The 227138-nt window shown below is 70.7% G+C and carries 218 protein-coding genes and 1 tRNA gene (1 of these 219 running past the window's edge); 127 read left to right on the forward strand and 92 right to left on the reverse strand.

Features of this window, described 5'->3' with window-relative positions; genetic code table 11:
* The 8 genes from ACXKZB_RS04125 to ACXKZB_RS04160 all read left to right on the forward strand — a co-directional run.
* A protein-coding gene (locus ACXKZB_RS04125; RefSeq protein ID WP_175351002.1) for a hypothetical protein crosses the window boundary here: on the forward strand, nt 1–161 show its 3' portion. It extends 166 nt beyond the left edge of the window; only the last 161 of its 327 coding nucleotides appear in the window; its start codon lies beyond the left edge, outside the window; its stop codon occupies nt 159–161.
* Nucleotides 162–682: 521 nt separating this feature from the next.
* Nucleotides 683–952: a metal-sensitive transcriptional regulator gene (locus ACXKZB_RS04130; protein ID WP_111057359.1), complete on the forward strand. Its 270-nt coding sequence runs from the start codon at nt 683–685 to the stop codon at nt 950–952.
* A gap of 119 nt (nt 953–1071) precedes the next feature.
* Nucleotides 1072–1239: a DUF8730 family Cys-rich protein gene (locus ACXKZB_RS04135; protein ID WP_111057358.1), complete on the forward strand. Its 168-nt coding sequence runs from the start codon at nt 1072–1074 to the stop codon at nt 1237–1239.
* Between the two features lie 2 nt (nt 1240–1241).
* Entirely contained in the window at nt 1242–1544 is a 303-nt protein-coding gene (locus ACXKZB_RS04140) for a rhodanese-like domain-containing protein (protein WP_175351003.1), read from the forward strand.
* A 113-nt stretch (nt 1545–1657) separates the two neighbouring features.
* Entirely contained in the window at nt 1658–1894 is a 237-nt protein-coding gene (locus tag ACXKZB_RS04145) for a DsrE family protein (RefSeq protein WP_333781364.1), read from the forward strand.
* Nucleotides 1894–2643: a sulfite exporter TauE/SafE family protein gene (locus ACXKZB_RS04150; protein WP_111057356.1), complete on the forward strand. Its 750-nt coding sequence runs from the start codon at nt 1894–1896 to the stop codon at nt 2641–2643. Before ACXKZB_RS04145 ends, ACXKZB_RS04150 begins: the two co-directional genes overlap by 1 nt.
* A 240-nt stretch (nt 2644–2883) precedes the next feature.
* Nucleotides 2884–3081, forward strand: a complete 198-nt coding sequence (locus ACXKZB_RS04155; RefSeq protein ID WP_111057355.1) for a TlpA family protein disulfide reductase — start codon at nt 2884–2886, stop codon at nt 3079–3081.
* A gap of 91 nt (nt 3082–3172) precedes the next feature.
* Complete coding sequence (locus tag ACXKZB_RS04160) at nt 3173–3325, forward strand: hypothetical protein (protein WP_181440154.1); 153 nt, start codon at nt 3173–3175, stop codon at nt 3323–3325.
* Between the two features lie 85 nt (nt 3326–3410).
* Here ACXKZB_RS04160 and trxA read toward each other — a convergent pair whose 3' ends face one another.
* Nucleotides 3411–3764, reverse strand: a complete 354-nt coding sequence (gene trxA / locus ACXKZB_RS04165; protein WP_111057354.1) for a thioredoxin — start codon at nt 3762–3764, stop codon at nt 3411–3413.
* The gene (locus ACXKZB_RS04170; RefSeq protein ID WP_488824800.1) at nt 3761–3895 is read right to left on the reverse strand and encodes a hypothetical protein; all 135 of its coding nucleotides are present in this window, start codon (nt 3893–3895) and stop codon (nt 3761–3763) included. Before ACXKZB_RS04170 ends, trxA begins: the two co-directional genes overlap by 4 nt.
* Before the next feature lie 154 nt (nt 3896–4049).
* Here ACXKZB_RS04170 and ACXKZB_RS04175 point away from each other — a divergent pair, with 154 nt between their 5' ends.
* Both ACXKZB_RS04175 and lgt read left to right on the forward strand, forming a co-directional pair.
* Entirely contained in the window at nt 4050–5459 is a 1410-nt protein-coding gene (locus tag ACXKZB_RS04175) for an MBL fold metallo-hydrolase (protein ID WP_111057353.1), read from the forward strand.
* A 238-nt stretch (nt 5460–5697) separates the two neighbouring features.
* Nucleotides 5698–6588 (forward strand): prolipoprotein diacylglyceryl transferase, encoded by an 891-nt coding sequence (gene lgt, locus ACXKZB_RS04180; protein WP_258373646.1) that lies wholly within the window; start codon nt 5698–5700, stop codon nt 6586–6588.
* Between the two features lie 333 nt (nt 6589–6921).
* Here lgt and ACXKZB_RS04185 read toward each other — a convergent pair whose 3' ends face one another.
* Nucleotides 6922–7386, reverse strand: a complete 465-nt coding sequence (locus ACXKZB_RS04185) for a DUF2231 domain-containing protein (protein WP_111057352.1) — start codon at nt 7384–7386, stop codon at nt 6922–6924.
* A gap of 165 nt (nt 7387–7551) precedes the next feature.
* Here ACXKZB_RS04185 and ACXKZB_RS04190 point away from each other — a divergent pair, with 165 nt between their 5' ends.
* Nucleotides 7552–8271 (forward strand): VIT1/CCC1 transporter family protein, encoded by a 720-nt coding sequence (locus tag ACXKZB_RS04190; protein ID WP_111057378.1) that lies wholly within the window; start codon nt 7552–7554, stop codon nt 8269–8271.
* Between the two features lie 81 nt (nt 8272–8352).
* On the opposite strand, the gene ACXKZB_RS04195 is transcribed toward ACXKZB_RS04190, so the two are convergent.
* Nucleotides 8353–8688, reverse strand: a complete 336-nt coding sequence (locus ACXKZB_RS04195) for a hypothetical protein (RefSeq protein WP_146247942.1) — start codon at nt 8686–8688, stop codon at nt 8353–8355.
* A 24-nt stretch (nt 8689–8712) separates the two neighbouring features.
* Nucleotides 8713–9789 carry a zinc-binding dehydrogenase gene (locus ACXKZB_RS04200; protein WP_488824801.1) on the reverse strand — a complete coding sequence of 359 codons (1077 nt, stop codon included), beginning with the start codon at nt 9787–9789 and terminating at the stop codon, nt 8713–8715.
* Nucleotides 9790–10843: 1054 nt separating this feature from the next.
* Here ACXKZB_RS04200 and ACXKZB_RS04205 point away from each other — a divergent pair.
* The 10 genes from ACXKZB_RS04205 to ACXKZB_RS04250 all read left to right on the forward strand — a co-directional run bounded on the left by ACXKZB_RS04205 (nt 10844) and on the right by ACXKZB_RS04250 (nt 17506).
* Nucleotides 10844–11350 carry a universal stress protein gene (locus ACXKZB_RS04205; protein ID WP_488824802.1) on the forward strand — a complete coding sequence of 169 codons (507 nt, stop codon included), beginning with the start codon at nt 10844–10846 and terminating at the stop codon, nt 11348–11350.
* A complete protein-coding gene (locus ACXKZB_RS04210) occupies nt 11347–12090 on the forward strand; it encodes a 2,3-bisphosphoglycerate-dependent phosphoglycerate mutase (protein ID WP_488824803.1) in 744 nt (247 codons plus the stop codon). The genes ACXKZB_RS04205 and ACXKZB_RS04210 overlap by 4 nt, the downstream gene beginning before the upstream one ends.
* Complete coding sequence (locus ACXKZB_RS04215) at nt 12087–12590, forward strand: CrcB family protein (protein WP_182516995.1); 504 nt, start codon at nt 12087–12089, stop codon at nt 12588–12590. The genes ACXKZB_RS04210 and ACXKZB_RS04215 overlap by 4 nt, the downstream gene beginning before the upstream one ends.
* Nucleotides 12587–12958, forward strand: coding sequence for a fluoride efflux transporter FluC (locus tag ACXKZB_RS04220; RefSeq protein ID WP_111057348.1), 372 nt, complete (start codon nt 12587–12589; stop codon nt 12956–12958). The genes ACXKZB_RS04215 and ACXKZB_RS04220 overlap by 4 nt, the downstream gene beginning before the upstream one ends.
* 29 nt (nt 12959–12987) lie before the next feature.
* Nucleotides 12988–13470, forward strand: a complete 483-nt coding sequence (locus tag ACXKZB_RS04225) for an inorganic diphosphatase (RefSeq protein WP_111057347.1) — start codon at nt 12988–12990, stop codon at nt 13468–13470.
* 134 nt (nt 13471–13604) lie between these two features.
* Nucleotides 13605–14060, forward strand: coding sequence for a hypothetical protein (locus ACXKZB_RS04230; RefSeq protein ID WP_246328678.1), 456 nt, complete (start codon nt 13605–13607; stop codon nt 14058–14060).
* Between the two features lie 279 nt (nt 14061–14339).
* Nucleotides 14340–14507: a hypothetical protein gene (locus ACXKZB_RS04235; protein ID WP_488824804.1), complete on the forward strand. Its 168-nt coding sequence runs from the start codon at nt 14340–14342 to the stop codon at nt 14505–14507.
* Between the two features lie 189 nt (nt 14508–14696).
* Entirely contained in the window at nt 14697–15299 is a 603-nt protein-coding gene (locus tag ACXKZB_RS04240) for a recombinase family protein (RefSeq protein WP_488824805.1), read from the forward strand.
* A 6-nt stretch (nt 15300–15305) separates the two neighbouring features.
* The gene (locus tag ACXKZB_RS04245) at nt 15306–16697 is read left to right on the forward strand and encodes a transposase (protein WP_488824806.1); all 1392 of its coding nucleotides are present in this window, start codon (nt 15306–15308) and stop codon (nt 16695–16697) included.
* Nucleotides 16694–17506 carry an AAA family ATPase gene (locus ACXKZB_RS04250; protein WP_488824807.1) on the forward strand — a complete coding sequence of 271 codons (813 nt, stop codon included), beginning with the start codon at nt 16694–16696 and terminating at the stop codon, nt 17504–17506. The genes ACXKZB_RS04245 and ACXKZB_RS04250 overlap by 4 nt, the downstream gene beginning before the upstream one ends.
* Before the next feature lie 125 nt (nt 17507–17631).
* Here ACXKZB_RS04250 and ACXKZB_RS04255 read toward each other — a convergent pair whose 3' ends face one another.
* The gene (locus ACXKZB_RS04255; protein ID WP_079238225.1) at nt 17632–18216 is read right to left on the reverse strand and encodes a uracil-DNA glycosylase family protein; all 585 of its coding nucleotides are present in this window, start codon (nt 18214–18216) and stop codon (nt 17632–17634) included.
* The gene (locus tag ACXKZB_RS04260) at nt 18213–19310 is read right to left on the reverse strand and encodes a TDT family transporter (RefSeq protein ID WP_254700853.1); all 1098 of its coding nucleotides are present in this window, start codon (nt 19308–19310) and stop codon (nt 18213–18215) included. The genes ACXKZB_RS04255 and ACXKZB_RS04260 overlap by 4 nt, the downstream gene beginning before the upstream one ends.
* A 142-nt stretch (nt 19311–19452) precedes the next feature.
* On the opposite strand from ACXKZB_RS04260, the gene ACXKZB_RS04265 reads away from it, so the two are divergent.
* Entirely contained in the window at nt 19453–20379 is a 927-nt protein-coding gene (locus tag ACXKZB_RS04265; protein ID WP_134194760.1) for a LysR family transcriptional regulator, read from the forward strand.
* On the opposite strand, the gene eno (ACXKZB_RS04270) is transcribed toward ACXKZB_RS04265, so the two are convergent.
* The 6 genes from eno (ACXKZB_RS04270) to ACXKZB_RS04295 form a co-directional block, all read right to left on the reverse strand.
* Nucleotides 20364–21698, reverse strand: a complete 1335-nt coding sequence (gene eno / locus ACXKZB_RS04270) for a phosphopyruvate hydratase (RefSeq protein WP_079238228.1) — start codon at nt 21696–21698, stop codon at nt 20364–20366. The genes ACXKZB_RS04265 and eno (ACXKZB_RS04270) overlap by 16 nt on opposite strands.
* Nucleotides 21699–21834: 136 nt before the next feature.
* Nucleotides 21835–22320: an inorganic diphosphatase gene (locus tag ACXKZB_RS04275; protein WP_488824808.1), complete on the reverse strand. Its 486-nt coding sequence runs from the start codon at nt 22318–22320 to the stop codon at nt 21835–21837.
* Between the two features lie 32 nt (nt 22321–22352).
* On the reverse strand, nt 22353–22724 hold the full coding sequence (locus tag ACXKZB_RS04280; protein WP_488824809.1) for a fluoride efflux transporter FluC: 372 nt from the start codon (nt 22722–22724) through the stop codon (nt 22353–22355).
* Nucleotides 22721–23224 (reverse strand): CrcB family protein, encoded by a 504-nt coding sequence (locus ACXKZB_RS04285; protein WP_488824810.1) that lies wholly within the window; start codon nt 23222–23224, stop codon nt 22721–22723. Before ACXKZB_RS04285 ends, ACXKZB_RS04280 begins: the two co-directional genes overlap by 4 nt.
* Nucleotides 23221–23964 (reverse strand): 2,3-bisphosphoglycerate-dependent phosphoglycerate mutase, encoded by a 744-nt coding sequence (locus ACXKZB_RS04290; RefSeq protein ID WP_488824811.1) that lies wholly within the window; start codon nt 23962–23964, stop codon nt 23221–23223. The genes ACXKZB_RS04285 and ACXKZB_RS04290 overlap by 4 nt, the downstream gene beginning before the upstream one ends.
* Complete coding sequence (locus tag ACXKZB_RS04295) at nt 23961–24467, reverse strand: universal stress protein (RefSeq protein ID WP_488824812.1); 507 nt, start codon at nt 24465–24467, stop codon at nt 23961–23963. Before ACXKZB_RS04295 ends, ACXKZB_RS04290 begins: the two co-directional genes overlap by 4 nt.
* A gap of 277 nt (nt 24468–24744) precedes the next feature.
* Here ACXKZB_RS04295 and ACXKZB_RS04300 point away from each other — a divergent pair, with 277 nt between their 5' ends.
* Nucleotides 24745–25491, forward strand: coding sequence for an ABC transporter permease (locus ACXKZB_RS04300; RefSeq protein ID WP_079238233.1), 747 nt, complete (start codon nt 24745–24747; stop codon nt 25489–25491).
* 200 nt (nt 25492–25691) lie between these two features.
* Here ACXKZB_RS04300 and ACXKZB_RS04305 read toward each other — a convergent pair whose 3' ends face one another.
* Both ACXKZB_RS04305 and ACXKZB_RS04310 read right to left on the reverse strand, forming a co-directional pair.
* Entirely contained in the window at nt 25692–26351 is a 660-nt protein-coding gene (locus tag ACXKZB_RS04305; protein ID WP_079238234.1) for a response regulator transcription factor, read from the reverse strand.
* Complete coding sequence (locus ACXKZB_RS04310) at nt 26348–27328, reverse strand: sensor histidine kinase (RefSeq protein WP_158521906.1); 981 nt, start codon at nt 27326–27328, stop codon at nt 26348–26350. The genes ACXKZB_RS04305 and ACXKZB_RS04310 overlap by 4 nt, the downstream gene beginning before the upstream one ends.
* A 358-nt stretch (nt 27329–27686) precedes the next feature.
* Between ACXKZB_RS04310 and ACXKZB_RS04315 the strand changes: the two genes are divergently transcribed.
* From ACXKZB_RS04315 to ACXKZB_RS04330, 4 genes are all read left to right on the forward strand, one after another.
* Nucleotides 27687–28487: a COG4705 family protein gene (locus tag ACXKZB_RS04315; RefSeq protein WP_488824813.1), complete on the forward strand. Its 801-nt coding sequence runs from the start codon at nt 27687–27689 to the stop codon at nt 28485–28487.
* Nucleotides 28488–28579: 92 nt separating this feature from the next.
* The gene (locus ACXKZB_RS04320; protein ID WP_488824814.1) at nt 28580–29236 is read left to right on the forward strand and encodes a DedA family protein; all 657 of its coding nucleotides are present in this window, start codon (nt 28580–28582) and stop codon (nt 29234–29236) included.
* Nucleotides 29233–29994: a COG4705 family protein gene (locus ACXKZB_RS04325; RefSeq protein WP_255252556.1), complete on the forward strand. Its 762-nt coding sequence runs from the start codon at nt 29233–29235 to the stop codon at nt 29992–29994. The genes ACXKZB_RS04320 and ACXKZB_RS04325 overlap by 4 nt, the downstream gene beginning before the upstream one ends.
* Nucleotides 29995–30140: 146 nt before the next feature.
* Complete coding sequence (locus tag ACXKZB_RS04330; protein WP_488824815.1) at nt 30141–30419, forward strand: hypothetical protein; 279 nt, start codon at nt 30141–30143, stop codon at nt 30417–30419.
* 14 nt (nt 30420–30433) lie between these two features.
* Here ACXKZB_RS04330 and ACXKZB_RS04335 read toward each other — a convergent pair whose 3' ends face one another.
* From ACXKZB_RS04335 to ACXKZB_RS04370, 8 genes are all read right to left on the reverse strand, one after another.
* A complete protein-coding gene (locus ACXKZB_RS04335) occupies nt 30434–30595 on the reverse strand; it encodes a hypothetical protein (protein ID WP_158521907.1) in 162 nt (53 codons plus the stop codon).
* 869 nt (nt 30596–31464) lie between these two features.
* On the reverse strand, nt 31465–32493 hold the full coding sequence (locus ACXKZB_RS04340) for a hypothetical protein (protein ID WP_488824816.1): 1029 nt from the start codon (nt 32491–32493) through the stop codon (nt 31465–31467).
* Entirely contained in the window at nt 32493–32738 is a 246-nt protein-coding gene (locus ACXKZB_RS04345) for a hypothetical protein (RefSeq protein ID WP_141399070.1), read from the reverse strand. The genes ACXKZB_RS04340 and ACXKZB_RS04345 overlap by 1 nt, the downstream gene beginning before the upstream one ends.
* Nucleotides 32735–33598, reverse strand: coding sequence for an antitoxin VbhA family protein (locus tag ACXKZB_RS04350; protein ID WP_079238240.1), 864 nt, complete (start codon nt 33596–33598; stop codon nt 32735–32737). The genes ACXKZB_RS04345 and ACXKZB_RS04350 overlap by 4 nt, the downstream gene beginning before the upstream one ends.
* A gap of 40 nt (nt 33599–33638) precedes the next feature.
* The gene (locus ACXKZB_RS04355) at nt 33639–33914 is read right to left on the reverse strand and encodes a hypothetical protein (protein ID WP_071295108.1); all 276 of its coding nucleotides are present in this window, start codon (nt 33912–33914) and stop codon (nt 33639–33641) included.
* Nucleotides 33914–34969 carry a hypothetical protein gene (locus tag ACXKZB_RS04360; protein WP_079238241.1) on the reverse strand — a complete coding sequence of 352 codons (1056 nt, stop codon included), beginning with the start codon at nt 34967–34969 and terminating at the stop codon, nt 33914–33916. The genes ACXKZB_RS04355 and ACXKZB_RS04360 overlap by 1 nt, the downstream gene beginning before the upstream one ends.
* The gene (locus ACXKZB_RS04365) at nt 34935–35252 is read right to left on the reverse strand and encodes a hypothetical protein (RefSeq protein WP_058741009.1); all 318 of its coding nucleotides are present in this window, start codon (nt 35250–35252) and stop codon (nt 34935–34937) included. The genes ACXKZB_RS04360 and ACXKZB_RS04365 overlap by 35 nt, the downstream gene beginning before the upstream one ends.
* The gene (locus ACXKZB_RS04370) at nt 35245–35838 is read right to left on the reverse strand and encodes a hypothetical protein (protein ID WP_079238242.1); all 594 of its coding nucleotides are present in this window, start codon (nt 35836–35838) and stop codon (nt 35245–35247) included. Before ACXKZB_RS04370 ends, ACXKZB_RS04365 begins: the two co-directional genes overlap by 8 nt.
* A 408-nt stretch (nt 35839–36246) precedes the next feature.
* Here ACXKZB_RS04370 and ACXKZB_RS04375 point away from each other — a divergent pair, with 408 nt between their 5' ends.
* The 3 genes from ACXKZB_RS04375 to ACXKZB_RS04385 all read left to right on the forward strand — a co-directional run bounded on the left by ACXKZB_RS04375 (nt 36247) and on the right by ACXKZB_RS04385 (nt 41408).
* Nucleotides 36247–37047 carry a hypothetical protein gene (locus ACXKZB_RS04375; RefSeq protein ID WP_182517024.1) on the forward strand — a complete coding sequence of 267 codons (801 nt, stop codon included), beginning with the start codon at nt 36247–36249 and terminating at the stop codon, nt 37045–37047.
* A 35-nt stretch (nt 37048–37082) separates the two neighbouring features.
* Entirely contained in the window at nt 37083–37640 is a 558-nt protein-coding gene (locus ACXKZB_RS04380) for a hypothetical protein (RefSeq protein ID WP_488824817.1), read from the forward strand.
* A gap of 234 nt (nt 37641–37874) precedes the next feature.
* Nucleotides 37875–41408, forward strand: a complete 3534-nt coding sequence (locus tag ACXKZB_RS04385; RefSeq protein ID WP_488824818.1) for a hypothetical protein — start codon at nt 37875–37877, stop codon at nt 41406–41408.
* A 1081-nt stretch (nt 41409–42489) separates the two neighbouring features.
* On the opposite strand, the gene ACXKZB_RS04390 is transcribed toward ACXKZB_RS04385, so the two are convergent.
* The 15 genes from ACXKZB_RS04390 to ACXKZB_RS04460 all read right to left on the reverse strand — a co-directional run bounded on the left by ACXKZB_RS04390 (nt 42490) and on the right by ACXKZB_RS04460 (nt 59599).
* Complete coding sequence (locus ACXKZB_RS04390; protein ID WP_488824819.1) at nt 42490–42720, reverse strand: hypothetical protein; 231 nt, start codon at nt 42718–42720, stop codon at nt 42490–42492.
* 655 nt (nt 42721–43375) lie between these two features.
* The gene (locus ACXKZB_RS04395) at nt 43376–44050 is read right to left on the reverse strand and encodes a GntR family transcriptional regulator (RefSeq protein WP_488824820.1); all 675 of its coding nucleotides are present in this window, start codon (nt 44048–44050) and stop codon (nt 43376–43378) included.
* A gap of 73 nt (nt 44051–44123) precedes the next feature.
* Complete coding sequence (locus tag ACXKZB_RS04400; RefSeq protein ID WP_488824821.1) at nt 44124–45716, reverse strand: ABC transporter substrate-binding protein; 1593 nt, start codon at nt 45714–45716, stop codon at nt 44124–44126.
* 68 nt (nt 45717–45784) lie between these two features.
* Nucleotides 45785–46711 carry an ABC transporter permease gene (locus ACXKZB_RS04405; RefSeq protein ID WP_488824822.1) on the reverse strand — a complete coding sequence of 309 codons (927 nt, stop codon included), beginning with the start codon at nt 46709–46711 and terminating at the stop codon, nt 45785–45787.
* Nucleotides 46712–46716: 5 nt separating this feature from the next.
* The gene (locus tag ACXKZB_RS04410; RefSeq protein WP_488824823.1) at nt 46717–47574 is read right to left on the reverse strand and encodes an ABC transporter permease; all 858 of its coding nucleotides are present in this window, start codon (nt 47572–47574) and stop codon (nt 46717–46719) included.
* On the reverse strand, nt 47571–49337 hold the full coding sequence (locus tag ACXKZB_RS04415) for an oligopeptide/dipeptide ABC transporter ATP-binding protein (protein ID WP_488824824.1): 1767 nt from the start codon (nt 49335–49337) through the stop codon (nt 47571–47573). Before ACXKZB_RS04415 ends, ACXKZB_RS04410 begins: the two co-directional genes overlap by 4 nt.
* Complete coding sequence (locus ACXKZB_RS04420) at nt 49334–50242, reverse strand: polysaccharide deacetylase family protein (RefSeq protein ID WP_488824825.1); 909 nt, start codon at nt 50240–50242, stop codon at nt 49334–49336. The genes ACXKZB_RS04415 and ACXKZB_RS04420 overlap by 4 nt, the downstream gene beginning before the upstream one ends.
* Entirely contained in the window at nt 50239–51762 is a 1524-nt protein-coding gene (locus ACXKZB_RS04425; protein WP_488824826.1) for an amidohydrolase family protein, read from the reverse strand. The genes ACXKZB_RS04420 and ACXKZB_RS04425 overlap by 4 nt, the downstream gene beginning before the upstream one ends.
* Nucleotides 51759–52481: an aspartate/glutamate racemase family protein gene (locus ACXKZB_RS04430; RefSeq protein WP_488824827.1), complete on the reverse strand. Its 723-nt coding sequence runs from the start codon at nt 52479–52481 to the stop codon at nt 51759–51761. Before ACXKZB_RS04430 ends, ACXKZB_RS04425 begins: the two co-directional genes overlap by 4 nt.
* A complete protein-coding gene (locus tag ACXKZB_RS04435; protein ID WP_488824828.1) occupies nt 52478–53416 on the reverse strand; it encodes a carbohydrate kinase family protein in 939 nt (312 codons plus the stop codon). Before ACXKZB_RS04435 ends, ACXKZB_RS04430 begins: the two co-directional genes overlap by 4 nt.
* Nucleotides 53409–54620: an SIS domain-containing protein gene (locus ACXKZB_RS04440; protein WP_488824829.1), complete on the reverse strand. Its 1212-nt coding sequence runs from the start codon at nt 54618–54620 to the stop codon at nt 53409–53411. The genes ACXKZB_RS04435 and ACXKZB_RS04440 overlap by 8 nt, the downstream gene beginning before the upstream one ends.
* Before the next feature lie 52 nt (nt 54621–54672).
* Entirely contained in the window at nt 54673–55452 is a 780-nt protein-coding gene (locus tag ACXKZB_RS04445) for a BtpA/SgcQ family protein (RefSeq protein ID WP_488824830.1), read from the reverse strand.
* 609 nt (nt 55453–56061) lie between these two features.
* Nucleotides 56062–57606: an alpha-L-fucosidase gene (locus ACXKZB_RS04450; protein WP_488824831.1), complete on the reverse strand. Its 1545-nt coding sequence runs from the start codon at nt 57604–57606 to the stop codon at nt 56062–56064.
* A 125-nt stretch (nt 57607–57731) separates the two neighbouring features.
* Nucleotides 57732–58709: an SDR family NAD(P)-dependent oxidoreductase gene (locus ACXKZB_RS04455; protein WP_488824832.1), complete on the reverse strand. Its 978-nt coding sequence runs from the start codon at nt 58707–58709 to the stop codon at nt 57732–57734.
* Complete coding sequence (locus ACXKZB_RS04460; protein ID WP_488824833.1) at nt 58706–59599, reverse strand: alpha/beta hydrolase family protein; 894 nt, start codon at nt 59597–59599, stop codon at nt 58706–58708. Before ACXKZB_RS04460 ends, ACXKZB_RS04455 begins: the two co-directional genes overlap by 4 nt.
* Before the next feature lie 178 nt (nt 59600–59777).
* Here ACXKZB_RS04460 and ACXKZB_RS04465 point away from each other — a divergent pair, with 178 nt between their 5' ends.
* Nucleotides 59778–60422: a TetR/AcrR family transcriptional regulator gene (locus ACXKZB_RS04465; RefSeq protein ID WP_488824834.1), complete on the forward strand. Its 645-nt coding sequence runs from the start codon at nt 59778–59780 to the stop codon at nt 60420–60422.
* A gap of 31 nt (nt 60423–60453) precedes the next feature.
* Here the strand turns inward: ACXKZB_RS04465 and ACXKZB_RS04470 are convergent, their stop codons facing one another.
* Nucleotides 60454–61284: an SDR family NAD(P)-dependent oxidoreductase gene (locus tag ACXKZB_RS04470; RefSeq protein WP_488824835.1), complete on the reverse strand. Its 831-nt coding sequence runs from the start codon at nt 61282–61284 to the stop codon at nt 60454–60456.
* Between the two features lie 213 nt (nt 61285–61497).
* Between ACXKZB_RS04470 and ACXKZB_RS04475 the strand changes: the two genes are divergently transcribed.
* The 4 genes from ACXKZB_RS04475 (at nt 61498) to ACXKZB_RS04490 (ending at nt 68699) form a co-directional block, all read left to right on the forward strand.
* Nucleotides 61498–62385, forward strand: coding sequence for a serine hydrolase domain-containing protein (locus ACXKZB_RS04475; RefSeq protein ID WP_488824836.1), 888 nt, complete (start codon nt 61498–61500; stop codon nt 62383–62385).
* A 9-nt stretch (nt 62386–62394) separates the two neighbouring features.
* Nucleotides 62395–63105: a 5'-methylthioadenosine/S-adenosylhomocysteine nucleosidase gene (gene mtnN / locus ACXKZB_RS04480; protein WP_488824837.1), complete on the forward strand. Its 711-nt coding sequence runs from the start codon at nt 62395–62397 to the stop codon at nt 63103–63105.
* Nucleotides 63106–63426: 321 nt separating this feature from the next.
* Complete coding sequence (locus ACXKZB_RS04485; RefSeq protein ID WP_488824838.1) at nt 63427–65412, forward strand: potassium transporter Kup; 1986 nt, start codon at nt 63427–63429, stop codon at nt 65410–65412.
* Between the two features lie 185 nt (nt 65413–65597).
* Nucleotides 65598–68699, forward strand: a complete 3102-nt coding sequence (locus ACXKZB_RS04490; RefSeq protein WP_488824839.1) for a choice-of-anchor G family protein — start codon at nt 65598–65600, stop codon at nt 68697–68699.
* Nucleotides 68700–69176: 477 nt separating this feature from the next.
* On the opposite strand, the gene ACXKZB_RS04495 is transcribed toward ACXKZB_RS04490, so the two are convergent.
* On the reverse strand, nt 69177–71603 hold the full coding sequence (locus ACXKZB_RS04495) for an excinuclease ABC subunit UvrA (protein WP_488824840.1): 2427 nt from the start codon (nt 71601–71603) through the stop codon (nt 69177–69179).
* Between the two features lie 104 nt (nt 71604–71707).
* Nucleotides 71708–72388 carry a hypothetical protein gene (locus ACXKZB_RS04500; RefSeq protein ID WP_123310723.1) on the reverse strand — a complete coding sequence of 227 codons (681 nt, stop codon included), beginning with the start codon at nt 72386–72388 and terminating at the stop codon, nt 71708–71710.
* A gap of 281 nt (nt 72389–72669) precedes the next feature.
* On the opposite strand from ACXKZB_RS04500, the gene ACXKZB_RS04505 reads away from it, so the two are divergent.
* The gene (locus tag ACXKZB_RS04505) at nt 72670–73065 is read left to right on the forward strand and encodes a hypothetical protein (RefSeq protein ID WP_111086898.1); all 396 of its coding nucleotides are present in this window, start codon (nt 72670–72672) and stop codon (nt 73063–73065) included.
* Nucleotides 73066–73168: 103 nt separating this feature from the next.
* On the opposite strand, the gene ACXKZB_RS04510 is transcribed toward ACXKZB_RS04505, so the two are convergent.
* Nucleotides 73169–74554: an FAD-binding oxidoreductase gene (locus ACXKZB_RS04510; RefSeq protein ID WP_488824841.1), complete on the reverse strand. Its 1386-nt coding sequence runs from the start codon at nt 74552–74554 to the stop codon at nt 73169–73171.
* 140 nt (nt 74555–74694) lie between these two features.
* Between ACXKZB_RS04510 and ACXKZB_RS04515 the strand changes: the two genes are divergently transcribed.
* Nucleotides 74695–75648, forward strand: coding sequence for a manganese catalase family protein (locus ACXKZB_RS04515; RefSeq protein WP_340197305.1), 954 nt, complete (start codon nt 74695–74697; stop codon nt 75646–75648).
* A gap of 22 nt (nt 75649–75670) precedes the next feature.
* Here ACXKZB_RS04515 and ACXKZB_RS04520 read toward each other — a convergent pair whose 3' ends face one another.
* Nucleotides 75671–76105 carry a VOC family protein gene (locus ACXKZB_RS04520; protein ID WP_488824842.1) on the reverse strand — a complete coding sequence of 145 codons (435 nt, stop codon included), beginning with the start codon at nt 76103–76105 and terminating at the stop codon, nt 75671–75673.
* A 119-nt stretch (nt 76106–76224) separates the two neighbouring features.
* On the reverse strand, nt 76225–77097 hold the full coding sequence (locus ACXKZB_RS04525) for a DUF808 domain-containing protein (protein ID WP_488824843.1): 873 nt from the start codon (nt 77095–77097) through the stop codon (nt 76225–76227).
* Nucleotides 77098–77195: 98 nt separating this feature from the next.
* Here ACXKZB_RS04525 and ACXKZB_RS04530 point away from each other — a divergent pair, with 98 nt between their 5' ends.
* On the forward strand, nt 77196–77465 hold the full coding sequence (locus ACXKZB_RS04530; RefSeq protein ID WP_111086890.1) for a hypothetical protein: 270 nt from the start codon (nt 77196–77198) through the stop codon (nt 77463–77465).
* A gap of 4 nt (nt 77466–77469) precedes the next feature.
* Here ACXKZB_RS04530 and ACXKZB_RS04535 read toward each other — a convergent pair whose 3' ends face one another.
* From ACXKZB_RS04535 to ACXKZB_RS04545, 3 genes are read right to left on the reverse strand one after another with little or no spacing between them, the layout of a single operon-like run.
* Nucleotides 77470–77865, reverse strand: coding sequence for an arsenate reductase ArsC (locus tag ACXKZB_RS04535; protein WP_123313169.1), 396 nt, complete (start codon nt 77863–77865; stop codon nt 77470–77472).
* A gap of 28 nt (nt 77866–77893) precedes the next feature.
* A complete protein-coding gene (locus ACXKZB_RS04540) occupies nt 77894–78307 on the reverse strand; it encodes a VOC family protein (protein WP_488824844.1) in 414 nt (137 codons plus the stop codon).
* 40 nt (nt 78308–78347) lie between these two features.
* Nucleotides 78348–78938: a TetR/AcrR family transcriptional regulator gene (locus ACXKZB_RS04545; RefSeq protein ID WP_488824845.1), complete on the reverse strand. Its 591-nt coding sequence runs from the start codon at nt 78936–78938 to the stop codon at nt 78348–78350.
* A 108-nt stretch (nt 78939–79046) separates the two neighbouring features.
* Here ACXKZB_RS04545 and ACXKZB_RS04550 point away from each other — a divergent pair, with 108 nt between their 5' ends.
* Nucleotides 79047–79988 carry an aldo/keto reductase gene (locus ACXKZB_RS04550; RefSeq protein WP_488824846.1) on the forward strand — a complete coding sequence of 314 codons (942 nt, stop codon included), beginning with the start codon at nt 79047–79049 and terminating at the stop codon, nt 79986–79988.
* Between the two features lie 84 nt (nt 79989–80072).
* Here the strand turns inward: ACXKZB_RS04550 and ACXKZB_RS04555 are convergent, their stop codons facing one another.
* Nucleotides 80073–80666 (reverse strand): acyl-CoA-like ligand-binding transcription factor, encoded by a 594-nt coding sequence (locus tag ACXKZB_RS04555; protein WP_488824847.1) that lies wholly within the window; start codon nt 80664–80666, stop codon nt 80073–80075.
* Between the two features lie 68 nt (nt 80667–80734).
* Between ACXKZB_RS04555 and ACXKZB_RS04560 the strand changes: the two genes are divergently transcribed.
* From ACXKZB_RS04560 to ACXKZB_RS04615, 12 genes are all read left to right on the forward strand, one after another.
* Nucleotides 80735–81493: an SDR family NAD(P)-dependent oxidoreductase gene (locus ACXKZB_RS04560; RefSeq protein WP_488824848.1), complete on the forward strand. Its 759-nt coding sequence runs from the start codon at nt 80735–80737 to the stop codon at nt 81491–81493.
* Between the two features lie 73 nt (nt 81494–81566).
* Nucleotides 81567–82172 carry a nucleotidyltransferase domain-containing protein gene (locus ACXKZB_RS04565; protein ID WP_488824849.1) on the forward strand — a complete coding sequence of 202 codons (606 nt, stop codon included), beginning with the start codon at nt 81567–81569 and terminating at the stop codon, nt 82170–82172.
* Nucleotides 82169–82591 carry a hypothetical protein gene (locus ACXKZB_RS04570; RefSeq protein ID WP_123313176.1) on the forward strand — a complete coding sequence of 141 codons (423 nt, stop codon included), beginning with the start codon at nt 82169–82171 and terminating at the stop codon, nt 82589–82591. Before ACXKZB_RS04565 ends, ACXKZB_RS04570 begins: the two co-directional genes overlap by 4 nt.
* 44 nt (nt 82592–82635) lie before the next feature.
* Nucleotides 82636–83049 (forward strand): hypothetical protein, encoded by a 414-nt coding sequence (locus ACXKZB_RS04575; RefSeq protein ID WP_488824850.1) that lies wholly within the window; start codon nt 82636–82638, stop codon nt 83047–83049.
* Between the two features lie 173 nt (nt 83050–83222).
* Nucleotides 83223–84050, forward strand: coding sequence for an ABC transporter ATP-binding protein (locus tag ACXKZB_RS04580; RefSeq protein ID WP_488824851.1), 828 nt, complete (start codon nt 83223–83225; stop codon nt 84048–84050).
* 13 nt (nt 84051–84063) lie between these two features.
* Nucleotides 84064–84906 (forward strand): ABC transporter permease, encoded by an 843-nt coding sequence (locus ACXKZB_RS04585; protein WP_488824852.1) that lies wholly within the window; start codon nt 84064–84066, stop codon nt 84904–84906.
* A 184-nt stretch (nt 84907–85090) separates the two neighbouring features.
* The gene (locus ACXKZB_RS04590) at nt 85091–86236 is read left to right on the forward strand and encodes an ABC transporter substrate-binding protein (RefSeq protein WP_488824853.1); all 1146 of its coding nucleotides are present in this window, start codon (nt 85091–85093) and stop codon (nt 86234–86236) included.
* Between the two features lie 48 nt (nt 86237–86284).
* Entirely contained in the window at nt 86285–87349 is a 1065-nt protein-coding gene (locus ACXKZB_RS04595; RefSeq protein ID WP_488824854.1) for an LLM class flavin-dependent oxidoreductase, read from the forward strand.
* Nucleotides 87346–88068: a cysteine hydrolase family protein gene (locus ACXKZB_RS04600; RefSeq protein ID WP_488824855.1), complete on the forward strand. Its 723-nt coding sequence runs from the start codon at nt 87346–87348 to the stop codon at nt 88066–88068. The genes ACXKZB_RS04595 and ACXKZB_RS04600 overlap by 4 nt, the downstream gene beginning before the upstream one ends.
* Nucleotides 88065–89399: an NtaA/DmoA family FMN-dependent monooxygenase gene (locus ACXKZB_RS04605; protein ID WP_488824856.1), complete on the forward strand. Its 1335-nt coding sequence runs from the start codon at nt 88065–88067 to the stop codon at nt 89397–89399. The genes ACXKZB_RS04600 and ACXKZB_RS04605 overlap by 4 nt, the downstream gene beginning before the upstream one ends.
* A gap of 1 nt (nt 89400) precedes the next feature.
* Nucleotides 89401–91110 carry an MDR family MFS transporter gene (locus tag ACXKZB_RS04610; RefSeq protein ID WP_488824857.1) on the forward strand — a complete coding sequence of 570 codons (1710 nt, stop codon included), beginning with the start codon at nt 89401–89403 and terminating at the stop codon, nt 91108–91110.
* Between the two features lie 14 nt (nt 91111–91124).
* The gene (locus ACXKZB_RS04615) at nt 91125–91619 is read left to right on the forward strand and encodes a flavin reductase family protein (protein WP_488824859.1); all 495 of its coding nucleotides are present in this window, start codon (nt 91125–91127) and stop codon (nt 91617–91619) included.
* Here ACXKZB_RS04615 and ACXKZB_RS04620 read toward each other — a convergent pair.
* Nucleotides 91606–92172, reverse strand: a complete 567-nt coding sequence (locus ACXKZB_RS04620) for a TetR/AcrR family transcriptional regulator (RefSeq protein WP_488825950.1) — start codon at nt 92170–92172, stop codon at nt 91606–91608. The two genes, ACXKZB_RS04615 and ACXKZB_RS04620, sit on opposite strands and share 14 nt — an antisense overlap.
* Nucleotides 92173–92268: 96 nt before the next feature.
* Between ACXKZB_RS04620 and ACXKZB_RS04625 the strand changes: the two genes are divergently transcribed.
* A complete protein-coding gene (locus ACXKZB_RS04625) occupies nt 92269–93129 on the forward strand; it encodes an SDR family NAD(P)-dependent oxidoreductase (protein ID WP_488824861.1) in 861 nt (286 codons plus the stop codon).
* Nucleotides 93130–93265: 136 nt separating this feature from the next.
* Here ACXKZB_RS04625 and ACXKZB_RS04630 read toward each other — a convergent pair whose 3' ends face one another.
* Complete coding sequence (locus tag ACXKZB_RS04630; protein ID WP_488824862.1) at nt 93266–93847, reverse strand: TetR/AcrR family transcriptional regulator; 582 nt, start codon at nt 93845–93847, stop codon at nt 93266–93268.
* 76 nt (nt 93848–93923) lie between these two features.
* Nucleotides 93924–96128, reverse strand: coding sequence for an MDR family MFS transporter (locus ACXKZB_RS04635; protein ID WP_488824863.1), 2205 nt, complete (start codon nt 96126–96128; stop codon nt 93924–93926).
* A 96-nt stretch (nt 96129–96224) separates the two neighbouring features.
* Between ACXKZB_RS04635 and ACXKZB_RS04640 the strand changes: the two genes are divergently transcribed.
* From ACXKZB_RS04640 to ACXKZB_RS04650, 3 genes are all read left to right on the forward strand, one after another.
* Nucleotides 96225–96689 (forward strand): MarR family winged helix-turn-helix transcriptional regulator, encoded by a 465-nt coding sequence (locus ACXKZB_RS04640; protein WP_488824864.1) that lies wholly within the window; start codon nt 96225–96227, stop codon nt 96687–96689.
* 105 nt (nt 96690–96794) lie between these two features.
* Nucleotides 96795–98594, forward strand: a complete 1800-nt coding sequence (locus tag ACXKZB_RS04645; protein WP_488824866.1) for a DEAD/DEAH box helicase — start codon at nt 96795–96797, stop codon at nt 98592–98594.
* Between the two features lie 248 nt (nt 98595–98842).
* On the forward strand, nt 98843–100177 hold the full coding sequence (locus ACXKZB_RS04650) for a fibronectin type III domain-containing protein (RefSeq protein WP_488824868.1): 1335 nt from the start codon (nt 98843–98845) through the stop codon (nt 100175–100177).
* Nucleotides 100178–100434: 257 nt separating this feature from the next.
* On the opposite strand, the gene ACXKZB_RS04655 is transcribed toward ACXKZB_RS04650, so the two are convergent.
* Complete coding sequence (locus tag ACXKZB_RS04655) at nt 100435–101361, reverse strand: NAD-dependent epimerase/dehydratase family protein (protein WP_488824869.1); 927 nt, start codon at nt 101359–101361, stop codon at nt 100435–100437.
* Between the two features lie 124 nt (nt 101362–101485).
* On the opposite strand from ACXKZB_RS04655, the gene ACXKZB_RS04660 reads away from it, so the two are divergent.
* From ACXKZB_RS04660 to opgC, 4 genes are all read left to right on the forward strand, one after another.
* On the forward strand, nt 101486–102226 hold the full coding sequence (locus tag ACXKZB_RS04660; RefSeq protein ID WP_488824870.1) for a TetR/AcrR family transcriptional regulator: 741 nt from the start codon (nt 101486–101488) through the stop codon (nt 102224–102226).
* Nucleotides 102227–102554: 328 nt separating this feature from the next.
* The gene (locus ACXKZB_RS04665) at nt 102555–104504 is read left to right on the forward strand and encodes a glycosyltransferase (protein WP_488825951.1); all 1950 of its coding nucleotides are present in this window, start codon (nt 102555–102557) and stop codon (nt 104502–104504) included.
* Entirely contained in the window at nt 104501–104911 is a 411-nt protein-coding gene (locus ACXKZB_RS04670; RefSeq protein ID WP_488824872.1) for an ATP-binding protein, read from the forward strand. The genes ACXKZB_RS04665 and ACXKZB_RS04670 overlap by 4 nt, the downstream gene beginning before the upstream one ends.
* The gene (gene opgC, locus ACXKZB_RS04675; protein WP_488824873.1) at nt 104908–107412 is read left to right on the forward strand and encodes an OpgC domain-containing protein; all 2505 of its coding nucleotides are present in this window, start codon (nt 104908–104910) and stop codon (nt 107410–107412) included. Before ACXKZB_RS04670 ends, opgC begins: the two co-directional genes overlap by 4 nt.
* 10 nt (nt 107413–107422) lie before the next feature.
* Here the strand turns inward: opgC and ACXKZB_RS04680 are convergent, their stop codons facing one another.
* Both ACXKZB_RS04680 and pucL read right to left on the reverse strand, forming a co-directional pair.
* Nucleotides 107423–107998 (reverse strand): nucleotidyltransferase family protein, encoded by a 576-nt coding sequence (locus tag ACXKZB_RS04680; protein WP_488824874.1) that lies wholly within the window; start codon nt 107996–107998, stop codon nt 107423–107425.
* The gene (pucL, locus tag ACXKZB_RS04685; protein ID WP_111084926.1) at nt 107995–108939 is read right to left on the reverse strand and encodes a factor-independent urate hydroxylase; all 945 of its coding nucleotides are present in this window, start codon (nt 108937–108939) and stop codon (nt 107995–107997) included. Before pucL ends, ACXKZB_RS04680 begins: the two co-directional genes overlap by 4 nt.
* Nucleotides 108940–109223: 284 nt before the next feature.
* Between pucL and ACXKZB_RS04690 the strand changes: the two genes are divergently transcribed.
* Genes ACXKZB_RS04690 through ACXKZB_RS04700 form a run of 3 tightly spaced genes read left to right on the forward strand, consistent with a single transcriptional unit; the run spans nt 109224 to nt 113808 of the window.
* The gene (locus ACXKZB_RS04690) at nt 109224–110042 is read left to right on the forward strand and encodes an FAD binding domain-containing protein (RefSeq protein WP_488824876.1); all 819 of its coding nucleotides are present in this window, start codon (nt 109224–109226) and stop codon (nt 110040–110042) included.
* Nucleotides 110039–112816: a molybdopterin-dependent oxidoreductase gene (locus ACXKZB_RS04695; protein WP_488824877.1), complete on the forward strand. Its 2778-nt coding sequence runs from the start codon at nt 110039–110041 to the stop codon at nt 112814–112816. Before ACXKZB_RS04690 ends, ACXKZB_RS04695 begins: the two co-directional genes overlap by 4 nt.
* Entirely contained in the window at nt 112816–113808 is a 993-nt protein-coding gene (locus tag ACXKZB_RS04700; protein ID WP_488824879.1) for an XdhC family protein, read from the forward strand. Before ACXKZB_RS04695 ends, ACXKZB_RS04700 begins: the two co-directional genes overlap by 1 nt.
* A 20-nt stretch (nt 113809–113828) precedes the next feature.
* Here the strand turns inward: ACXKZB_RS04700 and ACXKZB_RS04705 are convergent, their stop codons facing one another.
* On the reverse strand, nt 113829–115127 hold the full coding sequence (locus tag ACXKZB_RS04705; RefSeq protein WP_488824881.1) for an amidohydrolase family protein: 1299 nt from the start codon (nt 115125–115127) through the stop codon (nt 113829–113831).
* An 83-nt stretch (nt 115128–115210) separates the two neighbouring features.
* On the opposite strand from ACXKZB_RS04705, the gene ACXKZB_RS04710 reads away from it, so the two are divergent.
* Entirely contained in the window at nt 115211–116608 is a 1398-nt protein-coding gene (locus tag ACXKZB_RS04710; protein ID WP_488824883.1) for an amidohydrolase family protein, read from the forward strand.
* Between the two features lie 9 nt (nt 116609–116617).
* Here ACXKZB_RS04710 and ACXKZB_RS04715 read toward each other — a convergent pair whose 3' ends face one another.
* Together ACXKZB_RS04715 and ACXKZB_RS04720 are read right to left on the reverse strand one after the other, a co-directional pair.
* Complete coding sequence (locus tag ACXKZB_RS04715; protein WP_488824884.1) at nt 116618–117571, reverse strand: PDR/VanB family oxidoreductase; 954 nt, start codon at nt 117569–117571, stop codon at nt 116618–116620.
* The gene (locus ACXKZB_RS04720; RefSeq protein ID WP_111084893.1) at nt 117568–118185 is read right to left on the reverse strand and encodes a helix-turn-helix domain-containing protein; all 618 of its coding nucleotides are present in this window, start codon (nt 118183–118185) and stop codon (nt 117568–117570) included. The genes ACXKZB_RS04715 and ACXKZB_RS04720 overlap by 4 nt, the downstream gene beginning before the upstream one ends.
* A gap of 187 nt (nt 118186–118372) precedes the next feature.
* Here ACXKZB_RS04720 and ACXKZB_RS04725 point away from each other — a divergent pair, with 187 nt between their 5' ends.
* From ACXKZB_RS04725 to ACXKZB_RS04755, 7 genes are all read left to right on the forward strand, one after another.
* Nucleotides 118373–119650 carry an amidohydrolase family protein gene (locus ACXKZB_RS04725; protein WP_488824885.1) on the forward strand — a complete coding sequence of 426 codons (1278 nt, stop codon included), beginning with the start codon at nt 118373–118375 and terminating at the stop codon, nt 119648–119650.
* A 37-nt stretch (nt 119651–119687) separates the two neighbouring features.
* The gene (locus ACXKZB_RS04730; protein ID WP_488824886.1) at nt 119688–120455 is read left to right on the forward strand and encodes an ABC transporter ATP-binding protein; all 768 of its coding nucleotides are present in this window, start codon (nt 119688–119690) and stop codon (nt 120453–120455) included.
* Nucleotides 120455–121324, forward strand: a complete 870-nt coding sequence (locus ACXKZB_RS04735) for an ABC transporter permease (protein WP_111084891.1) — start codon at nt 120455–120457, stop codon at nt 121322–121324. Before ACXKZB_RS04730 ends, ACXKZB_RS04735 begins: the two co-directional genes overlap by 1 nt.
* Nucleotides 121325–121393: 69 nt before the next feature.
* Nucleotides 121394–122581 carry an ABC transporter substrate-binding protein gene (locus ACXKZB_RS04740; protein ID WP_488824888.1) on the forward strand — a complete coding sequence of 396 codons (1188 nt, stop codon included), beginning with the start codon at nt 121394–121396 and terminating at the stop codon, nt 122579–122581.
* A gap of 116 nt (nt 122582–122697) precedes the next feature.
* Nucleotides 122698–124062, forward strand: a complete 1365-nt coding sequence (locus ACXKZB_RS04745) for an FAD-binding oxidoreductase (protein WP_123313200.1) — start codon at nt 122698–122700, stop codon at nt 124060–124062.
* Nucleotides 124059–124901, forward strand: a complete 843-nt coding sequence (locus ACXKZB_RS04750; protein ID WP_488824890.1) for a creatininase family protein — start codon at nt 124059–124061, stop codon at nt 124899–124901. Before ACXKZB_RS04745 ends, ACXKZB_RS04750 begins: the two co-directional genes overlap by 4 nt.
* Nucleotides 124898–125545, forward strand: coding sequence for a pyridoxine/pyridoxamine 5'-phosphate oxidase (locus tag ACXKZB_RS04755; RefSeq protein WP_488824892.1), 648 nt, complete (start codon nt 124898–124900; stop codon nt 125543–125545). The genes ACXKZB_RS04750 and ACXKZB_RS04755 overlap by 4 nt, the downstream gene beginning before the upstream one ends.
* A 222-nt stretch (nt 125546–125767) precedes the next feature.
* Here ACXKZB_RS04755 and ACXKZB_RS04760 read toward each other — a convergent pair whose 3' ends face one another.
* Nucleotides 125768–126025, reverse strand: coding sequence for a hypothetical protein (locus ACXKZB_RS04760; protein ID WP_488824893.1), 258 nt, complete (start codon nt 126023–126025; stop codon nt 125768–125770).
* A gap of 231 nt (nt 126026–126256) precedes the next feature.
* Here ACXKZB_RS04760 and ACXKZB_RS04765 point away from each other — a divergent pair, with 231 nt between their 5' ends.
* Genes ACXKZB_RS04765 through ACXKZB_RS04785 form a run of 5 tightly spaced genes read left to right on the forward strand, consistent with a single transcriptional unit; the run spans nt 126257 to nt 130102 of the window.
* Nucleotides 126257–127603 (forward strand): TRAP transporter large permease subunit, encoded by a 1347-nt coding sequence (locus ACXKZB_RS04765; protein WP_488824894.1) that lies wholly within the window; start codon nt 126257–126259, stop codon nt 127601–127603.
* A 31-nt stretch (nt 127604–127634) separates the two neighbouring features.
* On the forward strand, nt 127635–127904 hold the full coding sequence (locus tag ACXKZB_RS04770; RefSeq protein ID WP_488824896.1) for a hypothetical protein: 270 nt from the start codon (nt 127635–127637) through the stop codon (nt 127902–127904).
* On the forward strand, nt 127886–128515 hold the full coding sequence (locus ACXKZB_RS04775; protein ID WP_488824898.1) for an RraA family protein: 630 nt from the start codon (nt 127886–127888) through the stop codon (nt 128513–128515). Before ACXKZB_RS04770 ends, ACXKZB_RS04775 begins: the two co-directional genes overlap by 19 nt.
* A 33-nt stretch (nt 128516–128548) precedes the next feature.
* On the forward strand, nt 128549–129304 hold the full coding sequence (locus ACXKZB_RS04780; protein ID WP_488824900.1) for an IclR family transcriptional regulator: 756 nt from the start codon (nt 128549–128551) through the stop codon (nt 129302–129304).
* 33 nt (nt 129305–129337) lie between these two features.
* Nucleotides 129338–130102, forward strand: coding sequence for a DUF1932 domain-containing protein (locus tag ACXKZB_RS04785; protein ID WP_488824902.1), 765 nt, complete (start codon nt 129338–129340; stop codon nt 130100–130102).
* 351 nt (nt 130103–130453) lie between these two features.
* Here ACXKZB_RS04785 and ACXKZB_RS04790 read toward each other — a convergent pair whose 3' ends face one another.
* The 8 genes from ACXKZB_RS04790 to ACXKZB_RS04825 all read right to left on the reverse strand — a co-directional run bounded on the left by ACXKZB_RS04790 (nt 130454) and on the right by ACXKZB_RS04825 (nt 138684).
* Nucleotides 130454–131335 (reverse strand): hypothetical protein, encoded by an 882-nt coding sequence (locus ACXKZB_RS04790; protein WP_488824903.1) that lies wholly within the window; start codon nt 131333–131335, stop codon nt 130454–130456.
* An 85-nt stretch (nt 131336–131420) separates the two neighbouring features.
* The gene (locus ACXKZB_RS04795) at nt 131421–132038 is read right to left on the reverse strand and encodes a response regulator (RefSeq protein WP_488824905.1); all 618 of its coding nucleotides are present in this window, start codon (nt 132036–132038) and stop codon (nt 131421–131423) included.
* Complete coding sequence (locus tag ACXKZB_RS04800) at nt 132035–133438, reverse strand: sensor histidine kinase (protein ID WP_488824907.1); 1404 nt, start codon at nt 133436–133438, stop codon at nt 132035–132037. The genes ACXKZB_RS04795 and ACXKZB_RS04800 overlap by 4 nt, the downstream gene beginning before the upstream one ends.
* Before the next feature lie 149 nt (nt 133439–133587).
* Nucleotides 133588–134700: a Gfo/Idh/MocA family protein gene (locus ACXKZB_RS04805; RefSeq protein WP_488824909.1), complete on the reverse strand. Its 1113-nt coding sequence runs from the start codon at nt 134698–134700 to the stop codon at nt 133588–133590.
* The gene (locus ACXKZB_RS04810; protein ID WP_488824910.1) at nt 134697–135497 is read right to left on the reverse strand and encodes a ThuA domain-containing protein; all 801 of its coding nucleotides are present in this window, start codon (nt 135495–135497) and stop codon (nt 134697–134699) included. Before ACXKZB_RS04810 ends, ACXKZB_RS04805 begins: the two co-directional genes overlap by 4 nt.
* 47 nt (nt 135498–135544) lie before the next feature.
* Nucleotides 135545–136435, reverse strand: a complete 891-nt coding sequence (locus ACXKZB_RS04815; protein ID WP_340197210.1) for a carbohydrate ABC transporter permease — start codon at nt 136433–136435, stop codon at nt 135545–135547.
* Nucleotides 136432–137292 carry a carbohydrate ABC transporter permease gene (locus tag ACXKZB_RS04820; RefSeq protein ID WP_222659740.1) on the reverse strand — a complete coding sequence of 287 codons (861 nt, stop codon included), beginning with the start codon at nt 137290–137292 and terminating at the stop codon, nt 136432–136434. The genes ACXKZB_RS04815 and ACXKZB_RS04820 overlap by 4 nt, the downstream gene beginning before the upstream one ends.
* 159 nt (nt 137293–137451) lie before the next feature.
* Nucleotides 137452–138684, reverse strand: coding sequence for a sugar ABC transporter substrate-binding protein (locus tag ACXKZB_RS04825; protein WP_488824913.1), 1233 nt, complete (start codon nt 138682–138684; stop codon nt 137452–137454).
* A gap of 153 nt (nt 138685–138837) precedes the next feature.
* Here ACXKZB_RS04825 and ACXKZB_RS04830 point away from each other — a divergent pair, with 153 nt between their 5' ends.
* From ACXKZB_RS04830 to ACXKZB_RS04845, 4 genes are all read left to right on the forward strand, one after another.
* Entirely contained in the window at nt 138838–139854 is a 1017-nt protein-coding gene (locus tag ACXKZB_RS04830; RefSeq protein ID WP_185021403.1) for a LacI family DNA-binding transcriptional regulator, read from the forward strand.
* A gap of 406 nt (nt 139855–140260) precedes the next feature.
* A complete protein-coding gene (locus ACXKZB_RS04835; protein ID WP_488824915.1) occupies nt 140261–141580 on the forward strand; it encodes an ABC transporter substrate-binding protein in 1320 nt (439 codons plus the stop codon).
* A complete protein-coding gene (locus ACXKZB_RS04840; protein ID WP_488824917.1) occupies nt 141577–142548 on the forward strand; it encodes a carbohydrate ABC transporter permease in 972 nt (323 codons plus the stop codon). Before ACXKZB_RS04835 ends, ACXKZB_RS04840 begins: the two co-directional genes overlap by 4 nt.
* Nucleotides 142548–143396, forward strand: a complete 849-nt coding sequence (locus ACXKZB_RS04845) for a carbohydrate ABC transporter permease (RefSeq protein WP_488824919.1) — start codon at nt 142548–142550, stop codon at nt 143394–143396. The genes ACXKZB_RS04840 and ACXKZB_RS04845 overlap by 1 nt, the downstream gene beginning before the upstream one ends.
* Nucleotides 143397–143627: 231 nt before the next feature.
* Here ACXKZB_RS04845 and ACXKZB_RS04850 read toward each other — a convergent pair whose 3' ends face one another.
* Nucleotides 143628–144074: a MarR family winged helix-turn-helix transcriptional regulator gene (locus ACXKZB_RS04850; RefSeq protein ID WP_488824921.1), complete on the reverse strand. Its 447-nt coding sequence runs from the start codon at nt 144072–144074 to the stop codon at nt 143628–143630.
* Nucleotides 144075–144192: 118 nt separating this feature from the next.
* On the opposite strand from ACXKZB_RS04850, the gene ACXKZB_RS04855 reads away from it, so the two are divergent.
* Nucleotides 144193–145176 carry an AraC family transcriptional regulator gene (locus ACXKZB_RS04855; protein ID WP_488824923.1) on the forward strand — a complete coding sequence of 328 codons (984 nt, stop codon included), beginning with the start codon at nt 144193–144195 and terminating at the stop codon, nt 145174–145176.
* Nucleotides 145177–145183: 7 nt separating this feature from the next.
* On the opposite strand, the gene ACXKZB_RS04860 is transcribed toward ACXKZB_RS04855, so the two are convergent.
* The gene (locus ACXKZB_RS04860) at nt 145184–146215 is read right to left on the reverse strand and encodes a LacI family DNA-binding transcriptional regulator (protein ID WP_488824925.1); all 1032 of its coding nucleotides are present in this window, start codon (nt 146213–146215) and stop codon (nt 145184–145186) included.
* Nucleotides 146216–146361: 146 nt separating this feature from the next.
* On the opposite strand from ACXKZB_RS04860, the gene ACXKZB_RS04865 reads away from it, so the two are divergent.
* The 4 genes from ACXKZB_RS04865 to ACXKZB_RS04880 are packed head-to-tail and all read left to right on the forward strand — an operon-like array spanning nt 146362 to nt 152097.
* A complete protein-coding gene (locus tag ACXKZB_RS04865; RefSeq protein WP_488824927.1) occupies nt 146362–147660 on the forward strand; it encodes an ABC transporter substrate-binding protein in 1299 nt (432 codons plus the stop codon).
* Nucleotides 147661–147662: 2 nt separating this feature from the next.
* Complete coding sequence (locus ACXKZB_RS04870; RefSeq protein ID WP_123313216.1) at nt 147663–148685, forward strand: carbohydrate ABC transporter permease; 1023 nt, start codon at nt 147663–147665, stop codon at nt 148683–148685.
* A complete protein-coding gene (locus ACXKZB_RS04875; protein ID WP_123313217.1) occupies nt 148685–149566 on the forward strand; it encodes a carbohydrate ABC transporter permease in 882 nt (293 codons plus the stop codon). Before ACXKZB_RS04870 ends, ACXKZB_RS04875 begins: the two co-directional genes overlap by 1 nt.
* A complete protein-coding gene (locus ACXKZB_RS04880) occupies nt 149563–152097 on the forward strand; it encodes a beta-xylosidase/alpha-l-arabinosidase (RefSeq protein ID WP_488824930.1) in 2535 nt (844 codons plus the stop codon). The genes ACXKZB_RS04875 and ACXKZB_RS04880 overlap by 4 nt, the downstream gene beginning before the upstream one ends.
* A gap of 73 nt (nt 152098–152170) precedes the next feature.
* Here ACXKZB_RS04880 and ACXKZB_RS04885 read toward each other — a convergent pair whose 3' ends face one another.
* Nucleotides 152171–153385, reverse strand: coding sequence for an FAD-dependent monooxygenase (locus tag ACXKZB_RS04885; RefSeq protein WP_488824932.1), 1215 nt, complete (start codon nt 153383–153385; stop codon nt 152171–152173).
* Between the two features lie 38 nt (nt 153386–153423).
* On the opposite strand from ACXKZB_RS04885, the gene ACXKZB_RS04890 reads away from it, so the two are divergent.
* Together ACXKZB_RS04890 and ACXKZB_RS04895 are read left to right on the forward strand one after the other, a co-directional pair.
* Nucleotides 153424–153915: a MarR family winged helix-turn-helix transcriptional regulator gene (locus ACXKZB_RS04890; RefSeq protein WP_488824934.1), complete on the forward strand. Its 492-nt coding sequence runs from the start codon at nt 153424–153426 to the stop codon at nt 153913–153915.
* A gap of 202 nt (nt 153916–154117) precedes the next feature.
* Nucleotides 154118–154588 carry a heme-degrading domain-containing protein gene (locus ACXKZB_RS04895; RefSeq protein ID WP_488824936.1) on the forward strand — a complete coding sequence of 157 codons (471 nt, stop codon included), beginning with the start codon at nt 154118–154120 and terminating at the stop codon, nt 154586–154588.
* 128 nt (nt 154589–154716) lie between these two features.
* Here ACXKZB_RS04895 and ACXKZB_RS04900 read toward each other — a convergent pair whose 3' ends face one another.
* Nucleotides 154717–155652, reverse strand: a complete 936-nt coding sequence (locus ACXKZB_RS04900) for a TolB family protein (protein ID WP_488824938.1) — start codon at nt 155650–155652, stop codon at nt 154717–154719.
* A 141-nt stretch (nt 155653–155793) separates the two neighbouring features.
* On the opposite strand from ACXKZB_RS04900, the gene ACXKZB_RS04905 reads away from it, so the two are divergent.
* Nucleotides 155794–156630 carry an SGNH/GDSL hydrolase family protein gene (locus tag ACXKZB_RS04905; RefSeq protein WP_488824939.1) on the forward strand — a complete coding sequence of 279 codons (837 nt, stop codon included), beginning with the start codon at nt 155794–155796 and terminating at the stop codon, nt 156628–156630.
* 13 nt (nt 156631–156643) lie between these two features.
* Here ACXKZB_RS04905 and ACXKZB_RS04910 read toward each other — a convergent pair whose 3' ends face one another.
* The 8 genes from ACXKZB_RS04910 to ACXKZB_RS04945 all read right to left on the reverse strand — a co-directional run bounded on the left by ACXKZB_RS04910 (nt 156644) and on the right by ACXKZB_RS04945 (nt 163869).
* Nucleotides 156644–156928: a VanZ family protein gene (locus ACXKZB_RS04910; protein ID WP_488824941.1), complete on the reverse strand. Its 285-nt coding sequence runs from the start codon at nt 156926–156928 to the stop codon at nt 156644–156646.
* 63 nt (nt 156929–156991) lie between these two features.
* Nucleotides 156992–158668, reverse strand: a complete 1677-nt coding sequence (locus ACXKZB_RS04915; protein ID WP_488824943.1) for a putative Ig domain-containing protein — start codon at nt 158666–158668, stop codon at nt 156992–156994.
* A gap of 93 nt (nt 158669–158761) precedes the next feature.
* Entirely contained in the window at nt 158762–159367 is a 606-nt protein-coding gene (locus ACXKZB_RS04920) for a TetR/AcrR family transcriptional regulator (RefSeq protein WP_488824944.1), read from the reverse strand.
* A complete protein-coding gene (locus ACXKZB_RS04925; RefSeq protein WP_488824946.1) occupies nt 159360–160223 on the reverse strand; it encodes an alpha/beta fold hydrolase in 864 nt (287 codons plus the stop codon). Before ACXKZB_RS04925 ends, ACXKZB_RS04920 begins: the two co-directional genes overlap by 8 nt.
* A 44-nt stretch (nt 160224–160267) precedes the next feature.
* A complete protein-coding gene (locus ACXKZB_RS04930) occupies nt 160268–161281 on the reverse strand; it encodes a glycosyl hydrolase family 18 protein (RefSeq protein WP_488824947.1) in 1014 nt (337 codons plus the stop codon).
* Nucleotides 161282–161293: 12 nt separating this feature from the next.
* Nucleotides 161294–162916 carry a long-chain-fatty-acid--CoA ligase gene (locus ACXKZB_RS04935; protein WP_488824949.1) on the reverse strand — a complete coding sequence of 541 codons (1623 nt, stop codon included), beginning with the start codon at nt 162914–162916 and terminating at the stop codon, nt 161294–161296.
* A gap of 49 nt (nt 162917–162965) precedes the next feature.
* Entirely contained in the window at nt 162966–163562 is a 597-nt protein-coding gene (locus ACXKZB_RS04940) for a TetR/AcrR family transcriptional regulator (protein ID WP_488824951.1), read from the reverse strand.
* An 85-nt stretch (nt 163563–163647) separates the two neighbouring features.
* Nucleotides 163648–163869: a hypothetical protein gene (locus tag ACXKZB_RS04945; protein ID WP_222659793.1), complete on the reverse strand. Its 222-nt coding sequence runs from the start codon at nt 163867–163869 to the stop codon at nt 163648–163650.
* 254 nt (nt 163870–164123) lie between these two features.
* Here ACXKZB_RS04945 and ACXKZB_RS04950 point away from each other — a divergent pair, with 254 nt between their 5' ends.
* Complete coding sequence (locus tag ACXKZB_RS04950; protein WP_340196558.1) at nt 164124–165074, forward strand: AraC family transcriptional regulator; 951 nt, start codon at nt 164124–164126, stop codon at nt 165072–165074.
* A 28-nt stretch (nt 165075–165102) separates the two neighbouring features.
* Here the strand turns inward: ACXKZB_RS04950 and ACXKZB_RS04955 are convergent, their stop codons facing one another.
* Genes ACXKZB_RS04955 through xylA form a run of 3 tightly spaced genes read right to left on the reverse strand, consistent with a single transcriptional unit; the run spans nt 165103 to nt 168774 of the window.
* Nucleotides 165103–166089: an acetylxylan esterase gene (locus ACXKZB_RS04955; RefSeq protein ID WP_488824953.1), complete on the reverse strand. Its 987-nt coding sequence runs from the start codon at nt 166087–166089 to the stop codon at nt 165103–165105.
* Nucleotides 166090–166101: 12 nt separating this feature from the next.
* Nucleotides 166102–167571 carry a xylulokinase gene (locus ACXKZB_RS04960; protein WP_488824954.1) on the reverse strand — a complete coding sequence of 490 codons (1470 nt, stop codon included), beginning with the start codon at nt 167569–167571 and terminating at the stop codon, nt 166102–166104.
* A 12-nt stretch (nt 167572–167583) separates the two neighbouring features.
* Nucleotides 167584–168774, reverse strand: coding sequence for a xylose isomerase (gene xylA, locus ACXKZB_RS04965; protein ID WP_123313236.1), 1191 nt, complete (start codon nt 168772–168774; stop codon nt 167584–167586).
* A 97-nt stretch (nt 168775–168871) separates the two neighbouring features.
* Between xylA and ACXKZB_RS04970 the strand changes: the two genes are divergently transcribed.
* The 10 genes from ACXKZB_RS04970 (at nt 168872) to ACXKZB_RS05015 (ending at nt 180904) form a co-directional block, all read left to right on the forward strand.
* A complete protein-coding gene (locus ACXKZB_RS04970; protein ID WP_488824956.1) occupies nt 168872–170053 on the forward strand; it encodes a Gfo/Idh/MocA family protein in 1182 nt (393 codons plus the stop codon).
* Nucleotides 170050–170757, forward strand: a complete 708-nt coding sequence (locus ACXKZB_RS04975; RefSeq protein ID WP_488824958.1) for a ThuA domain-containing protein — start codon at nt 170050–170052, stop codon at nt 170755–170757. Before ACXKZB_RS04970 ends, ACXKZB_RS04975 begins: the two co-directional genes overlap by 4 nt.
* Complete coding sequence (locus ACXKZB_RS04980) at nt 170754–171854, forward strand: Gfo/Idh/MocA family protein (RefSeq protein WP_488824960.1); 1101 nt, start codon at nt 170754–170756, stop codon at nt 171852–171854. Before ACXKZB_RS04975 ends, ACXKZB_RS04980 begins: the two co-directional genes overlap by 4 nt.
* 34 nt (nt 171855–171888) lie before the next feature.
* Nucleotides 171889–172941 (forward strand): sugar phosphate isomerase/epimerase family protein, encoded by a 1053-nt coding sequence (locus tag ACXKZB_RS04985; RefSeq protein ID WP_488824962.1) that lies wholly within the window; start codon nt 171889–171891, stop codon nt 172939–172941.
* A 123-nt stretch (nt 172942–173064) separates the two neighbouring features.
* Nucleotides 173065–174378, forward strand: a complete 1314-nt coding sequence (locus ACXKZB_RS04990) for an ROK family transcriptional regulator (RefSeq protein ID WP_488824964.1) — start codon at nt 173065–173067, stop codon at nt 174376–174378.
* On the forward strand, nt 174375–175412 hold the full coding sequence (locus tag ACXKZB_RS04995; RefSeq protein ID WP_222659808.1) for an NAD(P)-dependent alcohol dehydrogenase: 1038 nt from the start codon (nt 174375–174377) through the stop codon (nt 175410–175412). The genes ACXKZB_RS04990 and ACXKZB_RS04995 overlap by 4 nt, the downstream gene beginning before the upstream one ends.
* A 784-nt stretch (nt 175413–176196) precedes the next feature.
* On the forward strand, nt 176197–177570 hold the full coding sequence (locus tag ACXKZB_RS05000; RefSeq protein ID WP_488824966.1) for an MFS transporter: 1374 nt from the start codon (nt 176197–176199) through the stop codon (nt 177568–177570).
* 91 nt (nt 177571–177661) lie between these two features.
* The gene (gene glmU / locus ACXKZB_RS05005) at nt 177662–179089 is read left to right on the forward strand and encodes a bifunctional UDP-N-acetylglucosamine diphosphorylase/glucosamine-1-phosphate N-acetyltransferase GlmU (protein WP_488824968.1); all 1428 of its coding nucleotides are present in this window, start codon (nt 177662–177664) and stop codon (nt 179087–179089) included.
* 61 nt (nt 179090–179150) lie between these two features.
* A complete protein-coding gene (locus ACXKZB_RS05010) occupies nt 179151–180128 on the forward strand; it encodes a ribose-phosphate diphosphokinase (protein WP_123313244.1) in 978 nt (325 codons plus the stop codon).
* Nucleotides 180125–180904 carry a putative protein N(5)-glutamine methyltransferase gene (locus ACXKZB_RS05015; protein ID WP_488824969.1) on the forward strand — a complete coding sequence of 260 codons (780 nt, stop codon included), beginning with the start codon at nt 180125–180127 and terminating at the stop codon, nt 180902–180904. The genes ACXKZB_RS05010 and ACXKZB_RS05015 overlap by 4 nt, the downstream gene beginning before the upstream one ends.
* A 158-nt stretch (nt 180905–181062) precedes the next feature.
* Here the strand turns inward: ACXKZB_RS05015 and ACXKZB_RS05020 are convergent, their stop codons facing one another.
* The gene (locus ACXKZB_RS05020) at nt 181063–182685 is read right to left on the reverse strand and encodes a molybdopterin-dependent oxidoreductase (RefSeq protein ID WP_488824971.1); all 1623 of its coding nucleotides are present in this window, start codon (nt 182683–182685) and stop codon (nt 181063–181065) included.
* Nucleotides 182686–182792: 107 nt separating this feature from the next.
* On the opposite strand from ACXKZB_RS05020, the gene ACXKZB_RS05025 reads away from it, so the two are divergent.
* Entirely contained in the window at nt 182793–183500 is a 708-nt protein-coding gene (locus ACXKZB_RS05025) for a hypothetical protein (RefSeq protein ID WP_488824972.1), read from the forward strand.
* Nucleotides 183501–183578: 78 nt separating this feature from the next.
* Here ACXKZB_RS05025 and gndA read toward each other — a convergent pair whose 3' ends face one another.
* Nucleotides 183579–185036: an NADP-dependent phosphogluconate dehydrogenase gene (gene gndA / locus ACXKZB_RS05030; protein ID WP_488824974.1), complete on the reverse strand. Its 1458-nt coding sequence runs from the start codon at nt 185034–185036 to the stop codon at nt 183579–183581.
* Nucleotides 185037–185145: 109 nt separating this feature from the next.
* On the opposite strand from gndA, the gene ACXKZB_RS05035 reads away from it, so the two are divergent.
* The 3 genes from ACXKZB_RS05035 (at nt 185146) to ACXKZB_RS05045 (ending at nt 186447) form a co-directional block, all read left to right on the forward strand.
* Entirely contained in the window at nt 185146–185685 is a 540-nt protein-coding gene (locus tag ACXKZB_RS05035; protein ID WP_488824976.1) for a gluconokinase, read from the forward strand.
* 184 nt (nt 185686–185869) lie between these two features.
* Nucleotides 185870–186073, forward strand: a complete 204-nt coding sequence (locus ACXKZB_RS05040) for a ribbon-helix-helix protein, CopG family (RefSeq protein ID WP_488824978.1) — start codon at nt 185870–185872, stop codon at nt 186071–186073.
* Nucleotides 186070–186447: a type II toxin-antitoxin system death-on-curing family toxin gene (locus ACXKZB_RS05045; protein ID WP_488824980.1), complete on the forward strand. Its 378-nt coding sequence runs from the start codon at nt 186070–186072 to the stop codon at nt 186445–186447. Before ACXKZB_RS05040 ends, ACXKZB_RS05045 begins: the two co-directional genes overlap by 4 nt.
* Before the next feature lie 98 nt (nt 186448–186545).
* Here ACXKZB_RS05045 and ACXKZB_RS05050 read toward each other — a convergent pair whose 3' ends face one another.
* The 3 genes from ACXKZB_RS05050 to ACXKZB_RS05060 form a co-directional block, all read right to left on the reverse strand.
* Entirely contained in the window at nt 186546–187142 is a 597-nt protein-coding gene (locus ACXKZB_RS05050; protein ID WP_488824981.1) for a class I SAM-dependent methyltransferase, read from the reverse strand.
* A gap of 165 nt (nt 187143–187307) precedes the next feature.
* On the reverse strand, nt 187308–188756 hold the full coding sequence (gene uxaC / locus ACXKZB_RS05055; protein ID WP_488824982.1) for a glucuronate isomerase: 1449 nt from the start codon (nt 188754–188756) through the stop codon (nt 187308–187310).
* An 80-nt stretch (nt 188757–188836) separates the two neighbouring features.
* Complete coding sequence (locus ACXKZB_RS05060; protein WP_488824983.1) at nt 188837–189898, reverse strand: LacI family DNA-binding transcriptional regulator; 1062 nt, start codon at nt 189896–189898, stop codon at nt 188837–188839.
* 122 nt (nt 189899–190020) lie between these two features.
* Between ACXKZB_RS05060 and ACXKZB_RS05065 the strand changes: the two genes are divergently transcribed.
* From ACXKZB_RS05065 to mfd, 13 genes are all read left to right on the forward strand, one after another.
* Complete coding sequence (locus ACXKZB_RS05065) at nt 190021–191379, forward strand: ABC transporter substrate-binding protein (protein WP_488824984.1); 1359 nt, start codon at nt 190021–190023, stop codon at nt 191377–191379.
* Nucleotides 191379–192401 carry a carbohydrate ABC transporter permease gene (locus ACXKZB_RS05070; protein WP_222659830.1) on the forward strand — a complete coding sequence of 341 codons (1023 nt, stop codon included), beginning with the start codon at nt 191379–191381 and terminating at the stop codon, nt 192399–192401. The genes ACXKZB_RS05065 and ACXKZB_RS05070 overlap by 1 nt, the downstream gene beginning before the upstream one ends.
* Complete coding sequence (locus tag ACXKZB_RS05075; RefSeq protein WP_488824985.1) at nt 192398–193357, forward strand: carbohydrate ABC transporter permease; 960 nt, start codon at nt 192398–192400, stop codon at nt 193355–193357. Before ACXKZB_RS05070 ends, ACXKZB_RS05075 begins: the two co-directional genes overlap by 4 nt.
* A gap of 85 nt (nt 193358–193442) precedes the next feature.
* Nucleotides 193443–194282: a sugar phosphate isomerase/epimerase family protein gene (locus ACXKZB_RS05080; protein WP_488824986.1), complete on the forward strand. Its 840-nt coding sequence runs from the start codon at nt 193443–193445 to the stop codon at nt 194280–194282.
* Nucleotides 194279–195484: a Gfo/Idh/MocA family protein gene (locus tag ACXKZB_RS05085; RefSeq protein WP_488824988.1), complete on the forward strand. Its 1206-nt coding sequence runs from the start codon at nt 194279–194281 to the stop codon at nt 195482–195484. The genes ACXKZB_RS05080 and ACXKZB_RS05085 overlap by 4 nt, the downstream gene beginning before the upstream one ends.
* Complete coding sequence (locus tag ACXKZB_RS05090) at nt 195481–196368, forward strand: sugar phosphate isomerase/epimerase family protein (protein ID WP_488824990.1); 888 nt, start codon at nt 195481–195483, stop codon at nt 196366–196368. The genes ACXKZB_RS05085 and ACXKZB_RS05090 overlap by 4 nt, the downstream gene beginning before the upstream one ends.
* The gene (locus ACXKZB_RS05095) at nt 196365–197654 is read left to right on the forward strand and encodes a mannitol dehydrogenase family protein (protein WP_488824992.1); all 1290 of its coding nucleotides are present in this window, start codon (nt 196365–196367) and stop codon (nt 197652–197654) included. The genes ACXKZB_RS05090 and ACXKZB_RS05095 overlap by 4 nt, the downstream gene beginning before the upstream one ends.
* Complete coding sequence (gene manD / locus ACXKZB_RS05100) at nt 197651–199003, forward strand: D-mannonate dehydratase ManD (protein WP_488824994.1); 1353 nt, start codon at nt 197651–197653, stop codon at nt 199001–199003. The genes ACXKZB_RS05095 and manD overlap by 4 nt, the downstream gene beginning before the upstream one ends.
* A gap of 17 nt (nt 199004–199020) precedes the next feature.
* Nucleotides 199021–199932 carry a hypothetical protein gene (locus tag ACXKZB_RS05105; RefSeq protein WP_488824996.1) on the forward strand — a complete coding sequence of 304 codons (912 nt, stop codon included), beginning with the start codon at nt 199021–199023 and terminating at the stop codon, nt 199930–199932.
* A gap of 310 nt (nt 199933–200242) precedes the next feature.
* Nucleotides 200243–201616 carry an RbtT/DalT/CsbX family MFS transporter gene (locus tag ACXKZB_RS05110; RefSeq protein WP_131845276.1) on the forward strand — a complete coding sequence of 458 codons (1374 nt, stop codon included), beginning with the start codon at nt 200243–200245 and terminating at the stop codon, nt 201614–201616.
* A gap of 197 nt (nt 201617–201813) precedes the next feature.
* Nucleotides 201814–202443: a 50S ribosomal protein L25/general stress protein Ctc gene (locus tag ACXKZB_RS05115; RefSeq protein ID WP_488824998.1), complete on the forward strand. Its 630-nt coding sequence runs from the start codon at nt 201814–201816 to the stop codon at nt 202441–202443.
* 29 nt (nt 202444–202472) lie between these two features.
* Entirely contained in the window at nt 202473–203057 is a 585-nt protein-coding gene (gene pth / locus ACXKZB_RS05120) for an aminoacyl-tRNA hydrolase (protein ID WP_222659848.1), read from the forward strand.
* Nucleotides 203058–203137: 80 nt separating this feature from the next.
* Nucleotides 203138–206746 (forward strand): transcription-repair coupling factor, encoded by a 3609-nt coding sequence (gene mfd / locus ACXKZB_RS05125; RefSeq protein WP_488825001.1) that lies wholly within the window; start codon nt 203138–203140, stop codon nt 206744–206746.
* 93 nt (nt 206747–206839) lie between these two features.
* Here the strand turns inward: mfd and nhaA are convergent, their stop codons facing one another.
* Nucleotides 206840–208018, reverse strand: a complete 1179-nt coding sequence (gene nhaA / locus ACXKZB_RS05130) for a Na+/H+ antiporter NhaA (protein ID WP_488825003.1) — start codon at nt 208016–208018, stop codon at nt 206840–206842.
* Between the two features lie 90 nt (nt 208019–208108).
* Here nhaA and ACXKZB_RS05135 point away from each other — a divergent pair, with 90 nt between their 5' ends.
* The 8 genes from ACXKZB_RS05135 (at nt 208109) to ACXKZB_RS05170 (ending at nt 216088) form a co-directional block, all read left to right on the forward strand.
* Nucleotides 208109–208840, forward strand: a complete 732-nt coding sequence (locus tag ACXKZB_RS05135) for a MazG family protein (RefSeq protein WP_488825005.1) — start codon at nt 208109–208111, stop codon at nt 208838–208840.
* Nucleotides 208841–209110: 270 nt separating this feature from the next.
* Nucleotides 209111–210355, forward strand: coding sequence for a histidine--tRNA ligase (gene hisS, locus ACXKZB_RS05140; protein WP_222659856.1), 1245 nt, complete (start codon nt 209111–209113; stop codon nt 210353–210355).
* A gap of 96 nt (nt 210356–210451) precedes the next feature.
* Nucleotides 210452–211735, forward strand: coding sequence for a phosphopyruvate hydratase (eno, locus tag ACXKZB_RS05145; RefSeq protein ID WP_123313266.1), 1284 nt, complete (start codon nt 210452–210454; stop codon nt 211733–211735).
* Nucleotides 211736–211888: 153 nt separating this feature from the next.
* On the forward strand, nt 211889–212422 hold the full coding sequence (locus ACXKZB_RS05150; RefSeq protein WP_488825008.1) for an FtsB family cell division protein: 534 nt from the start codon (nt 211889–211891) through the stop codon (nt 212420–212422).
* Nucleotides 212423–212486: 64 nt separating this feature from the next.
* On the forward strand, nt 212487–213035 hold the full coding sequence (locus tag ACXKZB_RS05155; RefSeq protein WP_111084823.1) for a DUF501 domain-containing protein: 549 nt from the start codon (nt 212487–212489) through the stop codon (nt 213033–213035).
* Between the two features lie 38 nt (nt 213036–213073).
* Nucleotides 213074–214549 carry an NAD(P)/FAD-dependent oxidoreductase gene (locus tag ACXKZB_RS05160; RefSeq protein ID WP_488825010.1) on the forward strand — a complete coding sequence of 492 codons (1476 nt, stop codon included), beginning with the start codon at nt 213074–213076 and terminating at the stop codon, nt 214547–214549.
* 80 nt (nt 214550–214629) lie between these two features.
* A tRNA-Leu gene (locus ACXKZB_RS05165) sits at nt 214630–214706 on the forward strand.
* A gap of 41 nt (nt 214707–214747) precedes the next feature.
* A complete protein-coding gene (locus ACXKZB_RS05170; protein WP_488825012.1) occupies nt 214748–216088 on the forward strand; it encodes a threonine/serine exporter family protein in 1341 nt (446 codons plus the stop codon).
* A gap of 67 nt (nt 216089–216155) precedes the next feature.
* Here the strand turns inward: ACXKZB_RS05170 and ACXKZB_RS05175 are convergent, their stop codons facing one another.
* Nucleotides 216156–217856 (reverse strand): class I adenylate-forming enzyme family protein, encoded by a 1701-nt coding sequence (locus ACXKZB_RS05175; RefSeq protein ID WP_488825013.1) that lies wholly within the window; start codon nt 217854–217856, stop codon nt 216156–216158.
* A 92-nt stretch (nt 217857–217948) separates the two neighbouring features.
* Nucleotides 217949–220327 (reverse strand): Ig-like domain-containing protein, encoded by a 2379-nt coding sequence (locus tag ACXKZB_RS05180; RefSeq protein WP_488825015.1) that lies wholly within the window; start codon nt 220325–220327, stop codon nt 217949–217951.
* 228 nt (nt 220328–220555) lie between these two features.
* Here ACXKZB_RS05180 and ACXKZB_RS05185 point away from each other — a divergent pair, with 228 nt between their 5' ends.
* Together ACXKZB_RS05185 and ACXKZB_RS05190 are read left to right on the forward strand one after the other, a co-directional pair.
* Complete coding sequence (locus tag ACXKZB_RS05185) at nt 220556–221137, forward strand: LemA family protein (protein WP_111084820.1); 582 nt, start codon at nt 220556–220558, stop codon at nt 221135–221137.
* 19 nt (nt 221138–221156) lie between these two features.
* Complete coding sequence (locus ACXKZB_RS05190) at nt 221157–222059, forward strand: M48 family metalloprotease (RefSeq protein WP_488825018.1); 903 nt, start codon at nt 221157–221159, stop codon at nt 222057–222059.
* Nucleotides 222060–222065: 6 nt separating this feature from the next.
* On the opposite strand, the gene ACXKZB_RS05195 is transcribed toward ACXKZB_RS05190, so the two are convergent.
* Nucleotides 222066–223337: a winged helix-turn-helix domain-containing protein gene (locus tag ACXKZB_RS05195; RefSeq protein WP_488825020.1), complete on the reverse strand. Its 1272-nt coding sequence runs from the start codon at nt 223335–223337 to the stop codon at nt 222066–222068.
* 92 nt (nt 223338–223429) lie between these two features.
* On the opposite strand from ACXKZB_RS05195, the gene ACXKZB_RS05200 reads away from it, so the two are divergent.
* On the forward strand, nt 223430–224680 hold the full coding sequence (locus ACXKZB_RS05200) for an AI-2E family transporter (RefSeq protein WP_396290369.1): 1251 nt from the start codon (nt 223430–223432) through the stop codon (nt 224678–224680).
* Nucleotides 224681–224742: 62 nt separating this feature from the next.
* A complete protein-coding gene (ilvA, locus tag ACXKZB_RS05205) occupies nt 224743–226002 on the forward strand; it encodes a threonine ammonia-lyase (protein WP_123313273.1) in 1260 nt (419 codons plus the stop codon).
* Between the two features lie 133 nt (nt 226003–226135).
* Here ilvA and greA read toward each other — a convergent pair whose 3' ends face one another.
* Both greA and ACXKZB_RS05215 read right to left on the reverse strand, forming a co-directional pair.
* Entirely contained in the window at nt 226136–226624 is a 489-nt protein-coding gene (greA, locus tag ACXKZB_RS05210; protein ID WP_111084815.1) for a transcription elongation factor GreA, read from the reverse strand.
* A 71-nt stretch (nt 226625–226695) separates the two neighbouring features.
* On the reverse strand, nt 226696–227106 hold the full coding sequence (locus ACXKZB_RS05215; RefSeq protein WP_315971217.1) for a DUF4307 domain-containing protein: 411 nt from the start codon (nt 227104–227106) through the stop codon (nt 226696–226698).
* Nucleotides 227107–227138 lie beyond the last annotated feature (32 nt).

Below are 227138 nucleotides of genomic sequence, written 5' to 3' on the forward strand. Positions count from 1 at the left end.
GGGATCCCGAGCGCGCTCGCATCGTCGCAGAACTACGTCGAGCACGCCGCGGAACAGAAGTAACCGCCGGTTCAAAAAGCCGTCCCTCATTCGGTCAGGAGAGCTCCGTTGGTGAGGAGCTTCGTTCGGTGTCGTCGTTTTCGCTCCACTCCGCGTCGTGATCTCGTTCTGGCAGGCAATCGACGTCGTTTCGGCAGCGATCAGCAGGTTGGCCCGTGACCGGCACGTTCGTCGCGACGCGTGCGCCGCACGAGGAGCACAGCGATGTATCCGCCGGCAAGGGCAGCGATGACTTGCAGCGCGCTGACCGCCCCGCCGAGGCCCTGCAGGAGTGCGCCGATGGGGTCCTTTTCATTGACGGGTGCTGCGGCGATGAGGACGAGTGCGACTGCCAGGAATGGTCCGCGAAGGCGGCACGCTGCGGGCCTGCCCCATCGCGGTGTGAGACGGATCGCCAACGCGATCAGTGCCAGGGTGCCGCTGACTGCAACAGCCCACAGACCAAGTGGCGTCCCCACTTGCCTGGCCCATATTCCCGCCGCGACAACCGCCAGCGCGATGGCAATCCAACGCCAGGCGCGACGCGGCCGCACTCTCCTGCGCTTGGCTTCCCAGGTTCGACAACTTGTCACAGCGATACCTCCGGGGGTATCCTAAAGGTGTTGAGCGAGAGGAACTTCCGATGAGCGTTGCTGTGGATGCCACCCAGAAGCCGGTCTTGAATCGTCTGCGCCGTGCGCGTGGGCAGTTGAACGCGGTGATCGACGCCATCGAGAACGGCGGCAAGTGCCGTGACGTGGTGATCCAGCTCGCAGCCGTGTCCAGTGCGCTTGATCGTGCCGGATTCCAGATCATCTCGACTGCGATGCAGAAGTGCGTCACTGATGAGCAGGACGAGTCCGACCCGATGACGGTGGCGGAGCTCGAGAAGCTCTTCATGACCCTCGCCTGACCATTCAGGCCGGTCGTTCATCGACCCCGCCTGGATTAGTACCTAATCCGCTCGCGGCCGCCTGCTGGTCGCGAGCCTCATCGGTGTGCCCCGCGGGGCCCGAGCAGAAGGAGTCGACCATGTGTCGTGCAGTGACGTGCAAGAAGTGCGGGAAGGCGTCGTGGGCCGGTTGCGGCCAGCACGTGGACCAGGTGATGCGAGGTGTTCCAAAGTCGCAGCGATGCCAGGGGCACCAGAACGAACCGTCTTCGGGCGGGTTCTTCTCCCGCCTGTTCGGGAAGGCCTGATCATGGCGATCCCGGAGGTGTCGGTCGATGACCTCGACGTCCTCGTGGACCGGACGGTCCTCGATGTGCGGGAGCCGGATGAGTACGCCACAGGGCATGTTCCTGGCGCGCGGAACGTGCCGTTGGCGAGTGTGTGGGAGCGCGCTGACGAGCTGCGCACGGCCGGGCCGGTGCACGTGATCTGTCAGAGCGGTCGGCGCAGCGCGCAAGCCACGGAAGTGCTGTGGGCAGCGGGTGTTGAGGCGGTCAACGTGGTCGGTGGGACGTCGGCGTGGGTTGCGGCGGGGAAGCCGGTCGAGCACTGATGGAGCACCGGCATCAGCTCCTGATTCACGCGTTCGCGGAGGAGCCGGGTGTCCTCACGGCTGCGTTGCGAGTCGCCCGGCGCGCAGTGCAAAGCCTCGGATCAGACACGAGCGTGCAGGTCATCGTGCAGGGCGGCGCGGTTCGCGGGCTGGTGACGGATAGTGCGCATCTGGATGATCTGCTGACCACGATCGCTGGGTCCGGTGTCGACGTGTTGGCGTGTGCGAACAGCATGGAGCGTGTCGGTGTCGCAGCTGAGGCGCTATTGCCTGATGTGGGGACGGTGCCGGCGGCGGTGACGTACTTGACGCAGCAGCAGTGGGCTGGCGCTGCGTACGTGCGGATCTGATGCTGATCGGTGTCGCCGCGTTCGGGCTCTTCGTGGGCGCGGTCCTCGGCCTGGTCGGTGCGGGTGGCGCGATCATCGCCGTCCCGGCGCTGGTGTACGTGATCGGGGTGCCGGTCACGGAAGCGATGTCCACGTCGCTGGTGATGGCGGCGAGCTCCTCCGTCGCAGCTGTCCTCCCGAGGCTGCGGCACGGTATCAAGTGGCGAATTGCTGCGACGGTCGGTGCTGTCGGGATCCCGGCAGCGTTTCTCGGTACCGCGGTGAACGCGGCGCTGCCGCAACACGTGGTGCTCCTCGCGTTCGCGGCGTTGATGATCGCCGCGGGCGTCCAGATGCTCCGGCCCCGCCCGACCGCATCGGGCGAGCTCCTCGCGAGGGGTCGGTGGGTGTGGCGGGGGCTCCTGGTCGGCGTCGGGGTCGGGTTCCTCACGGGACTGCTCGGTGTCGGCGGCGGCTTCATCATCGTGCCGGCGCTGGTGCTGCTGCTGAACCTGCCGATTGGTGCCGCAATCGGCACCTCCCTGGTGATCACGATCGTCAACTCCATCGGCGGCGTCGCCGCGCACGCCGGGTCAGGATTTGTGGACTGGCCCCTGACGATCGCGTTCGCCGTCCCCGCGTTCGCAGCTTCCCTGATCGCGGCACGCTTCGCTGCCCGCATCAGCGGTAAGGCCCTGCAACGGGTGTTCGCAGCTCTCGTCCTCGCGATCGCCGTCCTCACCGTCGTCCGCACCGTGCTGACATGGTGAGCATGGGCCGTCGCATCATCCCCGGAGCGGCCCTGCTCACGGCGGTCGGGTTGCCCGCGGGATGCGCTCCAAGCGATGAGCTTGCCGTGCAGTACGGCGCCGGCGCTGGCGCCGAGGCGTTGGGGCAGCATCAGGTGATGACCCGGATCCCTGTTCCGGAGCGGGGCGCACCGGTCATGTTCTCCGCCCCGGAGGTGGGTGAGGAACCATCGACGCGGCGGCGTTCCCGCCCGGCGGTTCGTGGCCCAGCACGACGTCCCGTACCCGAATGTCCTCGATGCACGGGACGCGCCGGTCCGGACCGCCTTGCAGCGCTCGATCACAGCGAACGCGACCCCCACCACGGTGATCCTGGACCAGGACGGGCGCGTTGCCGCACGCATCCTCGGCGCCGCGACCAGCACCCAGCCCATCACCGCGATCGCCGCCGCATCATGACCGCGTTCTGACACCGCCCGCCAGTAACGCACGCCGGACCATCAACGCCGGACCGCCAGTGCGGCGACCTTCATCAGATCAGGAGCGCACCATGTCCAACTCTTCCCGTCACGACAGCGACGTCGTCGGTGTCACCCGCGGATCCCTGATCACGCTCGCGGTTGGCGCCGCGGTCTTCGCGGCTTCAATTGCCGCTGCCGGCACCATCTGCTTCGCCTGCTTCAATCCGGCTTTCCCCAGCTGAGCGAAGCCGGGGCCGCTGCACAAAAGAGGGGCTGCAATCCGACGCAATCGGATTCCAGCCCCTCTCGTTTGCTCACCTCGTCTGGTCAGGCGGTGGGCTCGGACGCCGGCTGTGCTGGCTCGAGGGCGCGGACTTGCGCGATGAGGTCCTCGAGCGCCGGCGCGGGCAGTGCGCCGGCTTGCCGGAACACCAGTTGCCCATCACGGAACGCCATCAGTGTCGGGATCGCTGTGATCCCCGCCGCTGCAGCGAGATCCTGCTCAGCCTCCGTGTCGACCTTGCAGAAGGTTACGTCCGCGTGCGTCTGGGATGCCTGCTCGAAGATCGGCGCGAACATCTTGCAGGGCCCGCACCACGAGGCCCAGAAGTCGACCAGCACGATGCCGCCGCCCTCGATCACCGGCTGCAACGTCGCCGCGGTCACCGCCTGCACGCTCACGCTGCGACCTCCTCATCGTGGCCCGGGCAGCGCTGCGCCGCCGGGACGTCCCACAGGGCGTCCTCGACGTGCTGGCCGCAGCCACCCCACGTCTCTTTCCCGCACTCGTCGCAGGTCACTCGAAAGCACATCACGGCTCCTTTCCGCTCGCCAAGATACCCCTAGGGGTATCATCAGGCAAGACTCCCGCGTGCAGCCGGTCGTCGAGCGCCTTATCTCGACAGGGTGGACAACATGATACCCCTGGGGGTATCGTCTGATTGGTTCCGATCGAAAGGGGAAGTCATGCTGCTGGAACGCTTCTACGACGAGGACCTCGCGCAGGCGAGCTACCTCATCGGATGTCAGGCCACTGGAGAAGCGGTGGTCGTGGACCCGCGCCGCGAGGTGCAGGTCTACCTCGACACCGCCGCGAAGAACGGCATGCGGATCGTCGCGGTCACCGAGACCCACATCCACGCCGACTACCTCTCCGGCACCCGCGAGCTCGCCCACGTCACCGGCGCCGAGGCGTACGTGTCGGGGGAGGGCGGCGTCGACTGGCAGTACGGGTTCGATGCGACCCGACTGTTCGACGGCGACGTCATCCAGGTCGGTAACATCCGGCTCGCCGCTCGGCACACGCCCGGCCACACTCCCGAGCACCTGGTGTTTCTCGTCACCGACGGTGCACTCACCGATGACCCGGGCTACCTCCTCTCCGGCGACTTCGTCTTCGTCGGCGACCTCGGCCGACCGGACCTTCTCGACGAAGCAGCAGGCGGTAAGGACACCCGCTTCCAGGGGGCGCAGGACCTCTTCGACAGCCTCAAGAACGTGTTGCTGGCGCTACCGGACCACGTGCAGATCCACCCCGCGCACGGCGCTGGGAGCGCCTGCGGGAAGGCGCTCGGGGCGATTGCGTCAACCACTGTCGGCTACGAACGCCTCTACACGTGGTGGGGTCCCTACCTTGCCGCCGACGACCGCGACGGGTTCGTCCGGGAACTCCTCGACGGCCAGCCCGACGCGCACGCCTACTTCGCCCGCATGAAGCGCGAGAACCGCGACGGCCCCGCTGTCCTCGGCCCGCTCCCGAACCTCGAAGCCGTCACCGCGCAGGATGCTGCCGCCCGTGCCGCCGATGGCGACGCGGTCCTGGTTGACACGCGTGCCGCTGCGGATGTTCGGGCCGGCACCGTGCCCGGCGCTCTCGCGATCCCCGCAACCGGCAAGACGGCCGCCTGGGGTGCATGGGCGATCGACCCCGAACGCGAGCAGCGGCCACTCCTGCTGCTCGTGGAGGACCACGAGCAGGCTGAGCACGTGCGGGACCACCTGATCCGCGTCGGCATCGACACCACCGCCGGCTACTTCACCTCCCTCGACGGCATCGAGACAGCACCATCCGAGACGATTGCACCGGACCAGATCGCGGACCTCGACGAACCGTTCCTCCTCGATGTGCGGGAGATGAGCGAGTACCACGCCGGCCACATCCCCGGCGCCACGCGCATCGGCGCGGGCCGTGTGCTTTGGGAAACCAGCCGGCTCCCGAGGGACCGCACGATCGTCAGCTACTGCCAGAGCGGCGCCCGCAACATCGTCGCCGCGCAGGCGCTGCGCCGTGCAGGATTCCCGGTCATCGAGGTCGATGGCAGCTACCTCGGCTACGCCCGCATGCAACAGCACGCCAACGCCGGAGCGGAACGGTAGGCGCACCCGACATTCAGCATCCGGTACCAGGCAGCCCCTCAGCTCTGACCCGCAACGGCGTCAGGGCTGAGGGGTTCTGTCGTGTGCGGAGCGCTTCGTCGCCGGTCTGCCGTCGAGGCGTGGTTGCTGCCGTACGGTGTCGAATCGTGTGCCGGCGCGCAGCACGACAGACTGGACGGTGGTGCGCCGAGGGCTGGTTAGCCCTGCAACTGACTGGGTGCGCCGGAACGGAGGTGCTGTGATCCTGGCTGCTGGCATTCCGAGCCCACCCGTTAACGGGTTCGCGATCGGACCGTTCGAGGTGCACTACTACGCACTGTGCATCCTCGTGGGCGTCGTCATCGCCTCCTGGGTCACCACAGCCCGACTCCGAGCCGTCGGCATCAACGGCGGCACCGTGATCGACATCGCGATCTGGGCCGTCCCGATCGCGCTCGTCGGCGGGCGGCTTTACCACGTGTTCACCCACCCCGGGGACTACTTCTTCCCCGGCGCGAACCTGTGGAACGTGATCGCGATCTGGGAGGGCGGACTTGCGATTTACGGCAGCATCCTCGCCGGCGTCCTCGGCGTCTGGATCGGCTGCCGCCGCACGAACACCCCGTTCGTTGCCCTCGTCGACGCGCTCGCGCCAGGGATGCTCTTCGCGCAAGCGTTCGGCCGTCTCGGCAACTACTTCAACCAGGAACTCTTCGGCGACCGCACCACCCTGCCCTGGGGACTGCAGATCCACACCAGCAGCCCAGCGTTCCCCGCAGGACTACCCGCCGACACCCTGTTCCAGCCACTCTTCCTCTACGAGCTGCTCTGGGACGCAGCCGGCGGTGCGCTGATTCTGCTGCTTGGCAAGCGCCTTCGACTGCCGCGGGGTGTTCCGATCGGGCTGTACTTCCTCTGGTACGGCGCCGGGCGCGCGTACCTCGAGACTCAGCGCCTCGACCCCACCGAGTTGGTCCTTGCGGGCATGAAGTTCAACACCATTGCCGCGATCACGTCCGCACTCGTCGGACTCGTCATCGTTCTCCTCGCCGTTCGGCGATCGCGACGACTGAATGACGGTTCTGGCCTGCTCATCGATGCAGCAGGCAAGAGCGCCAAGCCGCAGCCCGCGGACCACTCTCTGCGATGAGAGGGCCGCGCCCCGAGTAGCCAACTCGCGCGGAAGCATCATCGCCGGACGGTTCGCAGCCGGTTCGGGTCCTAGCCTGACTAGCTCTGGCTGAGGTCAACGGGCCCCGCTGACGGTGAGGATTGGCACTGTGGTGTGATCGGAACCGCACGGACGCCCAGGGGTAGGGAGGGACGCTGGTCCGATGTTCCTGCAGGTCGGTTTCGAATCAGACACGGATGCGCTCGCGTGGCTGCGCGACGGCTTCGAACCAGAGACGCCCATGGCAGCCCCTGGTTCGCACCAGCCGGACGATCACGCGTGACGCTGGCGCGCCGGGATTGAGCTGGAGGATCAGTCCGTCCAGACCGATGTTGCTCCGGCGTGGCCGATGATGATGACCTCGATCATCGAGACGACCCCAACGACGATCAGCAGCACCGGCCCGATGATGTTGATCGCGCGGACGGCGCCACGACCGGCGATGCGGTCGGTGCCGTACCGGTGCCACGCCCACCAGAGCACCAGAAACGCAAACACGGCGACCGACCACGGGAGCATCCCGTCAGCGAGTTCCGTGTGTCGTTCTAGGAGCGCAGTCTCCTTCTCCCGGTGCTCCAACCACTCACCTGACTGCGTCGCCAACGGCACGGACGCCAGCGCGACCAGGCCGATGATGGGCGCTCCGACAGCGAGCCAACGGCGCGCCCGCGGCCACACAGCGACGATGATTGCGGTGAGTGCTGCGACGGGAACCGCGACGGAGGTGAGGTGGACGAAGAGGGGATGCAGCGGGATCCCGCCGAACTGCCAGTCCATGGTGGCCTTTCACGGTCATCGGACGTGCCGAACGTCACGTCGGCAACTGTGCTTACTCAACCGGACGCCTCGCGGAACGGCCATACCCCCGCCGGTGTGACGTGAAATGGCTTCGTACGAGTTCTCACGTGAACGGCCCAGTCCGGGCCTGGTTCGCTGGTGGTCATGAGCCCTTCCGAGCCGCATGTCGGCGAAGCACACGTCGGGGATCTGTCGTCCCGTCTCAACTGGTTGCGCGCCGGTGTCCTCGGCGCGAATGACGGGATCGTATCGACTGCGTCGATCGTGGTCGGCGTTGCTGGCGCGTCGACGTCCGGCGCCGCGATCGCAACGGCTGGTGTTGCTGCCCTGGTTGGTGGTGCGATCTCGATGGCGCTCGGCGAGTACGTGTCGGTCAGTAGCCAGAGCGACAGCCAACGTGCGCTTATCGAGAAGGAACGCACCGAGCTGCGTGACGACCCGGAAACGGAACTCGAGGAACTCACGCAGCTCTGGCAGCAGCGCGGCTTGCAGCGTTCGACCGCCGCGCAGGTGGCTGCCGAACTCACCGAACGCGACCCGTTGGCAGCGCACCTGTCTACGGAACTCGGCATCGACGAGGACGCGGTCGTCAGTCCATGGCATGCCGCGTTCGCATCCGCAGGGGCGTTCGCGGTCGGTGCGATCCTGCCGCTGCTGGCGATCCTGCTACCGCCGGAGAGCATCCGGGTGCCGGTCACGTTCATCGTGGTCCTGATCGCACTCGCCCTCACCGGCGCGACCGGCGCGAAGATCGGCGGCGGCTCCATCCCCCGCGCCACAATCCGTGTCCTCATCGGCGGCGCACTCGCCCTCGCAGCGACCTTCATCATCGGCTCGCTCCTTGGCACCTCAGGAGCCGTCTAACACTGATCGTGCATCGAGGCACCACACTCCCACGCGACAGCCGCCGTGGAGGGCTCACGTCGACCTGATGATGAACCCGAATCATCGTGAGGTCGACGCCAGCTGCTCAGTCGAATAAGCGCAGTCGCCGTCGCCGTCGGATCCGGCACGGTGCCACGGCGGAGCTCCAGGTATGTCGAGGGCAGCGGCCATCACGCCGACGGCGGCGGCATGAGTGAGCGCCGCGATTCGCGCGTCGCGTTCGCGCTGCTGTGCACTCGACCCTGTCGCGCTGGGGAGCACCTGCCAGCCGGGTGGTAGCTGCCTTGAGACAGCGGCGGCAGCGGTGTCGACATCACGATCGACGCAGGTGAGCGGGACGGCGTTCTCCTGCGAGTCGCCGATCCGGGCGACCATGACGACCACCTGCACACTCATCACAGCAGTGTCACACGTTGCCAATCACGGGTGGTGGTGTCGGACGGTGAGCACGATGTTGCCGAACCGGCCCGGACGTTGGAACGCGCGTTGTGCGTCGGCGATCTGGTCGAGCGGGAACGTTTCGGCGACCAGCGGTCGGAGTCCGTCATGCTCGATTGCTGAGATGACCTGGGGAAACACATCGTCGGCCCAGGACGTTGTGCCGACGAGGCGGATGTCTCGAAGGTAGAGGCGGCGCAGGTCCAGCTCGACGATCGGCCCCGCGATCGCTCCGGATGTGACATAGGTGCCGCCGGAGACGAGCGCTTCGAGCACCGAACTGAATCCGGGACCAGCGACGTTGTCGATGACGACGTCGACGCGCAGGTCCCCGAGCGCTTCGATGAGGTCGGCGTCCCGATCGATGACGTCGGTGACGCCGAGATCACGCAGCGGTGCATGCTTCGATGCACTGGCGACAGCCACCACGTCAGCGCCACGACGAAGCGCAAGCTGGACCGCGGCTGACCCCACACCGCCCGCAGCGCCCGTGACGAGGACCCTGCTGCCCCGTCCGATGCCGGTGCGTTCGACCATGTTCTCCGCCGTGCCCGAAGAACACGGGATCGATGCCAGCTCCACGTCTGTCCAATTGGAATCAACGGGGAACGTTTCGGCGGCGGGTACGACCGTGTACTCCGCGAACGCACCGTCGCGGTCCGACCCAAACCACAGCGGTACCCCATTCCGGCGTTGGGTCAGCATGCACGAGCGCACGAGAACGCGGCGCCCCTGCAAGGTCGGCGCCACACCAGCGCCGACGGCTACGACAGTGCCGCAGCCATCGGCGCCTTGGATCAGTGGGAAGACCGTCGCTCCGTTGTACCCACCTGGCTGCTTCGCGCTGATCGGATGCGCATCCGCGGTGCCGCTGCGGACATCACGGCTGTACCAACCGAGCCGCGTATTGATGTCCGTGTTGTTCACTCCCGCTGCGCTGACACGGATCAGCACTTCCTCCGACCCGACAGGAGGAACCGGGACCTGCGTGACCTGCACCATCTCGGGACCACCAATACCGGTCGTCACGACGGCACGCATTGTCTGCAGCTCCGTCATGCTCCACTCCGTACCGGATGTAGTTGCGGATACCCATCGATCAGAGCCTGCGGAGCTGCGGCCGGTGGGGCGCTCTCTGTGGGCGGAGTCGAATCGTCGTAGCGGAGGAACACGACGATCCGATCGTTCGCTTGCCCGACGAAGAGCCCAACGGCACCGTCCTCCCACCCGGACAGATTCGTTGCCCCGGTGCTCTGCAACGCATCCGTCGCCCTCCCGGTGAGCGCTGGAATAGACCCCTTCGGGGCGCTGGGCCGGTCAGCACCCGCGGGCAGGCGAACGAGCGCGGACACGAATCGGCCGTTCCGAGACGCCGATGACCGTAGCCGTTCCGTACCCTGCGGCAGAGTGATACCAGTTCGGGCTTCCACCGTGCTCAGCGGAGTCGCCGTGCACAGCCCGATGCGTAGGCAGTCTCCAAGGGGTCCCGGGTGCGCTGCCCGAGCGACGATCACCCATCCACCGCCGGTGAGCACCGCGACGAGGAGTGCGGACAATGCGGCGAACGCCACCATCAGCTGCACCACTGCGGCGGTCCGGGCCGTAGCCTCACGTCCCACCACGTGTTGAACTGGGGGGAGCTGCTGCACCCGTTCGAGCTCTCGGGCAGCAGCACGAGTGAGGTCAGGCAGAGGCGTGCGTGTTTCTTGGAGTGCGGCGCCTGGCGGGAGCGGTTCGACGGCCAGTGACGAGTCGCGGTGGAACCCACGCATGACAACGGCCCGCGCGGTCGCCTCCATGACGGTCGGCGCCTCGATGGCAACGACGCGTCCTGACTGGCTGACTCGAAACACGGGCATCCCACAACCCTCGCCGTTCCGCCGGAGCTGTGCGGCGACTGATACAGAAACGAAACACAGACACTGAGCTCGCTTTCTCGGCATCGCGACACCTGACGGCGAAGAAGATACGTACGCGCCGCCGCTCGCTGGTGCATACTGGTGGAGTCTTCGGACCCGGCAGTGGGGCTTGCCGAACCCAACCTCGACACTCGTCGACAACAGTCCCTATCTCAGCTGGTCGCGCTTGTGCGCGCCTGAGGTAGGGAGACGACATGGGACAAGCAGCATCGGACGGCCCGGTCGTCCTCGGCGTGCAGGCTGGTCAGGTACGCGACGTCGTCACGGTCGCAGCGCAGATCGCGGAACGCTTCTCTGTTCCTCTCGTATGCGTGACCGTCGACCCGGCGCTCCTGTCAGCCGGGAACCGAGCGGACGGGTCCGAGATCATCGAACCGATCGATCCAGACTCGGCGGACGCCAGGCCGACGGATCTTCCTGACGCGGATCGGGCAGTCATCGACCAGATCGCCGCTGTCCATTCAGCCGAAGTCACGGTGCTGACGAAGGTCGGCGATCCCGGGCGCGCACTGGCCGCGGTCGCCGAAGAGCACGACGCGTTGATGATCGTGGTCGGTACCCAGACCGGTCGGCGGCGGATCACGGAGTTCTTCAACGGGTTGGTCGCGGCGCGGCTTGCGCATCAGCAGCACCGTCCCGTTCTCGTGGTCCCCGTGGACCCGGTGGGGTTCGATGACCCGCTTCCGTGGGATGCGTCGTGAGTGGCGCACTGGTGCTCCTTCGGCACGGTGAGAGCACCACGAACCAGGCCGGGACCTTCACCGGCCTGGTCGACGTACCGCTCACCTCCCGCGGCGAGGAGCAGGCCCGACAAGCCGGCCGGCTTCTCGCCGCGCACCACGTGATCCCGGACCTGATCCTCACGTCGACGTTGCAGCGGGCCGTGCACACAGCGGACCTCGTCAGTGACGTCCTCGGCCGGGATATCCCGACTACCGCGGTGTGGGAGTTGAACGAGCGGAACTTCGGCGCGCTCACCGGGATGACCAAGGCGGCATCCCTCGCTGCGCTTGGGGACGCCGAGTACCTGCGGCTGCGCCGTTCCCGAGACGGCCGACCAGCACCGATGCCACTCCGGCAATGGCTCACCCTTCGGCGGAGCCCAGCCCTGCGGGGCCTTGGCCGGGCGGCGGTCCGGCGAACGCAATCATTCGCCGACGTCATCACCCGCATCCGCCCAGTGCTGCGCGACCGGCTCCTACCCGCGGTGGCGGCGGGGCGGACGGTGTTGGTCGTCGCGCACGGGAACTCGCTGCGGGCGCTCTGCGCCTGCATAGATGACCTGTCGGATGCGGAGCTGGCGGAGCTGAACCTGCCCACCGGGCAGCCCTTGCTGTACCGGCCGAACGGCGCCGGTTCGTTGCAGCCGCGGGGCGGGAAGTACCTCGACCCTGCATCACACCACGCCGCGGCGCTCGTCGCGGCAGAAGGCGGAACATGACCACCCGAACGGACACCCCGATGCCCGATGATCTGCTCCCACCCGACCCCGACGTCGATGTCTCCGACCCGCGACCGGTCACGCGGCCCGTGCACCTGCGCTGGCGCTACCTCGGCCTCGTCGCCGTTGGCGGTGCCGTCGGCACCGCGCTCCGCGACGTCATCAGCAGCCTCCTGCCAGCGGATGGTGGGGTGAGCTGGTCGATCTTCTGGATCAACATCGCCGGCGCGCTGCTGCTCGGTCTGCTCCTGGAAGCGCTCGCGCACCGCGGACCCGACCAGGGCCGCCGCCGCATCCTGCGGCTCCTCCTCGGCACAGGGGCCCTCGGCGGGTTCACCACCTACAGCACCCTCGCCGAGTCCACCTCCGCGCTGTTCTTTAACGGGCATGGCCTTGCGGGCACTGGGTACGCACTTCTGACCATCCTGTCCGGTGCGATCGCGACCGCCTGCGGGCTCGTCGTCGCGTCCTGGATCCGCCCCCGGGAGGTGCGCGCATGAGTCCGCTCTTGGTCCTCGCCGTCGCGTTCGGTGGTGGTGCCGGTGCCGCCGGCCGGTTCCTTCTCGACGGGCTCATCAACACGGGTCGGCAGTTCCGGCTCCCGGTCGGGACGTTGACGATCAACATCACCGGGTCGCTGCTGCTCGGCATCATCGTCGGCGCCGTCACCCACCTCGGTGCGGTGCCGGTTGCGGTCCTTGGCACCGGGGTGATGGGCGGGTACACCACGTTCAGCACCGCCAGCTTCGAAACCGTTCGCCTCGCCCGCAGCGGCCGGATCAACGCCGCCGCCCTCAACGGTCTCGGGATGCTCGTCGTCTCCGTCGCCGCAGCGATCGCCGGAATTCTCCTCGGCGGTGCCCTATGACCACACCAACTCCCGAATCGGAGGCCCTGATGCACTTCGGCGTCACGATCGAGATTCCCCGCGGCAGCGGCAACAAGTACGAAGTCGACCAGACCACCGGTCGCATCCGGTTGGACCGGGCCGTGTTCACCAGCATGGTGTTCCCGCAGGACTACGGCTCGATCGACGACACCCTCGGCGCGGACGGCGATCCACTGGACGCGCTCGTGCTCCTGCCCCGTCCCACGTTCCCCGGCGTCGTCATCGACGTCCGTCCGGTCGGGATGCTGCGCATGGTCGACGAGAACGGCGACGACAAGATCCTCACCGTCCCCAACGGCGACAACCGGTTCGACCACGTGCAGGACGTTGTCGACGTTCCCGAGCACACCCGGGCCGAGATCGAGCACTTCTTCTCCCACTACAAGGAGATCGAGCACGGCAAGCACGTCACCACCAACGGGTGGGCCGACCGTGCCGCCGCGGAAGCAGTCATCCGCACCGCGCAAGAAGCGCACACCCGGCACCCCTGACCGCGGCGCCTCACAGACCGCCGCGGGGAGGCAACTGGCGCCCAGTGATCGCCAGGAGGTCGTCCCTCCGCCTCCCCGCGGCCCAGCCCACACCAGCACTACTCGACGCACGACCCGAACGAAGGAGCGTCACCATGAACGACTACATCAGCGGCACCCACCACCACGGCACACCGCAGGGTGAGTACGTCACCCACCACAACCACCCGGTCGGTATCGAGTCGGTGCATGGCAGCCGCATCCTCGACTCCCGCGGCTACCCAACCGTCCGCGTGTCCCTCGAGCTCGAAGACGGCCGCACCGTCACCGGCGACGCCCCCGCCGGAGCATCCACCGGCGCGCACGAAGCCCGTGAACTCCGCGACGGCGGCACCGCGTTCGGCGGCCGCGACGTCACCCAAGCACTGCACATGATCGACACTGAGATCGCGGGGCTCCTCACCGGCCGATCCTGGATCGCGATCGGGCAGATCGACGCGGCCCTCGCGGAGCTCGACGGCACGAGCGTGTGCGCCCAAAAAGGCCGATCGATAGCGGGTCGGCTTTTCTCATGTCCACTCCAAGCCGTACACTGGAGCTGCCTCGGGTGAAGTGCGTCTCTTCCCCGGATGGCGACCAACCGCGATACGTTCGCCAACACGCAGCAGAACTGAGTAAACAGCCGGACCCCCAGGGCCCGGCTTTTTTCATGCCCAGAAGACGCCACGCACCCTGCGTCGTGCAACCACCACCGCTGAATGACGAAGCTGCGACCCATCCGGCCAGAGGCATAAAGCGCACGACCCTGTCGACACGCACCGACACCACGAACCCCCGCGCAACCCGCGCGGGTCTGGCCGGGCTCGGCCAACCCCTCAAGGAGGACAGCCATGCTCACGACGGACACCGTCATCGAGATGGCGGCGAACTCCGGCGCCAACGCACCCACGCTGATCGCATGCGTCCTGTTCGTCTGGACCGTATCCAGCCACAAGCGCACCAAGCGGGTCGTGAAGATCCTCAACGCAATCGCGCGGGTCTTCAACCGCCGGAAGTAAAAATTGCGCCTGCCGAGTCTGCGGGGAGAGCTCTGTCCTAAAGACGTACCACAAACCTCCGATTCCGCTACAACAGAAAGAAGTCGCCGTGAGGCATCCGTCGCAGCGGCGTGTCTTGTAGCGAAACTCAGTCCCAGAATCTACGCCCCGGTACTACCCACGCCAGTCGAGTTTCGCTACGTTCTTCCCATGGGTCACCTCCTCGGGTACGCGCGCGTGTCCACCACCGACCAGGACGCGTCGCTGCAGATTGACGCGCTCAACGCCGCCGGCTGCTACCGCGTGTTCGTCGACACCATGTCCGGCTCGCTCCAACACCGACCCGAGCTCGACAAACTCCTCGACCAGCTCCGCCCCGGCGACACCCTCGTCGTCTGGCGACTCGACCGGCTTGGTCGATCCATCCGACACCTCATCGACCAGCTGCAGGGCCTCGCCGAGCGCGGGATCGGATTCCGGTCTTTGCAGGAGACCATCGACACCACCTCACCCGGTGGCCGCCTCGTGTTCCACGTCTTCGCCGCGCTGGCGGAGTTCGAACGGGACCTCATCAAGGAACGCACCAACGCCGGCCTCGCCGCCGCCCGTGCCCGCGGCCGCACCGGCGGCCGGCCGTCCCGCCTCTCGGCGGACCAGGTGCGTACGGCGCGCCGGCTCTACGAGCAGCAGGACATGACCGTCGCGCAGATCGGTGATGTCCTCGGCGTCAGCCGCACCACCATCTACCGGACCATCGCCCGCCACCCCGAACCGGTCGCTGCCAGGCGGCCGAAGCCCTCACCGACGATGTAGCCAGTCATGGACGCGAGCGAGCGGTGGCGGATCCTTCGACTGCACGTCGACGACGCCATCCCGCTCGCCGCCCTCGCCCGCACCACGGGCATCGCCGAGCGCACCCTGCAACGCTGGCTCGCCCGCTACCGAACCGGCGGATACCCGGCTCTCGCTGACGGCACCCGTACCGATCACGGCGGCCGACGGACGGCACCGGAACTCGTCCGCCTGGTCGAGGGTCTCGCGCTCACCAGGCCGCGCCCGTCGATCGCCACGATTCACCGTCAGGTCAGCGTCCACTGCGCCGAACGGAGACAGCCGGCACCGTCGTACTCCGTCGTGCGGTCGATCGTGAACGGGCTCGACCCCGGGATGGTGACGCTCGCGCTCGAGGGGCCGGCGTCGTACCGGGACAAGCACGAGCTACTGCTCCGACGTCGCGCTGACCGTCCGAACGCGATCTGGCAGGCGGACCACACGATGCTGGACTTGCTCATCGTTGGGCCGGATGGCAAGCCCGCACGGCCGTGGTTGACGGTGGTCCTCGACGACTACTCCCGCGCGGTCTGCGGGTACATGGTGTTCCTCGGCGCCCCATCAGCGGCGAACACAGCGCTCGCGCTCCGGCAAGCGATCTGGCACAAGCCGGAGCCGGACTGGCCCGTCTGTGGGATCCCAGACGTGCTCTACACGGACCACGGGTCGGACTTCACCAGCCACCGAATCGGCGACACAGCCGCCATGCTGCGCCTTCGCATCATCCACTCCCAGGTCGCTCGCCCTCAGGGCCGCGGGAAGATCGAGCGGTTCTTCGGCACCATCAACACCGAGCTGCTCCCAACGCTCCCCGGCCACCTCGCGCCCAGATCCTCCGCGCCGACGCCAGCGCTGGATCTCGCCGGCGTCGACAGTGCCATCAACACGTTCATCCGCCGCTACAACGCCCGCACCCACCGCGAGCTCCGGAAGAGCCCACTGGAAGCGTGGATCGCACACGGGTGGCTGCCACGACTGCCGGACTCCCTCGAGCAGCTCGACGGGTTCCTGCTCACCGTCCCAACCACGCGCGTCGTGCAACGAGACGGCATCCACTTCGAAGGGCTCCGCTACACCGCAACCACCCTCGCACCCTTCGTGGGCAGCACCGTCAGCGTCCGGTACGACCCCCGCGACGTCACCGAGATCCGCGTCTTCCACCGCGACGCGTTCCTCTGCACCGCCATCAGCACCCAGCACCAGACCGAGACGATCAGCCTCAAACAGATCCAAGCCGCCCGGAACGCGCAACGCAGAGCGCTGCGCGGGCAGATCCGCGAACGCATCGCGATCGTCCGCCCCACACCCGATGATCACACCCCACCAGCACCCGCACCGGATCAACCGCGACTGAAGACCTACGAGGAGGACCGGTCATGACGAACCAGTTCATCATCACGAAGGAACACCGCCGGTTCACGGAGTTCGCCGACGCCGTCCGGAAGCAGAACACCATCGGCGTCTGCTTCGGCCCCGCTGGCGTCGGTAAGACCCTTTCCGCACGCCGCTACGCCCACTGGGACAGCATCGGCCCGTTCATCGCCAGATGGGCCGCACGCAGTGAAGACGACACCAAGATCTACGCCGCCGCACACCGTGCCCGCACCGTCTTCTACACGCCCGAGGTCTCCGCCACGATGCGCGCCCTGCAGGACGACCTCCGGCACGACATGCTCCGCACCGAACACTGCATCGAGGAACACCTCATCCTCCACGGCCGCCACTTCGACCACGCACACGGCCCCAACCCGTCGCTGCTCGAGCTGATCATCATCGACGAGTCCGAACGCCTCACCGGCAACGCCGTCGAGTGGCTCCGTGACCAGTACGACCGCACCGGCATCGCGATGATCCTCATCGGCATGCCCGGCATCGAGAAGCAGTTCAGCCACTACCCGCAGCTCTACAGCCGCCTCGGATTCGCCCACCAGTACCGTCCGCTCGGCCACGACGAGCTGCTCTTCGTTCTCGAACGTCAATGGCGCAAGCTCGGCAAGACGCTCGACCCCGACGACTTCACCGACGCCCAAGCCATCGCCGCCGTCGAACGCATCACCCGCGGCAACTTCCGACTCCTCGAACGCCTACTCCCACAGATCCAACGCGTCCTGAAGATCAACGAGCTCGACGTCATCACCAACGACGTCGTCGAAGCCGCCCGCAGCACCCTCGTCATCGGCACCACCTAACCCGACACCGACCGCAGCGAAAACGACGACACAGAGCGAAGCTGCTCACACTCAGATGACTGGGCTGCTCACACACCCTGGCGTTCCGTCGGAACGGACGGTTGTAGCGGAATCGTTCGTATTCGCTACACCGGTCGCTTCAGTGCGGCAAGCTGGAGTGCTTGCACGGAACGTCGTTGTTGTTCCGCGCGGTGGCGGCCGTTGGCGGGAGAGGGGTGTGGCGCCGCGATGACGGGTATGAGTCTGGGGTGCTCGTCCAGGGTGAGATGCCGCATGACTCCGTCAAGGGCAACGGTCCCGTAAGTGACGATGGCGTCGAGCACGGGGAGCGCCTCGAGCAAAGCTCCGAGGGCGCGTCGCCCCTCGTCGATGTCCGCAGGTCGTACGCGGCCGGGGACTTCCCAGGGGATGAGGTTCCAGCGGAGGTACTCGTTGCGTGCGAGTCCGGACTCGATGCGGGCTGCGCGGAACGCGGCCGCGGTCGGGCCCGGGTTGTCCTCGCTGCAGACCGCCGCGTGCGCGGCGGCAATGGTCTGCGGGCCGGGCGACTGCATGAGGACCAGCACGCGGCTTGATGTGCCGCCGGATCGTGGGTCGAAGCTCGGGACGAACCGTCGCGAGCCGTCCGGTGCGGTGCGCCATGTCTCGGCGAGGGCGTTCAGCGATCGAACGTCCGCGAGCTCGTCCGCGAGCTCCTCGGCGGTGCTCACGCCGGCTGTGGTGGTGCCAGGAGGGTGCCTCGGATGACGGAGCCGTGGAAGGTGCGGACGGCAACGGTGATCCACGCGGCGACGAGGCCGACGTAGTAGACAACTGCGAGGACGGCGACGACGGTGAGTCCGGAGTGCAGGGCCAGGCCGTTCAGGCCGGTGACGCAGGTCCCGACGGGGAACGTGAAGGACCACCAGGTCAGGCTGAACGGCAAGTGCTCTCGGGCAGTGCGGATGGTGATCGCGAGGGCGATGACGGTCCACAGCAGCGCGAAGCCGAGCATCGCGAACCCGTACACCAGCGCCACGACCAGCAGGGCATGCGCGGTACTCGCATCGACAACGGTGGGGGCGTTCGATGCGAGGAGGTTCACGGCGGTGATCGACTGTCCGACCGGCCCGAGGACGATCCACAGAGTCGGGACCATGCCCGCGGCGCCGACCTTGTGCTGCGCGAGACGGTTCCAGATCAGCGTGATCACCACCAGCGACGTGATGAGGCTGAGGCCGAAGAAGCCGTAGCAGGACCACAGCAGCGTCTCCCGCGCCTGCCCGGCGGGAGCGTACGGCAGCAGGAGCGCACCGGTGGAGGCGGACACCATCGGCGGGACGATCGGCATCAGCCAACCGCCGAACGCGGAGTCGGGCGTGTTCTCGTGGCGGGTGAACGCCAGGTACGGCACGAGCACTGCCGTGAGCAGTCCTCCGATGGTGCCGATGCTCCAGAGCACCCAGTCGACGGTGACGGCAGCCGGGAGGCCGATCCAGTCCTTGCCGAGCAGGATCGTTCCGGCACCAACGGTGAGGAACGCCATCGGCGGTGCCCCGTAGAAGTGGGAGATGACCGGGTGCAGGTGGTGCTTCGCTGCGGTGCTCCGGTAGCGGATCCAGTGCAGCACCGTCGCGATCGTGAGGGCGACGAGCAGGACCGCGGCGATCGCCCATACGACCGTCGCCGCAGTGCGCAGACCTGGGAACTGCAGCGGCAACGACGCAGCCGCGACGGCGACGATCCCGGTCCCCATGATCGATGCGAACCAGTTCGGGGTCAGGTTCGACACGATCAGCCCGGGCCGCTCCAACTCCCGGAACAACCGCCGTTCTTGCACACCATGCTCGGAACGTGCGGGTGCGGGTGCGGGTGCATGGGCGAGGTGAGCGGACATGCACCCAGCGTGCGCGTGTTTCCCATGGTTCGGGAACGGCGAACTCGTTGGCGGGGCACAATGTTTGCTTGTGGCACTGCGACGGCTGACCGACCGGACCCTGGACCTCGACACTCTCGAGGTCCTCGTCCGCGTCGCGGAAACCGGTTCGTTGACCCGCGCGGCCGAAGTGTTGGGGGTGACACAGCAGGCGGTGTCTGCGCGACTGCGTGCCGCGGAGCAGGCGATCGGTCAGCCGCTGGCGCACCGGAGAGCATCCGGGACAGCTTTGACCGACGCCGGCCGGGTGGTGCTCGGTCTGGCCGTTCCGGTGTTGGAGGCGTCGCAGCGGCTCGAAGCAGGACTTGTCGCGCTTCGAGAACCGGCAGGATCCCTCGTGGTCGCAGCGTCGCAGACGATCGCCGAACTCTTGCTGCCTGGATGGTTGCTCACCCACCGTGCTGCCGCGCCCGATGCGTCGGTCCGATTGATCGCGGGCAACTCCACCGCTGTGATCGACCTTGTTCGCTCCGGCGCTGCCGACGTCGGATTCACGGAGACCCCTGCTGCGCCACCTGACCTCTCCTCTCTGGTGGTCGACGAGGACGAACTCGTGGTTGTCGTCGCTCCGCACCATCCGTGGGCGCGGGCTTCGAGCATCACCGCGGATGACCTCGCGGAGACGCCGCTACTGCTCCGTGAGGAAGGGTCCGGCACCCGCGCCACGGTCGAGGCGTGGCTCGACGATGCGGGCCGCACCCTCGTTCCGCCAGCGGCGGTACTGGAGACGACGGGCATCATCCGCGCCAACGCTCGAGCGGGCATCGCTCCGGCGGTGATGAGTCTCCGCACCGTCGGCAGGGACCTCGCCGACGGTGCCCTCGTCCGAGTGCCGCTGCTCGGCCCGCCGCTGATCCGGTCGCTGCGTGCGATCTGGTCGGGCCACCCCGGGCCTGCTGTCACGGCGTTTTTGGACACCGCTCGCAGCTCGAGTGCCGGTGGTCAGATCAGTCCGTAGGGCAGATCCGGGTGCTGCTCGGCGATCTCGGTGAGCCGGTTGTACTTCGCGACCCGTTCGCCGCGGGCGGGTGCGCCGGACTTGATCTGCCCAGTGCCGGTCCCGACGACGAGGTCGGCGATGAACGTGTCCGTGGTCTCCCCGGAACGGTGCGACACCATGCTGGCCATCCCGATGCTGGTGGCGGTGGCGATCGCGCCGAGGGTCTGGGAGACGGTGCCGATCTGGTTCGGCTTGATCAGTGCCGCGTTCGTCAGGTGTTGCTCGCCGCCGTCGCGGATGCGTTGGGGGTCGGTGACGTAGAGGTCGTCGCCGACGTTCTGGATCCGGTCACCGAGCGCCGCCTGCATGCGGCGGAACCCGTCATAGTCGTCCTCAGCGCACCCGTCTTCGATGCTGCGGATCGGGTACGTGTCGATGAGCTGCCGGTAGTAGTCGACCAACCCGTCCCGGTCGAGGCTGTCGTCGAGCATCCGATACGAGCCGTCTCCGAGGGAGAACTCGTTCGCGGCTGGATCGAGGGCGATCGCCACCTGGTCGACGCCCGGCTCGTAGCCTGCGGCGCGGATCGCGGTGACCAGCAGGTCGAGCGCTTCCTCGGGTGCAGCGATTGATGGTGCGAAGCCGCCCTCGTCGCCGAGGCCGAGGCTACCGAACCGGTCCCGCACCAGGCCCGCGAGGGCGTGGTACACGTCCGCGCCGATGCGGACAGCGTCGGCCATCGATGAGGCGTTGACGGGGGCGATCATGAACTCCTGGAAGTCGAGCTTGTTCGCTGCGTGCGCGCCGCCGTTGAGAACGTTGAAGTGCGGGACCGGCATCCGCGGCGTCGAGCCGGTGATCTCGGCGATCCACTGCCAGAGCGGGAGGCCCGCGGCGTGTGCGAGCGCCCGGGATGCGGCGATGGAGGTTGCGACGACGCTGTTCGCGCCGAGCCGGCGGTACCCGGTGGTGCCGTCGAGTTCGGCGAGGGCGGCGTCGACCTGTCCGATTGCGGACCACGATCGCCCTGTGAGGAGGCCCGCAATGTCGGTGTTGATCAGGTGGAGCGCCTGGGTGATGTCGCGGCCGCCGAACGCTGTTCCGCCGTCGCGGAGCTCGATGGCTTCGTGGGCACCGGTGGATGCGCCCGCGGGGGCGTCGCCGGTGACGGTGCGGCCGTCGTCGAGTTCGAGCAGGACGCGGACGGTCGGGTAGCCGCGGGAGTCGAGGATGCGGGTGCTGTGGACGGCGTCGATGGTGACGGGGTGGTCGTGGTGGGTGACGTACTCGCCCTGGTGGGCTCCGTGGTGGTGGATGCCGCTGATGTAGTCGTTCATGGTGACGCTCCTTCTGGTCGGGTCATGCGTCGTGGTCGTGCGGATGGAAGGGAAAGCCGCGGGGAGGCGGAGGGGACGACCTGCTGGCGATCACTCAGCGCCAGTGCCTCCCCGCGGCGGTCAAGGGGCCCGTGGATCACGGGTGTCGGGTGTGGGCTTCCTGTGCGGTGCGGATAACGGCTTCGGCAGCAGGACGGTTGGCCCACCCGTTGGTGGTGACGTGCTTGCCGTGTTCGATCTCCTTGTAGTGGGAGAAGAAGTGCTCGATCTCGATGAGGGTGTGCTCCGGGACGTCGCTGATGTCCTGCAGGTCTTCGAACCGGTCGTCGCCGGCGGGGACGGCGAGGATCTTGTCGTCGCCGCCGTTCTCGTCGACCATGCGGAGCATCCCAACCGGGCGGACCGTGATGACGACGCCCGGGAACGTCGGTCGGGGCAGCAGCACGAGCGCGTCGAGGGGGTCGCCGTCCTCGCCGAGGGTGTTGTCGATGGAGCCGTAGTCCTGCGGGAACACCATGCTGGTGAACACGGCCCGGTCGAGCCGGATCCGGCCGGTGGTGTGGTCGACTTCGTACTTGTTGCCGCTGCCGCGGGGGATCTCGATCGTGACGTCGAACTGCATGGGGAGGTCCGTTTCAGGATGTGGGGTGGCGGTCACAGCAGACCGCCGAGGAGGATGCCGGCGGTCGCTGCGGCGACGGAGACGACGAGCATCCCGAGACCGTTGAGGGCGGCGGCGTTGATCCGGCCGCTGCGGGCGAGGCGAACGGTTTCGAAGCTGGCGGTGCTGAACGTGGTGTACCCGCCCATCACCCCGGTGCCAAGGACCGCAACCGGCACCGCACCGAGGTGGGTGACGGCGCCGACGATGATGCCGAGTAGCAGCGACCCGGTGATGTTGATCGTCAACGTCCCGACCGGGAGCCGGAACTGCCGGCCCGTGTTGATCAGGCCGTCGAGAAGGAACCGTCCGGCAGCGCCGACCCCACCACCGGCCGCGACGGCGAGGACCAGGAGCGGGCTCATGCGCGCACCTCCCGCGGACGGAACCAAGACACGACGACGAGCCCGCAGGCGGTCGCGATCGCACCAGACAAGACGGTCAGGAGCGCGTACCCGGTGCCGGCGAGGCCATGCCCGCCCAGGAACAGCGCGGCGGTGGACTCGGCGAGTGTGCTGTAGGTAGTGAACCCACCGAGGACCCCTGTGCCGAGGAGGAGCCGCAGGACGCGACGGCGGCCCTGGTCGGGTCCGCGGTGCGCGAGCGCTTCCAGGAGCACACCGAGCAGCAGTGCGCCGGTGATGTTGATCCAGAAGATCGACCAGCTCACCCCACCATCTGCGGGGAGGAGGCTGCTGATGACGTCGCGGAGCGCGGTGCCGACGGCACCGCCAACGGCGACGAGGCCGAGGTAGCGCCAGCGCAGGTGCACGGGCCGCGTGACCGGTCGCGGGTCGGAGACATCGACGTCGGGGTCGGATGGGAGCTGATCATCGAGTATCGGGGTGTCCGTTCGGGTGGTCATGTTCCGCCTTCTGCCGCGACGAGCGCCGCGGCGTGGTGTGATGCAGGGTCGAGGTACTTCCCGCCCCGCGGCTGCAACGAACCGGCGCCGTTCGGCCGGTACAGCAAGGGCTGCCCGGTGGGCAGGTTCAGCTCCGCCAGCTCCGCATCCGACAGGTCATCTATGCAGGCGCAGAGCGCCCGCAGCGAGTTCCCGTGCGCGACGACCAACACCGTCCGCCCCGCCGCCACCGCGGGTAGGAGCCGGTCGCGCAGCACTGGGCGGATGCGGGTGATGACGTCGGCGAATGATTGCGTTCGCCGGACCGCCGCCCGGCCAAGGCCCCGCAGGGCTGGGCTCCGCCGAAGGGTGAGCCATTGCCGGAGTGGCATCGGTGCTGGTCGGCCGTCTCGGGAACGGCGCAGCCGCAGGTACTCGGCGTCCCCAAGCGCAGCGAGGGATGCCGCCTTGGTCATCCCGGTGAGCGCGCCGAAGTTCCGCTCGTTCAACTCCCACACCGCGGTGGTCGGGATGTCCCGGCCGAGGACGTCGCTGACGAGGTCCGCGGTGTGGACGGCGCGCTGCAACGTCGACGTGAGGATCAGGTCCGGGATCACGTGGTGCGCGGCGAGAAGCCGGCCGGCTTGTCGGGCCTGCTCCTCGCCGCGGGAGGTGAGCGGTACGTCGACCAGGCCGGTGAAGGTCCCGGCCTGGTTCGTGGTGCTCTCACCGTGCCGAAGGAGCACCAGTGCACCCGTCATGACGCATCCCACGGAAGCGGGTCATCGAACCCCACCGGGTCCACGGGGACCACGAGAACGGGACGGTGCTGCTGATGCGCAAGCCGCGCCGCGACCAACCCGTTGAAGAACTCCGTGATCCGCCGCCGACCGGTCTGGGTACCGACCACGATCATCAACGCGTCGTGCTCTTCGGCGACCGCGGCCAGCGCGCGTGCGGGATCGCCGACCTTCGTCAGCACCGTGACTTCGGCTGAATGGACAGCGGCGATCTGCTCGATGACGGCCCGGTCAGTTTCGGGAAGATCCGCCGGCCCGGCGTCTGCCGAGTCCGGATCGATCGGCTCGATGATCTCGGACCCGTCCGCTCGATTCCCGGCTGACAGGAGCGCTGGGTCGACGGTCACGCACACAAGGGGAACCGTGAAGCGTTCAGCGATCTGCGCCGCGACCGTCACAACGTCACGCACCTGCCCGGCCCGCACGCCGACGACGACCGCGCCGGTCGGTACTGCTTGTCCCATGTCTTCTCCCTACCTCAGGCGCGCAGAAGCGCGACCAGCTGAGATAGGGACTGTTGTCGACGAGTGTCGAAGTTGGGTCCGGCAAGCCCCACTGCCGGGTCCGAAGACACCACCAGTATGCACCCGAATCGAATGCACCGCCGCGCCGATTTCCCGCCCCTTCCACCGCGCCGGATCGGCTATCGGACACCGGTGGGAGGGTCGGTCGGGGTCAGTCGTGCCGCAAGGGCCGCGGAGCCAGAGGCCTACAGTTCAGACGTGAGTGTTCGGAGCACGCGTGGCTGATCAGCTGACGCACGCGCTGCTCGGTGTAGTGCTGCTCCTTGGGGTCGCGTCTGCGGTGCTGGTCCTGGCGCGGGCGGAAGTGCCATGGGCGCCGGCCGTCGCGATCGTGCGTGGCGCGGCACAGCTGGCGGCGATCAGCCTGGTGCTGAGTGGAATCATCCGATCGCCGCTGCTGATCGGGGCGGCACTCCTAATGATGTTCTCCGTCGCTGTGGTGACTGCCGCGCGTCGACTCGGCAGCGTGTCCACGATGGCACTTCCGGTGGCGGTGTCCATGGCGTGCGGCGTCCTGGTGACCGGCAGCGTCGTCTTCGGCACGGGTGCGGTCGAGTTCAGCCCTCGGTACGCCCTCGCCATCGGTGGGATCGTGATCGGAAACGCGATGACGATTGCGACCATCAGCGGCCGGCGGTTCCGGGAGCTCGTGGCCGATCAGTGGGACGAGGTCGAGGGGTGGCTCGCGCTTGGAGCGTCACCTCGACGTGCGACGGAACGGCTGGTGCGTCGGGCGGTCAGCGCGGCGCTCGTGCCGACGGTAGATCAGACCAAGACGACCGGGTTGGTGACGTTGCCCGGCGCGTTTGTCGGAGCGGTGTTCGGCGGGTTGTCGCCGCTGGACGCCGGCCGGTTCCAGATCGTGGTGCTCGCCGCGATCATGGCCGCCGGATCGTGCACCGCGGTGTGCCTGACGCAGTGGTTGGCACCAGTCGCGACCAGGCCCACCACGTCAGCGCACTGACATGGGCTGAGGCTGAGACTTGGTCGTTCCTTGGTGTGCAGCGGCGAGGGTGGCCTCGGAGGTGGTTCCCCGTGGGCGTGTGGTTGGTGTGCGCAGTGGTCGTCGTGCTGCTGGTGATCGTCGGTTCGGTTGGAGCTGCTGTACTCGCAGTGGCCTCGGAAGCTGAGCGCGAGGGCCTCTTCGATGACTGAGCGGTGGCCTCAGACTGGTGTGCCGAGCCGGTATCCGACGCCGCGGATGGTGGTGATGAGGTCGCGGTCGGTCTTCCGGCGGATGTAGTGGACGTACGTGTCGACCGTGCCGAGCTGCTCGCCGTTGTCGAACACCGCGGACAGCAGATGCTGCCGGGTGAACGCGCGGGATGGTTCGCCCGCGAGCAGCCGGAGCAACGCGGTTTCCTTCTCGGTGAGCATCACCCGTCCCGCGTAGGGGGAGGTGATGCTGTGGTCCTCGGGGTAGAACGCCCACCCGCCGATCTCGACGCTGGTGCCGGTGCCGGTGTAGTCGCGGGTGAGCGCGCGGAGCCGGGCGGTGAGTTCGTCGAAGTCGAACGGCTTGACGAGGTAGTCGTTGGCGCCGGCGTCCAGCCCGGAGACACGGTCGTGGACCTCGCTAAGGGCGGTGAGCATCAGCACGGGGGTGCTGATGCGTCGCTGTCGGAGGGTCGCGATCACCGTGGTGCTGTCGATGCCCGGGAGTCGACGGTCGATGACCATGACGTCGAAGTACTCCGCGTCTGCGGTCTCGAGCGCGGATTCCCCGTCGGCGCAGAGCGTGACGGTCCACTGCTCGGCCAGCTCGTCCGCGACCAGCGGCCCGAGTCGGGGGTCGTCCTCGACGAGCAGCAGTCGCGGCATCATGCGCGGGCCTCCCGATCGTGTTCCGGTGCGCGGTCGTCTGTGATCGGGAGACGGAGTGCGAAGACCGTCCCGCTGCTATCGGTGTGCTCGACGACGACGACGGCGTCGCCGCCGGCTCTGACGGCGATGTCGCGGACCAACGCCAACCCGATGCCGTACCCCGTGCGGGTGCTGGTTGTCGTGGTCGCTTCGACGGGGGTGCCGTGAGCGAACCGGTCGAAGACCCGTGCTGGCTCGATACCGACCACGCCGGGGCCCTCGTCCGCGACGCGGATCGTCACGCGACCACCGTTAGTCACCGCGGTGATGTGAACGCTGCCACCGGCCCGGGTGTGGCCGATGGCGTTGTCGGACAAGGCAATCAGGCAGCGGTGCAGCTGGGTCTCCGACACCTGCACCACCGCGTCGACCGGGTCGACATCGAGGTGCACCTGCCGTTCAGTTGCGAGGACGTCCATGTCGCGGTGCACGGCTTCCATCGCGGCCCTCAGGTCAGCGGCGCCGTCCGAGCCACCCGACCCTGCAGCTGCTTCGAGGAGGTCGTTGACGATGTTGATCAAGATCTGCGTGTCGCCACGCAGCTCGTCGACGACCGGGCGCCGCCGATCGTGCGCCGGGGTCATGCGTTGCAGACGTTGCACGCGTGCATGGAGCACCGTCAACGGGGTGCGGAGCTCGTGGCTGGCGTCCGCGACGAAGGTGCGCTGCATCCGTGCCGCTTCCGCGATCGGCCGCACTGCTCGACGGGCGATGACCCATGCTGCGATGCCGGCGAGGATGATCGCGAGACCACCGACGCCGATGACCGCGATGCTCAGGTCGATGGTGTCGAGGTAGATGTGGATGTCGGTCGGCCCGGGGCGTTCGTGGAGCTGGTTCGGTGTCAGCTGCCACAACACGTACGTCACGACGAGGACGATGATCGCGATCACCAGCGCCGCTGACACGACCGCGACGCGGAGCGCGATCCCGACCACCGACCGTCGGTAGGTCAACCGGTCCGGGTCGGTCTCAGGACTCGACCGGAACGACCATCGAGCCAGCTTGTCTGCGACCGTTGACCGCCATCCTGCCGACATGAGACCCCTTCCGGACAAGCGACGCCGGAACGCGAGGGGGTGCGTTCCGGCGTCGCCGTGTTGGCTCGATCCTGCCTCACTCATGGCAACACCGGTGCACGGATCCTCACCGCCGCTGGTCAAGGAACGGCCAAGAAACCGATCTCCCCACCAGTCAGGCGTGATTCTTGGTGGAGTCTTGCGCGCCGCTTTCTACCGTCGGAGCATCGCCGGTCCCGCACACCGCGGCACGGCCCGTCCCGACGAGGAGAACGCCATGTCCCACTCGCCCGCAGCGCCGATGCCAACCCGGAGCCGCTCGAACAAGGTGCCTGATCCGACCGCGTCGTTCTGGATCATCAAGGTCCTCGCGACCACCGTCGGCGAGACCGCGGCGGACCTCCTCAGTGACACCGTCGGGCTCGGGCTGCCGTTGACGACGCTGATCATGGCGGTCGCGCTGGCCGTGTTCCTGGTGCTGCAGTTCAGGGCCCGCAGCTACCAGCCGCCGCTGTACTGGATCACGGTGGTGCTGATCAGCATCGTCGGGACCTGCGTCACCGACAACCTCACCGACGGCCTCGGCGTCCCCCTCGCCGTCAGCACCACCGTCTTCGGCGTCGCGCTGCTCGCCGTCTTCGCGATCTGGTACCGCACCGAGGGCACCCTGTCGATCCACAGCATCGACACTGTCCGCCGGGAGGCGTTCTACTGGCTCGCGATCCTGTTCACCTTCGCCCTCGGTACCGCCGCCGGCGACTTGATCGCTGAGCAGACCGGCCTGGGGTATTTACCGTCCCTGCTGCTGTTCGCCGGCGCCATCGCGGTCACCGCTGCGGTCTGGTTCATCGGCCGTCGCGGTCCTGTCCTGTGTTTCTGGATCGCATACATCCTCACCCGGCCCCTCGGCGCGTCCACCGGTGACCTGCTGTCCGCGTCCACGAAGGACGGCGGACTCGGGATCGGGACCATCACCACGAGCGTCGTGTTCTTCGTCGTCATCGCCGCGATCATCAGCTTCCTCGTGATCCGGCTCCGCCGCGAGGAACCCGCGCAGCGGAGCCGACTCACCGTCTGACCCCGTTCGCTGGTGCCGCCGTCGACTCGAACGGCGGCTGCACCAGCCCGTCCCGTGAAAGGCACCTCGTGCTCCACACCGTTCCGCTCGCAGTGAGCGTGTTCGACGCAGCCTCCGTGCTGCACGCGTTCGGCCCGTTCGTCCTCGCCGGGATCGCGCTGCTGATCTTCATCGAGTCCGGGGTCCTGTTCCCCTTCCTGCCCGGAGACTCGCTCCTCGTCACCGCAGCGATCATCAGCAGCACGCTCGGTGTGACACCGTGGCAGGTCGCCATCGTCGCCGCGATCGCCGCGATCGCCGGCGACCAGGTCGGCTACTGGATCGGGAAGCGCTTCGGGCGACGCCTGTTCAAGGACGACGCCCGCATCCTCACCACCGCTCGACTCGACGAAGCGGAGGCGTTCTTCACCAAGTGGGGCGGCCTCAGCCTGGTCCTCGGCCGGTTCGTCCCGATCGTCCGCACCTACGTCCCCCTCGCCGCCGGCACCGCGCAGATGCACTACCGCCGGTTCCTGCTCTTCAACCTCATCGGCGCGATCTCCTGGGCCTGCGGCCTGACCGTTGTCGGTGTGCTCCTCGGCGGCATCCCGCTCATCGCTCACAACATCGACGCGCTGATGATCGTCATCATCCTGGTCTCGATCCTCCCGATCGTCATCGGCGCACTCCGCCGCCACGTCGCTCGGAAGAACCGAGACACGTCCGCATCCGCGCCCGCATCCGCTGAGCGGACGGCTCGCGAGCAGTGAACACCACGCGAGGCGAGCTGAACCGGGTGCCGAAACCCACCGCATCGTTCTGGCTGATCAAGGTCCTCACCACCGGGATGGGTGAAGCACTCTCCGACTTCCTCGTCACACGCTTCGCCCCCGTCCCGACCGTGCTGATCACCGCGGTCCTCTTCGCGGTGATCCTCATCGTCCAGCTGCGGGCGGACCGATACCGGCCCTGGTTGTACTGGGGCACCGTTTCCATGGTGGGAGTCTTTGGCACGATGGTCGCCGACGTCACCCACGTCGCGCTCGGCGTCCCCTACGCGGTGTCGACGCCCGTGTTCCTCGCCGGGCTCGTCGCCGTCTTTGTCTTGTGGCGTCGCGTCGAGGGAACGGTCGACGTGCACACCATCACCAGCATCCCCCGGCAACTGTTCTACTGGGCCGCCGTGATCACCACGTTCGCAATGGGGACCGCCGCCGGAGACCTCGCCGCCAGCACCTTCCACCTCGGCTACCTCAGCGGCGGCCTCGTGTTCGTTGCCGCGATGATCGTCGTCGTCCTCGCACGGGCAACAGCGGTCCTCGGCCCTGTCACAGCGTTCTGGACCGCGTACGTCCTCACCCGACCGATCGGCGCATCCTTCGCCGACTACATCGCCGTCCCACACTCTCGAGGCGGCCTCGACGCGGGCACCGGACTCGTCAGCGCGGTCCTCCTCATTGCCATTGCCTTTACGGTGAGTTGGAAGAACTCGACGCAGCCAGCACCATCCGCCGGAACTGTCCGCTGATTCACCAGCTACCGGGACGCGGTCACGACACAAAGCGAAGGCAGAAGGACGACACAAAGCGAAGCTGCTCACATGACTGGTCCCGGGGATGTTCTCGATGAGGGCCCGGGATGCGAACGTAGGTGCGGCCTCCTACTGTCGCGGTCATGGGTCGTCGTCGTTCGGATCGTTGGTTGCCCGGCTCGCCGTTCTCGCTCAAGGAGGATGCCCGTGGCACGGAGATGCGCGAACTGCCGAAGTCGTTGCCGGTGCATGCGTGGTTCCAGTTGCCCGACCGCCTGATTCGTCGAAGTGACGCCCATGCGTACCGCCTGACTCGGGACGCCGTCTGGGTGGAAGCCGGTCGCGGCGAGACCAAGCTCGCCGCCTGGGTGTGGCGCAGTTCGGGGAAGCACCGACGGCAAGGTGATGTGACTTCCACCTAATCGATTGGTCTTCGTCAGCTGGGCAGGTTGTAGCGGAGGTCGTAGCTGGTGTCGGCGGCGAACAGCAGCCAGTTCCGTACTTCTTCGAGCGAGGCCGCGTCGTCGCCGCTGCGGGAGTCGGCTCGGGGGAGCGTGTGATGGCCAGACCGCAGATGCGCCAGTCGGCGCTGCTGCATCGGAGCGCACTCCTCGGGTAGACGATTGGCCCGCAGAGCGTGAACCTTCAGACGGGCGGCTGACAAGTGGCCCACGGTGACCTACCGCGGTCGGGCGCTGCTGGCGATCTCGCCGATGATGTCCATGTGGATGTCCTTGATGTCGTGTGGTTCGCGGCCACGTCTCTGTAGACACCGAACGGTCTCGACTCTGAGGAGTCGAGACCGTTCGGTACTTGACAGTTACAGCCCGACGCCGTAGCGGATAGCCACGTAGGCTGCAACCGCGAACTTCATCAAGTCGATGATCGCTCGCAGGTCAGGCGACACAGAGATCACGGATCGCGAGGGCTTCAAGATCCGCAACTCGACACGCCCAAGGCGCGCACGGATGTTGGCCAAAGTGGGCAGTTGGGGCCTAAACTGATAGCCATGAGGGGCGGGAGTTGACATGTTCCTGACTTTCGTGGTAAGGGCTGATTTCCGATCCGTGCCGGCAAGCTAGATCCGGAATGCAGTCCCGCTGGCGCCTCCAGTCGGAATCGACTGGAGGTTCTTGCGTTACGAGGCTCGAAACTGTGTTCGGCCTCAACTCGATCCTACGACGGACCACTGCCCTGCCGCACTTGTGTCTGATGGAAGTGTTACAGCCGTGTAGTTCTCCACAACGTCTTCCACAGTCTGAACAGTTCGGGTAATCCGGAACATCAAGCATCCACGGCCGACCACCGACTCTTCCCCACACCCGTGGACGCGCTCGATCCACAAGTGTGGAATCTTCGTCTCGGCGTGTCGGATCCACTCAAAGTCGCGTGTCGGACTTGTCTGCGGGCGCGCAGAAGTGAGACGGTGCTCGGTTGCTGACCGAGGAGCACTCCCCTGCGTCCTCGTCAGTTGGGCAGGTTGTGGCGGAGGTCGTAGTCGATGTCGGCGAGGAACTGCAGCCGGTTCCGCACCTCCTCGAGGGACGCTGTGTCGTCGGCGTTGCGGTAGTCGGCGCGGAGAATCGTGTTCGCGGTGATGATGTCGTCGGTGCGGTCCGTGTAGCCGGCGGCGGCCGCGGTGAGGAAGATCGCGGGGTCCGCTGGCCGGATGAGTTCGGTGCCGGCGAAGCCGATCGTGTCGGGTTCGAACCCGAGCGCGGCCATGTCAACTTCTTCCTCGGTGAACGCGACGAGCCGGTACGGCATCTCCCGTCTACTGATGGCGGGGTAGCCGGGCCGGGCGGAGATGGCGCGCCCGGAGATGCGACAGCCCGCACCTATGAGCCGTTCCGCCTGCTCGGCCAGCGGCAGGTCGGACGTCCATCGTGTCCTGACGCCGCCCGGTCCTGGATAGCAGGCGATAGCGAAGTCCACGAGGCCACCGACCTGCCGTGACTCCCACCCGATGTCCGTGCGGTGCACGCGCTTCCCGAGGCGTGCGAGCGCGTCATCTACCTGTCCGGCAGTGAGTCCGGCCTGCACGAGCTTGTCGAAGGTGGAGCCGTTGACGGCGAGCAGCCGTGCGACGGCGAAGGTGACGTAGATGGGGGCGGCGTCCTTCCATCGTTCCTTCGTCCCGAGGGCTTGTCTGCCGTCGATCCAGACGCGGCGCCGGTCGACGTCGACCAGCAGCACCGTCGCCGTCTGCTCCGCGAGCGCGATCTGCGTCGCAGTCACGGTCCGCGGGGCCAGCAGGAGCAGTTCCGCATCAGTCGGGTCGTCGTTGCGGGGGCGTTGGGTGAGGGTCGGGAAGCGTGCTCGGCGGCCGTCGGGGAGGCGGATTGTGTCGTGCGTCTCCACGACCGCGCGAAGCCCAGCGAGTTTCAGGACGGTGAGGGTGTCGGTGAGGTCGGTGGTGTCACCGAGCCCATACGGCATCGTGATCCGCGGCCGGCCGGCGTATGCGGCGGCGACCCATTCGAGCCTCAGTCCCATCAGCTTTGTTCTCCCGGGGTGTCGGGCCGGGTGATGGCGATCAGCCAGCGGGTTTCTTCGAGGAACGGTTCCCACCCGTCGCGGGTGTCCCCGTGTACTGGTTCGCAGATGTTGCCGGTGTCGGTGCTGCGGATGATGACCTGCCGCAGCTCGCTGCTAGGCGGGTCGCGGAAGAACACGTGCCCGTGCACCCCGGTGACGTCGTAGGAGACGTTGAGGAGGAACAGGTCCGGCCGGTTGGTCAAGGTCGCCACCGTCGTCCGCGGAACAGGGCGATGATCGTCGTCAGCGGTCGGCCTTCCCGCATCCAGTCGAGCGGGGTCAGGATCCGGTCGTCGACGGCGAGGAAGTCCAAGGGTGTGGTGATGAACTCCGTCATTGCTGCCGCGTCGAGGAGCGGCTGCGGGGCTGCCGCGTAGAGGACGTCAAGGCCTGGCAGCAGCGAGGACGGGTCGCCGAACTCGGGGAGGGCGGGCTTCACGAGTTGCCAGTCCGGGATGCGTTCTTCGCCATCGAGGTCGAAGCTCGTCAGCCGGCACGACTCGAACAGCTCCCCGACCTCGTCAATGCTGACCTGCAGGGCCGCAGCGACTTCGGGTTCGGTGAGGGTCGTGTTCAGGAGGTTCCGGCGGATTCGGGCCTGTGTGGTCTGCCACCAGTCCTCGGGAACGTCCGCCGGACCAACAGCACCGTGGTCGGGGGCACGGGGGATCTGTCTGCCTTCGTCGGCGTAGGCGCTGAGCTGCTCGCGGGTGACTTCACCGCGGGCGTACATCCACAGCTGCGACTGCCAGGGCATGTCGTCGGGGGACCCTTCCAAGTAGCCGGAGTGGATCACCGCCCGAACGGCTTTCTCCCGCTTCGCGATCTCGGAGGCGGGGATGAGGAGGGTCTGCACGATACGGTTCGCTTCCCGCACCGCCGGCACCGTCAGGTCCGACAGGACCGTGTTGGTCCTGTCGTAGAGCTCATACCCCGGCTCGACATCCACGGCGCGGACAAGGATCTGCGCCAGGTGTGCGTCCGGGTTCTCGGTGTCCTCGAGGAGGACATGCCCCGAGAGGATCCGGTCGTTCGAGAGATGCAGGGACACCAGATGCATCATCAGCAACTACCTCCAAAGGGACGGGCGTGAGCAGAGCGGATCAGGGCTGGGGGAAGTCGGCGGGAGTGCGGCCGATGCGTTCGGGCGTGTAGCGGAGGAGGAACCGCATGATGCGTTCCGCCTCGACCATCGCCGGGACCGAACGATCCTGCCCGTCCGGGTCCACGTTGGTGAGCCGGAACCAGGGCGGTTCATCCGTGTGGTCCACCAGGACCGCGGCGGGATTGTCGTCCGGGTGGGTGGGGTCGGTGAACATGACGGAGCCGAAGAATCGGGTGTCGTCGTACGCCAACGTCAGTGACAGCAGTTGCAGCATCAGCCCTCCCTGCCCTCACCGCTGCCGGGGTGCCAGCGAAGGTCATGGGCAAGGTCCGACTTGAAGTGCAGCAGCTGCCGCAGCCCGTTCACCGCATCCGTGTTCGCGGCCACCCAGCTGTCTTCGTAGAGAACGTGCGCGGTGATGAAGTCGTCCGCGCAGCACCCCTCAGCGCCGGTCAGGACGGTGGTGTCCTGCGGGATGACGACCGACACTGTCGCCTCATTCATAGTGGCGGGCTCGTAGCCGAGCGCCTGCATGTCGGGATGCTCGGCGAAGAACGCGGTCAATCGGTCTGGCGGGACGAGTACGCCGGACTGCTGCGCCGCCCACCGGTCCGACATCACCCCACCCAACGCAATCAGCTGGTCCGCCTGCTCGTCGATGGTGGTGTCGCGGCGCCAGCAGGTCCGGATTCCACCGACACCGGGGTAGGCCGCCAGCGCCCAATCGCACAGGGCGGCGCGATCGGCTGCTTCCCACCCGATCGGCGTGAAGAACACGTGTGTCCCGAGAGCAGGCATCGCGGCACGCACAACATCAAGTGGAATGCCGATGCGGTCCGCGATTGACTGAGAACCCCCGCCGTGGATGGCGATGGCGCGGGCGATCGCGAACACGGTCCGCCACCCTGGGGTCGCTTCCCGTTGCATCGACGTGCCGGACAGCTGCCGCCCGTCAGCCCACACCCGCCCGCGTTTCCCGTTCACGACCACCAGGTCGGGGTATCGGCGCACCAGTGACAGCACCCCGCCCTCGGACCCGCCGGGCAGGAGGATCACATCATCCACCCGGCCCTCGCCGCCGTCGCCGTCGGTGACGGTGGTGGTCGGGTCCGGGGTGGCGAGAAGCGCCGTGCGGCCGTCGTCGAATCGGAGCCGGTCGAACGTCTCCACGCGTGCGGTCAGCCCGGCAGCAGCGAGGGCGGTGAGGGTCTCGGTGATGTCGATCGTGTAGCCAAGCCCGAACGGCAGCGACAGCATCGACTGCTCATGCCGGATGGTCCGCACCCACTGCCGGTCAGACATCAGCCGCACCAGCCGCTTCAGGACCACGCCCCACCGCACGAAGCTTCGACAGTGCGTCCATCACTTGAGTCGCTGCCTCACGCAGCGGGTCCGCAGGATCCGACAATGGTGTTCCGTTCAGGAGCGTGAACACCCACCCGTCTTCGCTGGTGCGGACGTTGACGGTCCGCTGCAGGATCTTCGGCCCGGTGGAGTTCGTGAACGTCATTCCGGCCAACGTCGGCCAGATCCCGGCGTCGAACTGCGCCGACAACGACAGCAGCCGCAACGGCACCGGCTCGAATCGCAGCGCCGCCCCACGCTCAGGCATCGCCAGCCAACCGTGGGTCGTCTTCGGAGAGCCGCTCGAGCCCGAGCCCTGATGCGTCGAGGATGGCGTTCTCTGACTCTTCGGTGGCTACGAACGACCCGATTTGCGCGTTGATCGCGACAAGAGTCCCGATCCGACTCCGCGCGTCCAACACGACCGCGGCGACCTCCTCAGCCGTGCAGTCAGACGTGAGCTCCGGCTTCGATGGGTGCAGGGCAGGGAACTCGAGTTGCTGCACCGGCGGGTGCCACTTCACACCGATGCGCAGCACACGGCCGTCGGTGTCGTTGCGGTAGAACATCGACCCGAACGGGTGCCCCATGTCGAGCGTGAGGTCCGCACCGTACAGCGTCCAACCCTTGGCCGCGTAAGCGGGATCCCAACGCTGGACGGTGAGAGCACCGAGCCCCATCTTCAGGCCCGGGATCAGCGCCTGGCCGTCCTGCAGTTCGGCGTAGAGGGCCTGGAGGTTCGGGGGACTCTGGTCGCGCAGGTCCGATAACGGGATGCGCGCCATGCCACGAATCGCGGCGAGCTGCTGACGCTGCTTCGCGGTCAGCGCCGTCTCGTCGGGGCTGCCATTCACGAAGCAGACCCGTCACCGGTCTCGGCAGTCCTCTCGGGACGCCCGGTCGGACTGGTGATGGCACTCCTGGTGTGACTCGCGATGCGACGCATGTTGCGCACGCTACGAGGCCCGCGCCACTCATGGGGCCGTTCGAACGGCGCCGAGTCCACCAGCAGGAAAACCCGTCGCCGCCACGCGCTTCAGCGACTCCTGAGTCCCAGTCCGAACTCCCAGCCCGGACTCCCCACTCCGGGGGTCAGAAAACGCCGAACAGGCAACATTCTGGCCCACGAACGAGGGGCAAAACGGCTCTTAGAGTCCCAAATCAGGTCCGCGAACAGTGTCGGCGCCCCGCTCGCAAGCACGAGCTCGCATAGGGGTGGCGCAAGCGAGCAACCGCCTCGCTCCGACCTGAAGGACACCACCATGGACCGCAACCTCACCATCAGCAACACCCCCATCACGACCTGCACGCAGGCGACGCACCACATCCACAGCGTCGAGGAGCTGCAGCAGCTGCGCATCGCCCTCCGCCGAGCCGGCCGCCGAGGCCGGCAGGAGTTCACCTGCCCGATGATCCGTGCCTGGCGCCGCCAGTTCGTCGACACCTACGCGGTGGACGCCACGTTCACCCCGACCGATGCGTCGCAGTCGGACAAGACGGAGCTGCACCGCAGCCGCGTGCTGGAGGCCGACATCCAGGTCAGCAACGTCCTGGTGCGCTGGCACTGCGACGGATGGCCCGTCGCCACGCCCCGCACCGTGGGGGAGACCAACCTGGACGGAGATGCGCTGCAGCCGGCCCCGACGCCCGCGCCGAACGACCCGAACTGCTTCGGGTACGCGCACCGTGTCCCCGCCGCGATGCTCCCGCCCACCCGCAAGTACGACCACCTCGAGGGTGCCCAGCGGCGCTCCACGCGGAACCTCATCGAGCAGCAGAACGCCGACCAGCAGAGCGTTGACCACTGGGCCACGGACGCGTCTACGCCGCGTCAGTGGAGCTACCTGCCGGGTGTCAGCCAGCGCGTCCAGCTCGACGCGACCCCGTCGCACGCTGCGGACAACCCGACCGGCTCCCGCGAGTCGAACTACAAGCCCGGCTGGTACGACCAGCGACCGGCGACGGCGTTCCGACACGCGCCCTGGGTCATCGAGCTGATCATCATGAAGCGCGACGCGTCCGAGTCTGAGCCGAGCCTCCTCGACCCTGACCTCCTCGACTGAGCCTGTCGCCAGCGACGACCGCCTGCGGTAACGGTGTGGCCGCTGTCGGCCAGCCGCGCCGGGCCGTCGAAGCGCCGCTCACCATTGGTGAGCGGCGCTTCGTCATGCCGGCGAAGCGTTACGGCCCGGTCCTGGTTCCTCCAGCTGAGAGTGCAAGATTGAAAGGAGGAGACGTCTGCTCTTGTGGTGATCCTCCAGCTGCTGCACCGACCTCGGTTCCAATGGCGGTGAGATCGACCAGAGATCGCCAGCTTGCGACGTCCCGCGTCGAGCGCACTCAGTTGAAGGATCCACCCGCGGCCGGCAGGTCGCTGCCCATCACCCTGACGCAGCATCTCGCTGACATGCTGTGGCTCACCGGCACCACGAGCCCCCGGATCCTCCGGGAGCAGCGAGACCGCTTCGAGAGCGACCCCGCCCTACCTGACCCAAACGACCCGATCTTCGCCCAGTCGTCTATGCGCTGGTGCCGCACCGCCGCCGACGCGGTCCTCCTCCTCGCCTACGAGCAAGCCGCAGGTCATACCGCGACCATGCTCTGGGATCTCGACCAAGACGAGCGCGTCGTCCTCAGCACCCGCGTCCACGAGTAACCGCCAACGACGGACCGGGAAAGGCTGCGCCTCGAACCGTCCCACGCTCGATGAACCCGATTGCCGGTGTGGGCGCGCTGGACCCTGTGCATGCGGCCACTGTCCGGTTGACCGAATGAGCGTTATCGGCGCTCTAGCTTTGTAGAGTCGGCCGAATCGCGATCCCCTGGATCGCCCTCGCAGAACGTCACATGCCACAGGTATGATGGCTGCGATCGAGCATCAGGGGGACCCATGGATCCGACAGCGGCCGCAAAGCCGGCAGGGTCAGTCATTTCGAGCGTATTCAAGCTCCTGCTGCCGAAGGTTGCGCCACACTTCCGATGTGCGCTATTCGTCGTCTCGCACGCGAAGGCGCAGGGCACGCAACTGAAAGTGCTGCAGCTTCGAAGAGCGCTAGCCGACGGGAAGATTCGTCGCCTGTTGAAGGCGAAGGACTCGAATTCTCGCGCTGAAGCAGGACGCCTTGTTGAACGCGTACAAACGAGGCGGCTTGCAGGAACCGAACAGGCTATCGATCTTCTACGACTCATCGAGGCCGGGTACTTGAGTATCGCGTCTCCCGGGGAAGCCGTCGCTGGCCTAAGCGTCCAAATCGCCGAGGGCATGGACCGGTTGAGCGATGGTCTGCGCAGTGCAGCAAGTGGACCAGAGGCTTTTCTGTACCTCGCACGGCTCTTCATGCCGCCGCTCGAGCAGGATATACGACGTTTGCGGGAGTTGCACGGCGGCGTTGTGGTTCGCATGGTGAACGAACTTGCAGAAGTGCATGACCGTCGCGTAGTTCTTGAAGCGTGGGCGGCTGAGAGACCGGAATGGTACTCTCCGTCTCCTGCTATCGAGGGTTGGCTTGGGGAACTCGCACTCGAATCGGGTACCCGTCGCGCTGCACGTGTTTTTCTGGATTCCGCTCTCAGCCTTGGTGCCAGCCCAACTGCCTACTGGAAGGCGCGCCGAATCTCAGTCGTCGAGCTACCTCCGGAGGAACAAGAGACATACTTGTCGGACGTTATCGACGAACCAGTGATTCAGGGAATGCTGCTTCGAAGCACCCCGTTGGCCCGTCGTGAGCGACTTGCGACGTGGTCGGCCGACACTGCAATGCAGCGAGCGTTTAAGGCAGCGCTGCGAGTGCGCTCTTACCGAGACGAATCCGACTTCGATTCTGCTATCGAGGCGGGCCGGGAAGAATACCGGGAGCACTCCCACTACGGAGCGGCGCTTGTTGCGGTCGAGTGCCTGCTCCGACGTGGCACCAGCGAAGGCGCCCTCCAACGTGGAGCTGACCTGAACGCCGCGGCCCAGATGGCGATCGAACTGCGAGATGCACGACGCAGGTGGCGCGCTTCAAGCAGCGACGCCGTCGCTCATGCAATGCGCGCAAACATTCTCCTTGCGAACGACGATCGAGCCTGGGCGCTGTCCCAAGTGGAGCCTGCAGGTGAGGCGAGCCGTGACGAGGCGGAGGCGCCGGTAGTTCGCAACATGAGCATCGTGCTCGTTGCAGAGCGTGGAGATGTTGCCACAGCTCTGGAGATGTGCAATGAATCGACCGACCGGGCAACGCGGCTACAGGTGGAGGCGCGCACAGCAGAACTTGCCCTCGATGATCAGCGAGCGGCCGAGCTGTGGGCAGAAGCCATCGATGTCACAGAAGACTGGGACGAGAAGGCAAACCTTTGTTTCAGAGAAGCCTTACATGGGCGGGTGAACTCCTTCGTTCAACAGCTTCGAACTAACAACCCCGAAGTCGCGGATGAGATCGAACTCGTCGCGGCTCTCTACAGCGATGATCCGCGCGGTCTCTTCAATGCGGAACGGGAGTCACACCTCAACCCGCGGGTCGCTCATGCGCTTCAGCAGTACTACGCGTCGAGGGATCGGATAGACGAATTCATCGCCGTAGCCGAGCGGTCCGCGCGGCAATGGGGAAGCGCGGACGATATGCTTGTCGCTGCACGCGGCTACCTTCGCCTCGGTCGCCACTCAGAAGCTGCTGTTTCAGCCGCTAACGCTCGACTCGCTGGAGGCGGGTCGTGGGGCGGTATTTACGAGGCAATAACCGTTCAGATCGAAAGCGCGAGCGGCCAGGAGGATTGGGCCAACGCCATTCAATTCGCCAGAGAGGCAGTACGCGCTCGTCCCGGCTCGTCACGCGCCCGATGGGCACTCATCCGACTCCATCTTTACGCGGGTGAGGATGATCTCGCGTTCGCGGCGTGGCAGGACGCGGAAAAGGCATTGGTGCCGTCCAATACCGCGGAAGCGACGGCCTGGCTGTATCTCTTTCGGCTCTATGGTTCCAAGATGAGCAGCTTGCGCGAACTCCAGACCGTCGCACTTCGCTTCGAGGCAGACGAGCAGGTACGGACGCTGGCGATCGGCGCGCTGGTTCTTGCTCCAATCGAGGATGATCACGATTCGGTTGACGTTTCCTCGCTCCTCAAGCATTTTCAGGAGGAGTTCCCGGACGCACCCGGCGCCACTTCTCTCCACGTAGATACTGATGATCCAGCCGCGCTTCTAGATCGGCTTGACGAGTTGGCGGGCGGCCCCCGTGACACCAGTGCCATTGATGCCGGTCTTGCGAACGGAAGTCTGCCGATCGGCATTGCGAGCCAAGTAGCACGACGGTCCTACGCTGCAACCCTTATTCGCCTTAGGCAAAGCCCTCGCTTTGCCGTTGAACTGCATGACGTCGATGAGCGGGCGACCGTCGAAGCCCACATTCACCGCGCTGTTGTAATCGACACCTCCGCGCTGTTGACTCTGGCGACGATACCCCCGACCGCCGCCGAAGAAATCGCGGGGAGTTTCGTCCTGAAATCGGCGACGCAACAACTCGTCGACCTCAACAGTGCGGTACAGGATCTGAACGGCGATAGCGGTGGCACGTTCTTCCCGAGCAGTCACGCCCAGGGTCCGCGATTCGAGCTCGCAGACGCCTCGGTTCTTCTAGACCGGAGACAAATCGCCTCATCGATGCTTGACCGACTGCGGCTCACTGGCCGCCAGTCTTCGGGTGGCAGCGCGCAAGTGCTGCCTGAGGAAGCACGCGAACTAGCCGGGCCATGGACCGCGTCTATCGCGCTGGCAGCTAACGCGCACCTGCCGCTTTGGTGCGACGACGTGAGTGCTCGCCGCGTTGCGACCGCCGCGGGGGTACCCGCCTTCGGTACTCCTGCCGTGTTGGCGCACCTCCGGCGAAGTCGTTCGCTTAGTCCCGCAGAGGCGGACACCACAGAAGCGGCCCTTATTCATGGTTGGATGATCGGTATCGCGTTCGCGGACGCGCCCTACAAGCTGGCTCTGCAGCTCGATGAATTTGAGGCGAAGGGTGCCGCGTTTGCTATCCACCACAGTGACGGTAATGCAGTCGCGGAGAAAATCGCACTTGCCCTAGATGCGCTTGAACATCGGTGCGAGGATGCAGAAGCTGTGCAGCAGTGGACCCACCTCATGTCCGCCTACCTCGCTCGGATCTCCGAGTCCGGGGGGCACGCCCGCCGGAATGTCGCGCTATTCTTGACAGCAATACTCGGCTCTGAATGGATGTCCCCCTCCTCACTCCCGTTTGTACTCGCGGGAGCGCGAAGTGCTGTCGAAAGCGACTGGCGCAACGTGCTCGAAGAGGCGTTCCGAGCGCACTTCCGAAAGCTGGTCGACGTACTCGACTACGGCACAGCCGGACACTACGCGCGCTCGCTCGTAGCAGCGGTCAGCGAAGCAGATCGGCTCGTCATCGTAGGCATCATCCTCGAACGTTGAGCGAAGCGTCCTCGCCACCGACAGTCGCAGGACCTCGCCGGTGGGCCCCGGACACCAATCCCGTCCGCGTCGGCGTGCGCCAAGCGATCCGCCAAACCTCCGGCGCGTGCAATCCGTCACCTGACACCTCCAGCCGCAGTGGGATGAACACGGTTGGCACTGGGCCTGCCCGCGGCGGTCCACTTGCACACACTGGACGAGCACACTCGGGCGCGGCTGTGCGTCATGTCCCGGAGTGCCGTCGACGAGGAGTCATAGCCCCGTAACCCAGTTGCGCGGGAAATCCCCGTTTTTAGGCGGCCTCGTTCGGGAGACAAGCTCTGGGCGGGCGCGACGAGCAGGAAGAGGAAGCAGATTGGCTTGCGGGCGAGCCTCTCGTGCCGCGCGACGCTGCGTTCAGGCGGGCCTAGCGGGACGCCACGGACGATGACGTGGCGAGGCGCTACCAAACCATTGTGCCGCGTGCCCGTCGCCGGGCGAACCAGTCCGAAGTGCGACGCCTGGTAGTCCGCTCCAGGCACAAGCGTGCGACCTCGACCAAGGCAGCACCGTTCTGAACGCCGAGCGCCCATTCAGCCCGTGGAATGGATCCCCGATGCCCGTGGAACGCCTGCCAGTACTGGGATCCGCCATCCGCGCCACCACTGGCCTCCGCGAATAGACCGAACACCTCGCAACGTCCTCTCGGTCTTTGGGGTAGTCGCGCGCTGCTCGTGACGCTTGGTGACGAGGTCGTGTCCGGCGGCGAGCTTCAGCTCACGAGCAACGGGATTCGTCATCTTTGACGCGGCGATTCGGGTTTTCGCCCGCGTGGACTCAGTGAGCTTGAAGGTTTGGGCATGAAGGACGGGTTCCAGGAGCCGTCGCACATGACGAGGTCGTGCTTGCCGTCCTTGCTCGCGGAGTAGGCCTGGATGCCGTTCGTGTGGGTAGTCCATGACGGCGTTCGCGCGGTTCACTGCGATCGGGAGCTGGGAGTCTTCGGTCTTTGCGCCGGGCAGGTAAGCGCGGTCGGCGATGACAGTCGTGATCGGGATTCCGCGTTCCTGGCAGGAGTCGAGGAAGCGCTTGCCTTGGCCCGTCACTTCGCCGGGCTTGTGGCGGCCGAACCAGATGATGAAGAGGGGGGCGTCGATGTCCGCTCCGGGACTGTTCCGGGTGAGCGCGCCGAGTTCAGCTTCGCGACCGAAGATGCGCTTGCCGGGAGCAGAGTTCGTGCGGTCGTGGCTACGTCCTCGCGGACGTAGAAGCCGCAACCGTAGTTGACGGATGCGGTGTCGTCGTCCGTCATCTTGTCGAGGTTCTTCTGCATGCCGGCGCGCCGAGCACCCCCACCGGCACCTGGTGCTCCGAATGGCTCATCCGCCTCGGGCCCCGTGGAACAGATCCCCGAAACCCGTGGAACGCCCGAGAGTTCTGGCATCGAAGACCCGCGCCACCACTAGCCTCCGCGAATAAGCCGAACACCTCGCCCTGGGGTCTTCAGTCTTTGGCGTCCGAGCAGTCATGAAATACGCGAGTACGGCCCATTCCGCGGGTTCTGGCAGTAGCGAAGCCACCGCGTCCCCTGATCGTGCCTCCGCAGCAGGGACGAGTCGACGCATCTCGGCTTCCTCGGCAACGACAGATGCCCCCTGGCCCGGAAGCGGGCAGGGGGCATCTGCTCGTCTCGAAGACGAGGTTGTCTGTGCTGTTCAGTTCGAGTGACGCGCGGCTTCTACTCTTCGAGTAGGTGGGTGGGAGCGAACCACCGGCGACATTGACGATGTCCGCCGAAGCATGTTCCTGCGTCTCTCTCCGCGGGCTGAGGGCTGAGGGCTGAGGGCAAGATTGTTCATCGCCGTCGGCAGCTAGAACAGCGGGTCGTCCGGAAGGTCAGATATCGTCACGATTACGCCAATTGGGCAGTCCTCCCCCTCGTTGGCGAAGGTGAGTCTGCTACGGAACCATGGTCAGGCACGCGGAGATCATCGAAGCGATTTGTGCAGCACGGAGAACGACGGCTCCCGGTCGCGTTCGATGTGCGCGAACGCGAGTGCCTCTGCCATCCGCTCGTCTCCCTTGGCGATGGCTGACGCGAGCTCGGCGTGGTCGTGGAACGCGTCGTGGACGTCGAGTTCGCTGGTCAAGTAGAACAGCCACTGCACTCGGCCGGAGACGGAGCGCATCGACGCCTGGATGAGCGCGTTGCGCGTCGTCTCGACGATCGTCTGGTGGAAGAGCGTGCTCGCTTCGGCGATCGAATAGGGGTCGCCGGCGTCGACGACTGCATGTGAGTGGTCGAGGGCCTGTTGGATCGGCGCTGAGGAGGTGCCGCGTGCGACCGCTCTCGCGGCGAGTCCGGCGGCACCGACCTCGAGGACCTCGCGCAGGTCGAACAGGTCGTGGATGAGTTGGGACGTCCAGGTGGTGACGACGGCTCCGCGCCGTGGGGAGGTGACGACGAACCCTTCCATCTCCAGCATCGGGACCGCCTCGCGGAGGGGGACACGCGACACGTTGAGTTCCTCGGCGATGCGGACCTCGGCCAGCTTGTGCCCTTGCGGGTACTGCCCGCGGATGATCGCCTCGCGCAGCTGGGCATGGATCTGGCGTGGGAGCGAGGGCGGGTCGGTCGCGTCGGCACGTCTCGTCGTGGTCATCGTGGCCATCCTCCCGGAAAGCGGTGGGGTCCGGCGGGCGGGATCTGCTCCCGGCCCGTCGGACCCCGGTCCATCACTTCTCGATGCCGAGCTTGCTGAAGTCGAGCTCGTTCGCGCCGATGTTGTGCGCGGCGGCGACGCCCGTGAGCCACTTCTGCGCCAGAACCCAGTCCTTGTTGTAAGACAGGTTGTAGTAGCACCCGGTCGCGGCGTACTCCTTCGCAGCCTGCACGTACAGGTCGTCGTCACCGGAGGCGACCGCCTGGTTCAGCTTCGCGTCGACGGCCGGGACGTCGCACCCGAAGTAGTTGATGCCGCCCGACTTGTCCCAGAACACGTGTCCCCACATGTACGGTGAGCCGCCGTCAGGGCCGTTGTTGCCGTCGAAGAAGGCGTCCGGTCCCTTGCTCGGATCGTTGATCCAGCCGAAGACCTGCGACGTCGGGTAGGACTTCGCGGTCGCCGTGATCCCGATCGCCTGTAGCTTCGCGGCCTGGATGTTCGCCATCTGCTGGGCGTTCGTGTTGCCGCTCGCGTACCCGATCGTCATGCTCGTGCCCTTCGGGAGTGCTGCGGCGTACGCCTTGAGCACCGACGGCTTGTAGGTGAGCTCCTGCTCGTCCTCGCCCCCGGGGATCATGCCCTTCGCGTAGAGCGTGGTCGCCGGCTCGGAACGGCTGCCGAGGACCTGCTGCACGAGCGACTTCTGGTCGATGCTCTGCAGGAAGGCGAGGCGCGCCTCCTTCGAGCTGAAGAAGTCCCGGGACGGGTTCAGCGTGACGAGGGCGGACTGCAAGGTCGGGAGCATGTAGCTCGCGTACTGCTTCGAGTCCTCGTACTTCGACAGGCTCGACGACGGCAGCGCGGCGACGACGGCGGAGACGTCACCGCGGTCGAAGGCGAGCTGCAGCGCGGAGACGTCGGAGTAGATCGGCAGCTTCACCGTGGTGAACGGCGACTTGGATCCCCAGTAGTCGTCGTAGCGCTTGAGCGTCCACGAGGTGCCCGGGTCCGCGGCGCTGATCTCGTAGGCGCCGGTCCCCGCGTCGTGCGTCTGGAGCCAGGTCTGCGCCTGGTCCGACCCCGCGTGCGTCTTCAGCGCCGTGGGGGACTCCATCTTCGGACCGAACGGCGACGCGAGGTAGTCGAGGAACGCGGAGTTCGGCGCGTCGAGCGTGACGACGGCGGTCTGGGCGTCCGGCGTCCGGACGCTCTTCACGCCCTCGACCATGTACGCGGCACCACCCTTCACGGCGATGCGTCGGTCGAACGCGACCTGCACGGCCGCCGAGGTGAAGGGGGTGCCGTCGTGGAAGGTGACGCCCTTGCGGAGGTGGAACGTGTAGGTCGTGTTGTCGTCGCTCACGTCCCACGACGTCGCGAGGCGCGGCGCGATCTTCACCGAGTCGGTGTCGTTCGCGTACTGGACCAGGCCCTCGTAGGTGTTGAGCACGACCGCGAGACCGTTGTTGGCGTAGTAGACGTCGGGGTCCGGCGGCTGGCCGATGTCGCCGAGCAGGCCGACGGTGAGGGTGCCGTTCGTCGGCGCGGGATTCGCGCTGGTCGCGCTCCCGCTGCCGGAGCACGCGGCGAGGGCGAGGAGGGGCAGGACCGCGGCGGCGGCGAGTGCGACGCGTGTCCGCTTGCGGAGTGTGCTGAGCCTCACGGGGTCTCCTTCGGGTGGGTGATGCCGGTGGGTGTGGTGGTGCGGGGTGGGGCTGGACCGCGTGCGTCTCAGGCGAGACGCGGATCCGCGGCGGTCTGGAGGACGTCGGCGACGGTGTTCACGACGACGTAGACGGCGCCGAGCACGAGCGTGACGGCGGCGATGGCGGGGAAGTCCGAGGTCGGGATGCTGTTCGCGAGGTAGTTGCCCATCCCCGGCCAGCTGAAGACCTGCTCGACGACGATGTCGCCGGCGAACATGAAGCCCAGCTGCAGTCCGGCCATGGACAGCGCCGGGCCGACCGCGTTCCGGACGACGTGGTGGGCCAGGATGCCGGCCTCGCTGAGTCCCTTCGACCGGGCGGTCCGGACGTGGTCGGCGGCGAGGGTGGTCTCGAGGCCCGCGCGGAGGATGCGGCCGATCGCCAGTGCCGGCGCGATCGCCAGCACCGTCGCCGGGAGCACGAGGTGCGCGAGCTCGGAGCCGGGGCCGCCGTCGCCCCGACCGGACGCCGGGAGCCATCCGAGCTGCGCGTAGAACAGGATGATCCCGCCGAGCGCGAGCAGGAACGGCGGGGCCGTCGCACCGAGCAGCAGCACACCGCGGTACACGCCGGAGAACGGCCAGGACAGAGCGGCGGAAGCTGCGAACAGCGCGGCCAGGACGAGGGCGATGACGAAGGCGGCGAGGACGAGCTCGACGGTCGCGGGCAGGGCCGAGGCCAGGTCCACTGCGACGGGGCGGTGGGTGCGGAAGGACGTCCCGAAGTCCCCGTGCAGCGCGCCCGCCAGGAACCGGAGGAACTGCACGGGCAGCGGGTCGTCGAGCCCGAGTCGGAGCCGTTCGGCGGCGACGGCCTGTCGTGACGCGTTCGCGCCGAGTGCGGCACGGGCGGGATCGCCGGGCGAGACCTGCTGCAGCAGGAACACGACGGCGCTGAGGACGAGCAGGACGGCCACGAGGGAGCCGAGACGTCGGAGCAGGAACCGGGTCATGTCGGTCACCTCCTGGTGACGAGGGTTCGGATGCCGTCGCCGGCGAGGTTGGAAACGAGGCTGAGGACGAGGACCGCGACGCCGGGGACCACCGGCACCCACCACGCGCTCAGGAGCAACTGGGTGTTCGCCGCTGTGTCAGCGCCGAGTTCAGGGGCGGGGGACGGCTGCCCGAGCCCGAGGAAGGACAGGCCGGCGAGCAGCAGGACGACGTTGCCGATGTCCAGGCTCGCGGTGACGACGGCGGTGGGGACGGCGCCGGGCACGACGTGCCGGAACACGAGGCGGGCGCGGCCGACGCCAGCGACCCGGGCGGCCTCGACGTGCGGGCGTGCTGCGATCGAGCGGATCTCCGAGCGGATGATCCGCGCGTAGTAGGGCCACCAGACGATCGAGATCCCGATGAGGGTGTTCGTCAACCCCGGCCCGAGCGCGGCGACGATCGCGATCGCCACCAGGGTCGACGGCAGAGCGAGGAAGAGGTCGGTCACGCGCATCAGCACGGTGTCGACCCATCCGCCGGCCATTCCGGCCGTGACCCCGACGACCCCGCCGACCAGCAGCCCGACGGCGACCACGGCCAGCGCCGAGAACCACGAGGTCCGCAGGCCGTAGAGCGTGCGGGAGAGGACGTCGCGGCCGATCGAGTCGGTCCCGAGCAGGTGTCCCGGCGTGCCGATCGGTAGCTGGACGCCGCCGACGGGCTGGATCGGGTCGGCCGGCGCGAGGACGTGCGCCAGCAGCGCGACCACGGTCAGGACGCCGAGCAGGCCGACGAGCACCCACGCGGTCCGACGTCCGGCGTGCACACCGCCGGTCAGCGCGGCCGGCGAGAACCGTCGGGTGACGGCGACGGCACTCACCGGGCCACCGCGATCTCGGGGACGGACGCCACGAGGCTGCGCGTGTACTGCTCCTGCGGGTCGCGGACCAGCGCGTCGGCGTCACCGATCTCCACGATCCGGCCACCGTGGACGACCGCGATCCGGTCGCCCATCAGCCGGGCGACCGCCAGGTCGTGGGTGACGAACAGCACGGTCATGTCGAGCTCCCGTCGCATGTCGCGGATCAGGTTGAGGGTCATCGCGGCGAGCGAGGCGTCGAGTGCGCTGGTCGGCTCGTCGCACAGCAGCACGGCCGGACGCACGATGGTCGCCCGCGCGAGCGCGACGCGCTGCCGCTGCCCGCCGGAGAGGTCGGCGGGTCGGAGCCGGGCGACCGACGCCGGCAGGCCGATGCCGTCGAGGGCGGCGGCGACCCGACGATCGGTTCCCGCCCGGTCGAGCCGCTCGGCGGCGAGCCGCTCGCGGAGGGTCTCGCCGACGCTCATCCACGGCGTGAGCGACGAGCCGGCGTCCTGGAACACCATCTGGGCGCCGCCGTCGGCGAGCCGGATCGATCCGGACCGGACTGGGACGAGCCCGGCGATGGCACGGAGCACCGTGGACTTGCCGGAACCGCTCTCGCCGACGATCGCGAGGGCCTCGCCGGCACCGACGGTGAGGTTGACCCCCTGCACGGCCTGCACGGACCGGCGGTTCCGTCCGCGTCCGGTCGAGTAGGTGCAGACGAGGTCGGTGACGACGACCGCGGGCGCGTCGGCCCGGTCGGCGGACGGCACCGCCTCGGGTCGCGCCGTGGCGGGGCCGACCAGCGCTGCTGCGTCGGCCCGCACCGTCTCGGCGTCGACCAGGCAGGCGGCGCCGTGGTCGGGTGCGGGCTGCGAGTCGGCCAGGGTCGGCATCTCGGTGGCGCAGCGGTCGAACGCCAGGGGGCAGCGGGCACGGTAGGGGCACCCGACGACGCGGTCGGCGGCGTCGAGCGTGTCCGGCGGCAGGGTGGGCAGGCGCTCGGAGCGGGTCAGCCCGAGGGACAGCCGAGACCGCATGAGGCCGGCCGTGTACGGATGGGCAGGGGCCGTCAGGACCGAGACGGCCGGACCGACCTCGGCGAGGCGGCCGGCGTACATGACGGCGATGCGGTCGGCGATCTGCGACGCCACCCCGAGGTCGTGGGTGATGAGCAGCACGCTGCACCCGTGCTCGTCGCGGAGCTCGCGGAGCAGGTCGAGCAGCTGCGCCTGCACGGTGACGTCGAGCGCCGTGGTCGGTTCGTCGGCGACCACCAGGGCCGGCCGTCCCGCCATCGCGATGGCGGCCATCACCCGCTGGCGCAGGCCACCGGAGAGCTCGTGCGGGTAGACGCTGAACCGCATGGCGGGGTCGGGGACGCCCATCGAGTCGAGCAGTGCGACCGCACCGGCCCGGTCCTGACCGGCCTCGACGATCTGCCGCCCGATCCGCATGGTGGGGTTGAGCGAGGTCATCGGGTCCTGGAACACCGCGCCGAGTGCGGTACGCCGGGTCTCGCGTCGGTCGCGTTCCGGTCCGTGCGCCATGTCGGTGCCCGCGACGACGACCTCGCCGGAGACGTCCGGACGGCCCCCCTCTGGGAGGAGTCCGAGCAGGCTCATCGCGAGCATGCTCTTCCCCGAGCCGGACTCGCCGACCAGTCCGACGATCTCGCCGGGCTCGATCTCCAGGTCGATGCCCCGGAGCACCTCGGAGCGGACGCCGTCCCGTTCCAGCGACACCCGCAGGTCCCGGATGCTGGCCACCGCGGTCATGCCGCACCGCCCTGGTCGGCGAGGTGGGCGGCGATCGACCGGGGCTGCGTGAACCAGACGCGGTCCCGCTGCCCGGTCATGTGCCGGAGCGCCCGGTCGAGGGCACGGAGGCGGAACGGTGCACCGGAGATGAAGGAGTGCACCACGACGCTCATCACGAGCGGTTGGTCCTCCGACCGTTCGAGCAGTTCGTCGAACTCGTCGACGATCATGTCGGCGAACTCGCCCGCTGAGGCACCGCGGCCGATGATCGTCGTGCTGTCGTTCACCTCAAGGGCGTACGGCAGCGCGGTGATCGCACCGGACGGGGTCTCGATCGACACCGGCCGGTCGTCGATGCGCAGGTCGAGCAGGTACCGGTACCCGGTCCGGGCCAGGTTGTCGAGGGTCGAGGTCGTCTGGGTCAGCCAGGGGCTCGACCAGCCACCAGGTGCGCTGCCCTCCTCCGCGGCGATCCGGGCGGCGACGGCGGCGAGGTAGGCCGCCTCACGGGTCGACGACATCCCGGCGAGCGAGTCGGAGTTCGAGATCCCGTGCCCGACGAACTCCGCACCCAGGCGGCGTGCGGCGGTGACGAGCTCCGGGGCACTGTCGTAGACGGCCGTGTTCAGCAGCACGGTCGGCGGGATGCCGGCGCGGTCGAGGCGCTCGAGCAGCCGGAACGCGCCGACCCGGTTGCCGTAGTCGCGCCACGACGTGTTGACGAGGTCGGGGACCGTGACGTCGGGGACGACGTCCTCGGTGCGTCCGACGCCGAACCGGTACTCCTCGAGTCCGACGGCGACGTAGACCGCCAGCCTGCGGCCGTCCGGCCACGCGGGTCCGCCCGGCGCCGTGATCGGCCGGTAGGGCCAGAGTTCGTGCCCGGGCTCCGCAGCTGCCGGGAGCGTGTCGTCGTGTGTCATCCGATCCACCTGTTCATACCGACGTCGGTCCGGGCGGAGCGGCGCACGACGGCGTCGTACGCCGGCAGCACCGCGTCGGCCGCGGCCCACGTGCGTTCGAGTGCCGGTCGGCGCGCGGCGTGCAGCTCGCGTGCCTCGGCGAGGAGTGCGGTCTCGTCGACCGAGACGACCCGGCCGCCCTCGGCGACCACGCGGCCGGCGACGAGCGTCATCCGGACGCTGCCGCCGTTCTCGCAGTACACGAGCTGGCCGCGCAGGTCGTTGAACGGCGTGAAGGCCGGGGCGTGCAGGTCGAGCAGCAGGAGGTCGGCCTGGGCGCCGACGGTCACGCGGCCGATCCGTCCGGTGCGCCGCATCGCCGCGGCCCCGCCTTCCCAGAGTGCGTCGAGGACCTCTGCCGGGGCCGGCCACGCGTCCGCGTCGTGTCCCGAGACGTTGTGCACGAGGCCGGTCTGCTTGACGACGCCCCACGTGTTCACGGAGTCGTCGCAGATGGCCTCGTCGACGCCGAGGGCGATCGTGATCCCGCGGTCGCGCATCGCCCGGAACGGCATCACACCGCTGCCGAGGCGCAGGTTGCTCACCGGGTTGTGCGCGACGACGGCCCCCGCCTCAGCGATCAGGTCGAGGTCGTCGTCGTCGACCCACACGGCGTGGATGACGTTCACGCGGTCGTTCAGCAGCCCGAGGTCGGCCGCGTACCGCACCAGGCTGCGGCCGGCGAACCGGTCCTGCCCGGAGCCGGGGACGGAGAGCGCCCGCTGCGTACGGGTCTCGAGCACGTGCGCGAAGACCGGCAGGTCGTGCGCGCGGCTCAGGTCGTCGAGCGCTCCCCAGTACTCGGGGCTGACCCGTTGCGGAGCCGAGATCGACACGGCGGCGGACAGCCGCCCGCCGGCGGCGCCGTGCCAGGTCCGGAGCAGGTGGTCGTACGCGTCGAGGAGTTCCGGAGCTGCGGCGGGGGCAGGAACACGCAGCGCCGCGGAGAACGCGTCGTCGTCGTGGCCGTCGAGGAACGGGAGCTTGTCCGCGTCGGACAGCTCCGGCTGGTCCAGGGCGACGGTCGCCCGGATCCCGCTGTCGGCGTAGGCCTGCATGACCGCGTCGATGATCGCCGGGTCGGGCGACGGCATGAGGAACGCGTCGTCCTGCACGCTCGTCGTCCCGGTCCGGAGCATCTCGAGCGCGCCGAGCATCGTGCGCAGGTACGCCTCGCGAGGTGTCGGGGCCAGCGCTGGGTCGGCGGGCGATTCGTAGAGCATGAACGTCTCGAGCGGTCGGCTGCGGAACGCACCCTTGAGGTGGTTGGCGGGCGAGTGGAAGTGCGCGTTCACCAGGCCGGGCACGACCACGTGGTGTCCGGCGCCGGCGACCACGCGGACGTCCGCGGGGGCCGCGGCGCGGGCGGTCGGTCCGATCGCCGCGATGACGTCCCCTTCGACCAGCACGTCGGTCGGCCCCGTCGTCCCTGATGGTTCCGCGGGGGCCCACACGAGCACGTCGGTCAGCAGCACGCTCATCGCCAGACCTCGCTCGTCGTGGGGGAGCCGGCGGGCACTGCCCAGGTGTTCGCCCGCGACGTGGTGAGCCCCTGGGCGAGCAGGGCCTCGACGGCGGTCGTCGCGGCGGCGACGCCGTCGACGACGGGGACCCCGAGCGCTGCGGTGAGCGATGCTACGAGCTCGGTGAGCCCCGCGCAGCCCAGCACCACGGCTTCCGCACCGTCCGCTGCCAGCGCGTCCCGCGCCTCCAGGACGAACGCGTCGAACGCCGGACCGGCGCCCGCCTCGATCTCGGCCACCGAGACGTCGACCGCGCGCACCGTGCAGCGGTGCCCGAGTCCCGTCGCGGCGACGACGCGGTCCGTCATCGCGAGGGTCCGCGGGGGCATCGTGATGACGGTGAAGCGGTGGGCGAGCAGGGACGCGGTCTGCAGCGATGCCTCGGTCATCCCGACGACGGGCCCGGTCGCGCGCTCCCGGGCGGCGGGCAGGCCGGTGTCGCCGAAGCAGGCGACGACGTAGCCGTCGACGCCGTCCCGTTCCCCCTGCTCGACCTGCGCGAGGACGCCGGCCGCGCCGAAGACCTCGTCGACGTGCGTCTCGACGGTCACCGGGGCGACGGACGAGTGCGTGGCGCTGACCGTGGTGTCCGGCCGGGCGACCGCCTGCGCCGCCGCGAGCACGGCCGCGGTCATCGGTCCGCTGGTGTTCGGGTTGAGGATGCGCACGTGGGTCACCGGGGACCACCCGCCTCGGCGAAGGACGACGTGATGCCGTGCTCGGCGAGCAGCGCCGCGACGCCGTGCCCACCGATGGCGACGCGGGCGGCCTCGGCACCGTGGCGTGCCGCTTCCTCCGGGTCCGCGCCGGCGACGTGTGCCGCGGCGAAGGCCCCGCAGAACGCGTCCCCGGCTCCGGTGGAGTCCACCGGGTCCACGGCGACGGTGGGGACGGTGACGGTCCCGCGGGACGTCGCGACGACGCATCCGCGTTCGGCCGCCTTGACGACGACCACGTCGGCTCCGGCGTCGCGGAAGCGGGCCGCGGCCACCGCCAGGTCGGACGTCCCGGCGAGCTCGACCGCTTCGACCTCGCTCGGCAGGAAGACGTCGCACGTCGACAGGAGGGCGAGGAGCGCGGCCTCGTTGCCGGCGACGTAGTCCTCCTGCAGGTCGAGGTACACGAGGGTGCGGTCGCAGTCGGTGCGGCGTCCGCCGACGGCGGGCCGCTCGCGCAGGGTGTGCTCGCGCAGCCACGGGCCGAGGGTGAGCTGCGAGCGCAGGCTCATCGCGGAGACGAGCACGCCGTCGACGTCGAGCGCCGCCGGGGCGACGTCCTCGGGGAACACCGACATCACGTCGAACGCGTCGTCCCCGGACAGAAGGTCCCAGGTCCGGGATCCGTCCGGTGCGTACGTCACGCGGTTGCGGACGGTGGGCACGTCGCGTGGGCGCGTCGCCTCGATCCGGATGCCGGTCCCGGCGACGGCCTGGAGGAGCGGTGCCGGCAGGTCCGTCCCCACCGGTGCCAGCATGCGGACGTCCGACAGCACGCGGCGGGCCGCGAGGGCGGCGAACAGGGCGTCGCCACCGAGCGCGGTCGTCGTGACGTCGTCGACCACGAGGTCGTCGATCGTCAGGTTGCCGATGCAGAGCAGCGAGGCGTCAGCCACGGGACGCTCCCGCGGCGACGGCGGCCTCGGCGACGGCGGCCTCGGCGACGCGGAACTGCTCCATCGCCAGGAGGTAGCCGGTGAGCTGCGCCGGCAGCACGGTGAGCAGCGGACTGAGCGCCTCGGAGACGGCCGGCAGGACGAGGACCTCGTCGGCGACCTCGGCGAACGCGTCGACGCCCTGGGTCGTCACGACGTGGACGCGTCCGCCGAAGCGCTTCGCCTCGCTCGCCGTGTGCACCGCTCGCGGCACGGATGGACCCTCAGGGGCGATGATCCAGATCGGTTCGCCGGCCTTGAGTGAGTTGTAGTGGTGGAACTCCTCGACCTGGATCGCCTCGGCGCGGTCCGGCGTGCACTCCTTCACCTTCGCGGCGCCGATGATCGCGGAACCCCAGCTCGGCCCGGCGCCGGAGAACAGGAACGTGCCGCTGCCGTGCTCGCGCTCCGCGATCGCGGCGAGGCGGGGCTCGGCGTCCGCGATGACCCGCGCCATCTCGTCGGGGATGCCGGCGAGCTCGTCGCGCAGCTCCTGGGCACCGCTGCGCCCGTGCAGGACGCCGATGCGCGTCGCGAGGTCGAGCAGCAGGGCGAGTGCCGTCGTCGACGACTGCGTCGGCCACCCCACCCGGGTCGCGCGGAGCAGCAGGGTGCGCTCGCTCTCCTGGTCGAGCGTCGATCCGGCGGTGTTGGTGATCGCGACGGTCAGGGCTCCGACGTGCTGGGCGACGAGTGCGGCCTCGACCGTCCGGGTGGTCTCGCCGGAGCTGGACAGGGCGATCACGACGCTGCGGCTGGTCACCAGCGGGGCGAGGTAGTAGGCGAGGTCGAGGCTCTGCACGGGCTCGCACGGCACGCCGAGCATCGACTCCAGCGTCTGCCGCGCGGCGATCGCGACCGCGAGCGAGTCGCCCGCGCCCGTGACGAACACCCGGTCCACGGACATCCTCGCGATGACCGACGCGAGCTCGGAGAGCGCAACGTCGTTGCCCTCCAGCGTCTCGCGGATCCGGTCGGGCTGCGCGATGAGCTCGGGGTGGGTCGCCTCGTCGCGTGCCCGGCGCTTCGGGTCGAGCGGATGGTCGGTCGGGAGGGCGACGATCGAGGCGTGCTCCGCAGCGGAGACGCGCTCGACGACGCGCTGCTGACGGGCGTCGAGGGGGCTGCCCTCTCCGATGAAGGGGCTTGGCGGGGTGCTGGTCATCTGCGTGCTCCGGTGGGGTCGTGGCCGGTCGGACGTGCGGGCGGGGTGCGGGTCAGGGGGTCGTGCGGTGGAGGGCCGCGCCGAACCGGGCTGCGATCTCGGGGTCGACGCGGGCGTCGGGGGCGCTCGACCGCTTGATCGCGCTGCCGAGCACCGCGCCGTCGGCTCCTGCCACGGTGGCGTCGATGGTGTCGAGTGAGACACGTCCGCCGACGACGAACGGGACGCCGGGGACGGAGTCGCGGAGCTCCGCGATGGACGTGAGCGCGTCGGTGACGCCGCTGTCCCGGGTGACCACGAGCACGTCGGCGCGGCCAAAGTCGTGCGACACCGTAGCCGCCCACGCGGGCGTCGAGGCGAGTGCCAGGCTGGTGGCCTCGTGCACGTCGGCCCAGACCTCGACGTCGCTCCCGAGCAACCGGCGCATCGCGGCGACCTCGTGCGCGCACCCCTGGATCCAGCCGGTCGGGCCGATCGAGACGCCCGTGAGCACCTTGACCCTGACGAAGCTCGCGCCGATGGCGTGGGCGATCGCGACCGCGCTCGGGCCGTCGTTGTGCCCGACGACGACGCCGACGGGCAGGTCCACGGCGGCGGTCACCGCTGCGCCGACCACGGCCAGGGCAGCCACTGTCGGCGCGTCCACCGTGACAGCCTGCGGCATGTCGCTGGCGTCCTGCACCATCACGTGGGTGAAACCCGCCTCACGAAGCGCGACCGCGTCCTCCGCAGCGCGGACGGCGATGTCGCGGACGGAGGCGCCAGCGTAGTTCACCGCACCGGGCAGTGGCGGGAGGTGGAGGACTCCGACAAGGCGGAACGTGGAGGACATGTGGCAACGGTATACATTTTTGTGTTTCGGCCGCGTCAACGGAGATTTCAGCCATGTTACGCCGCCTCGGATTACGCGAGCGATCGCATAAAAGGCCAGTTCAGACCCATTGCCCGGATCGACCGGGAGCTGGGCCTCACCTACTGCCGTAAGGTCGTGTATACAGTCATGTCGTCGGTGCATCCGAGCCCGCTGGCAAGGCTTTGCCTGTAAGTCCGTTTCGGCAGGCTCCGTCTGGCTCGCACGTGAGTGCGTAGACCCCCGCGTTGAGGAGTTGGGTGAGCACTCGCGTTCGTCATGAGTGGTGTCGGGCATCTTCTCACTTGCACGGAAACCGCCCCCTGGTGACGCGGCTCGAGGGAGGGTGCACCAAGCCGATGGACTGAAGTGGTGGACGTTGCGAAACCGACCTGCCGGGCGGCGCGGAACGCGGACTGCTGGTGCAGCTGAATCTCCTCACCCAACTGCTCGAGGAACGTTCAGTGCTGCCGGACCGCAAGCAGGTCATCCGCAGCAAGCGGCCCTCGCGACCGAGCGTCCTGCTCCATCGCTATGAGTTGCTCGAGCCAGCTCGTCCGCTCGACCACGAGAGAAACGGGCCAACAACGCTCACTGGTGCAGGAAGTCCTGCCGCTCCTGCTCGACCACCGGCGCGAGTCGCACCCGGACCACCGGGCCGGAGTCGACGCTGGTGACGCCCTCGAGTGCGACCACGAGCGCGTCGGGGCGCTGCTCCCAGGCGACCTCGCCGGCGTGGCCGAGCACGGCGACCGACCGGATGGTCCGGCCGAGCAGGCCCGAGGCCGACCCGAACGCCCGGATGCTGGCCGACCCGTCGTCCGGGTCGGCCAGCAGCGTCGCGTAGACGGCATCGCCGGTGACGTCGCGGCGGGTGGTGAACCGGACGTCCTCGGCGGTGTACTCGACGGTGTCGGCGTCCACGAACGAGCCGGCGGGTCGTGTCGTCGGCCCCTCACCCGAGATCGTCCACGGCCGGGTGCCGTAGATCGCCTCGCCGTTCACCGCGAGCCAGGAGCCGATGCCGCGCAGGATGCGGACCTCGTCCTCGGGCAGGGTGCCGTCGGCCTTCGGCCCGGTGTTGAGCAGCAGCACGCCGTTCTTCGCGACCACGTCGACGAGTTCGGCGACCAGGGCGCGCACCGTCTTGTAGTCGTGGCCCTCGATCCAGCTCCATGCGGTCTTCGCGATCGCGGTGTCGTTCTGCCAGACGGTCTCGGGTGTGCCGGCCATCGCTCCGCGCTCGATGTCGTACACGGCGCTGCCCGGCGCGAACGTCTCCCACTTGTAGTTGATGACGACCTCGCGGCCCCACTCGGCGGCGCGGTTGTAGTAGTAGGCCGCGAGGGTGCGGATGTACGGCTGGAACGCGGGCTGCTCGATCCACCAGTCGAACCAGAGCACCTGCGGGCGATACTTGTCGATGAGCTCGACGGTGCGGAGCAGCCAGTCCTCCAGGAAGCGCTCGTTTGGGGCGGTCTCCTCGCGTTGCGCCGGCCCGTAGAAGTCGGTGTACCGCGGATCGAGCACGTCCGACGGCGTCTTCGTCCCGCCGTTCATGAAGAACCAGTGCTCGGCGCGGTGCGACGAGGCGCCACGGACCATCCACGCCTCGTCTGCGGCGACGAGCAGCTCGCCGAACACGTCACGACCAGGCCCGAGCTGCGCGGCACTCCAGCGGGAGCGGTCGGTGTCGTACATCGCGAAGCCGTCGTGGTGCTCGGCGACCGGCACGACGAACTGCGCGCCGGCTTCGCGGAACACCCGCACCCACTCGGCGGCGTCGAAGTGCTCCATCGTGAACGAGGGGATGAAGTCCTTGTAGCCGAACTCGTCATGCGGCCCGTAGGTCTCGACGTGGTGCGCGAACTCCGGTGTCCCGGCGCGGTACATGTCGCGGGAGTACCACTCGTTCCGGAACGCCGGGACCGAGAAGACGCCCCAGTGGATGAAGATCCCGAACTTGGCGTCCTGGTACCAGAGCGGCGCACGGTACTGCTGCAGTGACGCCCAGGTCGCGTCGTACGGACCTGATCGCACGACGGCGTCGACCGCGGCGAGGGCTGCTGTGTTGTCCGACACGTCGACCGGTTCGGGCAGCGTGGTCGGGTCCAGCGGGGCGAGCGGTCCGTGCACGACGTGCTCCGATCGGTTGCGGCGGCTCCGGACGGCGGTGTGGGGAGCGAGAGACATCCTATGTCTGCGCTCCCCACGCTGTCACGGGTCGTCCAGGAGTGGTCTCCCACCCGCCGTCGCACCCGTCAGTTGTCGTGCTGCTCGCTGACCTCCCACAGCCGGCGCGCGTCGTCGGCGTCGAGCATCGCCGAGTTGGCGTCCGACGGGATGCGGTCCGCGGTGAGGGGCATGACCCGGTCGTCGAGGACGGCGACGTCGCTGTCCTTCAGGTAGGCCCCGCCGACGCCGTCGAGCAGCGGGCTCGCGGCACCGAACACGAGCGTCGCGGCGCCCTGCTCGACGGTCTTCTTGCCCACCTCGGGGTCGATGACCGTCACCCCCTGGTCGTCGACCAGCCCCTGCTCGCGGTACGACGCCAGGGCGCTCGGGTCGTGCGGGCCGGGTCCGACGATGACGCCGGGGTGCGCGGCGAAGGCGCGGACGCCCTGGCCGGCGTACCGGCGGTCGAGCTCGACCGTGAACAGGACGTTCGCCCGCTTCGACTGGCCGTACGCGGTGACCGGGTCGTACCCCTGGGCGAACGTCAGGTCGTCCCACTGGATCTGCCCGAAGCGGGCCGCTCCGGACGTGACGTTGAGGACCCGCGCACCACGGGCCTCCAGCAGGGAAGGGAGGAGCGCCCGCGTGAGCCGGAAGTGCCCGAGGTGGGACGTCGAGAACGACAGTTCGTTACCGTGGGCGTCGAGCCGACGGTCCGGGGTGAAGAGCATCGCGGCGTTGTTCACCAGGGCGTGGAGCGGTCGGCCGGAGGCCGTCCACCGCGCGGCGAAGTCGTCGATCGACGCCGGGTCGGTGAGGTCGAGGGGCTCGACGTGGACACCGGGGATGCCCGCGACGGCGGCGGACGCGCGGGAGGTGTCGCGGGAGGCGACGGTGACGTCGGCGCCGGCCGCGGCGAGGGCGCGGCTGGTCTCGCGGCCGAGGCGGCTGTGTCCGGCGGTCACGATGACGTTCCGGCCGGTCAGGTCGACGCCGGCGAGGACGTCGGTGGCGGTGGACGACGCTGTGAAGGGGGTGGGGAGCGGGTGCTGGTCGGTGATCACGAGTGGTTCTCCTTCGAGTCGATGTGGCCGACGGCGTCGGCGGGCGCAGCGGACAGTGCGAGTCCGTCGGCCGTCGCGGACCACGCGTCGGCGTCGAGCCCGAGCGCCGTCCGGAGGAACGCCGTGGTGGTGCGGCGGACCAGGTCCACGCGCTCGGGGCTCTCGTCGGTCGTGGCGGTGGATGCGTAGTCCTGGATCCCGCCGAGCAGGTGCTCGCCGCCGTGGACGGTCACCAGGTGCTGGGCGCCGGGACTGTGGTGGTAGACGTCGGTGAACCAGTCCGGCCCGCGGGTCGAGAGCTGGGACTGGTCGTGGTCTCCGGCGACGACGAGCGACGGGGTGTGCAGTTGGCTGAAGTCCGGGCTCATGAAGGCGAAGTGCTCCTGCGCGAAGGGCGTCAGGTCGGCTCCACCGATCCCGGTGGTGGAGAGCAGGACCCCGGCGCGCACGCGGTGGTCGGTCCGGTCCTCGCCCGGCTGTCCGTCCGGCCCGATCACCCGGGCGCCGAGGAGCATCCCGACGGACTGGCCGCCCCACGAGTGCCCGGCGACCGCGAGGTTCGCCTGGTCGACACGTCCGGCGAGGCCGGGGACGGCTGCGATGAGGCTGTCGAGGTCGTCGATGACCCGCTCGAGGTCGTCGACCCGGGTCTGCCAGATCGTCGGGTAGCGCGGGTCGTCGAGCGTCAGGCCGTACTGCGTCGAGTCGAGGAACGTCGGCTGGATGACGACGAACCCGTTGACCGTCCAGTGGTCGACGAGCGGGTCGCCGCCGGTCATCGACTGTCCGAAGCCGTGGGCGAAGACGATCACGGGCAGCTCCGTGCCCGTGCTCGGGGCGGTGATCCGGACCTCGAGGTCGTGGCCGCGTGATGGCGCGGGCAGGGTCACGGGGCGCACGCTGATCACCTGTGGGTGTGCTGCTGTTGCTGACATCGGGAGTCCTTCCGAAAAGCGGACGTCACTCGAAACGGAGCGACGTTCCGGAACGATACGGAACAGCGCTCCGGATTGCAAGCGAAACGGATCGGCGTTCCGTTCCGTGTGCACGCCGTGCGATGATCGGGGGATGAGCACGCCGTCGAACGACACCGCGCCGCCCCGGCGTCGCCGCGACGTCGAACGGAACGAACGGACGATCCTGGACGCCGCCGCCGGTGTCTTCGCCGCGTCAGGCGTCGGCGCGCCGGTGCGCGAGGTCGCCGCCGCCGCGGGCGTGGGCGTGGGCACGCTCTACCGGCACTTCCCGACACGCTCGGACCTGGTGGTCGCCGTCTACCGGCACCAGATCGAGGCCCTGGCAGAGGCCGGCCCCGCGCTGCTCGACTCAGCGCCGACCGCGTTCGACGCGATCCTGCGCTGGGTGCACCAGTTCGTCGACTTCCTCGGTACGAAGCACGGCTTGGCCAGGGTGTGGGAAGGGGACGCCGACGGCTTCACCGCGCTGCACACGCTGTTCGTCGACGAGCTCGTCCCCGTGCTGGGCCGGATGCTCGACGACGCACGCGCATCGGGCGAGGTCGTCGCGTCGGTGTCGCCGTACCAGCTGCTCCGCGCCGTCGGCGACCTGGTCGCGTGGAGCCCCCAGGACCCGGACTACGACGTGCGGACGATCGTGACGCTGCTGGTCACCGGGCTGCGGCAGGCACAGCCGACCGGCGAAACGCAGCCAGCCGGCGGCGAAGCGCAGCCACCGGCCGCTCCCACGCCATAGCGCACCGGAGACCGACGGAGAGCCCTGCCGGTCAGGCCGTGTGGAGCATCGCCACGCTCCGGTCCCACAGTTCTCGGGCCAGGTCGGCGTCCTCGGCCTGCGGATTCGGCGCCGCCACCTTGCGCTTCGCGTAGTACTCGCCGGTCGGGTAGTCACGACCGGGGGTGTTGTCCGCCAGGTACACCAGGGTGTCGGCGCCCTTCTCCGGGGTCGTCAGGAACACGTGGCGCAAGGGCGTGTGGTAGATGAGGTACATCGGCGAGGTCTTGTCGTTCGAGAACGCGGTGCTGATCGTGCCGGGGTGGAACGCCGTCGACGTCACACCTCGGTCGCGGTACCGACGGTCGAGCTCCTTGGTGAACAGGATCTGCTCGAGCTTCGAATCACCGTAGGCCTTGGTGGCCCGGAAGTGCCGCTCGGCGTCGAGGTCGTCGATGTCGACCCGGCCGAAGAGCTTGTTCGCGACGCTCGAGGTGTTGATGACCGTTCCACCGGAAGCGATGAGCCGGTCCATCAGGAGCTCCGTGAGCAGGAACGGCGCCAGGTAGTTGACCTGGAACGTCAGCTCGTGGCCGTCGACGGTGACCTGGCGGCCCGCGCTGAAGATGCCGCCGGCGTTGTTGGCCAGCACGTCGATCCTGGGGCAGCGCTCGAGCAGGTCGGCGGCGAGCTCCCGGACGGCGGAGAGGTCCGAGAAGTCGGCCACGAAGTGGTCGACGCCGAGGTCACGGGCGACCCGCTCGGTCTTGGCGGGGTTCCGACCGACCACGACGACCTCGTTGCCGCGGCGGACGAGCTCCCGCGCGGCGGCGACGCCGATGCCGTCGCTCGCGCCGGTGATGACGATGGTCTTCGCGGCCATGGGTGCTCCTCGGGTCGGGGCGAGCGTGCGCTCGTCTCCGTCCGTCCTACAGGGTCGGCCCTGGACGGACCAGGTGACGGACGGGAGGCACGTGGCGGGCCCGCCCCGGGCCTCCCGTGCGCCACGGTGTCAGTGCGCAGGCCGCGCCCGGTCGGCCGTCTGCACGACGACGCCGAGGGTGGGGACACCGAGCGCACACGAGAGGATGGGCGTGTGACCACCGCGACCAGCATCCTCGACGCGATCGTCCGGCACGTCGACGAGACCGGCTTCGGCGCCCACGGCCTGCACGTCCGGACTGCGAACGACGACGTCGCCGAGCACCGCTGGACGCCCGACGTGCGCGAGGAGATCCACTCCGCGGCCAAGGGCGTGTGCGTGCTTGCCACCGGGATCGCCGCCGACGACGGCCTGGTCGACGTCGACGAGCCCATCGCCGACGCCCTGCCCGCGTTCGAGTTCGGAGTCGGCGTCGAGCAGGTCACCCTCCGACACCTGCTCACCATGACGAGCGGGATCGACATGCCCTGGTCGGCGACCGAGCTGACGGACTGGCCGGACCTGGCCGCCGAGTTCCTGCGGCGCCCCTCGCGGGGTCGCGTGTTCCAGTACGCGAACGTCAGCACCTACACCGCCATGCGCGTGCTCGAGACCCGTGTCGGCGACGTCGGCACGTTCGTGTCCCGACGCCTGTTCGACCCGCTCGGCATCGACGACGTCGAGTGGTCACGCTGCGCGAACGGGTACGTCGCCGCCGGTGAGGGCCTGGCGCTCCGCACCGAGGAACTCGCGCGCCTCGGCCGGCTCATCCGTGACGGCGGCGTGGTCGACGGACGGCGCATCGTCAGCGCCCGCTGGTGCGACGCGATGCACGCCGACTGGGTCGAACGCGAGGGGACCGGGCCGGGGTACCACCGCTACGCGATGGCCGGGTGGGGTGGCCCGGGGCAGCTGTGGCGGCTGCACGGGGCGTACGGGCAGATGCTGCTGTTCGACGACCATCCCGGCGGCGACACCGTGGTCACGATCACCGCCGACGACCACTTCGGGGCCGACGCGGTGGCCGCGTTCGTCGCCGAGGAGCTCGCCCGCCAGCGGTAGGATCGATCAGTGCAGGAACAGGTGCCCGTCGCGATCATCATCGCGGCCATGAGCGAAGAGGTCTCCGCCTTCGCCGACCTGTTCGGCGGGGTCCCGATCCTCGACGGGCCCGTCGGCGGCCACGACCCGCACCAGCTGCTCGACATCGGCGGCGCCACCGTGGCCGTCCGCCGCAGCGGCATCGGCTTCACGAACGCGACCGCCGCGGTCGCACACGGCTTCCACGACTTCGGACCCGGCATCCCCGTGATCAGCGTCGGGACCGCTGGCGGCCTCATGCACGGCATCGCGATCGGGGACGTGATCGTCGGCGACCGGTACGTCAACCTCAACGCGGACGCCACGGCGTTCGGCTACGCCCTGGGCCAGGTGCCCGGCATGCCGACCGGGTACGCCCCGGACGCCCGACTGGTGGACCTGGCGATGGCCGCCGACATCGCCTGGCCGCTGCGCTCGGCGACGATCGGCTCGAGCGAGGTGTTCGTCACCGAGGGACGCGCCCGGACGCTCCGCGGGGCCTTCCCCGACGTGGCCGCGGTCGACATGGAGTCCGCCGCCATCGCGCAGTTTGCGCACGTGCACGACATGCCGTTCGTGTCGGTCCGGTGCATCAGCGACCTGTGCGCGCCCGACGGTGCGGAGTTCCGCGAGCACCTGGACGGCGCCGCGGCGCGCGCCGCCCGTGTGGTCCACGACCTGGTGCGCGGCCTGCGTCCCTGACCCGACCGGTCGTCGGACGGGAGGCGCGGTGCGGGCCCGCCACGTGCCTCCCGTCCGCTCCGTGCGCACGTCGAGAGCCGCGGTGCTGGCCGCGAAAGCGACAAACCTCCGGCGCGGGGCACCGTCCGGTCCGGAATCGCGACAGATCTCCGCGAACTGTTCGCGGCACGCTGTCGCTTTCGCGGATGCGGGATCTGACCCGGTGCGCACGTCGAGAGCCGCGGTGCGCACGCATGTGCGCCAGCTGCGAGCGCATCCCGCGCACGGTGCGATGATGAGCGGCGGCCGTCGCCCGGACGGCCGGAGACGGAAGTGCCGAGCGTGACCGAGACCCGCTCCGAGACCCCGACGGAACCGTCGAAGCCGACGGACCACACCACCCCCACGACCGACACCACCGACGACGGTGGCCACGGCCCGCGCAAGGGCGCCGCCGTCCTCGCGCTCGCCGCACTCGGGGTGGTGTTCGGCGACATCGGCACGAGTCCGCTCTACGCCCTGCGCACCGTGTTCACGATCGACGACGGCCTGGTCAAGGCCAACCAGGAAGACGTCTACGGCGTCATCTCGATGATGTTCTGGAGCATCACGATCATCGTCTCGATCAAGTACGTCCTGATCCTGATGCGCGCCGACAACGACGGCGAGGGCGGGGTGATGGCACTCGCCGCCCTGGCCCGCCGGCTCTACGCCAAGCGTCGCGGGGGTGCGGTGATCTTCCTGGTGATCGGCATCGTCGGCGTCTCGCTCTTCTACGGCGACTCCGTGATCACCCCAGCCGTGTCGGTGCTATCCGCGGTCGAAGGGCTGGGCACCGCCGCACCGTCGGTCGGGCACCTGATCGTGCCGATCGCCGCCGTCATCCTGGTCGTGCTGTTCGCGGTGCAGCGCTTCGGCACCGGCAAGGTCGGCAACCTGTTCGGGCCGGTGATGCTGCTCTGGTTCGTGGTGATCGCCGCCGCCGGCGTCCCGCACATCCTGCAGCACGCCGGTGTCCTGCAGGGGCTCTCGCCGACCTGGGCGATCTCGTTCACCTTCGCGCACCCGTACATCACGTTCGTGGCGATGGGCGCGGTGGTGCTCGTCATCACCGGTGCCGAGGCGCTCTACGCCGACATGGGGCACTTCGGCCGCTCGCCGATCCTGCGGGCGTGGTTCTTCGTGGTGTTCCCGGCGCTCGTCCTGAACTACCTCGGGCAGGCGTCGCTCGTGCTGCGCGACCCGTCGGCGGCGAAGGACCCGTTCTTCCTGCTGTTCCCGGACGCGCTGCGACTGCCCGTGGTGGTGCTGGCGACGCTCGCGACCGTGATCGCCAGCCAGGCCGTCATCTCCGGGGCGTTCTCGCTCACCCGCCAGGCCGTCCAGCTCGGACTGCTGCCGCCGCTGACGATCCGGCAGACCTCGCGGCGGGAGAGCGGCCAGATCTACCTGCCCGCGGTGAACCTGCTGCTGTTCATCGGCGTGCTCGCGATCATGCTCGCGTTCCGGTCGTCGGCGAACCTCGCCACGGCGTACGGGGTGTCCGTCACCGGTGCTCTCGTCGTCGACACGCTCCTGCTCCTGCTCGTCGTCCGCCCGCTGTGGAAGTGGACGACGTGGAAGCTCGTGGTCGCGGCGGTGGCGTTCGGCGGACTCGAGCTGACCTTCCTCGCCGGCAACCTGTCGAAGATCATCCACGGCGGCTGGGTGCCGCTCCTCATCGCCCTGGCCGTGATCACGGTGATGACGACGTGGCGCCGTGGCCGCGCTCTGGTGCAGGAGGAACGGAAGGAGCGCGAAGGGTCGCTCGCCGACTTCATCGACCGCATCAACCACGAGCACATCCCGCGGGTGCCCGGGGTGGCGGTGTTCCCGCACCCGAACAAGGAGACCACCCCGCTGGCGCTCCGGGCCAACGTCGAGCACAACCACGTCGTGCACCGGACCGTCCTGATCGTCTCGGTGCTCACCGCCAACGTGCCGCACGTCCCGCACGCGAAGGCGTTCCACCGCGACGACCTCGGCTACGCGGACGACGGCATCGACCACATCACGGTGAAGTTCGGGTTCTCGGACGACCAGGACCTGCCGAAGGCCCTGCACGCCGCCTGCCTGGCCGAGGTGCTCGACATCGACCCGGAGGAAGTGCTCCGGGCGTCGTACTTCATCTCCCGTGGCGCACTCCGCCCGGTGCCCGGCAACCGGGGCATGGTCGCCTGGCGGAAGAAGCTCTTCGTCGGTCTCGCCCACAACGCGGCCGACCCGGCAGCGCGCTTCGGGCTGCCGGCACAGCGCACCGTGACGATGGGCAGCGACGTCGAGATCTGACCGCGTCGTGCACCGGCGTTCTGCACCTGCATCCGCATCCGCATCCGCATCCGCAGAGCGCAGGCCCCCGTTCGGGGGTGCTGGTCTTGTGCACCCGTTCAGGGTTACGCTCATCGGAACCACACCACAGCTGCAGGCAGCATCACCAACTGCCGGACCAGCACCAGGATCAGGAGCGAAGCCACATGAGGCTTGGAGTACTCGAGCGCGCCCAGAAAGACCCAGGGGCGTCCACTTCCACCCGATGGTCAGGCCGGAGCAAGGGCGTCGCGATCGTCACCGCGGCCCTGCTCGGCGCCGGCGGCAGCATCCTCGCCGCCGCCCCAGCGACGGCAGCGCCCGTCGCGTCGACCGGGCAGGGGCGCTTCCTCAGCGGCTCCGCGCTCGGCTTGGACCTCGACGACATCCTCGCGGTCACCCCGGCTGATGCCGTCAACACCGGCGGAGCCACGGACACCGATGTCCACCCGCTCGACGTCACCGCGCTCAACGCGGTCAACGTCGACCTGGGCGGGGGCCTCAACCTGCTCGGCGACAACGGCATCCTCACCCTCGGTGCCGTCAACCAGTACGCCGCCGCCAATGCCGACGGCAGCTCCGTGGCCGCCTCCGGCGCGGTGACGAACACCGGCGGGATCGGCGTGGGCGGCCAGGACGGCGTCCCGCAGTCCAACGCCACGCTCGACCTGTCGGGCCTCATCGGCACCGACCTGGCGGGCGCACTCGCGAACGCCCAGCTCGAGGTCGGTGCCGTCTCGGCCACCGCTGCCCAGGCAGCCGGCCCGGACGGTGCACAGACGGGCGACTACGGCATCGCCGGACTCGACCTGTCGCTGACGAGCCCCGCGCTCGGCGCAACGGTGACCGACCTCCGCACCACGCTCGGCACGCTCCAGCCGACGGTCGACAACCTCGAAGACCTGCTCGCGGTGCTCGGTCCGGTCGTCGAGGTCGACGGCATCCCGAACCTGGACACGGTGCTCGACTCGGCCACCGGTGACGTCACCAGCGCCGACGGCTCGATCACGGCGAACCTGCAGACCGGAGCGATCACGGTCGACGTCGCCGCGGTGCTGACGAACGCCGGACTGGACATCAACAACCTGCCGGCGAACACCGAGCTGCTGCCGTACATCACGGACGCGCTCACGACGCAGCTCCTGCCGGCGGTCACGACCGCGCTGCAGGGCGTCGTCACGCAGCTCACCACCTCGCTGCAGGGCCTCTCGGTCACCGTGCTCGGCGTCCCCGTGCCGGCCGGCCAGGTCCTGCCCATCGTGAACCCGGTGCTGGCGCAGGTCGTCGCCCCGATCAACCAGGTCGTCGCCGGCCTGGGCGAGACGGTCGTCACACCGCTTGCCAACGCCCTGACGACCGTCGTGTCACTGCGGGCCAACGTGCAGGAGACCAGCGCCGACGGCGTCTTCACGCAGCGTGCACTGCGCGTCGCACTCCTGCCGGCTGCCGGCACCGCCGTCGTCAACCTCGCCTCGGCGGCGGTCGGTCCGAACGCCGGTCCGCTCGCGGTCCCGACCATCACGGCGCTCGACCCGGACAACGGCCCGGTGGCCGGTGGCACGGTCGTCACCGTGACGGGTACGGGCTTCACGGACGACGCCACGGTGTCGGTCGACGGTTCCGACCCGATCGAGGCGGACTCCGTCTCGGACGACGGCACCGAGCTGACGTTCACGACGCCGGCACACGCCGTCGGCACGGTCGACGTCACGGTCACCACGCCTGCTGGCACGTCCGACCCGCTCGACTTCACGTACACCGACGACGCGGTCGCGGTCCCGACGATCACCACGCTCGACCCCGACAACGGCCCGGTGGCCGGCGGCACGGTCGTCACCGTGACGGGTACGGGCTTCACGGACGACGCCACGGTGTCGGTCGACGGTTCCGACCCGATCGCGGCGGACTCCGTCTCGGACGACGGCACCGAGCTGACGTTCACGACGCCGGCGCACGCCGTCGGCACGGTCGACGTCACGGTCACGACGCCTGCCGGCACCTCCGACCCGCTCGACTTCACGTACACCGCGGCACCCGCAGCCGTGCCGACGATCACGACGCTGGACCCCGACAACGGACCGGTCGGTGGCGGCACGCTCGTCACCGTCACGGGCACCGGGTTCACCGACGACGCGACCGTCTCGGTCGACGGGTCCGACCCGATCGACCCGGAGTCGATCTCCGACGACGGCACCGAGCTCACGTTCACGACGCCGGCACACGTCGCCGGTCCCGTCGACGTGACGGTCACCACCGACGCGGGGACCTCGGACCCGCTGACGTACACCTACAACCCGGCACCCGCCGGGGCCCCGACGCTGACGGCGCTGGACCCCGACAACGGTCCGGTCACCGGTGGCACGGTCGTCACGGTCTCCGGCACCGGCTTCACCGACGACTCGACGGTCTCGGTCGACGGGTCCGACCCGATCACGCCCGACAGCGTCTCGGACGACGGCACCGAGCTGACGTTCACGACGCCGGCGCACACCGCCGGTACGGTCCCCGTGACCGTCACCAACGGGGCCGGCACCTCGGCGCCGCTGCCGTACACCTACGACCCGGCCCCGGCCGCGGTCCCGACGCTCTCGGCGCTGGATCCGGACAACGGTCCGGCTGCGGGTGGCACGGTCGTGACCGTCACGGGCACGGGCTTCACCGACGACTCGACGGTCTCGGTGGACGGGTCCGACCCGATCACGCCGGACAGCGTGTCGGCGGACGGCACGACGCTCACCTTCACGACGCCGGCGCACGCTGCCGGTGACGTCGAGGTCACGGTGACGACCGCGGGTGGCACGTCCGACCCGCTGGTCTACACCTACAACCCCGCGTCGACCACGACGACCCCGCCGCCTGCGATCACCTCGCCGGAGGACGGTGGCACCGTCACCACGCCCAACCCGCCGATCACCGGCACCGGCCAGCCGGGCGCGACCGTCACGGTCACCGTCGGCACGGTCGTCGTCTGCACCGCGGTCGTCGCGGCCGACGGCACCTGGAAGTGCACCCCGATCGTCGGCTTCGGCCCGGGAACGGTGACGATCACCGCCACCCAGACCGGCGCTGACGGCACCTCGGCGGCGTCCGACCCGGTGACGTTCACCGTCCGCCTGACGACCGCCGGCAACGGTGGCGCCGGCGGCACCGGCCCGAACGGGACGCTCGCCTACACGGGCAGCGACCCGGCTCCGGTGATCGCCTTCGCGATCCTGCTGATGCTCGCGGGTGCCGGGCTCACCATCGCCCGCCGCTTCCGTCGGGCCTAGTCCGCACCACCAGCAGCGCCCGTCGGGATCCGTCCCGGCGGGCGCTGCTGCGTGCGGGGGTGACCTTGTGGTGCGGGTTTTGTCGCGAGGTCCGCACGGTGCGGGGGTGGCCGGGTGGTGCGGGTTTGGTCGCGGGGTCCGCACGGTGCGGGGTTCGTCGGGTGGTGCGGGGGTGGCCGCGTGGTGGGTGTCTGCTGCGCTGCACGGTGCGCGGAACCGGGCACGGGATCGCGTGGTCCGCACGGTGCGGACGGGAGGCACGGTGCCAGCCCGTCACGGGCCTCCCGTCCGGCGGTCGGCGCCGCGGCCGAGCACGGTGCGGGGTTCGTCGGGTGGTGCGGGGGTGGCCGCATGGTGGGTGTCTGCTGCGCTGCACGGTGCGCGGAACCGCGCACGGGATCGCGTGGTCCGCACAGTGCGGACGGGAGGCCCGGTGCGGGTCCGCCACGGGACGCGCCCGTCCGACGGTCGGCGCGTTCAGCGCCCGAGCTGCTCCCGCAGGTACGGCGCGGTCCGGCTCGTGGCGGACGCCGCGACCTGGGCGGGCGTGCCGGTGGCGACCACGCGGCCGCCGTCCTCGCCGCCGGACGGCCCCATGTCGATGACGTGGTCGGCACTCGCGACGACGTCCATGGCGTGTTCGACCACGACGACGGTGTTGCCGGCGTCGGTGAGTCGTGCGAGCTGTGCGGTCAGCAGTTCGACGTCGGCGGGGTGCAGGCCCGTCGTCGGTTCGTCGAGCAGGTAGAGCGTGTGCCCGGTGCGGGCGCGCTGCAGTTCGGTCGCGAGCTTGATGCGCTGGGCCTCACCACCGGACAGCTCCGGGGCGGGCTGCCCGAGGCGCAGGTAGCCGAGCCCCACCTGACGCAGGGCCTCGAGGCCACGGGCTGCTGCGGGCAGCGATGCCAGGAAGGGTGCTGCCTGGTCGACGGTCATGCCGAGGACGTCCGCGATCGTCGCCCCGTCCCACCGCACCTCGAGCGTCTCGTCGTTGTAGCGCGCGCCGTGGCACTCCGGGCACGGCGCCCAGCTGCCCGGCAGGAACAGGAGCTCGACCGACACCGAACCCTCGCCCTGGCACACCTCGCACCGACCGCCGGCGACGTTGAACGAGAAGCGGCTGGCGGTCCAGCCTCGGGTCTTCGCGTCGTCGGTCGCGGCGAACGCGGCACGCACGGCGTCGAAGAGCCCGGTGTAGGTGGCGAGGTTCGAGCGCGGTGTGCGGCCGATCGGCTTCTGGTCGACCTGCACGACACGGTCGACGAGCGGGTGCGACGTCGCCACGCCGGGCAGGACGCAGCCGACGAGCGACGACTTGCCGGAGCCGCTGACGCCCGTGACCGCGGTCAGCACCCCGAGCGGCAGGTCGACGTCGAGTCCCTGCAGGTTGTGCAGCGTGAGGTCGCGCAGCTCGAGGGTCCCGATCGGCGTCCGGACGGTGCGGTCCTCGTCGTCACGGTCGCCAGGGTGCAGGAAGCGTCGGGTGACCGACGCCTCGACGTCGGCGAGGCCGTCGACCGGCCCGCTGTACAGGACGCTGCCCCCGCCGGACCCGGCACCCGGCCCGACGTCGACGATCCAGTCCGCGCGCCGCACGATGCTCATGTCGTGCTCGACGACGAAGACGCTGTTGCCGCCGGCGCGCAGGTCGTCGAGGACCTCGACCAGGGACTCGGCGTCGGCCGGGTGCAGGCCGGCGCTCGGCTCGTCGAGCACGTAGACGACGCCGAACAGCCCCGACCGCAGCTGCGTCGCGATGCGGAGCCGCTGCGTCTCACCGGGGGAGAGCGTCGGGGTGGCCCGGTCGAGTGCGAGGTAGCCGAGGCCGAGACCGACGAGCACCTCGACGCGGTTCAGGAGGTCACGGGAGATGGCGACGGCGACCTCGGTGTGCTCACCCGACGACGCGCGCGAGGTCGCGGCACCGGCGTCCAGGAGGGTCGCGATCGGGCGCAGGACGTCGGCCAGCGCGGAGAGGGGCAGACCGTTCAGGTCCGCGATCGAGTGGCCGCCGACCGTGACCGCGAGGGCCGCCCGCGTCAGGCCGGTGCCGCCGCAGAGACCGCACGGACCGGACTCGACGAACTGCAGCACCTTGGTCCGCTGGGTCTCGCTCTGCGAGTCGGCGAGCGTGTGCAGCACGAACTGGCGTGCGCTCCAGAACCGCCCCTTGTAGGGCTTGGCGACCCGGTCGCGCTTCGGGTGGACCTGGACGACCGGCTGCTCCTCGGTGAACAGCAACCAGTCACGGTCCTGACGGGAGAGCTCCCGCCACGGCACGTCGATGTCGTAGCCGAGCGCCGCGGTGACGTCGCGCAGGTTCTTGCCCTGCCACGCCCCGGGCCACGCGGTGATCGCGCCGTCGCGGATGCTCAGCGACGGGTCGTGCACGGCCGAGGCCTCGGTGACCTCGTGGGCGATGCCGAGTCCGTGGCATCGGGGGCAGGCGCCGGCGACGGTGTTCGGCGAGAACGAGTCCGACTCGAGCCGGTCGGCACCGGACGGGTAGGTGCCGGCTCGCGAGAACAGCATGCGCATCGAGTTCGACAGGGTCGTCAGGGTGCCGACGGTCGAGCGGCTGCTCGGGGCACCACGGCGCTGCTGCAGGGCCACGGCCGGCGGCAGCCCGGTGATGGAGTCGACGTGCGGGGTCGACCCCTGCGCGATGAGCCGCCTGGCGTACGGGGCGACGGACTCGAGGAACCGGCGCTGCGCCTCGGCGAACACCGTGCCGAACGCGAGCGAGGACTTGCCCGAGCCGGAGACGCCGGTGAAGGCGACGATCCGGTTGCGCGGGATGTCCACGTCGACGTCCTGCAGGTTGTGCTCACGGGCGCCGCGGACACGGATGAAGTCGTCGGGCCCCGGTTGGTCGTCGGTCGCGGTCGATCGGGGGGAGGGCATCTGCTCGATGGTAGGCGGGTGCTGCTGGGTGCGACCGCCCGGCGCACGACGGAAGGGCCGTCCCGGTTGTCCGGGGCGGCCCTTCGCGTGGTGGTGCGGGGGTGTTACTTGATCTGTGCGGTGATGGTGGCGGTGCCGACGAGGAGGCCGCGCTTGACGGCGTCGGTGCCGAAGGTCTTGTTCAGCAGGCCGGCGGCGTCTTCGGAGACGTGGACGGTGGTGCCGGTCAGGATGGCGTTGTCGCCCTCGAGCTGGAGGGGCTTGAGCGAACCGCCCCAGAGCTCGAACAGGTACGCGTTGGACGCGGCGACCTTGCCGTTGACCAGGACGTCACCGTAGAGCTTGGACGAGCCCGGGTTCACGACGAAGTTCTCGAGCGTGACGGTGGTGTCGCCGGCCTTCAGCGTGAGGCCGGAGTCGTCGTGGTTGAGCATGCCCTGCACGTAGGGGCGGTAGTTGCCGTCCGGCGACCAGTACGTGACCGATCCGGCGGTGATCGGGAACGACACGGACCCGTCGGCGAGGGTCGCGTCACCGGAGACGCCGGGGGTGAGCTTCAGGGCGGTGAGGGCGTCGGTGAAGCCGGAGTCGAGCTTCACGGCGGTGGACCCGCCGAGGACCTCGGGGACCGATGCGACCGGTGCGGGGATCTTCGACTCGGACGACGACACGGTGTGGATCGAGGGGGTGGCGGCCTGGGCGGAGGAGATGCCGAACGCGGCACCGCCGAGGACGAGGGCGCCGGTCGTGGCGAGGGTGATGGAGGTCTTCAGGCTCTTGCGCATGGTGATCGATTCCTTTGCTGAGGTGTCGCGCTCGGCGCGGCTGCTGTGTGCGCGCCGAACACACCCTGGTGCAGGGTGGAGAACCAGCAGTGTGCGGCTGGTGAGCGCTCCGGGTGGTTCCCGGTCTGTGCAGGTGATTCGGCGGCCTCGGCGAAACGGTTTGGACCGATCTGTCCCCGTTACCGGTCCGTGACCTTCGCCCGCTTCCGGACAGACCTCCGGTGCTGATGTACGTTCGCTGTGTGGCCGCTGGACGCGGCCGTTCACGAAGGGTTCCTCACATGGCAAACACGAACAGCCGTCCGACCAGCGTCACCGTGTCGTTCATCATCTGGCTGGTGGTGGTCCTGGCGAACATCGTGCAGGGCATCATCAGCCTCACGTCCGGCAGCTCTGCCGACGTCGCCGACAGCGTCGGCACCGCCCCGCTCGTCGGCGGAGCGATCTTCGCCTTCGTCCTCGCCGTGATCGAGCTCATCATCGTCTTCAAGATGCGCGACGGTCGCAACTGGGCCCGCATCGTGCTCACCGTGCTCGCGATCCTGCAGCTCATCGGTGTGGGCGTGGGTGCAGCGTCGGGTGGCAACGCCTTCGGGTGGATCGGTGGCGTCGCCGTGCTCGTCGCGACGATCCTGATGTACGTCGGTGGCGCGAACGGCTACTTCCGCCGTCGCTGACCGCGACTGCGTGACGCACGCCGGGCGCTGAACGCGACCGGCTGACGGACGGGAGGCCCGGTGCCAGCTGGCACCGGGCCTCCCGTCCGTCGTCTCCGTGCGTTCAGAACGCCTTGCCGGGATTCAGGGTGCCCGCCGGGTCCAGGGCGTCCTTCACGGAACGGTGCATCGCCAGCACTCGTTCGCCGAGCTCCTGTCGCAGGCCCGGCAACTTGAGCAGTCCGACGCCGTGCTCGCCCGTGACGGTGCCGCCGAGCGCCAGGCAGTCGGCGACGATCTGGTCGAATGCGTGCTTCGCGCGGGCCTTCGCGGCGTCGTCGCCCACGGGCGCGATGATCAGCGGGTGCAGGTTGCCGTCGCCGGCGTGCGCGATGTTCGCGATCGTGACGTCGTGCGCCGCAGCGGTCGCCTGGATCCGCCGGAGCATCTCGGGCACCGCGCTGCGGGGGACGCAGATGTCCTCGGTCAGCACCGGGCCGAGCCGCTCGAGCGCCGGGTACGCGAGCCGCCGCGCCTGGAACAGCCGGGCGATGTCGTCGGGGTCCGTGGCCCGCTCGACGTCGGTGCCGCCGGCCCGTGCGAAGACCGCGGCGACCTGGTCGGCGAGGTCGTCGCCCGCCGCACCGCGCTCGTCGACCCGTGCCAGCAGCAGGGTGTCGACGTCGGACGGCAGCCCCAGGTGCATCCAGTCGTCGACGGCCCGCAGGCAGGTCCGGTCGACGATCTCGAGCGCTGCGGGGATGATGCCGGCGCGTGAGATCGCCGCGACGGCGTCCCCGGCGGCGCTGAGCGAGGGGAAGTACCCGATCACGGCGCGCTCGTCGCGGCCGGCCAGGGGGAGCAGCTTCACGGTCACCGACACGACGATGCCGAGCGTGCCCTCGGAACCGACCATCAGGCCGGCCAGGTCGTAGCCGGCGACGCCCTTCGCCGTGCGGCGGCCGAGCTCGACCACGGAACCGTCGGCCAGCACGACGGTCATCCCGAGCACGTAGTCGCGGGTGACGCCGTACTTGACGCAGCAGATCCCACCGGCGTTCGTCGCGACGTTGCCGCCGATCGTCGAGATGGCCGAGCTCGCCGGGTCCGGCGGGTACCAGAGCCCGTGCTCCGCGACCGCCGCACGCAGGGCGTCGTTGACCACACCGGGCTGGGCAATCGCGTACCGCTCGTCGGTGTTGATCTCGAGGACCGCGTCCATCCGCTCGAGCGACAGGACGACCGATCCGGCCATCGCGTTCGCCCCGCCGGACAGACCGGTCCCTGCGCCGCGCGGCACGACCCGCACCCCGGCCGCCGCCGCCCACTTGACGGTGGCGACGACGTCGTCGGTCCTGCGGGCGAGGACGACGGCGAGCGGCGCCGTGGAGTCCGCCCACTCGGCGTCGTCGTGGCGGTACCGCTCGAGCGACGCCGGGTCGCGGAGGACCTGGTCCACCCCCAGCAGTTCGTCGAGGGCGGCGGTGTCGACGTCGTGACTGACGGTCATCGGTTCGGGGGTCCTTCCGGGCGCTGCGGTGCGGCGCCGACGACGATACCGCGCTCAGTGGACGACCCGTGTCGCCTGCCAGGGACGCCGGACGACCGTGATGCACGCGGCGGATCCGTCGCGACCAGCAAGGAGGCTCCATGTACTTCCACGCACAGACCTGGATCAACGAGATCGCCGACGGCGAGCCCGACCCGGCAGCCGCGAACGCCCTGCAGGAAGGGCTCGGCGGGCAGTTCGGCGAGATGCGCACGATGATGCAGTACCTGTTCCAGGCGATGAACTTCCGCGGCCCGGCGGCGAAGCCGTACCGCGACCTCATCCAGGGGGTCGGCACCGAGGAGATCAGCCACGTCGAGCTCATCGGCACCACGATCTCCCGTCTGCTCGACGGCTCGCCCGAGTACACCGGCAAGCTCACCGACCCGCTCGACAAGCCCGGTGCGAAGGGTGCGACGCCGCTCAACATCGCACTCGACACGAGCAACATCCACCACTACCTGGTCGGTGCGCAGGGCGCCCTGCCGGTCGATGCGGCCGGCAACCCGTGGAGCGGCAGCTACGTCTACAACTCCGGCAACCTGCCGCTCGACCTGCTGTACAACCTGATGCTCGAGTCCACGGGTCGCCTGCAGAAGTGCCGGATCTACGAGATGACGGACAACCCCACCGCGCGCAGCACCATCGCGTACCTGATCGTCCGCGACCAGGCGCACGAGAACGCCTACGCGAAGGCCCTCGAGACCCTCGGCGTCGACTGGAAGACCCTGCTGCCGATCCCGAAGACGAACGCCGAGCGGTTCCCGGAGGTCAAGGAACTCGTCGACCTCGGGCTGCAGAGCAAGCAGTACAGCTTCGACCTCGACGGGGCGTCCGAGGCGGGCAAGATCTTCCGCGGGGCATCGCCGTCGAAGGACGGCACGGACCTGTCCGCGACCGAGCAGGCCCCGGTGGGAGCGCCGTCGTTCATCGCTCCGGAGCGCCTCGAGGAGTTCGCTCCCGGACTCGACGCCGACCTGCTGGCACTCATCCAGCAGACCGCCGAGCTGGAGCTCGACCAGGCGGAGACGCCGCTCTACGGGCCGGTCGCCTGAGCCCGCCGCCGCAGCTCGCGGATCAGTCGATGCAGAACTCGTTGCCCTCGACGTCCTGCATCACGATGCAGGACTCGTTGACCTGATCCGCGAGCATGCGGCGGAACTGGGTCGCACCGAGGGCGACCAGGCGTGCGCTCTCGGCGTCGAGCGCGGCGAGGCGCTCCTCGCCGACCAGGCCGGTGCCGACCCGGACGTCCAGGTGCACGCGGTTCTTGACCGTCTTGCCCTCGGGCACTCGCTGGAAGAACAGGCGCGGGCCGGCGCCGGACGGATCGACGCACGCGAAGGCGGAGTCCTGGTGCTCGGGCGGGAGCGAGGCGTTGAACGCCTGCCAGTCGTCGAACCCGGGCGGGGGAGCAGGGACCTCGTAGCCGAGGACCTCGCACCAGAACCGGGCGACCCGCTCCGGTTCGGCGCAGTCGAACGTCACCTGGACCCGTCGCACCGTTGCCATGCGCGTCAGGGTAATCCTGGCGCGCGGGCAGCGCGCACCGGTTCTGCAACGGACCACGAGTCGTTCGACGCGTGGTTCGTCGGAACACTGCTGTGCCGATGGCGGAACAGAAGTGTAAGTCAGTGCTTCCCGCGAAGACGACCGATGCCGAGGACGATCGCCACGACGACCATGCCGAGGACGACGCCGGCGACCGCCGAGATCGCGGTGTCCACAGTCCACGTCACGACCGGGCCGGCTGCCTCGATCGCGTGCTCGATCGTGTGCAGCAGGTCGTACGGACCGTGCCAGAACGTCTCGGCGAGGTTCGCGATGACCAGGTGCCCGCCGACCCACAGCATGGCGACGGTGCCGATCACGCTGATGACCCGGAAGACCGTCGGCATGGCCCGAACGATCCGCGCTCCGGTGCGACGGGTGCGGCGGACCGAGTTCTTCATCATCTGCAGGCCGACGTCGTCGATCTTCACCAGCAGGGCCACGGCGCCGTAGACGACCGCGGTCATGACGAGCCCGATCACGATGAGGGCACCGAGTGTCGGCCAGAGCCCGAGGTCGGGGTCGAGGCCGGCCAGGGCGATGAGCATGATCTCGGTGCTCAGGATGAGGTCGGTCCGGATGGCGCCGAACACGAGCTTCGGTTCGGTGACCGAGTCGGAGGTGCCTGCGCCGTGGTGGACGCCGAACCACTCGGTGACCTTCTCCGCGCCCTCGAAGCAGAGGTACGTCCCGCCGATGAGCAGGAGGTACGGCAGCACCCAGGGAGCGAACGCGGTGAGCAGCAGCGCCAGCGGGATGATGATGATGAACTTGTTGAACAGGCTGCCGAGCGCGATGCGCCCGACGACCGGGAGCTCCCGGGCCGGCGCGAGCCCCTGCACGTACTGCGGGGTGACCGCGGCGTCGTCGATGACGACACCGGCGGTCTTCGCGCTCGCCTTCAGGGCCGCGGAGAGGATGTCGTCCACCACGGCGAGCAATCCGACTGACATGACTTCGTTCTCCGCTCGTCCGGGCCTGTGACGGTGCTCAGCGTACTGGGCGCGACCGGCCCTGAACGCCACCGGGCCACCGTCCGTAGGCTGACGGCATGGCTGACTTCACCGCTGCACAGGCCGCCGTCGTGCGGATCGAACGCGCCGAGGAAGGGCGTTGGGACCTCACGGTGATCAGCGACTCGGGCGTGAAGATGGGGCACGGCGTGTACCTGTTCGACGCCGCGCACGACGACGCCGAGGACGAGCAGGCCGCCGCGCTCGACTTCGTGCGGGAGTACGGCTTCCGCTTCGAGCGCGACGCCGTGCAGGCCGACGGCCCGGACGCCTACTGGGCGCCGCTGCTGCCGTCCGACCAGCAGTAGTCGTCTACAGCGACGCGATCAACTGCTCGACGCGCGACCGGATGTCGTCGCGGATCGGCCGGACCTGCTCGATGGCGAGCCCTGCCGGGTCGTCGAGGTCCCAGTCCTCGTAGCGCTTGCCGGGGAACACCGGGCAGGCGTCACCGCAGCCCATGGTGATGACGACGTCCGACTCACGCACGGTTTCGGTCTCGAGCACCGCCGGTCGGGCGGCGGCGATGTCGATGCCCTGTTCGGCCATGGCCTGCACGGCGACGGCGTTCACCTGGTCGGCGGGTTCGCTGCCGGCGGAGAACACCCGGACGCGGTCGCCGGCGAGGTGCTGCAGCCACCCCGCGGCCATCTGGGAGCGTCCGGCGTTGTGGACGCACACGAACAGGACGGTCGGGTGCTCGGTCATGCGCCCATCATCCCAGCGGCGGCGCCCATCACCCCAGTGCTGATGCCTCGAACCCGATGAGCCACGTGACGCCGAACGCGTCCCGCACGGTGCCGTCCCAGTCGCCCCACGGTCGCTGCTGCAGCGGGTCGACCACCGTGCCACCCTCGGCGAGCGCGTCGAACCAGCGTCGCAGCACGTCGGGTTCGTCGGCGCCGAGCAGCGAGAACAGCAATCCGGTCGCTGCGAACGGCTCGTCGGTCTCGCTCGCGTCGGCGGCGAACAGCTGGAGTCCGCCGGTGAGCTGCCCGTGGGCGACTGCGTCGGCGGGGCCGTCGGTCCGTGAGAAGTCGGCGTAGGTCGCGATCCGGACCTCGCCGCCGAAGACCCCTCGCCAGTGCTCGAGGGCCTGCCTGGCGGTGCCGGCGAACTGGAAGTACGGCGACGGTCCGGTGACGTTCATGCCCGGACGATACCGCCGGACGACGGCGCGCGTCCGCTCGTCAGGCGCTCGGGGCGATGCCGTCGAACGCGCGTCGCAGGATCGCGGCCGCGTCGGGGTCGTCGCCCGAGGCCCAGATGGTGATCGCCACGTCGAAGCAACCGAGGGCCGCCTGCACGAGGACTCGTGCGCGCAGCTCGGCGTCGGGCCCGTGGAGCTGCTCGACGACGAGGGGCGTCAGGACGTCCGCCCAGGCCTGGTGCTTCTCGAGGTTCCGTGCGCGCAGTGACGCCGTGCTCGTCATCACGCGGACGGATCGTCGTCCGGTCTCGGGGTCGTCGGTGCTGCCGCGCTCGAGCATCTCGGCGAACGCCTCGCGCAGCGCGGGCCAGACCGGCTGGGTCGTCGACCGCGACCGGAACGCCTCGGCGAGCGCGTCCCGGTGTCGCGCGGGGTCGCCGATGACGGCGTCCTCCTTCGCGGGGAAGTACCGGTGGAAGCTCCGCGCCGAGATCCCCACCTCAGCGGCGACCTGTTCCACGGTGACGTTCTCGAACCCGTCGGTGTCGAACCGCCCGAGTGCCACGGCGGCGATGCGCGCGCGGACGGCGTCGCGGGTGATGTCCCGCAGGCCGGTTCGCACGTCGCTCACGGGCCGATCGTACCGCGACGTCATCTTCAGTCCAAGTTGTCATACTCTGACAATCGTGGCGTACAGTGCCACTCGCATGACCACCACACGTCACGAAGGGACGGCACCATGCAGCAACGCACCCTCGGCCGACAGGGCCTCACCGTCAGCGCCATCGGCTACGGCGCCATGGGCACCACGTTCGCCTACGGACCCGGCGACGACACCGAGTCCGTCGCCGCGATCCGGCACGCACACGAACTCGGCGTCACGCACTTCGACACGGCCGAGCTGTACGGCTGGGGGACCGGCGAGCGGCTCCTCGGCGCGGCGCTCGCCCCGATTCGCGACGAGGTGACGATCGCCACGAAGTTCGGGTTCACCCCCGAGGCGTACGCACCGGACTCCCGACCGGAGCACATCCGCCAGGTGGTGGACGCGAGCCTGCAGAACCTCGGCACCGACTCGATCGACCTGCTCTACCAGCACGTCCACGACCCGGCCGTCCCGATCGAGGACGTCGTCGGCGTGATGCAGGAGTTCGTGCAGGCCGGCAAGGTCCGGTACCTCGGCCTGTCGAACACCGATGCCGACCAGATCCGCCGGGCGCATGCGGTCCACCCGATCTCGGCGTTCCAGACCGAGTACTCCGTCTTCTCGCGGGAGTCCGAGGCGCTCTTCCCCCTCGTCGACGAGCTCGGCATCGGCGTCGTCGCCTACTCGCCGCTGGCGCGCGGCTTCCTGAGCGGTGCCGTGCAGCCGGCGAGCGCGTACGCGGCCGACGACATCCGCCAACAGCTCGAGTGGTGGGCGCCGGAGCACTTCGACGCGAACGTCGCCGTCGTCACCGCACTCACCGAGATCGCCGACGCGAAGGGTGTCTCGCTCTCGCAGCTCGCGTTGGCCTGGGTCCTGGCGAAGCGCGCCGACCTGGTCCCGATCCCCGGATCGCGCAACCCCGGACGCGTCGCCGAGAACGTCGCAGCCGCCGAGGTGCGGCTCACTGACGACGAGGTGGCGCGCATCGACGCGCTGTCGCGCGACGTCCGTGGGAAGCGCGCGATGGGCTGAACCCGGCCGGGTGTCGGACGGGAGGCCCGTGGCACGCCCGCCACGGGCCTCCAGTCCGTCCGGTGGTCGCGTCCAGAGCGCGTCTCAGGCGAGCAGGGCGAGTGCGCGGTCCACGACGTCCTCCGGACGGCCGTCGCCGTGCAGCGCCCACCAGGTGAGGGCGGCGCTCGCGGCGGCCGCCAGGGCGTGTGCCAGCACCGTGACCGCCAGGTCGTCGGGCGTCGCGCCGTCCCGCTCGGCCACGAACCGGACGATCTCGTCGGTCAGGGTCGTGACCGTGGCTGCACCGACGTGTTCGAGCGAGGGGTTCGCGCGGATGACGCGGAGGCGGTGGCGGGTGACCTCCACGGCGTCGTCGGGGAAGGTCGCGCCGATCCGGTACGCGGCGCGCAGTGCGACGGACGACGACTCCGTGGACGGCCGTTCCCGCAGTGCGTCACCGAACCGCGAGGCGAACTCGTCGAGCCCGCCCCAGACGAGTGCCGCCTTGTTCGGGAACAGCCGGAACAACGATCGACGGCTCACTCCGGCGGCCGTGGCGACGTCGTCCATCGACACGGCGTCGAAGCCCTGCTCGTCGAACAGGCGCAGCGCCACGAGGGACACCGCGTCGGGGTCGATCGTGCGGGGGCGTCCCGTCGGGCGGTCGCTCGCCGCCTGGTCGCTCGTCGAGCTCATGGAGTCCTTTCGGCACTGAGTGCTATAACCATTGTGGCGCAGCGAGCGCCTCTCAGTGAGGAGACGACATGACCGACACCACCGCCGGACGGTTCACCGGCAGGACCATCATCGTCACCGGGGCGGGTTCCGGCATCGGACGCGCCACGGCGACGCGCATCGCGACCGAGGGCGGGCGGGTGATCGCGACCGACGTCGTCGCCGAACGCCTCGACGCGCTCCGCTCCGAACTCGACGGCCTCGAGCTCGAGACCGTCGTCGGCGACGTCGCCGCGACCGAGACCATCGACGCGCTCATCGCGGCCGCGGGTGAGCGGATCGACGGCCTGGCGAACGTCGCCGGCATCATGGACGCCTTCCTGCCGCCGAGCGAGGTCGACGACGCCACCTGGGACCGCGTCTTCAGCGTCAACGTCACCGGGCCGATGCGCCTCACCCGCGCCGTCCTGCCGCACATGATCACCGCCGGTCGCGGCGCCGTCGTGAACGTCGCGTCCGAGGCCGCACTCCGCGCCTCGGCTGCGGGCGCCGCCTACACGGCGTCGAAGCACGCGATCGCCGGGTTCACCAAGAGCGTCGCGTTCTTCCACGGGCCGCAGGGCATCCGTGCCAACGCCGTCGCGCCGGGTGCGGTCGCGACGAACATCGAGGCGCCGATGCGCAGCGAGTACGCCGCCAGCCGAGTGGGCCCCATCATGCAGGTCGCGATCCCGCCGGTCGCCCAGCCCGAACAGCTCGCCGCGGCCATCACCTGGCTGCTCAGCGACGACTCCGCCAACGTGAACGGCGCCGTGCTGCCGAGTGACGGCGGGTGGTCGGTCGTCTGACGAAAATGCTCAGATACGAGTAGAAATCTACTGGAAGTGGTAGATTTCTACTCGTATCCGATCGGAGGTTCCGATGCAGTTGCAGTCCCCCTTCGCGACGGTGACCACCTCCGTGGACGGCGATGTGCTCGCCGTCTTGGCACGAGCGCCAGGACCGATGACGATCGCGGACATCTGCCGCCTGGTGCCCGACCGGTCGTACGCCGGGGTCCGGAACAGTGCGGATCGGCTGGTCGAGCAGGGTGTCGTCGACGGGCACCGGACCGGACGGACGAAGTCGTTCAGCCTGAACCGGGAACACCTCGCCGCCGATGCGATCACCGCTCTGGCCGATCTCCGGCGCGCGCTCCTCGAACGACTCCGATCGGGGTGTCGATCGATCCCCCTCCGGTACGCCGCGCTCTTCGGATCCGGCGCCCGTGGTGAGATGCGGCCGGACAGCGACCTCGATGTCTGCTTCATCGTCGAGCACGGCCGACGTGCGGAGGCAGAGGACCAGATCCACGCGTTGTGCCGTGCGGCCGGTCGGTGGGCCGGGAACGCCGTGCGGCCGGTCCTCTTCGACGAGGACGAGATCGACGGCACCGACCCGCTCCTCGCATCGGTTGCCCGGGACGGTATTCCCATCGCAGGCGATGGTCGATGGCTGTCCCGGAAGCTCCGTACCCTGACTGGATGACCCCGCGAATCGGCACCACCGCACCGGGCGACGAGTCGTTCCGGAGGGGCCGGCTCGCCAAGGCGACGGAGTTCCTCGAAGCTGCAGAGGCCCTCCGCGCGCTCGGCGGTGACGCAGGGGTCTTCACTGCCGGATCGCAGTTCGCGAACGCGTTCGTCACGCAGTGCGTCCTCAGCGGCATCGCCGCGGCTGACGCGATCTGCGTCGCTCGGACCGGCGAGTACTCGCGATCGGGAGCACACGACGAAGCGGTACCCGTGCTGCGTGCGGCTGCTGGACAGTCGGTCGCGAAGCACCTCGAGGTGCTGTTGGCGGTGAAGACCAAAGCCGAGTACAACGCGCGGTCGGTCAGCGACAGCGACATCGTGCGCGCCGGGGAAGCGGCCGAGGCCCTCGAGGTGGCCGCGCGGTCGGTCTGACGCGCCGGTCGATCCGGAGCGGCTGGCCCGCCTACACTGCCGACATGACCGAGGTCCCCGCCGCGCGCTCCGAGTGGGGCCGGTTCGCCCCCGACTCCGTCGAACGCCGGATGCTCGAACACACCGGGGCCGCTCTCGGACTCGTCCTCCGTCCGCGCACGGTCGTCCTCGACCGCGCCCGGGTCGAGGTCGAGGGCATCGACGGCGCCGACCGCGTGGTCGTGCAGCTCGTCGCCAACCTGGGCGCCTACAAGCCCGCCTGGCGCAACAAGGTGATGGCGGACCTGTTCAAGCTGCTGTGGCTGCGGCGGTCGGTCCCCGGGGTCGAGCGTGCCGTGCTCGTCGTCGCCGAGCCCGCAGCGAGGGCGCTCGCCGGGTGGGTCGCGGTCGCCGCCGAGGACCTCGGCGTCGAGGTGCTCGTGTGGGACGGGCAGACCGCGGTACCCACGCCACGCTGACCCGCGCACTCGTTCACACATTCGCAACACATGTGGTCCGACGCCGTAACACGGGCGTCCTAACGTCGTCACCAGCAGCGGATTTCCGCGTCGCAGACCACCCGAGCTCGCGACGCACGCTCTCCGCCATACGAGATCGAGCATGCGTGCTCGCCGACGGTATGGAGGAACGGATGACCACATCAGCGGTCCGCGTGGACGCGGTGCGCAAGGTGTACGGCAGCGGCCCGAGCGCCATGGTCGCGCTCGACGACGTCGAGTTGACGATCGAGCCCGGCAAGTTCGTGTCGCTCATCGGCCCGAGCGGCTGCGGGAAGTCGACGCTGCTCCGGCTCGTGGCCGGGCTCGAGCCCGCCGACCGCGGTGACGTCCGGGTGCACGGGGTCACCCCGGCGCAGGCGTGCGCGGCGAAGCTCATCGGGCTCGTCCCCCAGACGCCGGCGCTGCTGCCCTGGCTCACCGTGTTGCAGAACGTCTCCCTCGCCGCCCGCGTGAACCCCGGCGCCGGCCGACGTCGTGCCGCCATCGACGACCTCGAGGAGCGCGGCACCGGTGCCGGTCCGGACATGCGTGAGCTCCTGCGGATGGCAGGACTCGGCGAGGCGATGGACAAGCTCCCCGCGCAGCTGTCCGGCGGCATGCAGCAGCGTGCCGCGATCGTCCGGGCCTTCGGCCTGCGCCCCGATGTACTGCTGATGGACGAGCCGTTCTCAGCGCTCGACGAGTTCACCCGCGAGAGCCTGCAGGACCAGCTGCTCGACCTGTGGGACGAGCTGCGCACGACGGTCCTCTTCGTGACGCACGCGGTGTCCGAGGCCGTCCGGATGTCGGACACCGTCGTCGTGATGGCGCCGCGCCCCGGCCGGATCGTCGACGTCATCGACATCGACCTGCCCCGCCCGCGCAACCAACGCCTGTTCGAGGAGCAGCGGTTCCACGAGTACGAAGACCTCGTCCGGACCCGCCTGCACAGTGCCTGGCGCACGGCCGATGCGGCCTGAGGGAGACGGGACCATGAGCGCGACCACCACCTCGACGCCCGCCGCGACCGTCACCACGGCCGACGCCGAGCGGCGCACCGCCCGCCGATCCGTGCCCGGTTGGCTCCGACCGACCGTCTGGTCGCCCCTCGTCGTGATGCTCGCCGTCCTGGCGGTGCTCTGGCAGATCGGTGCGACGGCCATGCCGTACCTGCTGCCGCCGCTGCCCACGGTGGGGGAGACCCTCGCCACGCAGCTGCCGTACTACCTGCAGAACGCCGGCATCACCCTGGCGGAGTCGCTCGTCGGCCTGGCCATCGGGTTCCTCGCCGCGTTCGTGCTCGCGGTGCTGACGAGTGAGCTGCCGATCGTCCGACGCGCGGTCATGCCGATCGCGATCGTGCTGAACGTCACGCCGCTCGTCGCGATCGCCCCGGCCCTGGTCGTGGCGTTCGGGTTCGGGCCGCTGCCGAAGCTCGTCATCACGGCGCTCATCTGCTTCTTCCCGATCCTGATCAACACCGCCGCGGGGCTGCGGTCCGTGCCGCAACCCGTGCTGCAGGTGTACCGGACGATCGACGCGTCCCGGTTCGAGATGCTCGTGCACCTGCGGATCCCGAACGCCCTGCCGTTCGTGTTCGCAGCCCTCCGGATCGTGTTCCCGCTGTCGATCATCGGCGCGGTCGTCGCGGAGCTCTCCGCCTCGGGATCGACCGGGGGACTCGGCACCGTGATCAGCACGGCGTCGGCAATGAACCAGCTCGCCGTCGTCTACGCCGCCATCGCGATCCTCGCGGTGATGGGTGTCGTCCTGCTCGGACTCATCACCCTCGTCGAGCGTCGCGTCCTGCACTGGCACCGCACCGCGAACGACTGACCCGCGGTCCGCCGGCCGCACCACGCGGCCGCCCCGCGGCCCTGCCGCACCACCCACCGGCGCGAGCCTGCCCGCGCGACGTCAGCCGCGCCTCCAGGCCGACGCCAGCCGACCCACCGCCCCACCCGCACCTGCCCTGCACCGCCCCACCCTGCACCACCCATCCCTTCCTACAGGAGTGACCATGCAGCACAGCACCACGCACCACAGCACGCGGCGCACCACGCGCCGCACCACGGCCGCACTCGCGGCCCTCGCCGCCGCCGTCGTCGCCCTCGCGCTGACCGGCTGCAGCACCGGCTCCAGCGCCGGCACCACCTCGTCCGAGGGCAGCGCGATCTCGGCCGAGCGGTGCAAGGAGAACAAGGACGCCGGCACGATCACCTACCTGTCCGGGTACCAGTACCAGTCGTCGGCGTCGATCCTCGAGTACATCGCGGCGGACGAGCTCGGGTACTTCAAGGACCTCTGCCTCGACGTGACGCTGAAGCCCGGATCCGGTGACACCGCCCAGAACACGAAGCTCCTCGCCAGCGGCCAGGCCACCGTCTCCGCCGTCGCCGAGCAGGACCTCATCCAGGCCCGCGCGAACGGCATCGACATCACCGGGATCTCGTCGTACTCGAACGCCGGCCTCGACGTCCTGATGACGAACAAGGACATCACGAAGCTGCCGCAGCTCGACGGCCAGGTCGTCGGCCACAAGGGCTACGTCCCCGCGTCGGTCCGGGCGATGATGGAGAAGGCCGGTGTGGACTGGGACTCCCTCACGCTCGTCAAGGAGGGCTACGACCCGTCCGTCCTGCCCCGCAAGCAGAACGGCCTCGAGGCGCTGACCGGCTTCGTGTCGAACGAGCCGAACCTGCTCAAGGCCGCCGGTGACGACGTCACCGTCTGGCAGCCCGTCGACTACGACATCCCCTCGTCGATCGGCGCCATGGCCGTGAACCCGGCGTTCGCGAAGGCGCACCCGACCGCGGTCGAGGACGTCCTGCGCGCAGCCCTGCACGCCTACGACTTCTGCTCCGCGAGCGAGGCGAAGACGAAGCAGTGCGTCGGGTACGCCGCGAAGCTGTCCGGCGCCACCTACGACACGGCCCAGAACACCAAGATCTGGACGACCGAGACGAAGGTCATCGCGGACAACCCGACGCCGGACCAGCCGCTCGGCGGCATCGACCCGGAGAACGTGACGAAGCTCGTCGACATGCTGCACCAGTTCGACATCGTCAAGCGCTCCGTGACCGCCGACGACGCGAAGAGCTGGTTCACGAACGAGTACATCGACGCCATCACGAAGGACGGCGAGACCGTGTGGCCCGCACCGTGAGCCCCATCGTCACCGAGTGTTCCGCAACGACCAGAAAGGCGGCGTGAGATGCCCGCGAAGGAGTACGGGATCTTCCTCCCGATCGGCAACGGCGGGTGGATGCTCTCCACCACGGCACCCCACCCCGAGGCGACCTACGCCTGGAACAAGCGCGCGGCGCTGCACGCCGAGACGATCGGCCTGGACTTCGTGATGTCGATGGCGAAGTGGCGCGGCTTCGGCGGCTCCACGGACCACTGGGGCCGGTCCCTGGAGTCGATGACGATGATGGCCGGGATCGCCGAGGCCACCGAGCGGGTCAAGATCTGGGCGACGATGCACGCCAACGTCCACAACCCGGCGGTCGCCGCCAAGATGTACACGACGCTGCAGGACATCTCCGGCGGCCGGGCCGGCATGAACATCGTCAACGGCGCCTACGCGGCGGAGTTCGAGCAGTTCGGGATCTGGGACGCGGCCCTCAGCCACGCCGACCGGTACCGGATGACGGAACTCTGGACCGAGGCGGTCACGCGCCTGTGGACCGAGGACAGCGTGACGATGCACACGCCGTACTTCGACCTCGACGCGTGCGAATCCCGCCCCCACCCGGTATCGCGCCCGACCATCATCAGCGCCGGCAAGTCCGAGGCGGCCAGGGCGTTCCAGGCGAAGCACGCCGACGGCGCCTTCCTCGCCGCCGACAGCCTCGACGAGATGCGCGAGCTGTCCCGCGACGTGCACGACCGCGCCGCCGCCGAGGGCCGCGAATGCCGCACGTACTCGATGCTCACGGTGGTCCAGGGCGAGACCGACGCCGCCGCCCAGCGGAAGGTGCGCGAGTGGGGTGCCGGCGTCGACCGCCAGGCGCTGGCCTCGATGCGGGCGTCGTGGGGCGTCCCCGCCGAGCAGGCGCGGGCGTGGGCGGACGGAGCCGCTGGCGAGGACGCGTTCCAGACCGCGTACGTCGCCGGGTCGGCCGAGACCGTCACCGAGCACCTCGAGTACATCGTCGACCGGGGCGAGCTCGACGGCCTGATGTTGATCTTCCCCGAGTACGACCAGGACATGGTGCTGTTCGGCGAGACCGTCCTGCCCGCGCTCCGCCAGCACGACGCGGCGGTCGTCCGGTGACCGGGGGAGTCGACGCGGGTCGCGACCCGCGGCTCACGCAGTTGGCGTCCGCTCCGCTCCGCCCCGCGCTCGTCGTCGTCGACGTGCAGCGCGACTTCGGCGAACCGACGCGGATCGCCCCGTACGGACTCGACGACCGCGCGTCCGCTGCGGTGGACGCCGCCGTCACCCGCATCGGCTCGCTCGTCGACGAGGCCCGCGCGACGGGCGTCCCCGTGGTCTGGGTCGAACTCGGCAGCGACCCGGCCCGGCCGTGGCGCTCCAGCACGTGGCTGCGCGGAGGTGACCCGGACGGACCCATGCCGGACGACGAGCCCTGCCGGATCGGTACGGAGGGCGCCGAGTGGTACCGCACGGCGCCAGCGCCCGGTGAGACCCGCGTCGTGAAGCGCGGGTACAGCGGGTTCCTGGGCACCGACCTGGAGGCCCGGCTCACCTCCGCCGGGATCGGCTGGGTCGCCGTCGTGGGACTCACGACCGAGTGCTGCGTCCTCGCCACCGCGCAGGACGCGATGCAGCTCGGCTGGCCCGTGGTGGTCCCGCAGGACGCCACCGCCGCGTACGACACCGACGTGCACGACGCCGCGCTCACCCTGATCGACCTGAACGTCGGCGTCGTGACCGACGCCGACGAGACGGCGGCGTTGTGGCGCGCGGCTGCGTCTGTGTCCGCGTCTGCGCCGTCGTCAGCGTCCGCTTCGCCGGTGGGTGCCCGATGAGCGGCATGCACCTGGCCTACGACCTGTCCTTCACCCACACCGAGGGCCGGTGGGCCGCGGCCGGCAGCTGGGTCGGCCAGGACTTCCCCGACGTCCGCATGTACATGGAGGTGGCCCGCACGGCCGAACGTGCCGGCGTCGACATGCTGTTCTTCGGCGACGGGTCCGGAGTGCCGAGCACGTGGCGCGGCAGCATCGACCCGGCCGTCGAGTGGGGCATCCAGTGGCCCCGGCAGGACATGTCACCCGTGATCGCCGCGATGTCCACCGTCACCGAGCACATCGGGTTCGGGCTCACCTACTCGTCGACGTTCACGCACCCCTTCTCCGTCGCCCGGCTGCTCAACTCGCTCGACCACGTCACCGGCGGACGCATGGCGTTCAACGTCGTCGCCTCGTCGCGTGGGGCGGACGCAGCGAACTACGGGTCGGACCACCTCATCGACCACGACCTGCGGTACGAACGGATGGAGGAGTTCATCGGCGTCTGCCGTGCGCTCTGGGACTCCGTCGCCCCCGACGCGATCGTCCGCGACCGCTCGACCGGACGGTTCGCCGACCCGGCCGGGGTGCACCCCATCGACCACGACGGCCGCTTCTTCAAGGTCCGTGGCCCGCTCGCGAGCGTCCCGAGCCCGCAGCGGCACCCCGTGGTGGTGCAGGCCGGCAACTCGCCGCGCGGCATCGCCGCCAGTGCGTCCTTCGCCGACCTGGTGTTCGGCTTCGGGTCGAGCGTCGCCGGACAGCTCCGGCACCGGAACGCGCTCGACGCAGCGCTCACCGACGTCGGTCGGGACCCGTCCGGCGTCGGGATCCTCTGGGCGACCCAGGTCATCGTCGGCGCCACCGACGCCGAGGCCGCCGCCCGCCGCGACTCGCTGCTGTCGTTCTGGAACCGCGAGGCCGTCGGCACCTTCATCTCGCACAACGCCGGCTACGACTTCTCCACGCTGCCGGAGACGTTCCGGCTCGGCGAGCTGCGCGACGAGATCGTCGCCGCGCAGGCGAGCCCGGCCGGCCTGGTCGGCAGCCTGGTCGCCGAGTTCGGCGAGGACCACACGATGGACCGCGACGACTTCTTCGAACACGGCTGGCGTGCCGCGACGGGCCTCGACCACATGCTGGTCGGCGACGCCGCGGGGGTCGCCGACGCCCTGCAGGAGAACTTCGCGGCCACCGGCGGACGCGGCGGCTACATGCTGTCCAGCCCGCTCGGCATGCCAACCGGGTTCGCCGACCTGAGCGAGCTCCTCGTGCCGGAACTGCGTGCCCGCGGTGCCCTGGCGCCGCGGTACCCGGGGTCGACGCTCCGCGAGAACCTGGCGGTGTGAGGTGACCCCGGCCCGTCGGTGGCTCGCGCTCGGCGGGCTCTGCCTCGGCTTCTTCATGCTGCTGCTCGACAGCACGATCGTGTCCGTCGCACTGCCGGACATCGGCAGCGACCTCGGCACCGACGCGTCCCTGTCGGTCTGGGTGAACAGCGCCTACCTGTTCGCGTTCGCGGTGCCGCTCCTCGTCGCCGGACGGCTCGGCGACCGCTTCGGCCACCGCCGCGTCTACCTGCTCGGGCTGGCGGTGTTCACCGTCGCGTCGGTCGGCTGCGCGTTCGCGCCGGGGATCGGTGCACTCGTCGTCTGGCGCGCCCTGCAGGGCGTCGGCGCCGCGCTGCTGACGCCCCAGTGCCTGACCGTCATCCGCTCGTTGTTCGACCCGCCGCGGCTCGCCGTCGCGCTCGCCATCTGGAGCGCCGGCGGTGGCGCGGCGACCGTCGCCGGCCCGATCGTCGGGGGCGTGCTCGTCGAGGCGTGGGGGTGGCCGTCGGTCTTCCTGGTGAACGTCCCCGTCGGCATCGTCACCGCCGTCGCCGTGCTCCGCTTCGTACCCGTGTCCCGACGCATCGCGGTGCCGCTGCCGGTGCTCGCCGTCGTCGGGGTGACGGCCGGGGTGTTCGCGGTGGTCGTCGGTGTGCAGGGGACCGGTGACGGAGTGCTCGCTGCACCCCTGCCGCGGGTCGGTCTGGTGGTGCTCGGCGCACTCGTCGTCGCCGCGGTGCTCACGGTGCAGCGCCGAGCGGGCGACCGGGCACTCGTCCCGCTCGGGCTCTTCCGCGACCGCGGGTTCGTGACCGGTTCGTGGGGAGCGACGGCCGCGTCGTTCTGCGTCGGCTCTGCCCCGATCCCGCTCATGCTCGACCTGCAGGACGGACGCGGACTCGGCGCCGGCGCAGCCGCCCTGGTGCTCGTGCCGATGGGGATCGCCTGCCTGGCCGCCGCACCGTTCGTCGGCCGCACGACGAACACCGCCGGCCCGCGAGCGACTGCGACCATCGGTGCCGTCCTGCTCGTCGCATCGGTGGCGCTCACCGCCGTGCTCATCGGGACGTCGGCTCCGCTCTGGGCGGTTGCGGCGGCGTTCACCGGCTTCGGGGTCGCAAACGCGTTCGTCTGGTCACCGTTCTCGCTCGCAGCGGTGCTCGGGGCCGGACCGACGACCATCGGTGCGGCGTCGAGCACCTTCAACACCGTGAAGCAGCTCGGTGCCGTCCTCGGTAGCACCGTCACCGCCGTGCTGCTCGCGGTGTCGACCGACGCGGTCGCCCTCGGCGCCCTGGCGCTGGTGGCACTCGGGGCGCTCGTGGCGGCGGTCTCCCTGCCCAAGCGGGCACCGGCGGTCCTCACCGGCGCGGTCGTGCACGGCGCCGGCATCGGCCACGGGCTCGGCTTCCCGACCGCCAACCTGCTGCCCGACGACGGCCGGGCGGTGCCGTCGGACGGCGTCTACGTCGGGTGGCTCACCGCGCCGGCGTGGTCCGGGACGCGCGAGGCCCTCGTGTCGATCGGCAGCAACAGCACCTTCGCCGACCGGCCGCGCACCGTCGAGATCCACGTGCTCGACTTCGACGGCGACCTGTACGGCACCCCCGTCGAGCTCACCGTCGGCCGTCGGCTCCGTCGGCAGCGCACGTTCCCCGGGCCCGACGCCCTCGTCGCCGCGATGCGTGCGGACGAACGACGTGCCCGCTCCCTGCTCGCCCGCTCCTGAACGAAGGAACCCCCATGCAGCACGAGTTCGTCGGCGACCCGCTCGACATCCGCGAGGCGATCGCCGAGATCCCCTCGGTGGTGGCGGCCATCGCCGCCCGGGTGGCGGGCGCCCCGGTCGTCATGGTGGCCACCTCGTTCACCGTCGGGGTCTCCTACGACCCGCCGTTCGCGACGATCGCCGTGCAGCACTCGTCGACGACCTGGCCCGACCTGGCGGCGGCGCCGGTGCTCGGCATCTCGGTCCTCGCCGAGGGGCACGCCGAACAGACCCGGCAGCTGGCCTCCCGCGACCGGGCGCAGCGACTGGTCGGTGTGCCGCACGTCGACACCGGGTCGGGGGCCGTGCTGCTCGCCGGTGCGCACTCGTGGTTGGAGTGCTCGGTCGAGGCCGTCCACCGGGCCGGCGACCACGACATCGTGGTGCTGCGGGTGCTCCGCTTCGCCCGCGACGCCGCGAACGCCGCGCTCGTCTGGCACCGGCCCGCTCGGCGGCTCAGCCCGCGGTGATCGCGGCCACCGCCTGCACGACGACCGCGCGGCGGCGGGCAGCCGAGGCGCTGGCCGTGAGCCGGGCGTACTCGGGGGTCGCGCCGCTCCAGAGCGCGGCCGTGTGGATCACGAGGCCGAGCAGTTCGGCGGCGTCGAACGCGGTCGACAGCAGGCCGTCGCGCTGCGCACCTTCGATCGCCTCGAGCTTCGCCGTGTTGCTCCGCACGACCGCGTCGATGGGGTGCTGCGTGTCGCCGCGCTCGAGTCGGTACCACGTCGCGAGCCGTTGGACCCAGGGCCGCCGGACGTAGGAGTCGTGCAATCGTCCGGCGTACTCGGGGAGGTCTGCCGGATCGATCGTCACCTCGTCCAGCGTCTCGGCGACCATGGCGTCGAAGACCGCGTCGAACAGGCCGTCCTTGCTGGCGAAGTAGTGGTAGATCTGCGCCTTGTTGCTCGCGGCGGCGGCCGCTATCCGATCGACGCGGGCACCCGCGATCCCGACCGCAGCGAACTCGTCGCGCGCGGCGAGCAGGAGTCTCGCGCGAGTGGCGTCGGCATCTCGTGGCATCGGCACGCCCGCCATCGTATCAACCGGGTGGTTGACAACTGCGCGCGGATGGCGTTCCCTGAAGACTGTCAACCAACCAGTCAGTTAGGAACCATCGTGTCCGTCTTCCTCGTCACCGGCGCCTCCCGCGGCCTCGGTCGATCCATCGTCCGCGCCGCGCTCGGCGCCGGCCACGACGTCGTCGCCGGCGTCCGTGACCCACGTGCACTCGACGACCTGGTCGTCCCAGAGGGCGGGACCCTCGTCAGCGTCCGCTTGGACGTCACGGATCCGGCCGCAGCACGTGCGGCCGTCCGTACCGCCGTCGATCGCTTCGGGCGACTCGACGTCCTCGTGAACAACGCCGGGTACGCCAACCTCGCCAGCATCGAGGACGTCGATCCGGCCGACTTCCGTGCGCAGGTCGAGACGAACCTGTTCGGGGTCGTGACGCTGACGCAGGCCGCCCTGCCGGTCATGCGCACACAGGGCGCCGGGCACATCGTGCAGGTCTCCTCGGTCGGTGGTCGCATGGCCACGCCGGGCCTCGGCGCCTACCAGACGGCGAAGTGGGCGGTGGGTGGCTTCTCGTCCGTGCTCGCGAAGGAGGTCGAACCCCTCGGCGTCCGCGTGACCGTCCTCGAGCCCGGCGGGATGCGGACGGACTGGGCCGGTTCGTCGATGCAGGTTGCCCCGGTCCGGCCCGAGTACCGGTCGACCGTCGGCGCATCGGCCCGCCTGCACGAGGGGACAGCCATCGGTGCCAGCGACCCGGACCTCGTCGCGGAGCTCGTGCTGCGGGTCGTCGAGATGGACCAGCCGCCGCTCCGGTTGTTGGTCGGCCCGGATGCGTTCCAGCACGGCACCGCGGCGGGTCGCGAGCTGCTCGCGCGCGACGAGGAATCCGAGGCGCTCAGTCGCTCCACCGCGGCCGCCGACGTCACGCCCGAGCAGCTCGATCCGCTCGCCCACTCCTGAGCAGGCGGGCCCGCGGCGCGGCGTTCCTTCCCAGAACGCGTTCGGTGGGAAGCGGAATCGGGCGTACCTGGTCAGAACTTCTGACCCGGTACGCCCGAAACGACCGAGTGCGCGCGGGACGGCCGGCCCGAGAGCGTCAGGCGGCCAGCGCCGCCATCTCGCGCACCACGGCCCGGAGTCGCACGGCGAGCTCGTCGTTGCTCCGCACGGAGTCGCGGTGGGCAGCCTCGCTGAGCGCCGACATCACGAGCGTCACGGCTGTGCGTGCGGTCTGCTCGTCGGTGCGGGTGCCGACGACGCTGAGCAGGGACTGGCGTGACTCGGCCATCCACTGCATCACCATCGACGACATCTCGGGCCGGAGCACGAGCAGCTCCTTCATCCGCCGGCGGTCCTGCGAGAGTGGGACGGTCGCCGCGACCAGGGAGCACAGGTCGTCGACCAGGCCGCCCTGAGCCTCGGCGAACCACACCGCGGAGTGCTCCGGGACCTCGACCGAGTCGAGCCCGAGTGCGGCGTGCGCCTTCGACGAGAAGTAGTTGAAGAACGTGCGCGGGGAGACGTCGGCGTCGGCGCAGATCTGCTCGACCGTGACGCCGTCGAGTCCGTGCGCCGACACCAGGGTCAGCGCTGCGTCGTGCAACGCCTGGCGGGTCTGCTGCTTCTTCCGTTCACGCAGCGTGCACGGCTCCGTTGCCGTTGCCGGGGTGGTGATCACGGGGACTCCTGGTGTGGTCGGGGTGGTGGGAGGGGCGCCCGCCCGGAAAGGGGGCACGGACGGACGCCCCGGTCGGTCACCGACGGTGCGTCGGTGTGGATCCGGTCGAGCCCGAGCCGGTGGGCACCGAGCCGGTCGGCACGGACCCGGTCATCGGACCGGTGAACGAGCCGGCGTCGGCTGCGGCAGCACCGGCCTCCGCCTCGAGCTGCGCCTCGGCGGACATGTCGGCGCGCTCCTGCAGGGCGGAACGCTGGCGCAGCGGCGGCACCCGGAAGAACCAGGTGAGCACGAACGCGAGCAGGATCACGCCGAGGCCGACCCAGTAGATCGTCACGGACGAGGCGTTGAAGCCCGCCATGAACGGCCGGGTCAGGCGGCTGTCGGCACCGGTCAGGAACGAGGTGTCGTTCGTGCTGGTGGCGCTGTCGCTCGTGGTGTTGCCGTCGTCGATCTTCTTCGCGAGCTCCGGGGTGAGCTCGTTGACCCAGTAGGAGCGCTGCGAGGCGTTCGACCAGTCGACGGACACGGTGCCGTCCTGCACGCTGGCGTGTGCCTGGTCGGCGACCTGCTCGAGCGCGGACTGCTCGGCCGCCGGCGTCGCCGCGGCGACCTGCTGGTCGATGACGGACCGGGCCGAGGCTGCGGGGACCGCACCGGCGGCGACCTGCTGCTGCACGGCTGCCGTGACCTGCTCGGTGACCGCGGCGTCGGCGGCCTGCGTCGCCTTCGCGGAGGCACCGTCGAGCTGCGACTGCACGGTCTTCGTCAGCGGTGTGACGACGGGCGTCCAGATCTTGTCCATCGCGCCCTGGTTCGCCTTCGCGCTGGCGACGGTCGGGTTGAGCGCGGCGTCGAGTGCGGGGCCGAGGTCCTTCTCGTTCGCGGTCGCGTGCAGGATGTTCGCCGGCATCACCGAGAACAGGATGGACAGCAGGACCGCGGTGCCGAGCGTTCCACCGATCTGGCGGAAGAACGTGGCGGACGACGTGGCGACACCCATGTCACGGGCCTCGACGGAGCCCTGCGACGCCAGGGTGAGGGACTGCATGACCGAGCCGAGTCCGAGACCGATGAGGAACATGCCGATCATCAGGAACCAGAGCGGCTTGTCGATCGACATGAAGGTCAGGACGACGTAGCCGGCGGACACGAGCGCGGTGCCGATGACCGGGAAGATCCGGTAGCGGCCGACGCGGGCGACGATCTGACCGCTCGTGATCGAGGCGATCATCAGTCCACCGACGAGCGGCAGGGTGGCGAAGCCGGACTCGGTCGGGGTGAGCCCGACGACGATCTGCAGGTACAGGGGGATGGTCAGCATGGCGCCGAACATCGCGAAGCCGACCAGGAACCCGATGACGGTCGCCATCGAGAACGTGCCCGAGCGGAACAGCTTGAGCGGGATGATCGCCGCGTCGCCCATCTTCGACTCGATGAGCAGCAGCCCGATCAGGCCGACGACACCGACGACGTAGCAGGCGATGGCGGCAGGGGAGCCCCAGCCCCAGATGCGGCCCTGTTCGGCGACGAGCAGGAGCGGCACGAGGGTGACGATGACGGCGGTCGCGCCCCACCAGTCGACCTTGGGCTTCGCGTCGTCGGCACTGTGCACCTTCGGCAGGTGCAGGAAGACGATGACCATGAGGAGCGCCGCGACGCCGATCGGCACGTTGATCAGCAGGACCCAGCGCCACCCGGTGATCCACAGGATCTCGGAGGAACCGGCGAGCAGGCCGCCGATGAGTGGGCCGATGACGGACGAGATGCCGAACACGGCGAGGAAGTACCCCTGGTACTTGGCACGTTCGCGCGGGGCGAGGATGTCGCCCATGATCGCCAGCGGCAGCGACATCAGCGCACCGGCGCCGATGCCCTGCACGGCACGGAAGGCCGCCAGCATGAGCATCGAGGTGGACATCGACGACAGGACGGCGCCGAGGATGAACACGACGATGCCGAAGATGTAGAGCGGTCGGCGGCCGAAGATGTCGGAGAGCTTGCCGTAGATCGGCGTCGCGATCGTCGAGGTGATGAGGTAGGCGGTCGTGACCCAGGCCTGCTGGTCGAGGCCGTGCAGGTCGTCGCCGATGGTGCGGATCGCCGTGCCGAACACCGTCTGGCCGAGGGACGACAGGAACATGCCCGCCATCAGGCCGTAGATCACGAGGAGGATCTGTCGGTGGGTCATCAGGGGCTGCTGGCCGGTACCGCCGGAGGCTGCTGGGGCCTCGGCGCTGTGCCGACCGTGCTGCACCTGGACGGGTGCGGTGGCGGTCATCGAACTCCTTTTTCGTGCTGTGTAACTTTGCAGACCGCGCAACGATACATCTGTTGCTTCCGACAAGCAACTAAATGTGGCCGCTACGCTGAGCGCATGTCCGACGACCGGCACGCTGCCGAGCGACTCCTGCGATCCCAGCTCGACCGACTGTGGGTCCGACAGACCCTGCGCTCCTCGCTCATCGAGTCCAGCGGGGGACTCGACCCGACGGCGCGCGTGATCCTGCGGGCCGTCGCCGGCCACGGACCCGTCCGGGCCACCGCCATCGCGGACGCGACGGGGCTGTCCCGCCCGGTGATCAGTCGCCGGGTCGCGTCGCTGATCGACGCCGAGCACCTGGTCGGATCGCCGGACCCCGCCGACGGCCGCGCCACACTCGTGTCCCTCGCACCCGCGGGTAGGCGACTGCTCGACCAGCTCGACGCGGCCGGCGCCGAGGTCTTCGACGACCTGACCGAGGAGTTCGCCTCGGACGAGCTGCGCTCGCTCGCCGAGATGCTCACGCGGCTGAACGACCGGGCCGACGCGGTCCTCGGGATCGGCACCACACGCCCGTGACGTGACCACGACGGGACCGGGAGGCACGGGTCGGGCCCGCCCCGCGCCTCCCGTCCGCACGCCCTCCGGTCACTGCGGTGCGTGCATTCGAGATACCGTTGGTGTATGAGCACGGACACCGCCACCACCACCGAGACCACCGACGAGGGGCCCGTGGTGACCTTCGCCGATCTCGGCCTGAGCGACGCTGTGCTCAAGGCCGTCAAGGACATCGGGTACGAGACCCCTTCCGCCATCCAGGAAGCCACCATCCCCACGCTGCTCGCCGGCCGCGACGTCGTCGGCCTGGCGCAGACCGGTACCGGCAAGACCGCGGCGTTCGCGCTGCCGATCCTGTCCCGCATGGACTCGGGCAGCAAGAAGCCCCAGGCGCTCGTGCTGTCGCCGACGCGTGAGCTCGCCCTGCAGGTGTGCGAGGCGTTCGAGCAGTTCGCATCCCACATGAAGAACGTCCACGTCCTGCCCGTCTACGGCGGCCAGGCGTACGGCGTGCAGCTCTCCGCCCTGCGCCGTGGCGTCGACGTCATCGTCGGCACCCCCGGTCGCATCATGGACCACCTGGCGAAGGGCACGCTCGACCTGTCCGAGCTGAAGTACCTCGTGCTCGACGAGGCCGACGAGATGCTCAAGATGGGCTTCGCCGAGGACGTCGAGACGATCCTCGCCGACACCCCTGACGACAAGCAGGTCGCGCTCTTCTCGGCGACGATGCCCGCGCAGATCCGCCGCATCTCGCAGCAGTACCTGACGGACCCGGCCGAGATCACCGTCAAGACCAAGACGAAGACCGCCGCGAACATCACGCAGCGCTACCTGATGGTCTCCTACCCGCAGAAGGTCGACGCGCTCACCCGCATCCTCGAGGTCGAGGACTTCGAGGGCATGATCATCTTCGTCCGCACCAAGAGCGAGACCGAGACCCTGGCCGAGAAGCTCCGCGCCCGTGGGTACGCCGCAGCCGCCATCAGCGGTGACGTCGCCCAGGCCCAGCGCGAGCGGACCGTCAACCAGCTGAAGTCCGGCAAGCTCGACATCCTGGTCGCGACCGACGTCGCCGCCCGTGGCCTCGACGTCGACCGCATCACCCACGTCGTGAACTACGACATCCCGGTCGACATCGAGTCCTACGTGCACCGCATCGGCCGCACCGGTCGTGCCGGCCGCTCGGGTGACTCGATCAGCTTCGTGACCCCCCGCGAGCGTCGCCTGCTCTCCGCGATCGAGCGCCACACGAAGCAGCCGCTCACGCAGATGCAGCTGCCGACCATCGACGACGTCAACGAGACGCGCCTGACCCGCTTCGACGACGCGATCACCACGGCGCTCGAGGACCAGGGCCGCATCGCCGCCTTCCGCGACGTCATCGCCCACTACGTCGAGCACCACGACGTCCCCTCGGACGACGTCGCCGCCGCCCTCGCCGTCGTGGCGCAGGGCGACTCGCCGCTGCTCCTGACCGCAGCCGACGACGCCCTCCGCACGCAGATGGAGCGCGACGCCCGCCGTGGCGAGCGCGACGACCGCGGCGGACGCGACGACCGTGCCCCGCGCAGCGACCGCGGCGGTGACCGCGACCGCGGCCCCCGTCGTTCGCAGCCCATGACCGCCTACCGCATCGAGGTCGGTCGTCGGCACCGTGTCGAGCCGCGTCAGATCGTCGGCGCGCTCGCGAACGAGGGCGGCCTGCGGCGCGACGACTTCGGCGCGATCCGCATCCAGCCGGACTTCTCCATCGTCGAGCTGCCCGCCGACATGGACGGTGGCGTGCTCGACCGTCTGACCGACACCCGGATCAGCGGCAAGCTCATCGAGATCAAGCCCGACCGCCGCGGTGGTGGACGCCGGTACGAGGACCGCGACCGCGCGCCCCGCGACGACCGTCCGGAGCGCAAGCCGCGCTACTGACGCGAGCCGCGTCCTGGACGCGACCCCCTTGTGACGGGAGGCATGGTGCCGGCTGGCACCGTGCCTCCCGTCCGTCGTCCGGTCGCGTCTCGTGCCGTGGGTCGCCCCGGACGGCGGCCGTTGCGTCCCCACGCTTGCGGTGCGGGGAACCGCACATCACGCCCGGACCGGTTCCCCTGGTGCCCGGGCGGTGCTGTGATACCGGAAGCCGTGACGCAGGGAGCCGCGGAGAAGGCAGGGGAACGAACGTGTACCGAGCACTCATCACCGTCGCAGCAGCGGCGGCGCTCGTCATCGGGGGAGTGGCGCCGGCGACGGCTGCCCCCTCGTCCTCCGCGCCCGGCGCGCCGACCGCCGTCCGGGTCACCGGAGCCGGCGACAGCGCGACCGTGACCTGGGGTCCCCCGAAGTCCGGCGCGAAGGTCACCGGCTGGAAGGTCACGATCTCCCCCGCGCAGCACCAGCCCGACCAGGGTGTCGACCGGCTGCCGGCGAAGGCGCGGTCCGACCGCTTCGGCGACCTGACGCCGAAGACGACCTACCGCTTCTCGGTGCGCGCGATCGGCGCGAAGAAGACCGGCCGCACGACCCTGGTCCGCTACACCACGCCGTCCGTGGTCGACACGACGCAGTCGCTGTTCGCCCTCGACGCGTCCGGCAACGTCGTGCGGTTCGCCGAGGACGGTTCCGGCACCGGGAAGGTCGTCGCCGCGAACGGGACGGGCTTCGCCGCGGACGACGTCGGTGACGTGTTCACCCCCTCGGCGGACCTGACCTCGATCCTGTTCCACCCCGCCGACGGCAGTGCCACGCGGACGCTGGCGACCGGGCTGCACCTGACCCCCGACCTGCGCTCCGACGTCGCCGGCAACCTGTACTGGATCGACTCCGTGACGGGTGCGGTGCAGAAGCTCCCCGTCGGCAGTTCCACCGCGACGACCGTGCTCGACCTGGGCGGCACGGCGAGCGGCAGCGACCAGCGCTACTGGACGGTCACCCCGGACGGCAAGGTCGTCGTCTTCGGTGGGCCCGCAAGCAAGACGTACGTCAAGGGCACCGGCATCGCACCCCGCTCGCTCACCTCGACGTCCGGTCTCGGCATCGGGTACCCCGCAGCTGTCCTGGCCGACTCGCACGGCAACGTCTACCTCGACATCCGTTCGCCCGGCGCCGCCGGGTCGTGGGCCTGGTACCTGCTGAAGCCCGGTGCCACGGCACCGAGCGTCATCGAGCCGCGGCTGGCGTTCGAGTACGGTGCCGCGAACGCCGACGGGTTCTCGCTGCTGCAGTCCGCCGAGTGGTGCGCCGCCCCTGCCGAGTACCCGACCAGCCACACCGGCTGCAAGGTCGACCGCACGATCCCGGACAAGCTCGTGGTCGGGGCCGGTGGGACGTCCACCGTGGCGGTCTCCGGCATCACGGCCGGGTCGCGCGGGCCGAACACGGGCGCCGCCTCCGACGACGGCGACGTCTTCCTGGACGTCGACAGCGGGCCCTCGGCCGGGCTGTGGCGCGTGCCGGCCTCCGGCGGGGCTGCGCAGCAGCTGTCGTCGGCGCAGTACTCGCGGCTGCTGGTGATCTGACCGGCAGACCGAGGCAGGACGGGGTGGGACGCAACGGCGCGTCCCACCCCGTCCTGTGTCGCGGGTGCGGCGGGCGGGCCCGAGGTTCCGAAATCTTGGAGTGTCGGCGCTCCCTCAGCCGGTCCGTGGAACCTCGGCGGCACACCGGCGGCGTGTTGTGGAACCTCGGCGGCGCCTGGCACCTGGCACCCGGCATCTGGCTCCCGGCACCCGGCACCAGCGAGACCGCCCGCCGCCGCCCCACAACCCATCCAGCCTCACGCAACCCCCGCGACGGTCCGGCGGCACACCTCGTCCCACGGGGTCGGCTCGATGCCGAACCACGTGCGGCTCTCGGCGTCGTCGACCTCGTACGGCGCCGTCCACTGGTAGGTCATGTCGGCGAGCTCCCGCATCATCGGCGACACGAGCCCGAGGGCACGGATCGCGGCGGCGGGCACCCGTCGGACGGGCACGGGCGGTTTACCGGCGGCGGCGAGCACGTCGGTGAGCGCCTGCCGCTGGGTGCGAGGGGCGTTGCTCGGAACCATCCACGTGCGGCCGTGCGCGCCCTCGTCGGAAGCTGCCGCCACCAGGGTCCTGGCGACGTCGAGCACGTCGGTGAAGGTATGCGGCAGGTCGGTCCTGCCGATCATCGTCGCGGCCTTCCCCTGCAGTGCGGCCGGCAGCACCCGCGTGATGTGTCCGTTGGCCCCGATGCCCGGCCCGACGTAGTCCGAGGCCCGGACCTCGACGGCGCGGACACGTCCCGCGCGGTGCGCCGCCAGGGCATCCGCCCACAGCCGGGCGCGGAGGATCCCCTTGTGGTCGGTGGCGGCGTCCGGGGTGTCGGGTCGCATCGGCCCGTCGACCGGACCGTACGGGTACAGGTTGCCGGTGATGGCGTACACGGCGCCGGTGCGTTCGGCAGCGCTGAGCATCGACGCGGCGAGCGGCGGCCAGGTGCGTTCCCACTGGGCGTAGTCGCCGGGGTTCGCGCAGTTGTAGAGCACGGCGGCGCCGTCGGCCGCGCGGGTGAGCGCCTCGTCGTCGGAGGCGTCGAGTGCGACGTGCCCGATTCCCGACAGGCCGGTGTCGCGACCCGAGCGGGTGACGACCGTGACGCGCTCGCCGCGTTCGGCGAGCAGCGTGGCGACGTGGCGGCCCACCGGGCCGGCGCCGATGACGAGGTGGTGGTGCGACATGGTCCCTGCTTCCGTTCGGTCAGCGAGAGCGGTGCTCTCGCCACCAGGATGCGTGCTGGAGCACAAAAGAGCAAGAGCACTGCTCTCGTTTGTGTGCACTGCTCTCGTGTGGCAGGGTGACCGGATGGCACCGACAGCACGCGAGCGCGCCCGGCAGACGGTCCGGGCGGACATCCTCGCCGCCGCGCGCACCCGCCTCACCGACGAGGGCCCGGCGGCGCTCAGTCTGCGCGCCGTCGCCCGCGACGTCGGCATGGTCTCGTCGGCGGTGTACCGCTACTTCCCGAGCCGCAACGACCTGCTGACGGCGCTGCTCATCGTCGACTACGACGAACTCGGCGCAGCGGTCGAGGCTGCCGACGCCGCGGCCGGGCCGTTGCCGGGCGCCCGCTGGGTCGCCGCGTGCCGTGCGATCCGGGCGTGGTCCGTCGCACACCCGGGGGACTTCGCGCTGCTGTTCGGGTCGCCTGTACCGGGCTACGCCGCACCCCGCGAGACGGTCGCGCCCGCCGCGCGGACGACGCTCGCGCTGGTACGGGTGGTCGCCGATGCGGTCGCGTCCGACGGTCCCGTCACGTCGTCTCAGGGAGCGGACGGGAGGCCCGGATCACCCACCGCGCCCACGGCGGCTCCCGGGGCGGCCGGCCCCGCAGTCGCGGACGCCCCGGCCACCCTGCGATCGTTCGGCGTCACGCTGCCCGACGAGGTCCTCGTCCGCACCCTGATGGCGTGGTCGACGGTGTTCGGCACGATCTCGTTCGAGCTCTTCGGCCACTTCGTGGGCTCCGTCTCCGACGGCGCCGCGTACTTCGACCAGGTGATCGCCCGCCTCGCCGACGACCTGGGGTTCGCCGCCGCGTTCTGACCTGCACGGTGGGTGGACCCCGGCCGTTGTCCACGACTCGCAGTCCGGGCCTGACAGAGGGGCGGTCACTGCGGTAGACAGGTCCCTACGCCGAGGTCGTGCCCGACGACCGGAGCGGACGGCCGGCACGACGACCCCTGGGTCTGCGTCCGGACGAGACCACACCCGGGCGCGCGCTGCGGCCGGGGTCCGCGGATCAGGAGGCACCCTTGCGACGCAGCACGGTCGGCGACCCCGCAGCCGGAGCGACCCGGTGACGGCGCTCGACGTCAGCCGGCAGGACCGCCGCCGGCTCAGCACCGGCACGGCCCGCCGACGGCTCGTCACGGTGCGCACCGTCGCGCTCCTGGCCTCGATCGCCGGGGTGAACTACGTCGTCTGGCGCTGGGCCGCCTCGGTGAACTGGCACTCCTGGTGGATCGCCGTGCCGCTCATCCTCGCCGAGACCTACAGCGTCATCGACTCGCTCTTGTTCGCCTTCGGAGCCTGGCGGCTGCGCGAGCGCGGGGAACCACCGACGAAGCCGTCCTCCGACGTCACGGTCGACGTCTTCATCACCACGTACAACGAGCCCGTCGAGATGGTCGTGCGCACGGCCCGTGCGGCGAAGGCGATCACGCACCCGCACGCGACCTGGATCCTCGACGACGGCAACCGCCCCGAGATGCGCGCGGCCGCCGAGTCGCTCGGCATCGGCGTCGTCACCCGTGGTGCCGACTGGATCGACCGGCCCCGGCACGCCAAGGCCGGCAACCTCAACAACGCCCTGCTCGCCACCCAGGGCGAGTTCCTGCTCATCCTCGACGCCGACCAGGTCCCGGAGCCGGAGATCCTCGACCGCACGCTCGGCTACTTCAAGGATCCGCGGATGGCCCTCGTGCAGACGCCGCAGTGGTTCGAGAACGTCCCCGAAGAGGACCTGCTCGGCAGCCAGGCGCCGTTGTTCTACGGCCCGATCCAGCAGTCGAAGGACGGCTGGAACGCCGCGTTCTTCTGCGGGTCGAACGCGATCCTGCGGCGCGAGGCCCTGATGCAGCTCGGCATCTCCCGTTACGTGGTCGAGGTCGAGGCGTCGGTGCAGCGGACCATCACGACGGCGCGGAAGCTGCTGGCCCGCGCCCGCGAGACCGAGACGGACCCGCGGGTGCTCGGCGCCCTGGACGAGGCCGAGGCCGTCGTCGACCGTGCCCGCGACCAGGTCCGGGCCGGCGAACCGCTCGGCGACGTCACCTACGCGTTCCAGCGCGGGATCGACGCGATCGCCTTCCGGTTCGCCGCCGCCGACCTCGAGTCGGTGCGGAACGACCTGCAGGAACTCGCGGCGATGTCGACCGACGCGAACACCTTCGCCGGTCTCGACGACGCTGCGCTCGACGTGCTCGGCCGCCGCGACGCATCGCCCGTGGCCGCCATCGAGTCGATCGCCGTCCTCGCCCGGGCACTCGACGTCAACCGCGACGACGAGGCGCAGCCGATCATGCCGCTGGCCACGATCTCGGTGACCGAGGACATGGCCACCGCCATGCGGCTGCACGGGCTCGGCTGGAAGTCGGCGTACCACGACGAGATCCTGGCGAAGGGCCTGGCACCCGAGGACCTGCCGACCATGCTCGTGCAGCGGCTCCGCTGGGCGCAGGGCACCATGCAGGTGTTCTTCCGCGAGAACCCACTGGTGCAGAAGGGACTCTCCTGGGGGCAGCGCCTGATGTACTTCTCCACGATGTGGAGCTACCTGTCCGGGTTCGCGGCGATCGTCTACATCGCGGCACCTGTGCTGTGCCTGTCGTTCGGCGTCGTGCCGGTGCAGGCGTACAGCGTCGACTTCTTCGCCCGGCTGATCCCGTTCCTCGTGCTCAACCAGCTGTTGTTCTGGGTGGTCGCCGCGGGCAGACCGACCTGGCGTGGGCAGCAGTACTCGCTCGCGCTGTTCCCGGTGTGGATCGAGGCGGTGACGAGTGCGTTCGAGAACGTGTTCCGCGGCAAGCCGCTCGGGTTCCGGGTGACACCGAAGGTGCGCGACGAGACCGAGCAGAAGCCGCGGTGGGACCTCGTCAAGCCGCAGCTCTTCGCGATGGGTGCCCTGGTCGCCGCACTCGTCATGATCGGCATCCGGTACCTGACCGGGCAGGCGTCGGGCATCGCGCCGCTGGTCAACACCGCGTGGGTCGTCTTCGACCTGTTCATCTTCAGCATCGTGATCCGTGCCGTGCTCTACCGAGGCCCGGGCACGGCAGCCCAGTCAGAGCACGAGTCGAGCACCGCCGGAGGACCACTGTGAGCGCCGAGACCACCTTCGACGTCGCCGCGACGCCCGTGTCGCTCGACGAGGTCCAGGACCGGTTCGCCGCATGGTGGGACGGTCTCGGCATCGACGACGCCCGGCTCCGGTTCGCGCTGGAGACCGCCCTGGCCGAGGTCGCCGCCAACATCGTCGAGCACACCACGCGTGCCGACCAGGCGACCGGTCGCCGGTACACCGTGCGGCTCGAGTCGACGGATCGCGCCCTCACCGCGGAGCTCACCGACAACGGCCTGCCCGTGGACATCGACCTGAGCGCCGTGACGATGGCCGACGTCGAACAGGAGAGCGGACGCGGCCTGGCACTCGCGATCGCCGCCCTCGACCGGCTCGAGCACCGACACGAGTACGGGCACAACGTCTGGACCCTGGTGTGCGACCGATGAGGCTGCTGGCGGCCCGGGTGGTCGCCGTCCTCGTCACGATCGCGACGCTCCTGCTCGGCGGTGCACTGCCGGCGTCCGCGGTGACGGTGCACACGGCCGCGGCGACGGCGCCGGCGAGCGGGACGGCCTGGTTCGGCCCGGACCTCGACTGGGGCGACGACTCCCCGGCGGGGTACGAGGGACGACTCGGTGCGACGCCGTCGATGTACGGGGTGGAGATCGACTACCCGCTCGACCGCTCGGCCCGGCGGGAGCTCCTCCGCGCGACGCGTGCCGCGGCGACGCAGGGTGCGGTCCTCGTCGTCAGCCTCGAGCCCGGGCAGTCGCTCCGCTCGCTCGACCTCGCCGACGCCCGCGCGGTGAACACCGTGCTCCAGGAGGTCCACGACCAGTACGACACCCAGGTGCTCGTGCGGTTCGCGCCGCAGATGAACGGCACGTGGGTGCGCTGGGGGCAGCAGCCGACGCAGTTCGTGCAGGCGTTCCGGACACTCGCGACCGCGGTGCACGGCGGCGACTCCGACGCGCTCATGGTCTGGTCGCCGTCGTACGGCGCCGGGTACCCGTTCGGCGAGTCCGCCGGGCGTCTGGACGACCTGTCCGCGACCGACGTCGCGAAGCTCGACACTGACGGCGACGGCGCGCTGACCGCGGCCGACGACCCCTACGAGCCGTACTGGCCGGGCGACGCGTCGGTCGACTGGGTCGGGCTGTCGATGTACTCCTTCGGCAAGGGGAAGTCGACGGCAGCAGCCGGGCGCGACGTGCCCCTCACCCGCAACGACGTGCCGGAGCCCGGTGAGGTCGAGTCCCGGTTCGACGAGACCTGGGGCTACGAGCAGCAGCAGGCCGACAGCTTCTACGACCGGTTCGCGGTCGACGGCGACCGGTCGATGCTGCTCGACACCGGTGCGCTGTACGACCACACTCGCCGGGGTGACGCGGAGCTGCTGGTCAAGCAGGGCTGGTGGCGGCAGGTGATCGCGTCGGTCCAGGACCGCCCGTTGATCCGGGGCGTGACCTTCGTCGAGACGAACCGCCGCGAGCCCGAGGCCGGCAACCGTGTCGCCGACTGGCGCGACACCGCCGTGCCCGGCATCGCCGGGTCGTTCCGCACCGACCTCGAGCGCAGCGACCACTTCGCCTTCGGGCCGGTCACCGACCGCGTCACCACGCAGCAGGGCAACGCCGCGACCGACCAGCAGTACGACACCGGCGGCGACCAGATGGCGTGGATCGTCTGGCTCGCCGTGGGCCTGGCGGTGGTGTTCCTGCTGAGCGGCCTGTTCGGACGGCTGCTGCCGGGGTGGCGGTACCCCGACGACGGCAAGCCCGGGCGCGACCTGCGGCTCGACCTGTTCCGCGGGTTCATCATCCTGGCGGTGGTGATCACCCACATCGAGATCGGCGGACCGTACTCGTACCTCACCCTGCACGCGGTGGGTGCGATCACCGGTGCCGAGATGTTCGTGTTCCTGTCCGGCATGGTCCTCGGCATGACCTACCCGTTCGCCATCAAGAAGTTCGGCGAGTGGGCGGCCGCGATCGGGGCGTGGAAGCGTGCCCGCAAGCAGTACCTCGTGACGCTCGTGGTGATCGCGGTGGTCTTCGCGCTGAGCTTCGTCCCGTTCCTGAACACCGACGCGATCACGACGTTCACCGACCGGGGGACCGGCACCGGCGGCGTCGGTGCCGAGGGGCGGGTCTACGACCTGTACCCGAACGCCATGCAGCTGCTCGGCTACCCGCCGCCGTGGTTCGCCATCCGGCAGTTCCTGCTGCTCGAGATGGGCCCCTGGCCGTTCAACATCATGGGCCTGTTCGTGGTGCTGAGCCTGTTCATCCCGCCGCTGCTCTGGCTGATCCGCCGCGGCTTCTGGTGGGTGGTGCTCGTCGTGAGCTGGGCGCTGTACGTGTTCCAGGCGCTCAACCCGGAGTTCCGCCCGCTGAACTCGCAGTTCGAGGCGGTGTTCCCGCTGCTCACCTGGCAGGTCGTGTTCACCCACGGACTCGTGCTCGGGTACTACCGACGGCAGATCATCGGCGCGCTCACCGGGCGGCTCGGCAAGGTCCTGGTCGGCATCGGCGTCGGCGGCTACGCGGCGTTCCTGGTGTACGTCTGGGCGGCGAACCACGCCGGGTTCACGCCGGTCCCGTTCCCGGCGTCGATGTACGAGGACCTGTACAACACGGCGTACCAGCGGGTGGACCTGCAGTGGGGCCGACTGGTCGACATCGCCTTCTTCGCGATCGTGTCGTACGCGATCCTGACGGTGTTCTGGAAGCCGATCTCGGCGGCGATCGGGTGGCTCTGGATCCCGATCGGGCAGGCGAGCCTCTACGTGTTCGTGTGGCAGGTGTTCTTCGCGCTGGCGATCGCGTCGATCCCGGGTGTCGACTGGGGCAACGGCTGGATCGGCTTCGCGACCCACACCCTGCTGATCCTGTTGGCCTGGTACATGGTGCGGAAGCGGTTCCTGTTCTCGGTGATCCCGCGCTGACGCTGTGGGTTCAGTGCGGGACGACCGGGTGGTCCTGGTCGTGACCGTCCCACAGGTCGCCGCACTCGACGGGCTCCGCGCCCGACGACGCCAGCCACGGGCCGGCACCGTGCGCGTGGTCGCGGGACAGCGCGGCGACGAGCGCGGGGCGGTGCTGCGAGCCGACGACCACCGGGTGTCCCGGTACGCCGTGGTGGACCGCGCGGCGGAGCGCCGTCGGGTGGTCGCCGTCGCCGATCACCCGCCGGACGGCCGTCGCGGGCAGCCCCGGCAGGTCGACCAGGGAGACGCAGGCCGTCGCCGGACCGGTGACGGCCGCGAGCCCGACGGCGAGCGACGCACCCGGCCCCCCTGCCCAGTCGTCCGCGACGACGACGGTGACCCCGTCCACTGCGGGCACGAGGGCCCGCGCCCGGTCGGCGGCGGCACCGAGGACGACGACGACCCGGTCGCAGCCGCCGAGCCGGAGCACGTCGACGCCGAGGTGCAGCCACGGGGTGCCGTCCGGCTCGGCGACCAGCGCCTTCGGCCGCCCCATCCGCGTCCCCGCACCGGCGGCGAGCAGCACGCCCACGACGTCGGTCACACGAACGCCGGCACCGACGTCCACGCGGCAGGGGCCTCGGCGACGCCGTCGCGCACGACGGTGCCGGAGATGAGGCCGTAGGGCCGGTCGGCGGCGAAGAACACCTCGCCGGGGTTGTCCAGGCCGAACGGTGCGAGGTCGACCAGGAAGTGGTGCTTGTTCGGCATCGAGAACCGCACCTCGGCGATCTCCGGGAACGCCTCGATCGCCGAGCGGCCCATCGCGAACAGCGTCTGCTGGAGCGCCAGGGAGTGCAGCTCGGCGAACGTCGCGAGCATGCGGTCGAGGACGCCGGCGTACACGGCGTCGTAGTCGATGCCCGCCGCCACCGCCTCGGGCGTGTACCGCCAGCGGGCCGTCACCGAGGTCGCGAGGATCCGGTCGTCGGTCTCAGCGAGCGTCGTGTAGCCGTCACGCGGGAACCCGTGGAACTCGCTGCCGGTCGACTTCAGGACCGTCAGGTCGGTGACCCCGGCGAGCACGTGCACGTCGTCGCCGTCGACCTGCACCACGGCCGTGCGGGTTCCGCGGCCGGCCCGGACGAACGAGTGGTCGTGCTCCCGGCCGTCGACGACGATCCGCTCCCACGTGTGCTGCTCGGCGGACAGGGTGGAGCCGTCGTACCAGTCGAAGGCGGTGCTGAAGTGCCGGCCGAGTCGCAGCAGGAACTCCTCCGGCGTCCCCACCCCGTGCTCCTTCGCGAAGGCGTAGACCGTGTTCTTCTGCGTGTCCGTCGCGACGACCTTCGCGTTGTCGCCCTCGGTGTACGAGTCGGCGAGCGCCGCTCCGCGCAACTGCGTCGTGACGGTGAGGTCCTCGATCTCGTGCCGGTCGGTGTCGCGCGTCACCCGGACGAGCCGGACCTCGGCCTTGCCGTACTGGTTCGCACCGAGGCGGACGGTCGTGGTGGTGGGGACTGGCTGGACGTCGGTGATCTCCATGGAGGCGACGATGACATCCGCGTGTTTCGGCGGTGGGTCGAACACGTCACGACCTCCGCCAGCGGCCACGGCCCGGTCGTGACGCAGCCGTCGAACGCCCGTAACCACACGGAAACACCCGTTCCATAGCGTTGCCGCCACGACGCACCCGATCGAGGAGGGACCCGTGGCGCACACATCCGCACCCCGGCGGTCCTCGGCGTGGAACCGCGGGATGATCGCGCACGGACGACGGTCCGACGGCGCCACCGACACCCGTTCCCCCATCCCGATCGGACCCTGCAATGGACCTCGTCTCCGTCCGCACCGTGCGGACACCGTCGCACCGCGACGACCTCTCCTTCGGCCCCGGTGAGCATCCCCTCGCCGGCGGCACCTGGCTGTACTCGGAGGAGCAGCCGGGTCTGACCGGGCTCGTCGACCTCACCGCACTGGGGTGGCGCGACACCGAGCGCAGCGCCGGAGGGCTCCGGATCGCCGCGACGTGCACGATCGCGTCGTTGCTGCGTGTGGCGCCCGAGGACGACTGGCGTGCCTGGCCGCTCGTCGACCGGTGCACCAACGCGTTGCTGGCGTCGTTCAAGGTGTGGAACCAGGCGACGGTCGGCGGCAACGTCGCGGTCGCCCTGCCGGCGGGGGCGATCACCGCGCTGCTCGTGACACTCGACGCGACCGCGGAGGTCTGGACCCCGGACGGCGGGGAGCGCCGGGTCCCGGTGGCGGACCTGGTCACCGGGCCGCGGACGACCGACCTCGCGCCGGGTGAGGTCATCCGGGCGTTCGACGTGCCACGAGCGGCCCTCGTGGCACGCACCGGGTTCCGGCGGGTGTCCCTCAGCCCGCACGGCCGGACCGGTGCACTGGTCACGGCGCGGTGGTCGGCGTCGGGCTTCGTCCTCGTCGTGACCGGGGCGACCCCGCGGCCGCTCGTGCTCCGTCACCCAGGGGTCCCGACCGCCGCGGAGGTCGATGCACGGCTGGCGGCCCACGACGCCTGGTACGACGACCCGCACGGTTCCCCCGACTGGCGGCGCGCGGTGACCCGGCGGTTCGCGGCGGAGCTCGTCGCCGAGGCGCTCGGGACGACGGGCGGTGCGGCATGAGGTTCGAGGTCGACGGCGCGACGGTGGACGCCGAACCGCAGCCCGGTCAGGTCCTCCGCACCCTGCTCCGCGAGCACGGGGTGACGTCCGTGAAGAAGGGCTGCGACGCGGGCGACTGCGGTGCGTGCTCGGTGCTCGTCGACGGTGTGCCGGTGCACTCCTGCATCACGCCGGCGCACCGGATGGCGGGTCGTGCCGTCACCACGGCGGCCGGGCTCGGCACGCCGGAGGACCCGCACCCCGTGCAGCGCGCGTTCGCCGAGGCTCCGGGCTTCCAGTGCGGCTTCTGCACCGCCGGGTACGTCGTCACGGCGTCCACGCTCGACGAGGACGCCCTGGCCGACCGGCACCGTGCGTTGAAGGGCAACCTCTGCCGGTGCACCGGGTACCGGGCGATCGAGGACGCCCTCGACGGGGTCGCGAACACGGCCTGCGCGCCCGCCGGTCAGGCGATCGGCACGTCGGTCGCCGCTCCGGCCGCGATGGCGATCGTGACCGGACGCGAGGAGTACACGCTCGACGTGCGGCGGACGGAGGGGCTGCTGCACCTCGCGGTGCTCGGCAGCCCGCACCCGCACGCCCGCATCGTGTCGATCGACACGGCGGAGGCCGAAGCCCTGCCGGGCGTGCACGCCGTCCTCACGCACCACGACGACCCCGGCGTGCTGTTCTCCACGGGTCGGCACGAGTCCCGCCTGGACGACCCGGACGACACCCGGGTGCTCGACCGGGTGCTCCGGTTCCGTGGGCAGCGCGTGGCCGCCGTCGTCGCGGACAGCGTCCGGATCGCCGAGCAGGCCTGTGCCCTCGTGCGGGTGCGCTACGAGGTGCTGCCGAGCGTGCACGACCCGGACGCGGCCCGTGCCGCCGGAGCTCCGCTCCTGCACGCCGACAAGACGACCCAGGAGCACCGGATCGCCGAGCCGGGCCGCAACGTGGTCGCCGCCCTGCACGGCGAGACGGGCGACGTCGACGGCGCCCTGGCGACGGCCGCAGCCACCGTCGAGGGCACCTGGACGACGGGCCGCGTCTCGCACGCCGCGCTCGAGACCCACGCGACCCGCGGGTCCGTCGACCGCGACGGGCGGCTCGTGCTCCGGACCGCCACGCAGGTCCCGTTCCTGGTGCGGGACGAGATCGCGCACGTGTTCGGCCTCGACCCGAGCCGAGTCCGCGTGGTCGCGAAGCGCGTCGGCGGTGGGTTCGGCGGGAAGCAGGAGTTGCTGACCGAGGACCTGGTCACCCTCGCGGTGCTGCGGACCGGTCGCGCGGTGCAGTACGAGTTCAGCCGGCGTGACGAGTTCACGATCGCCCCGACCCGGCACCCGATGCGCGTGCGGGTCCGGCTCGGTGCCGACGCCGCGGGACACCTGACGGCACTGCACGTCGACCAGACCATGGACACCGGCGCGTACGGCAACCACGGGATCGGGGTCATGTTCCACTCCGTCAGCGAGTCCGTCGCCGTCTACCGGTGCCCGTCGAAGCGTGTGGACGCGGAGTCCGTGTACACGAACAACGTGCCGTCCGGGGCGTTCCGCGGGTACGGGCTCGGCCAGGTCGTGTTCGCGATCGAGTCCGCCATGGACGAGCTCGCCCGGGAGCTCGGCATCGACCCGCTCGACCTGCGGCGGCGGAACGTCGTGGTCCCCGGAGACCCCCTCGTGGTCACGGACCCGGACGAGCAGGACGACCTGCGCTGGGAGGGCAGCTACGGACTCGACCAGTGCATCGACCTGGTGGAGGACGCCCTCCGCGCGCCGGTACCCGAGGTCCCACGCATGGACGGGCCGCCGCTGGACGACTCCGGGGACTGGGCGTTCGGCACCGGGGTCGCCCTCGCGGCGATCGCCACGATGCCGCCGCGCGGGCACCACGCGCACGTGTCGGTCGAGGCCACCGCCGAGGGCCGGTACCGCATCGGCGTCGGCACGGCCGAGTTCGGCAACGGGACCACGACGGTGCACACGCAGCTCGTCGCCACCGCCCTCGGCACCACCACGGACCGGGTCGACGTGCACCAGTCGGACACCGACGCGGCCCGGCACGACACCGGGGCGTTCGGGTCCGCGGGGGTCGTCGTCGCCGGCAAGGCGCTCTACGCCGCGGCGCAGGCACTGCGGGAGGACATGACCGCGCGTGCCCTCGGGATCGTCGCCGCCCGGACGCCCCGGACCGCGTCGGGGCCGCTCGGACCGGCCGTCTCCATCGGACCGGACGGCGTCCGCGTCGGGGAGGAGCTCGTCGGGCACGCCGAGTTGCTCGCCGACGGCCCGCTCGTCGCGCACGGCAGCCACGACGGCACGCCACGGTCGCTCGCGTTCACCGTGCACGGCGCCCGGGTGGCGGTGCACCGGCCGACGGGCGAGGTCCGCGTGCTGCACAGCGTGCAGGCGGTGGACGCCGGCACCGTCCTGAACCCGGAGCAGCTCCGCGGCCAGGTGGAGGGCGGCGCCGCGCAGGCGATCGGGTCGGCGCTGTACGAGGAGGTCGTGCTGGACGAGACCGGTCGGGTGACGACCGACGCGTTCCGGGCGTACCGGGTGCCGAAGATCTCCGACGTGCCCCGCACCGAGGTGCGCTTCGCCGACACGCACGACCCGCTCGGCCCCCTCGGCGCGAAGTCGATGAGCGAGGCGCCGTACAACCCGGTCGCGCCAGCCGTCGCGAACGCGGTGCGCGACGCCGTCGGCGTGCGCCCCCACCGGTTGCCGATGACGCGCGACCGGGTCTGGGCGATGCTCCAGGACGCGACCGACGCCGGGGGTGCGTGATGTTCGAACTGGCACCGCGCCTCCTGGCCGCCCTCGACGCGGGGGACCCCGTGGTCGTCGCGACGGCCGTCGCGATGACGGGCAGCGCGCCGACCGGCGTCGGCTCGTCGATGGCCGTCCTGCCCGGCGGTCAGGTCGTCGGCACCATCTCCGGCGGGTGCGTCGAGGGGGCGCTGTTCGACACCGCGGAGCAGGTCCTCGAGACCGGCGAGGCGGTGCTCGAACGCTTCGGGTTCGACGACGACCCGGACGACGTCGACGCGATGTGGGCACCGGCGCTCCGCTGCGGTGGTCGCGTCGAGGTCCTGGTCCGTCGCGTCCGTCCCGACGACGCCGACGTCGTGGACGCGCTCCGGCGCGCGGCGTCCGGGGTGCCGACGTCGCTCGGCCTCTCGCTCGACCCGTCGACGCTCGGCGCGGTCGTGCACGTCCCCGACGGCTGCGGCGGCCGGCTCTTCGTGGAGCGCGCCGACGTCCGGCCGCGGTGCATCGTGGTGGGCGCCGTCGAGTTCGCCGTGGCCCTCACGAACACGGCCGCGGTGCTCGGCTACGCCGTGACGGTCGTCGATCCGCGGCCGGTGTTCCTGACCGACGAGCGCTTCCCGGCCGCCGACGAACGCATCGTGGGCTGGCCGACGCGTGTGGTCGAGGCGTTGCCGGTGGACGCGACCACCGCCGTCGTGGTGCTCTCGCACGACGACCGGTTCGACGCCGCCGTGGTCGACTCGGCGCTCCGACGTGGTGCCGGGTACGTCGGGGCGATGGGCTCCCGCACGACGAACGCACGCCGGATGGCGGAGCTGCGCGCGCTCGGGACACCGGACACCGACCGGCTGCGGTCCCCGATCGGGCTCGACATCGGTGCGACGACGCCGGCCGAGATGGCGGTCGCGATCATGGCCGAGGTGATCGCGGTCCGGACCGGCGCCGGCGGCGGTGCGCTCGTCGACGGTGCCGGTCCCATCCACCGCCGGGCGGTGCCCACGAGCTGAGCCGGCGGCGCACGATCCGGTCAGACGACGGCGGGCGTCCGCGCCAACCGCTCGGCCAGTCGCGCCGCGATCTCCCGCTCGTCCGCCGCGACGAGCTCCCCGTCGCGCACCACCACGCGTCCACCCACGACGACGTGTCGGGGCCGCCGCCCGGGAGCGGCCCAGAGCAGTCCCGCGACGGGGTCGGCGACGCCCGCGTCCGCCACCCCGGAGACGTCCCACACGCACAGGTCGCCCGCGCTCCCGTCGCCGAGGTGCCCGAGCTCCGGGCGACCGAGCCCCGCTGCGGAACCCTCCGTCGCCGCGCCGAGCACCTGCCGCGCCGGCAGCTGCGGCCCGACGAGTGCCGACACCTGCATGGCCAGCCGGGCGTCCGCGAGCAGGTGTCCGGCGTCGTTGCTGCCGCCGCCGCTCGTGCCGAGTCCGACCGGGACCCCCGCCGCAGCGAGCCGTGCGACGGGAGCGATGCCCCACCCCATCGGCACGTCGCACCCGGGGGCGTGCGTGGCGGTGACGCCTGCTGCCGCGAGCCGGGCGATCTCGTCGTCGGTGACGTCGCAGAGGTGCGCGATCGTGACGTCCGGTGCGAGCCACCCCCACTCCTCGAGCAGGTCGAGCGGACGACGGCCGTGGCGATCGAGCGCGATCGCGGTGTCGACCTGTTCGTTGGCCTGGGTCCGCCGGCGGAGTCCGTGCCGCGCCGCCACCTCACCGAGCGCCCGGAAGGTCGCCTCGCCGTCGGAGTGCACGCCCGCCGGACCGACGGCGACCTGGAGCCCACCGTCCGGGTCCACGCCACCGACGGCGTCGTCGTGCAGCAGCCGCGACGCGATCGCGTCCGCCGATGCCGCAGCTCGGTCCGGGTCGTCCCGCGCCGAGCCGCGGACGAAGACGAGTCGCCCGCCGAGACCGCGGACCGCGCCCACGGTGGCCGCGGCGAGCGCGACGGTGTCGTCCGTGGTCGCCGCGGCGGGCCAGTTCAGGTGGTGGTCGGCGATCGTCGTGACGCCGGACAGGAGGCCCTCCGCGGCTCCGGCGGACGCCGCCAGCGCGTACAGCTCGGGGTCGTGCCCCACCCGTCCGTACGCCGCGGCCATGGTCGGGAGCCAGGCCGCCATCGGCACGCCGCGGGTGCCGGGCAGGGTGCGGAACGCGGTCTGGAGGAGGTGGTGGTGCGCGTTGACGAGGCCGGCCGTGACGACGCACCCGGATGCGTCGAGGGTGGTGGCGAGGTCGCTGCCGTCGTCGACGACGACGTCGCCCTCCCGTTCGGTCCGAGGGTCGACGAGGACGCGGAGGGCACCGGTGACGGTCAGCATGGTGGTGTTTCTAGCAGTCCCCTGTTTCCGGCCCGTGACCGGCCGGAAACACCCGGGGAACACGCGGACCGTAGGTTCGCCCCATGACGCAGACCCTGATCCGCGCCGGCTGGGTGCTCACCGCAGCACCCGACGGCGCCGCCACGCCCGCTGCGATCCGCGACGGAGCCGTGCTCCTCGACGGCGACCGGATCGCCGCGGTCGGCACGTACGCCGACCTCGCCGCGGCCCACCCGGACGCGCCGGTGCGCGGCGGTGCGTACGACGTCGTCACGCCCGGGTTCGTGAACACCCACGGCCACTTCAGCGAGGGGCTCATCACCGGGATCGGTTCGCAGTACACGCTGTGGGAGTGGCTCACGGCGTTGATCGGGCGCGTCAACCCGGTGATGACCCGGGACAAGGCGTACGCGGGCACGGTGCTGCAGGGCATCCAGCTGCTCCGGAGCGGGGTGACGACGGCGAACGACATGTTCTGCGCCGACCCGGTGCCGGACGAACCGGCCACGCCCGGTGTGGTGCAGGCGCTCGAGGAACTCGGGCTGCGCGGGGTCGTGTCGTTCGGCTCCGGCGACGTCGACCGCGACTTCGGCGCGACGCCCATCCTGGAGGAGTTCGAGGCCCTGCGCGAGGCCGCCGCCGCCAGCCGGTACAGCACGTTCCGGGTCGGCGTCTCGTCGATCGGGCGGTACACGGACGACACCTGGCAGGAGCACGTCGACTACGCGGTCGCCGGCGGCCACGGCGTGCACGTGCACTTCCACGAGGTGCGCGAGGAGGTCACCGCGGCCCGACAGCGCACCGGACGGACGGCCATCGGGCACGCCGAGGCGACGGGCATGTTCCAGGTCCCGGTGATCGCCGCGCACAGCGTCTGGGTGGACCGCGAGGACCGGGAACGGTACGCGGCCAACGGCGTCGGCGTGGCCCACAACCCGGTCGCGAACGGGATCCTCGCCAGCGGCATCGCCCCGATCGCGGAACTCCGTGCGCTGGGGGTCCCGGTGGGCATCGGGGTCGACGGCCCGGCGTCGAACGACTCCCAGGACTTCCTGCAGGCGATGAAGACGGCCGCGCTGCTCGCCCGGGTGCGGGACCTGCAGGCCACCGCGATGAGCGCCCGCGAGGCCTTCGAGATGGGCACGATCGGCGGTGCCCGTGCCCTGCGCATGGAGGACGAGATCGGTTCGCTGGAGCCGGGCAAGCGCGCGGACCTGGTCGTCCTCGACGGCGACTCCCCGACCCTCGCCAACGTCCACGACCCCTACCAGGCGGTGGTCTTCGTCGCCGGCAGCCGCGAGGTCCGCGACGTCTGGGTGGACGGGGAGCTGAGCGTCGCGGACGGCGACGTCACCCGGGTGGACGTGCGTGAGGCCGTCGAACGGGCGCGTCCGCTCGCTCGGCAGCTCGTTGCCGAAGCGGGGCTGGAGCGCCTGTCCGCGCTCACCGGCGGCACACTCGACGGCACGGAGCGTCCGTAGTCCGTCCGGTCAGAGTTCCAGCACCAGTCGCGGGCAGCCGCGCCGGGCGCGGGACACGCAGACCATCATGGTGCGGTCGTCGGCCTGCTCCTCCGGGCTGAGCACGGTGTCCCGGTGCTCGACCGCGCCCTCGAGCACGGGGGTCTCGCAGGTGCCGCACGTGCCCTCCCGGCAGGACGAGAGCACGAAGGCGCCGGCGTCCTCCGCGACCTCGAGCAGGGTCCGGTCGGCGGGGACCGTCACGGTGACGCCGGTGACCGTGAGCTCGACCTCGAAGGCCTCGCCGGGGGCGTCGACGTCCGCGGCGGCCTCGAAGCGCTCGACGCGGACGCTGCCCGCCGGCCAGTGCGCGGCAGCGGCCTCGACCGCGTCCATGAGCCCGCGCGGCCCGCAGCAGTACACGACCGCGTCGCGCGGTACGGCGAGGAGCGCGTCGACGTCGAGCCGGACGCCCTCGTCGGCCGCGGCCACGACGACCCGGTCGGGGTGCGCCGCGACGAGCTCGTGCTCGAACGCCATGCGGTCGCGGGACCGCCCCGCGTAGTGGAGCTCCCACGGGGTGCCGGCGCGTTCGGCGGCGGCGATCATCGACCGGATCGGCGTGATCCCGATGCCCCCGGCGACGAAGACCGCGGGGCGTGCCGGGTCGTGGCCGAAGTGGTTCCGCGGTCCGGCCACCGCGACCTCGTCGCCGACCGCCAGGCCCTCGTGCACGGCGACCGATCCGCCGCGGCCGTCTGGCTCGCGGAGCACGGCGATGCGCCAGTACCCGTCGACCGTCGTCGTGACGAGCGAGTACTGCCGTTCGGTCCCGGGGGAGACCTCGAGGTCGACGTGCGCTCCGGGTTCCCAGTCCGGCAACGCCGGACCGTCGACCGGGGCCAGGTCGAGTGCGACGACGTCCGTGGCGACCTCGTGGCGGGCGGCGACGCGCACCCGCCGACGCTCCGGCACGGCGCTCACGCGATCGCTCCGGCGCGCGGGGTCTCCTTGACCACGATCATGTGGAAGCGGGTGCCGTCCGCGCTGCACCACCGGTGGCCGGTGCCGCCGCGGTAGTACGCCGAGTCGCCGGGTCCGAGGTCGAGTGGTTCCCGTCCGCGCAGGTCGAGGTGCACGCGGCCGGCGAGCACGGTGAGGAACTCGTCCTCGTGGTGCTCGAAGTACTCACCGAGGTCCGTGTTGTCGCCGACCCACTCCAGCGGCTCGAACGCGTGCGGGCCCGCGTGCACGAGCAGCCGGGCCTCGCCGCTCGAGAACGGTCCGCGGGCGCCCTCGCCGGCACGGATCACCTCGGGCAGGCGGACGTCGTGGCCCGGGCGCTCGGGGGCACCGGCGGCGAGCAGTTCGACCTGGGTCGTCCCGAGCGCCGTGGCGATCTTCTCCAGGGACACCATGCTGGCGCGGGAGTGCCCGCGCTCGACCTGGCTGAGGAACGGGTGCGACAGACCGGTCAGCTCGGCGACCTGGACGAGCGTCAGTCGTGCGGCGCGTCGGCGGGCACGGATGTGCTCACCGATCCGTTGGGTCTGATCGTCGACGACGCGGTCGGTCTCGGTGGTGGTGCCGGTGCTCACGCGGACTCCTCTCGTCCTCGGTTGGGTCACGCCGACCGGTCGGACGGAACGCTCGTTCCCGCTCCCGGTGACGTCGGGTCGGGCGTCACACACGGCAACCGCCTCGAAACGAGAGGGAAACACCGCAGCCCTAGCATCGGAGATGTTGATGCGATCAACATTCTCACACACGATCGAGAGGCTCCGGATGGACTCGTCAGTGCCCCGCCCGATCGCCCTCCTGCGCTCCGCACTGCTGCCGGACGGCCGCTCGGTCGACGTCGCGATCGACGGCGCGACCGTCTCGACCGTGGCCCCGGCCGGCACCCTCGCGGCCCCGGCGGAGGAGACGATCGACCTCGGCGACCGGCTGCTCCTGACCGCGCCGGCAGAACCGCACGCCCACCTCGACAAGGCCCTCAGCGCCGACGCCATCCGGCCTCCGCTCGGGGACCTCGGCGCCGCGATCGCCTCGTGGACCGCGCACGCGACGACCATGACCGTCGAGGACATCGCCGACCGTGCCCGGACCGCCGCCCTCACGCTGCTCGCCGCCGGCACCACGGCCGTCCGGAGCCACGTCGACGTGCTCAGCGGCCGGCACAGCGCGGCCGACCGGCCCGCCACCACGGAGCAGGCCCTGCGCGGCGCCCGTGCCCTCGTGCAGGTCCGCGACGAACTCGCCGGCCTGATGGACATCGAGCTCGTCGCCCTCGCCGGCCCGCTCGCCCCCGACGAGCACGTCGAGGCGGTGCTCGACCTCGGCGTGGACCTGGTCGGCGGCGCACCGCACCTCGCCGAGGACCCCCTCGCCGACGTCGACCGACTCCTCGCCATCGCCCGCCGACGGGGCATCGGGGTCGACCTGCACGCCGACGAGAGCCTCGACGGTCCGGTGACCCTCGACCACTACGCCCGGGCGTCCCGCTCGCTGCGGCGGGACCGGCAGTACTCCGCCGGGCACTGCGTCCGGCTCGGCACCCTGGGGCCGGAGCGACTCGCCGAGGTCGTCGCCGACGTGGCCGCAGCCGACCTCGGGGTGATCACGCTCCCGATCACGAACCTGTACCTGCAGGGCTGGCAGCACCCGGTCGCCACGCCGCGGGGACTGACCGCCATCCACGCGCTCCTCGACGCCGGCGTCCGCGTCGCCGCAGGCGCGGACAACGTCCGCGACCCCTTCAACCCGGTCGGCCGGAGCGATGCCTTCGAGACCGCATCGCTGCTCGTCTCCGCCGGCCACGTCACGCCGGACCAGGCGTACGCGATGGTGAGCGACACCGCCCGGAGCGTGATGGGCCTCCCGGTCGCCGGTCCCGTCCCCGGGCGGCGCGCCGACCTGCTCGCCGTGGCCGCGACGAGCGTCACCGACGCCGTCGCGAACGCCCCCGCCGACCGCATCGTCCTGTCCCGCGGGCGACTCGTCGCCCGCACCGAGGTGCGACGGACCGTCGCCGCACCGGCCGCGGCCGCCGTCCCCGCCTGACCCCACCGCCCGCCCGCACCGAGAACCCGAGGTGATCGTGACCACCACCGCCCCGCCACCCGTCGCCACGACGGACACGCTGCTCGACTTCCGCAACGTCGAGATGACCTTCCCGAACGGCACCATCGCCCTGCAGGGCGTCGACCTCACCGTGGACCGTGGCCAGTTCGTCTCGGTCGTCGGCCCGTCCGGCTGCGGCAAGTCCACGCTGCTCCGCATCGCCTCCGGCCTCGAGACCGCGTCGGACGGGTCGGCCGGTGTCGCGGCCGACCGCATCGGCTACGTCTTCCAGGACGCCACGCTCCTGCCCTGGCGCACCGTGCAGGGCAACGTCGAACTGCTCGCCGAGCTCGGACACGTGTCGAAGGGCGAGCGGGCCGCCAAGGCCGCCCACGCCATCGACCTCGTCGGCCTGAACGGCTTCGAGACGAACCTGCCGAAGCAGCTGTCCGGCGGCATGCGGATGCGGGTCTCGCTCGCCCGGTCGCTCACCCTCGACCCGGAGCTCTTCCTGTTCGACGAGCCGTTCGGCGCCCTCGACGAGATCACCCGCGAACGCCTCAACGACGAGCTCCTCCGGCTGTTCGTCGAACAGCAGTTCGCCGGGCTCTTCATCACGCACTCCGTGTCCGAGGCCGTGTACCTCTCCACCGAGGTGATCGTGATGTCCGGACGCCCCGGCAGCATCGTCGGCCGGTTCGACGTGCCGTTCCCGATGCCCCGCGACCCCGACATCCGCTTCACACCCGAGTTCGCCGAACTGGTCGGCGAGGTCTCGCACGCGCTCCGGGAAGGACACCGCTGATGGTCACCCTGCAGGAGGCCGCCGAGACCCGCGCGGTCCGGGCCGCCGCCCGTCGTGCCGCTCCTCGGGCTCGCCGCGGCATCGCCTGGTGGCAGCCCGTCGTCGTCCTCGCCGTGCTCGTCGGCATCTGGTACGCGGCAGCCGCGTACTACGACCACGTCCGCGGCCTGGCCTTCCTCGTGCCGTACCCGCACCTCGTGGCGAAGGCGATCGTCGCGCCGACCCTGCCGGACGGGTCGCCGTCCACGTTCGGCTCCGACCTCTGGTCCGCGCTCGGACGCACCACCGTCGTCTCGCTCACCGGCCTCGGCTTCGCGATCGTGATCGGCGTCGTCTGGGCGATGGCGATGGCGCAGGCGAAGTGGCTCGAGAACTCGCTCTACCCGTACGCCGTGGTGCTGCAGTGCGTCCCGATCCTCGCCCTCGTGCCGCTCATCGGCGCCCTGTTCGGCTACGAGTTCGTCAGCCGCGTGATCGTCACCGTGATGATCGCGCTGTTCCCGATGGTGTCGAACACGCTGTTCGGCCTGCAGTCCGCCGACCGCGCGCAGCGTGAGCTGTTCCAGCTGCAGCGCGCCGGCCGGTTCGCCCAGCTCGTCAAGCTGCAGTTCCCCGCCGCGCTGCCGTCGATCTTCGTCGGCCTGCGCACCTCCGCCGGGCTGAGCGTCATCGGGGCGATCGTCGGCGACCAGTTCTTCCAGCGCGGCAACCCCGGTCTCGGCGTCCTCATCCAGGTGACCGCATCGCGCCTGATGGGCCCCGAGCTGTACGCGACCATCCTGATCGCCTCGCTCTACGGCGTCGCCGTCTTCCTCGTGTTCGGCCTGATCGGCCGGCTGGCCGTCGGCCGCTGGCACGACTTCAGCTGACCCCCCGACGAACCACACCACCCCTTCCCACCACAGCACCACGAGACCCGCACCACGAACGGAGCCTCCATGCGCACCACCTCCCGCCTCGGCGTCGCCACCGCCGCCCTCGCCGCCACCGCCATCGCCCTCACCGGCTGTGCCGCGGGGTCGTCCGGCAGCACCGGGACGACCGCCGCGACCTCGTCGACCGCCTCCGGGCCGAAGGTCGACCTCTCCGACGCGTGCCCCGCGACCGTCGTCGTCCAGACCGACTGGAACCCCGAGGGCGAGCACGGCCACCTCTACCAGATGCTCGGCCCGGACCCGGTGATCGACTCCTCCGGCAAGACCGTCACCGGCGACCTCTACGCCAACGGCAAGAGCACCGGCGTCAAGCTCGAGATCCGTGCCGGCGGCCCGGCGATCGGGTACACCAAGGTCGCGTCGCAGATGTACCAGGACAAGGACATCACCCTCGGGTACATGTCCACGGACGAGCAGGTGCAGTTCTCCGGCAAGCTGCCCACCACGGCGGTGTTCGCCGAGAACGACCAGTCCCCGATGTCGATCATGTGGGACCCGAAGACGTACCCGGAGGTCGACAGCATCAAGAGCCTCGGCAAGGCCCTCGAGAAGGACGGCGGTGTCGTCCGCTACTTCAGCGGTGCCGCGTACATGACCTACCTCGAGCAGTCCGGCATCCTGCCGAAGAAGGTCCTCGACGGCAGCTACGACGGCACCCCGTCGAAGTTCGTGTCCGCGGGCGGCAAGGACGCCCAGCAGGGCTTCGCGACCGCCGAGCCGTACATCTACCAGAACCAGGTCGCGGCCTGGGGCAAGAAGGTCGACTACGCGCTCGTCTCGAGCACGGGGTGGAACCCCTACCCCGAGGCGATGTCGGTCCGCACCGGTGACCTGGAGAAGCTCGAGCCGTGCCTGCAGAAGCTCGTGCCGGTGATGCAGCAGGCCGACGTGGACTACCTGAAGTCCCCGGGGGCCACGAACGACCTCATCACGAAGCTGGTGCAGCAGTACAACAACGGCTGGACCTACGACTCGAAGGTCGGCGCGTTCGCCGCGTCCCAGATGGTGGAGCTCGGCCTCGCGAAGGACACCGACGGCTACATCGGGTCGATGGACGAGCAGCGCATGGAGGACTTCATCGCGAAGGCGACGCCCGTCTTCGCCGACACCGGTGACGTCAAGAGCGGCCTGAAGCCCTCCGACCTGTACACGAACGAGTTCCTCGACGAGTCCATCGGTCTGGGTTCCTGACACCGGTCGGCTCCCGTCGAACGGGAGCCGGCCAACAAGCGGACGGGAGGCGCGGTGCCACGCCGCCCCGCGCCCCCGTCCGTCGTCCCCGCACCACCCACCCACCAGGAGTGAGCATGACCACCGTCACCCCCACCTCCGTCGAGGCGCTGCGCGCCGAGCTCGTCGCACTGCTCGGCGAGCGCGGCGTGAGCGCCGACGAACGCACGCGGGCCCGCGCCTCCGTCGACGAGGCCACCATGAGTCCCATCCTCAGCGAGCAGCTGCCCCTCGGCCTCGCCGACCTCGTCGCGTCGCCGGCCAGCGCCGACGACATCGCCGCCACCCTGCAGGCCGCGGTCCGGCACGGCGTCCCCGTCACCACCCGCGGGAAGGGCACCGGCAACTACGGCCAGGGCATCCCACTGCACGGCGGCCTGGTCCTCGACACGTCGCGGGCACGCGCCGTCGTCGAGGTCGGCGACGGCTGGATCACCGCCGAGGCCGGCGCGTCCATGGTCGCCCTGGAGCAGGCGGCCGCCGCCACGGGCCAGCAGCTCTGGATGTACCCGTCCACCGCGCAGTCGACCATCGGCGGCTTCCTGTCCGGCGGTTCCGGCGGCACCGGGTCGATCGCGCACGGGTCGAACTGGCAGGGCTTCGTCACGGCGCTCGACGTCGCGCTCCCCGGCGCCGACGAACTGCTGCACGTCGAGGGCGACGAGGCGCAGCCGTTCGTGCACACCTACGGCACCGCGGGCGTCATCGCCCGCGCCACCGTCCGGCTCGAGCCGCTGCAGGAGTGGCGAGCCGTCTACGCGGCGTTCCCCACCTTCGAGGACGCGCTCGTCGCCGTCCGCACGCTGCGCGGACTCGACCCGGTGCCGCGGCTCGTGAGCGCCGACCGCGCCGAGATCGCCGCGACGCTGCCGTCCGACCTGGCCGTCCCCGACGACCGTGCGAGCCTGCGAGCGATCATCGACGACGTCGTGCTCGACGAGGCCCGGGCACGTATCGAAGCCGCCGGCGGTGCGGTGCTGGACGTCCGCGAGGGGCTGCAGCAGACCACGAAGGTGTCGATGCTGTCGTACAACCACCCGATCTGGTGGCTGAAGCGGAACACGAGCGACACCGAGTACTTCCACGTCGAGGTCGGCGGCGAGGCGCTCATCGACCGGATCGCCGAGGTCGAGGCCGTCTACCCCGGTGGCATGCTCCACATCGAGGCCGCGCACGTCGGACCGATCGGGATGCTCACCGCGCCGTACACCGGAGCGGAGGACGTCTACGCCGGCTACCCGGTGCTCCGCGAACTCGGCGTCCGGGTGCACAGCCCGCACCAGTACTACGTCGACCACGGCGTCGAGGAGCTCGTGGCGCTGAAGCAGCGCACCGACCCCGCGGGGCTGCTCAACCCCGGGCACGTCATCGACCCGTCGCTCGTGGTCAGCGGTGGTTCCACCGCGTCCGCGCAGCCCGTCGTCCCGGGGTTCGGCAAGTGAGCGCCGGCGTCGGCACAGTCCGCTCCCGTCGGCTCGCGGAACTGTCCGGTCCGGCCGTCGCGGCGGGCTTCGGGCCGGACACGATCGTCGTGCAGCCCACCGGCGCCGTCGAGCACCACGGCCCGCACCTGCCGCTCCTGACCGACCACCTGCTCGCCGAGCACATCGGCGGGGCGGCGGTCGAGCAGGCCGCCGCCGAGGGGCTGGACGTCTGGCAGCTCCCGACGCTGTCGTTCACGAAGTCCGACGAGCACAGCTGGGCGCCCGGCACGGTGTGGCTCGACAGCGACACGATGTTCGACATCGCCGTGCAGATCGGCCGCGCGGTCGCCCTCACCGGTGCCGGCACCCTGGTGTTCGCCAACGGGCACGGCGGCAACGTCGCCCTGCTGCAGGTCGCCCTGCGTGAGATCCGGAAGCGCTACGGGTTGAAGACCTTCCTCATGCCGACCCTCGCCCGCGTCCCCGGCCCGGACGGCGAGGACGCGGACGAGCTCGGACTGGGGATCCACGGCGGCGCGGCGGAGACGTCGATGATCCTGCACCTGCGCCCCGACCTGGTCGACATGTCGCTCGCGGAACGCTGGGTGCCGGAGCACATCGCCGGCTTCGAGAAGATCGCGTTCAACGGCGGCCCGGTGTCGTTCGGGTGGCTGTCCGACGACTTCGGGACGCCCGGGGTCGTCGGCGATGCCAGCCGGGCGACGGCGTCGTACGGTGCCGTCCTCTGGGAGCACTCCGTCGCCGAGGCCGTGACGTCGCTGCACGAGATCGCACGGTTCGACCCGGCGGTGAGCCGTCCGGCGGTGGCCCGCCCCGCCGACGCTGCGGTCTCGTGACGGTGCCGCGCGGGGCGGGCGTGTCCGACCCGGGCACGCCCGCCCCGGCGGCCGCCGTGGACGACGCGTCCGTGCCGACGGACCCGTTGACCCTCGCGGCGTCGTGGCTCCCCGCCGCGGCCGACGCCCCGGGTCCGACCATGACCCTCTCGACCGTCGGGCTCGACGGCTACCCCGACGCCCGGACGGTCCTGCTCTCCCTGTTCGACGGGGAGCGCCTGCACTTCCACACCGACTCGCGCAGCCGGAAGGCCGCCGAACTCGCGGCGGTGCCCCGTGCCGCGGTGACCCTGCACTGGCCCGAGGCCGCGCGACAGCTCGTCGTGGTCGGCGACGTGGCGCCCGTCTCCGACCACGAGGCCCGTGCGGCCTACGCGGCCAGGACGCCGTACCTGCAGGTGCTCGCGTGGGTCAACGACCACGCGTCCGCCGCGGACACACCGGCCCGGCGCCGGGAGGCCTGGGCGGCGTTCGGCCGCGAACGGGCCGGTACGGACCTCGAGCCGCCGAGCACGTGGGCGGGGTTCGCACTCACACCGGTGCGGATGGTGTTCTGGCGCGGGGCGACGGACGCGGCGAGCAGCCGGCTCGCCTACCACCGGCGCGCGGACGGGTCGTGGTCGTGGGAGTCCTGGCCGGGGTGACCGCGCGCTGCGGAACGCCCGAGGCTGGTGCTGTCCTCGACGCTGCTCGACCGCTGCACGAGGTGGTGTCCGACCTGATCGCCATCGCTTCGTCCGCGAGGGCGTCCGGCTGACGAACGTCGCCGGAGGACCAGCGCCGATCTGCGGCGCGACCCGGCCCCAGACGCAGCGCGGCGCTGCATCCGGCACCGCTCCACCCCACCCGTCGAACCCGCTGAACAGTCAGCGCTCACGGTCACCCTCGTGTCCGGTGGAGTCTTCTCGAGCGAACGCGAGCAGCGCGGAGCTGTCCCCGGTCAGGACCGTGAGGGCAAGACCGAACACTGCGTACGGGAGGAACTGGGCAGCGTTCACCAGTCCGAGCTCGAACGGGCCGGCGTGCAGCACCGTCACGACGAGGACCGGTACGGCGACCGCGCTCACGGCTGATCCGAACGACGAGACGGTCGCAGCCGACCAGTAGGGGAGGAGGCCTGGCACGCGACGCAGTGTGGTCACGTCGTCGCCCATGTCCCAACGCTGGCAGACCGTGACACCGCGAGCAATGGCGCAGTCTCGTCTCCTCACCCCCGGATCTTCGTGGACGCGGTGTGCCCGGTCCCTCCGTCGCCGCGCCCCCTTGACGCAGTCGCCCCAGCCTGCTTTGCTCTTTCAACAGATGCAAACAAGTTGCATCAGGTGAAATGACCCTCAACGGAGAGTGAGTCGCACATGGGTTTGGCCGTCTGGGCGTTGATCGCCTACATCGGCACGATCTTCGTCTGGAGCGTCGCGCTCCGCCGTGGCATCGGCGAGGGCATGGTCGTCGGCTTCCTCGTCGTCTGCGCGTTCGGCGGGACGCGGTTCCTCGAGCTGCTCGTGGTCGGGTTGCAGGACGCCTTCAACGAGGAGATCGTGTTCGCCGCGTTGGCCTTCACGTTCATCGGGTTCCTGCTGGCGTCGACCGGCGTGATCGACCGGCAGGTGGAGATCCTCAACTCGATGCTCGGCCGGCTCCCCGGTGGCGCCGGGTACGTCGCGACCGTCGGCTCGGCGCTGTTCGGATCGGTGGCGCACTCCGGATCCGCGAACGCGGCGACCCTCGGCACCGTCACCATCCCGTGGATGAAGCGCTCGCAGTGGCCTGCGCCGGTCGCTGCCACCGTCGTCGCGGGGAACGCCGGCAACGGCACGGTGATCCCGCCGAGCGCCTCGTTCTTCATCCTCATCGGCACCGCGACCGTCGCGCCGCTCGTCACGGTCGGCGAGCTCCTGCCCGCGATGTTCGTCGCTGCCGCATGGTGCGTGCTGTGGCGCCTGATCGTCATCGCGTACTTCGTCCGTCGGCACCGCATCCAGCGTGTCCCGGCTGCGGACATCCGTCCCTTCCGCCAGTCCTTCCGACACGGGTGGACGTCGCTGCTCGTGTTCCTCGGCATCCTCGTCCCGGTCTTCGTGACCCTCGGTCCGAGCGGAGCGTTCGTGACCGGTGCCCTCGGTGAGGAAGCCGCGGACACGATCAGCATCGTCGTCTGGATCCCCGTGCTCCTCGGGCTGCTGGCCCTGCTCCTCGGTCGGAAGAAGCTGCCGAAGGGCGCCCGCGGCTGGTACGACTTCGTCGCGAAGACCGCGCCGCGGTACCGCGACATCGGCGCGACGCTCGTCTTCGCCTTCGCGGGTGGCGCTGTGCTGACCGAGCTCGGACTCGCGGACCAGCTCGCCGCCGTGCTCAACGGGCTGGACGCCTCGCCGGTCGTGATGAGCGTCATCGTCGCCGTCATGGTCGTGCTGGTCGCCGGACCGCTCAGCTCGACCGCGACCATCGCCACGATCGGCGGCATCGGCTTCAGCGTCCTCGTCGTCGCCGGGGTCGACCCCGTGCTCGCCGCGTGCGTCGTGCTGGTGGCTGCATCGACCGAAGGTGCCTCACCGCCCGGGGCCTCGGCCATCTACATCGCGACCGGGATCGCGGGGGTGAACCCGGTGAAGACCTTCGTCCCGCTGGTCGTCCTGTACGTGATCCCGATCCTGCTCATCGCCGCCCTCATCGGGCCGGGCTGGCTGCCCGTCCCGCACTGAGCCCGGCCCCACCGATCGGAAGGACTGCACCTTGGCAGACTCCACGGGACCCACGATGGGTCCGACCCGGCAGCGAATGGCCGCCGGCATGACGACGGTGTTCGTCGTCCTGCTCGTCTCGATGCTCGCGCTCGGCACCGTCATGGTGCTGCTGCAGCTCGTGGGCGTCCTGGTCCTGAACGCCGCGCTCGTCTCCGGCGCTGTCTCCGTCCTCGCTCCGTGGACGTTCGGTGTCGGTGGCGCCCTCGGGATCTGGACCCTGCTCCTCGCCTACGCACACGGATGGAAGTCGAACGAATGACCGAGCACACCCACCAGCCCGTGACCCCGGACGTCGTCCAGCGACTCGGCGCCCTCCCGGTCGCGAACATCGGCGACGCCATGCAGCGCCTCGGGGTCGTCGAAGCCGAGATCGGAGCCGTCTGGCGCGGAGCGCGGACCGCAGGCACCGCCCGGACCGTCGAGGTCGCGGGTGGCGACAACGCCGGCGTCCACGAAGCGATCGACACCCTCCGTCCCGGTGACGTGCTCGTGGTGAACGGCCACGGTGTCCGCGACCGAGCCCTGGTCGGCGAGCTCATCGCCGAGCGTCTCCGCGCACGGGGCTGCGTCGGACTCGTCATCGACGGCGCCGTCCGTGACGTCGACGACCTCGAGGAACTCGGCTTCCCGGTGTTCGCCCGCGCAGTCACACCAGCCGGTCCCTACCGGAACGGCCCCTTCCGCGTCGGGGTCCCGGTGGCGATCGGCGGTGTCGTCGTCCACCCCGGCGACGTCATCGTCGCCGACGGGGACGGTGTCGCGGTGGTGCCGGCAGCCGAAGCGGCCGCGGTGCTGGGCCGCGCGGAGGCCAAGCACGCCGACGAGACGCGGATCCGGAACGAGATCGTCGCCTCGGCGAGGTCCGTGTGACGGTCCAGCAGGGCGGTCCGCCACAATGGCGTCATGGCAACCGACGGGCACACCACCCAGCCGACGGTCCGCAGCGTCGAACGCGCGCTCGACGTGCTCGAACTGCTGGAACGGAGCGACCGTCCGCTGCGCCTGGTCGACCTGAGCCGGGGCACCGGCTTGCACGCCGCGACCGCCCTGCGGATCGTCGGGGTGCTGCAGCGCCGTGGCCTCGTGCAGCAGGAGGGCGGAGAGTACCGGCTCGGAGCGGGGGCGCTCGGTCTGGCGCACGGCTACCTCGTCGGGGACCCACTGACGACCCACGCACGCGCAGTGCTCCAGCAGCTCGCCGACTCGACGCACCTGACCACGTCGCTCTACGTCCGGACCGGGCAGGAGCGCATCCTGACCGCACGGGTGGACGGTCGGGACCCCCTCCGCTACCAGCTGCCGGTCGGTCGGCGGCTGCCGTTGGTGGTCGGCGCCGGCAAGACGATCCTCGCCTTCACCTCGCCGGCGGAACAGGACGACATCCTCGCGAACCACGGCGACACGACGGACGGCAACGGACGCACGGTGAGCGTCGACGAGCTGCGCTCGTCGCTCGACGAGATCCACCGGAACGGCTTCCACGTCTCCATCGCAGAGCGTGACGTCGCGGTCGCCGCGGTCAGCGCGCCGGTGTTCGACCAGCACGGAGCCGTGATCGGATCCGTGTCGGCGTCCGGACCGGCAGAACACAACGACAGAGCGGGACTGGAGGCACTGGTCCCGGAGATCCGTCGGGCCGCGCAGGCGGTCGGTCGGTAGGACGCGAGCCACGGCTCGCAGGAGAGGAACACCATGCGAGTCGGGTTCATCGGCCTCGGCGAGGCCGGAGCCGTCTACGCGGCGGCCGTCGTCGCCGCCGGCCACCGCGTCCGCGGGTTCGACCCCGCTCCGACGCCGGCACCGAGCGGCGTCGAGCGGCTCGCTTCGGTCGAGGAGGTCGTCGCCGCGAGCGAGGTGACGATCGTCCTGACCGGAGCCGCACTCAGCCGGTCGATCGCGGAGGCCGCTGCGGGGGCGATCACCCCCGGAGCGGTCTACGCGGACTTCACGACCGCCTCGCCCGAGGACATGCTCGCCGCCGAGGACGGCATCGTCGCAGCCGGAGGTCGCTTCGCGGACGTCGCGATCCTCGGACCGGTGCCGCTCAAGGGGGCCGCGACGGAGACGATCGTGTCGGGCGGTGCTGCGGACGTCGTCGGGGAGCTGCTCGCCGCGCTGGGGTCCGAGGTCGAGTACGTCGAGGGCCCGGCGGGGACCGCGACCTCCCGGAAGCTGCTCCGGAGCGTGCTCATGAAGAGCCTGGCGACCGTCGTCGTCGAGGCGCTCGAGGCCGGACGCGCCGCGGGGTGCGAGGACTGGGTGCACGCGCAGATCGCGGCGCAGCTCTCCGGGGACGCGGACGCGAAGATCGAGCGGTACGAGTCGGGCAGCCGGAAGCACGCCGTGCGACGGGCGCACGAGATGCAGGCCGTGTCGGAGTACCTGGAGCGCCTCGGCGTCCGCCCCGAGATGTCCTCCGCCGCTCGCCGCGTGCTCGAGCGACTCGCCGGCGAGTAGCGGCCGCGGTGCGCCCGTCGGTGCGCGAGCACCCAGCGCGACGCCGGGAGGGTCCCGCGCTGCTGGTGGACCCGGGTCTTCCAGACGGCGGGCGACGCCGTGCCGCTGGCGTACGCCTCGATGCGGTGCTTCCCGGTGCTCGACCCGACGAACCGGTACTGGCCCGCGCTGTCCGAGGTCGTCCGGAACACCTGCGAGGCGTCCTCGTTCCACGCGTACATCAACCGTCCGGCAGCGGGACCCGAGGGGGCTGGCGGCGCCAGGCCGACCGTCGCAGCTGCGGCAAGCGCCACGATGAGTGTCGTCCGGATGGTCTGGCGCCTGCCGTGCTTCCCGCGATCTCCGTCCGCGTCAGCGGACCGCGACCACCAGCGGCTGCGGGTCCACCGGGTCCGGCGGCACCGGCAGGGAGCCACGGACCTGGTTCTGCGCCTGGCACTGGCTCGTGCAGTTCGTCGCACCCTGCGAGAGCTCCACGGCGTCCTCGCCGAGCACCCCGCCCATGCGGCCGCCGGGCTGGACGGTCCACGTCGTGGTGGTCGCGGTCTGCGAGGTCTTCGTCGCGACCTGCGGGCTGTCCTTGCCGAGCAGCATCTGGTGCGCGCCGCTCCCGGAGGCCACCGCTGGGGTGCCGTCGCCGAAGTTGATCTTCCCGGTGTACGGGTTGGTGAAGTAGAAGAGCCCGGCGCCGAGCGTGTGCGTGAACGTCACCGGCTGGGCGAACTCGGTCTCCATCTGGAAGACACCGCCCTGCGCGCCGTCCTTCGCCTGGACCTTGAGCTTGCCGGCACCGGTGGCGAAGATCGCGACGAGGGTGTCGTCCTTGACCTCGAGCGAGGACAGCTTCGTGCTGGCGAGCTGCGCGGCGGTCAGCGAGGGGACCTTCGACGCGAACACTACGGTGGGCTTCGTCACCATCCGCTGGGTGTCGGGCGCGCCGGTGAGCGTGTAGTCGTACACGCCGAGGTCGGCGATGCGGATGTCGAACCCGTTGTGCTCGCCGCGGACCGCGATGGTGCCCGAGACGGCGACGTCCTTGAGCTTGACGTCCTTCCCGACCGCGGGGTTGGTGGTGGTGCCGTTCACGGTGACGGCGTAGTCGCCGCCGGTCGAGGTCTTGCCGGACGCGTTCGCGGGGGCCACCCCGGCGAGTGCGACCGCGGCGACGACGCCGGCCGTGACCGCGGCGACGATGCCGATGCGCCGTCCGTGGCGCTGGTGCGTGCTGGACATGGTGTGCCTCCTGGTGTGCTGGGGTGCGTACCCCTCGACACCGATCGTCGCCGCCCGATCGGGACCGCACCATCGGACCTTGGTACTAGTACCCGTGGTCCCTGCCCCAGAGCGCCGCGCTCGTGCGGTCGGCCACCCCGATGCGCCGGAAGAGGCTGCCGGCGTGGACCTTCACAGTGCGTTCGGCGATCCCGAGTTCGGTGGCGATCTGCCGGTTCGACAGACCCCGGGCGATCCGGACGAGGACGTCGCGTTCGCGTGGCGGCAGCCGGACGTCGGTGCTCGTGTCCGCCGTGCCCCCGGGGAGCAAGGCCCGGGCGACCCGAGGGTCGATCGGTGTCTCGTCGCGGGCTGCTGCGCGGACGGCGCGGACGACCTCGTCCGGGGCCGCGTCCTTGAGCAGGTACCCGGTCGCCCCGGCCGCGAGGGCAGCGCGGACCCGCCCGTCGTCGGCGAACGTGGTGAGGACGAGCACCCGGACGTCGGGCATCGCCGACCGCAGCGTCGCCGTGGCCGCGACCCCGCCGGCACCGGGCATCGACAGGTCCATCACGACGACGTCCGGGTGGAGCTCCCGCGCGAGGGCGACGCCCTCCTCACCCGTGGCGGCCTCGCCGACGACCTCGCAGTCGTCCGTCGCCGCGAGCACGGCGCCCAGCCCGCTCCGGACGAGGGCGTGGTCGTCGACGACGAGGACCCTCACCGCAGTGCCTCGGTGTCGACCGGCACGGTCAGCCGCCAGGTGGTTCCGGCGCCGGGCGCGGTGTCGAGTTCGAGGGAGCCGCCGGTGTCCTCGGCGATCTCGCGCAGGAGCGTCGTGCCGAGGTGCCTCGGACGGTCCTGGTCCGTGGCGCGCGCCGCTTCGAACCCGACTCCGTCGTCCGTCACGGTGACGACGAGCCCGCGGTCCGCAGCCGCGTCAGCGCTCGGGTCGGGCCCGGTGGTACCGACCTGCACGTCGACGACCGACGCGTGTGCGTGCGTCACGACGTTGGCGACCGCCTCGCGGACGAACCGCACGACGGCGAGCAGGGCTGCCGGCGATGCGTCGACCGACTCCGGCACGTGGACGCTCGTGGTGAGCCCGGCGGCGCGGGCCCGTGCGCACACGTCGTCGAGCGCCGCGCCGAGGCCGTCCCGCTCGGGCGCCGCGGGGCGGATCGCGGACATCGAGCCGCGGAGCGAGGACACCGCCCGACGGAGCGCGGCCGCGGCGTCCGTCGTGGCGGGGTCCGCCCCGAGCGACAGGGCGAGGCCCGCGATGTCCTGCACCGGGCCGTCGTGCAGGTCGGCCGCCATCCGTCGGCGCTCGGCGGCCTCGGCGTCGAGCGCACGACCGAGCAGGCGCTCCCGAGCGCGCTGCCCGGACCGGATCCGGAGGAGCAGCCAGAGCAGCAGGGGCACGAGCAGCGCGAGCACGACGGCGACCGTCCCGAACGCGAGCGCGGCGAACGCCCCGCGGAGGGCGGCGGCCCGGGCAACCACGTCGTCGTACCGCTCGTACGCCTCGAACAGCAGGGCCTGGCCGGACGGGGTGTGGACGGCCTGGTACGCCTCGAGCAGGGGCCCGTGCCCGCGCTCGTAGCGGTTCTCGGGCTCGGTGAGGTCGGACACCTCGGCGTCGGACCGGTCGGTGTCGAGCGCCTCGAGGTCCTCGTCGCCCAGCGGGAACCGTTCGCCGACGAGCCGCGGTTCGTCGGACCACAGGACCGTCCCGTCCGCCGCCCAGAGCTTCATCCGGACCGCGGAGCCCGCCCGCAGCTCGCCGGTGACCGCGTCGGTCAGCCGTGCGCGCGCTGCGACCCGTTCGGACTCGGGAGCGTCGGGATCGGCGATCGCGTCCACCAGGGCCGGCTCGACGACGACCCGCGCCAGTGCGGCGGTGTCCGACGTCGCGTCACGGACGGCGAAGCCCTCCGCGATGCGCTGCGAGACGAGCGTGCCCGCCGTGGCGACCGCCGCGCCCCCGATGAGGGCGGCGATCACGACACCGACGAGGACCCGGCCCCACGGCGTCCGTCCGGTGCGACGACGGGGGTCGGCCGCGACGAGCAGCAGCGGGTTCCCCGCCGCTGGGGTGTCCGACGACCGTTGCCCACGCACACGGCCACCGTAACGGTGACGGGTCGTCCCCGGTGCGCACGACGGACGGACGGACGGACGGGAGGCGCGGTGCGGGTCCGACCCGCACCGCGCCCGCCGCGACGGTCGCGTCGGGACCCTCACCGCGCCTCCCGGACCGCCGACGTCGCTCAGCCGAGCGCCGCCGTGTCCGGTGACCCGGTCGCGAGTGCGCTGCGCACGGACCCCCACGACGCGAGCCGCTCGCGGATGCCTTCGTCCTGCTCGACCTCGAGCGCCGTGGCGTGCGCCTGCTCGAGGACCTCGTCGATGACGATGCGTCGGCCGGTCCGGGCGGACGCGATCGCGGCGTCCACCATCGTGAGGCTCATCACGTTGCCGTGCACCTCGCCGTCGGGACGCTCGCCGGAGCGGACCGCACGGACGAAGGACGCGAGTGCACCGGCGATCTCGTTGCCGACGCTCGGGGCCGCGTCCGGTGCACCCGGCGTGCCGTCGAGGTCGCTCCACGGGTCGTGGTCGCCGTCCCACAGCGCCGTGCCCGCGGGTCCGGAGGCGCGCCAGTCGCCGTTCCACGAGGTCTCGGCACCAGGAGCGCACCACGAGCCGTCGTACACGTAGCGGACGTCGTCCTCGAACGTGAAGACCGCGGCGGCCGCGGCGTCGCCCCGGTACCAGGACCACGACGGGTTCCACGACTCGCAGTACACCGACACCGGGTCCCGCTCGAGCACGTAGCGCGCGGAGTCGAACGCGTGGATCGCCATGTCGAGCAGGAGGACGTCGTCCATCTCCTCGCGGAAGCCGCCGAAGTGCGGGGCCTTGGCGAAGCGGGTGCTCAGCCCGCCGACGCCCCCGAGTCCACGGACGTGCTGCCGGAAGGCGACGAGGTGATCGTTGTACCGCCGGGACTGCGACACCATGAACAGCTTGCCGGTGGCCTCGGCGGCGGCCGCGAGCGACAGCGCCTCGGCGACCGTCTGCGCCGCGGGCTTCTCGCCCAGGACGGGGAGTCCGGCGCGGAGGGCCTCGAGCGTGACGGGGTGGTGCGCGACCGGGACGGTGATGTCGAGGACGGCCTCGGCACCGGTCTCGGTGGCGAGGGCGGTGAGGTCGGTGCCGACGGGGATCGTCGGGTCGCCGGCGACGGCGGCTCCGGCCCGGGCGGCGTCGAGGTCGAGGTCGACGATGCCGACCAGCTCGACGTCCGGGTCTGCCGCGACGGTGGCGAGCCAGGCGCGGCCCATGCCGCCGGCGCCGACCTGCACGACGCGGAGGGTCATGCCTGTGCCCCTTCGTGCTCCTCGACCGGTGCGTCGTCGAACGGGCCGCGGTAGTGCTGGCCGTCGAAGTACTCGCCGAGGTCGTACCGGCGCAGCGTCGGGATCTCCCGCTCGCGCTCCGGCCGCGCCCACTCGGTGGCGTTCGCGATCACGCGGCGGACGTCCTTGTGGTGGTACACGGGGAAGTCCTGGTCGCCGGGGGAGAAGTAGAAGATCCTCCCGAGGCCGCGGCGGTACGTCATGCCGCTCCGGAACACCTCGCCGCCGGTGAAGCCCGAGATGAAGACGAGCTCGTCGGGGGTCGGCACGTCGAAGTACTCGCCGTACATCTCCTGCTCGGGGATGACGATCGGGTTCGGGACACCGCGGGTGATCGGGTGCTGCGGGTTGACGGTCCAGACGAGTTCCTGGTCGTGCTCGCTCCGCCACCGCAGGGTGCAGGTCGTGCCCATCAGCTTGCCGAAGATCTTCGACCAGTGGCCGGAGTGCAGGACGACCAGACCCATGCCGGACAGCACGTGCTTGTGCACCCGGTCGACCACGGCGTCGTCGACGTCCTGGTGCGCGGCGTGCCCCCACCAGGTCAGGACGTCCGTCGCGGCCAGGACCTCGTCGGTCAGGCCGTGCTCGGGCTCCTGCATGGTGGCGGTCCGGACGACGGCGTCGGGGAGGTTCTCGCGGATGCCGTCGGCGATCGCGCCGTGCATGCCGTCGGGGTAGCGCTCGGCGACGTGCTGCTCGACCTGTTCGTGGACGTTCTCGCCCCAGACGGTGATGCGCAGCGGGGTGGTGGTCATGGTGTGCCTTTCTGGCTGGGATGCGTGGTGGCGTCGGTCCGGGGCCGTCACTTGACGGCACCGCCGAGGGCACCAGCGGAGATGTACTTCTGCGCGAAGATCAGCAGGACGGCAGCGGGCAGGGACGCCAGCACCGAGGTCGCCATGACGGGCCCCCAGTCGGTGACGTTCGACCCGATGTAGTTGTAGATGCCGAGCGTGATCGGTCGCACCGCGGTCGTCGACGTCAGGGTCAGTGCGATGAGGAAGTCGCCCCACGCGCCGAGGAACGTGAAGAGCGCGGCGGTGACGATCGCGTTCCGGCTGATCGGGACCACGATCGAGACGAACGCCCGGAAGTCGCTGGCGCCGTCGACCAGGGCCGCCTCGACCAGGCTCGGCGGGATCGACTCCATGAAGGCCCGCATCAGCAGGATCGCGAAGGGCACCTGGACCGCGCTGTCGGCCAGGATCAGCCCGACGTAGCTGTTGAGCAGCCCGATGTTGTTGAACAGCGTGTACAGCGCGTTCGCGATGACGATCGCCGGGATCATCTGGGTGATGAGCAGCACGAGCAGGAACACCCGCCCGCCGCGCATCCGGAACCGTGCGAGCCCGTACGCGGCGGGCGTCGCGATGGCCAGCGTCAGCAGGACGGTGCCGAGCCCGATGATCATGCTCGACAGGAAGTTCTGCCCCTGCTGGGCGAACGCCGCCTCGTAGCCGGCGAAGGTCGGGGAGAAGGGGAACCACGTCGCCGTGGCGGCCCCGGACGTCGCCTGGAGGCTCGTGTTGACCATCCAGTAGACGGGGAACACCATGATCGCGAGGAACACGCAGCCGAGGATCGTGAACGGGAGGCCCTTGACGGAGCCGCGCGGCCGGGGTGCCCGGGCGCTCCGCTTGGTGGTGATCGCGCGGGTGGCGGTGACGGTCTGGTTCGCGAGTCCGACGCTCATTCGTCGACCGCCTTCCGGGAGATCGCGATGTAGACCATCGCGAAGACGAACGAGACGACGATGAGCACGTTGCTGACCGCGGCTCCGATGCCGAACTGGAAGTTGATGAACGACTGGTGGTACGCGTTCGTGGCGAGGGTCTGGGTCGAGTTCGCCGGCCCGCCGCCGGTCAGGCCGAGGATGATGTCCACGACCTTCAACGTGTAGACGACCCCGAGCACGACGACGACGCTGACCACCGACCGGATGCTCGGCCAGGTGATGTACCAGAACGCCTTGAACCCGGTGGCACCGTCGAGCGAGCCGGCCTCGTACAGCTCCGGCGGCACGGACTGCAGACCGCTGTACAGGATCGTCGTGTTGAACGGGATGCCGAGCCAGACGTTGACGCCGATCACGGCGATGAGCGCGAGGCTCGGGCTGACCAGCCACGGCACCGGGGCGATGCCCACCACACCGAGGAGCTGGTTGAGCGCGCCGCTGTCCTGGTCGAGCAGCCACTTCCACACCGCGCTCGACGCGATGAGCGGCAGGAGCCAGGGCAGGAGCAGGAGCCCCCGCAGGAAGCCGGACAGCGGGAAGTGCCGGCGGAAGAACAGTGCGAGGCTCAGCCCGATGACGAACTGCAGGATGATCGAGCCCGCCGTGAACAGGGCGGTGTTCACGAGGCTCGTCGTGAAGACGGAGCTCTGGAACACCGAGATGTAGTTGGCGAGTCCCACCCACGGGGCCTCGCCGGTGAAGAAGGTCGCCGTCGTGTAGTCCTGGAAGGACATGACGACGTTCTTCACCACCGGGTAGCCGAAGAAGACGGCCACGAAGACCGCCGCTGGCACCACGAAGAGCCATCGGGTCACGCCGGATCGGAACCGGGCTCGTCGCTGCCCGGGTCGGGGTGTCGTCACGGACGGGATCGTCCGTGGTCGTGTCTGGGTCGAGGCGCTCACGCCGGGGTCCTTTCCTCACGCGGCGGGAGCCGACCGGGTCGGCCGGCTCCCCACTGCTCGTGCGACTGACTACTGCTCCTGCGACTGCGCCTGCTCGAGCGCTGCCTCGGGGCTGGCCTTGCCGGTGAGGGCGAGCTGGACGGCGGTGTAGATCTTCGTGGCGGCCTTGGGCCAGTCGGGTCCGAGCTCACCGGTGCGCGCGCGTGCGGTCTGCACCGTGGTCACGAAGGACGCGACCTGCGGGTGGTCCTTCGCCCAGGCGGCGCCGGCCTCGAGGTTCGTCGGCACGTTGCCGCTCACCTCGGAAAGGGTCTTCTGCATCTTCTGCGTGTGGAGGCAGCCGACGAACTTGCCGGCGAGCTGCATCTTGTCCTTGTCGCCGGTCTGCGGGACGGTGAACGCCTCGCCGCCGAGCGGTGCGACCGTGGCCTCGCCGGTGCGCGTCGGGATCGGCACGCTGTCGAACTCGAGGCCCTTCTTCTCGTTGAGCGCCGGCAGCTGCCACGGGCCGTTGATCATCATCGCGGCCTTGCCGGCCAGGAACTGGTTGTTGACGTCCGCCTGGGCCCAGTTGATCGAGCTCTTGGACATCGAGCCGTCGTCCTGCAGGTCCTCGACGAGCTGCAGGGCCTGGGTGGCCTCCGGCGTGGCGATGTCCTTCTCGTCGCCGCCGTTCGACCAGAAGAACGGCAGGAACTGCCAGGTGCCCTCGTACGTGTTGATGTTGCTCATCGCGAAGCCGTAGGTGGACCCGCTCGTGAGCTTCTTCGCGGCGGCCTTGAGCTCGTCCCACGTCTTGGGCGGCTGGACTCCGGCGTCCGCCAGCAGCTTCTTGTTGTAGTAGAGCGCGATGGAGTTCGTGTTCGACTGCAGGCCGTAGAGCTTGCCCTTGTAGGTGCTCGCCGCCTTGACGCCGGGGACGTCGCCCTCGGCGCTCAGGCCGTAGTCGCTGAGGTCGGAGAGGGCACCCGAGGACGCGATCTGCTGCACGTCGGGGTTGTCGAGCATGAGGACGTCGGGCAGCGTCTTCGAGGATGCCTGCTGCAGCACCTTCGAGATCAGGCCGGCGCCGGCGACGTGGTTGATCGTGACCGTCGCGCCGACCTCCTTGGCGCACTGCTTGTAGACCGGGTTGTAGTTCGCGTCGTAGTAGTCCTCGATCGTCAGGGCCTTGCTGCCGCCCGACGAGGCCGATCCGGAACCGGAGCAGCCGGTGAGGACCAGGGGGATCGTGGCGACGACCGCGACCGCGCCGACGAGGGCGCGCGTCCGGCGCGACGGGGAAGTGAACTTGTGCTTCATTGCAGAGCTCTTCTCTTGACGGATGCTGGGGCAGGCACGCATCGACGAGGCCGCTGACGTCATCGTCGCTGTGCTCCTGGGGCGAGAAGCTAACAGATAAGCGCTTCACCTGTAAAGCGCTTTTCTGACATCCTGGGCGCTAGGATCGGCGGTATGGCCACGATGCAGCAGGTCGCCGATCGGGCGGGGGTCTCGATCGCCACCGTGTCCTTCGTGGTGAACGGGACGAAGTACGTGACCCCCGGTACGACCGCGCGGGTGAAGACCGCGATGCGCGAGCTGAAGTTCCGCGGCAACGTCGTCGCCCGTGCGCTCGCGAGCCGTCGGACCCGGATCATCGCGCTGCTGTTCCCGACCACCGGCAACCGCTTCAGCCCGACCACCTCGCAGTTCTTCATGAGTGCGGCGGAGCGCGCGTCCGAGCGGGGGTACCACCTCGTGCTCTGGCCGGTGGACCCCGCCGGCGATGACCTCGACGACCTCGTCTCCGGCGGCCTCGTGGACGGCGTCATCCTGATGGAGGTGCGGATGGACGACCCCCGCGTCGCGGTCCTCACCGACCTCGGCGTGCCGTTCACCCTGATCGGCCGGACCCGCGACAGCAGCGGTCTGCCCTTCGTCGACATCGACTTCGAGACGACCATCGAGGACAGCCTCGACCACCTCGAGGCACTCGGACACCGGCGGTTCGGACTCGTGCTCGAGGACCTCGACGGCACCCCGATGGCCGGCTACGCACCGCACCTGCGCGTCGAGTCGACGTTCCGGCGCGCCGTCGTCGAGCGCGGCCTGGCCGGAGCGGTCGTCACCGCGGGGCCGGGCAGCGACGGCGGGCGGCAGGCCACGAGCGACCTGCTCGCGGCCGACCCCGACGTCACCGCGGTCCTCGTGATGAAGGACGACTCCACGGCCGGTGTGCTGGTCGGGCTGTACACCGCCGGACGGCGGGTCCCCGAGGACGTCTCCGTCCTGAGCATCGCGTCGTCCGAGGCGAACGCCGACCAGCACTACCCGCGGTTGTCCACGATGGTCGCCCCCGGTCAGGAGCTCGGGATCCGAGCCGCCGACGCCCTGATCGAGCAGCTCGACGGCACGTCCGACGACCTGCCGCACTTCCTGCTGCCGTGCACGCTCCGGTCCGCGGAGTCCACGGCTCCCGCCCCCGCCTGACCCCCGCCGCCCCATCCGCTGGCCTCATCCGCGAAAGCGACAGATCTCCGCGAACGGTTCGCGGCACACTGTCGCTCTCGCAGCACCGACGGGGCACCTGCGCGCTCTCTGTCGCCTTCGCGACCACCTGCCGGACTGGAGGCGCGGGTCGACCCCGCCACGGGCCTCCAGGCCGCCGCCCCGCGGCCCCACATCGCCACCCGCGAAAGCGACAGATCCCTGCGGACGTTCCGCGGCAGGGTGTCGCTTTCGCGGCAGCGCTAGCGACAGCGGCAGCGACAGCGACAGCGACAGCGACAGCGACAGCGACAGCGGCCGCGCAGGCGCCGCCCCACCCACCAGGCGCTCAGGGTCCGTTGGTTGTGTGGTTGCACAGGTTCGCAGCACCACACGTCGAGGAGGACGGATGGCCATCGACCGCAGGATGTTCCTGCTCGGGGGAGCGGGGGTGCTGCTCCTCGCGGGTTGCTCCACGCGCCCCGAGCGCACGCTGGTCCAGGACTGGCCGACCGAGCCGCCCGAGGGCGAGGCGACGATCAGCTGGTGGGCCGGCCAGGTCGCCTCGAAGGACGGCGGTGACCTGCGCCGACGGCTCATCGCCGAGTTCCAGAAGGAGCACCCGAACATCCGCGTCCGGATCGTCAGTGCCCCGAGCGACACCGACACCAACCGGACGAGCCTGACGACCCAGATCGCGGCGGGCAGCAGCACACCGGACGTGTACCTCGGCGACGTCGCGTGGCCCGGGCAGTTCGCGAAGAACAAGCTCGCCACCCCGGTGAACGAGCTCGTGGGGGCGGACTTCTTCGACCAGTTCCCCGAGGGCCTGCGGCAGGCGGCGAGCGTCGACGGGACGTACTACATGTTCCCGCTCTACATCGACGAGTCGTTCTTCCTGTACCGCAAGGACCTGCTCGCCAAGCACTCCCTGCAGGTCCCGGGGTCGTGGGAGGAGGTCCGCGAGACCGCCGCGAAGCTCGTCGACACCGGCGACGTCAGCTACGGGTTCGCGTTCCAGGGCGACGTCTACGAGGGCCTCACCTGCAACGTCACCGAGTTCGTTGCGGACGCCGGGGGCTCGCTGCTCAACGACGACCTGACCAAGCCCGAGACCACGAGCTCCGAGACCAAGCGCGCGTTCGAGTTCATGCGCTCCCTCGTGACGTCGGGTGCGTCACCCCGGGCCACGCTGACGTACCAGGAGCAGGACACGAACGACGCCTTCTCGGGCGGCCGCGCGGCGTTCCTGCGCAACTGGTCGTACGCGTGGGGGATCGCGAACGGACCGGACAGCCAGGTCGCGGGCAAGGTCGGGCTCGCCGCCCGTCCCACCTTCGACGGGCAGGACGAGCACCACTCGACGATCGGCGGGTGGGGGAACTACATCAACCCGCACACGCAGGAGCCCGCGGCGGCACTGACCTTCGCGCGCTGGATGTCGAGCGAGACGGCGCAGCAGTTCCTGACCCGTGAGGGCGGCGTCCTGCCGGCCCGCAGCGCATCGCTCGTCAGCGAGGACGCGAAGCGCCAGGAGCGTCCCACCTACGACACCGCGGCCGGCATCACGCTCGTGCCCCGTCCGACGTCGACGGCGTACTACCCGAAGGTCTCGCAGGGCGTGTACCAGAACGGCAACAGCATCCTCGGTGGCCAGGCGTCCGTCGACGGCGGTACGAGCACGATGGCCTCCGCCATCGCGCTCGCCCTGAAGGGTGAGGCGCTGTGAGCGCCGGCACGGCCACGCGGTCGGACGAGCGGCCGGGAGGCACGGCTCGCCTCGACCCGCCGCCCCGCCTGAGCGGACGGTCGCGGCTCGACCGCATCCGCGCGCGCGGTGCGTGGGGATTCGCCGCCCCGGCGCTCCTGGTCGTCGCGGCGGTGACGATCTTCCCGGTGGTCTACTCGATCGTCCTGAGCTTCGCGGACGTCGAGGTCGGTTACGAGGGGTTCACGATCCAGTCGTTCGGGCTGGGGAACTACGCGGCCCTGCTGCAGAGCGCCGACTGGTACCGGGCCCTCGGGTTCACGGTGCTCTACACGGTCGTGACCGTCTCGGTGGAGCTCGTGCTCGGCATGCTCGTCGCCCTGGTGCTCGAGCGGCTCGGAGCCACCCGCGGCTGGATGCTCGCGCTCATGCTCGTCCCGTGGTCGCTCGTCACCATCGTGAACGCGCAGCTGTGGAAGTACGTCTACGACAGCACCTACGGCGTCGCGACGTGGTTCTTCGGCCTGTTCGGGGACGCCCCGGTGATCCTCGGCGAACCCGTCCCGGCGATCACGGGCCTGATGGTCGCGGACATCTGGAAGACGACGCCCTTCGTGGCGATCATCCTGCTCGCCGGGCTCGTGCAGATCTCGGAGGACCACTACGAGGCCGCCGAGCTCGACGGCGCCAGCACCTGGCAGACGTTCTGGCGGGTGGTGCTGCCGCAGCTCACCCCGACGCTGACGATCGCGGTGCTGTTCCGCATCCTGCAGGCCTTCGGGGTGTTCGACCTGCCGTTCGTGCTGACGAACGGCGGGCCGGGCACCGCCACCCAGTCGCTCGCGATCATGGGCTACAAGGTCCTGTTCCAGGACATCAACATCGGACCGGGCGCGGCGATCGCGACGTCCACCGCGATCATCGTCGCGGCCGGGTGTCTGCTGTTCCTCCGGGCGTTCCGGAACCAGGCGAAGGGAGGGGATGCCTGATGCCCCGTCAACGTGTGTGCAAGGGCTGGCGGAAGTGGGTCAACACCGTCAACGTCAGTGGTGTCGTCATCGCGGTGCTCACGGCGCTGCCGCTGTACTGGCTCGTGTCGACGTCGCTCAAGCCGGCGTCGGAGATCGGGCAGTCGCCGCCCACCGCGTTCCCGCGGTCGATCACGTTCGACAACTTCGTCGTGGCCTTCCGCGACAACGCGCTCGGGCAGTACATGGTGAACAGCGTCATCGTCTCGGTGTCGACAACGGTGATCGTGCTCGCGCTGGCGTTCCTGGCGGGCTACGCGCTGGCGGGCCGGTTCATCCGGGGGCGCACGGCGATCATGACGTCGCTGCTCATGCTCTCGGTGTTCCCGGCGATCGCCGTGCTGACGCCGCTGTACCTGCTCGAGCGCAACCTCGGACTGCTCAACTCGTACCCGGGGCTGATCGTGCCGTACGTCGCGTTCAACCTGCCGTTCGCCATCTGGATCATGCGGAACTACCTGGTCGGGATCCCCTCGACGATCGAGGAGGCGTCGGAGATCGACGGAGCGGGAGCCTGGCGGACCGTGCTCAGCGTGATCCTGCCGATGGCGAAGCCGGGGCTGTTCACGGTCGGTGTCTTCACGTTCACGGCGTCGTGGAGCGAGTTCCTGATGGCACTGACGTTCAACAGCGAGAACTCGTTCCGGACGATCCCGGTCGGCATCGCGTTGTTCGGCACGCAGTTCACGGTGCCCTTCGCGCAGATCTTCGCGGCGAGCGTCGCGGCCACGGTGCCGATCGTGATCCTGGTGCTGGTGTTCCGCCGCTCGATCGTGTCGGGGCTCACCTCCGGCGCCGTCAAGGGGTGACGTGGCCGTTGATTCCTGAGGGATAGTCCGTCAGGATCGGAGCAGACGTCGATGGCCACGGCCGGGACCAACCATCCCGACCGTGGCCGCCACTGATCGGCGTCACGGATCAGGAGACAGGTCATGGCTGACAGCACCGGGCCGTCCGCGCCCGAGATAGGTAGCATCGTTACCTAACTGCGCATGCTGGACAATCGCCCGGACCGGCTGCAGACCGCCCGTACCCTGCCCTCAGGGGCTCGGGGCGCCGAGGTCGACGGCCGCGATGATGCGATCGACGATCCGGACGAACCGGACCCTGTCCCGTTCCGAGAAGGAGGCCAACAGCTCGTGCAGGTGCTTGTTCGTGCCGTCCATGGCGACCGAGTAGTCGCGCCTGGCGGTCTCGGTCAGCTCGATGTGGCGACTCCGTCCGTCGGCCGGGTTCGGCACGCGATTGAGGTGCCCGCTCTGCTCGAGTCGGTCCACCATGCCGGTCACCGCCGGTCCGGTCAGGCCGAGGTGCTTCGCGAGGTCCTTCACGCGGACGGTCCGGTCGGCGTCTTCGGCACGGGACACGAACTGCAGCACGGTCAGGTCGCTGCCCGAGACGCCGAGCTGGTCGCGCAGTCGCGCGCGCAGTGCGGACACCGCGGCTTCGAGGCGGGTCAGTGCCGCGACGAGGTCGAGATCGCTCACGGGAGCGCCCCCTTCGCACGGATCGGGTCCGCGCCACCATACGCCGCACTCACCCGATCAGCGTATCCACATAACGAGTCCCGCTGCCAGGTCCGGGTGGCGACTCCGGCGGTGCGCCGTGGCTGACCTGTCCCAGGCGCCGCACACCAGCGGGCGTGCGAGCGAGTCGGTCCGCTTCGAGGTGTCCGGAACGGAGCCGGAGTCCGCGGCGCGCGACCTGGCCACGGTGCACGGCGCCGAGCAGTGGTCCGCCCAACGAACCGGCGACGAGTTCCTCTACCGCTACACCGCGGTCGGCGACACCGAGGTCAGCATCCGCCGGTCCCGGATGCGCGGGGTCCTGCGCGGTGCGATGCCGGTCAGCACCGACTACATCGTCGCCTGGATGACCAGCGGCAGCGCCCACCTCGACGTCGGTGGGCAGCGGGTCGACCTGCGTCGGAACGTGCCGACGCTGCTGCCCTGCGACACCGCGTTCGTCTTCGCCGCCGAGGACCACGACCAGCGCCTGGTGCACCTCGACCGGGAGCTCGTGCACCGGTTCGCCGGCGAACGGCTCGGGCTGGGGGACCGACCGTTGCGGTTCGACCACACGCGCGAACCGGACAGTGCCGCGTACGGTCGGTGGCAGGGCGCCCTCGTGTCGCTGTCCCGCGCGCTCCGGGTGGCCGGGCCGGACTCGGACACCTGGTCCGAGGCGAAGGCGCTCGCGATCGCCGCGTTCCTCGAGACCTTCCCGCCGCAGCTCGACGACCTGCCGACGGAGCTGGCCCTGCCGCGGAACGCCCGACTGCGCGCCGCCGTCGAGTACGTGCACGCGCACGCGTCCGAGACGGTGACCATCGCCGACCTCGCCGCGGCGGCCGGCCTGAGCGTGCGGTCCGTGCAGGAGTCGTTCCGTCGGGTGTTCGACGTGTCGCCGCTGACGTACCTGCGGGACGTCCGCCTCGACCGCGTGCGCGGCGAGCTCCTCGAGCTCGACCCGCAGGCCGGGGTCATCGGCGACGTGGCCCGACGCTGGGGGTTCGCCCACCTCGGCCGGTTCTCGGCGTCGTACGCGGCACGCTTCGGCGAGTACCCGAAGCAGACCCTGCGCCGCTGACCCGGGGTCAGCCCCGCGGTGCCGGACCGGTACTGGAGCGCACCCGCAGGGTGGTCGACAGGCGGACGTGGTCCGACGCGGCCTCGCCACGGAGCATCGTGAGCAGCATGTCGACCGCGCGGGACCCGAGCTCGGCCAACGGCTGCGACACGGTCGTGAGCGGCGGGGTCGTGATCGAGGCCTGGGGGACGTCGTCGAACCCGACCACGGACAGGTCCTCGGGGACCCGCAGGTCGAGCTCCGCCGCGGCCCGCAGCACGCCGAACGCCGACGAGTCGTTCGCGGCGAACACCGCGGTCGGGCGGTCGTCCATCGCGAGCAGGTCCCGTGCGACGGCGGCGGACTGTTCTTCCTGGTAGTCGCCGTCGCGGACGAACCGCTCGTCGATCGTCAGCCCGGCGGCGGTCAGGGCGGAGCGGTACCCGGCCTCGCGCAGCTGGGCGGAGGCCAGGTCGGCGCGACCTCGCAGGTGCGCGATCCGGGTGTGCCCGAGTGCGAGCAGGTGCTCGACGGCTTGCACCGCCCCGCCCTCGTTGTCGGCGTCGACCGTCGCGTGGCCTTCGGGCCCGGTGTGCGGGTCGATCGCGACGACGGGGATCGACGAACTCGACAGCGCCGTGGTCGGGGTGACGACGATGGCCCCGTCGATGAGGGTGCCGGACAGACGGGACAAGGACCGGCGTTCCCACCCGGGGCGGTCGGCACCCGTCATCAGGCCGGCGTAGGCCAGCAGCTCGTAGCCGGTGCCGGTCGTCGCACTCGAGATGCCGCGCAGGAGCTCGGTCGAGAACGGCTCGAACTCGGGCACCAGGATCCCGACGACCCCGGTACGGGAGCTGCGCAGGCTCCGGGCGACCAGGGACGTCTCGTAGCCGAGGTCCGCGACGACCTGCTGCACGCGGATCATGGTGGCCGCGGCGACCCCGTCACGTTGGTTGATGACCTTCGACACGGTGGGGATCGAGACCCCCGCGACCCGTGCGACGTCGCCGATCGTCACCCGGCCGGCACCGGGACGCGCGCCGAGAGCCGAGTCCATGTGCTCACCGTACCGCTGAAGTGGGCGACGAAACGGCTTAGAAAACGTTATCGATATCGATTGACAAGCGGCAGGAGCACCTGGCACGCTCTCCGCAGCGGCAGTGGATGTCGCTGCATGTCAACGACGACACGAGGAGTTCCACGATGACGAGGAAGATCCGTGCCGCGGCAGCCATCGCGCTGATCGGGGCGACAGCACTGGTGGCCACCGGCTGCTCGGCAGGCGGCAACGCGGCCGACGACGGCACCGGCAAGGTCACGATGACCTTCTGGCACAACTCCACCACCGGACCGGGCAAGGCCTACTGGGCCTCGACGGTCAAGGCGTTCGAGGACAAGTACCCGAACGTCACCATCAAGACGCAGGCGATCCAGAACGAGGACCTGGACGGCAAGCTGCAGACCGCGCTCAACTCGGGCGACGGGCCGGACGTCTTCCTGCAGCGCGGTGGCGGCAAGATGGACGCGATGATCGCCGCCGGGCAGCTCATGGACATCTCCGACTCCATCAGCGCCGACGCGAAGAAGTCGATCAGCGCCGGGACCTTCTCGGGCTACGAGAAGGACGGCGCCACCTACGCCATGCCGGGCGCCGTGCTCCCCGAGGGCATCTGGTACTCGAAGGACCTGTTCAAGGAAGCCGGCATCGAGGGCACGCCCACGACCATGGACGAGCTGAACGACGCGATCACGAAGCTCAAGGCCAAGGACATCGACCCGGTCGCCGTCGGCGCGAAGGACGCCTGGCCCGCCGCGCACTGGTACTACAACTTCGCGCTGCGCGAGTGCAGCCAGAAGACACTCGAGGGCGCGGCGAAGTCGTTGAAGTTCGACAACGCCTGCTGGACGAAGGCCGGCGAGCAGCTCGAGGACTTCAACGCGACCAAGCCGTTCAACAACGGCTTCCTGACGACCGCCGCGCAGCAGGGCGCCGGCAGCTCCGCCGGTCTGCTGGCCAACCACAAGGCCGCCATGGAGCTCATGGGGGCGTGGGACCCGGGCGTGATCAGCTCGCTCACCCCGGACGGCAAGCCGCTGGCCGACCTCGGCTGGTTCCCGTTCCCGACCATCGACGGTGGCAAGGGTGACCCGAAGTCGATGATGGGTGGTGTCGACGGCAACTCCTGCTCGGCGAAGGCCCCGAAGAAGGCCTGCACGGACTTCCTCAACTTCATCGTGCAGAAGGACAACCAGGAGGCCTACTACACGGCGTTCCAGGCCATCCCGGTCAACCAGGAGGCCCAGTCGGTCGTCGACGCGGACTACCTCAAGTCGGCCCTCGCCGCCTACCAGGAAGCCCCGTTCGTGTCGCAGTACCTGGACACCCTGTACGGCCAGAACGTCGGCAACGCGCTGAACACCAGCGTCGTCGACCTGCTCGCTGGCAAGGGCAGCGCGAAGGACATCGTGGAGACCACCAACCAGGCTGCGGCCAAGGGCTGACCATGACCCTCGACACCTCGCTCGGCACGACCCCGACCACCGGGTCGGACACGGCCGCGGGGACGTCCCCGGCGGGGAGCGGTACGCCGCTCCCCGCCGGACGGCGGTCCACGCGCCGCATCGCGGACTGGCGGAAGCGCGTCGAGATCGCGGTGCTCGCCGGCCCCGCGGTCATCGTCTTCGTCACCTTCGTGATCCTGCCCGTGGTGCTGGCCGCCTACTACGGGTTCTTCAAGTGGCAGGGCTACGGCCCGCCCACCGACTTCGTGGGGCTGCAGAACTACCTGATCATCTTCCAGGACAAGGCGTTCCACGCGGTCCTCATGCACAACGGCTTCATCGTCGTGCTGTCGCTGGTGCTGCAGGGGCCGATCGCCATCGTGCTCGCGCTGCTGCTCAACCAGAAGATGCACGGTCGCGGGCTCGTCCGCGTGCTCGTGTTCGTGCCGTACGTCATCTCCGAGGTGATCGTCGGCACCGGCTGGAGCCTGATGCTGCAGTCGAACGGTGCGGTGAACGACCTGTTGCAGGGCATGGGGCTCGGCGGGCTGCGGGCGGACTGGCTGTCCAACCCGGACATCGCCATCTGGACGCTGCTCGTGATCATCTCGTGGAAGTACATCGGCTTCGCGGTGATCCTGTTCCTGGCCGGCCTGCAGAGCATCCCCGAGGAGCTCTTCGAGGCGGCGGCCATCGACGGCGCCGGCTACTGGCAGATCCAGCGGCGGATCACCCTGCCGCTGCTCGGCCCGACCATCCGGATCTGGGCGTTCCTGTCGATCATCGGCTCACTGCAGCTGTTCGACCTCGTCTACATCATCTGGGGGCAGTACATCTCGTCGACCGCCGGCACCTCGACGATGGCGACGTACATGGTCGCCAACGGCCGCACGTCGGGCAACTTCGGCTTCGGCAGCGCCGTGGCCGTGGTCATGTTCGTGATCTCGCTCGCCGTCGCCCTGATCTACCAGCGCTTCGTGCTCCGCCGCGACACCGCGGGTGCACTCACCGAGAGGAAGAACTGATGGCCACCACGAGCATCGTCGCCCCCGGGCGGCGGGCAACGCGGGAGCGGCGGTCCAGCGCCGCCATCGGCCGTGCGAACCCGCTCACCTACCTGGTGGCGATCCTGTTCGTCGCCGCGAACCTCGCCCCGGTGCTGTACATCGTGCTGGGCGGCTTCCGGACGAACTCGCAGATCACCACGAGCCCCGCCGGGCTGCCGGCACCGTTCGAGCTGGGCAACTACGGCTCGGTGCTGTCGAGCGGCATCTTCTGGCAGCAGCTCGCCAACTCGACGATCAGCGCCGTGACGACCACCGCGGGCGTCGTCGTGCTCGGCCTCATGGTGAGCTTCGTGCTCGCCCGCTACCGGTTCGCCGGACGCGGTGCGCTGTACGCGCTGTTCGCCGCCGGTCTGATGTTCCCGATCACCGTCGCGATCACGCCGCTGTACCTGCTCGTGAAGGACCTCGGTCTGACGAACAGCCTGGCCGGCGTGATCCTGCCGCAGATCGCCTTCGCCCTGCCGACGACGGTCATCATCCTGGTGCCGTTCCTGCGGGCGATCCCGGACGAGCTCGAAGAGGCGGCGTCGATCGACGGCGCCAGCCGCCTCGGGTTCTTCTTCCGCATGGTCGTGCCGCTGTCGCTGCCGGGCGTCGTCACGGTCGGCATCCTGGCGTTCATCGCGAGCTGGAACAGCTACATCCTGCCGCTGTTCATCCTGAACAACGAGGGGAGCTACACGCTGCCGCTCGGCGTGCAGGCGTTCTCGTCGCAGTACTCGGTCGACACGGCCAAGGTGCTGGCGTTCACGTCGATGTCGATGATCCCGGCACTGGTGTTCTTCACCATCTTCCAACGCCGCATCGTCGGCGGGCTGACCGGGGCGGTGAAGGGGTGACGACGACGGACGCGACCCGGCCCACCGGGAGCCAGCCGCGCCTCCAGGCCGACCACGGGGCGACCGACGCTGCCGGACCCGACCGCGCGACCACCCTGCTGGCCGCCATGACCCTCGACGAGAAGGCGGCGCAGCTCGTCGGCTACTGGCTCGACCAGGACGGCGTCGTCGCACCCATGCAGGGTGAGATGGCGGCGGCGGCCGACGGCCGCACGCTGGCGGACATCACCCGCGACGGCATCGGCCAGTTCACCCGCGTCTACGGCACCCGCCCGGTCGAACCCGACGACCGCGCGGCGTGGCTGTGGGCGGAACAGCGGCGACTCAAGCGCGAGACCCGACTCGGGATCCCCGCGCTCGTGCACGAGGAGTGCCTGACCGGACTCGCCGCCTGGAAGGCCGCGACGTTCCCCACCCCGCTGGCATGGGGTGCGGCCTTCGACCCGGACCTGGTCGAGCAGGTCGGCGCCGCCATCGGCGCGTCGATGCGGCAGCTCGGCGTCCACCAGGGACTCGCGCCGGTCCTCGACGTGGTCCGCGACCCCCGCTGGGGCCGGGTCGACGAGTGCATCGGTGAGGACCCGTACCTGGTCGGCACCGTGGGGACCGCCTACGTGCGGGGCCTGCAGTCGGCCGGCGTCGACGCGACCCTCAAGCACTTCCTCGGGTACTCGGCGTCACAGGCGGGGCGGAACCACGCGCCGGTGCACGCCGGACCCCGCGAGGTCGCCGACGTGTACCTGCCGCCGTTCGTGATGGCGCTGCGCGACGGTGGCGCCCGGAGCGTCATGAACTCGTACGCCGAGATCGACGGCGTCCCCGTCGCCGCGAACGGCGAACTGCTGACCGGCCTGCTGCGTGACGAGCTCGGGTTCGACGGCACCGTCGTCGCGGACTACTTCTCGGTCGCGTTCCTCGAGGTCATGCACGGCATCGCCGCCGATCGTGGCGAGGCTGCGGCCCTGGCACTCGAGGCCGGCATCGACGTCGAGCTGCCGACGGGTGACGCGTACCTGGCGCCGCTCGTCGAGCGGGTCCGGTCCGGACTGCTCGACGAGGCGCTGGTCGACCGCGCCGTCCTGCGGGTGCTGCGGCAGAAGGAGCGCCTGGGCCTGCTCGACCCGCGGGCGTTCGACGACGAACCGCCGACCGGGATCGACCTGGACACCCCGCTGCACCGGTCGCTGGCGAAGCAGCTGGCGGCGCGGTCGCTGGTGCTGTTGTCGAACGACTCGCGCGGCGCGGCTGGCACCGGCACCGGCCCGGGTACCGCCGCGCCGGTCCTGCCGCTGCGCGCCGGTGCGTCCGTCGCCGTCATCGGCCCGAACGCCGACCGCGCCGAGGCACTGCAGGGCTGCTACTCCTTCGCGAACCACGTGCTCGCCTCGCACCCCGACCTGCCGCTCGGCTTCGCCATCCCGACCGTGCGCGAGGCGATGGTCGACGCCCTCGGCGATGACGCCGTGCGCTTCGCCGCGGGCTGCGCCGTCACCGGGTCCGACCGTGCCGGGTTCGATGACGCCGTCGCCGTGGCCGCCGCGTCCGACGTCGCGGTCGTCGTCGTCGGCGACCAGGCCGGACTGTTCGGCCGCGGCACGGTCGGCGAGGGGAACGACACCGAGTCGCTCGACCTGCCCGGCGTGCAGCGCGAGCTCGTCGAGGCGGTCGTCGCCACCGGCACCCCCACCGTGATGGTGCTGCTGACCGGGCGGCCGTACGCGATCGGGTGGGCGCTCGACGGCGACGGCGTCGCCAGGGCCGATGCCGGCGACGGCGTCGCCGGGGCCGGTCACGGTGCCGGCGGCTCGCTGCGTCCCGCCGCCGTCGTGCAGGCCTTCTTCCCCGGCGAGGAGGGCGGCACCGCCATCGCCGACCTGCTCACCGGCGCCGCCTCGCCGTCCGGCCGCCTGCCCGTCTCGCTCCCGCGTGCCGCCGGCGCGCAGCCGTACACGTACCTGCACCCGCGGCTCGGCGGCCCGTCCGACGTCACCGCCGCCGACTCGACCCCGGTCCGTCCGTTCGGCTTCGGCCTCGGCTACACGTCGTTCGCGTACGACGACCTGGTCGTCGACGCGTCCGTCCGTTCCGACGCCGGGTTCGAGGCGTCCGTGACCGTCCGCAACACCGGTTCCCGCGACGGCGAGGACGTCGTCCAGCTCTACGGCCACGACGTGCACGGCAGCGTCACCCGACCCGAGGTCCAGCTGCTCGGCTACGCGCGCGTCGCGCTCGCCGCGGGGGAGTCCACGCGGGTCCGCTTCCGGGTGCCCGTCCAGCGGTTCGCGTTCACCGACCGGCGGATGCGCAGGGTCGTCGAACCCGGGGACGTCCAGGTCTGGGTCGCGTCCCACGCGTCGGCGTCACGACCGGGAGGCCCGGTGCCGGCAGGCGGGATCGTCGCGTCCGGTGACGGGCCGGTCCGACACCCCGTCCCCGGCTCCGCGACGGAGCGCGCGACGGTCGCGGTGACCGGGCCGGTGCACGAGGTCACGCTGGGCGACCCGCGGGTCGTCGAGTGGGAGGTCGGGTGATCCGACGCCGTGATGGCGGGCCGGCGGACCGTGCGGTCGGATCAGGTCGCACGGTCCGCCGGCTTCGGCAGTGCTACCGCTGACCCTGCTGCGGTGCTCCGGGCAGCGGTGGCAGAGGGCGATCGCTGTCGGCGACCCGGGTCAGCCGTGCTGCCAGTGGTCGGAAGAGCGCCGACAGCAGCACCTTGTCCGCCACACCCCGGGCGGCGAGCCCGAGCCGGGTCTGGGGGTACGCGAAGTGCACGATGCCCTTCGGGATGCCCTGGATCGTGTCGACGAGGGGGCGCATCCACGTGTCGAAGGCATCGAGTGCGCGGTCGAGGTCCTCGTCCGCCGTGACCGACGCTGCCAGCACGTACCCGCTCGTGAGTGCGAGGGAGGCGCCACCGCCGCCCATCGGCGTCACGCACCAGGCCGCATCGCCGATCACGCACACACGGCCGCGGTGCCAGCGCGGCATCCGGATCTGGGTCAGCTCGTCCAGGTAGACGTCGTGCGAGTCGTCGAACCCGTCAAGCACGCGCTCGGTCTGCCAGCCGGCGTCGGCGTAGCGTATCCGCAGTGTCGCCAGGGCCTCCGACCGCGAGCGGCCGACCAGGTCGTCGCCGCCGGCGTAGGCGAGGATCGCCCGGGTCGTGCCGTACGGGTCCGGGCGCAGGTGGACCTGACGGCCGCCGACGGCGTTGTACCAGCGCCACCGGTCGTCGTCGGACGGCGTGCGCGGGATCGTCCCGAAGACCATGGTCACCCCGAGGTCGCGCTCGTCGACCTCGCCCTCCGCAGCGAAGAGCCGGTCGCGGGTGCGTGACCGGACACCCTCGGCGATGACCACGAGGTCGGCGTCGAGCACCCGACCGGCGTCGGTGGTGACGGAAGCGCGCCCGGACCCGGGCGCGTCGTCCACCTGCTCGATCGTCTCGCCGTAGACGATGTCGACGTCGTCGGGCAGGTCGTCGAGGAGTGCCCGGGCGAAGTCACCGCGCAGCACCTCGAGTTCGGCCGTCGCACCGTCCGGGCCGTCCGAGGGCAGCTCGGACCGGACGGTGCCGTCACGGCGGACGATCACCGTCCCCGTCTCGGTCGTGTTCCGTGCGCGGATCGCATCGACCAGACCCATGCGGTCGAGCACGTCGCGGGCGACCCCGCGGACGTCGACGTTCTGCCCGCCGTCGCGGAAGGCCGGCGCGCGTTCGATCACCGTCACCCGCCACCCGACGTGGCGCAGCCACCATGCGGCGGACAGGCCTGCGATGCTGGCTCCGGAGATCACTGCGTGCTGCGAGGTCATGCTTTACAGTAAAGCAACTGCACAGTAAAGGAAACTGGATGCCCGACATCGACCCCCTCACCACGGCGTGGTCCGACGACGAGGTGGCCGTCATGCACGCGCTGCGCGACTGGGCCGTCACGTTCGACGAGCTCCAGCGGCACCTGTCGTCGTGGATCGGGCTGCCGGGTTCGGACGCGAACGCGCTCGGACAGATCGTGTGGGCGGACCAGGCTGGTGAACCGCTCTCGCCCGCGCAGCTGGCGCGCCGGATCGGCATGACATCCGGTGCCACGTCGGTCCTGCTCGACCGCCTCGAGGCTGCCGGCCACGTCGAACGACACCGCGAGAGCACCGACCGCCGCCGGGTGACCCTGCGCCCGACCGAGTCCGCGCGTGCGGAGAGCGGGCGGTTCCTCGCGTTCTCCGGTGCCGAGATCGCCGCGACGGTGCGAGATGCCGATCCGGAGGAGACGAGGATCGTCCTCGGGTTCCTGCGGCGCATGACCGCGGCTGCCGCGACCGCGAACGGTCGGCTGCAGGCGCGTTGACAGCGCCGACGAGTCACGTCGCCGTCGTGGGTGCGATCCCGAGTGAGACGCTCGCGGCGAAGTCGCGGGCGAAGACCCCGAGGTGGTGGATGAGGCGACTGCTCGGCATGGCTCGAACCGAGCCGTCGGTGTGCTGCGTCCACCCGTGCTAGCTTCGCGACACTGCTCGCGCAGACTGCCGCGGGCTGAGCAGGAGACGACGATGTCCGACCTCATCACCACCCTCGAACAGCAGGAGCACGACCTCGTGCTCGATGGCTTCACCCACGACGACGCTTGGGACCTGGGCTCGTTGATCCGCGGCATCGCCCACGAGGCCGGTCACGCCGTCGGCATCGACATCCGCCGGCCCGGCCTCGGGGTGTTCCGCGCAGCGACCCCGGGCATCACCCCGGACCAGCACGTCTGGATCGACCGCAAGGCCGCGGTCGTGCTCCGGATGGAGCAGTCGAGTGCTCTCGTCGACGCCCGGTTGTCCGCCGCCGGGGTCGATCCCGCCGCGATCGGGTGGCTCGGCGCCGAGTACGCCGTGACCGGAGGGTCGTTCCCGATCCGGGTCCGCGGTGCCGGTGTGGTCGCCGCGGTGACGGCCTCCGGCCTGTCCTCGATGGAGGACCACGACCTGGTCGTCGCCGGCCTGCGCGCGTTCATCGCCTCGCGTTCGCGGGCGTGAGGTTCCACGACTTGCCGCTCACGTTCCCCGAGGTTCCGCGGACGGCCCCAGAGCGCCCCGAGATGTGACGATCTCGGAACCCGGGGACGCCGGTGGACGGACGCGGCGGCGGAAGCGTCCCCGCGTGATCAGGCGGGGTCTCCGGCGGGGTAGTCGACGAAGGCGACGGCGGACCCGTCGGGAGCCCATCCGTTGACGTTGAGGGTGCCCTGCCCGCCGTCGAGCTCGACGATGGTCTCGGCGGCCTGCCAGACGTCGGGTCCCCAGGTGCTGACGGATCCGTCACCGGTGACGAGGCGCAGCCGGACCCGCTTGTCCGCCGGGTGCCCCTCGGTGCCGGGCGGGAACGACAGGTAGACGGCGGCGTCGTCGGTCGGGGCGGGGTGCGGGAACCAGTTGACGTGCTCGTCGACGGTGAGTTGCTCGATCCCGGTGCCGTCCGGTCGGACACGAGCGATCTGCGCGTGTCCCGGCGTCGCTTCGAACTGCTCGGTGTTGAACAGGATCCACGCACCGTTCGGGGTCCACTCCGGGCCGTCGGCGGCGGCGGGCTCGGTCGTCACGGCCCGGTCCGCGGTGCCGTCGACGCCCATCACCCGGATCGTGCCCGAGGACCACACGTCCTCGCCGGAGGGATCGAGCCGGACGTACGCGAGTTCGGAGCCGTCGGGGCTGACACCGTGCAGGAAGTGCAGACCGCCGTCGTCCGCGGTGACCCGGGTCGCAGGGCCCCCGGCGAGCGGAGCGCTCCAGATGTGGAAGTCGTTCGCGCTGACGTGCACGGTGACGCCGTCCGGGTCGAGCACGTGGTCGTTGTTCAGGGGCGGAATGCCCTCGATCGCGACGTGCTCCGGAGCTGCGGCACCGTCGGCCGGCATCGTCCAGAGGACACCGTCGGCGTTGAGGACGAGCCGGCCGTCGGCGGTCCAGTTCGGCGCTTCGTACAGTCGCTCGGCGGACTCGTGCACGGTGGTCACGCTGCGGTCGGCTCGGCGCCAGATCCGGATCCGGCAGGTCTGGCCCGGTGCGAGCACGCGACCCGGGGCTTCGTCGTCGAAGGGCATGGGCACACTGTTCCACAGGGGACGTCGGCTCGCGACGGCGCGACCGGGTGGCGGTCGTCGTCCGCCCCCCGCGTTGGGGATGATGACGCGTCTTCGGGACCCGTAGGCTGATCGGGTTCGTACCCGAGACGAAAGCTCACGTTGCCGCACCCTCAGCGTCCCTCCCGCCTGCCGTTCATCGCCGCCACCACCTCGGTCGTCGTCGTCGCCGGTGTCCTGCTCGCCGCGATCCCGAACACCGCGACAGCCGTGGAGTCGCCGATCGCGACCCCGACGGCCACGCCGACGACGTCGGCTCCGGTCGAGACGCCTGCGCCTGCGGTGCCGACTCGGACGCCCGCGCCCGCGGTGCCGACCGCGACGCCGAAGCCCACGGTGCCGACCGCGACGCCGAAGCCCACGGCGACTCCGACTCCGACGCCGACGCCGTCGACGATCTCGGTCACCTACGCCGGAGACTCGCTGACCGCGATGGACGGCTCGTGGATGCGGCAGCTGAACGACAAGACGCTCACGAACATCGGCGGAACCGCGATCGGTGGCGCCACCGTCCCACGGATCCTGACGAACGTCTCGGCACGGGACGCCGACGTGCTCGTCGTCATGGCCGGCACGAACGACATCCGCTACGCCCGCAGCAGCACGACGATCACGCAGAACATCGGCAAGGTGGTCCACAAGGTCGGGGCCCGGCACGTCGTCATCGCGGCGATCGCTCCGTCGAACGTCACGAAGTACGGCAAGAAGAAGATCGACCGTCGCAAGCAGGGCGAGATCCTGAACCGTGACCTGCAGAACTACGCGCTCACCAACGGCTACCTGTTCGTCGACCCCTGGGCGGCGGACCGGCAGCTGAACGGTGGGTGGCCGTCGAACCGCACGATCGACGGCACCCACCCGACCGTCGCGATGTCGAAGAAGGTCTCGGTCCGGATGCAGCAGGCCATCCACATCGCCGTGGAGGGCGCGAAGGGCTGAGTCGAGGGTCGGTTCAGCCGGCCCGCGCCACGCGCCGACGTGCCCACTGCACGGAGACGGCAGCGAGTACCCCGCCGAGCACGGCGCCGATGGTGTTCGTGATCCAGTCACTCGTGTCGCACGCCCGACCGATCACGGGGACGACCGCCTCGACGACCTCGACGAGGACGGAGAACGCGCTGGCGCCGACGGCCGTGAGGCGCGCGAGCCAGACGCCCTCGACGGGCGTGACGACGATGACCGCGATCAGCACGCCGAACGCGAGCCACGGTGCTTCGATGAGCAGGGTCGAGAGCATGGATTCCGGACGGGAGGCCCGGTGCCAGCTGGCACCGAGCCTCCCGGTCTCAGGGGTGTCGGATCAGAGCCCGGCGCGACGACGGCGCACCGCGCGCGCCCCGAGCAGGCCGGCGCCGACCAGGACGAGGCCGACCGCCCACGGCAGGGCGCCGACGGCGTCCGAGCCGGTGTAGGCGAGCTGCCCCGTGGTCGGGGTCGTCCCACCGACAGCGACCGTCGGCACGGTAGGCACCGTCGGCGCGGTGGGGCGCACGTCGACCGGGAACGAGGTGCTCTGCAGCCCCTCGCCGCCGACGGTCAGGGTGTGCGTCGAGGCGTGCGGGAAGGTGACGCCGACAGCGCTCTCGGCGTCGAACTCGGTGTAGGGCGCGATCACGTCACTGGCGACGTCCGAGGTGACGATCGGCGTCCAGACGGGGTTGCCGTCCTCGTCGGCGAAGTCGATCGGGTTCCCGAAACGGTCGACCAGGTTGCCGGACACGACGAGTGTTCCGCCTTGCGCGACCGTCGGACGTCCACCGTCCACGACGTCGAGACCCCCGAAGGAGCCGTCCTCGTCGGTGGTGAGCTCCACGGTCAGGACGGTGCCGTCCGTGCCGATGATCCACATCGTCTTCTTCGGCGCGTCGATCGACTCCGCGTCGAGGGTGAAGACCTGGACGCCGAACGCAGCGGCCGGGTCGACGGTCAGCTCGACGTACTGCGTGACCGACTCGGTGCCGCTCGTGGCCGTGACCGCGAACTCGTACCAGGACGCCGTCGTCGCGGTACCGCTCAGCTCACCGGTGGCGGCGTCGAAGGTGATGCCGTCGGGCAGCTGGATCTCCGGCCCGAACTCCTCGTCCGTGTCATCCGGTTGGAAGCCGAACCCGATCGTCCAGCCGGGGGCGCTGGAGCTGCCCGCTGCGAGTGCCGCTGCCTGCGACTTCGTCATGACGACGTCGCCGTCATCGTCGCCGGAGTACCAGGCGAGCTCGTACGTCGGGGTGGGGGAGCCCTGCGCCCGGAAGGTGTACGAGAACGGCTCGCCGGCGGTGGCCTGCAGGGGGAGGTCGTCGTCCTGCTCCGTGCCCGCGGTGACCGGCTCGCCCGCGGCGTCGACGAACACCGGGTCCTGGGTGACGGCGGTCGAGGTCGCGGACACGGTCGCCGTCGATCCGTCCGACAGGGCGCCGGTGACCTGGACCGTGAGCTGCTCCCCGGCCTGCGCGGCGTCGATCGTGTACGAGCCGGTCGTCGCCAGCACGGCGGTGGAACCGACCTCGGTCCAGACGTACCGGAACGCGCCGTCCTCGTCGAAACCGGTGGGCACGGCGGTGAGCACGGCGCCGACCTCCGTGTCACCGGTGATGGTGACGGCGGGGGTGACGGCCGGCTGCGCGGTCGGTGCGTCCGTCGGGGTGGGCGTCGGGACGGTGGGTGTCGGAGCGGCCGGGAGCGCCTCGTCGACCGCCGGTGCGGTCGGCTCGGGAGTCGCTTCGGTCTCGGCGGCCGGTGCGGTCGCGGCCGGGCTCGGCGCCGGAGTGTCGGTCGTCGGTCCGGTGGCTTCGTTCGCGGTCGGTGCCGGGGCGTCGGTCGCGGCGGGAGCGGACGTCGCGGTCGACGCCGTCGGATCGGTCGCCGGCTCGGCATGCGCGGCCGTCGCGGTGACGAGGCCGAGGCCGGTCGTCAGCGCGACGAGGGCTGCGGTGGTGCCGACGGCGCAGGCGCGTCGGACGGTGGAGGCGCTGTGGCGCACGGGTCCCCCTGGATCGTGTCCGGTCGGGTGCCGGATCGTGTGGATCAGCCGAGAAAGCTCAGGCGTCTTCGGATCGTAGGGCCAGTGACCGCTTCAGACCGACGGAGAGTCCGAATCGTGACCATGACTGGGGGCGGTCGTCGCGCGGAACCCCCGGTCGAGGAACGCGACGATCCACCCGAAGCTCGCGTCGACGTCAGTGCGCATCTGGAACCCACCGGATGTCTCGATGGTCGCGAAACCGTGCAGGACACTGCGGAGCAACCGGAGCGCGTGCACCTCGTCGGCGGGGTCGAGTCCGTAGCCGCGCAGCGCCGCTCCGAAGGAGGCGAGGGTGCGCTCCAGGGCAACGGCCAACGGGTGGTCCGGACCGGTGGGACGGATCCCGACCGTCGCCTCGTACCGGCCGGGGTGCCGCTGCACGTACCGGCGGACGGTCTGCGCCGCGGCCTCGACGGCGTCACGGCCGGCGAGCCCCTGCATCGCGTCGCGCAGGTCGTCGCCGAGTTCGTTCGCAGCGAGGACGGCGATCCGGCGGGTCAGGTCGGTGAGCCCGTCGACGTGCTTGTACAGCGACGGCGACTTCACGCCGAGTCGTTCGGCGACGACGCTCATGCTCAGCCGCGCGAGTCCGATCTCGTCGGCGAGTTCGGCGGCCGCGGTGGTGACGGCGGCGGGGTCGAGCCCGGCCCTAGCCACGGTGGCCACCGACGGGCGCGAGGGTGCGGCCGAGGAACGGGAGCACGAGCGCGAGGACCTCGGTCGGGGTCTCGGTGTGCGGGTAGTGGCCCGCGCCGTCGATGACGGCCAGCTCGCCGAGTCCGTCGGGCAGGTCGGCCAGGACCCGCTCGCCCTCGGCGCGGGGGACGGCCCAGTCCGGGTCGGCACTGCCCTCGACCACCAGGACGGGGCAGCGGACGTCCGGCAGTCGGGCACCGGCGTCGGCGGGTGAGGTCTTCGTCATCGCGCGGAGGACCGCCATCCGCTCCGGCTGGCGCAACGTCGACTCGATGCGTGCACGCTCCTCGGTCCAGTCGACCGGCTTCGTCGGCACGGCGATGTCCAGGTAGGCGAGCCAGCCGGCGAGGCTGCCGGTCGCCATCACCTTGGCGAGCTGGAACGTGCCCGTGCGGTGTCGGCGGTTCCGCAGCAGGCCGCCGAGGTCGAGGGCCTGCTTGCGGGTGAACGGCGCCAGCTCGACGATGCCGGCGACGACGTCGGGGGCGTCGGCAGCGGCGATGGTGGCCGCTCCGCCGCTGATCGACTGCCCGACGATGACCGCGGGGCCGCCGAGGTGCCGGACGACGGCGACCAGGTCGTGAGCGATGTCGGCGCGCTGGTACGACGTCCAGTCGGTGCTCGAGTCGCCGCACCCGCGGATGTCGACGTTCGCCACCCGGTAACCGGCGGCGACGAGCTCGGGGACCATGAACCGGTAGGCGTGCCGGCTGTCGCCCATGCCGTGTGCGAGGACGACGAGCGGGCCGTCGCCGCTGACGTCGTACGCGATGGTGCCTTCGTCGGTGCGCAGGTGTTCGAGCATGACTGCCTCCATGGCTAAGTGTGTTAGCTAAAAGCTAAGACCATTAGCCGACCGCGTCAACCCCCGAGGGTGTCGGAGAGGTCCAGGGACCACACGGCCACTCCGGTCAGACCGAGTCGCTCGGCGAGGGCCACGCGTTCACGCAGCGACCGCGCGTCCGACCACCACAGCACCTCGCCGCTGGGCAGGGTGGCGGTCCACTCGCCGACCGTGGTGTTCCACGTCGGGGTGACGTGGGCCTTCCGGACACGGCGACGGGCCTGGTCGTCGGACAGCTGCCCCGCCGGCCGCGGCCCCTTCCAGTGGTAGCCGTACCCGGCGACGCCGAGCACGATCTGGTCGGCGGGCGCGAGGGCAGCGAGAGCCCTGGCCGACTTCGACGCCCAGCGCAGCGACCCGACCGGGCCCGGAGCGTTCGGCTCCCACGGACCGTGCTGGTCGTAGGCCATCAGGGTGAGGTGGTCCAGCGGGGCGCTGAGTGCCCCGACGTCGTACCCCATGCGTGCGTAGCCGGCCGCGGTCGTCGACGCGGACAGGGCGATGTCGAGCCGCACGTCGTCACCGACCGCCGCGCGGAGCTCCCGCGCGAACGCCGTCAACCCGGGCCGGTCCGCCGCGGTCAACGCCTCGAGGTCGATCATGATCGAGTCCCACCCACCGGAACGCACGTCGGTGGCGAGTGCACGGACGACGTGGGACCGGTTGGCGGGGGACCGGAGCATCCGGCGCGCGATCGGTTCGCTGAAGTCGCCGTCGGCGTAGTTGCTGACGAGCAGCTGCGCCTCGAGACCGCGGGCGTGCGCGCGGTTGCGCTGCGTCCTGGCGTCGCGGGACGGGGTCGTGACACGCGTGCCGGTGCGGCTCAGCAGCAGGCCGTCGACGCCGACGACGTCCATCGCCGAGGCGTTCGTGTCGATCAGCGCGGGGTCGGCGCCCTCCGGCTGGAAGCCGGTCACGTCGAACCAGTCGGGCGTACTGGATCGCGCGTTCGCCGGGCCGGCGCAGCCGGTCAGGACGAGCCCCGCTGTCAGGACGGTGGCGATGAGGACGGAACGCGGGCTGGTGATCACGTGCCGAGTGTGTCAGGCCGGAGCGGCCGCCGCGTCCACCGGTGCGCTGAACCGGTCGACCAGGGTCCGCTTCAGGACCTTGCCGCTCGGCCCGAGGGGCAGGGCGTCGACCACGTGCACGACGCGCGGGAACTTGTAGGCCGCGATCTCGTCCGACACGAAGTGGACGAGCTCGTCGGCGCTGACGGTCGCGCCGGCACGGAGCACCACGGCGGCCTCGATCTCCTGGCCGTGCAGTTCGTGCGGCACGCCGAAGACCGCCGCCATGGTGACGTCCGGGTGCGTCGCCAGCACCTCTTCGACCTGCCGCGGGTACACGTTGTAGCCGTTGCGGATGATCATGTCCTTCGTGCGGTCGACGATCGTCAGGTACCCGTCGTCGTCCTTCGTGCCCAGGTCGCCGGTGCGGAACCAGCCGTCGACGATCGCCGCGTCGGTGTCCGCAGGACGGTCCAGGTACCCGTTCATCAGGTTGTGCCCGCGGATGACGAGCTCGCCGATCTCGCCGTGCGGCAGCAGCACGATCGCGTCGGGCGTGGCGGGGTCGGCGATCTCGACGTCGACACCCCAGACCGGTGTGCCGATCGTGCCGGGACGCGGCGCGGTGCCGACGTGGTTGAAGGTCGCGACGGGTGAGGTCTCGGTGAGGCCGTAGCCCTCGTGGATCGGCGCGTCGAACACGGACTGGAACCGTTCGAGCACGGCCAACGGCAACGAGGCGCCGCCCGAGATCGCGTAGCGCAGGGTCGGGCGGGCGTCGGTGCGCGTCGCGGCGTCGAGCAGCGCCATGTACATCGTCGGCACGCCCATGAAGATCTCGCAGCCGTGCTCGACCATCGCCGACAACGCGGCGTCGCCGTCGAACTTCGGGAGCATCACGATGGTGGCGCCGGTGCGGAACCCGGTGTTCATCGTGCAGGTCTGACCGAAGGTGTGGAACAGCGGGAGCGCGCCGAGCAGGACGTCCCCGCGGTGCATGTCGAAGGTGCTCATCAGGTTCGTGTTGACCTGTTCGAGCAGGGCGAAGTGCGAGCCCTCTGCACCCTTCGGCTTGCCGGTGGTCCCGCTCGTGTACAGGATCGTCGCCGTGTCGAAGGGGTCGCGGGGGACGTAGGTGTCGAGGGGCTCGGCCGCCGCGGCGAGGGCCTCGAGGCGGTCCGGGCCGTCGTGGTCGTCGTGGTCGGCCGGTGCGAGGACGGTGACGACGTCGACGCCGGCGAGCTCGGCCCCGGCCGCACCTTCGGCCAGCAGCGGAGCGGCGCAGACGAGCAGCATCGCGCCGCTGTCCTGCAGCAGGTACTCGATCTCGCGCCGCTTGAGCAGCGCGTGGACGGGGACCACGACGGCCCCGAGCGCGAGCGTGGCGTAGTAGACGCGGGCGAAGTCGGCGACGTTCGGCACGAGCATCGCCACGCGTGATCCCTCGGTGACCCCGCGGGCGCGGAGCGCTCCGGCGTAGGCGAGGGTCTCCGACCAGAGCTCGGCGTAGGTGGTGCGGTGGTCGCCGACGATCACGGCGACGTCGTCCGGGTACCGCGCGGCGGACTCGGCCAGGATCGCGGCGACCGAGGCGGTGGCCCGGGTCGGTCGTGTGGCGCCGTGGTGAGCGGCGGCGGTGGGGGTGGTGCGCGTCATTCCGGTCTCCGTCTTCGGTGACGAGTGGTTCCCCGGATCATACGTGCGGTCAGAAGGCCGTGCGCTCCTCGAACACCGACATGAGCATGGCCGCTCCGAGCCGCGCACTCCGGGCGGGCTTCGCCGAGCCCTGCACGGCTGATTCGACCCGAGCGCCCTCGACCAGCAACGACAGGGTCTCGGCGATGTGCGCCGGCATGTCCGCGCGGGTGCAGAGCAGCGTGAGGTGGCTCTCGACGTCGCGGAAGTGCTCGGCGGCGAGCGCGGCGATCTCCGGGTCCTGCCGGCCGAGTTCGGCGTGTCCGTTGATGAACGCGCAGCCCCGCCAGCCCTCGTCGGCGAAGCACTCCTCCAGGTAGCTGAAGATGCCGAGGATCTCGTCGCGGGGATCCGCCGAGGTGGTGGCGATGTGGTCCAGGGCTCGACGCCAGGCGCCGTGCCAGCGTCGCAGCACCGCGACGACGAGGGCCTGCTTGCTCGGGTAGGCGGACGTCAGCTCGTCCACGCTCATGCCCGCGTGCGCGGCGACGTCCTCGAAGCGGACCGGGATCACGCCGTGCGCCGTGAAGAGGTCGTCGGCGGCCTGGGAAGCGGTGCGCTGCGCGGGCGTCTCGGCGACCGGGGGCGTGAGTGTGAGGAGCGTCATGCTTCGAGACGTTCCTGTTCCGCGAAGAGCGCTGTCATGTCGATGGCCTGGGTGCGGACGTCCTCGACCGCGGAACCGTCGCGGATCACGCGGAGAGCCCGAGCACGGCGGCGGCGGAAGCGAGGGCGCTCACGGACACGATGCCGGTGCTGACCGCGGCGATCTGCAGCATGCGCTGACGCTGGAGGTCCCGGAGCTCTGTGAAGGTCCCGCGGTGTCGGTCCTGTCGGCTCGTCACCGAGACCGACTCGAAGGCCTGCCTCGGCGCGCTGATGGGGTGGACCGGGATTGCGGTCAGGGCGGTCATGTCGTCCTCGTGTTCTCCTGCGCGGCCCGTTGCCACCGGATGAGTCGACCGTAGGAGCAGCGGGACCGGCCGTGTGCGCCAGGACCGAGGAGTCGGCGGATCGCGGATGTCGGACGCAGCCCGTCGGTCGGAATCCGGACATCGCCGCACCGGACCCAGCATCCGTTCCACGCGCTGGAGGCCGTCGGGAGCGCTTCTCGGACAGCGGTGCGGACGCCTGGTCCCCGGTCCGTCACACTGCACTCGGTGAACCGATGACAGATGAACGAGCGCGCGTGCAGGACGACGTCCGGTCCGCTGACGTCGACGAAGCACGCGACTTCCTGGTCGGGGCGTACGACGCCTCGGAGTGGCGCGCCGAGACCACCGCGCAGCCCTTCACGTTCCGGTACTCGGCGGTCGGCGACACCACGATGACGTTGCGCGCGATCCGGTTCGACGGGCACCTCGACGGCGTGATGACCCCGTCGGACGACTTCGTGGTGCAGTGGATCACCCGCGGCACCGGCTTCATCGGCGAGGGCGACGACCGCCTCGTCAGCGCCCCGGGCCGACCACAGCTGTGGCCGCAGGACGGCGCCGCGTTCACCTACCAGGACTACGACCAGCGGCTCGTCCAGATCAACCGGGCTTCGCTCGAGGAGGTCGCCGGCGAACGCGGCGCGGCCTCGGGCGCCGTGCAACTCGACCACACCGTGCAGCCCGACGACCGCGCGGTGACGATGTGGCGGAACACGGTCAAGCTCATCTCGCACACCGTGCTCGACCGGCAGGTCTCGCCGCTCCTGCAGGCGGAGATGGGCCGGCTGGGAGCACTGGCCCTGCTCGAGCTCTACCCGGTCGTCTCGGCCACCCTGCCGGACGAGCTCCTGCTCCCGCGCAACGCGCACATCCGCCGGGCCGTCGAGTACGTGCACGAGCACGCGCACCTGCCGATCACGAGCACCGACCTGGCCGAGGTCGCCTCCCTGAGTCTGCGTGCACTGCAGCAGGCGTTCCAGCGGCAGCTCGGCGTCAGCCCGAACGGCTACCTGCGCGGGGTCCGTCTCGACCGGGTGCGCGACGAGCTCCTGCACGCCGACCCGGCGGCGACGAGCATCGCCGAGGTGGCCCGGCAGTGGGGGTTCGCCCACGCCGGCCGGTTCTCGGCCGCGTACCTCGACCGGCACGGCGAGTACCCCCGGGACACGATGCGGCGGGCGTGACACCCCGACGGTGGTGACGCGGGCGCGCTCACCCCAGCGCGCGCAGGAACGCGACCTGCCGCTCACACTGCCGGAAACCGCCGCCCTCGTGCCCGTTGTACGGGTACACCTCGATCTCGCGGGAAGCCGACCCGAGCGCGTTGAAGGCGGCGAAGGTGGTGCGCGGCGGGACGACGTCGTCCATCAGGGCCACGGAGAACAGCGCCGGTGCGGTGATGCCGGCGGCGTGGTTCACCCCGTCGAAGTACGCCGCGGTGTCCCACACGGTGTCGGCTGCGTCGCGGTGCACGGACAGGTAGGTCGCGAGTTCCAGGTAGGGACCGCCGACGGCGACGTCCGTGCCGCCCTCCCAGTCGCACAGGAACGCGACGTCGGGCAGCACCGCGGTGATCGGTCCGACGTGGGCCTCGACCAGTGCGGCGGCGGCGATGGCGATGCCGCCGCCCTGGCTGCCGCCGGTCAGGGCGATGCGTGCCGGGTCGACACCGGGCAACGTCCGCACGGCGTCGACCAGGCGGACGGCGTCGGTGTACACGCGGCGGTAGTAGTGGTCGGCGGGGGAGCCGATGCCGCTCGTCATCCACCCGCTCGCGTGCGGTCCGGAGCCGTGCGGGTCGGGGGTGTCGCCGCCGGCCCACCCGCTGCCCTGGCCGCGGGTGTCCATGACGACGTGCACGTACCCGGCGAGGGCCCAGTGCACCCGTTCGCCGGGGCGCCCGCGGCCGCCGCCGTAGCCGAGGAACTCGACGACGACGGGCAGCGCGGTGTCACGACCGGCGAGCGGACGGGAGACCCAGGCGCGCACCGGGTCGCCGGCGAAGCCCGGGAACGTCAGGTCCTCGACGACGAGTCCGGTCACCGGGGTGTCGGCCGGAGCGAGGACGGGAGCCGTCCCTGCTCCGGCCGCCCGGGCCGCGGAGATCGTGTCCGCCCAGAACGCGTCGAAGTCTGCCGGTCGCCGGACCGCGGGGCGGTACCGACGGAGTTCGTCGAGCGGGAGGTCGGTGCGTGCCATGGGTCTCCTCGGTCAGCGCGTCGCGGCGCGGTACTGCTCGAGCACCTCGGGGTGCGGGTCCGCCGGCACGGTCGTCGTCGCGGTGTCCCACGACGGCAGCGTGCCGGTCAGCGCCCATGCTGCCTGCCGCGCGGCCCCGGACGCCACGTACTCGCCGGGTTCCGGGATCAGCACGTCGCGCCCGAACACCTGCGCGGCGACGGTCCGGACGGCTTCGTTCCGTGCCGCGCCGCCGATGAGCAGCAGTCGCGAGACGGTCACGCCGGTGCCCTCGACCGCGGCGAGCCCGTCGGCCAGGGCGCACAGCATGCCCTCCACCGCGGCGCGCGCCAGGTGCGGTCGGTCCGTCGTGCCCGGGGTCATCCCGAGCAGCGAGGCGGTCGCGTCCGGCCGGTTGGGCGTGCGCTCGCCGACGAAGTACGGCACCAGGACCAGGCCGTCGGCCCCGGCGGGCGCCTGCAGCGCCAGCTCGCCGAGCGCGTCGTGGTCGACGCCGAGCAGGCCGCCGATCACCTCGAGCACGCGGGCCGCGTTGAGCGTCGTGACGATCGGGAGGCGCGACCCGGTTCCGTCGGCGAAGCCCGCCACGGTCCCGCTCGGGTCCAGGACGTCGGTACCGGTGACGCCGAAGACCGTTCCGCTGGTCCCCAGGGACACCGCGACGTCACCAGGCCCGAGCCCGAGGCCGAGTGCGGCCCCGGCGTTGTCGCCGAGTCCTGCGCCGACGAGCAGGCCGGCCGGGGCGGCCCGGCCGCTCGGCAGTGTCACGTCGACGGTGAGCGTCCCCATCGCCTCGTCGTGCGCGACGACGCGTGGCACGACGACGGCGTCCGCGGCCGGCTCCGACCCGGCGACGCGCATCGGGCGGCCGAGCGCCAGTTCGAACAGCTCCGGGTCGTACTCCCGGCGCACCGGGTCCCAGTACGCCGTGCCGCTGGCGTCGGACGCGTCCGTCGCCAGGGCGTCGAGGTCGGGGCCGAGCGCACTGTCGTCGGCCGGGCCGTACCCGCGCAGCCGCCACGACAGCCAGTCGTGGGGGAGCGCGACGGCCGCGACGCGACCGGCGTTGTCCGGCTCGGCGTCGCGGAGCCACCGCAGCTTGGTGCCGGTGAACGACGCGACCGGCACCAGGCCCGTCCGGGCGACCCAGGACTCCCGTCCGAGCTCGTCGACCATCTGCGCGGCCGCGTCCGCACTGCGCACGTCGTTCCAGAGCAGGGCGTCGCGGACCACGCGGCCGTCGGCGTCGAGCGCGACCATGCCGTGCTGCTGGCCGGCGATCGCGACGGCACCGACGTCGTCGAGGCCGCCGGCGTCGGCGACCGCCGCGCCGAGGGCGTCCCACCAGTGGCGGGGGTCGACGGACGTGCCGTCCGGGTGGGACGCACGCCCCTCACGGACGACGGCGCCCGTCGCGGCGTCGCGGACGGTGACCTTGCAGGACTGGGTCGACGAGTCGACGCCGGCGACGAGCTGTGTCATCCCCGCAGCCCGTCAGCGCGCGCCGAGCAGGTGCTCGATGGCGAGCTGCTGCAGCCGGACGAAGCCGAAGCCCTTGCCGCCGAAGTACGCGTCGGCGTCGAAGTCCTCGTACGCCGAACGGTCGGACAGGAAGGCGTCGTACGACTCGCCGTCGTTCAGGGTCGGCGTGCTGAGCTCCCCGACCTTCGAGGCCTCGAGTGCGGCCTGCACCTCGGGGTCGGCGCGGAAGGCCTGCGCGCGCTCCTTGAGGAGCAGGTACATGCGCATGTTCGCGGCGGCCGAGTCCCAGACGCCCGAGATGTCCTCGGTGCGGCTCGGCTTGTAGTCGAAGTGGCGCGGGCCGTCGTACGCCTGGCCGCCCTGCGGCGAACCGTGCTCGAGCAGGTCGACGAGCGAGAACGCGTTCTGCAGGTCGCCGTGTCCGAACACCAGGTCCTGGTCGTACTTGATGCCGCGCTGGCCGTTCAGGTCGATGTGGAAGAGCTTGCCCTGGTAGAGCGCCTGGGCGATGCCGGCCGTGAAGTTCAGGCCCGCCATCTGCTCGTGACCGACCTCCGGGTTGATGCCGAACAGCTCGGGGCGCTCGAGGGTCTCGGTGAACGCGATCGCGTGGCCGAGGGTCGGCAGCAGGATGTCGCCGCGGGGCTCGTTCGGCTTCGGCTCGATGGCGAAGCGGATGCCGTAGCCCTTGTCGGTGACGTAGTCGGCGAGCAGGTTGACGGCCTCGCGGTACCGCTCGAGCGCGGCCTGCACGTCCTTCGCGCTGTCGTACTCGGAGCCTTCGCGGCCGCCCCACATCACGAACGTCGACGCGCCGAGCTCGGCGGCGAGGTCGATGTTGCGCAGGACCTTGCGGAGTGCGAACCGGCGGACCTGCCGGTCGTTCGAGGTGAAGCCGCCGTCCTTGAACACGGGGGCGGAGAACAGGTTCGTCGTCACCATCGGCACGATGAGGCCGGTGGCGTCGAGCGCACCCTTGAGGCGGTCGATCTGCGTCTGCCGCTCGGCGTCGGTCGAACCGAACGCGAACAGGTCGTCGTCGTGGAAGGTCAGGCCGTAGGCGCCGAGCTCGTCGAGCTTCTCGACCGCCTCGACCACGTCGAGGGCCGGACGGGTGGGCCCGCCGAAGGGGTCGGAGCCGTTGTAGCCGATGGTCCAGAGACCGAAGGAGAACTTGTCTGCACGGGTGGGCGTCGTTGCCATGGTGGTCACCGTTCGTCGTCGAAACAAAATGTTGCCGCGCCCAACATAAGCGGTAGTGTTGGCTGTGGCAAGGACGTGATCGCAAAGGAGCGAGCGGATGGCACAGGAACGACTGCGGATCGCCATGGTGGGACACGGCTTCATGGGGGCCGCGCACTCTCAGGCATGGCGGACCGCCCCCAGGTTCTTCGACCTCGGGGTCGAACCCGAGATGGCGGTGGTCGTCGGGCGCGACCCGGAACGCACCGAGACCGCCCGTGCGCAGTACGGCTGGCAGGCGGCGTCGACCGACTGGCGTGCCGTCGTGGCCCACCCCGACATCGACGTCGTCGACATCGTGTCGCCCGGTTCGTCGCACGTCGAGATCGCGATCGCCGCGCTCGAGGCCGGCAAGCACGTCCTGTGCGAGAAGCCGCTCGCCAACACCGTCGAACAGGCCGAGGCGATGACCGCCGCAGCCGCTGCCGCCCGGTCGCACGGGGTCCGTGCCATGGTCGGGTTCAGCTACCGCCGCGTGCCGGCCATCGCGTTCGCCCGGCAGCTCGTGCAGGACGGCCGGATCGGCACCGTGCGCCAGGTCCGCGCGCTCTACCTGCAGGACTGGCTCGCCGACGAGGACGGCCCGATGACCTGGCGGCTCGACAAGGAGCAGGCCGGCTCCGGTGCGCTCGGCGACATCGGCGCGCACGCGATCGACCTCGTCGAGCACGTCACCGGTGCGTCGCTCGCCACCGTGTCCGGCACCCTCGAGACCTTCGTGACCGAACGTCCGCTGATGGCCGAGGGGGTCGGGCTCTCCGGCACCGCGTCGAGCGAGCGCGGACAGGTCACCGTCGACGACGCCGCGTTCTTCACCGCCCGACTCGGCGGCGGCGCGGCCGACGGCGCCATCGGCACGTTCGAGGCCACGCGCTACGCCACCGGCCGCAAGAACGGCCTGACGCTCGAGATCAGCGGGTCCGAGGGCGCGATCCAGTTCGACCTGGAGTCCATGAACGAACTGCGGTTGTACGAGTCATCGGCCCCCGCGGGGGAGCAGGGCTTCCGCCGGATCCTGGTCACCGAACCCGAGCACCCCTACATGGCGGCGTGGTGGCCCACCGGACACCTCATCGGCTACGAGCACACCTTCAGCCACCAGGTGAAGGACTTCGTCGAGGCGATCGTGTCCGGCACCGACCCGTCGCCCTCGTTCGAGGACGGCCTGCACGTGCAGCGCGTGCTCGACGCCGTCGAACGCAGCGCCGCCGACGGCAGCAGCTGGACGGCGACCTCGTGACCGCCGCCGACCGCACCCGCCTGGCCCTGGTCGTCCGCGGGGGATGGGACGGCCACCAGCCCGTCGAGACCACCGACCTGTTCGTCCCGTTCCTGCGCGAGAACGGGTTCGCGGTCCGGGTGTCGGACTCGACGGCCGTCTACGCCGACGCCGCCGTCATGGACGATGTCGACCTGATCGTGCAGGTCGTCACCATGTCGACCATCGCCGACGACGAGTTCGCCGGGCTGCAGCGCGCGGTCCTGGGCGGCGCTGGACTGGCCGGCTGGCACGGCGGCATCGCGGACGCGTTCCGGAACACCGCCGACTACCTGCACATGGTCGGCGGCCAGTTCGCCCACCACGCCGGCAAGCACCCCGACGAGCGCGTCGGCGAACAGTCCGACAACTACATCCCGTACACGGTGCACCTCACCGACCTCGGCCGGTCGCACCCGATCACGCAGGGCATCGAGGACTTCGACCTCGTCACCGAGCAGTACTGGGTGCTGTCCGACGAGTACAACGACGTCCTCGCGACCACCACCCAGGACGCGCGCGACTTCGACGCCTGGAACCGACCGGTCACCGCACCGGCGATCTGGACACGGCAGTGGGGCGAGGGCCGCGTGTTCGTCTCGGCGCCCGGACACCGCCTCGAGGTCGTCGAGTCGCAGCCACTCCGCACCATCATCGAACGGGGATTCCTGTGGGCAGCACGATGAACGAACGAGCACTGCGGGTCGGCGTCGTCGGGGTCGGCGTGATCAGCCAGCAGTACTTCGAGCACTTCCCGGCGCTGCCCGGGCTGTCGCTCGTGGCGGTCGCCGACCTCGACGTCGACCGGGCGCAGACGGTCGGCGCCGCACAGGGCGTGCGCGGCACGAGCGTGGACGAGCTGCTCGCAGCCGACGACGTCGACGTCGTGCTCAACCTCACGATCCCCGCCGCCCACGCCGACGTCGCGACCCGGGCGCTCGCCGCCGGCAAACACGTCTACGGCGAGAAGCCGCTCGCACTCGCGACGGCCGAGGCCGCGCCGGTGCTCGAGCTGGCCGCGCGCTCGGGCCTGCGTGTGGGCAGCGCGCCGGACACCGTGCTCGGGACGGGGATCCAGACAGCCCGTGCAGCACTCGACGACGGCCTGATCGGCGACCCGGTCGGTGCGGCGGTGTCGTGGAGCGCCCCCGGCCACGAGCTCTGGCACCCGGCACCCGCGTTCTACTACCAGCCCGGTGGCGGACCGCTGCTCGACATGGGCCCCTACTACCTGACCAGCCTCGTCACGTTCTTCGGGCCGGTCGCCCGGGTCAGCGGCAGCGCCACCCGGTCCACCCGTGAGCGGACCATCGCGACCGGGCCCTTCGCCGGCGCACCGATCCCCGTCGACATCGACACCCACGTCGTCGCCGTCCTCGAACACGCCAGCGGAGTCGTCTCCACGGTCACCGTCTCGTTCGAGGTGTGGGCGACCCGGGCGCCGCTGTTCGAGGTGCACGGTACGGCCGGCAGCCTCGGCGTCCCGGATCCCAACCGGTTCTCGGACCCGGTGTCGATCGCCACCGCGGACGACCGTTCGTGGCGCGAGCTGCCCGTCGCCGCCGGGTACGCCGACGCCGGCCGCGGCTACGGCCTCGCCGACATGGCGCAGGCGATCGTGACGGACCGGCCGCACCGGGCCTCCGGCGACCTCGCGTTCCACGTGCTCGAGGTCATGGAGGCCGTCTCGGCCGCCGCCCGCGACCACACGGTCGTCGACGTGCACTCGCGCGTCGACCGACCCGCCACCGTCCCCGCCGGGTCCACCCCCGGATCCTGGTGACGGACCCCGACCACCGCACGGAAGGACGACGACGATGACGACGACGGACGCGAGCGACCAGACGGAGCCGACCCGGGCCTCCCGGCCGGTCACGCTGTTCACCGGACAGTGGGCCGACCTGCCCTTCGAGGAGGTCGCCCGGCTCGCCGGCGACTGGGGGTACGACGGACTCGAGATCGCCTGCTGGGGCGACCACCTGGACGTCCGGCGCGCCGCGACGGACCCGTCGTACGTCGCGGACCGCAGGGCGATCCTGGAACGCAACGGACTGCAGGTGTGGACCATCGCGAACCACCTGGTCGGCCAGGCCGTGTGCGACGACCCCATCGACCAGCGGCACGAGGACATCCTGCCGCCGCACGTCTGGGGCGACGGCGACCCCGAGGGCGTGCGGCAGCGCGCGGCCGAGGAACTGCAGTGGACCGCCCGTGCCGCTGCGGCACTCGGCGTGGACACCGTCACCGGGTTCTCCGGCTCGTCGATCTGGAAGACCGTCGCCGGGTTCCCACCCGTGCCCCCGTCCATGATCGACGCCGGGTACCAGGACTTCCACGACCGCTGGTCGCCGATCATCGACGTCTTCGAAGAAGTGGGCGTCCGCTTCGCGCTCGAGGTGCACCCGTCCGAGATCGCCTACGACTACTGGACCGCCAAGCGCACGCTGGAGCTGTTCGCGGACCGGCCGGCGTTCGGGTTCAACTTCGACCCGTCCCACTTCGTCTGGCAGGACCTCGATCCCGCCGCGTTCCTGCTCGACTTCGCCGACCGCGTCTACCACGTGCACTGCAAGGAGTCGGTGAAGCAGCTCGACGGACGCAACGGCCGGCTCGGGTCGCACCTGCCGTGGGGCGACCCTCGACGCGGGTGGGACTTCGTCACCGCCGGACACGGTGACGTGCCGTGGGAGCGGGTGTTCCGCGTGCTGAACCACATCGGCTACACCGGACCGACCAGTGTCGAGTGGGAGGACGCCGGCATGGACCGGCTCGTCGGCGGCCCGGAGGCGCTGGCGTTCGTCCGGCAGCTCGGCACGATCGCGCCGCCGTCAGCCGCGTTCGACGCCGCGTTCTCGCGGTCGCGGGCGTGACCCGGGGCCGAGACTCGGGCTGAGCGACACTTCTCGGGCCCGCGAGCGCGAGGACTGTCGCTCACCGCGAGACTCGGCGCAGCCCCCACCGACCCACCCACCGACCGACCGACGAGGAGGCCCATGGTCCGGCAACCGACCGCGACACCCGGCAATGCCGCGCGCGTCCTCCGCCTGGTGCACGAGGAGGGCCCGGTCACCCGCGCCGAACTCACCCGGCGCACCGGCCTGAACCGTTCGACGATCCTGGCGCTCGTCGGTGAACTCGTCGAGGCCGGACTCGTGCTCGAGGAGATGCCGTCCGCCGGTGCCCCCGGCGTCGGGGTCGGACGGCCGAGCGGGGTCGTGCGGGCGTCGGGCGATGTGCTCGCAGCTGCCGTCACGCTCGAGATCGACGCGGTCGGGGTGACCCTCGTCGCCCTCGACGGCACCGTGCGCGACCGGCTCGTCGAGCCCCAGGCCACCGTGCCGACGGCAGCCGGGGCGATCGACGCCGTCGAACGGATCTTCGGCGTGCTGAGCACCCGGACCGCCGCGCAGGCACGGACGGCCCCAGGCGCCCGGATCGTCGGCGTCGGCGTCGCCGTCCCCGGCATCGTGCGCGTCGAGGACGGCACCGTCCGCAACGCCCCGCACCTCGGCTGGCGTGACGAACCGATCGCGGTGCCGCTCGCTGAGCGTCTCGGCCTGCCCGTCCGGGCTGCGAACGACGCCAACCTCGGCGCCTGGGCCGAACGCCTGTACGGCAGCGCCCGCGGAGTCGACGCCCTCGTGTACCTGAACGGCGGCGCGAGCGGCATCGGCGGCGGGATCGTCAGCGCCGGGCGGCCCTTCAGCGGCGCCGACGGGTACGCGGGGGAACTCGGCCACACCTTCGTGGCGGCGAACGGCATCCGGTGCCACTGCGGCGCCGTCGGGTGCCTCGAGACCGAGGCGTCGCGGTCGGCGCTCACCGACGTCACCGCGACGCCGCCCGACGACCTCGACGCGCTCGCCGCAGCGCTCGCCGAGCACCGGCCCGAGGTCGAGCGGGTGGTCGACCGGCAGGTGACCGCGCTCGCCACCGCGCTCCGCAACGCGATCCACACCGTCAATCCCGAGGTCGTGGTGCTCGGCGGGTTCCTCAGCACGTTGCTCGGACACGTCGGGGACCGCGTCGAGAACGACGTCCGGGCGCAGACGATGGCCGCGATGACCGACCGGCTCCGCGTCGTGCCGGCAGCCCTCGGGCGGGACGTGCTGCTCCGCGGCGCCGCCGAACTCGGGTTCCGCGACCTGCTGCGGGAGCCGACGGCAGCCCGGCTCGGTCCGACACCCGGGTCAGCCGACCGCTCCAGCACCCGCACGTCAGACCGCTCCACCACCCGCACACCCGACCGCTCGACCACCCACACGTCCGACCGCGACGACGCGGCCGAGGAAGCGAGAACCCCATGACCTCCATCCAGCGCCAGCGCACCAGCGTGCTGCTCGGCACCCAGGACCTGACCGTCGAGGACCGCCCCGTCCCCGAGGTCGAGCCCGGCGACGTCCTCGTCCGGGTCGCCGCGGTCGGGGTGTGCGGCTCCGACGTGCACTACTACCGGCACGGCCGCATCGGGGACTTCGTCGTCGAGGAGCCCCTCGTCCTCGGGCACGAGCTGTCCGGCACGATCACCGCCGTCGGCGAGGGCGTCGACCCCGCTCGCGTCGGGGAGCGCGTCGCCGTCGAACCCCAGCGCCCCTGCCACCGGTGCGCGCAGTGCCTCGCCGGCCGCTACAACCTCTGCCCGCACATGCGCTTCTACGCGACGCCCCCGGTCGACGGGGCCTTCGCCGAGTTCGTCACCATCGAGGCCGAGTTCGCGCACGTCCTGCCCGACTCCGTCTCGTTCGAGGCCGGCGCCCTGCTCGAACCCCTGTCGGTCGGCATCGCCGCGGTCCGGAAGGCCGGCATCGTCCCCGGCTCCTCGGTGCTGATCGCGGGTGCCGGTCCGATCGGGATCATCTGCGCACAGGCAGCGCGGGCGTTCGGCGCGACCCGGATCGTGGTCAGCGACCTCGTCCCCGAGCGCCGGGAGCGTGCGCTGCAGTACGGCGCCACCGAGGTCGTCGACCCGACCACGGTGTCCGTCGCGTCCGACATCGCTCCGGTCGACGCCTTCATCGACGCCAGCGGTGCGCCCCGCGCGGTGTCCGACGGCATCAAGGCCGTCGGACCGGCCGGCGCTGCGGTGCTCGTGGGGCTCGGCAACTCCGAGATGACGCTGCCGGTCGAGCACATCCAGAACCTCGAGGTCACCGTCACCGGGATCTTCCGCTACACCGGCACGTGGCCGGTCGCGATCGGCCTGGTCGCGTCCGGGCAGGTCGACCTGGACTCGCTCGTCACCGGTCGGTTCGGGCTCGACGAGGTCCGCGAAGCCCTCGAGAGCGACACCGACCCGGAGTCCCTCAAGTCCGTCGTCTACCCCGGCGGCGTGCCCGCCTGACGCGCGCACGGTGCGAGGTTCGCCGCGCCGTGCGGCGTTGCGTTCCCCGTGCGGGGTTGCAACCGGACACGGTGCGCGGAAGCTCGCACGGGGTGACGGCGCGCGCACGGTGCGAACGGGAGGCCCGTGGCCAGGCCGCCACGGGCCTCCCGTCCGCCTGATGGCTGGTGCACGGTGCGAGGTTGGTCGTTGGGCCCATGGTCGGCGGCATGGTGCCGCCCTGTGGGCGCGCACGGTGCGCGGAAGCTCGCACGGGGTGACGGCGCGCGCACGGTGCGAACGGGAGGCCCGTGGCCAGGCCGCCACGGGCCTCCCGTCCGGCTGATGGCTGGTGCACGGTGCGAGGTTGGTCGTTGGGCCCACGGTCGTCGGCATGGTGCCGCCCTGTGGGCGCGCACGGTGCGCGGAAGCGCGCACGGTGCGCGGAAGCTCGCACGGGGTGACGGCGCGCGCACGGTGCGGACGGGAGGCCCGTGGCCAGGCCGCCACGGGCCTCCCGTCCGGCTGATGGCTGGTGCACGGTGCGAGGTTGGTCGTTGGGCCCATGGTCGGCGGCATGGTGCCGCCCTGTGGGCGCGCACGGTGCGCGGAAGCTCGCACGGGGTGACGGCGCGCGCACGGTGCGGACGGGAGGCCCGTGGTCAGGCCGCCACGGGCCTCCCCCCACCGGCACGGCCGACCCGCCGCTGGCGCGTCGGTCCGGGACCGGCGGCGTGGGCCCAGTCCGGCACGTGACCCGGAACGGGGCCACCGCTGCGTCACCGGGACGCGCTACGGTTCGCGCATGACCGCTTCTCCGGCCGCCGTGGTGCCGCAGCGCACCGACCGGCGCGCGCTCGTCTCCTGGGCGCTCTGGGACTGGGGATCCGCGGCGTTCAACGCCGTCGTCACCACCTTCGTCTTCAGCACGTACCTGGCGAGCCGGGCGTTCGTCGACCCGGCGCGGGTGGCCGACACCTCCGCCGCCGGCAAGGCCTTCGTGGAGCGCGAGCTCGCCCACAACGCCGCCGTGGTCTCCACGGCGCTGACGATCGCCGGCATCGTCGTCGCGCTCGTCGCCCCGGCGATCGGGCGTCTGGCGGACTCGTCCGGGCACCGGCGCCGGTCCGTCCTCATCGCCACGATCGGCATCGTCCTGTCCATCGGCGGCATGGTGTTCGTCGCACCGAGCCAGCCGTACCTGGTGCTCGGCGCCGCGTTGCTCGGCATCGGCACGGTCGCGTACGAGATCGCGAGCGTCGGCTACAACGCCATGATCGGGCAGATCGCGTCGGGGGAACGGACCGGACGGGTCTCCGCGATCGGGTGGGCCGCCGGCTACTTCGGCGGCATCGTGCTGCTCGTGGTGCTGCTCGTCCTCTGCATCCAGGACTTCCGGGGCGACGGTGTCGTCGGCGGGCTCCTGCAGCTGCCCGCAACCGTCGCGACCGGGCAGTGGGACGTCCGCGTCGCGATCGGCATCGCCGCCGTGTGGCTCGCGGTCAGCTCGATCCCGCTCTTCATCGTGGTGCCAGAGGCCGCGCCCGATCCGCGCGGGACCGGTGGCGTGCTCGGCGCCTACCGCGACCTGGGGCGTGACATCGCCCGGCTCTGGCGCGAACGGCGCAACGTGCTCGCGTTCCTGCTCGCCAGCGCCGTCTTCCGCGACGGTGTCGGCGCGGTCTTCACCTTCGGCGGCATCATCGCGGCCCAGGTGTTCGGCTTCAGCGCGTCGCAGGTCATCGTGTTCGCCATCGCCGCGAACGTCGTCGCCGGCGTCGCCACCTTCGTGTCCGGACGGCTCGACGACCGGTTCGGCTCGCGTGCGCTCATCATGGTGTCGTTGATCGGCCTCGCCGCCTGCGGACTCGGCGTGCTCGCCGCGGGGACGCGGACCGAGTGGTTCTGGGTGCTCGGGCTCACCCTGGCGCTGTTCGTCGGACCCGTGCAGTCGTCGTCGCGGGCGTACCTGGCGCGGCTGGCGACCCCCGGCCGCGAAGGCGAGCTCTTCGGCCTCTACGCCACCACCGGCCGGGCGGCGTCGTTCCTGGCGCCGGCGCTGTTCGGCGTCGCGGTGACGATCGGCGGCTCGACGCGCTTCGGCATCCTCGGGATCGTGGTGGTGCTCGTCGCGGGGCTGGTGCTCATGGCGTTCGTGAAGCCCGAGCCCCGGACGTAGGCGGTCCCGCACCGCTGCGGTTGTGCGCATCGTTGTGCACAGCGCCGCGGTTCCGCCGGACTCCGCGGCGCGGGTGCGCCAGGATGGACCCATGACCGACCAGCGCATCGCCGTCGTCGTCCTCGCCGCCGGGCAGGGCACGCGCATGAAGTCGTCCACCCCCAAGGTGCTGCACCGGCTCGCCGGGCTGCCGCTCATCGCCCACGTCCTGCGGACGGCGTCGTCCCTCGGGCCGGAACACGTCGCGGTGGTCGTCCGGCACGAGCGTGACCTCGTCGCAGCGGAGATCACCGAGCGCGCGCCCGACGCCATCGTCGTCGACCAGGACGACGTCCCCGGCACCGGTCGCGCGGTCGAGGTCGCCGTCCAGGCGCTCCCCGCCGACTTCGACGGTGCGGTCGTGGTGCTCTCCGGCGACGTCCCGTTGCTCGATGCGGCGTCGCTCCGCCTGCTCGTCGACGCGCACGCCCGTGGCGGCAACGGGGCGACCTTCGTCAGTGCGATCGCCCCGGACCCGACCGGCCTCGGACGGATCGTGCGTGACGCCGACGGCGCGTTCATCGGGGTGGTCGAGCACAAGGACGCGACGACCGAACAGCTGGCCATCGCCGAGGCGAACGCGGGCATCTACGCGTTCGACGTGACGCACCTCCGCGCGGTCCTGCCGTCGCTCACCACGGCGAACGCGCAGGGCGAGAAGTACATCACCGACGCCCCCGCGCTGATCAGCGACCGAGGCGGGCGCATCGACGTGGTCACCCTGACCGACTCGTGGCTCGTCGCCGGCATCAACGACCGCGCGCAGCTCTCCGATGCCGCACGCGAGCTCAACGCCCGCATCGTCCGCCGACACCAGCTCGCCGGCGTCACCGTGCAGGACCCGGCGACCACCTGGATCGACCTCGACGTCTCGATCGAGGCGGACGCCGAGGTCCTGCCCGGCACCCAGCTCCTCGGAGCGACCGCGATCGCCGCCGGTGCCGTGGTCGGGCCGGACACCACGCTGCGCGACACCGAGGTCGGTGCCGGGGCGACGGTGAACCGGGTCGACGCCACCCTCGCGGTCATCGGCGACGGCGCCTCGGTGGGACCGTTCGCGTACCTGCGTCCGGGCACGATCCTCGGCGACCAGGGCAAGATCGGCACCTTCGTCGAGACGAAGAACGCGAAGATCGGCCGTGGCAGCAAGGTCCCGCACCTGTCGTACATCGGCGACGCCGAGGTGGGCGAGGACTCGAACATCGGCGCGAACACGATCACCGCGAACTACGACGGCGTGCACAAGCACCGCACCGAGGTCGGTTCGAACGTCCGCACCGGCTCGCACAACGTCTTCGTCGCCCCGGTTAGGATTGGTGACGGCGCGTACACGGGTGCCGGAACGACGGTCCGCAAGGACGTCCCGGCCGGATCGCTCGCGATCAGCTACGCCCCACAGCGCAACACCGACGGATGGGTCGAGGAACACCGACCCGGCACACCGGCGGCCGAGGCTGCTCGGCACGCGAACGGCGAATAGATCCTGGCGACCACCGGTCGTCGACATCGACCCCACACGGGTCAGGGAGTGAGCACCGCACTTGTCCGGAATCAAGACAACCGGCCAGAAACGACTCGTCCTCGTCTCGGGGCGAGCACACCCGGCGCTCTCCGCCGAGATCGCAGAGGAACTCGGCGTCGACCTGGTCCCCACCGACGCCCGGACCTTCGCGAACGGTGAGCTCTACGTCCGGTTCGACGAGTCGGTCCGCGGATGCGACGCGTTCGTCATCCAGTCGCACACGGCACCGATCAACGAGTGGCTCATGGAGCAGCTCATCATCGTCGACGCGCTGAAGCGGGCCTCGGCCAAGCGCATCACCGTCGTCGCGCCCTTCTACCCGTACGCCCGTCAGGACAAGAAGGGCCGCGGTCGCGAGCCGATCTCGGCCCGCCTCGTCGCCGACCTGTTCAAGGCTGCCGGCGCCCACCGGATCATGAGCGTCGACCTGCACGCCGCCCAGATTCAGGGCTTCTTCGACGGCCCGGTGGACCACCTCTTCGCCATGCCGGTGCTGCTCGAGCACTTCAAGGAGATCCTCGACCCGTCGATCCTGACGGTCGTGTCCCCGGACATGGGCCGCGTCCGCGTCGCCGACATCTGGTCCGAGAAGCTCGGTGCGCCCCTCGCCATCATCCACAAGCGCCGCGACCCGCTGGTCCCGAACCAGGTCACGGTGCACGAGATCGTCGGCGACGTCTCCGGCCGCTGGTGCCTGCTCGTCGACGACCTGATCGACACCGGGCGCACGATCGCCAAGGCTGCCGAGGCGCTGAAGGAGGCCGGCGCGATCGGCGTCGTCGTCGCCGCGACGCACGCCGTGTTCTCCGACCCGGCCACCGAGCTGCTGCAGAGCGAGTTCATCGACCGCGTCGTCGTGACCGACACCCTGCCGGTGCCGGTCGAGAAGCGTTGGGACCGTCTCGAGATCCTGCCGATCGCCCCGCTCCTGGCCCGCGCCATCCACGAGGTCTTCGACGACGGTTCCGTCACGTCGATGTTCGACGGCGCCGCTTGACCCATCCCGCGCGTGACGCTCTCGCGGCCCGACTCCGGGCCGCGGGGAGCGTCTTCGCCGAGGACGAAGCCGACCTGCTCCTCGAAGCAGGAGCCGGTGAGCCCGTCCGGCTGCGCTCGCTCGTCCAGCGTCGCCTGGCCGGTGAGCCGCTCGAGTACGTGCTCGGGTGGGCCGCGTTCGACGGACACCGCATCCGGGTGACCCCCGGGGTCTTCGTGCCGCGTGCCCGCACGGCCGTCGTCGTCGAGCAGGCCGCGCGTCGGCTGCAGCGCTACGACCGCGTGGTCGATCTCTGCTGCGGCGCCGGCGCGATCTCGGTGGCGTTGTTCGGCCGGGTCGGCGCACTCGACCTCGTGGCCACGGACATCGACCCGGACGCCGTCGACGTCGCGGCCGAGAACATCGGCGACCGTGGGATCGTCGTCGCCGGTGACCTGTTCGCGCCGCTGCCGGATCGGTTCCGTGGCGCGGTCGACGTCGTCGCGGTGAACGCCCCCTACGTCCCGACGGCATCGATCGCGATGATGCCGGTCGAGGCGCGGGAGCACGAGCACCGCGTCGCGCTCGACGGTGGGTCGGACGGCCTGGACCTGCACCGGCGGATCGCCGCGGGCGCGGGGGAGTGGTTGCGCCCCGGTGGTTCGGTCGTGATCGAGGTGTCCGTGGCGCAGGCAGATGCGTCGGTCGCGGCGTTCGTGGCCGAAGGGTTCGCGGCCGTGGTCGAGCGGGACGACGAGGTCGACGGCACCTGCGTGGTCGCGACGCTCCCCGCCTGACCCGCGGGACCGACCCGCGATCCCGGCTCGCCGAGGGGCCGCGACACGCCGCTCAGGTTCGCCGAGGTCGCACGAATGGCCGTTCGGACGCTCGACATGCCGAGATTTCGGAACCTCGGCGACACGCAGACGGCGGGTCGCACGCCGCCCGACCCGCGCTACTTCGCGTCCACCGTCACCGTGGCCCACCCCGTCGCACCGTTCGGCGCTGGTGGCCGCTCGACGCTCGTCTGCACTTCGCCGTCGGCGCTCACCGCGCGGACCTCGATCCGGTGCGACCCGGCGGTCGGCGTCCACCGCAGCACCCACTGGCGCCAGGTGTCCGCCGACACCGACTCGGCGAGCTCCGCCTGCTGCCACGCGCCCCCGCCGACGCGGACCTGCACGGCCTTCACCCCGGTGTGCGGCTGCCAGGCGACCCCGGCGATGGCGACCTGCTCGCCGACCGTGACGGTCGTCCCGTTCCGCGGGGTGTCGATGCGAGACTCGAGCTTCACGGGCCCGCGTTCCGACCAGCCGCGCGGCGTCCAGTACCCCTGCGCGTCGGCGAAGCGCGTGACCTCCATCTCGGTGACCCACTTCGTCGCCGACACGTAGCCGAACAGCCCGGGCACGACCATCCGCGCGGGGAACCCGTGCTCGGTCGGCAGTGGTTCCCCGTTCATCCCGATGGCGAGCAGCGCATCCGTGCCCTCGTCCTGCAGCACGTCGAGCGGCGTCCCGGCGGTGAACCCGTCGATGCTGCGGGACAGCACCATGTCGGCGTCCCCGGTCGGCTTCGCGCGGGCCAGCAGCTCTCGGATCGGGTACCCGAGCCAGAGCGCGTTGCCGATCAGGTCACCACCCACCTCGTTCGACACGCAGCTCAGGGTGGCCATGTGCTCCTCGAGCGGCAGGGCCAGCAGTTCGTCCCACGTCAGCGTCACCTCGTGCTCGACGGCGCCGTGGATGCGCAGGCTCCAGTCGGCCGGGTCGATCGACGGGACGCGCAGCGCGGTGTCGATCCGGTAGAAGTCGGCGTTCGGCGTGACGTACGGCGTGATCCCGTCGACGTCGAGCGAGGCACCGCCCGGCACCGCCGGTGCGGGCGTCGCCGCCGCGGGCAGGCGGACGGCTCGTCGAGCAGCGGCGACCGCCTGCATCGCCGACGACCCCACCCTGGAGGCAGTGCCCACCACGACCGCCACCGCTGCGGTCCCGACACCCCAGACCAGGAACGTGCGGCGCTCGGCCGAGGCAGGTCGCGGTGACGCCGACGGGACGGCTGCGGCGGCCTCCCAGCGCCGGAGCCGACGCAGCAGCAGCCGCAGGGTGATCACGGCGGCGGCAACGCCGAAGACGGTCGGGGCGCCGTCGAACGTGCCGCTGCCGGAACGGGTGCTGACCGCGATGAGTGCGAGCACCCCGCCGACGGCGAAGACGAGTGCTCCGAAGGGCGGACGAGCGCGCTCGAGGACCCCGGCACCGGCGCTGATCGCGGCGACCAGGACGGTCATGAGCACGAAGAGCGCGACCTTGTCGCCGGTGCCGAACAGGGCGACCATCAGGTTCTTGGCGCCCGCGGGTGCGAGGTCGATCACGGCCGACCCCACGGCGACCAGCGGGCTGCCGGCACCACCGAGGAGCAGCGCGCCGAACTCGGCGATCCCGAGGAAGGCCGCGGCGGCCACGAGACCGACGGCCGCAGCGAGGACCGCGGGCCGGCGCGGGACGCCGGCCGTGCGCTGGTCCGTCGAGGGCTCGCCCGGCGTCGGGACGTCCGTGGTGCGTTCGGTGGTCACCGCCCGAGCGTAGGTCGCCCGGCCGCTCGTGGCCTGTGCGTGCGGTTCCCCGGGCGTTCACCGCCCCCGGGCAGCACCTGCCGAGCGGGTCGTGCGAGGATCGGGGTGTGCCGAGGCGTCCAGATCCCGTTCCGCGCCCCGGCCGCGCCCGCCGCCCCGAGCGCACGCCGATGTCGGCCGCGCAGCGGCTGTCCACGTTGCGGTGGGTGATCGTCGGCATCTGGGCGGCGCTCGTCACCGCACGGGTCGTCGTCGTCGCCACGGCGCCCGAGGTCGATCTGTCCTGGTTCGGGATCGTCGAGTTCGGCGCGATCGCGCTGGGCGTCACGGTCATCGTGGTCGCCGTCGTCCGCGCCGCTGCGGTGCGACGCCGACACGCCGACGAGGCCCTCGCGCTCGCCATCCGCCGCATCGACCCCACCGTCTGGCTCGTGCCGGCGGCTCCGACGACCGAACTGCGCGACGCGATCGCCGAGGTCCGGCCGGAGGCGAGCCTCGGACCGCGGGTGACCTGGGCGTTCGGGGCGACCGAGGCGTCCCTGTGGGAACTCGAGGACCGCAAGGCCACCCGGTTGCTCGTGATCCGGTGGAGCCGGGTCGTGCACGTCGGGATCGAGGACGTCCACGGAGACGGCGACCGCGCCGACGGTCGACGGGCGTGCGCGGTCGCGATCCACTACGTCCGGCCGGACGACACCCCCGCGGTCGCGACCTTCTTCGTGCGGACCGCTCCCGGCGCCCGTCGACTGCTCGGCCGCGGGCCGCGGTTGGACCGGCTCGTCGCCGACCTCGCGCGCGAGCGCATCGTCGCCTGAACCGAGCCGACCGCGGTCGGACGTGGGAAGGGCCCCGCCGATCGGCGGGGCCCTCCGAGGGTGCGGTCGTGCCGCGGTCTAGTGGGTCGACGGTTCCTGTTCGACCTCTCGGCGGTCGTCGTCGGACCACAGCGTGTGGAAGGTGCCGTCCTTGTCGATGCGCTGGTACGTGTGCGCCCCGAAGAAGTCGCGCTGCCCCTGGATCAGCGAGGCGGGCAGCCGCTCGGACGCGAGCGAGTCGAAGTACGACAGCGCCGACGAGAAGCCCGGAGCGGGGATCCCCGACGCGGCGGCGATCCCGACGATGCGACGCCAGGCGGCTTCGCCCTCCTGCACGGCGTTCGCGAAGTACGGGTCCACCAGCAGCGACTCGAGCGTCGGGTTCTCGTCGTACGCCTCGACGATCCGGTTGAGGAACTGCGCGCGGATGATGCAGCCACCGCGCCAGATCTTCGCCACGTGGCCGAGGTTGATGTCCCAGCCGTACTCCTTGGCACCGGCGATGATGAGGTCGAAGCCCTGCGCGTAGGCGACGACCTTGGAGGCGTAGAGCGCCGCTCGGACGTCGTCCTCGAAGCCGTCGGGGACCTCGGCGATGTCGGGTCGGTCCGGGAACGCCCGCTGCACGGCGGCACGCTGCGACGGCTTCGACGACACCGCGCGGGCGAACACCGCTTCGCCGATGCCGGAGACCGGGATGCCGAGACCGACCGCGTTCTGCACGGTCCACACGCCGGTGCCCTTGGAACCCGCTTCGTCGCGGATGACGTCGACGAGCGGCTTGCCCGAGTCGGCGTCGCGCTGCTTCAGGACCTCGACCGTGATCTCGATGAGGTAGGACTCGAGGTCGCCGCCGTTCCACTCCTGGAACACCTTGACCAGGTCCTCCACGGAGAGCCCCCCGACGCGGCGGAGCAGGTCGTAGGACTCGGCGATGAGCTGCATGTCGGCGTACTCGATGCCGTTGTGCACCATCTTCACGAAGTGCCCGGCGCCGTCGGTGCCGATGTGGGTCACGCAGGGCTCGCCCTCGGCGACCGCCGCGATCGACTTCAGGATCGGCCCGAGGGTCTCCCAGGCTTCCTTCGAGCCGCCGGGCATGATCGACGGACCCTTGAGCGCGCCCTCTTCGCCACCGGAGATGCCCGTGCCGACGAAGTTGAGACCCTTCTCGCGCAGGTCGTGCTCACGCCGGATCGTGTCGTGGAAGTTGGCGTTGCCGCCGTCGACGATGATGTCGCCTTCCTCGAACTTCTCGGCGAGCTGCGAGATCACCGCGTCGGTGCCCTTGCCGGCCTGCACCATGATGATCGCCGTGCGCGGCTTCGAGAGCGAGGCGACGAAGCCGTCGATGTCCTCGGACGCGATGAAGCCGGCGTCGCCGTGCTCCTTGATGAGTTCTTCGGTGCGGGCGTAGGTGCGGTTGTACACCGCGACCGTGTTGCCCTCACGCGACGCGAGGTTGCGTGCGAGGTTCGACCCCATGACGGCGAGGCCGATGACCCCGATGTTCGCCTGACCAGTGCTGTCTGCCACGTCGTCTCCTTCGTCCGGACGTGACACCAACCTACGGTCGGTGCCCTGGGACCGCACGGGTGTTACGGCAACTGGGGACCACTGTTCACCCCGTCAATACTGTGGAGGGATGACCGACACCGCTGTCCTCCCACCCGTCCTCGTCATGGGCGTCTCCGGTTCCGGCAAGTCCACGATCGGGCAGGCGCTCGCCGACGCGCTCGCCGAGCAGGGCCAACCGACCGTGTTCGTCGACGCCGACGACCTGCACCCGGCCGCGAACAAGGAGAAGATGCGGCAGGGCATCCCGCTCACCGACGACGACCGCTGGCCGTGGCTCGACGCCTGCGCCGCGCGCATCGCCGCCGTCGAGGCGTCCGGGAGCCGCTGCGTGATGGCCAACTCGGCCCTCAAGCGCGTCTACCGCGATCGGCTCCGGCGGTCGGCACCGGGCCTCGTCATCGCGTTCCTGGACGGCTCGCACGACCTCATCGCCGAGCGGCAGGCGCACCGGCAGCACGAGTACATGCCGTCGTCGCTGCTCGACTCCCAGTTCGCGACGCTCGAACGGCCGCAGTCCGACGAGGCCGCCGTCGACGTCTCCATCGACGGGCCGGTCGACGGCACGGTGACGACGATCCTCGCGGCGCTGTCGGTCACTTCCGGCTGAGCACGACTCCTCCACAGCCGGGTCCTCGTCAGAGATGGTCCACAGAGTCGCCCCCGCCGGTCATCGTCGAGTTGCGACCCCGACACCCTCGTTCCATGACGGAGGACAGTGCAGCGATCGATCGAAGGGTGGGTACATTCGACTGATCGACGGCCCTGGTATCAGCACTGATACCATCATGCAGATGGCGATGACACTCCGACTCGACGATGCTGAGGCGGCTGCGCTCCGAACCCGGGCCGACCTCGAAGACCGATCAATGCAGGACATCGCTCGGGAAGCGATCCGCGAGTACATCGAGCACCACAGCCGACGGGACCTCATCGACGAGGTCATCGACCGCGAGTTGCCGAACTTCGCCGAGGCGCTCGAGCGACTCGGACGATGATCTACCTGACGATCGACGAAGCACTGCACGTCGCTCGGCGGACGTTGGGGGCTGACTTCGTGATCCGAGATGCCGGACTCCTCGAGGCCGCGGTGGCACGACCGGCGACCTCGGTCGGTGGACGCGATGCCTATCCGTCCCTGCTCGAGAAGGCGGCAGCGCTCGTGCACTCCGCGGTTCGGAACCACGCACTCGTCGACGGCAACAGGCGACTGGGGCTCATGCTGCTGGTGGTGTTCCTCGGAGTGAACGGCCGTCGGTTGCAGGCGACGAACGACGAGGCGCACGACCTGATCATCGCGATCGCAGAGGGGGAGTTGGACGCGGTCGCGGACATCTCCGCAGCGCTGCATTCGCTGGTGGCTGAAGCCTGAACGACGGCTTGAGCGGATGGCATCAACGACATGTCGATCGACGGCACCGTTGCGACCACCACCGACGCGCTCGTGGTCACAGCCGCGGCTGAGGCGCCTCACCGCCGCGTCGCGCGGATGGCAGCGTGCGGCCGCTGTCCCGGATCGACCCGGAACCGGACGTCCACCACGTCGAACCCGTGGTCGTCGAGGACCGCTGCCAGCGCGCTCGTCGGCCACCGGTACGCCGTGACGACCGCGTGGTCGAAGGACTCGATCGAGGGCCCCTCGAAGAACCCGACCAGCAGTCCGCCGCCCGGCCGGAGCACCCTGCAGAACTCGGCGAAGACCTCGCCGACGCAGGACGGATCGTGGTGGATCACGGAGTACCAGGCGAGCACCCCGTCGACGCTGCCGTCGTCGAGACCGGTGGACTCGATCGCGCCCAGGCGGAAGTCGACGCCGTCGTGCGCGCGTCGTGCGTGTTCGACGAACGGTGCGACCGCGTCGATGCCGATCACCGCGTGTCCACGATCCGCCAGGTGTGCGGCCCAGTGCCCCGGCCCGCACCCTGCGTCGAGGATGCGAGTGCCGGATCCGGAGGCCCAGGCCTCGACCTGTGTCCTGTCCTCGTCGTGGACGGCCGACATCGATCCGAGGAGCTCGGTGTACTCCCCGGCACGGTCGCCGTACGCAGCGGTGACGTCGAGGTTCATCGTCCGACCGTACCGGCGTCGGTCGCGACCGGATCGGGCACGTCCACCTCAGTGACCCGGACCGACGGCCACCCGGCGCGCCCGACGCCGAGATCGCCGAAGCCGAGATCCGCTTCGCGCTGGAACGCGTCCGCAGCGCCACGGCCCCGGCCGAGGCCCGCGCCCCTACAGCTTGAACGTCGCCCGCGGTATGTCGGACACGATGCGCCGCGCGGTGCGGACGGCGTCCTCCTCCGAGATCTCGTGCGTGACGACGAGCGACGCCAGGTACGCCGCATCCGCCCGCCGAGCCATGTCGTGCCGCGCGGGGATGGAGCAGTACGCCCGGGTGTCGTCGATGAAGCCCGAGGTCTTCGTGAACGACGCCGAGTCGGTGATCGCGGAACGGTACCGCCCGATCGCCGCCGGGGTGTCGATGAACCACCACGGCGCACCGGCGTACACGGCGGGGTAGAAGCCGGCGAGCGGACCGATCTCGCGCGAGAACACGGTCTCGTCGACGGTGAAGAGCACGAGGTGGAAGCCCGGGGCGGTCCCGAAGGCCTCGAGCAGCGGCCGCAGGGGCGTGGTGAACGAGCCGACGGCGGGCAGGTCGTGGCCGGTGTCCGGTCCGAACCGCTCGAGCGTCGGCGTGTGGTGGTTCCGGATCACGCCGGGGTGCAGCTGCATGACGAGGCCGTCCTCGACGCTCATCTCGGCCCAGCGGTAGAGCATGTCGTGCCGGTACGCCGTCGCCTCGGCCTCGGTGAGCGACGACGGGTCGCGCAGTGCCGCCGCGTGGATGCGTTCCCGCTCGGCGGACGACAGGGGAGCGGAGCCTGCGTCGAGCACCCCCGTGTCCGTGGCGGTCGCGCCGTGCTCGATGAAGTACTGGCGACGTGCGCGCAGTGCTGCCAACAGCCCTGCGTGGGTCCCCGTGTCGATGCCGGCGGCCTGTCCGACGGCATCGACCACGGGCCTCCAGTCCGACCGGGTGGGGTCGAACACGGCGTCCGCGCGGAACGTGGGGACCACCCGGCCGGTGAACGCGGGGTCGGCGGCGAGCTGCGCGTGCGCGGCGAGGTCGTCGGCTGGGCCGTCGGTGGTGGCGAGGACCTCGATGCCGAAGGTGTCGAACAGGGCGCGCGGGCGGAAGGCGGGCGACGCCAGCAGGGCGGCGATGTGGTCGTACTGCGCGTCGGCGTTCGCCGCTGACGGCTGCTCCGTCAGCCCGAAGACGTCGTGCAGCTCGGTCTCGAACCAGTAGCGCACGGGGGTGCCGAGGAAGTCGTCCCAGTGGTCCGCCAGGTTCCGCCAGACGGCACGGCCGTCCGGTTCGGGAGGCACGGTGCCGGTCGCGGACAGGTCGGCGCGTCCCAGCGCGGCCAGGTCCACCCCGTTCGCGTGCAGCAACCGGAGCACGTAGTGGTCGGGCGTGATGAGCAGCGACGCCGGGTCGCTGAACGGCTGGTCCGCGGCGATGAGCGCCGCGTCGACGTGGCCGTGGGGAGAGATGATCGGTGCGTCCTTGACCGTGTCGTAGACGGTCCGTGCCACCCGGCGTGCACCGGGGTCGGCGGGGAGCAGCCGGTCGGGGTGCGGGGCGAGACGGGTGGCGGTGCTGGTCTGGGTCATCATCGACTCCTTCGGGGACGGCGGGACGGCGGGGCGGCGGGGCGGCGGGGGACGGCGGGTGCTGCGGGCGAGCGCCGGCGTCAGGCGGGCGCGGGACCCGTCGACTCCCGCACGGTCAGGTGCGTGGGCAGCGCGACGGCGCCGGTCATGTGCTCACCGGGCAGCTCGTCGGCGGGGATCGCGCCGAGGCGGCCGAGCAGCATCCGGATCGCGACCCGGCCGGCGCGTTCGATCGGCGAGGTCATCGTGGTGAGCGGCGGGTTGCAGAAGTCGGCACCGAAGATGTCGTCGCAGCCGACGATGCTCATGTCTTCGGGGACGCGGACGCCCCGTTCCCGCAGCCGCGCGAGCATCCCGATGGCGATCAGGTCGTTGAAGGCGATGCAGGCGGTGGCCCCGGCGTGCACGGCGGCGTCGGCGGCAGCGGCTCCGGAGTCGACGAAGGGCGCGTGCGGCCCGATGCGTGCGACGCGGACGCCGAGGCGCTTCGCGACCCGGACGAGTGCCTTCCACCGGCGTTCGTTCGACCACGAGCTGTCCGGACCGGCGACGTAGAGGACGTCGCGGTGGCCGAGGGAGACGAGGTGCTGCACCGCCTGCTCGACGCCGCCGGGGGTGTCGATGAGCACCGAGGGCACCCCGGCGGGGCGACGGTTCACGACGACGAGCGGGATGCGCTCGGCGAACCGGGCGATCTGCGCGTCGGACAGGCGCGACGCGGTGAGGACGACGCCGTCGGCCTTCGCGCCGATCGCGCTCAGGGTGGCGAGTTCGGCGTCGGCGGACTCCTCGGTGTCGACGAGCAGCTGCGTCCAGCCGGCACCGGCGAGCTGGTGCTGCGTGCCGCGGATGACGTCGAAGTAGAACGGGTTCGTGATGTCGGAGACGAGCACGGCCACGGCGCGGGTGCGACCGGAGGTCAGGGCGCGTGCCTGCGAGTTGGCGACGTAGCCGAGTTCGCGGGCCGCTCGCTGGATGCGTTCCTGCGTGCTGTGGTTCACACGGTCGGGGAGCGAGAGTGCGCGGGACACGGTCGACGGGGCCACGCCGGTCGCGTCGGCGATGTCCCGGATGGTCACGCGTCGGGCGGCGGTGAAACCCGTGCCGGCGACGTCGCCGACGTCCGTGTCTGTGCTGCTCACGAGGCCGAACGTATTCGCGTCTGGCAACAAGTGGCAACCGGTTGCCGGATGTTGCCAACGGCGGAACAGTGGTGCCACCGGGCAGCGCCGCCCGGAGGAGGTCTCGAGGAGGAAACCCCCGGATGAACAGGACACGGCTCAAGCCCCGCACCCTCGTCGGTGCCGTCGCGGTGATCGCCCTCACCGCTCTCTCCCTGCAGGGCTGCGCCGTCGTGAACGGCAGCGGCGACGACCCGAACACCCTCCGCGTGATGATGGGCGCGGACACCACGTACCCCGAGGAGCGCAAGCAGTGGCAGCAGGACACCGCTGCCGAGTTCAAGCGCACCACCGGCGCGGACATCCAGTGGGAGACCTACTCGTCCGCGCAGGAGGAACTGACCGCGATCCAGACCAGCGTCATCTCCGGTCAGGGCCCCGACGTCTACGCCATCGGCACCACGTTCACCCCGACCGCCTACGCCACCGGCGCCTTCGTCGAGATGGGGGCGAAGGAGTGGAAGGCCATCGGCGGCAAGGACCAGTTCGACCCGGCCTCGTTCGGCATCTCGGGTCCGAGCGACTCGCAGCAGATCGGGATCCCCTTCGCCAGCCGCCCGTTCGTGATGGCCGTCAACAAGGACCTGCTCGCGAAGGCCGGCATCACCGACATGCCGACCACGTGGGACGAACTCACCGAGGACGCGAAGGCCACGACCGGTGACGGCCGCCACGGCATGGCGATCGCCTACGCCGACGGTTTCGACCCGTGGAAGTTCGTGTGGGGCATGGCGCAGAACGCCGGCAACACCATCGTCTCGACGGACGGGAAGGCCGAGATCGACAGCGACGCCGTCGCGAACGCCTACCGGACCTACTTCGACTGGGTCACGAAGGACGGCGTCGTCGACAAGGCCGCGATCGGCTGGAACAACGCGCAGGCCCTCGCGCAGTTCACCGAGGGCAAGGCCGCGTTCTTCCCGATGACGACCACCACCGCGATCAACTCCTTCACGGACACGAAGGTCGACGGGAAGTACGAGTTCGCCCTGCTCCCCACCGTCCCACCGGGCGCGAGCGAACGCCCCGCCGACGGCATCGAGGCCGCGAGCATCCTGTCCGGCGACAACTGGGTCGTGTCCGACTACGGCACGAAGCAGGACCTGTCGTTCGACTTCGTCAAGCAGCTCAGCGCCCCGAAGGCCCAGCTCGAGTACTACGACCTGTTCGGCAACCTGCCGACCAACGCCGACGCCGCCGCACAGCTCGCGGCCGACAACCCGCAGCTCAAGCCGATCATCGACGCCGGCCGCCTGTCGAAGCCCACCGCCTTCACCGGCGCCTGGTCGGACATCCAGCTCGCCCTGGTCGACGTCGTCGTGCAGTCGATCCCGTCACTCAAGGGCGGCGAGGTCACCGACGACCAGCTCCGTGCGCGACTCGAAGCAGCGCAACGCGACGCCCAGTCCACCCTCGACCGTCAGAAGAACGGAGGTCTGTGATGACCAGCACGCAGACCCGGCCCCGCACCGACGCGGCGCCGCCGCGGCCCGTGCGCCCGGCCGGCAAGACGCCCCTGTACAAGAAGGAGCGTCCACTCTGGATGCTCATCCCCGGCGGCGTCCTCATGCTCGCCGTCATCGTGGTGCCGCTCCTGGTGGGCTTCTTCATCGCGATGCTCGACCTGGACCAGTACACACTGCGGCAGTGGTTCAGCGCCCCCTTCGTCGGCTTCGCGAACTTCACCGAGGCCTTCACGAACTCACCCCTGCTCCACTCGATCTGGATCTCGGTTTCGCTGTCCGTGCTCGTCACGGCGGTCACCGTCCCGATCGGCGTCGCGGCCGCGATCTCCACGCAGAACCGGTTCCCGGGGCGCGGCCTCGTCCGGTCGATCTACCTGATCCCCTACGTGCTGCCCGCGTTCGTCGTCGGCACCTTCTTCCGCACGATGCTGCAGCCGCAGGGCGTGGTGAACTCGATCCTGCACACCGACGTGCTGTGGCTGAACGGCTCCGCGTCCTACTGGGCGCTCGCCGGCGTGATGATCTGGACGAGCTGGCCGTTCGTCTACCTGCTGTCGCTGGCCGGACTGCAGGCGGTGGACAACGAGGTGCACGAGGCCGCCGCGCTCGACGGGGTGACCTGGTGGGCGAAGCTCCGCTACATCATCTTCCCGTACCTGCGCGGGCCGCTCAGCCTTGCGGTGATCATCGCGATCCTGCACAACATCAACAACTTCACGCTGCCCTTCGTGCTGTTCGGCATCCCGCTGCCGTCGAGCGTCGAGGTCATGCCCGTCCTGACGTACATCGCGAGCTTCCAGTCGTTCCGCTTCGGGCTGTCCGCGGCGATGGCGATCTGCTCGCTCGTGATCGTCGCCATCCCGCTGTTCGTCTACCTGCGAGCCGTCAAGCTCGACACCGGTGACGACGCCGGCCCCAACCGGAAGCAGCGCCGCGCCGACCGCGCCACGCTCGCCGCCGCCCCGACCGCCGCCGACATCGACGGAGCACGCGCATGACCACTCCGAGCACGTCCTTCAGCACCCGCACCCGCCCCACCGCGACGCTCACCGAGAGCATCACGGCCGGCAGCGGCGGGAGACGGAGCAAGCGTCCGTACGACACCGACGTCACCCGGCTCCTGCCCCGCTGGCTGCTCATCATGGTGATCGCCGTCATCATCGCGTTCATCGCCGTCCCGGTCCTGTACATCCTGTTCGGTTCGGTGAACTCGGACGTCGCGGTTGCCCGCGGCGAGTACTTCCCGTCCGAGTTCACGCTGTCGAACTACGTCGCAATCTGGTCGACGGTCGCGCTCGGCGAGGGGCTGGTCAACTCGATGCTCACCGCCGGCGCGGTCGCCATCGCGAGTGCCGCGCTCGCCGTGTCCACCGCCTACGTACTGGTCCGCTTCCGGTTCCTCGGGCGCCTGACCATCCTGCGCGGGCTCCTCGCGCTGCAGTCGATCCCCGGCACGCTCCTGCTCCTGCCCGTGTTCGTCGTCTTCTCGAACATCGCCAGCGCCACGGGCGTGCAGATCATCGGCACCCGCTGGGGCCTGTTCGTCACCTACCTGACGTTCGCCCTGCCGTTCTCGACCTGGGTGATGGTCACCTACCTCCGTGGCCTGCCCAAGGAACTCGAGGAAGCGGCGCGCATCGACGGCGCCTCGAGCACCAAGATCCTGACGAAGATCGTCCTGCCGCTGTCGTGGCCCGGCATCGTCGTCTCCGCGATCTTCGCCTTCCTGCTCGGCTGGAACGACGTCCTGTTCTCCACGATCATGACGACCCCGAACACCCGGACGGTGGCCGTGGTCCTGCAGGTGCTCGGCACCACGCAGGAGGGCGGCGCGGTCCCGATCTACGGCCAGATGATGGCCGCCTCGATCGTCTGCGCGGTGCCGGTCGTCGCCCTGTACCTCATCTTCCAGCGCTACCTGGTGGGCGGTCTGACGGCCGGTTCCGTCAAGTGAGCGCGGCAGTCACCGCAACCCAGAACCGGACTGGAGGCCCGTGGCGGCCCCGCCACGCGCCTCCCGTCCGACACGAAAGGACACCATGACCGACCAGCCCACGTGGGAACTCTCCGGTTTCGGCGACGAGATCGACGCGGACCCCGTCGTCCAGGTCGCGGTCCTGCAGGCGCTCGGCGCGAGCGCCATCGAGGTCCGCAGCGCCTGGGGCGTGAACGTCGTCGACCTCGACGAGGACCAGCTCGCCGGACTGCACCGCCTGCTCGAGGAGCGCGGACAGACCGTGTCCGCCATCGCCTCGCCGATCGGCAAGGTCTCCGTCGACGAGCCCGTCGAGCACGAGGTCGGACGGCTCGGTCGCGCGATCGCCGCCGCGCACGCCCTCGGCACCACGAACATCCGGATCTTCTCGTTCTACTTCGAGGGCCGGCAGCCGGAGGACGTCCGCGACGACGTCCTCGTCCGGATGCGCGCCCTGGCCGACCTCGCCGCACGCGAGGGCGTGACCCTGCTGCACGAGAACGAGAAGGACATCTACGGCGACGTCCCCGCGCGCGTGCTCGACCTCGTCGAGAGCGTCGGGTCCCCGGCACTCCGCCTGGCCTGGGACAACGCGAACTACGTGCAGTGCGGCGTCAAGCCGTTCACCGACGGGTGGGCGCAGCTCGCGCCCTACGTCGACTACCTGCAGGTCAAGGACGCGCTCGCCGCCGACTCGTCGGTGGTCCCCGCCGGCGAGGGCGACGGCGAGCTGCTCCAGACCCTCACCGCGCTGCGCGACGCCGGGTACTCCGGCTACGCCTCGCTCGAGCCGCACCTCAGCGACTTCACCTCCCTCGGCGGGTTCTCCGGCCCCGCGGCCTTCGGTCGCGCCGGTCGAGCCCTCCGCACCCTCACGGACCAGATCGGAGTCACCCTGCGATGACCACCCCACTGAAGTTGGCAGTCGTCGGTGCCGGCGTCATCGGACGCCACCACGCCACGGTCGCCGTCCACCACCCGGACCTGCAGGTCGTCGCCCTCGTCGACGCGATCCCCGCGGCCGCCACGAGCGCCGCCGACGAGGTCGAGGCGATGGGCGTCACCCGCCCCGTCACGACGTCCACCATCGAGGAGGCGATCGAGCAGACCGACATCGACGTCGTCGCGATCTGCTCGCCGTCCGGCATGCACGTGCAGCTCGCCGAGGCCGCCCTGGCCGCCGGCAAGCACGTCGTCATCGAGAAGCCCCTCGACACCACGATGCCCCGCGCCCGGCAGATCGCCGCGCTCGCCGCGGCGGCCCGCGACCGTGGCCTGGTCACGAGTGTCATCAGTCAGCACCGGTTCGACCCGGCCTCGGCCGCCGTCGCCTCGGCCGCCCACGACGGCGGGTTCGGCACCGTGACCTCGGGCCTGGCGAGCGTCGCCTGGTACCGGTCGCAGGGCTACTACGACTCCGGCGACTGGCGCGGCACCTGGGCGCTCGACGGCGGCGGCGCGGTCATGAACCAGGGCGTGCACACCGTCGACCTGCTCGTCTGGGCGCTCGGCCGTCCGGTCGAGATCTCGGCGCAGACCGGGCTGCTCGCGCACGACCGCATCGAGGTCGAGGACACCGCCGTCGCCACCGTCCGGTTCGCCGGCGGCGCGCTCGGCGTCATCCACTGCACGACCGCCGCGTACCCGGGGCTCTCCGCCCGCTACGCCGTGTACGGCACCCACGGGTCCGCGATCGTCGACGACGACCGCCTGGCCTACTTCCACATCGCACCCGACGCCGCCACCCTCGAGTCCGCGTCGACCACCGCGAACGCGTCGGCGGTGGCGGGCGCCGTCGACCAGAAGGACGACGTCGTCCCGCCGGAGCACGTCGTCGGCGGCCCCGCCGAGCCCGACCACTTCGCCGCCGGCCACGGTCGGCAGTACACCGACATCGTCGCCGCGATCCGCGAGGGCCGCGAGCCCGGCGTGACCGTCGACGCGGCCCTCGTGTCGCTCGCCACCGTCCGCGGGCTCTACGTCAGCGCGACGCTCGGGCAGCCCGTCCGGATCGACGACGTGATCGACGGGAAGTACGACGACGTGGTGCCCGTGGTGGGCGCTGCAGCAACGTCCGACACCGCGACCGAAGGAGCCACCCGATGAAGTTCTCCGTGTTCACCGCGTCCACCCCCGACTGGACCCCGTCGCAGGCCGCGTCGACGCTGGCCGACCAGGGCTGGGACGGAGTCGAGTGGCGCATCGTCGACGACCGCCCCGCGGACGGAACCGTCGTGCCCGCCGGTCGCTCGTTCTGGGCCGGAAACGACTCGACGTGGCAGTTCACCGGCATCCAGGACCAGGTCGGCGAGATCGCCCGGATCACCGACGCCGCCGGCCTCGAGTACTCCGGCATCGGCGGGTACCAGCAGGCGTCGGACCACGAGGGCGTCGAGACGATGCTCCGCGTCACGAGCGAGCTCGGCGCCCGGCAGGTCCGGGTCTCGATGCCGGTGTACCGGCAGGAGAAGGAACGCACCGGCGAGACGTACGGTCAGATCTTCGACCGCACCCGAGCCGACCTCGAGTGGGCGGTGACCCGGGCGACCGAGCTCGGCGTCAAGGCGCTCGTCGAGCTCCACCACATGACCATCACCCCCTCGGCCTCGGCGGCGCTGCGACTCGTCGACGGCCTCGACCCGGAGCACGTCGGCGTCATCCACGACCTCGGCAACCTGGTCATCGAGGGGTACGAGGACCACCTCGCCGCCTTCGAGCTCCTCGGCCCCTACCTCGCCCACGCCCACGTGAAGAACGCACGGTGGGTCGACACCGGCGACACCCGGGCCGACGGCAGCACGATCTGGCAGCACGAGTGGGCGCCGTTGCGAACCGGCCAGGCATCCGTGTCCGAGTACCTCGACGCCCTCCGCCAGGTCGGCTACGACGGGTGGGTCACCATCGAGGACTTCTCCACCGACCTGCCGCTCGAGGCTCGTACCGCCGACAACCTGGCGTACCTGCGGTCCCTCGTGCCGGTGTCGGCATGACCGACCGCCGACCGGGCATCGTGCACCTGGGGGTGGGTGCGTTCGCGCGCGCCCACCTCGCCTGGTACACGGCCCACACCACGGGGGAGCCGTGGGGCATCACCGCCTTCACCGGCCGCTCGCCCGCGGCGGCCGACGCGTTGGTCGCGCAGGACTGCCGGTACACGCTGGTCACCCGCGCCGCGTCCGGCGACGACGCCGAGGTGGTCGACACGATCGTGGCCGCCCACGCGGGCAGCGACGACACGACCTGGAGGCACGTGGTCGCGTCGCCGGCGACGACCATCGTCACGCTGACGGTCACCGAGCAGGGCTACCGGTCCGGTTCCGACGTCCCGGCCCGGTTGGTCGCGGGGCTCGACGCCCGGCGGACGGCCCGCGGCGGGCGCATCGCGCTGGTCAGCCTCGACAACCTGACGCACAACGGCGCGGTGCTGCGCGAAGCCGTGCTGGGTGCCACCACGGACCCCGACCTGCGCGCGTGGATCGAGGCGAACGTCGCGTTCCCGTCGTCGATGGTGGACCGGATCACGCCCGCCACCACCGACGCCGACGTCGCGGGCCTCGCCGCCCTGCCGGGAGCGCTCGCCGGGGACCGGGTGCCGGTGGTCACCGAGCCGTTCGCTGAGTGGGTGCTCGAGGACCGCTTCGACGGCATCGACCGGCCCGCGTGGGAGACCGCCGGCGTGCGCATCGTCGACGACGTCACCCCGTACGAGCAGCGGAAGCTCTGGCTGCTGAACGGCTCGCACTCGCTGCTCGCGTACCTCGGGCTCCAACGCGGGCACGAGACCGTCGCCGCGGCGATGGAGGACCCGGTGTGCCGGGCCGCCGTCGAGCAGCTGTGGGACGAGGCCGCCCGCGAACTGCCGCTGCCCACCGACGAGGTCGCCGCCGCCCGCGCCGCCCTGGTGGACCGGTTCGCGAACCCCCGCATCCGGCACACCCTGCGGCAGATCGCCTCCGGCGGGTCGCAGAAGCTGCCCGTCCGGGTCGTCGACGTCGTGCGGCACCGGCTCGAGCGCGACCCGTCCGCGGGCATCGGGCCCGGCGCCGCGACGGCGATCGCAGCGTGGTGGCTCCACGTCACGACGCAGCCGGACCTCGTGGACGACGACGGAGCCCCCGGGGCAGACTCGGACGTGCACGACGTGCTGCGCGGCATCGCCCCAGACCTCGACACCACCGCCGTGGTCGACGCGATCACCGCGGCGGCCGACGACATCCGGGCGGCGAGCACCGCCGCACGCACCACCAGCAGCACCGACGAAGGAGTCCACGCATGACCGACACCACCACGAACCCCGCGGCCCCGGTGCCGGGCGCCGCCGACACCGGCGCGGCGACTGGGCAGACCTCCGGGCGTCCGGACACGTGGGCGTCGGCCGACCGCGGCCAGCTCATCGAGCGCGCCGAGGTCATCGTCACCAGCCCGAACCGGAACTTCGTGACGCTGAAGATCACGACCGCCGACGGCGTCACCGGCCTCGGCGACGCGACGTTGAACGGCCGCGAGCTCGGCGTCGCCGCCTACCTGTCCGAGCACGTCGTGCCGCTGCTGATCGGCCGCGACGCCAGCCGCATCGAGGACGCCTGGCAGTTCCTCTACCGCTCGTCGTACTGGCGCCGCGGCCCCGTCACGATGGCCGCCATCGCATCCGTCGACATGGCGCTCTGGGACATCAAGGCCAAGGTCGCCGGCATGCCGCTGTACCAGCTGCTCGGCGGGGCCTCGCGCACCGGGCTGATGGCGTACGGGCACGCCTCGGGCAAGGAACTCCCCGAACTGTTCGACTCGATCCGCGAACACCAGGAGGAGGGCTACCGCTCGATCCGCGTGCAGACCGGCGTCCCGGGCCTCGAGAGCATCTACGGCATCGCCTCGAACAAGACCACCGAGGGCAACGAGGGCGTCCGGTACGACTTCGAGCCGGCGCAGCGCGGAGCCTTCCCCGCCATGGAGGACTGGGACACCCGCGCCTACCTGCGCCACGTGCCCACCGTGTTCGAAGCCGTCCGCAACGAGTTCGGACCCGAACTGCCGCTGCTGCACGACGGCCACCACCGGATGACCCCGCTGCAGGCCGCGAAGCTCGGCAAGTCGCTCGAGCCGTACGACCTGTTCTGGCTCGAGGACTGCACCCCGGCCGAGAACCAGGAAGCCCTGAAGCTCGTCCGGCAGCACACCACCACGCCGCTCGCGATCGGCGAGGTCTTCAACACCATCTGGGACTTCAAGGACATCATCCGCGACCAGCTCATCGACTACGTCCGCGGGGCCGTCACGCACATGGGCGGCATCTCCCCGCTCCGGAAGACGATGGACTACGCCGCGATGTACCAGGTCAAGTCCGGGTTCCACGGGCCGACCGACATCTCGCCCGTCGGCCTCGCCGCACAGATGCACCTCGGGATGGCGATCCACAACTTCGGCATCCAGGAGTACATGCAGCACGGGCCGCAGACGAACCAGGTGTTCCAGCAGACCTTCAGCTTCACGGACGGCTACCTGCACCCCGGTGACGAGCCCGGCCTCGGGGTCAGCCTCGACGTCGACGAAGCCGGCAAGTACCCGTACGAGCAGGCCTACCTGCCGTTCAACCGGTTGGCCGACGGCACCGTCCACGACTGGTAGCGGGCAAGCTGGGGGGCATGGAGTTCGCGGACGTCGCCAGGGAGCTGCTGCTCGTCGCGCCGGGGGACTTCGTCGCCGAGCGCACAGCCCGCCAGCGCGCGGTGCGGAAGGACGACCGCGACCTGGCGGCGGCGATCGGGAAGCTCCGGAAGCCCGCACCGGCAGCGTGGGTCGTGGACCTGCTCGCGCACGACGGCGCCCTCGACGACGCGGTCGACCTCGGACCAGCGCTCCGCAAGGCCCAGGCCGACGCCGACCCCGGCGAGATCCGGACGCTCCGACAGCAACGCTCCGAGGTGATCGAGGCCCTGGCGCAGGCCGGGGCCGACCTCGCCTCGGACGCCGGACACCCCGCGACGTCGGCCGTGCTCGAGCAGGTGCGCGCGACGATCGAGGCCGCGATGGCCGACCCGCACGCCGGAGCCGCCGTGCGCTCGGGGCTGCTCGTGACGCCGTTGGAGAGCGTGGGGTTCGACGCGGTCGACCTGGACGGGGCGCTCGCGCACCCGGACGCGGTGCCGGACGCCTGGTCCGGCAGCGATGCCCCACCCATCCCGATCACCCGGGCGAGGGGCGCGCGGAAGGCGAGCCGTGCCTCCCGGTCGACGGAGACGGCACCACCGGACCGACCGGAGCCGGACGCCGAGCCGGAGCCGGAGCGTGACCCGGCCGCCGCCCGGAAGGCCGCGCGCCAGGCGGAGACCGCCGCCCGGAGCGAGTCCCGGGACGCCGACGCCGCACTCGACGTCGCGGAGTCGGAGCTCGAGGCGGCCGAGGAACGCCGGGCCGACCTGCAGCGCGAACTCGACCGGGCCACCGCGGAGGTCGAGGCCCTCGAACGTGCTCGTGACGCCGCCGAGGCCGCGAGCAACGACGCCCGCGAGCTGCTGGCGGCCGCGCAGGAGCACCGGCGCACCCTCGGTCGCTGACCCCAGTACGCCGGGAACGCCCTCCGCGCACGCTCCGCTGCCCGGATCGTTACACAACAGTTGTCGTTCTTGACGAGCGGCGTTGGAGCGGTCTAATCTCGGGCACCATGCTTCGGGCCGGCGATGGTCCGCCGGGAGCCGTCTCCGCATCAGCACGGGGCGTCCCGGGTACAGGACTCGCATCATCGCCGACGCCCCGATCGCCCGCAGCCACCGCGCGGATGGTCGGGAGCGTGGCGCGCGGCGCACCCCGGAGACATGCCGCGATGCCGGGTCGAGCACTCCGGGGCCCCTCCAGGAGAGACGACACATGTCGGAACCCCGCACCGAACGCACCACGACCCTGACCCCGCCCAACGGCGTCGCGACCGCACCACCCGGCTCCACGCCACCGGCACCCGCCGTGGGGCGCGAGGGTCTCATCGCCCGCCTCGGCATCCCGCACCCGCTGCGGTGGGGCTTCCTCGGCGTCCTCGTCTTCATGACGGGCGACGGCATCGAGTCGAACTTCATCGCGCCACACATCGCCGCGGCGCTCGGCTCCGGCGGCACGGACAGTGCAGCGATGGTCATCGGCATCTACGGCGTCGCGGTCCTGGTGGCGTCGTACTTCGCCGGTGTGCTCTCCGAGCTGTGGGGGCCCCGCCGCGTCATGACGATCGGCGCCGTCCTGTGGGTGGTGTTCCAGGTCGCGTTCCTCGCGGCACTGCCCACCGGGTCGGTCGGACTCATCGCCCTGACGTACTTCCTGCGCGGACTCGGGTTCCCGCTGTTCGCCTTCTCGTTCCTCTGCTGGGTGAACCACACCGTCGCACGTGAGCGGAACGCGACCGCCGTCGGCTGGTTCTACGTCGTCTTCACCGGTGGCCTGCCGACGCTCGGCTCGCTCATCGCGATCGGCAGCATCCCCGCGTTCGGCGGCGGCCACACGGGCGAGACGTGGTCGATGGCCCTGTCGCTCGTGCTGGTCGCGGCCGGCTGGGTGATCGTCCGGTTCGGTGTCCACGAGCAGACCGGACTCGGCCGCATCGCCCCGCGCTCGCACTCCGCCGCACGGGTCATCGCCAGCGGCATCGAGGTCTGCATCACGCGCCCCAAGGTCCTGCTCGCCGTCCTGATCCGGCTCGTCAACACGGCGCCCGAGTTCGGCATGTTCGTGATCATGCCGGCGATCATCGGCACCGAGCTCGGGTGGGGGCAGTCGAAGTGGCTGACGATGACGGTGATCGTCTACGCCGGCAACATCCTGTTCAACGCCTTCTTCGGCGCCCTCGGCGACCGCATCGGCTGGATCCGCACCGTCAAGTGGTTCGGCATCGGCGCCTCGGCCATCGGGCTGCTGGCCTGGTGGTACGTCCCGCACCTGGTGCCCGCCGGTTCCGAGTGGGGCTTCTGGCTCGCGACCGCCGCGGGGACGGTCTTCGGCATCATGCTCGCCGGGTTCACGCCGATGGGTGCGATCGTCCCCGCCTTCGCCGGCGAGGAGCGCCGCGGCGCCGCGATGGCCATGTACGCGACGGCGGCCGGCGGTGCGACCTTCCTCGGCAACGCCGTGGTCAGCGCCGTCCTGCCGTGGGGCGGGCCCGGCGGTGTGGTCTGGACGTTCGTCGGGCTCTACGTCCTCGCCTTCGTGGTGCTCTCGTTCCTCAGGGTGCCGAAGGAAGCGGTGGCCGCCGGGCACTGAGGCACGACACGCCCGGCGGGTGCTGGTAGAGTTGGTGATTGACTTCGGCGAGGGCCGCGACAGCGGCCGTGATCGACGCGGTGGGAGACCCGGCCCAGCAGGGAACGTTCCTCACGCGTGCACGCGTTCGAGTTGCAACACCACAGACCCCCACGATGCCGGACCGCCGGTGTCGACCCCCGAGACCAGGAGGCACCATGGCCGACTACACGAAGCTCGCAGCGGACGTCCGCACCAAGTTCGGCAAGGGTGCAGCGCGCAAGCTCCGCGCCGCCGACAAGATCCCCGCGGTCGTCTACGGCCACGGCACCGAGCCGAAGCACATCTCGCTGCCCGGTCACGAGACCATGCTGCTCGTCCGTACCGCCAACGCGGTCGTCGACCTCGACATCGAGGGTGCTGCCCAGCTCGCCCTCGTCAAGGACGTCCAGCGTGACCCGGTGCGCCAGATCATCGAGCACATCGACCTCGTGGTCCTGCGCCGCGGCGAGAAGGTCACGGTCGACGTGCCCGTCGTCATCGAGGGCGAGTCCTTCTCCGGCACGATCCACGTGCAGGACCTGAACACCGTCTCCCTGCTGGTCCTCGCGACCGACATCCCGGAGCACGTCGTCGTCGACGTCGAGGGCCTCGAGGACGGCAAGCAGATCGTCGCGTCCGAGCTGACCCTCCCCGAGGGCGCCGAGCTCGAGACCGACCCCGAGGCACTCGTCGTGCAGATCGTCACCCCGCGTGGCACCGCCGACGACGACGCTGCGGACGAGGCCTCGGCCGAGGCCGGCGCCGAATCCGGTGCCGAGGGCGGCTCCGAGCCCGTCTCCGAGTAACACTCCTTCGAAGGCACCTGGTCGACGCTGTGGCGGATCGAACACTGGTCGTGGTCGGACTCGGGAACCCCGGGCCCGACTACGCCGGCAACCGCCACAACGTCGGCCAGATGGTCCTCGACGAACTCGCGTCCCGCATGGGCGCGACGTTCAAGAAGCACAAGACGCCGAACCAGGTCGCCGAAGGGCGCCTGGTGCCCGGTGGCCCGCGGTTCGTGCTGGCGAAGCCCGGCTCGTTCATGAACACGTCGGGCGGCCCGGTGTCGTCGGTGCTCGGGTTCTACAGCGCCACCCCGGCCGACCTGGTCGTCGTGCACGACGAGCTCGACCTGCCGTTCGACACCGTCCGGCTCAAGGGCAGCGGTGGGCACGGCGGCCACAACGGCCTCCGCGACATCATCAAGGCGACCGGCACGAACGAGTTCTCGCGCGTGCGGGTCGGCATCGGTCGCCCGCCCGGCCGTCAGGACCCGGCCGACTACGTGCTGCGTGACTTCTCCGCAGCCGAGAAGAAGTCGCTGCCGATCCTGCTGGCCGACGCCGCGGACGCGGTCGAGGCGATCGCCGAGCTCGGGCTCGTCGCCGCGCAGCAGCGCGTGCACGCGCCGTCCTGACGGCACCGGCCGATCCCGGCCGTGTTCGCCCGTCGCGCACCACGCGGGCGGTGTCGGTGGGGGCCGGTACCATCTCCTGAGTGACGATCTCGGGCATCATCCCTGCGCTCTCGCGCGCCTCCGCGTTCGATCGCGTGCTCCGTGCCGCGCCTCGTGACGCCGACTTCTCGGTCGTCGACGGCCTGCGGGTCCCGCTGCTCGGGGCACTGATCGCCGAACGGAACAGCCCGCAGTGCGTGCTCGTCATCACGGCGACCGGGCGTGAGGCCGAATCCGTCCGCGACGCCCTCGGCAGCTACGTCCCCGACGCCGACGTCCTCGAGTTCCCGGCGTGGGAGACCCTGCCGCACGAACGCCTCAGCCCGAGTGCGCAGACGGTCGGCACCCGGATCGCGACCCTGCGCCGACTCGCGTCGTGGTCCGCCGCCGACGTCGCCGACCGCCGCACCACCATCGTCGTGGCGAGCGTCCGCGCCGCCCTGCAGCCGATCGCGGCCAACCTGACCTCGCTCGCACCCGTCCTGCTCCGGACCGCCTCGCGCGGCAACGACCTGGCAGCGATCGCCGCGAAGCTCGTCGACATGGCCTACGCCCGGGTCGACCTCGTCACCCGGCGCGGTGAGTTCGCGGTGCGCGGCGGCATCCTCGACGTCTTCCCGCCCACGGCCGACCACCCCGTCCGCGTCGACTTCTTCGGCGACGAGATCGAGGCGATCAAGGCGTTCTCGGTCGCCGATCAGCGCACCACCGAGGACGACCTCGGCTCGGTCGAGCTCACCGCCTCGCGCGAACTCCTGCTCAGCGACGACGTCCGGCAGCGGGCGCGCGAGATGCTCCACGAGTTCCCCAACCTGTCGCAGATGTTGGCGAAGATCGCCGAGGGCATCCCGGTCGAGGGCATGGAGTCCCTCGCCCCGGCGCTCGTGCAGGACCTCGTGCCGATGACGTCGTACCTGCCCGAGACCGCCACCATCGCGGTGTTCTCGCCCGAGCGGGTGAACGGCCGCGCCAACAGCCTGGCCGAGACGAACACCGAGTTCTTGCAGGCCGCCTGGAGCGCCGCGGTCGCCGGGGCGCAGGCACCCATCGACCTCGACGCCGGCAACTTCCTGACGGTGCAGCAGCTCAAGAACACCCGTGGGCAGCGCACCTGGTGGACGGTGTCGCCGTTCGACTCCGGGCTCGACGAAGGCGACACCGCGCGCGTGCTGACCGACGCCGAGGCGGCAGCCGAGGCGGGGGAGTACATCCGCGTCCGCGCCGAGGCGGTGCCGAGCTTCGCGGGCAGTGCCGACGGCGCGATCGCGCACGTCAAGGCGCTCACCGATGACGGGTGGGCGGTCGTGGTGACCGCCCAGGGCCAGGGACTGGTCGAACGGGCGGTGCAGGTCCTCGCCGACGCCGGGGTCGCAGCCCGTGCCGAAGCCCTGCCCGCGCCTCCCGAGCCGGGTGTCGCCATCGTCACGACCGCCACCGTCGAGCACGGCTTCGCCATCCCGGATCCGCGCATCGTGGTCCTCAGCGAGGCGGAGTTCTACGGCCGGAGCGTCCAGCAGGGCGCGCGCACCGTCAAGAAGCTGGCGAGCCGCCGCAAGAACGTGGTCGACCCGCTGCAGCTCAAGCCGGGCGACGTCGTCGTGCACGCGACGCACGGCATCGGCAAGTTCGTCGAGCTCGTCAGCCGCGAGGTCTCCAGCGGCGGCCGCAACGCGGTGAAGACGCAGCGCGAGTACCTCGTGCTCGAGTACGCGCCGTCGAAGCGGAACTACCCCGGCGACAAGCTCTTCGTGCCGACCGACCAGCTCGACCAGCTGTCGCGGTACGTCGGTGGCGAGTCCCCGAGCCTGTCGAAGATGGGCGGCTCGGACTGGTCCGCCGCCAAGTCGAAGGCCCGCAAGGCCGTCCGCGACATCGCCGTCGACCTGGTCAAGCTGTACTCGGCGCGGATGGCGTCGAAGGGGCACGCGTTCGGGCCGGACACACCGTGGCAGCGCGAGCTGGAAGAGGCCTTCCCGTTCGCCGAGACGGCCGACCAGCTCACCACGATCGACGAGATCAAGCGCGACATGGAGCGGCCGATCCCGATGGACCGCCTGCTGTCCGGCGACGTCGGCTACGGCAAGACCGAGGTCGCGATCCGCGCCGCGTTCAAGGCGGTGCAGGACGGCAAGCAGGTCGTCATGCTCGTGCCGACGACGCTGCTCGTCCGCCAGCACATGGAGACGTTCCAGGAGCGCTTCGCCGGGTTCCCCGTGCACCTGCGCGCCCTCAGCCGGTTCCAGTCCGAGAAGGAATCCAAGGAGACCATCGCCGGGCTCGCCGACGGGACCGTCGACATCGTCATCGCGACCCACCGGATCCTGTCGCAGGGCATCACCTTCAAGGACGTCGGCCTCGTCATCATCGACGAGGAACAGCGGTTCGGCGTCGAGCACAAGGACCAGCTCAAGAAGTTCAAGACGAACGTCGACGTCCTGGCCATGTCGGCGACCCCGATCCCGCGGTCGCTCGAGATGGCCGTCACCGGCATCCGCGAGATGTCGACCCTGGCCACCCCACCAGAGGACCGCCACCCCATCCTGACCTTCGTCGGGCCGCAGTCCGACCTGCAGGTGGCCGCCGCGATCCGCCGCGAACTCCTGCGTGAGGGCCAGGTGTTCTACGTGCACAACCGCGTGAAGGACATCCAGGGCGTCGCCGCGCACCTGGCCGAGATCGTGCCGGACGCCCGTATCGCCGTGGCGCACGGGCAGATGTCCGAGAGCACCCTCGAGCAGGTCATGGTCGACTTCTGGGAGCGTCGGTTCGACGTCCTCGTGTCGACGACGATCATCGAGACCGGGCTCGACATCGCGAACGCGAACACGCTCATCATCGACAAGGCCGACAAGTACGGGCTGTCCCAGCTCCACCAGCTGCGCGGTCGTGTCGGCCGTGGGCGGGAGCGCGGGTACGCGTACTTCCTGTACGACTCCGAGAAGCCCCTGTCCGAGACCGCGCAGGACCGCCTCGAGACGATCGCGGCGAACAACGAGCTCGGCGCGGGCATGCAGGTCGCCATGAAGGACCTCGAGATCCGTGGTGCCGGCAACCTGCTCGGTGGCGAGCAGTCCGGGCACATCGCGGGCGTCGGGTTCGACCTGTACCTCCGGATGATCGGCGAGGCCGTCTCGCAGTTCCGCGGCGACGTCGCCGAGGGGCAGACCGAGCTGCGGCTCGAGATCCCGGTCGACGCGCACATCCCCGAGGACTACGTCGAGTCCGAGCGGCTCCGGCTCGAGGCGTACCAGAAGCTGTCCGCGGCCTCGGCCCCGACGGCGCAGCAGGACGCCATCGACATGGTGCTCGACGAGCTCACCGACCGGTACGGGCAGCCACCGCAGGCCGTGCAGACGCTGGTCGAGGTCTCCCGGCTCCGTCGCATGGCGCAGCAGGTCGGCCTGTCCGACGTGGTCGTCATGGGGTCGAACCTGCGCGTCGCGGGCAAGGAGCTCGCCGACTCGTCGCAGGTGCGGCTCAAGCGGATGTTCCCGGGCGCGAAGTGGTTCCCGCAGCAGAACGCGGCGAGCATCCCGATGCCGCGGCCGCACGACCAGGCGCTGCCGGACGACGCCCTGATCCGGTGGGTCGAGAGCATCCTGACCGCGGTCTACGGCGCGACGACGCCGGCGGAGGCGCCGGCCGCGTAGGGGCGGCGATCTTCGACCCGGAACGACGTCCTCGATGTCGTACGACAACGAGAACGTCGTTCCGGGTCGAACCGCGCCCGGGCCCGCGGCCCGCTACTCGGTGTCCTCGGCCTCGGACAGCTCACGGCGCGCACGGTACGCCCGCGCCCGCAGCGTGACGACGACCGCCGACGCGACGATGGCGATGCCGGACCCGACGAGCACGGCGAGCACACCCTCGTCGAGGACCTCCTCGTTGCGGGCGAACGCCAGCTCGTTCATGAGCAGGGAGACCGTGAACCCGATCCCGCCGAGCACCCCGACGGTGATGATCGAGAAGAACGACAACGAGGACCGCCCCGGTGACCGGAAGAGCCGCGTGGCGACGACGCCGAACAGCGTGATGCCGATCACCTTGCCGACCGGCAGCGCGACGACGACCGCCCAGAACGTGGGGGAGAGCTCGCTGATGCCGACCGAGGGGATGACGACCGCGGCGGAGACGAACGCGAACACCGGCAGCACGATCGCGTTCGACCACGGCTCGACGTGCTCGTGCAGGGTGTGGCCCGGTCGGCGGGGCAGCACGAGCCCGAGCGCGACGCCGGCGATGGTGGCGTGCACGCCCGAGTGGTGGACGAGCCACCAGGTGACGAGTCCGACCAGGACCATCGCCACGATCAGGAGTGTCTGGCCGCTGCGCCCCGGGCGGAGCATCCGGCCGAGCACCCAGAACACGGCGAGTGCGACGACCGCACCGCCGAGGGCCGCGAAGTCGGTGTCGTGCGCGAACACGACGGCGATGATGATGATCGCGATGAGGTCGTCGAGCACCGCGAGTGCGAGCAGGAACACGCGGATGCCGCTCGGCAGCCCACGACCGAACATCGCCAGGACACCGAGGGCGAACGCGATGTCCGTCGCCGTCGGGATCGGCCAGCCGTGTGTGTACGGGGTACCCGCGGTCACCAGCAGGAACACCCCGGCCGGGACGAGCACGCCGCCGACCGCCGCGATGGCCGGCACGATCGCGGTCTTCGGGTTCGACAGCTCACCGTCGACGAGCTCCTGCTTCAGCTCGATCGCGACGAGCAGGAAGAAGACCGCGAGCAGGCCGTCGCTGACCCAGTGCGCGATCGACAGGTCGAGCCCGACGGCGCCCAGTGGCGGGTGCGCGTCGAGCAGGCCTTCGAGGCCGGGGCCGACGGGCGAGTTCGCGACGACCAGGCCGAGTACGGCGGCGGTCAGGAGCGCGATGGCGCTGAAGCGGGGCGAGCGGACGAGGGACGACATGGATCTCCGTCTCGAGGGGTCGGGTGAGTGTCCGTCGACCAGACTTCCCGACACACCACGACCAGCATACGTGGGTGAGACGATGGCGCGATGACCGCCGTACCGGACCTCGTCACCGTCGTCGACCGCCTGCTCGCCGAGGACGGGGGCTGCGTCTGGAACCGTGCGCAGACCCACGCCACGCTCGCCCGCTACGCCGTCGAGGAGTCCTACGAACTCGTCGACGCCATCGACGACGGCGACCCCGACGACGTCCGCGAGGAGCTCGGCGACGTCCTGTACCAGGTCGTCCTGCACGCCGGGATCGCCGAACGCGCCGGGGAGTTCACCCTCGAGGACGTCGCCGCCGGCGTCCGCGACAAGATGGTCCGTCGGCACCCGCACGTGTTCGGCGACGAGACCGCGGACACCGTCGACGACGTCGTCCGGGTGTGGCGCGCGGCGAAGGCGGCCGAGAAGTCGGCCCGGACGAGCGTGCTGGACGGGGTCCCGCGCGCGATGCCGCCGCTGGAACGGGCCGTCAAGCTGCTGGAGCGCCTGGACGAGCACGGTGCGGCCGACGCGGCCGTCGCGTCCGTCGTGGCCGCCGACCGGGAGGCCCGTGACCCGTCCGCAACGCCCGCTGCGGCATCCGGAACGGAGACCGCTCGGGCATCGGTCGGGTCTCCGGCGCCGGCCGACGGTGCGGGGGTGGTGGACCCCACGTGGGGGATCGCGATGCTCGAGGAGATCACGAGGGCGGTGCACGACGGCATCGACCCGGTCGCGAGTCTCCGCGCCGCGGTCGCTGCGCTCGAGGCCGCCGGCCGCGCCGCGGAGTGAGTGCGCGGGAGGTCGCCCGCCGCCTGCGGAAACGGAGAAGGGCGCCCTCCTAACCCGAAAAAGGAGGGCGCCCGTGAGCGGGTGGGCACACCCCAGGGAGAGGTGTGCACGCAGAACCCACTCGAGTCGCGGGGCACACTGCAGCACGGTGCCCACGCGATCGGTCCGGAGAGTGGATCAGGCACGCTCCGGACCGAAGTACTGAATGCAGTATGCCAGTAGAACGCATGCGGCGCAACCCTGCAATGCGCATCTGCCAGACTTGACGCCATGGCGACGACCGTGACGGCACCCCGTGGCATGCGTGACTTCCTCCCCGCGGACAAGGCCCGACGCGAGCACGTGCTCGGTGTCGTCCGCGACGTCTACTCCCGGCACGGGTTCGACGAGATCGAGACCCCGGTGGTCGAGGACGCCGCGCGCCTGCACTCAGGGCTCGGCGGTGACAACGAGAAGCTGGCGTTCGCGGTCATGAAGCGCGGGCTCAGCACCGAGGACCTGCAGACGGCCCAGGCGCCCCTCGACCTCGCCGACCTCGGGCTCCGCTTCGACCTGACCGTGCCGCTCGCCCGGTTCTACGCCTCGCACCGTGCCGAGCTGCCGTCGGTGTTCCGATCGGTGCAGATCGCGCCGGTCTGGCGCGCCGAGCGTCCGCAGAAGGGGCGCTACCGCCAGTTCGTGCAGTGCGACATCGACATCCTCGGGGAGCCCGGGCAGCTGGCCGAGATCGAGCTCATCCGCGCCACGACCGCCGCCCTCGACGCACTCGGCGTGACCGGCACCACGATCCGCATCAACGACCGGCGGATCCTGCTGACCCTGCTGGCGTCGTGGGGCATCGCCGACCCGGCTGCCGCCGACCGCGCGCTCATCACGATCGACAAGCTCGACAAGATCGGTCCGGACGGCGTCGCCGCCGAACTCCGCAGCACCGTCGGGCAGGAGCTGCCGGGGCTCGAGGACACGATCCGCGCGCTCGAGGCCGCGGACTGGACCTCGGTCGAGGGCTCCGCGTGGCTCGACGCCGAGGCGTTCGCCGACCTGTTGCGCCTGCGCGAGGCCCTGCCGGGGGTCGACCTCCGCTTCGACCCGACGCTCGTGCGCGGGATGGGCTACTACACCGGCACGATCTTCGAGGTCGCGCACCCCGACTTCGGCTACAGCCTGGGCGGCGGCGGTCGGTACGACGGCATGATCGGCCGCTTCCTCGGCCAGGACGTCCCCGCGGTCGGCTTCTCGCTGGGCTTCGAACGCCTGGTCGACCTCGTGACACTCCCGGAGTCCGCGGAGTCCGACGCCGTGGTGCTCGTCTACGACAAGGACGTCGACCCCGTCCGGCTCGCGGCCCTGAAGACCGAGGCGCTCGGGTCGCACCGACGCGTACGGCTCGAACGGCGTACCAAGAACACGAAGAACCTGCTCGCCGGTCTGGCCGCACAGGGGTTCTCCGCCTTCGCGACCGTCGGCGCCGACACGACGTCGCTCGAGGGTGTGGAGTTCCGCCCGCTCGACTGAGTCGTCCACACCGGGCGTCACGGTCGACGTCGTGTTCACCTCGGCTCGCTAGGATCGGTCCCGCAAACACCACAACCAATGTGTAGGGAGTACCCCGTGGCCCTGATCGATGCCGTAGGCGCACGCGAAGTCCTCGATTCCCGAGGCAACCCGACGGTCGAGGTCGAGGTCCTCCTCGACGACGGCGTCGTGTCCCGCGCGCTCGTCCCCTCCGGTGCCTCCACCGGTGCGTTCGAGGCGTACGAACTCCGCGACGGCGATGCCTCGCGCTACGGCGGGAAGGGCGTGCTCAAGGCCGTCGACGCCGTCCTCGACGAGATCGGCCCGGCGCTCGAGGGCTTCGACGCCACCGACCAGCGCCTCGTCGACGCCGCGCTCATCGAGCTCGACGGAACCGAGAACAAGTCCCGCCTCGGCGCGAACTCGATCCTCGGTGCCTCGCTCGCCGTGGCCCGTGCCGCTGCCGACTCGGCCGACCTGCCGCTGTTCCGCTACCTCGGCGGCCCGAACGCGCACACGCTGCCCGTCCCGCTGATGAACGTCGTCAACGGTGGTGCCCACGCGGACACCAACGTCGACATCCAGGAGTTCTTCCTCGTGCCCTACGGCGCGGAGTCCTTCTCCGAGGCGCTCCGCTGGGGCGTCGAGACCTACCACGCCCTCAAGGGCGAGCTGAAGAAGCAGGGCCTCGCGACCGGCCTCGGCGACGAGGGCGGTTTCGCGCCGGAGCTCGCATCGAACCGTGCAGCGCTCGACTTCCTGCTGACCGCGATCGAGAAGGCCGGCTACACCCCGGGCAAGGACATCGCCGTCGGCCTCGACGTCGCGTCCACCGAGTTCTTCCACGACGGCAAGTACTCGTTCGAGGGCAAGCAGCTCTCGAGCCAGGAGTTCACCGCGTACTTCGCCGACCTCGTCGCGAACTACCCGCTCGTCACCATCGAGGACCCGCTGGCCGAGGACGACTGGGAGGGCTGGTCGCACCTGACCGCCGAGCTCGGCGACAAGGTCCAGATCGTCGGCGACGACCTGTTCGTCACCAACCCGAAGCGTCTGCAGCGGGGCATCGACGAGAAGGCCGCGAACTCGATCCTGGTGAAGGTCAACCAGATCGGCACGCTCACCGAGACCCTCGACGCGGTGTCGCTCGCGCACCGCCACGGCCTCACCTCCATCCTGTCGCACCGCTCGGGTGAGACCGAGGACACCACGATCGCGGACATCGCGGTCGCGGTCGACGGTGGTCAGATCAAGACCGGTGCACCGGCCCGTTCGGACCGCGTCGCCAAGTACAACCAGCTGCTCCGCATCGAGGAAGAGCTCGGCGACGCCGCGGTGTACGCCGGTCGCTCGGCCTTCCCGCGCGCCGCGTCGCTGTAGCCAGCCGCTCAGCAGTCCCTGTACCGACGAGACGCCGTCCTCCTCCGAGAGGGCGGCGTCTCGTCGTGTGCGGACGTCGGCGAGACGCTGAGAGGGCGCCGAACGGCCGCGTGCCGAGCGTGCCCACCACGTCGGTCGGGTTATCGTCGGACCGTGCCCAGCCAGAAGCCCCGCGTCCGCCGCGTCCCCGTGGCGATGCCCGACGGCACCGCGTCGGCGCAGCCCTGGTACCGCTCGATCCACTTCTCCGGCTTCAGCCTGCTCATGCTCGCGATCATCGTGCTCTTCGTCGTGGTGCTCGCGCCGTCGCTCCGCACGCTCATCCAGCAGCAGGAGCAGATCGCCCAGCAGCAGCGTGAGGTGGCGAGCCAGAAGGCCGACGTCACGCAGAAGAAGAAGGACGTCGCCCGCTGGGACGACCCCGCCTACATCGAGGCGCAGGCACGCGATCGCCTGCTCTACGTGTACCCGGGCGAGGAGAGCTACCTCGTGATGGGCGCCGAGAACCGCACGACCGAGACCGTGCCGACGACGGATTCCGGCACGCCGGTCAGCACCAAGGTCCAGACGCCGAAGGTGGACTGGGTGCAGGCGATGCTCTCCTCGGTGCTGCAGTCCGGGCTCACCGACGAGACCGCGGCCGACCTCGTGGCCCCGGACGTCTCGGGCACCGGCGAGAGCAAGTAGCGCCCGGCACCCGTCCGGCACGACGGTGCGCGGGGCACCGGGTCTCCGGTAGGCTCACGTTCCCGTGACGACCCCTCCCTTCGACCCGCCCTCCGACCGCGACGTCCAGGTCGTGTCGGCGCAGCTCGGCCGACCGGCACGCGACGTCATCGGGATCGCGGCACGGTGCGTCTGTGGCAACCCCACGGTCGTCTCCACGAAGCCCCGACTGTCGAACGGCACCCCGTTCCCGACGTTCTACTACCTGTGCCACCCCGCGGCCACCGCCGCGGTCAGCACCCTCGAGGCCAACCAGGTGATGCCGGAGCTGGCAGCACTGCTCGAGGACGACACCACTGCGGCCGCGTACCTCGCGGCCCACGAGTCCTACCTGGCCGATCGCGAGTCGATCGAGCACGTCGACGAGATCGTCGGCATCAGCGCCGGTGGCATGCCCACCCGTGTGAAGTGCCTGCACGCCCTCGTCGGTCACGCCCTCGCCGCCGGACCCGGCGTCAACCCCATCGGCGACCTCGCGCTCGAGCGCGCGGACTGGTCGCCCTCCCGGTGTGAGTGCCGGGCGTATGATGACGGTGCAGACGCTGGAGTCGGGGCGGGTGGCGGCGAAGTCTGACTCGACTCCGAAACCCCCATCCAAGGAGATCATCCCCCGTGCCCAAGATCCTCGTCGTCGGCGGCGGTTACGCCGGTTTCTACACCGCATGGAAGCTCGAGAAGCACCTTCGCCAGGGCGAAGCAGAGGTCGTCATGGTGGACCCGCTGCCGTACATGACGTACCAGCCGTTCCTGCCCGAGGTCGCCGCCGGTTCGATCGAGCCGCGTCACGCGGTCGTCTCGCACCGCCGTCACCTCAAGAACACCCGCGTCGTCACCGCGAAGGTCACCAAGGTCGACCACGCGACGAAGACCGCCACGATCACCCCGGCCGAGGGCGAGGCGTGGGAGGAGTCCTACGACCAGATCGTCATGACCGCCGGCGCGGTGTCGCGCACGTTCCCGATCCCGGGTGTCGCGGACGAGGCCATCGGCCTCAAGACGATCGAGGAAGCCGCGGCGATCCGCGACAAGATCCTCACGAACTTCCACAAGGCGGCGAACCTGCCGGCCGGTCCCGAGCGTGACCGCCTGCTGACCGTCGTCGTCGTCGGTGGTGGCTTCGCCGGCATCGAGGTCTTCGCCGAGCTCCGCTCCTTCGTCACCGACCTGCTGAAGAGCTACCCCCAGCTGTCCTTCGACGAGACCCGCTTCCACCTGGTCGAGGCGATGGGCCGCATCATGCCCGAGGTCTCGCTCGAGACCTCGCACTGGGTGCTCAAGAACCTGGCGCAGCGCGGTGCGAACGTGCACCTCGAGACCCAGCTGGCCTCGGCCGTCGGTGGCGTCTGCGAGCTCAAGACGAGCGACGGTGCCATCGAGAAGATCGAGTCCGACCTCATCATCTGGACCGCCGGTGTCATGGCGAACCCGATGGTCAAGGGCACCGACTTCCCGCTCGAGCAGCGCGGACGCATCCGCGTGCAGCCCGACCTGCGCGTCGTCGACGACAACGGCGTGATCGCGGACGCATGGGCCTGCGGTGACGTCGCGGCCGTGCCGGACCTCACCGGTGGTGGCGTCGGCGGCTTCTGCGTGCCGAACGCCCAGCACGCCGTCCGTCAGGCGAAGCAGCTTGCGAAGAACCTGGTCGCGACGATCCGCGGCGAGGCCACGACCGAGTACAAGCACGAGAACCTCGGCGCCGTCGCGGGTCTCGGGCTCGGCATCGGTGTGTTCCAGTCCGGCAAGTTCGCCATGAAGGGCTTCCTGGCGTGGGGCGCACACCGCGGCTACCACGGCATGGCGATGCCGTCGTGGGAGCGCAAGTGGCGCGTCATCGGCGACTGGGTCGGTGGCTTCTTCCTCGGTCGCGACATCGCGTCGCTCGACGACCGTGAGACCCCGCGCGCTGCGTTCGAGGCGTTCGCGTCCCGTCCGAAGCCCGCGGCCGAGGCACCCGCTGCACCGGCTGCCGCGCAGGCGCCGGAAGAGGGCAAGCCCGCCGGTGCCGCCGGTCCCGCGTACGGCGAGCCCGCGAAGGACGTCTCCAACGACGCCGAGCCGGTGAAGGCCGCGGCGGACGCCAAGTAGCAACGGTCGACACGAAGGCGGTCACTCCGTACGGGGTGGCCGCCTTCGTCGTCGAGGGCATCGGTAGGCTGTTGCGGCCCGCCCCCGTGGCCCAATCGGTAGAGGCACGCGACTTAAAATCGCTGAGTTGTGGGTTCGAGTCCCACCGGGGGTACCACGCGACTCGCCCAGCGCGTCGCTGCCAGTACGATCGCCTGCGTGGTCGGACTCGGAAGCGCACTCGCGAACCTGCAGAACGCCCTCCGTCGGCCCGAGGCCCACGTCGAGGTCGTCGACGGCGAGACCGTCCCCGTCGGTATGCTCCTCGGCACGCTGGGTGCGCTGCTGCTCGATGCGGGCAGCTCCGTCACCGACGTCCGCTCGGCGCTCGAGAAGGCCCGCGACGCCGCCGGCGTCGGACCGACCCTGGCGATCGGGGTCCTGCCGGCGCTGGTGATGGTGAGCGAGGTCTCGACCGGTGCGGCGACCATCGTGAACGCCGAGGGCGTCGAGCTGTCGTCGCGGCAGGCCGCACGCGCGAACCGGGTCGTGCTCGGGCTGGAGAGCGGTTCCATCGCCCTCGCCGAGATCCCCGCGCGGGTCCGGGCCATCCGCGCCGGTACCGTCCCGCCGCCCGCACTGCCCTGGATCCTCGGCAACGCCCTGACCTCCGCCGGGCTCGCCGTCGTCTTCCGGTGCCCGTGGTGGGCGATCCTGCTCGCGCTCCTGGTCGGTGCGCTCGTCGGCGTCATCGGCCTGCTGCTCCGCCGCTTCCGCGAGGCCGTCGCGATCATCCCGTTCCTGGCGGCCTTCGTGTCGACCGCCATCGTCGGGCTCGTCGCCGCCGGCGCCGGGTTCGAGCAGGTCCCGCTGTTCGCCGTGTGCGCGCCGGTGGCCGTGTTCGTGCCCGGCGCCCTGATCACCAACGCCCTGCTCGAGCTCACCGCGGCCGACATCGTCACCGGGTCCTCGCGGCTCGTCCAGGGACTCATCATGCTGGGCTTCATGGCCGCGGGCATCGCCTCGGGCAGCGCACTGACCGGGCTGCACGTCGACCCGTCCTCGGCGGCGCTCGTCGGCGAGGTCGCCGGCGTCGGGACGGACCTGGCGGGGTGGGAGTCCGTCCCGTCCTACTGGGTGTCGTGGGTGGCCGTGGTGGTCCTGGCGGTCGGACTCGGCCTGGTGTTCCGGTCGGGCTGGCGGCTGACGCTCGTCTCGGTGGCGGTCATGGTCACCGCCTACGCCCTGGTGAGCGGGACGACGCCGATGTGGGGCAGCGTCGTCGCGACGGGGGCGACGGCCGCTCTGCTGTTCGTCGCGACTCGGTTGCTCGAGCGGCTCGTGCCGGCGATCCCCGCGACGGTGTCGTTCTTCCCGGCGTTCCTGCTGCTCGTCCCCGGGACGGTCGGCCTGGTGGCGGTGGCGACGTTCGACCCCGAGTCCCTCGCGACACCCCTGGCGACCTTCGTGAGCCTGTGCATCGGGACGAAGATCGGCGGGCTGCTGCCGGGCCTGTTCGCCCGGAACGCGCCGAACCGCGGGGTGGACGCGACCAGCTGACCGCCTGGAGGCGCGGGGCGGGGCCGCCACGGGCCTCCCGTCCGACGCCGCGCACCTGCAGAGCCCGCTACGGCTCGATCAGCCGGCCCGCCGCCTGGTCCTCCGCTGCCGTCGCCTTCGCGAGGTAGTGCACCTTCTTGCCGGTGGCGTTGTACGGCAGCTCGGTGACGAACCGGTAGAGCCGCGGCCGCTTGTAGCGGGCGAGGCCGGGGTGCGATGCGGTCCACTCCTCGAGGGCGGCGGCGGCTTCGACGTCGTCCTCCGGCAGCCGCCCGGGCGCGCGGACGACGTACGCCGTCACGACCTCGCCCCAGCGCTCGTCGGGGACGCCGACCACGATCGAGTCGGCGACGCCCGGGTGCTCCTGCAGCGCGGCCTCGACCTGCACGGGGTGCACGTTCTCGCCGCCGGAGATGATCATGTCGTCCTTGCGGCCGACGATCGTCACCCGTTCGTGCTCGTCCCACGTCGCGAGGTCGCCGGGGTAGAACCAGCCGTTCGCGAACTTCTCGGCCTCGAGCCCCGGGTTGCGGTACGAGTAGCCGGACTTGACGGTCCGGACCGCGAACTCGCCGATCTCGGAGCCGTCCTTCGGCACGGTGTCGGTCGGGTCGGCCAGGCGGTCTTCGTAGACCCGCACCACGGCGACGTCGTCGTCCGTCGACGCACGTCCGGTGGAGCCGGCGCCGTCGGGGAAGTCCTCGGGACGCAGGAACGTGTTCCAGAAGGTCTCGGTCGTGCCGTACCCGTTGAAGATCCGCGGGGACAGGAGCTCCTGGTAGCGGAGTGCGGCGGCGCGGTCGAGCGGCGCGCCCATCGTGACGATGCCGTGCAACGACGACAGGTCGCGGGGCCGCGCCTCCTGCGCGTTCGCGAGCTGCACCAGGTTCGGGGGTGCACCGATCAGGAACGTCAGCCGCTCGGACTCGACCAGGTCGAGTACCCGCTCGGCGTCGAAGTGGCGCAGGGTCGTGAGCTCGGCACCGACGTAGAACACCGGGTTCGGGCCGCCCGAGTACAGGCCGCCCCGGTGGAACAGCGGCGACATGTTGAGGGTCTTGTCGAACGGGCTGAGCGGGAAGTGCATCACGACGTCGTGGGCGCTGAGCACCTCGACCAGGCTCGGCAGGGGCACCGGCTTCGGTCGTCCCGTGGTGCCGGAGGTGTAGAGCCGAGTGGTCTCGTCGTAGACGCTGCGCGGCTCGGTGGCGGCCAGCTCGGCGGGCGTGACCGGGTCGGCGGCGAGGAGGGCGGTGAACGCGACGCGCGCGTCGCGTGCGGGCTCGTCGTCGTGCGCGTCTTGGTCGTCGTCGCCGACGACGACCAGGTGGTCGGGACGGTGCGGCGAGGTCTCGAGCGCGCGGGCGATGTCGGCGGTGCGGCTGGCGTCGTGCACCAGCACCACCGGTGCGGAGTCCTCGATGATGAAGGCGACCTCGTCCGGCGCGAGCCGGAAGTTCGTGGGGGAGAACACCGCACCGATGCGGTGGCACGCCAGGTAGAGCATCGCGAACTCGGGGGAGTTGAACAGTTCGACCATCACGACCGAACCGCGGCCGGCGCCGTGCCGGACGAGCCACCCGCCGATGCGGTCGACGGCGTCGCCGAGCTCCGCGTACGTCCACGATCGACCCGTGTCCGGCTCGCGCAGCGCAGGGCGGCCTGCGAAGCGGTGGGTGTTCCGCGCGAAGCCGTTCGCGTACGTGAAGCTGCCCTCGAACACCTCACGGAAGCGTGTCGGGTCGTAATCGGATCGGGTCTCGGTCATCATCGCTCCCTGGGGCGGTCGAGCGGCGCGTCACGCACCGTTCGTCACTGTATCCGCCGCGCGGGGACGGCGGACGGGAGGCCCGGTGCGGGTCAGGTGCGCGCGTCCGGTTGCGTGGTGCGCGCCCAGAACCACGCCCCGATCGCGCCCGCCACGCAGGCCGCGCCGACCGCGCCGAGCAGCACCGGCGACACGTGCGTCCCCGACGGGCCCGAGTAGACCGCGGCGGTGAGCGCGACCGCGACGACGGCCAGCGCGACGTACCGGCCGCGCGAGGCCGCGAGGAGCGCGCTGCCGGCGGACCCTGCGAACGGCAGCAGCATCGCGATGACGGCTCCGACCCCGCCCACGCACAGGGTGATGGCGAACTCCGACGTCAGCGCGTGCCAGAAGCCCCCGCCGGCGGTCAGGCTGTGCAGCACCCAGCCCGAGGCCGCGAGCGCGAGCAGGGCGACCGTCCGCCAGGTCGCGCTCCGGGCACCCGCGGCGATCGCCGAGCCGAGGCGCAGCGCGCCGGTGTCCAGGTCGGGGCGACCCGACGGCACGAGCACCACCCCGACGATCAGGGCGGGGGAGAGGTCGGCGGCCCGCGTGATGCCGCACGCGATCAGCGCCGCGAGCACCAGCCACGGGGACACCCGGAAGCCCACGGCGCGGTGGTCGGGTCCGGCCGCCCATCGGGTCACGAGCACCACGGCTGCGGTGAGCACCGTGGTCCCGAGCAGCACGGCGATCGCGAGGCGGACGTAGCGGGCCTCGAGCGAGACGCCCACGCCCAGCAGCGTGCAGAGGGCGGCCACGGTCACCGCGATCGTGATCGACACCCACGTCGGCAGGACGTCGTCCGTTCCCGAGCGGTCCGAACGCGAGCGGTTCCGTCCGAGCAGGCCGGCGAAGGGCGACCGGATGCGACCGCGGGCCGCCGCGGCGACGAGGGCGAGGGGCGCGGCGATGAGCAGGAGGAAGCCCGCGGCGACGGCCGTGGCGATGAGCACGGTCCGCCACGAGAACGCGGCCTGGATCGTCGGCACGGTGCGGTCGTAGGCGGTGGCTGCGGTCCAGTCGCCCGCGGGGCCGGACCAGTCGGTGTGGCCGCCGCCGGGGCCCGCCGCGCCGGGGGCGCTGGTGCCGCTCGTCGTGGTGCCGTCGCCGGGTCCGGCCGACGATCCGGACCCACCGCTGCCGTCGGATCCGCCGCTGCTCCCGCTGCTGCCGCCGTTCCCGTTCGTGCCGATGCCGCTGCCGGTGCCGCTGCCGGTGCCGTTTCCGTTCCCGTGCCCGCCAGGGGTGCCGGTGTCACCGGGCGGGGTCGTGGTGCCGGTACCGTTCGTGGGTGCGTCCCCGCCGGTACCGGGCGTCCCGGTGGGGGTGCCCGACGTCGACCACACCGTGACCCGCACGGCAGCGGACGACCGCGAGTAGTTGCCCGCGGCGTCGTGTTGCGTCGCGGTGAGGTCGTGACCGCCGGACCGGAGCTGCGACCCGGCTGTCGAACAGGACCAGGACCCGTTCGCAGCCACCTCGGCACGGCAGACCGGTGCTCGGTCGACGTACACGGTCACGTCGGCGCCGGGCTCGCCGGTGCCGCGGACGAGCGTGGCGCGCGAACCGACGCGGTCGCCGTCGCCGGGCGCCGTGATCCGCGGAACCGCCGGCGCGGTGCGGTCGACGGTGACCCGCACCGGGGCCGAGGACGCACTGCGCAAGTCGGAGCGGTAGCCGTGCGCCGTGCTCGCGGTCTGCGACGCGGTGACCGTGACGGTGGCGTCGGACCGCAGCGCGAGCGAGGCCACCCATCGACCGTCCGGTCCGACCGGGGCGCTCTGCTGCGACGACGACCCGGAGACCGACAGGAGCACGGTGGACCCGGGGTAGCCGGTACCGGACAGTGCGCCGCTGGTCGGGTGGTCGGACGCGACGGTCGGCGGCACGATGACGTCGGACGCCGGAGCGCTCGCGGACGGCTGGGTCGGGGTCGTGACGTCACGCACCGTGAAGACCTGCTGGGGGCCCGACCGCACCGTTCCCAGGCAGGCCCACGACCCGTTCGCCTGCACCTGCGCGGAGCACCCGGCCGACCCGGTGGACGCCGGGCCGGTGACGCGGACCACGTGCGCCGGGGTGCCGGTGCCGTGGAACCGGGCGGTGCTGCTCGTGATGTCCCCCGGGTCGGCGATGGTCGGCGCGACGGGTGGTCGCCCGGTCGACGCGGGCGGGGGCGTCGGGGTGCCGGGGCGGCCGCTGCTCGGCGGGCCCACGAGTTCGCCCGGCTGCGGGGTCGCGGTGGTCGCGGCGCTGATGCGCTCGGTGTCCGCGGCGCCGGCGACGGCGAAGGCGGGGGCGGCTGCCGCTGCCAACAGTGCCGCGGCGAGGAACGCCGTGGCCGAGGCGATTGCGACGAACCGGGTACGACGACGAGGGCCGTCGCCCCCGACGGCCCGGTCGTCCACGTTGTCCCCTCGCGTGCTCACCGACTCCATCCCACGTGATGTGAGCCGCCGGGTCAATACACCTCGCGGATGATGTCGGGCATCCGGTCCGGTTCGTCCGTCAGTCCGAATGCCCGGTGTGCATGACTCGGGAATCGCCCGTGAACCCTGGCGGTCGACGGGAGCACCGCGCACGCGTCGGTAGACTTCACGACGGCCGTTCAGGCCACGCAGCACCGCGGATCCGAACGCGAGAAGGAGCACCCCCACATGGACACCGGACTCGTCACGACGCTGATCGTCGTCGGAGTGGTGGTGGTGATCCTGGTCATCATCGGGATCTACCTCTGGGTGACGTACAACTCCCTCGTCACGCTCAAGGTCCGGGTGGACGAGGCCTGGAGCGACATCTCGGTGCAGCTGAAGCGGCGTGCCGACCTCATCCCGACCATCGTCGACACGGTCAAGGGGTACGCCACCCACGAGAAGGCCGTCTTCGACGACGTCACCAAGGCGCGCTCGGAGACCCTCACGGCCGGAGACGCCGGGACCGCCTCCGCGGCCGAGGGGCACATGCAGAAGGCGCTGAAGAGCGTGTTCGCGGTCGCCGAGGGGTACCCGCAGCTGCAGTCGAGCCAGAACTTCCTGCAGCTGCAGACCGAGCTCGTCGACACCGAGGACAAGATCCAGTCCGCCCGGCGTTTCTACAACGGCGGCGTGCGCGAGCTGAACACGAAGATCCGGGTCTTCCCGAACTCCACGTTCGCCAAGCGGCGGGGCTTCGCCGAGGCGACGTTCTTCGAAACGGCCGAGCCGGCAGCGATCGCCGAGCCGCCGCGCGTCCAGTTCTGACCCCAGTCCCGCAGCTGCCGTGTACAGCGCCATCGCGCGGAACAAGCGCAACACCGTCGTCATCGTCCTGGTCTTCCTGCTGATCATCGGCGCGCTCGGGTTCCTGGGCGGCTACCTGGCCGGGAACGTCTCGATCGGCGTCATCGTCCTCGCGGTCGCCCTGGGCTACGCGGTGGTGCAGTACTTCTTCGCCGCTCGGCAGGCGACCGCCATCGCCGGCGGCATCGAGATCGACCGCACCTCCGAACCGCGGCTCTGGCGGACGGTCGAGAACCTGGCGATCTCGACCGGCATGCCGATGCCCCGGGTCTACGTCATCCACGACCCGTCGCCGAACGCCTTCGCCACCGGGCGCGATCCCGAGCACGCCGTCGTGGCCGCGACGACCGGGTTGCTGCAGATCATGGACGACCAGGAGCTGCAGGGCGTGATGGCCCACGAGCTCGGCCACGTCCGGAACTACGACATCCGGGTCTCGACGATGGTGTTCGGGCTGGTGGTGGCCGTCGGCCTGATCGCCGACGTGCTCCTGCGCATCTCGATCTTCAGCGGCCTGTCCGGCGGCCGGAACCGCAACTCCGACAACGGCGGCGGCGCGAACCCCGTGCTGCTCATCGCCGGCATCGTGGCCGTCGTCGTCGCGCCGATCGCCGCAGCGGGTGTGCAGGCCGCCGTGTCCCGGCAGCGCGAGTACCTCGCCGACGCCACCGGTGCGATGACGACCCGCCATCCCGAAGGACTCGCACGGGCGCTCGAGAAGCTCGGCGCGTACGGTCGCCCGATGCAGACGCAGAACTCGTCGATGGCCCACCTGTGGATCGCCGACCCGATGCGCCCCGGTGTGATGGACCGGCTGTTCTCCACACACCCGCCGCTGCCGGACCGCATCGAGCGGTTGCGGGCCAACGCCGACCGCTTCTGACGCCGGTCAGGCCTCCGCTGCGTCGAGCTGCTCGGCGGGTTCCGGGGGATCGGCGTCGTCCACGGCCTCGTGGGGGACCAGCGGGAGGCCGAGCGCGCCGGCGACGGCCGCCGCGGCTGTGCCCCGATCGGTGACCTCGATGGCGTCGAGTCCCTGCCACGCGGCGGTGCGTCGGAGGGTCTCGGTCAGCCGCTCGGCATCGAGGTGCTCGTCGGGTTCTTGCCACGCGGTCCGGACCCGGAGCACGCCCCGCTGCCGGTCGCTCTTCAGGTCGACCCGGCCGACGAGCCGGTCGTCCTGCAGCACGGGGAGCACGTAGTACCCGAAGACCCGCTTCGGCGCCGGTGTGTAGATCTCGATCCGGTAGTGGAACCCGTACATGCGCTCCGCTCGGCGGCGGAACCACACGACCGGGTCGAACGGGCTGAGCACCGCGTCGGCGGTGAGTTGTCGGGGCACCCGGGCGTCGGGGTGGAGCCAGGCCCGCTCACCCCAGCCCTCGACCCGCACGGGCAGGAGCTCGCCGGCGGCGGTCAGCTCCGCGATGGCGGCCGCGGTGTCGTCCGACCGCAGCCGGTAGTAGTCGGCGATGTCCGCGCGGGTGCCCACGCCGAGGGCGCGGGTGGCGTGCCGCACGAGGTCGAGGACGGCGTCGGCGCGCGGCGGCGCCGTCTCGAGGAAGCCGGCCGGCAGGACCTGCTCGGGCAGGGCGTACACGCGCTCGAACCCCGACCGCCCGGCGCTCACGGCCTCGCCCCAGCGGAACATCTGCTCGAGCCCGGTCTTCACGTCGCTCCAGCCCCACCACGGTCCACGGCGCACGTTCGACTCGTGCTCGACGGCGCTGGCACGCATCGGCCCCTCGGCACGCAGCAGCGCGTGCAGCTCGCGTCGGACCTCGGCGGTGCGGGTGACGCCGTCGATCCGGGTCGGGCCGGCGTCGCGCTGCCGCAGGGCGTCCATCCGCCAGCGGAACAGCCGTAGGTCGTCGCGCGGGATGAGGGCGGCCTCGTGCGCCCAGTACTCGGTGTACGGGCCGGACCGACCGAGGGTCAGCCGGTCGAGCGTGGACCGGTCGTACGGCCCCAGGCGTGCGAAGAGCGGCAGGTAGTGGCTGCGTTCGAACACGTTCACGGAGTCGATCTGCAGCAGCCCGAGGCGGGCGAAGGCGGCGTTCACCGCGCGCGTCGAGACGTCCGTCGCCGGCGGCCGACCGAACCCCTGCGCAGCGAGGGCGACGCGGCGGGCTTCGGCAGCGGAGAGCGAGGACCTGACCATGCGCCGACGCTACCGAACCCCGCCGACAGCACGGCGTCGGAACGTATGCCGTATCTGGAACGCGACGCCGAGCGCATCGCTAGGATCGGCCCATGGCCTGGGGCAAGAAGACACCGCACACCGATCCCGTCGTCGTCGATGACGCGGTGCCGCCCGGCATGCGGATCGCCGGCGCGTGGTCGTGGCGCATCCTCGTCGTGGTGGGTGTCGTCGCGGTGGTCATCTACCTCGTCACGCTGTTCAGCGAGATCCTCATCCCGTTCCTCATCGGCATCGTGGTCGCCGCGCTCCTGGTCCCGCTGTCGAACTGGATGCAGCGCCACCACGTGCCGAAGTGGGTCGCCGTCATCGTCAGCCTGGTCGGGGGACTCGCCGCCGTCGGGGCGCTCATCTGGCTCGTCGTCGACCAGATCGCCGCCGCGTACCCGTCGCTCCGTGACCGCACGCTGTCGCAGTACGACAACATCCGCGACTTCGTGCTCGGCTCGGGGCTCGGCATCAGCCAGAAGGACCTGAACTCCTACCTCAACCAGGCGACCGACTGGCTGCAGAGCAACTCCGGCTCGATCCTGTCCGGGGTGGCCAGCGCCGGGTCGTCGCTGACGCACATCCTCACCGGCCTGTTCATCGTCATCTTCACGGTGATCTTCCTGCTCATCGACGGCAAGAACGTCTGGCGCTGGACGGTCCGGCTCTTCCCGAAGAACGCCCGCAGCGCGATCGACGGCGCGGGTGTCGCGGGGTGGACGACGCTGACGAGCTTCATCCGCGTGCAGATCTTCGTCGCGTTCGTCGACGCCGTCGGCATCGGCATCGGCGCCGCGATCCTGCAGCTGCCGCTCGTGGTGCCGATCGCCGTGTTCGTCTTCCTCGGGTCGTTCATCCCGGTCGTCGGGGCGATCGTCACCGGGTTCCTGGCGGTCTTCGTCGCCCTGGTGTTCAACGGCTGGGTGGCCGCGGTCTGGATGCTCGTCGTCATCCTCATCGTGCAACAGGTCGAGGGGCACATCCTGCAGCCCCTCGTCATGGGCAGCGCCGTCAAGGTGCACCCGCTCGCCGTCGTCCTCGGGGTCACCGCGGCCTCGGGCCTGGCGGGCATCGCGGGCGCGTTCTTCGCCGTCCCGCTCATCGCGACCGTGAACTCGATGGTCACGACGATCTCGAGCGGCCGCTGGAAGACGATGGACTCCGACCACGTGCGCGAGGCCAAGCAGGAGGCGCACGACGAGAACGTCCGGACCAAGCGCCGGCGCAAGATCCTCAAGCTGCGGGAGCGCCGTGGCGACGTCCCGAAGCCCGGCACCGACGAGCAGCCGACCGCGGTCAAGGGAACGGCGGGCTGACGCTGCACGATCCCTCGTGTCACGGGTTCGCCGCAGACGCCCGGAACGACGATGATGGGGGAGTGACCGACACCAGCGCCTCCCAGCACACGCTCGCCGCGATCCCCACCCTGGCGGACATCGAGACGGCACGGGAGACCATCTCGGGCGTCGCGCGCGTCACCCCGATGGAGACGTCGCAGTTCCTGGCCGAACTGCTCGGGTCGCCCGTGCACCTGAAGTGCGAGAACCTGCAGCGCACCGGTGCGTACAAGGTCCGCGGCGCGTACAACCGCCTGTCGACCCTGTCCGCGGAACAGCGTGCCAAGGGTGTCGTCGCCGCCAGCGCCGGCAACCACGCCCAGGGCGTCGCCCTCGCCGCACGCGAGCTCGGCATCCCGGCGACGATCTTCACCCCGGTCGGCGTCGCGCTGCCGAAACTGCAGGCCACCCGCCACTACGGTGCCGAGGTCGTGCTGCGCGGCCACTCGGTCGAGGAGGCCCTGAGCGCCGCCAAGGACTTCGCCGCGCACACCGGAGCGGTCTTCATCCCGCCGTTCGACCACCCGGCCGTCATCGCCGGACAGGGCACCCTCGGTCTCGAGATCATCGACCAGGTGCCCGACGTCGACACCGTCGTCGTGCCGATCGGTGGTGGCGGTGTGATCTCCGGCATCGCCCTCGCGGTCAAGGGCATGGCCGAGCGGCTCGGGCGCCCGATCAAGGTCATCGGGGTGCAGGCCGAGAACGCCGCCGCCTACCCGTCGTCGATCCGCGCCGGCGAACCCGTCACCATCACGACGAAGCCGACCATCTCCGACGGCATCGCGGTCGCCCGCCCCGGTGACCTGAACTTCCCGATCATCCGCGACCTGGTCGACGACATCGTCACGGTCTCCGACGACGACACCGCCCGCGCCCTGCTCGTGCTGCTCGAGCGCGCCAAGCTCGTGGTCGAGGCCGCCGGCGCCGTCGGCGTCGCCGCCATCATGTCGGGTGCCGTCCGCGACACCGGGCGCACCGTCGTGCTGCTGAGCGGCGGCAACATCGACCCGCTCATGATGGAGCGCGTGATCACCCGCGGTCTGGTCGCCGCGTCACGGTACATCGGCATCCGCATCATGCTGCCGGACCGTCCGGGTCAGCTCGCCCGCGTCGCCCAGGTGATCTCGGACGCCGGTGCGAACGTGGTCGAGGTCCTGCACACCCGCCACGGACAGGGCCTGGTCATCAACGAGGTCGCCCTCGACCTGTCGATCGAGGCGCGCGGCCCCGAACACGCGCAGGAGGTCATCCAGCGCCTGCACGAGGTCGGCTTCCGCCCGGAACTCCTCGAGCACTAGTCCCGCGACGATCCACGAGTCGTTCGACGCGTGGACTGTCGGAAATGCGGCGCGGGCCCTGGGCGCGACCGGCGGACAGACGGGAGGCCCGTGGCGGTGTCGCCACGGGCCTCCCGTCTGCAGTGGGCTGGGTCTACGGCTCGTAGCGCTCGATCTTGACGACCTCGACCGCGATCTCCTTGCCGTTCGGCGCCGTGTAGGTGGCCTTGTCGCCGGCCTTGAGGCCGACGATGGCGGCGCCGACGGGGCTGACCGGGCTGTAGACCGTCAGGTCGGAGCCCTCGGCGACGATCTCGCGGCTGCCGACCAGGAAGGTCGACTCGTCGCCCGCGATGACGGCGGTGACGACCGTGCCGGGTTCGACCGTGCCGTCGAAGACGGCTTCGCTGACGGTGGCGTGCTTGAGGAGGTTCGTGAGGACGCGGATGCGCGCCTCGATCTTGCCCTGCTCGTCCTTGGCGGCGTGGTAGCCGCCGTTCTCCTTGAGGTCGCCCTCTTCGCGAGCGGCCTCGATGCGGCGCGCGATCTCGGCACGGCCCTCGCCGCTCAGCTCGTCGAGCTCCGCCTGGAGACGGTCGTGCGCCTCCTGGGTCAGCCAGGTGACCTGCGTGTCGTTGCTCATCTTCTGTCCCTTCGACCATGAAAAAACGAGACCGGCCGAGTGGTCGGTCTCGAGAGGCGAATCAGGTCAGTCTAGGGAATCCAGCAGTCGTGGATCAAGCCGGTGACGCCACGGGTCGTCGTCGTCACCTCGGTGCTGACGCTGCGCGTGCGCTGCTCGGACGGGGCGAGGGTGATCTCCTTCCAGCCCACGATCGAGTAGCTCTTGTCGAGGACCTGGACGGCGCACTTCGCGCGGACCCCCGGGTCGACGGAGACCTGCGAGTGCACGACCGTGCTGTGCTGGGAGAGAACCTCGTACCCCACGACGTCGTCGGTCAGGCCGCGGTCGGACTGGTCCAGACCCGCCCAGATCACCCAGGCGGCGAAGACCACGACGACGGCGATCGCGGCGGTGATCGCGACGGCCTTGCTGCGGCGCGCGCGGGCCGGGGTGCGGCCGTAGCGGTCGTCGAGGGTGGCGGCGTGGTGCTGTTCGGACAGTTCGGGGCTCCCGGGGTGATTATCCTGATCCC

The sequence above is a fragment of the Curtobacterium sp. ABR8 genome (assembly GCF_057812125.1).

Coding starts and splice junctions, on each gene's coding strand:
- ACXKZB_RS04130 (WP_111057359.1), top strand. CDS start 683: ATGAGCGTTGCTGTGGATGCCACCCAGAAGCCGGTCTTGAATCGTCTG.
- ACXKZB_RS04135 (WP_111057358.1), top strand. CDS start 1,072: ATGTGTCGTGCAGTGACGTGCAAGAAGTGCGGGAAGGCGTCGTGGGCC.
- ACXKZB_RS04140 (WP_175351003.1), top strand. CDS start 1,242: ATGGCGATCCCGGAGGTGTCGGTCGATGACCTCGACGTCCTCGTGGAC.
- ACXKZB_RS04150 (WP_111057356.1), top strand. CDS start 1,894: ATGCTGATCGGTGTCGCCGCGTTCGGGCTCTTCGTGGGCGCGGTCCTC.
- ACXKZB_RS04160 (WP_181440154.1), top strand. CDS start 3,173: ATGTCCAACTCTTCCCGTCACGACAGCGACGTCGTCGGTGTCACCCGC.
- ACXKZB_RS04170 (WP_488824800.1), bottom strand. CDS start 3,895: ATGTGCTTTCGAGTGACCTGCGACGAGTGCGGGAAAGAGACGTGGGGT.
- ACXKZB_RS04175 (WP_111057353.1), top strand. CDS start 4,050: ATGCTGCTGGAACGCTTCTACGACGAGGACCTCGCGCAGGCGAGCTAC.
- ACXKZB_RS04185 (WP_111057352.1), bottom strand. CDS start 7,386: ATGGACTGGCAGTTCGGCGGGATCCCGCTGCATCCCCTCTTCGTCCAC.
- ACXKZB_RS04190 (WP_111057378.1), top strand. CDS start 7,552: ATGAGCCCTTCCGAGCCGCATGTCGGCGAAGCACACGTCGGGGATCTG.
- ACXKZB_RS04195 (WP_146247942.1), bottom strand. CDS start 8,688: ATGAGTGTGCAGGTGGTCGTCATGGTCGCCCGGATCGGCGACTCGCAG.
- ACXKZB_RS04200 (WP_488824801.1), bottom strand. CDS start 9,789: ATGACGGAGCTGCAGACAATGCGTGCCGTCGTGACGACCGGTATTGGT.
- ACXKZB_RS04205 (WP_488824802.1), top strand. CDS start 10,844: ATGGGACAAGCAGCATCGGACGGCCCGGTCGTCCTCGGCGTGCAGGCT.
- ACXKZB_RS04215 (WP_182516995.1), top strand. CDS start 12,087: ATGACCACCCGAACGGACACCCCGATGCCCGATGATCTGCTCCCACCC.
- ACXKZB_RS04220 (WP_111057348.1), top strand. CDS start 12,587: ATGAGTCCGCTCTTGGTCCTCGCCGTCGCGTTCGGTGGTGGTGCCGGT.
- ACXKZB_RS04225 (WP_111057347.1), top strand. CDS start 12,988: ATGCACTTCGGCGTCACGATCGAGATTCCCCGCGGCAGCGGCAACAAG.
- ACXKZB_RS04230 (WP_246328678.1), top strand. CDS start 13,605: ATGAACGACTACATCAGCGGCACCCACCACCACGGCACACCGCAGGGT.
- ACXKZB_RS04235 (WP_488824804.1), top strand. CDS start 14,340: ATGCTCACGACGGACACCGTCATCGAGATGGCGGCGAACTCCGGCGCC.
- ACXKZB_RS04240 (WP_488824805.1), top strand. CDS start 14,697: ATGGGTCACCTCCTCGGGTACGCGCGCGTGTCCACCACCGACCAGGAC.
- ACXKZB_RS04245 (WP_488824806.1), top strand. CDS start 15,306: ATGGACGCGAGCGAGCGGTGGCGGATCCTTCGACTGCACGTCGACGAC.
- ACXKZB_RS04250 (WP_488824807.1), top strand. CDS start 16,694: ATGACGAACCAGTTCATCATCACGAAGGAACACCGCCGGTTCACGGAG.
- eno (WP_079238228.1), bottom strand. CDS start 21,698: ATGAACGACTACATCAGCGGCATCCACCACCACGGAGCCCACCAGGGC.
- ACXKZB_RS04275 (WP_488824808.1), bottom strand. CDS start 22,320: ATGCAGTTCGACGTCACGATCGAGATCCCCCGCGGCAGCGGCAACAAG.
- ACXKZB_RS04280 (WP_488824809.1), bottom strand. CDS start 22,724: ATGAGCCCGCTCCTGGTCCTCGCCGTCGCGGCCGGTGGTGGGGTCGGC.
- ACXKZB_RS04285 (WP_488824810.1), bottom strand. CDS start 23,224: ATGACCACCCGAACGGACACCCCGATACTCGATGATCAGCTCCCATCC.
- ACXKZB_RS04290 (WP_488824811.1), bottom strand. CDS start 23,964: ATGACGGGTGCACTGGTGCTCCTTCGGCACGGTGAGAGCACCACGAAC.
- ACXKZB_RS04295 (WP_488824812.1), bottom strand. CDS start 24,467: ATGGGACAAGCAGTACCGACCGGCGCGGTCGTCGTCGGCGTGCGGGCC.
- ACXKZB_RS04305 (WP_079238234.1), bottom strand. CDS start 26,351: ATGATGCCGCGACTGCTGCTCGTCGAGGACGACCCCCGACTCGGGCCG.
- ACXKZB_RS04315 (WP_488824813.1), top strand. CDS start 27,687: ATGTCCCACTCGCCCGCAGCGCCGATGCCAACCCGGAGCCGCTCGAAC.
- ACXKZB_RS04330 (WP_488824815.1), top strand. CDS start 30,141: ATGGGTCGTCGTCGTTCGGATCGTTGGTTGCCCGGCTCGCCGTTCTCG.
- ACXKZB_RS04335 (WP_158521907.1), bottom strand. CDS start 30,595: ATGCAGCAGCGCCGACTGGCGCATCTGCGGTCTGGCCATCACACGCTC.
- ACXKZB_RS04340 (WP_488824816.1), bottom strand. CDS start 32,493: ATGGGACTGAGGCTCGAATGGGTCGCCGCCGCATACGCCGGCCGGCCG.
- ACXKZB_RS04350 (WP_079238240.1), bottom strand. CDS start 33,598: ATGATGCATCTGGTGTCCCTGCATCTCTCGAACGACCGGATCCTCTCG.
- ACXKZB_RS04355 (WP_071295108.1), bottom strand. CDS start 33,914: ATGCTGCAACTGCTGTCACTGACGTTGGCGTACGACGACACCCGATTC.
- ACXKZB_RS04365 (WP_058741009.1), bottom strand. CDS start 35,252: ATGCCTGAGCGTGGGGCGGCGCTGCGATTCGAGCCGGTGCCGTTGCGG.
- ACXKZB_RS04375 (WP_182517024.1), top strand. CDS start 36,247: ATGGACCGCAACCTCACCATCAGCAACACCCCCATCACGACCTGCACG.
- ACXKZB_RS04385 (WP_488824818.1), top strand. CDS start 37,875: ATGGATCCGACAGCGGCCGCAAAGCCGGCAGGGTCAGTCATTTCGAGC.
- ACXKZB_RS04390 (WP_488824819.1), bottom strand. CDS start 42,720: ATGCAGAAGAACCTCGACAAGATGACGGACGACGACACCGCATCCGTC.
- ACXKZB_RS04395 (WP_488824820.1), bottom strand. CDS start 44,050: ATGACCACGACGAGACGTGCCGACGCGACCGACCCGCCCTCGCTCCCA.
- ACXKZB_RS04405 (WP_488824822.1), bottom strand. CDS start 46,711: ATGACCCGGTTCCTGCTCCGACGTCTCGGCTCCCTCGTGGCCGTCCTG.
- ACXKZB_RS04415 (WP_488824824.1), bottom strand. CDS start 49,337: ATGACCGCGGTGGCCAGCATCCGGGACCTGCGGGTGTCGCTGGAACGG.
- ACXKZB_RS04420 (WP_488824825.1), bottom strand. CDS start 50,242: ATGACACACGACGACACGCTCCCGGCAGCTGCGGAGCCCGGGCACGAA.
- ACXKZB_RS04425 (WP_488824826.1), bottom strand. CDS start 51,762: ATGAGCGTGCTGCTGACCGACGTGCTCGTGTGGGCCCCCGCGGAACCA.
- ACXKZB_RS04440 (WP_488824829.1), bottom strand. CDS start 54,620: ATGACCAGCACCCCGCCAAGCCCCTTCATCGGAGAGGGCAGCCCCCTC.
- ACXKZB_RS04445 (WP_488824830.1), bottom strand. CDS start 55,452: ATGTCCTCCACGTTCCGCCTTGTCGGAGTCCTCCACCTCCCGCCACTG.
- ACXKZB_RS04465 (WP_488824834.1), top strand. CDS start 59,778: ATGAGCACGCCGTCGAACGACACCGCGCCGCCCCGGCGTCGCCGCGAC.
- ACXKZB_RS04470 (WP_488824835.1), bottom strand. CDS start 61,284: ATGGCCGCGAAGACCATCGTCATCACCGGCGCGAGCGACGGCATCGGC.
- ACXKZB_RS04490 (WP_488824839.1), top strand. CDS start 65,598: ATGAGGCTTGGAGTACTCGAGCGCGCCCAGAAAGACCCAGGGGCGTCC.
- ACXKZB_RS04495 (WP_488824840.1), bottom strand. CDS start 71,603: ATGCCCTCCCCCCGATCGACCGCGACCGACGACCAACCGGGGCCCGAC.
- ACXKZB_RS04500 (WP_123310723.1), bottom strand. CDS start 72,388: ATGCGCAAGAGCCTGAAGACCTCCATCACCCTCGCCACGACCGGCGCC.
- ACXKZB_RS04505 (WP_111086898.1), top strand. CDS start 72,670: ATGGCAAACACGAACAGCCGTCCGACCAGCGTCACCGTGTCGTTCATC.
- ACXKZB_RS04510 (WP_488824841.1), bottom strand. CDS start 74,554: ATGACCGTCAGTCACGACGTCGACACCGCCGCCCTCGACGAACTGCTG.
- ACXKZB_RS04515 (WP_340197305.1), top strand. CDS start 74,695: ATGTACTTCCACGCACAGACCTGGATCAACGAGATCGCCGACGGCGAG.
- ACXKZB_RS04520 (WP_488824842.1), bottom strand. CDS start 76,105: ATGGCAACGGTGCGACGGGTCCAGGTGACGTTCGACTGCGCCGAACCG.
- ACXKZB_RS04525 (WP_488824843.1), bottom strand. CDS start 77,097: ATGTCAGTCGGATTGCTCGCCGTGGTGGACGACATCCTCTCCGCGGCC.
- ACXKZB_RS04530 (WP_111086890.1), top strand. CDS start 77,196: ATGGCTGACTTCACCGCTGCACAGGCCGCCGTCGTGCGGATCGAACGC.
- ACXKZB_RS04535 (WP_123313169.1), bottom strand. CDS start 77,865: ATGACCGAGCACCCGACCGTCCTGTTCGTGTGCGTCCACAACGCCGGA.
- ACXKZB_RS04540 (WP_488824844.1), bottom strand. CDS start 78,307: ATGAACGTCACCGGACCGTCGCCGTACTTCCAGTTCGCCGGCACCGCC.
- ACXKZB_RS04550 (WP_488824846.1), top strand. CDS start 79,047: ATGCAGCAACGCACCCTCGGCCGACAGGGCCTCACCGTCAGCGCCATC.
- ACXKZB_RS04555 (WP_488824847.1), bottom strand. CDS start 80,666: ATGAGCTCGACGAGCGACCAGGCGGCGAGCGACCGCCCGACGGGACGC.
- ACXKZB_RS04560 (WP_488824848.1), top strand. CDS start 80,735: ATGACCGACACCACCGCCGGACGGTTCACCGGCAGGACCATCATCGTC.
- ACXKZB_RS04565 (WP_488824849.1), top strand. CDS start 81,567: ATGCAGTTGCAGTCCCCCTTCGCGACGGTGACCACCTCCGTGGACGGC.
- ACXKZB_RS04570 (WP_123313176.1), top strand. CDS start 82,169: ATGACCCCGCGAATCGGCACCACCGCACCGGGCGACGAGTCGTTCCGG.
- ACXKZB_RS04575 (WP_488824850.1), top strand. CDS start 82,636: ATGACCGAGGTCCCCGCCGCGCGCTCCGAGTGGGGCCGGTTCGCCCCC.
- ACXKZB_RS04580 (WP_488824851.1), top strand. CDS start 83,223: ATGACCACATCAGCGGTCCGCGTGGACGCGGTGCGCAAGGTGTACGGC.
- ACXKZB_RS04585 (WP_488824852.1), top strand. CDS start 84,064: ATGAGCGCGACCACCACCTCGACGCCCGCCGCGACCGTCACCACGGCC.
- ACXKZB_RS04590 (WP_488824853.1), top strand. CDS start 85,091: ATGCAGCACAGCACCACGCACCACAGCACGCGGCGCACCACGCGCCGC.
- ACXKZB_RS04595 (WP_488824854.1), top strand. CDS start 86,285: ATGCCCGCGAAGGAGTACGGGATCTTCCTCCCGATCGGCAACGGCGGG.
- ACXKZB_RS04605 (WP_488824856.1), top strand. CDS start 88,065: ATGAGCGGCATGCACCTGGCCTACGACCTGTCCTTCACCCACACCGAG.
- ACXKZB_RS04615 (WP_488824859.1), top strand. CDS start 91,125: ATGCAGCACGAGTTCGTCGGCGACCCGCTCGACATCCGCGAGGCGATC.
- ACXKZB_RS04620 (WP_488825950.1), bottom strand. CDS start 92,172: ATGCCACGAGATGCCGACGCCACTCGCGCGAGACTCCTGCTCGCCGCG.
- ACXKZB_RS04635 (WP_488824863.1), bottom strand. CDS start 96,128: ATGACCGCCACCGCACCCGTCCAGGTGCAGCACGGTCGGCACAGCGCC.
- ACXKZB_RS04640 (WP_488824864.1), top strand. CDS start 96,225: ATGTCCGACGACCGGCACGCTGCCGAGCGACTCCTGCGATCCCAGCTC.
- ACXKZB_RS04645 (WP_488824866.1), top strand. CDS start 96,795: ATGAGCACGGACACCGCCACCACCACCGAGACCACCGACGAGGGGCCC.
- ACXKZB_RS04655 (WP_488824869.1), bottom strand. CDS start 101,361: ATGTCGCACCACCACCTCGTCATCGGCGCCGGCCCGGTGGGCCGCCAC.
- ACXKZB_RS04660 (WP_488824870.1), top strand. CDS start 101,486: ATGGCACCGACAGCACGCGAGCGCGCCCGGCAGACGGTCCGGGCGGAC.
- opgC (WP_488824873.1), top strand. CDS start 104,908: ATGAGGCTGCTGGCGGCCCGGGTGGTCGCCGTCCTCGTCACGATCGCG.
- pucL (WP_111084926.1), bottom strand. CDS start 108,939: ATGGAGATCACCGACGTCCAGCCAGTCCCCACCACCACGACCGTCCGC.
- ACXKZB_RS04690 (WP_488824876.1), top strand. CDS start 109,224: ATGGACCTCGTCTCCGTCCGCACCGTGCGGACACCGTCGCACCGCGAC.
- ACXKZB_RS04695 (WP_488824877.1), top strand. CDS start 110,039: ATGAGGTTCGAGGTCGACGGCGCGACGGTGGACGCCGAACCGCAGCCC.
- ACXKZB_RS04700 (WP_488824879.1), top strand. CDS start 112,816: ATGTTCGAACTGGCACCGCGCCTCCTGGCCGCCCTCGACGCGGGGGAC.
- ACXKZB_RS04705 (WP_488824881.1), bottom strand. CDS start 115,127: ATGCTGACCGTCACCGGTGCCCTCCGCGTCCTCGTCGACCCTCGGACC.
- ACXKZB_RS04710 (WP_488824883.1), top strand. CDS start 115,211: ATGACGCAGACCCTGATCCGCGCCGGCTGGGTGCTCACCGCAGCACCC.
- ACXKZB_RS04725 (WP_488824885.1), top strand. CDS start 118,373: ATGGACTCGTCAGTGCCCCGCCCGATCGCCCTCCTGCGCTCCGCACTG.
- ACXKZB_RS04735 (WP_111084891.1), top strand. CDS start 120,455: ATGGTCACCCTGCAGGAGGCCGCCGAGACCCGCGCGGTCCGGGCCGCC.
- ACXKZB_RS04740 (WP_488824888.1), top strand. CDS start 121,394: ATGCGCACCACCTCCCGCCTCGGCGTCGCCACCGCCGCCCTCGCCGCC.
- ACXKZB_RS04745 (WP_123313200.1), top strand. CDS start 122,698: ATGACCACCGTCACCCCCACCTCCGTCGAGGCGCTGCGCGCCGAGCTC.
- ACXKZB_RS04765 (WP_488824894.1), top strand. CDS start 126,257: ATGGGTTTGGCCGTCTGGGCGTTGATCGCCTACATCGGCACGATCTTC.
- ACXKZB_RS04775 (WP_488824898.1), top strand. CDS start 127,886: ATGGAAGTCGAACGAATGACCGAGCACACCCACCAGCCCGTGACCCCG.
- ACXKZB_RS04780 (WP_488824900.1), top strand. CDS start 128,549: ATGGCAACCGACGGGCACACCACCCAGCCGACGGTCCGCAGCGTCGAA.
- ACXKZB_RS04785 (WP_488824902.1), top strand. CDS start 129,338: ATGCGAGTCGGGTTCATCGGCCTCGGCGAGGCCGGAGCCGTCTACGCG.
- ACXKZB_RS04790 (WP_488824903.1), bottom strand. CDS start 131,335: ATGTCCAGCACGCACCAGCGCCACGGACGGCGCATCGGCATCGTCGCC.
- ACXKZB_RS04805 (WP_488824909.1), bottom strand. CDS start 134,700: ATGACCCTCCGCGTCGTGCAGGTCGGCGCCGGCGGCATGGGCCGCGCC.
- ACXKZB_RS04810 (WP_488824910.1), bottom strand. CDS start 135,497: ATGACCACCACCCCGCTGCGCATCACCGTCTGGGGCGAGAACGTCCAC.
- ACXKZB_RS04815 (WP_340197210.1), bottom strand. CDS start 136,435: ATGAGCGTCGGACTCGCGAACCAGACCGTCACCGCCACCCGCGCGATC.
- ACXKZB_RS04825 (WP_488824913.1), bottom strand. CDS start 138,684: ATGAAGCACAAGTTCACTTCCCCGTCGCGCCGGACGCGCGCCCTCGTC.
- ACXKZB_RS04830 (WP_185021403.1), top strand. CDS start 138,838: ATGGCCACGATGCAGCAGGTCGCCGATCGGGCGGGGGTCTCGATCGCC.
- ACXKZB_RS04835 (WP_488824915.1), top strand. CDS start 140,261: ATGGCCATCGACCGCAGGATGTTCCTGCTCGGGGGAGCGGGGGTGCTG.
- ACXKZB_RS04845 (WP_488824919.1), top strand. CDS start 142,548: ATGCCCCGTCAACGTGTGTGCAAGGGCTGGCGGAAGTGGGTCAACACC.
- ACXKZB_RS04860 (WP_488824925.1), bottom strand. CDS start 146,215: ATGGACTCGGCTCTCGGCGCGCGTCCCGGTGCCGGCCGGGTGACGATC.
- ACXKZB_RS04865 (WP_488824927.1), top strand. CDS start 146,362: ATGACGAGGAAGATCCGTGCCGCGGCAGCCATCGCGCTGATCGGGGCG.
- ACXKZB_RS04870 (WP_123313216.1), top strand. CDS start 147,663: ATGACCCTCGACACCTCGCTCGGCACGACCCCGACCACCGGGTCGGAC.
- ACXKZB_RS04875 (WP_123313217.1), top strand. CDS start 148,685: ATGGCCACCACGAGCATCGTCGCCCCCGGGCGGCGGGCAACGCGGGAG.
- ACXKZB_RS04885 (WP_488824932.1), bottom strand. CDS start 153,385: ATGACCTCGCAGCACGCAGTGATCTCCGGAGCCAGCATCGCAGGCCTG.
- ACXKZB_RS04890 (WP_488824934.1), top strand. CDS start 153,424: ATGCCCGACATCGACCCCCTCACCACGGCGTGGTCCGACGACGAGGTG.
- ACXKZB_RS04895 (WP_488824936.1), top strand. CDS start 154,118: ATGTCCGACCTCATCACCACCCTCGAACAGCAGGAGCACGACCTCGTG.
- ACXKZB_RS04900 (WP_488824938.1), bottom strand. CDS start 155,652: ATGCCCTTCGACGACGAAGCCCCGGGTCGCGTGCTCGCACCGGGCCAG.
- ACXKZB_RS04910 (WP_488824941.1), bottom strand. CDS start 156,928: ATGCTCTCGACCCTGCTCATCGAAGCACCGTGGCTCGCGTTCGGCGTG.
- ACXKZB_RS04925 (WP_488824946.1), bottom strand. CDS start 160,223: ATGGAGGCAGTCATGCTCGAACACCTGCGCACCGACGAAGGCACCATC.
- ACXKZB_RS04935 (WP_488824949.1), bottom strand. CDS start 162,916: ATGACGCGCACCACCCCCACCGCCGCCGCTCACCACGGCGCCACACGA.
- ACXKZB_RS04940 (WP_488824951.1), bottom strand. CDS start 163,562: ATGACGCTCCTCACACTCACGCCCCCGGTCGCCGAGACGCCCGCGCAG.
- ACXKZB_RS04945 (WP_222659793.1), bottom strand. CDS start 163,869: ATGACCGCCCTGACCGCAATCCCGGTCCACCCCATCAGCGCGCCGAGG.
- ACXKZB_RS04950 (WP_340196558.1), top strand. CDS start 164,124: ATGACAGATGAACGAGCGCGCGTGCAGGACGACGTCCGGTCCGCTGAC.
- ACXKZB_RS04955 (WP_488824953.1), bottom strand. CDS start 166,089: ATGGCACGCACCGACCTCCCGCTCGACGAACTCCGTCGGTACCGCCCC.
- ACXKZB_RS04960 (WP_488824954.1), bottom strand. CDS start 167,571: ATGACACAGCTCGTCGCCGGCGTCGACTCGTCGACCCAGTCCTGCAAG.
- xylA (WP_123313236.1), bottom strand. CDS start 168,774: ATGGCAACGACGCCCACCCGTGCAGACAAGTTCTCCTTCGGTCTCTGG.
- ACXKZB_RS04970 (WP_488824956.1), top strand. CDS start 168,872: ATGGCACAGGAACGACTGCGGATCGCCATGGTGGGACACGGCTTCATG.
- ACXKZB_RS04980 (WP_488824960.1), top strand. CDS start 170,754: ATGAACGAACGAGCACTGCGGGTCGGCGTCGTCGGGGTCGGCGTGATC.
- ACXKZB_RS04985 (WP_488824962.1), top strand. CDS start 171,889: ATGACGACGACGGACGCGAGCGACCAGACGGAGCCGACCCGGGCCTCC.
- ACXKZB_RS04990 (WP_488824964.1), top strand. CDS start 173,065: ATGGTCCGGCAACCGACCGCGACACCCGGCAATGCCGCGCGCGTCCTC.
- ACXKZB_RS04995 (WP_222659808.1), top strand. CDS start 174,375: ATGACCTCCATCCAGCGCCAGCGCACCAGCGTGCTGCTCGGCACCCAG.
- ACXKZB_RS05000 (WP_488824966.1), top strand. CDS start 176,197: ATGACCGCTTCTCCGGCCGCCGTGGTGCCGCAGCGCACCGACCGGCGC.
- glmU (WP_488824968.1), top strand. CDS start 177,662: ATGACCGACCAGCGCATCGCCGTCGTCGTCCTCGCCGCCGGGCAGGGC.
- ACXKZB_RS05035 (WP_488824976.1), top strand. CDS start 185,146: ATGACCGACACCGCTGTCCTCCCACCCGTCCTCGTCATGGGCGTCTCC.
- ACXKZB_RS05040 (WP_488824978.1), top strand. CDS start 185,870: ATGGCGATGACACTCCGACTCGACGATGCTGAGGCGGCTGCGCTCCGA.
- ACXKZB_RS05045 (WP_488824980.1), top strand. CDS start 186,070: ATGATCTACCTGACGATCGACGAAGCACTGCACGTCGCTCGGCGGACG.
- ACXKZB_RS05050 (WP_488824981.1), bottom strand. CDS start 187,142: ATGAACCTCGACGTCACCGCTGCGTACGGCGACCGTGCCGGGGAGTAC.
- uxaC (WP_488824982.1), bottom strand. CDS start 188,756: ATGACCCAGACCAGCACCGCCACCCGTCTCGCCCCGCACCCCGACCGG.
- ACXKZB_RS05065 (WP_488824984.1), top strand. CDS start 190,021: ATGAACAGGACACGGCTCAAGCCCCGCACCCTCGTCGGTGCCGTCGCG.
- ACXKZB_RS05070 (WP_222659830.1), top strand. CDS start 191,379: ATGACCAGCACGCAGACCCGGCCCCGCACCGACGCGGCGCCGCCGCGG.
- ACXKZB_RS05075 (WP_488824985.1), top strand. CDS start 192,398: ATGACCACTCCGAGCACGTCCTTCAGCACCCGCACCCGCCCCACCGCG.
- ACXKZB_RS05080 (WP_488824986.1), top strand. CDS start 193,443: ATGACCGACCAGCCCACGTGGGAACTCTCCGGTTTCGGCGACGAGATC.
- ACXKZB_RS05085 (WP_488824988.1), top strand. CDS start 194,279: ATGACCACCCCACTGAAGTTGGCAGTCGTCGGTGCCGGCGTCATCGGA.
- ACXKZB_RS05090 (WP_488824990.1), top strand. CDS start 195,481: ATGAAGTTCTCCGTGTTCACCGCGTCCACCCCCGACTGGACCCCGTCG.
- ACXKZB_RS05095 (WP_488824992.1), top strand. CDS start 196,365: ATGACCGACCGCCGACCGGGCATCGTGCACCTGGGGGTGGGTGCGTTC.
- manD (WP_488824994.1), top strand. CDS start 197,651: ATGACCGACACCACCACGAACCCCGCGGCCCCGGTGCCGGGCGCCGCC.
- ACXKZB_RS05105 (WP_488824996.1), top strand. CDS start 199,021: ATGGAGTTCGCGGACGTCGCCAGGGAGCTGCTGCTCGTCGCGCCGGGG.
- ACXKZB_RS05110 (WP_131845276.1), top strand. CDS start 200,243: ATGTCGGAACCCCGCACCGAACGCACCACGACCCTGACCCCGCCCAAC.
- ACXKZB_RS05115 (WP_488824998.1), top strand. CDS start 201,814: ATGGCCGACTACACGAAGCTCGCAGCGGACGTCCGCACCAAGTTCGGC.
- nhaA (WP_488825003.1), bottom strand. CDS start 208,018: ATGTCGTCCCTCGTCCGCTCGCCCCGCTTCAGCGCCATCGCGCTCCTG.
- ACXKZB_RS05135 (WP_488825005.1), top strand. CDS start 208,109: ATGACCGCCGTACCGGACCTCGTCACCGTCGTCGACCGCCTGCTCGCC.
- hisS (WP_222659856.1), top strand. CDS start 209,111: ATGGCGACGACCGTGACGGCACCCCGTGGCATGCGTGACTTCCTCCCC.
- ACXKZB_RS05175 (WP_488825013.1), bottom strand. CDS start 217,856: ATGACCGAGACCCGATCCGATTACGACCCGACACGCTTCCGTGAGGTG.
- ACXKZB_RS05185 (WP_111084820.1), top strand. CDS start 220,556: ATGGACACCGGACTCGTCACGACGCTGATCGTCGTCGGAGTGGTGGTG.
- ACXKZB_RS05195 (WP_488825020.1), bottom strand. CDS start 223,337: ATGGTCAGGTCCTCGCTCTCCGCTGCCGAAGCCCGCCGCGTCGCCCTC.
- ACXKZB_RS05200 (WP_396290369.1), top strand. CDS start 223,430: ATGGCCTGGGGCAAGAAGACACCGCACACCGATCCCGTCGTCGTCGAT.
- greA (WP_111084815.1), bottom strand. CDS start 226,624: ATGAGCAACGACACGCAGGTCACCTGGCTGACCCAGGAGGCGCACGAC.